The sequence below is a fragment of the Alteraquisediminimonas sediminicola genome (genome assembly GCF_019740335.1).
Lineage (GTDB): Bacteria > Pseudomonadota > Alphaproteobacteria > Sphingomonadales > Sphingomonadaceae > Alteraquisediminimonas > Alteraquisediminimonas sediminicola.
In genome coordinates this window covers 1-230,686 of sequence record NZ_JAHXZS010000003.1, presented here as the reverse complement: position 1 = coordinate 230,686, position 230,686 = coordinate 1, and the positions used below count along the sequence as shown (strand labels likewise).

Annotated in this window: 200 protein-coding genes, 4 pseudogenes and 4 riboswitches (1 of these 208 cut by a window edge); of the genes and pseudogenes, 115 read left to right on the top strand and 89 right to left on the bottom strand. The window is 58.5% G+C overall.

Going from position 1 to position 230,686, the window contains the following annotated elements; all coding sequences use genetic code 11:
* Positions 1 to 613 carry the 5' portion of a TetR/AcrR family transcriptional regulator gene (locus tag K6117_RS09040; protein ID WP_221794138.1) on the bottom strand. It extends 35 nt beyond the left edge of the window, so 613 of the gene's 648 nt are visible here — the first part of the coding sequence; the start codon lies at positions 611 to 613; the stop codon falls past the left edge of the window.
* A 301-nt stretch (positions 614 to 914) separates the two neighbouring features.
* On the opposite strand from K6117_RS09040, the gene K6117_RS09035 reads away from it, so the two are divergent.
* The 19 genes from K6117_RS09035 to K6117_RS08945 all read left to right on the top strand — a co-directional run bounded on the left by K6117_RS09035 (position 915) and on the right by K6117_RS08945 (position 23,009).
* Entirely contained in the window at positions 915 to 2,081 is a 1,167-nt protein-coding gene (locus K6117_RS09035) for an acyl-CoA dehydrogenase family protein (RefSeq protein ID WP_221794136.1), read from the top strand.
* Between the two features lie 27 nt (positions 2,082 to 2,108).
* Entirely contained in the window at positions 2,109 to 3,665 is a 1,557-nt protein-coding gene (locus K6117_RS09030) for a class I adenylate-forming enzyme family protein (RefSeq protein WP_221794134.1), read from the top strand.
* Positions 3,655 to 4,668, top strand: coding sequence for a thiamine pyrophosphate-dependent dehydrogenase E1 component subunit alpha (locus K6117_RS09025; protein ID WP_221794132.1), 1,014 nt, complete (start codon positions 3,655 to 3,657; stop codon positions 4,666 to 4,668). Before K6117_RS09030 ends, K6117_RS09025 begins: the two co-directional genes overlap by 11 nt.
* Before the next feature lie 19 nt (positions 4,669 to 4,687).
* Complete coding sequence (locus tag K6117_RS09020) at positions 4,688 to 5,662, top strand: alpha-ketoacid dehydrogenase subunit beta (protein WP_221794130.1); 975 nt, start codon at positions 4,688 to 4,690, stop codon at positions 5,660 to 5,662.
* Positions 5,659 to 6,897, top strand: a complete 1,239-nt coding sequence (locus tag K6117_RS09015) for a dihydrolipoamide acetyltransferase family protein (protein ID WP_221794128.1) — start codon at positions 5,659 to 5,661, stop codon at positions 6,895 to 6,897. The genes K6117_RS09020 and K6117_RS09015 overlap by 4 nt, the downstream gene beginning before the upstream one ends.
* A 4-nt stretch (positions 6,898 to 6,901) precedes the next feature.
* The gene (locus tag K6117_RS09010; RefSeq protein ID WP_221794126.1) at positions 6,902 to 7,297 is read left to right on the top strand and encodes a MaoC family dehydratase; all 396 of its coding nucleotides are present in this window, start codon (positions 6,902 to 6,904) and stop codon (positions 7,295 to 7,297) included.
* Positions 7,294 to 7,728: a MaoC family dehydratase gene (locus K6117_RS09005; protein WP_221794124.1), complete on the top strand. Its 435-nt coding sequence runs from the start codon at positions 7,294 to 7,296 to the stop codon at positions 7,726 to 7,728. The genes K6117_RS09010 and K6117_RS09005 overlap by 4 nt, the downstream gene beginning before the upstream one ends.
* Before the next feature lie 42 nt (positions 7,729 to 7,770).
* Entirely contained in the window at positions 7,771 to 8,562 is a 792-nt protein-coding gene (locus tag K6117_RS09000) for an enoyl-CoA hydratase/isomerase family protein (protein WP_221794121.1), read from the top strand.
* 5 nt (positions 8,563 to 8,567) lie between these two features.
* Complete coding sequence (locus K6117_RS08995) at positions 8,568 to 9,641, top strand: zinc-binding dehydrogenase (protein ID WP_221794119.1); 1,074 nt, start codon at positions 8,568 to 8,570, stop codon at positions 9,639 to 9,641.
* Positions 9,631 to 10,620, top strand: a complete 990-nt coding sequence (locus tag K6117_RS08990; RefSeq protein ID WP_221794117.1) for an ABC transporter permease — start codon at positions 9,631 to 9,633, stop codon at positions 10,618 to 10,620. Before K6117_RS08995 ends, K6117_RS08990 begins: the two co-directional genes overlap by 11 nt.
* Positions 10,621 to 10,664: 44 nt before the next feature.
* On the top strand, positions 10,665 to 11,690 hold the full coding sequence (locus tag K6117_RS08985) for a sugar ABC transporter substrate-binding protein (protein ID WP_221794115.1): 1,026 nt from the start codon (positions 10,665 to 10,667) through the stop codon (positions 11,688 to 11,690).
* A gap of 3 nt (positions 11,691 to 11,693) precedes the next feature.
* Positions 11,694 to 13,862 carry an ABC transporter permease gene (locus K6117_RS08980; RefSeq protein WP_221794114.1) on the top strand — a complete coding sequence of 723 codons (2,169 nt, stop codon included), beginning with the start codon at positions 11,694 to 11,696 and terminating at the stop codon, positions 13,860 to 13,862.
* 53 nt (positions 13,863 to 13,915) lie between these two features.
* The gene (locus tag K6117_RS08975) at positions 13,916 to 14,959 is read left to right on the top strand and encodes an SMP-30/gluconolactonase/LRE family protein (RefSeq protein WP_221794112.1); all 1,044 of its coding nucleotides are present in this window, start codon (positions 13,916 to 13,918) and stop codon (positions 14,957 to 14,959) included.
* A complete protein-coding gene (locus K6117_RS08970) occupies positions 14,956 to 16,455 on the top strand; it encodes a sugar ABC transporter ATP-binding protein (RefSeq protein WP_221794110.1) in 1,500 nt (499 codons plus the stop codon). The genes K6117_RS08975 and K6117_RS08970 overlap by 4 nt, the downstream gene beginning before the upstream one ends.
* A 16-nt stretch (positions 16,456 to 16,471) precedes the next feature.
* Positions 16,472 to 17,209, top strand: coding sequence for an SDR family NAD(P)-dependent oxidoreductase (locus K6117_RS08965; protein ID WP_221794108.1), 738 nt, complete (start codon positions 16,472 to 16,474; stop codon positions 17,207 to 17,209).
* A 178-nt stretch (positions 17,210 to 17,387) separates the two neighbouring features.
* Positions 17,388 to 19,526: a TonB-dependent receptor gene (locus tag K6117_RS08960; RefSeq protein ID WP_221794106.1), complete on the top strand. Its 2,139-nt coding sequence runs from the start codon at positions 17,388 to 17,390 to the stop codon at positions 19,524 to 19,526.
* A gap of 82 nt (positions 19,527 to 19,608) precedes the next feature.
* The gene (lpdA, locus tag K6117_RS08955) at positions 19,609 to 21,018 is read left to right on the top strand and encodes a dihydrolipoyl dehydrogenase (RefSeq protein WP_221794104.1); all 1,410 of its coding nucleotides are present in this window, start codon (positions 19,609 to 19,611) and stop codon (positions 21,016 to 21,018) included.
* Positions 21,019 to 21,097: 79 nt separating this feature from the next.
* Positions 21,098 to 21,742: a cysteine hydrolase family protein gene (locus tag K6117_RS08950; RefSeq protein ID WP_221794102.1), complete on the top strand. Its 645-nt coding sequence runs from the start codon at positions 21,098 to 21,100 to the stop codon at positions 21,740 to 21,742.
* 31 nt (positions 21,743 to 21,773) lie between these two features.
* Positions 21,774 to 23,009 carry a cytochrome P450 gene (locus tag K6117_RS08945; protein WP_221794101.1) on the top strand — a complete coding sequence of 412 codons (1,236 nt, stop codon included), beginning with the start codon at positions 21,774 to 21,776 and terminating at the stop codon, positions 23,007 to 23,009.
* 596 nt (positions 23,010 to 23,605) lie between these two features.
* On the opposite strand, the pseudogene K6117_RS08940 reads toward K6117_RS08945, so the two are convergent.
* The 16 genes and pseudogenes from K6117_RS08940 to K6117_RS08870 all read right to left on the bottom strand — a co-directional run.
* Positions 23,606 to 23,899, bottom strand: a pseudogene (locus K6117_RS08940) (integrase core domain-containing protein); the annotation flags it as partial.
* A 113-nt stretch (positions 23,900 to 24,012) separates the two neighbouring features.
* Positions 24,013 to 24,312: pseudogene (locus K6117_RS14640) on the bottom strand (ankyrin repeat domain-containing protein); the annotation flags it as partial.
* Between the two features lie 506 nt (positions 24,313 to 24,818).
* Complete coding sequence (gene terL / locus K6117_RS08935) at positions 24,819 to 26,306, bottom strand: phage terminase large subunit (RefSeq protein WP_221794099.1); 1,488 nt, start codon at positions 26,304 to 26,306, stop codon at positions 24,819 to 24,821.
* A complete protein-coding gene (locus tag K6117_RS08930; protein ID WP_221794097.1) occupies positions 26,296 to 26,811 on the bottom strand; it encodes a DUF5681 domain-containing protein in 516 nt (171 codons plus the stop codon). The genes terL and K6117_RS08930 overlap by 11 nt, the downstream gene beginning before the upstream one ends.
* Positions 26,801 to 28,309 carry a site-specific DNA-methyltransferase gene (locus tag K6117_RS08925; RefSeq protein WP_221794095.1) on the bottom strand — a complete coding sequence of 503 codons (1,509 nt, stop codon included), beginning with the start codon at positions 28,307 to 28,309 and terminating at the stop codon, positions 26,801 to 26,803. Before K6117_RS08925 ends, K6117_RS08930 begins: the two co-directional genes overlap by 11 nt.
* 686 nt (positions 28,310 to 28,995) lie before the next feature.
* Positions 28,996 to 30,672 (bottom strand): recombinase family protein, encoded by a 1,677-nt coding sequence (locus K6117_RS08920; RefSeq protein WP_221794093.1) that lies wholly within the window; start codon positions 30,670 to 30,672, stop codon positions 28,996 to 28,998.
* Entirely contained in the window at positions 30,665 to 31,114 is a 450-nt protein-coding gene (locus K6117_RS08915; protein ID WP_221794092.1) for a DUF2924 domain-containing protein, read from the bottom strand. The genes K6117_RS08920 and K6117_RS08915 overlap by 8 nt, the downstream gene beginning before the upstream one ends.
* Positions 31,111 to 31,326 (bottom strand): DUF3489 domain-containing protein, encoded by a 216-nt coding sequence (locus tag K6117_RS08910; protein ID WP_221794090.1) that lies wholly within the window; start codon positions 31,324 to 31,326, stop codon positions 31,111 to 31,113. The genes K6117_RS08915 and K6117_RS08910 overlap by 4 nt, the downstream gene beginning before the upstream one ends.
* 188 nt (positions 31,327 to 31,514) lie before the next feature.
* Positions 31,515 to 32,804 (bottom strand): MFS transporter, encoded by a 1,290-nt coding sequence (locus K6117_RS08905; protein WP_221794088.1) that lies wholly within the window; start codon positions 32,802 to 32,804, stop codon positions 31,515 to 31,517.
* 77 nt (positions 32,805 to 32,881) lie between these two features.
* Entirely contained in the window at positions 32,882 to 33,892 is a 1,011-nt protein-coding gene (gene pip / locus K6117_RS08900; RefSeq protein WP_221794086.1) for a prolyl aminopeptidase, read from the bottom strand.
* Positions 33,893 to 33,896: 4 nt separating this feature from the next.
* Positions 33,897 to 34,964 (bottom strand): pyrroloquinoline quinone biosynthesis protein PqqE, encoded by a 1,068-nt coding sequence (gene pqqE / locus K6117_RS08895; RefSeq protein ID WP_221794084.1) that lies wholly within the window; start codon positions 34,962 to 34,964, stop codon positions 33,897 to 33,899.
* Positions 34,965 to 34,981: 17 nt separating this feature from the next.
* Positions 34,982 to 35,254 carry a pyrroloquinoline quinone biosynthesis peptide chaperone PqqD gene (gene pqqD / locus K6117_RS08890; RefSeq protein ID WP_221794082.1) on the bottom strand — a complete coding sequence of 91 codons (273 nt, stop codon included), beginning with the start codon at positions 35,252 to 35,254 and terminating at the stop codon, positions 34,982 to 34,984.
* Positions 35,254 to 35,994 carry a pyrroloquinoline-quinone synthase PqqC gene (gene pqqC / locus K6117_RS08885; RefSeq protein WP_221794081.1) on the bottom strand — a complete coding sequence of 247 codons (741 nt, stop codon included), beginning with the start codon at positions 35,992 to 35,994 and terminating at the stop codon, positions 35,254 to 35,256. The genes pqqD and pqqC overlap by 1 nt, the downstream gene beginning before the upstream one ends.
* Positions 35,991 to 36,893 carry a pyrroloquinoline quinone biosynthesis protein PqqB gene (gene pqqB / locus K6117_RS08880; RefSeq protein WP_221794294.1) on the bottom strand — a complete coding sequence of 301 codons (903 nt, stop codon included), beginning with the start codon at positions 36,891 to 36,893 and terminating at the stop codon, positions 35,991 to 35,993. The genes pqqC and pqqB overlap by 4 nt, the downstream gene beginning before the upstream one ends.
* A 7-nt stretch (positions 36,894 to 36,900) precedes the next feature.
* Positions 36,901 to 36,984 (bottom strand): pyrroloquinoline quinone precursor peptide PqqA, encoded by an 84-nt coding sequence (pqqA, locus tag K6117_RS14635; RefSeq protein ID WP_221794292.1) that lies wholly within the window; start codon positions 36,982 to 36,984, stop codon positions 36,901 to 36,903.
* Positions 36,985 to 37,109: 125 nt separating this feature from the next.
* Positions 37,110 to 38,233, bottom strand: a protein-coding gene (locus K6117_RS08870; RefSeq protein ID WP_221794079.1) for an IS3 family transposase whose coding sequence is annotated in 2 segments (ribosomal slippage) — positions 37,110 to 37,984 and positions 37,984 to 38,233 — 1,125 coding nt in all. Because the reading frame shifts where the segments join, the coding sequence is not laid out codon by codon here.
* 353 nt (positions 38,234 to 38,586) lie between these two features.
* Here K6117_RS08870 and putA point away from each other — a divergent pair.
* Together putA and K6117_RS08860 are read left to right on the top strand one after the other, a co-directional pair.
* A complete protein-coding gene (putA, locus tag K6117_RS08865) occupies positions 38,587 to 42,228 on the top strand; it encodes a bifunctional proline dehydrogenase/L-glutamate gamma-semialdehyde dehydrogenase PutA (RefSeq protein ID WP_343211763.1) in 3,642 nt (1,213 codons plus the stop codon).
* A 639-nt stretch (positions 42,229 to 42,867) separates the two neighbouring features.
* The gene (locus K6117_RS08860) at positions 42,868 to 44,946 is read left to right on the top strand and encodes a TonB-dependent receptor (RefSeq protein WP_246604974.1); all 2,079 of its coding nucleotides are present in this window, start codon (positions 42,868 to 42,870) and stop codon (positions 44,944 to 44,946) included.
* A 69-nt stretch (positions 44,947 to 45,015) separates the two neighbouring features.
* Here the strand turns inward: K6117_RS08860 and K6117_RS08855 are convergent, their stop codons facing one another.
* A complete protein-coding gene (locus K6117_RS08855) occupies positions 45,016 to 45,867 on the bottom strand; it encodes a hypothetical protein (RefSeq protein ID WP_221794077.1) in 852 nt (283 codons plus the stop codon).
* 104 nt (positions 45,868 to 45,971) lie between these two features.
* Entirely contained in the window at positions 45,972 to 47,204 is a 1,233-nt protein-coding gene (locus tag K6117_RS08850) for a S8 family serine peptidase (RefSeq protein WP_221794075.1), read from the bottom strand.
* A gap of 83 nt (positions 47,205 to 47,287) precedes the next feature.
* On the opposite strand from K6117_RS08850, the gene K6117_RS08845 reads away from it, so the two are divergent.
* Together K6117_RS08845 and K6117_RS08840 are read left to right on the top strand one after the other, a co-directional pair.
* Complete coding sequence (locus K6117_RS08845) at positions 47,288 to 47,776, top strand: RNA polymerase sigma factor (RefSeq protein WP_221794286.1); 489 nt, start codon at positions 47,288 to 47,290, stop codon at positions 47,774 to 47,776.
* Complete coding sequence (locus K6117_RS08840) at positions 47,773 to 48,489, top strand: anti-sigma factor family protein (RefSeq protein ID WP_221794073.1); 717 nt, start codon at positions 47,773 to 47,775, stop codon at positions 48,487 to 48,489. The genes K6117_RS08845 and K6117_RS08840 overlap by 4 nt, the downstream gene beginning before the upstream one ends.
* 33 nt (positions 48,490 to 48,522) lie before the next feature.
* Here K6117_RS08840 and K6117_RS08835 read toward each other — a convergent pair whose 3' ends face one another.
* Positions 48,523 to 48,678, bottom strand: coding sequence for a response regulator transcription factor KdpE (locus K6117_RS08835; protein WP_246604973.1), 156 nt, complete (start codon positions 48,676 to 48,678; stop codon positions 48,523 to 48,525).
* 48 nt (positions 48,679 to 48,726) lie between these two features.
* Here K6117_RS08835 and K6117_RS08830 point away from each other — a divergent pair.
* From K6117_RS08830 to istA, 3 genes and pseudogenes are all read left to right on the top strand, one after another.
* Positions 48,727 to 49,126 (top strand): annotated as a pseudogene (locus tag K6117_RS08830) (integrase core domain-containing protein); the annotation flags it as partial.
* A gap of 486 nt (positions 49,127 to 49,612) precedes the next feature.
* Positions 49,613 to 50,263 carry a TetR/AcrR family transcriptional regulator gene (locus K6117_RS08825; RefSeq protein WP_221794071.1) on the top strand — a complete coding sequence of 217 codons (651 nt, stop codon included), beginning with the start codon at positions 49,613 to 49,615 and terminating at the stop codon, positions 50,261 to 50,263.
* Positions 50,264 to 50,665: 402 nt separating this feature from the next.
* Positions 50,666 to 51,995 (top strand): annotated as a pseudogene (gene istA / locus K6117_RS14450) (IS21 family transposase).
* 299 nt (positions 51,996 to 52,294) lie between these two features.
* Here istA and K6117_RS08815 read toward each other — a convergent pair.
* From K6117_RS08815 to K6117_RS08800, 4 genes are all read right to left on the bottom strand, one after another.
* Positions 52,295 to 52,435, bottom strand: a complete 141-nt coding sequence (locus tag K6117_RS08815; protein ID WP_221794067.1) for a hypothetical protein — start codon at positions 52,433 to 52,435, stop codon at positions 52,295 to 52,297.
* Between the two features lie 567 nt (positions 52,436 to 53,002).
* Positions 53,003 to 54,577, bottom strand: coding sequence for a putative bifunctional diguanylate cyclase/phosphodiesterase (locus K6117_RS08810; RefSeq protein WP_221794065.1), 1,575 nt, complete (start codon positions 54,575 to 54,577; stop codon positions 53,003 to 53,005).
* 1,072 nt (positions 54,578 to 55,649) lie between these two features.
* Positions 55,650 to 56,303: a PilZ domain-containing protein gene (locus K6117_RS08805; RefSeq protein ID WP_221794063.1), complete on the bottom strand. Its 654-nt coding sequence runs from the start codon at positions 56,301 to 56,303 to the stop codon at positions 55,650 to 55,652.
* Between the two features lie 805 nt (positions 56,304 to 57,108).
* Positions 57,109 to 57,564: a ferritin-like domain-containing protein gene (locus K6117_RS08800; protein ID WP_221794061.1), complete on the bottom strand. Its 456-nt coding sequence runs from the start codon at positions 57,562 to 57,564 to the stop codon at positions 57,109 to 57,111.
* A gap of 560 nt (positions 57,565 to 58,124) precedes the next feature.
* On the opposite strand from K6117_RS08800, the gene K6117_RS08795 reads away from it, so the two are divergent.
* Positions 58,125 to 58,343 carry a hypothetical protein gene (locus K6117_RS08795; RefSeq protein ID WP_221794060.1) on the top strand — a complete coding sequence of 73 codons (219 nt, stop codon included), beginning with the start codon at positions 58,125 to 58,127 and terminating at the stop codon, positions 58,341 to 58,343.
* Positions 58,344 to 58,465: 122 nt separating this feature from the next.
* On the opposite strand, the gene K6117_RS08790 is transcribed toward K6117_RS08795, so the two are convergent.
* The 9 genes from K6117_RS08790 to K6117_RS08750 form a co-directional block, all read right to left on the bottom strand.
* Positions 58,466 to 59,155 (bottom strand): response regulator, encoded by a 690-nt coding sequence (locus tag K6117_RS08790; RefSeq protein ID WP_425514698.1) that lies wholly within the window; start codon positions 59,153 to 59,155, stop codon positions 58,466 to 58,468.
* Positions 59,152 to 60,645 carry a DUF4118 domain-containing protein gene (locus K6117_RS08785; RefSeq protein WP_221794056.1) on the bottom strand — a complete coding sequence of 498 codons (1,494 nt, stop codon included), beginning with the start codon at positions 60,643 to 60,645 and terminating at the stop codon, positions 59,152 to 59,154. Before K6117_RS08785 ends, K6117_RS08790 begins: the two co-directional genes overlap by 4 nt.
* Before the next feature lie 48 nt (positions 60,646 to 60,693).
* Positions 60,694 to 62,598 (bottom strand): potassium transporter Kup, encoded by a 1,905-nt coding sequence (locus K6117_RS08780; protein ID WP_221794054.1) that lies wholly within the window; start codon positions 62,596 to 62,598, stop codon positions 60,694 to 60,696.
* A gap of 272 nt (positions 62,599 to 62,870) precedes the next feature.
* Positions 62,871 to 63,245 (bottom strand): copper-binding protein, encoded by a 375-nt coding sequence (locus K6117_RS08775; protein ID WP_343211762.1) that lies wholly within the window; start codon positions 63,243 to 63,245, stop codon positions 62,871 to 62,873.
* On the bottom strand, positions 63,242 to 66,376 hold the full coding sequence (locus K6117_RS08770; RefSeq protein ID WP_221794052.1) for an efflux RND transporter permease subunit: 3,135 nt from the start codon (positions 66,374 to 66,376) through the stop codon (positions 63,242 to 63,244). The genes K6117_RS08775 and K6117_RS08770 overlap by 4 nt, the downstream gene beginning before the upstream one ends.
* On the bottom strand, positions 66,373 to 67,584 hold the full coding sequence (locus tag K6117_RS08765) for an efflux RND transporter periplasmic adaptor subunit (RefSeq protein ID WP_246604972.1): 1,212 nt from the start codon (positions 67,582 to 67,584) through the stop codon (positions 66,373 to 66,375). Before K6117_RS08765 ends, K6117_RS08770 begins: the two co-directional genes overlap by 4 nt.
* Positions 67,585 to 67,604: 20 nt before the next feature.
* Positions 67,605 to 68,834: a TolC family protein gene (locus K6117_RS08760; protein ID WP_221794048.1), complete on the bottom strand. Its 1,230-nt coding sequence runs from the start codon at positions 68,832 to 68,834 to the stop codon at positions 67,605 to 67,607.
* A 139-nt stretch (positions 68,835 to 68,973) separates the two neighbouring features.
* Positions 68,974 to 69,240, bottom strand: a complete 267-nt coding sequence (locus tag K6117_RS08755) for a DUF2147 domain-containing protein (protein WP_221794046.1) — start codon at positions 69,238 to 69,240, stop codon at positions 68,974 to 68,976.
* A 71-nt stretch (positions 69,241 to 69,311) separates the two neighbouring features.
* Positions 69,312 to 69,683 carry a hypothetical protein gene (locus K6117_RS08750; protein WP_221794044.1) on the bottom strand — a complete coding sequence of 124 codons (372 nt, stop codon included), beginning with the start codon at positions 69,681 to 69,683 and terminating at the stop codon, positions 69,312 to 69,314.
* A gap of 835 nt (positions 69,684 to 70,518) precedes the next feature.
* A riboswitch (cobalamin riboswitch) is annotated at positions 70,519 to 70,755 on the top strand.
* A gap of 164 nt (positions 70,756 to 70,919) precedes the next feature.
* Between K6117_RS08750 and K6117_RS08745 the strand changes: the two genes are divergently transcribed.
* Together K6117_RS08745 and K6117_RS08740 are read left to right on the top strand one after the other, a co-directional pair.
* The gene (locus tag K6117_RS08745; protein ID WP_221794041.1) at positions 70,920 to 73,070 is read left to right on the top strand and encodes a TonB-dependent receptor; all 2,151 of its coding nucleotides are present in this window, start codon (positions 70,920 to 70,922) and stop codon (positions 73,068 to 73,070) included.
* Entirely contained in the window at positions 73,057 to 74,502 is a 1,446-nt protein-coding gene (locus K6117_RS08740) for a hypothetical protein (RefSeq protein WP_221794039.1), read from the top strand. The genes K6117_RS08745 and K6117_RS08740 overlap by 14 nt, the downstream gene beginning before the upstream one ends.
* A gap of 315 nt (positions 74,503 to 74,817) precedes the next feature.
* Here K6117_RS08740 and K6117_RS08735 read toward each other — a convergent pair whose 3' ends face one another.
* From K6117_RS08735 to cobU (K6117_RS08725), 3 genes are all read right to left on the bottom strand, one after another.
* Complete coding sequence (locus tag K6117_RS08735) at positions 74,818 to 75,558, bottom strand: adenosylcobinamide-GDP ribazoletransferase (protein ID WP_221794037.1); 741 nt, start codon at positions 75,556 to 75,558, stop codon at positions 74,818 to 74,820.
* A gap of 71 nt (positions 75,559 to 75,629) precedes the next feature.
* Entirely contained in the window at positions 75,630 to 76,649 is a 1,020-nt protein-coding gene (cobT, locus tag K6117_RS08730; RefSeq protein WP_221794035.1) for a nicotinate-nucleotide--dimethylbenzimidazole phosphoribosyltransferase, read from the bottom strand.
* Entirely contained in the window at positions 76,650 to 77,159 is a 510-nt protein-coding gene (cobU, locus tag K6117_RS08725; RefSeq protein ID WP_221794033.1) for a bifunctional adenosylcobinamide kinase/adenosylcobinamide-phosphate guanylyltransferase, read from the bottom strand. It abuts the gene before it with no gap.
* Between the two features lie 95 nt (positions 77,160 to 77,254).
* On the opposite strand from cobU (K6117_RS08725), the gene K6117_RS08720 reads away from it, so the two are divergent.
* Genes K6117_RS08720 through bluB (K6117_RS08705) form a run of 4 tightly spaced genes read left to right on the top strand, consistent with a single transcriptional unit; the run spans position 77,255 to position 80,383 of the window.
* Entirely contained in the window at positions 77,255 to 77,839 is a 585-nt protein-coding gene (locus K6117_RS08720; RefSeq protein WP_221794031.1) for a histidine phosphatase family protein, read from the top strand.
* A complete protein-coding gene (gene cbiB / locus K6117_RS08715; RefSeq protein ID WP_221794029.1) occupies positions 77,839 to 78,795 on the top strand; it encodes an adenosylcobinamide-phosphate synthase CbiB in 957 nt (318 codons plus the stop codon). Before K6117_RS08720 ends, cbiB (K6117_RS08715) begins: the two co-directional genes overlap by 1 nt.
* Complete coding sequence (gene cobD, locus K6117_RS08710; RefSeq protein WP_246604989.1) at positions 78,795 to 79,754, top strand: threonine-phosphate decarboxylase CobD; 960 nt, start codon at positions 78,795 to 78,797, stop codon at positions 79,752 to 79,754. The genes cbiB (K6117_RS08715) and cobD (K6117_RS08710) overlap by 1 nt, the downstream gene beginning before the upstream one ends.
* Positions 79,755 to 79,759: 5 nt before the next feature.
* A complete protein-coding gene (gene bluB / locus K6117_RS08705; RefSeq protein ID WP_221794025.1) occupies positions 79,760 to 80,383 on the top strand; it encodes a 5,6-dimethylbenzimidazole synthase in 624 nt (207 codons plus the stop codon).
* Positions 80,384 to 80,417: 34 nt separating this feature from the next.
* Here bluB (K6117_RS08705) and K6117_RS08700 read toward each other — a convergent pair whose 3' ends face one another.
* A complete protein-coding gene (locus K6117_RS08700) occupies positions 80,418 to 81,863 on the bottom strand; it encodes a cobyric acid synthase (protein ID WP_221794023.1) in 1,446 nt (481 codons plus the stop codon).
* Between the two features lie 18 nt (positions 81,864 to 81,881).
* Entirely contained in the window at positions 81,882 to 82,505 is a 624-nt protein-coding gene (gene cobO / locus K6117_RS08695; protein ID WP_221794021.1) for a cob(I)yrinic acid a,c-diamide adenosyltransferase, read from the bottom strand.
* A 37-nt stretch (positions 82,506 to 82,542) separates the two neighbouring features.
* Positions 82,543 to 82,757: riboswitch (cobalamin riboswitch) on the top strand.
* Between the two features lie 98 nt (positions 82,758 to 82,855).
* Between cobO (K6117_RS08695) and K6117_RS08690 the strand changes: the two genes are divergently transcribed.
* Genes K6117_RS08690 through cobJ form a run of 7 tightly spaced genes read left to right on the top strand, consistent with a single transcriptional unit; the run spans position 82,856 to position 90,813 of the window.
* Positions 82,856 to 83,212, top strand: coding sequence for a DUF1636 family protein (locus tag K6117_RS08690; RefSeq protein WP_343211761.1), 357 nt, complete (start codon positions 82,856 to 82,858; stop codon positions 83,210 to 83,212).
* A gap of 1 nt (position 83,213) precedes the next feature.
* The gene (gene cobW / locus K6117_RS08685) at positions 83,214 to 84,260 is read left to right on the top strand and encodes a cobalamin biosynthesis protein CobW (RefSeq protein WP_221794017.1); all 1,047 of its coding nucleotides are present in this window, start codon (positions 83,214 to 83,216) and stop codon (positions 84,258 to 84,260) included.
* A 7-nt stretch (positions 84,261 to 84,267) separates the two neighbouring features.
* Entirely contained in the window at positions 84,268 to 87,507 is a 3,240-nt protein-coding gene (cobN, locus tag K6117_RS08680) for a cobaltochelatase subunit CobN (RefSeq protein WP_221794015.1), read from the top strand.
* Positions 87,456 to 88,670 (top strand): precorrin-3B synthase, encoded by a 1,215-nt coding sequence (gene cobG, locus K6117_RS08675; RefSeq protein ID WP_281422125.1) that lies wholly within the window; start codon positions 87,456 to 87,458, stop codon positions 88,668 to 88,670. The genes cobN and cobG overlap by 52 nt, the downstream gene beginning before the upstream one ends.
* Entirely contained in the window at positions 88,670 to 89,299 is a 630-nt protein-coding gene (locus tag K6117_RS08670) for a precorrin-8X methylmutase (protein WP_221794011.1), read from the top strand. Before cobG ends, K6117_RS08670 begins: the two co-directional genes overlap by 1 nt.
* The gene (locus tag K6117_RS08665) at positions 89,300 to 90,067 is read left to right on the top strand and encodes a precorrin-2 C(20)-methyltransferase (protein ID WP_221794280.1); all 768 of its coding nucleotides are present in this window, start codon (positions 89,300 to 89,302) and stop codon (positions 90,065 to 90,067) included.
* Entirely contained in the window at positions 90,064 to 90,813 is a 750-nt protein-coding gene (cobJ, locus tag K6117_RS08660) for a precorrin-3B C(17)-methyltransferase (protein WP_221794009.1), read from the top strand. Before K6117_RS08665 ends, cobJ begins: the two co-directional genes overlap by 4 nt.
* On the opposite strand, the gene K6117_RS08655 is transcribed toward cobJ, so the two are convergent.
* A complete protein-coding gene (locus K6117_RS08655) occupies positions 90,789 to 91,538 on the bottom strand; it encodes a cobalt-precorrin-6A reductase (RefSeq protein ID WP_221794007.1) in 750 nt (249 codons plus the stop codon). The two genes, cobJ and K6117_RS08655, sit on opposite strands and share 25 nt — an antisense overlap.
* On the opposite strand from K6117_RS08655, the gene cbiE reads away from it, so the two are divergent.
* The 8 genes from cbiE (at position 91,537) to K6117_RS08615 (ending at position 99,372) form a co-directional block, all read left to right on the top strand.
* Positions 91,537 to 92,718, top strand: coding sequence for a precorrin-6y C5,15-methyltransferase (decarboxylating) subunit CbiE (gene cbiE, locus K6117_RS08650; protein ID WP_221794005.1), 1,182 nt, complete (start codon positions 91,537 to 91,539; stop codon positions 92,716 to 92,718). The two genes, K6117_RS08655 and cbiE, sit on opposite strands and share 2 nt — an antisense overlap.
* Positions 92,715 to 93,092, top strand: coding sequence for a cobalamin biosynthesis protein (locus K6117_RS08645; RefSeq protein ID WP_221794003.1), 378 nt, complete (start codon positions 92,715 to 92,717; stop codon positions 93,090 to 93,092). The genes cbiE and K6117_RS08645 overlap by 4 nt, the downstream gene beginning before the upstream one ends.
* Positions 93,089 to 93,871 carry a precorrin-4 C(11)-methyltransferase gene (gene cobM / locus K6117_RS08640; RefSeq protein ID WP_221794001.1) on the top strand — a complete coding sequence of 261 codons (783 nt, stop codon included), beginning with the start codon at positions 93,089 to 93,091 and terminating at the stop codon, positions 93,869 to 93,871. The genes K6117_RS08645 and cobM overlap by 4 nt, the downstream gene beginning before the upstream one ends.
* Complete coding sequence (locus tag K6117_RS08635; RefSeq protein ID WP_221793998.1) at positions 93,868 to 95,178, top strand: cobyrinic acid a,c-diamide synthase CobB; 1,311 nt, start codon at positions 93,868 to 93,870, stop codon at positions 95,176 to 95,178. Before cobM ends, K6117_RS08635 begins: the two co-directional genes overlap by 4 nt.
* Positions 95,179 to 95,192: 14 nt before the next feature.
* Entirely contained in the window at positions 95,193 to 95,918 is a 726-nt protein-coding gene (cobA, locus tag K6117_RS08630; protein WP_221793996.1) for a uroporphyrinogen-III C-methyltransferase, read from the top strand.
* Between the two features lie 17 nt (positions 95,919 to 95,935).
* A riboswitch (cobalamin riboswitch) is annotated at positions 95,936 to 96,155 on the top strand.
* Positions 96,156 to 96,310: 155 nt separating this feature from the next.
* On the top strand, positions 96,311 to 97,093 hold the full coding sequence (cobF, locus tag K6117_RS08625) for a precorrin-6A synthase (deacetylating) (RefSeq protein WP_221794278.1): 783 nt from the start codon (positions 96,311 to 96,313) through the stop codon (positions 97,091 to 97,093).
* A 41-nt stretch (positions 97,094 to 97,134) separates the two neighbouring features.
* The gene (locus tag K6117_RS08620; RefSeq protein WP_343211765.1) at positions 97,135 to 97,917 is read left to right on the top strand and encodes a HoxN/HupN/NixA family nickel/cobalt transporter; all 783 of its coding nucleotides are present in this window, start codon (positions 97,135 to 97,137) and stop codon (positions 97,915 to 97,917) included.
* 183 nt (positions 97,918 to 98,100) lie between these two features.
* Positions 98,101 to 99,372 (top strand): sensor histidine kinase, encoded by a 1,272-nt coding sequence (locus K6117_RS08615; protein WP_221793994.1) that lies wholly within the window; start codon positions 98,101 to 98,103, stop codon positions 99,370 to 99,372.
* Between the two features lie 387 nt (positions 99,373 to 99,759).
* Here the strand turns inward: K6117_RS08615 and K6117_RS08610 are convergent, their stop codons facing one another.
* Both K6117_RS08610 and K6117_RS08605 read right to left on the bottom strand, forming a co-directional pair.
* Positions 99,760 to 101,100 (bottom strand): HAMP domain-containing sensor histidine kinase, encoded by a 1,341-nt coding sequence (locus K6117_RS08610; RefSeq protein ID WP_246604969.1) that lies wholly within the window; start codon positions 101,098 to 101,100, stop codon positions 99,760 to 99,762.
* Between the two features lie 37 nt (positions 101,101 to 101,137).
* Entirely contained in the window at positions 101,138 to 101,815 is a 678-nt protein-coding gene (locus K6117_RS08605; RefSeq protein WP_221793993.1) for a response regulator transcription factor, read from the bottom strand.
* A 180-nt stretch (positions 101,816 to 101,995) separates the two neighbouring features.
* Here K6117_RS08605 and K6117_RS08600 point away from each other — a divergent pair, with 180 nt between their 5' ends.
* From K6117_RS08600 to K6117_RS08575, 6 genes are all read left to right on the top strand, one after another.
* Positions 101,996 to 102,859, top strand: coding sequence for a DUF6662 family protein (locus K6117_RS08600; protein WP_221793990.1), 864 nt, complete (start codon positions 101,996 to 101,998; stop codon positions 102,857 to 102,859).
* 27 nt (positions 102,860 to 102,886) lie between these two features.
* A complete protein-coding gene (locus K6117_RS08595; RefSeq protein ID WP_221793988.1) occupies positions 102,887 to 103,435 on the top strand; it encodes an FMN-binding protein in 549 nt (182 codons plus the stop codon).
* Positions 103,428 to 104,264, top strand: a complete 837-nt coding sequence (locus K6117_RS08590) for an FAD:protein FMN transferase (RefSeq protein ID WP_221793986.1) — start codon at positions 103,428 to 103,430, stop codon at positions 104,262 to 104,264. The genes K6117_RS08595 and K6117_RS08590 overlap by 8 nt, the downstream gene beginning before the upstream one ends.
* Positions 104,261 to 104,800 (top strand): hypothetical protein, encoded by a 540-nt coding sequence (locus K6117_RS08585; protein WP_221793985.1) that lies wholly within the window; start codon positions 104,261 to 104,263, stop codon positions 104,798 to 104,800. The genes K6117_RS08590 and K6117_RS08585 overlap by 4 nt, the downstream gene beginning before the upstream one ends.
* A gap of 250 nt (positions 104,801 to 105,050) precedes the next feature.
* Positions 105,051 to 105,410 (top strand): carboxymuconolactone decarboxylase family protein, encoded by a 360-nt coding sequence (locus K6117_RS14630; protein ID WP_221793983.1) that lies wholly within the window; start codon positions 105,051 to 105,053, stop codon positions 105,408 to 105,410.
* A 170-nt stretch (positions 105,411 to 105,580) separates the two neighbouring features.
* A complete protein-coding gene (locus K6117_RS08575; RefSeq protein ID WP_221793981.1) occupies positions 105,581 to 105,985 on the top strand; it encodes a hypothetical protein in 405 nt (134 codons plus the stop codon).
* Between the two features lie 934 nt (positions 105,986 to 106,919).
* On the opposite strand, the gene K6117_RS08570 is transcribed toward K6117_RS08575, so the two are convergent.
* From K6117_RS08570 to K6117_RS08555, 4 genes are read right to left on the bottom strand one after another with little or no spacing between them, the layout of a single operon-like run.
* Positions 106,920 to 107,354 (bottom strand): hypothetical protein, encoded by a 435-nt coding sequence (locus K6117_RS08570; RefSeq protein WP_221793979.1) that lies wholly within the window; start codon positions 107,352 to 107,354, stop codon positions 106,920 to 106,922.
* 8 nt (positions 107,355 to 107,362) lie between these two features.
* Entirely contained in the window at positions 107,363 to 108,754 is a 1,392-nt protein-coding gene (locus K6117_RS08565; protein ID WP_221793977.1) for a recombinase family protein, read from the bottom strand.
* The gene (locus K6117_RS08560; RefSeq protein ID WP_221793975.1) at positions 108,747 to 109,196 is read right to left on the bottom strand and encodes a DUF2924 domain-containing protein; all 450 of its coding nucleotides are present in this window, start codon (positions 109,194 to 109,196) and stop codon (positions 108,747 to 108,749) included. Before K6117_RS08560 ends, K6117_RS08565 begins: the two co-directional genes overlap by 8 nt.
* Positions 109,193 to 109,408: a DUF3489 domain-containing protein gene (locus tag K6117_RS08555; RefSeq protein ID WP_221793973.1), complete on the bottom strand. Its 216-nt coding sequence runs from the start codon at positions 109,406 to 109,408 to the stop codon at positions 109,193 to 109,195. Before K6117_RS08555 ends, K6117_RS08560 begins: the two co-directional genes overlap by 4 nt.
* A 435-nt stretch (positions 109,409 to 109,843) precedes the next feature.
* Between K6117_RS08555 and K6117_RS08550 the strand changes: the two genes are divergently transcribed.
* The 18 genes from K6117_RS08550 (at position 109,844) to K6117_RS08465 (ending at position 133,617) form a co-directional block, all read left to right on the top strand.
* A complete protein-coding gene (locus K6117_RS08550; RefSeq protein WP_221793971.1) occupies positions 109,844 to 111,007 on the top strand; it encodes an acyl-CoA dehydrogenase family protein in 1,164 nt (387 codons plus the stop codon).
* Between the two features lie 7 nt (positions 111,008 to 111,014).
* Positions 111,015 to 111,800, top strand: a complete 786-nt coding sequence (locus tag K6117_RS08545) for an SDR family NAD(P)-dependent oxidoreductase (protein ID WP_221793969.1) — start codon at positions 111,015 to 111,017, stop codon at positions 111,798 to 111,800.
* A gap of 94 nt (positions 111,801 to 111,894) precedes the next feature.
* Entirely contained in the window at positions 111,895 to 113,955 is a 2,061-nt protein-coding gene (locus tag K6117_RS08540; protein ID WP_221793967.1) for a 3-hydroxyacyl-CoA dehydrogenase NAD-binding domain-containing protein, read from the top strand.
* A gap of 27 nt (positions 113,956 to 113,982) precedes the next feature.
* Positions 113,983 to 114,768, top strand: coding sequence for an enoyl-CoA hydratase-related protein (locus K6117_RS08535; protein ID WP_221793965.1), 786 nt, complete (start codon positions 113,983 to 113,985; stop codon positions 114,766 to 114,768).
* A 73-nt stretch (positions 114,769 to 114,841) separates the two neighbouring features.
* The gene (locus K6117_RS08530) at positions 114,842 to 116,431 is read left to right on the top strand and encodes a fatty acid--CoA ligase (protein ID WP_221793963.1); all 1,590 of its coding nucleotides are present in this window, start codon (positions 114,842 to 114,844) and stop codon (positions 116,429 to 116,431) included.
* A 114-nt stretch (positions 116,432 to 116,545) separates the two neighbouring features.
* Entirely contained in the window at positions 116,546 to 117,718 is a 1,173-nt protein-coding gene (locus tag K6117_RS08525) for an acetyl-CoA C-acetyltransferase (RefSeq protein ID WP_221793960.1), read from the top strand.
* A 232-nt stretch (positions 117,719 to 117,950) separates the two neighbouring features.
* On the top strand, positions 117,951 to 118,448 hold the full coding sequence (locus tag K6117_RS08520) for a nuclear transport factor 2 family protein (protein ID WP_221793958.1): 498 nt from the start codon (positions 117,951 to 117,953) through the stop codon (positions 118,446 to 118,448).
* Between the two features lie 59 nt (positions 118,449 to 118,507).
* Positions 118,508 to 120,169 (top strand): flavin-containing monooxygenase, encoded by a 1,662-nt coding sequence (locus tag K6117_RS08515; RefSeq protein WP_221793956.1) that lies wholly within the window; start codon positions 118,508 to 118,510, stop codon positions 120,167 to 120,169.
* A 16-nt stretch (positions 120,170 to 120,185) separates the two neighbouring features.
* Positions 120,186 to 120,500 carry an EthD family reductase gene (locus tag K6117_RS08510; protein ID WP_281422124.1) on the top strand — a complete coding sequence of 105 codons (315 nt, stop codon included), beginning with the start codon at positions 120,186 to 120,188 and terminating at the stop codon, positions 120,498 to 120,500.
* A 73-nt stretch (positions 120,501 to 120,573) separates the two neighbouring features.
* Entirely contained in the window at positions 120,574 to 122,001 is a 1,428-nt protein-coding gene (locus tag K6117_RS08505; RefSeq protein ID WP_221793952.1) for an aldehyde dehydrogenase family protein, read from the top strand.
* A gap of 48 nt (positions 122,002 to 122,049) precedes the next feature.
* Positions 122,050 to 124,173, top strand: a complete 2,124-nt coding sequence (locus K6117_RS08500) for an acetate--CoA ligase family protein (protein ID WP_221793950.1) — start codon at positions 122,050 to 122,052, stop codon at positions 124,171 to 124,173.
* A complete protein-coding gene (locus tag K6117_RS08495; protein WP_221793948.1) occupies positions 124,170 to 124,955 on the top strand; it encodes a crotonase/enoyl-CoA hydratase family protein in 786 nt (261 codons plus the stop codon). The genes K6117_RS08500 and K6117_RS08495 overlap by 4 nt, the downstream gene beginning before the upstream one ends.
* 53 nt (positions 124,956 to 125,008) lie before the next feature.
* A complete protein-coding gene (locus K6117_RS08490; RefSeq protein ID WP_221793947.1) occupies positions 125,009 to 126,502 on the top strand; it encodes an acetyl-CoA acetyltransferase in 1,494 nt (497 codons plus the stop codon).
* A gap of 141 nt (positions 126,503 to 126,643) precedes the next feature.
* Positions 126,644 to 126,967 (top strand): hypothetical protein, encoded by a 324-nt coding sequence (locus tag K6117_RS08485; protein WP_221793945.1) that lies wholly within the window; start codon positions 126,644 to 126,646, stop codon positions 126,965 to 126,967.
* Positions 126,968 to 127,095: 128 nt separating this feature from the next.
* Positions 127,096 to 128,952: a linalool dehydratase/isomerase domain-containing protein gene (locus K6117_RS08480; RefSeq protein ID WP_221793943.1), complete on the top strand. Its 1,857-nt coding sequence runs from the start codon at positions 127,096 to 127,098 to the stop codon at positions 128,950 to 128,952.
* A gap of 35 nt (positions 128,953 to 128,987) precedes the next feature.
* Entirely contained in the window at positions 128,988 to 130,094 is a 1,107-nt protein-coding gene (locus tag K6117_RS08475; protein WP_221793941.1) for an NAD(P)-dependent alcohol dehydrogenase, read from the top strand.
* Positions 130,095 to 130,271: 177 nt separating this feature from the next.
* On the top strand, positions 130,272 to 132,545 hold the full coding sequence (locus K6117_RS08470) for a TonB-dependent receptor (RefSeq protein WP_221793939.1): 2,274 nt from the start codon (positions 130,272 to 130,274) through the stop codon (positions 132,543 to 132,545).
* 139 nt (positions 132,546 to 132,684) lie between these two features.
* Complete coding sequence (locus K6117_RS08465; protein ID WP_221793937.1) at positions 132,685 to 133,617, top strand: alpha/beta hydrolase; 933 nt, start codon at positions 132,685 to 132,687, stop codon at positions 133,615 to 133,617.
* Here the strand turns inward: K6117_RS08465 and K6117_RS08460 are convergent.
* From K6117_RS08460 to K6117_RS08440, 5 genes are all read right to left on the bottom strand, one after another.
* A complete protein-coding gene (locus K6117_RS08460; RefSeq protein ID WP_221793935.1) occupies positions 133,603 to 134,610 on the bottom strand; it encodes a LysR family transcriptional regulator in 1,008 nt (335 codons plus the stop codon). The genes K6117_RS08465 and K6117_RS08460 overlap by 15 nt on opposite strands.
* 169 nt (positions 134,611 to 134,779) lie before the next feature.
* A complete protein-coding gene (locus K6117_RS08455) occupies positions 134,780 to 136,915 on the bottom strand; it encodes a PQQ-dependent dehydrogenase, methanol/ethanol family (protein ID WP_221793932.1) in 2,136 nt (711 codons plus the stop codon).
* A 200-nt stretch (positions 136,916 to 137,115) separates the two neighbouring features.
* Entirely contained in the window at positions 137,116 to 137,880 is a 765-nt protein-coding gene (locus K6117_RS08450; RefSeq protein ID WP_221793930.1) for a TetR/AcrR family transcriptional regulator, read from the bottom strand.
* 78 nt (positions 137,881 to 137,958) lie between these two features.
* The gene (locus K6117_RS08445; RefSeq protein ID WP_221793928.1) at positions 137,959 to 138,792 is read right to left on the bottom strand and encodes an enoyl-CoA hydratase/isomerase family protein; all 834 of its coding nucleotides are present in this window, start codon (positions 138,790 to 138,792) and stop codon (positions 137,959 to 137,961) included.
* Between the two features lie 88 nt (positions 138,793 to 138,880).
* On the bottom strand, positions 138,881 to 139,663 hold the full coding sequence (locus K6117_RS08440; protein WP_221793926.1) for an enoyl-CoA hydratase: 783 nt from the start codon (positions 139,661 to 139,663) through the stop codon (positions 138,881 to 138,883).
* 329 nt (positions 139,664 to 139,992) lie between these two features.
* Here K6117_RS08440 and K6117_RS08435 point away from each other — a divergent pair, with 329 nt between their 5' ends.
* Positions 139,993 to 141,165: an acyl-CoA dehydrogenase family protein gene (locus K6117_RS08435; protein ID WP_221794272.1), complete on the top strand. Its 1,173-nt coding sequence runs from the start codon at positions 139,993 to 139,995 to the stop codon at positions 141,163 to 141,165.
* A 436-nt stretch (positions 141,166 to 141,601) separates the two neighbouring features.
* Here the strand turns inward: K6117_RS08435 and K6117_RS08430 are convergent, their stop codons facing one another.
* The 12 genes from K6117_RS08430 to K6117_RS08375 are packed head-to-tail and all read right to left on the bottom strand — an operon-like array spanning position 141,602 to position 153,078.
* Entirely contained in the window at positions 141,602 to 142,150 is a 549-nt protein-coding gene (locus tag K6117_RS08430; protein WP_221793924.1) for a histidine phosphatase family protein, read from the bottom strand.
* Positions 142,147 to 142,932: an adenosylcobinamide-GDP ribazoletransferase gene (locus tag K6117_RS08425; protein ID WP_221793922.1), complete on the bottom strand. Its 786-nt coding sequence runs from the start codon at positions 142,930 to 142,932 to the stop codon at positions 142,147 to 142,149. Before K6117_RS08425 ends, K6117_RS08430 begins: the two co-directional genes overlap by 4 nt.
* Complete coding sequence (cobT, locus tag K6117_RS08420) at positions 142,929 to 143,942, bottom strand: nicotinate-nucleotide--dimethylbenzimidazole phosphoribosyltransferase (protein WP_221793920.1); 1,014 nt, start codon at positions 143,940 to 143,942, stop codon at positions 142,929 to 142,931. The genes K6117_RS08425 and cobT (K6117_RS08420) overlap by 4 nt, the downstream gene beginning before the upstream one ends.
* Positions 143,939 to 144,577 (bottom strand): 5,6-dimethylbenzimidazole synthase, encoded by a 639-nt coding sequence (bluB, locus tag K6117_RS08415; RefSeq protein ID WP_221793918.1) that lies wholly within the window; start codon positions 144,575 to 144,577, stop codon positions 143,939 to 143,941. The genes cobT (K6117_RS08420) and bluB (K6117_RS08415) overlap by 4 nt, the downstream gene beginning before the upstream one ends.
* Positions 144,574 to 146,022, bottom strand: coding sequence for a cobyric acid synthase (locus tag K6117_RS08410; RefSeq protein ID WP_221793916.1), 1,449 nt, complete (start codon positions 146,020 to 146,022; stop codon positions 144,574 to 144,576). Before K6117_RS08410 ends, bluB (K6117_RS08415) begins: the two co-directional genes overlap by 4 nt.
* Positions 146,010 to 146,951, bottom strand: a complete 942-nt coding sequence (gene cbiB / locus K6117_RS08405) for an adenosylcobinamide-phosphate synthase CbiB (protein WP_221793914.1) — start codon at positions 146,949 to 146,951, stop codon at positions 146,010 to 146,012. Before cbiB (K6117_RS08405) ends, K6117_RS08410 begins: the two co-directional genes overlap by 13 nt.
* Positions 146,948 to 147,721 (bottom strand): ABC transporter ATP-binding protein, encoded by a 774-nt coding sequence (locus tag K6117_RS08400; protein WP_221793912.1) that lies wholly within the window; start codon positions 147,719 to 147,721, stop codon positions 146,948 to 146,950. Before K6117_RS08400 ends, cbiB (K6117_RS08405) begins: the two co-directional genes overlap by 4 nt.
* On the bottom strand, positions 147,721 to 148,689 hold the full coding sequence (locus tag K6117_RS08395) for a FecCD family ABC transporter permease (RefSeq protein ID WP_221793910.1): 969 nt from the start codon (positions 148,687 to 148,689) through the stop codon (positions 147,721 to 147,723). The genes K6117_RS08400 and K6117_RS08395 overlap by 1 nt, the downstream gene beginning before the upstream one ends.
* Entirely contained in the window at positions 148,686 to 149,555 is an 870-nt protein-coding gene (locus K6117_RS08390; protein ID WP_246604968.1) for an ABC transporter substrate-binding protein, read from the bottom strand. The genes K6117_RS08395 and K6117_RS08390 overlap by 4 nt, the downstream gene beginning before the upstream one ends.
* Complete coding sequence (gene cobO, locus K6117_RS08385; protein WP_221793908.1) at positions 149,552 to 150,163, bottom strand: cob(I)yrinic acid a,c-diamide adenosyltransferase; 612 nt, start codon at positions 150,161 to 150,163, stop codon at positions 149,552 to 149,554. The genes K6117_RS08390 and cobO (K6117_RS08385) overlap by 4 nt, the downstream gene beginning before the upstream one ends.
* The gene (cobD, locus tag K6117_RS08380; protein WP_221793905.1) at positions 150,160 to 151,137 is read right to left on the bottom strand and encodes a threonine-phosphate decarboxylase CobD; all 978 of its coding nucleotides are present in this window, start codon (positions 151,135 to 151,137) and stop codon (positions 150,160 to 150,162) included. Before cobD (K6117_RS08380) ends, cobO (K6117_RS08385) begins: the two co-directional genes overlap by 4 nt.
* A gap of 42 nt (positions 151,138 to 151,179) precedes the next feature.
* Complete coding sequence (locus K6117_RS08375) at positions 151,180 to 153,078, bottom strand: TonB-dependent receptor plug domain-containing protein (protein WP_221793903.1); 1,899 nt, start codon at positions 153,076 to 153,078, stop codon at positions 151,180 to 151,182.
* A gap of 137 nt (positions 153,079 to 153,215) precedes the next feature.
* A riboswitch (cobalamin riboswitch) is annotated at positions 153,216 to 153,413 on the bottom strand.
* A gap of 39 nt (positions 153,414 to 153,452) precedes the next feature.
* Here K6117_RS08375 and cobU (K6117_RS08370) point away from each other — a divergent pair.
* The 12 genes from cobU (K6117_RS08370) (at position 153,453) to K6117_RS08315 (ending at position 169,535) form a co-directional block, all read left to right on the top strand.
* Positions 153,453 to 153,962, top strand: coding sequence for a bifunctional adenosylcobinamide kinase/adenosylcobinamide-phosphate guanylyltransferase (cobU, locus tag K6117_RS08370; protein ID WP_221793901.1), 510 nt, complete (start codon positions 153,453 to 153,455; stop codon positions 153,960 to 153,962).
* A 138-nt stretch (positions 153,963 to 154,100) separates the two neighbouring features.
* Positions 154,101 to 154,646, top strand: a complete 546-nt coding sequence (locus tag K6117_RS08365) for a carboxymuconolactone decarboxylase family protein (protein ID WP_246604966.1) — start codon at positions 154,101 to 154,103, stop codon at positions 154,644 to 154,646.
* A gap of 240 nt (positions 154,647 to 154,886) precedes the next feature.
* Positions 154,887 to 156,116, top strand: a complete 1,230-nt coding sequence (locus K6117_RS08360; RefSeq protein ID WP_221793899.1) for a thiamine pyrophosphate-dependent enzyme — start codon at positions 154,887 to 154,889, stop codon at positions 156,114 to 156,116.
* Between the two features lie 10 nt (positions 156,117 to 156,126).
* Complete coding sequence (locus K6117_RS08355; protein ID WP_221794265.1) at positions 156,127 to 157,131, top strand: alpha-ketoacid dehydrogenase subunit beta; 1,005 nt, start codon at positions 156,127 to 156,129, stop codon at positions 157,129 to 157,131.
* Positions 157,132 to 157,133: 2 nt separating this feature from the next.
* Positions 157,134 to 158,327 (top strand): dihydrolipoamide acetyltransferase family protein, encoded by a 1,194-nt coding sequence (locus K6117_RS08350; protein WP_221793897.1) that lies wholly within the window; start codon positions 157,134 to 157,136, stop codon positions 158,325 to 158,327.
* The gene (locus K6117_RS08345; RefSeq protein WP_221793895.1) at positions 158,324 to 159,496 is read left to right on the top strand and encodes an acyl-CoA dehydrogenase family protein; all 1,173 of its coding nucleotides are present in this window, start codon (positions 158,324 to 158,326) and stop codon (positions 159,494 to 159,496) included. The genes K6117_RS08350 and K6117_RS08345 overlap by 4 nt, the downstream gene beginning before the upstream one ends.
* Complete coding sequence (locus tag K6117_RS08340; protein WP_221793893.1) at positions 159,493 to 161,094, top strand: carboxyl transferase domain-containing protein; 1,602 nt, start codon at positions 159,493 to 159,495, stop codon at positions 161,092 to 161,094. Before K6117_RS08345 ends, K6117_RS08340 begins: the two co-directional genes overlap by 4 nt.
* Positions 161,095 to 161,099: 5 nt before the next feature.
* On the top strand, positions 161,100 to 162,983 hold the full coding sequence (locus K6117_RS08335) for an acetyl/propionyl/methylcrotonyl-CoA carboxylase subunit alpha (RefSeq protein WP_221793891.1): 1,884 nt from the start codon (positions 161,100 to 161,102) through the stop codon (positions 162,981 to 162,983).
* 135 nt (positions 162,984 to 163,118) lie between these two features.
* Positions 163,119 to 163,832, top strand: a complete 714-nt coding sequence (locus K6117_RS08330; protein WP_221793889.1) for a transglutaminase-like domain-containing protein — start codon at positions 163,119 to 163,121, stop codon at positions 163,830 to 163,832.
* 534 nt (positions 163,833 to 164,366) lie between these two features.
* Positions 164,367 to 166,748, top strand: coding sequence for a TonB-dependent receptor (locus K6117_RS08325; protein WP_221793887.1), 2,382 nt, complete (start codon positions 164,367 to 164,369; stop codon positions 166,746 to 166,748).
* 32 nt (positions 166,749 to 166,780) lie between these two features.
* Positions 166,781 to 168,814 (top strand): alkaline phosphatase D family protein, encoded by a 2,034-nt coding sequence (locus K6117_RS08320; RefSeq protein WP_221793885.1) that lies wholly within the window; start codon positions 166,781 to 166,783, stop codon positions 168,812 to 168,814.
* A gap of 70 nt (positions 168,815 to 168,884) precedes the next feature.
* Complete coding sequence (locus tag K6117_RS08315) at positions 168,885 to 169,535, top strand: hypothetical protein (RefSeq protein ID WP_221793883.1); 651 nt, start codon at positions 168,885 to 168,887, stop codon at positions 169,533 to 169,535.
* Between the two features lie 19 nt (positions 169,536 to 169,554).
* Here K6117_RS08315 and K6117_RS08310 read toward each other — a convergent pair whose 3' ends face one another.
* Positions 169,555 to 170,331 (bottom strand): ferredoxin--NADP reductase, encoded by a 777-nt coding sequence (locus K6117_RS08310; protein WP_221793881.1) that lies wholly within the window; start codon positions 170,329 to 170,331, stop codon positions 169,555 to 169,557.
* Between the two features lie 102 nt (positions 170,332 to 170,433).
* Here K6117_RS08310 and K6117_RS08305 point away from each other — a divergent pair, with 102 nt between their 5' ends.
* Positions 170,434 to 171,324 (top strand): LysR substrate-binding domain-containing protein, encoded by an 891-nt coding sequence (locus K6117_RS08305; protein WP_221793879.1) that lies wholly within the window; start codon positions 170,434 to 170,436, stop codon positions 171,322 to 171,324.
* A 23-nt stretch (positions 171,325 to 171,347) separates the two neighbouring features.
* Here K6117_RS08305 and K6117_RS08300 read toward each other — a convergent pair whose 3' ends face one another.
* Genes K6117_RS08300 through K6117_RS08275 form a run of 6 tightly spaced genes read right to left on the bottom strand, consistent with a single transcriptional unit; the run spans position 171,348 to position 177,259 of the window.
* Complete coding sequence (locus K6117_RS08300; protein WP_221793876.1) at positions 171,348 to 172,346, bottom strand: NADP-dependent oxidoreductase; 999 nt, start codon at positions 172,344 to 172,346, stop codon at positions 171,348 to 171,350.
* 41 nt (positions 172,347 to 172,387) lie between these two features.
* Entirely contained in the window at positions 172,388 to 173,566 is a 1,179-nt protein-coding gene (locus tag K6117_RS08295) for an acyl-CoA dehydrogenase family protein (protein ID WP_221793874.1), read from the bottom strand.
* A gap of 12 nt (positions 173,567 to 173,578) precedes the next feature.
* The gene (locus K6117_RS08290; protein WP_221793872.1) at positions 173,579 to 174,445 is read right to left on the bottom strand and encodes an HpcH/HpaI aldolase/citrate lyase family protein; all 867 of its coding nucleotides are present in this window, start codon (positions 174,443 to 174,445) and stop codon (positions 173,579 to 173,581) included.
* On the bottom strand, positions 174,442 to 174,897 hold the full coding sequence (locus tag K6117_RS08285; protein WP_221793869.1) for a MaoC family dehydratase: 456 nt from the start codon (positions 174,895 to 174,897) through the stop codon (positions 174,442 to 174,444). Before K6117_RS08285 ends, K6117_RS08290 begins: the two co-directional genes overlap by 4 nt.
* Positions 174,898 to 174,909: 12 nt before the next feature.
* A complete protein-coding gene (locus K6117_RS08280; RefSeq protein ID WP_221793867.1) occupies positions 174,910 to 176,103 on the bottom strand; it encodes an acetyl-CoA acetyltransferase in 1,194 nt (397 codons plus the stop codon).
* Between the two features lie 4 nt (positions 176,104 to 176,107).
* Entirely contained in the window at positions 176,108 to 177,259 is a 1,152-nt protein-coding gene (locus K6117_RS08275; RefSeq protein WP_425514696.1) for a 3-oxoacyl-[acyl-carrier-protein] synthase III C-terminal domain-containing protein, read from the bottom strand.
* A gap of 27 nt (positions 177,260 to 177,286) precedes the next feature.
* Here K6117_RS08275 and K6117_RS14625 point away from each other — a divergent pair, with 27 nt between their 5' ends.
* The 3 genes from K6117_RS14625 (at position 177,287) to K6117_RS08265 (ending at position 179,886) form a co-directional block, all read left to right on the top strand.
* Complete coding sequence (locus K6117_RS14625) at positions 177,287 to 177,583, top strand: hypothetical protein (protein WP_425514695.1); 297 nt, start codon at positions 177,287 to 177,289, stop codon at positions 177,581 to 177,583.
* Positions 177,584 to 177,748: 165 nt separating this feature from the next.
* Positions 177,749 to 178,678, top strand: coding sequence for a 3,5-dioxohexanoate:acetyl-CoA acetone transferase (gene kce, locus K6117_RS08270; protein WP_221793863.1), 930 nt, complete (start codon positions 177,749 to 177,751; stop codon positions 178,676 to 178,678).
* A gap of 47 nt (positions 178,679 to 178,725) precedes the next feature.
* Complete coding sequence (locus K6117_RS08265; protein ID WP_221793861.1) at positions 178,726 to 179,886, top strand: enoyl-CoA hydratase-related protein; 1,161 nt, start codon at positions 178,726 to 178,728, stop codon at positions 179,884 to 179,886.
* A gap of 22 nt (positions 179,887 to 179,908) precedes the next feature.
* Here K6117_RS08265 and K6117_RS08260 read toward each other — a convergent pair whose 3' ends face one another.
* The 3 genes from K6117_RS08260 to K6117_RS08250 form a co-directional block, all read right to left on the bottom strand.
* On the bottom strand, positions 179,909 to 181,495 hold the full coding sequence (locus K6117_RS08260) for a GMC family oxidoreductase (RefSeq protein ID WP_221793858.1): 1,587 nt from the start codon (positions 181,493 to 181,495) through the stop codon (positions 179,909 to 179,911).
* A 68-nt stretch (positions 181,496 to 181,563) separates the two neighbouring features.
* Complete coding sequence (locus K6117_RS08255; RefSeq protein WP_221793856.1) at positions 181,564 to 181,743, bottom strand: rubredoxin; 180 nt, start codon at positions 181,741 to 181,743, stop codon at positions 181,564 to 181,566.
* A 5-nt stretch (positions 181,744 to 181,748) separates the two neighbouring features.
* Positions 181,749 to 182,984: a cytochrome P450 gene (locus tag K6117_RS08250; RefSeq protein WP_221793854.1), complete on the bottom strand. Its 1,236-nt coding sequence runs from the start codon at positions 182,982 to 182,984 to the stop codon at positions 181,749 to 181,751.
* Positions 182,985 to 183,186: 202 nt separating this feature from the next.
* On the opposite strand from K6117_RS08250, the gene K6117_RS08245 reads away from it, so the two are divergent.
* The 3 genes from K6117_RS08245 to K6117_RS08235 all read left to right on the top strand — a co-directional run bounded on the left by K6117_RS08245 (position 183,187) and on the right by K6117_RS08235 (position 186,812).
* Complete coding sequence (locus tag K6117_RS08245; protein ID WP_221793852.1) at positions 183,187 to 184,329, top strand: acyl-CoA dehydrogenase family protein; 1,143 nt, start codon at positions 183,187 to 183,189, stop codon at positions 184,327 to 184,329.
* Between the two features lie 131 nt (positions 184,330 to 184,460).
* The gene (locus K6117_RS08240) at positions 184,461 to 185,249 is read left to right on the top strand and encodes an enoyl-CoA hydratase/isomerase family protein (RefSeq protein ID WP_221793850.1); all 789 of its coding nucleotides are present in this window, start codon (positions 184,461 to 184,463) and stop codon (positions 185,247 to 185,249) included.
* A 3-nt stretch (positions 185,250 to 185,252) separates the two neighbouring features.
* A complete protein-coding gene (locus K6117_RS08235) occupies positions 185,253 to 186,812 on the top strand; it encodes a long-chain-fatty-acid--CoA ligase (protein ID WP_221793848.1) in 1,560 nt (519 codons plus the stop codon).
* A gap of 56 nt (positions 186,813 to 186,868) precedes the next feature.
* On the opposite strand, the gene K6117_RS08230 is transcribed toward K6117_RS08235, so the two are convergent.
* The 3 genes from K6117_RS08230 to K6117_RS08220 are packed head-to-tail and all read right to left on the bottom strand — an operon-like array spanning position 186,869 to position 189,587.
* Positions 186,869 to 187,819, bottom strand: coding sequence for an NAD(P)H-dependent flavin oxidoreductase (locus K6117_RS08230; RefSeq protein WP_221793846.1), 951 nt, complete (start codon positions 187,817 to 187,819; stop codon positions 186,869 to 186,871).
* A 1-nt stretch (position 187,820) separates the two neighbouring features.
* Positions 187,821 to 188,672 carry a MaoC/PaaZ C-terminal domain-containing protein gene (locus K6117_RS08225; protein WP_221793844.1) on the bottom strand — a complete coding sequence of 284 codons (852 nt, stop codon included), beginning with the start codon at positions 188,670 to 188,672 and terminating at the stop codon, positions 187,821 to 187,823.
* Positions 188,673 to 188,675: 3 nt separating this feature from the next.
* Positions 188,676 to 189,587, bottom strand: a complete 912-nt coding sequence (locus tag K6117_RS08220; RefSeq protein ID WP_221793842.1) for an SDR family NAD(P)-dependent oxidoreductase — start codon at positions 189,585 to 189,587, stop codon at positions 188,676 to 188,678.
* A 202-nt stretch (positions 189,588 to 189,789) separates the two neighbouring features.
* On the opposite strand from K6117_RS08220, the gene K6117_RS08215 reads away from it, so the two are divergent.
* Genes K6117_RS08215 through K6117_RS08185 form a run of 7 tightly spaced genes read left to right on the top strand, consistent with a single transcriptional unit; the run spans position 189,790 to position 195,647 of the window.
* Positions 189,790 to 190,665 carry an SDR family oxidoreductase gene (locus tag K6117_RS08215; protein WP_246604965.1) on the top strand — a complete coding sequence of 292 codons (876 nt, stop codon included), beginning with the start codon at positions 189,790 to 189,792 and terminating at the stop codon, positions 190,663 to 190,665.
* Positions 190,666 to 190,677: 12 nt separating this feature from the next.
* Positions 190,678 to 191,850: an acyl-CoA dehydrogenase family protein gene (locus tag K6117_RS08210; RefSeq protein ID WP_221793838.1), complete on the top strand. Its 1,173-nt coding sequence runs from the start codon at positions 190,678 to 190,680 to the stop codon at positions 191,848 to 191,850.
* Complete coding sequence (locus K6117_RS08205; protein ID WP_221793836.1) at positions 191,847 to 192,380, top strand: MarR family winged helix-turn-helix transcriptional regulator; 534 nt, start codon at positions 191,847 to 191,849, stop codon at positions 192,378 to 192,380. Before K6117_RS08210 ends, K6117_RS08205 begins: the two co-directional genes overlap by 4 nt.
* 17 nt (positions 192,381 to 192,397) lie before the next feature.
* Positions 192,398 to 193,156 (top strand): SDR family oxidoreductase, encoded by a 759-nt coding sequence (locus K6117_RS08200; RefSeq protein WP_246604964.1) that lies wholly within the window; start codon positions 192,398 to 192,400, stop codon positions 193,154 to 193,156.
* Positions 193,157 to 193,172: 16 nt separating this feature from the next.
* A complete protein-coding gene (locus tag K6117_RS08195) occupies positions 193,173 to 193,589 on the top strand; it encodes a PaaI family thioesterase (protein ID WP_221793834.1) in 417 nt (138 codons plus the stop codon).
* Positions 193,586 to 194,380 carry an enoyl-CoA hydratase-related protein gene (locus K6117_RS08190; RefSeq protein ID WP_221793832.1) on the top strand — a complete coding sequence of 265 codons (795 nt, stop codon included), beginning with the start codon at positions 193,586 to 193,588 and terminating at the stop codon, positions 194,378 to 194,380. Before K6117_RS08195 ends, K6117_RS08190 begins: the two co-directional genes overlap by 4 nt.
* A gap of 19 nt (positions 194,381 to 194,399) precedes the next feature.
* Positions 194,400 to 195,647 carry an acetyl-CoA hydrolase/transferase family protein gene (locus K6117_RS08185; protein ID WP_221793830.1) on the top strand — a complete coding sequence of 416 codons (1,248 nt, stop codon included), beginning with the start codon at positions 194,400 to 194,402 and terminating at the stop codon, positions 195,645 to 195,647.
* A 21-nt stretch (positions 195,648 to 195,668) separates the two neighbouring features.
* Here the strand turns inward: K6117_RS08185 and K6117_RS08180 are convergent, their stop codons facing one another.
* A complete protein-coding gene (locus K6117_RS08180; RefSeq protein WP_221793828.1) occupies positions 195,669 to 196,406 on the bottom strand; it encodes a MerR family transcriptional regulator in 738 nt (245 codons plus the stop codon).
* 119 nt (positions 196,407 to 196,525) lie between these two features.
* Here K6117_RS08180 and K6117_RS08175 point away from each other — a divergent pair, with 119 nt between their 5' ends.
* Both K6117_RS08175 and K6117_RS08170 read left to right on the top strand, forming a co-directional pair.
* Complete coding sequence (locus tag K6117_RS08175) at positions 196,526 to 197,638, top strand: alkane 1-monooxygenase (RefSeq protein WP_221793826.1); 1,113 nt, start codon at positions 196,526 to 196,528, stop codon at positions 197,636 to 197,638.
* 94 nt (positions 197,639 to 197,732) lie between these two features.
* On the top strand, positions 197,733 to 198,086 hold the full coding sequence (locus K6117_RS08170) for a DUF2834 domain-containing protein (protein WP_221793824.1): 354 nt from the start codon (positions 197,733 to 197,735) through the stop codon (positions 198,084 to 198,086).
* Positions 198,087 to 198,168: 82 nt separating this feature from the next.
* Here K6117_RS08170 and K6117_RS08165 read toward each other — a convergent pair whose 3' ends face one another.
* Both K6117_RS08165 and K6117_RS08160 read right to left on the bottom strand, forming a co-directional pair.
* A complete protein-coding gene (locus tag K6117_RS08165; protein ID WP_221793822.1) occupies positions 198,169 to 199,611 on the bottom strand; it encodes an aldehyde dehydrogenase in 1,443 nt (480 codons plus the stop codon).
* A gap of 14 nt (positions 199,612 to 199,625) precedes the next feature.
* On the bottom strand, positions 199,626 to 200,684 hold the full coding sequence (locus K6117_RS08160) for a 2Fe-2S iron-sulfur cluster-binding protein (protein ID WP_221793820.1): 1,059 nt from the start codon (positions 200,682 to 200,684) through the stop codon (positions 199,626 to 199,628).
* A 275-nt stretch (positions 200,685 to 200,959) separates the two neighbouring features.
* Between K6117_RS08160 and K6117_RS08155 the strand changes: the two genes are divergently transcribed.
* From K6117_RS08155 to K6117_RS08115, 9 genes are all read left to right on the top strand, one after another.
* A complete protein-coding gene (locus K6117_RS08155) occupies positions 200,960 to 203,545 on the top strand; it encodes a TonB-dependent receptor (RefSeq protein ID WP_221793818.1) in 2,586 nt (861 codons plus the stop codon).
* A gap of 80 nt (positions 203,546 to 203,625) precedes the next feature.
* A complete protein-coding gene (locus tag K6117_RS08150) occupies positions 203,626 to 204,342 on the top strand; it encodes a hypothetical protein (RefSeq protein WP_221793817.1) in 717 nt (238 codons plus the stop codon).
* Positions 204,335 to 204,961, top strand: a complete 627-nt coding sequence (locus tag K6117_RS08145) for a cytochrome c oxidase subunit 3 (protein WP_221793814.1) — start codon at positions 204,335 to 204,337, stop codon at positions 204,959 to 204,961. Before K6117_RS08150 ends, K6117_RS08145 begins: the two co-directional genes overlap by 8 nt.
* Positions 204,958 to 205,221: a cytochrome C oxidase subunit IV family protein gene (locus K6117_RS08140; RefSeq protein WP_221793812.1), complete on the top strand. Its 264-nt coding sequence runs from the start codon at positions 204,958 to 204,960 to the stop codon at positions 205,219 to 205,221. The genes K6117_RS08145 and K6117_RS08140 overlap by 4 nt, the downstream gene beginning before the upstream one ends.
* Before the next feature lie 11 nt (positions 205,222 to 205,232).
* Positions 205,233 to 206,177 (top strand): DUF7064 domain-containing protein, encoded by a 945-nt coding sequence (locus K6117_RS08135; RefSeq protein WP_221793810.1) that lies wholly within the window; start codon positions 205,233 to 205,235, stop codon positions 206,175 to 206,177.
* A gap of 22 nt (positions 206,178 to 206,199) precedes the next feature.
* Positions 206,200 to 207,318: a phosphotransferase family protein gene (locus K6117_RS08130; RefSeq protein WP_221793808.1), complete on the top strand. Its 1,119-nt coding sequence runs from the start codon at positions 206,200 to 206,202 to the stop codon at positions 207,316 to 207,318.
* The gene (locus K6117_RS08125) at positions 207,315 to 207,785 is read left to right on the top strand and encodes a hypothetical protein (RefSeq protein WP_221793806.1); all 471 of its coding nucleotides are present in this window, start codon (positions 207,315 to 207,317) and stop codon (positions 207,783 to 207,785) included. The genes K6117_RS08130 and K6117_RS08125 overlap by 4 nt, the downstream gene beginning before the upstream one ends.
* A gap of 166 nt (positions 207,786 to 207,951) precedes the next feature.
* Complete coding sequence (locus tag K6117_RS08120) at positions 207,952 to 209,061, top strand: NAD(P)-dependent alcohol dehydrogenase (RefSeq protein ID WP_221793805.1); 1,110 nt, start codon at positions 207,952 to 207,954, stop codon at positions 209,059 to 209,061.
* A 272-nt stretch (positions 209,062 to 209,333) separates the two neighbouring features.
* Positions 209,334 to 211,667, top strand: coding sequence for a response regulator (locus K6117_RS08115; RefSeq protein ID WP_221793803.1), 2,334 nt, complete (start codon positions 209,334 to 209,336; stop codon positions 211,665 to 211,667).
* Between the two features lie 9 nt (positions 211,668 to 211,676).
* On the opposite strand, the gene K6117_RS08110 is transcribed toward K6117_RS08115, so the two are convergent.
* Positions 211,677 to 212,450 (bottom strand): glucose 1-dehydrogenase, encoded by a 774-nt coding sequence (locus K6117_RS08110; RefSeq protein ID WP_246604962.1) that lies wholly within the window; start codon positions 212,448 to 212,450, stop codon positions 211,677 to 211,679.
* Positions 212,451 to 212,618: 168 nt separating this feature from the next.
* On the opposite strand from K6117_RS08110, the gene K6117_RS08105 reads away from it, so the two are divergent.
* The gene (locus K6117_RS08105) at positions 212,619 to 213,365 is read left to right on the top strand and encodes an SDR family oxidoreductase (protein WP_246604961.1); all 747 of its coding nucleotides are present in this window, start codon (positions 212,619 to 212,621) and stop codon (positions 213,363 to 213,365) included.
* A 107-nt stretch (positions 213,366 to 213,472) separates the two neighbouring features.
* Here K6117_RS08105 and K6117_RS08100 read toward each other — a convergent pair whose 3' ends face one another.
* The 4 genes from K6117_RS08100 to K6117_RS08085 all read right to left on the bottom strand — a co-directional run bounded on the left by K6117_RS08100 (position 213,473) and on the right by K6117_RS08085 (position 216,007).
* Positions 213,473 to 213,964: a helix-turn-helix domain-containing protein gene (locus tag K6117_RS08100; protein WP_221793798.1), complete on the bottom strand. Its 492-nt coding sequence runs from the start codon at positions 213,962 to 213,964 to the stop codon at positions 213,473 to 213,475.
* Positions 213,965 to 214,102: 138 nt separating this feature from the next.
* Positions 214,103 to 214,420 carry a hypothetical protein gene (locus tag K6117_RS08095; protein ID WP_221793796.1) on the bottom strand — a complete coding sequence of 106 codons (318 nt, stop codon included), beginning with the start codon at positions 214,418 to 214,420 and terminating at the stop codon, positions 214,103 to 214,105.
* A gap of 370 nt (positions 214,421 to 214,790) precedes the next feature.
* Positions 214,791 to 215,450 (bottom strand): TetR/AcrR family transcriptional regulator, encoded by a 660-nt coding sequence (locus K6117_RS08090; RefSeq protein WP_221793794.1) that lies wholly within the window; start codon positions 215,448 to 215,450, stop codon positions 214,791 to 214,793.
* Positions 215,451 to 215,707: 257 nt separating this feature from the next.
* A complete protein-coding gene (locus K6117_RS08085; protein WP_221793792.1) occupies positions 215,708 to 216,007 on the bottom strand; it encodes an antibiotic biosynthesis monooxygenase family protein in 300 nt (99 codons plus the stop codon).
* A 163-nt stretch (positions 216,008 to 216,170) separates the two neighbouring features.
* On the opposite strand from K6117_RS08085, the gene K6117_RS08080 reads away from it, so the two are divergent.
* The 4 genes from K6117_RS08080 to K6117_RS08065 all read left to right on the top strand — a co-directional run bounded on the left by K6117_RS08080 (position 216,171) and on the right by K6117_RS08065 (position 220,796).
* Positions 216,171 to 216,815, top strand: coding sequence for a response regulator (locus K6117_RS08080; RefSeq protein ID WP_221793791.1), 645 nt, complete (start codon positions 216,171 to 216,173; stop codon positions 216,813 to 216,815).
* A 76-nt stretch (positions 216,816 to 216,891) separates the two neighbouring features.
* Positions 216,892 to 218,304 (top strand): class II fumarate hydratase, encoded by a 1,413-nt coding sequence (locus tag K6117_RS08075; protein WP_246604960.1) that lies wholly within the window; start codon positions 216,892 to 216,894, stop codon positions 218,302 to 218,304.
* A gap of 108 nt (positions 218,305 to 218,412) precedes the next feature.
* Positions 218,413 to 219,900, top strand: coding sequence for a thymidine phosphorylase family protein (locus tag K6117_RS08070; protein WP_221793790.1), 1,488 nt, complete (start codon positions 218,413 to 218,415; stop codon positions 219,898 to 219,900).
* Entirely contained in the window at positions 219,897 to 220,796 is a 900-nt protein-coding gene (locus tag K6117_RS08065; protein ID WP_221793788.1) for a ribose-phosphate diphosphokinase, read from the top strand. Before K6117_RS08070 ends, K6117_RS08065 begins: the two co-directional genes overlap by 4 nt.
* Positions 220,797 to 220,829: 33 nt before the next feature.
* Here the strand turns inward: K6117_RS08065 and K6117_RS08060 are convergent, their stop codons facing one another.
* From K6117_RS08060 to K6117_RS08035, 6 genes are all read right to left on the bottom strand, one after another.
* Complete coding sequence (locus K6117_RS08060; protein WP_221793787.1) at positions 220,830 to 222,176, bottom strand: HlyD family type I secretion periplasmic adaptor subunit; 1,347 nt, start codon at positions 222,174 to 222,176, stop codon at positions 220,830 to 220,832.
* Positions 222,173 to 223,273: a cell wall hydrolase gene (locus K6117_RS08055; RefSeq protein WP_246604959.1), complete on the bottom strand. Its 1,101-nt coding sequence runs from the start codon at positions 223,271 to 223,273 to the stop codon at positions 222,173 to 222,175. Before K6117_RS08055 ends, K6117_RS08060 begins: the two co-directional genes overlap by 4 nt.
* A 2-nt stretch (positions 223,274 to 223,275) precedes the next feature.
* The gene (locus tag K6117_RS08050; RefSeq protein WP_343211758.1) at positions 223,276 to 225,417 is read right to left on the bottom strand and encodes a type I secretion system permease/ATPase; all 2,142 of its coding nucleotides are present in this window, start codon (positions 225,415 to 225,417) and stop codon (positions 223,276 to 223,278) included.
* Positions 225,418 to 225,478: 61 nt separating this feature from the next.
* Complete coding sequence (locus K6117_RS08045; protein ID WP_221793783.1) at positions 225,479 to 226,879, bottom strand: TolC family protein; 1,401 nt, start codon at positions 226,877 to 226,879, stop codon at positions 225,479 to 225,481.
* A gap of 14 nt (positions 226,880 to 226,893) precedes the next feature.
* A complete protein-coding gene (locus K6117_RS08040; RefSeq protein ID WP_246604958.1) occupies positions 226,894 to 227,607 on the bottom strand; it encodes an OmpA family protein in 714 nt (237 codons plus the stop codon).
* Between the two features lie 38 nt (positions 227,608 to 227,645).
* Positions 227,646 to 230,686, bottom strand: a 3,041-nt coding sequence (locus tag K6117_RS08035) for a DUF5801 repeats-in-toxin domain-containing protein (RefSeq protein ID WP_221793781.1), incomplete at its 5' end; no start/stop codon positions are given.

The following is a 230,686-nucleotide window of genomic DNA, read 5'->3' as shown; positions in this document are numbered from 1 at the left end:
CTGCAATAATTGTGTCTTTTCCAAACCGTCCATCGCCACGATACCAAGCGAATGCGTAACTGGCCATGCCGGTGATGATGAGTGCGCTCAGCTTGGGATCGTTGATTTTGAAAGCGCCCGCCTTCAATCCTTCTGACAAGATATCGAGCAATATCTTATTGATCCTCTTGCGCATCTGGGTGATTTTTTCAGCGGAATCGGGCGGGATGTTCAACTCTTCCCGGAAATATATCAGCACGAATTTGTAATCATCGAGAACGGCATTCGCAAAAGCGCGCACAAAGGCTTCAAATTTGTCTGATGGACTGGTTTTACCTTCAATAGCTGTTTCAGCTGCTTCCAGCGCATCCCTTGTGCCGCGTTCACAAATTTCGATCAGAATTCGAGACTTGGAATCGAAGTGATTATAGACAAATGGTTTCGTGGCACCCAGGCTGTCGGCAATGTCCGACATCTTTGTCTGTGTGTAGCCATTTCGAAAGAACAGGTCCGCCGATTCGCGGATGATGCGCTCGACTTTTATCGCCGTGACCTCGTCCTTGATGGACTGGAGCGGTGCATCATTATCACGATTGGCTGGCGGGTTCTGTTGCAGGGGCTTTCCTCTAGGCATCAATGATCTCCTAACCTCATTCGTCAGAATGGAGACGGCTCTCGCCCGTCGGGCCGGTGGCAAGAATTTGTTTTCGTGAGGTCCCTTACCAGCATGCGCGGGAACGGGAAAGTGATGAGGGTTCTGGCATTGGCATTGGCATCGCCTGTTCGACTGCAGTTCTGCAAAATTTCTTCTCCGGCACGTGGCAGGCATATTTTCCTGATTGACACATTCTAATCAGTCTATATGTTATACCCATTGGTACGAAAAACAACTAAATAGTAATTATAAGTTATCCGTTGGTATAGGTGGGATCTAGATGCATTTCGAGATGACAGAGGATCAGCGCGCGCTTCGTGATCTTGTGAGGCGTTTCGTCGAACGGGAAATGCCCAAGAGCGCAGTTGCTGCATGGGATGAGGAGGGTGAATTCCCTGCTGATTTATTAGCGCACATGGCTGAAATAGGCCTGATGGGTGTGTCGCTTCCGACAGCATATGGCGGCACCGGCGGCGGCGTAATGGAGGAGGTGATTGTGCTGGAGGAGATCTCCCGGCACAGCTCCTCAGTCGCCATGGCGTACGGCATGACCATATGTTTTGGTGCAGTGACGATCGAGCGCTTCGGCAGTGAGGCACAGAAAGATTATTTCTTACCGAGGCTGGCGGCCGGCGAAACGCATTTCGCGCTCTCCATGACGGAGCCGGATGGTGGCACAGACATTCTGGGGGCAATGAAGACGGTCGCAAGGGAGCAGGATGATGGCAGTTATGTCATCAACGGCGCCAAGGTTTATACCACCGGGATCAATATCGCTTCCCATGTGTTCATCGTCGCACGCACGGCGAAGGATGAACATAAGCCATCATTCGGACTGACGGTGTTTCTGGTGCCAAAGGATCTTCCTGGGATCAGTTTCAACAAGATCCAGAAGGTTGGGTCTCGCTTTCTTCACTCTTATGAAGTGGTGTATGAGGATGTGCGGGTGCCTGCAGACAGCGTGGTTGGCGCCCCTAATCGCGGATGGCATACGATCCTCGACACGCTGAATAACGAGCGCATCTTTATCGCGGCTGTGTGCAACGGGTTGGGACGTGGCGCGCTGGAAGATGCCATCCAATATGCAAAGGACCGTCGCGCCTTCGGGCGCAGCATCGGAGCGTTCCAAGCTGTGCAGCATCAGCTCGCAGACACTTTGGTGGAATTGGATCTGGCGCAACTCGGCACCTATAAGGCGGCGTGGATGCAAGATCAGGGGCTTGATTGCTCTGTGCAGGCCGCCTCGGCAAAGTATTTCGCATCAGAGGCAGCCTTTCGGGCGACTGATCGGGGGATGCGCGTACTTGCGGGTGCGGGCTTCACCATGGAATATCACATGCAGCGATATTACCGGGACATCCGGCAGCTTATTTTTGCGCCAGTGACCAATGAGATGAGCAAGAACTTCATTGCCCAAGTAGGGTGTGGCCTTCCGCGTTCCTATTAAGCGGTTAGCGAAGAGAGAGGGTGGCCTATGTATGTTTCCGGCTCACTGACAGTGCCAACGCTGCTGGACCAGAAAGCTGGCCTGCATCCTGAAAAGCCGTGCGTCATCTTCGAAGATGCGAATGGCGGAGAGTTGAGCTTAAGCTATGCGGAATTGGCCGATCGGGTGAGCAGGCTGGCGGATGCGCTTGGTGTGGCAGGGGTGCGGCTAGGCGACAATGTTGCGTTGATGATGGGAAATTGCGTTGAATTCCTCATCGCCTGGATCGCGATCAACCGGGCCGGTGCGGTCATGGTGTCGGTGAACGTCTTCTACTCCGCAGATGAACTGCGCTATCTACTCAATCATTCGGAAAGCGTGGCCTTCATCAGCGAGCCTCGTTTCGTATCGCTTTTCGAGGAAGTTTCAGCAGATTGCCCCTCGGTTAAGATCCGGTTGATCGGGCGCAACGCAGAGCCGGTGTCGGGCTTCCACTCGATGGCCGATTTCATCGCATTTGGTTCGGTTGATCAGCCGGCTGTGCCCGTGTCAGCGGAAGCGATCTCGCAAATTGTCTATACTTCAGGCACGACGTCGCGACCTAAAGGTGTGCTCATAAGCCACCAAAGTTCGATCATTCAGGGTGTCTCGATCAGCCAGACTCTGGGTATGCGGAATGATGACCGGACCTGTGTTGTGTTGCCGCTCTTCCATGTGAATGGGCAATATGTCGGCGTTCTTTCCACGCTGGCCGTCGGCGGCACAGTCGTGCTTCTCGAAAGCTACAGCGCCACCCGTTTCTGGCAGCAGGTGCGCCGCCATCAATGTACGCTCATCAGTATCGTGCCGATGCAGCTTCGCACGATGCTGGCCCAACCCGTCGATCCGGGCGATGCGGATCATCATGTGCGCGTGGCCTTTTATGCCCTCCAAACTACGGACGAGGAGTGGGATGCGTTTGAGGCGCGCTTTGGGGTGCGTTTGGTCGAAGGCTATGGGCTGTCGGAAACGCTCGGCATCTGTACCTGCAATCCGTTGATGCTCGGCGGGCTCAAACGCCATTCAATCGGTCTTCCTGTACTTGGTCGAGAAATCAGGGTGCTGGATGAGGATGGGCGTGAACAGGTGCCAGGTCAGGCTGGCCGTATCATGGTACGCGGCGAACCGCTTTTTTCTGGCTATTTCAGGAATCCAGCGGCGACGGCAGAGGCGCTGCGCGATGGTTGGCTAGATACCGGCGACAATGGTTGTTTCGATGCGGATGGGTATTTGCATTTTCTCGATCGAACCAAGGATATCATCAAGCGTGCTGGCGAAAATATTGCCGCATCCGAGGTTGAACGCGTTTTGAACGAACATCCGATGGTAGCGGAATCGGCAGTCATTGCTGTGCCAGATCCCCTGCGGGACGAAGCGGTCAAGGCATTTGTTGTACCTGTCGATGGCACTTCATTGGATGAGGCGGCGCTGCATGACTGGTGCGCCCGGCATCTCTCAAAGTTTAAAGTGCCGTCCTTTTATGAGTTTGTCCCATCCCTGCCGAAAACAAGCATCGGCAAGATCCAGAAATATATATTGAAGCAAGGAGGGTCCCATGTCTCCTAGGAAGCAGACGGCGGGTGCGAAGACGCCTGTTGGGCCAGTGCGGACTGTCGAACCGGGTCATATTTTCCAGATGTATCGCAAGATGCTGGAAATTCGGGAGTGTGAAGACCAGTTGAACACAGCCTTTTCGAAGAATCTGTTTCCGGGCTATATTCACTCTTATCTTGGCCAAGAGGCTTGTGCGGTCGGTGTATGCTCTGCCCTGCGGGATGACGATTATATTGTGACGACCCATCGCGGTCGGGGCCATTATCTGGCCAAGGGCATGGCGCTTACGCCGATGATCTGTGAGATGTTCGGCAAGGCCAATGGCATTTGTGGTGGGCGCGGTGGTGAAATGCACGCGGCGGACCCGGCTTTGGGCATATTGGGCGGCAACGGCATTGTGGGCGGCGGCATTCCTTATGCGACAGGCGCGGCATATTCCGCCGTGCTGAATGGCAGCGATCAGGTTGCCGTTGCTTTTTTCGGTGAAGGGGCGAGCAATCAGGGCTCTTTTCACGAAGCGATGAATCTTGCAGCCGCCTGGAACCTGCCGCTCCTGTTTGTTTGCGAGAACAATCTCTACGCCGAGATGACGCCTTTCAGCGCATCGTCCAGACAGGTAGATGTCGCGCGTCGGGCCGAAGGCTATGGCATCCCCGGCGAGGTGGTGGACGGTAATGATGTGCTGGCTGTTTACGCTGCTGCCGAGGCGGCGGTGGCGCGCGCCCGGTCAGGTGCCGGTCCGACGCTGCTTGAACTGAAGACCTATCGCTATGGCGGGCATTTCCAAGGAGACCCCTGTCATTATCGCACAAGGGAAGAGGAGGCGGAGTGGCGCGCGCGCGATCCGCTGATCCGACTGCATGCACATATTCTTAGCCAAAATCTATCGAGCGAGAGCGAGCTCGATAGCTGGAGAGAAGATCAAAAGGCGCAGGTGGCTGCGGCGATTGAAGTAGCGCTGTCCAGCCCGGACCCCGATCCGAACGAAGCATTGTCCTTCGTTTACGCCAGTTAACATAGGGGCGGCATTTCTCATGACCATGAAGAATTACTGTTGGGCCTTGATCGACGCGATTAACGAAGAGATGGCGCGCGACCCGGATGTATTCCTTGCCGGCGAGGATGTTGCTGCGGCTGGCGGCGCGTTCGGCGGATCCCGTGGGCTATTGGCGGCGCACGGCCCGCTGCGTGTCCGGGACACGCCGATCAGCGAAGAAGTGATTGTGGGCCTGGGTGTGGGCGCGGCAATGACCGGCAAGCGGCCAATCGTCGAAATCATGTTTATGGATTTCTTCGGCCTGTGCATGGACCAGATTGTTAATCAGGCGGCGAAGATGCACTATCTCTATCAGGGTGCATTCAAGATGCCGATGGTGATCCGCACCATGACGGCAGTGGAGATGGGCATTGGCCCCCATCATTCACAGAGTTTGGAGGCATGGGTAGGCCATGTGCCGGGGTTGAAAGTTGTGATGCCCAGCACGCCGCGCGATGCGAAGGGCTTGATGAAATCTGCCATTCGCGATGATAATCCCGTTGTCTTCATCGAAAATCTCGCCTTGCATAAAATCAAGGAAGATATTGAAGACGAAGAGTTTCTGATCCCGCTCGGCAAGGCGGATATCAAGCGGGCAGGGCGAGACGTGACGGTCGTTGCGACCGGATTGATGGTCCATAAGGCGCTGGCAGCGGCTGAAATATTGTCGCAAGAGGGTATTGAGATCGAGGTCATTGACCCTCGTACGATTAGCCCCCTCGATGTGGACACCATTGTGGCATCGGTGCGCAAGACCAATCGCGCATTGGTCGTCACCTCTGCGCACAAGCCCTTCGGCCTGGCCTCTGAAGTCGCGGCGCAGATCATGGATCACGCATTCTACGATCTGGATGTGCCGGTTGCGCGATTGACGCCGCCCTTCACGCCGCAGCCGTTCGGCAAGGGCTTTGAGGCGTTTCTGCACCCTGACAAGGCCAGCATCGTTGCCGCAGTGCGGGAGCTGATGGCATGAGCCACGCCATCATCATACCCAAGCTGGGCCTGACGATGGAGGAGGCCACGCTGGTGCGCTGGCACATTCCAGCGGGTCAGCAGGTCGCCAAGGGGGCAACGCTTTATTCTATCGAGACGGACAAGATCAGTTTTGACGTAGAGGCCGAGGCGGATGGCTATGTCGACCAGATCGTCCCCGAAGGGGATGTTGTACCGGTTGGCGCGCTGGTTGGCTATCTGCTGGAGCGCCCGGACGAGGCGAGCCCCTGCGTGTCATCGGTTGCCGAAGCGGCAAAGGTCGTCGTCGACAATGTACCCGTCCCTGCTGCGTCAGCGGCTCCCCCCCCAATGCAGGCTACCCTTGGCGGCAACATGGGAGAGGGGGCGCGCCGCTATATTTCTCCTTTGGCGCGTCGCATAGCGGCATCAAATGGGATTGATACGGGCGCGTTAACCGGCTCCGGCCCGAACGGTGTGATTTTAAAGCGCGATGTTGAACGGGCTATGGCAGCGCGTAATGCAGCGGGTGGCCCTATCGGCGGCGACGCGCCATCTTCTTCCGTTTCTCGCCGACCGATGACCGCAATGCGCCGTGCGATCAGCCAGCGCATGCAGCAAAGCCTGAACACTACGGCGCAGATGACCGGTTTTGGCAAAGTCGACATGACGGAGATGGTGCAATGGCGCAGCGAACTGCTGGAGGTGATGCCCACCGATGCGCCGCGTATCACCTATACGGACATCGTGACCAAGGCCTGCGCTGGTGTTCTGCGCGAAATGCCGGAACTCAACAGCTATATTGACGGCGATCAGATTGTCACCTGGAACGATATTAATGTCGGGATCGCGGTGGCCATTGATGGGGGGCTTTTGGTGCCTGTCATCCGCAATGCGGATCGGCTGTCGCTCCTTGAAATCGCCGCGCAGCGGGTCGCCCTGATCGACCGCGCCCGCACAGGCCAGATTACCCCGGCAGATCTGGAAGGCGGCACCTTCACGATCAGCAATTTCGGCAGCTATGGCGGTGACTTCGAAACACCCATTCTCAATACGCCCCAGTCGGCATTGTTGGGCATTGGCGGTATTACCGACGAACCTGCGGTACGGGATAAAGCAATCGTTATCCGGGCGATGATGATGCTGAGTCTTACCTATGATCATCGCCTGATCGACGGGGCGGTGGCGGGTCGTTTCCGCGCCCGCCTGCGTGCGTTGCTTGAGCATCCATCCGTTATGCTTGCACTGTTGGGGTGACGTTATGAATCCTGATTTCTGCTATGATACTGCGCGGCTGGGCGAAGTGCTTTGTGAAGGCATCGCTGAGGTGACGCGTGAGGAGATCTCGGATTTCCGGACGCTGATGGGCTATACCGATCCGCCAAAGGACCCGACAGTCGCCCCTACCAGCATCGGACTTATTTTCGGTCTGCGTCTGGGCTGGGAACATGCGATCTTCCCGCCCGGTGTCATCCGCACCGGAGATGAAGATGAATTCGGGGTGCCTGTCCGTGCGGGCGATACGCTGCGTACTCAATTCAGCATTGCGAACAAGTTCAAGGCCAAGGGCCGCCGTTTCATGAATTACGAGATGAGGACGCTGAACCAGCGACAGGAGCTGGTCTGTTCCATCCGATTTGTGGGGATGATCCCATGAGCGAAGCCTTGATGTCGAATGCCGGTGCCGCCGCCTCTTGTGAGGATGATCTGCCTGTCCGGCAGATCGCGATTACGCAGGCGCTGATCGATCGATATGCGGACATATCGCAGGATTTTAACCCAATACATGTCGATGTGGCGATGGCCGTCGGGACGCCGTTCGGCGGCACTATCGCCCATGGCTGCATCCCATTGGAGCCGGTGTTTCAGGCGATTCAGGCATGGCTCGGCACGGACTGCCTGCCAAGCGGATCGAAGATGCGCCTGCGGTATCGCGCGCCATCGCGGCCAGGTGACGTGATCACGTCTTCGGTCAAGTTGACTGCCGCCGCGCAGGGACAGCCCGATACGGTCAAGATACTCAGCTTTGCTTGTCACAATCAGGATGCGCGGCTGGTGATGGATGGAGAATGTGAGGTCCCGGTCTGAAGCCACCGCCGGATACGCGCACACGAAGGAGAGATACGGCCAATGACATATAAAAAAATTAGGCTGGATGTAGAGGGTAAGATTGCCAGGCTGGTACTGAACCGGCCTGAAAAGCTGAATGCGCTCGATCCACTGATGCTGGAAGAGCTGCTGGATGCGCTGCACAAGGTCGCCATCAATGACGATCTGAATGCGCTTTTTCTGCAAAGCACGGGACGGCTCTTTTCCGCAGGGGTCGATCTGGATACGCCATTCTTTATGGAGAATGTCGACGACCCGTCCGTATTCTCCGGCACTCGCCTTCTGAACTGGCAACATCGCGTCATATTGGCGCTTTACGAATTGCCGATCGTCACGATTTCGGCGCTCAATGGCACTGCCGTGGGCGGCGGTGGGCTGGGGCTCGCCATGGCCTGCGATTTGCGCATTTCGATCAGAAACGCGCAGTTCTGGATGGTGCCGATGATGCTCGACGTCATTCAGGATTTTGGCCTGAGCTGGCTCGTCCAGCGGCAGACCAGCCCGTCGCGCGCGCTGCAGATGGCCCTGTTGGGCAGCAAGGTCACTGCCGAACAGGCGCTGGACTGGGGGCTGGTCAACGAGGTGGTCGATGATGTCCCGGCGTTGGACGCGCGCATGGATGCCTTGGCTGCGCAACTCGATCCAATGGGGACCGATGCGTTGCGTATGCTCAAGCTGATATTGCGCAATGGCGAGCAGAGCCAGTTGCGCGACCAGCTCGGTGTCGAGGCGGTGGCCAACGGCCTCACCTTCCAGTCCCGCGAATTTAAGGACCGGAAAAGCGCTTATCTCTCTAAATTGCGGGGAAAGTAAACATCATGACGGGTACAATGCGCGCGCTTCGCCTGCGTGAAGTTGATGGGAAGATTGGGCTTCATCTGGATGATGATGTGCCAATGCCAACGCCTCGGCCAGATGAGGTGCTGCTGAAGGTGCGGGCTTGCGGTCTCAATCAGGTTGATCTGTTGACCCGCGATGGCCAGACGCCTGCCGCCATCCCGCTCCCCCATATTTCGGGGACGGAAGTCGCTGGCGACATTGTTGCGGTAGGCGCAGCGGTGACCGATTGGCAGATCGGGGATGCGGTGGTCGTCGATCCTATTCTGCATTGCGGCACCTGCAGTTTTTGCGAGCAGGGCGACACCAATATGTGTCTGAAGGGCCGGGTCTTCGGCGTCCAGACCTTTGGCGGTTATGCGGAATATGCCGCTGCACCAGCCAAGCAGCTCATCCGGAAGCCTGCTAATCTGAGCTATGCAGAGGCAGCGTCAATGGCGGTTACCGGTCCGACCGCTTACCATATGCTGCACCGCCGCGCGGGCATTCGGGCGGGGGAAGATGTCCTCATTATCGCCGCTGGTTCAGGCATTGGGGTGATTGGCTGCCAGCTTGCGGCACTGACTGGGGCGAGGGTCATCGCGACTGCGGGCAGTCAAGAGAAACTGGAGCAGGCGAAAGCGCTCGGTGCCGATTTCGTCGTCAATCACAGCAATGCAGACTGGGCCGACGAGGTGCGCCGCCTTACCGGTGGTCGCGGGGTCCATCTGGTATTTGAGCATGTGGGCGAGGCGACCTGGAATGGTAGCCTTCACGCTCTGGCACGCAAGGGCCGGCTGGTCACCTGCGGTGGCCATTCTGGCTTCATGGTCGGGATGAATCTGTGGCATCTGTTCGTCAAGGAACACAGCATTCTTGGCTCTTTCGCGGCGACGCGACAGGATTTCCTCGCTGTCATGAAGCTGGCGACAGAAGGCGCGATAAAGCCGTTGATCCAGCAGGTCTTTCCGCTCGACGGGATTATGGAAGCGCAGGCTCTACTCGAACGGCGGGCGGTTTTTGGCAAGCTGATGATCGATCCCACTTTGGTGTCGGGGGGTGGCGATGTTCGGTGATCTGTTACGTCGAGGCCCGGCATTGAGTCAGGAAGCCATCGTGTTGCTGATGGCGGTCCTGACCTTCAGTGTTTTCTCCGTATTGATCCCCGGTTTCCTTGCGCCTGCAAATATCGGCGCGTTGATGCAGAATGTGTCCGTGTTGGGCATCATCGCGACGGGTATGGCCATCACGATTATTGGGCGCGGCATCGATCTGTCTCTGGTCGCGACCGGCGCAATTGGCGTTGGTTGGCTCATCGTCCAGTTGAACGCCGGCGTGCCGCCACCTCTGGCATTCCTGACCGCGCTTGGCTTTTGCCTGTGCGTTGGCGTGTTCAACGGCCTTGTGATCGCCTATCTGGAAGTACCGCCGATTTTCACAACGCTTGCCATGGGCTCGATCGTCTATGGATTTGGGAAATATTTCCTGATCCCGGCGGATGTGAATTATTTCAGCGAGCAATGGAAGTGGTTGACCGACCTGGCAGTCGAGCGCCCGCTGGGCATCCCGGCGCCAGTCATTACCTTTGCAATCGTCGCACTGATGGCCCATCTGTTCCTGAAATATGTGACTGCCGGGCGCTTCATTTATGCCGCAGGGGACAATCCGACGACGGCAAGGATAACCGGTATTTCGATCCGCTGGCTGACGCTGTTCACCTATATGTTGTCGGCCATTTTTGCCCTGATTGGCGGTTTGCTGATGGCATTGGTTGTTGCGGGTATGAACACCCGGATCGCCTCCTCCAACATGGTCTATGACGTGATTTTGGTGGCAGTCCTCGGCGGTGTGGCGCTCAGCGGTGGCCGTGGCGGCGTCAAGAGCGTTGTGGTGGGGACGATCCTGATTGGGATCCTGCTCAACGGCATGACCATGCTCGATCTCGATTTCACGACCCAAAACATCATCAAGGCGGTGACGCTGCTGATGGCCCTCATCATCGATAGCTTTGTGAACCCGAAGGACGAACAGACGGGACGTCAAGGCGATATCTGAGAATTTGCCGGGGAGAGGCAGGAATTATGCGCACGAAAAAAGCAATGATTGGGATTGTGACGAGCGGGTTGCTGGCGATGCTGACTGCAGGGTGCGACAACAAGCCGGTCGCAACTGGACGCGCGCGGACGGGTAATCCCTATCCTGAATATTATCAGGCGCTGCACGGCAAGCGCGTCGGCTTCGTCCCCATCGCCATGGGCTTTGACCTGACCGAGGCATGGCTGGCCGGTATGCAGCGTCAGGCGCAGGATCTTGGATATGAGATCGTGGTGCGCGATCCGAACTGGAGCATCGAGACCGGGATTCAGGCGATTAACTCACTGATCGCCGAAAAGCCGGACATTATCGTCGTTCAGAATAATGATGGCCGATCATATCGTCGTGCCATTCAGCGTGCGATGACGATGGGGATCCCCGTTATTCAGGTGCAACAACGCGTTGATGCGCCGAGCAATTATTTCATCGGGCCGGATTTTTATGAGATTGGTTCGCTGTCCGCTACTGCGATGGTCAGCCAATGCAGCCGGCCCGGCGCCCCGTCTAAGAAAGTGGCGTTGCTACAGGGATCGCTGACCGGGCCAGCAAGCGTGAACGAGTTGCAGGGTATCAAGTCGGCTTTAAAGTCCCATCCCGAAATTCAGGTCGTCTCCAGTCAGTCGACGGAATGGGACGCGACCAAATCCTATCAGATCACCTCGACTGTGCTTAAGCAGCATCCGGACCTGTGTGGTATCATCGGATTTTGGGACGTGTCGGACGTTGGGACGTCGGGCGCCATTCGCGAAGCCGGGCTGCAAGGTAAGGTCGCGCTCATCACCTCTGGTGGCGGTAATCGCGAAGCTGCTTGCGACCGTATCCGTGCAGGCGAGTTTACGCGTTATTACAGCTATAATGTGCCGGGTGCGGCGCGCGATCTCAATACTGCGATCAAGACGCTCCTGCAGGCCGGTCCGTCACAGCCGATGAAATCGGTTACGCTGCTGAACCCCCTTATCGTCATTACCAAGGAGAGCATGGGTCCATCGTCTTGCTGGTCCCTTGGTGAGATCCGGCAGGTAGGGGGCTGAACCATGACCACATCTGCCGGTACAACCAGATCAAATCAGGATATTCGAAGCGGATGGGCTGATAGCTATGCCCACTGGCGTTATCGGTTGGTACCCGACCATATTGTGGGGGAAATCCTGTCGAAGAACTGGATCGACAACGCCATTCCAGTCCTGACGCTTGTCATTTCGCTCATTGCGTTCAGCAGCCTCATTCCCAATATGCTGTCCCTGTCGAGCGTCAGTGATATTTCACACACCAGCGGCGAATATTTACTGGTTGGGCTTGGCATGACGATCGTCGTGCTGGCTGGGGGGATCGACCTCAGCATCGGCTCGATCTTTGCGCTGAGCAACCTTTTGGTTCTGGCGTGCGGCGGTTTCCTCGGTCTGCCGTTGTGGCTGTCAATCCTGATCGCCATTGCCAGCGGCGGCATCATCGGTGCGGTCAATGGTCTCCTGATCGGTTTTCTGCGCCTGCGGGCCTTTTTGACAACCTTGGTCACGATGATCGTCGTGCGGGGCATCGTCGATACGCTTCAGCTTCGCTATTCTACGGAGTTGAGCAGTTTCGAGATTGGCTCGGCCACTTGGGATTTCGTCGCTTTTTACACGTTCAAGGGTATGTCGATCAGCTTCATCGTGGCGCTGTTTTTGACGGTCCTTGCCCATTTGTTCCTCACTCGGTTGCGGCTTGGCTGGCATATTCTGGCTGTTGGCGGGTCACGCCGGGCCGCGTTCAACGCTGGCATCGACGTGCGCCGCACGGTGTTCATCACCTATGTGTTGTCGGGCATGTTGGCGGCACTTGCAGGTGTCTTTTACGCGGCGCGGCTTTCGAGCCTTGGCAGCGACACGGGCGTCGGGCTGGAAATCGCGATCATCACCGCTGTGGTACTGGGTGGCACAGCGCTGGGCGGAGGCCGGGGGTCGGTGTTCAAGACGCTTTTGGGTGTCATCATCGTTGTCGTGATCACGAACAGCCTTGTGCGTTTGGGTCTGCGTAGCGGTGCTTCGCCGTTGGTGCTGGGTCTCATGCTGCTCACGGCAGTGGCGATCGATGTGCGCTGGTTGAAGAACCGGCACAAGGCGGCGCAGAAATCCTATGTCGCGCCGGTCTTCTTTGCCTTGCCCGCCATGCAGAGCTGTGCGCCGGGTACCGCGTCTCCTTATGCCATCAACACTGCATTGGGGGCGGCAGAGCCTATCGGCCTGGGCGATGTCGACGCACCGGAGGATGTTGTCCTTGACCGTGATGACAATCTTTATTGCGGTAGCCGCGATGGTGACGTGCTTCGCTTTTTCCCGCCGGATTATAAGCGGTATGAGGTCTTCGCACATATTGGTGGGTCGGTGCTGGGGCTGGCAATCGATCGCGCTGGCAATCTCCTCGCCTGTGTGGGCGGCATGGGCCTGTATCAGATCAGCCCCGACCGCGAGATCACCAAATTATCGGATGAGACGAACCGCAGCCTCTTGTCGGTGATCGACGACAGCCGCCTGCGGCTGGCAGATGACCTCGATATTGCGCCGGATGGTAAGGTCTATTTCAGCGAAGCAACAATACGATATGACATGCACGACTGGATCGTTGATGCCCTAGAAGGGCGTGGCAACGGTCGCATCATTCGCTACGATCCCAGCGACGGTAGTTCCCGTACCATCATCCGCAACCTGCAATTTCCCAACGGTATCTGCATGGCGATGGATGGCGAGTCCTTCTTGTTTGCCGAGACTTGGGGGTGCCGGATTAGTCGCCACTGGTTCGCCGGACCACGCAAGGGCAAGACCGAGTGCGTAATCCCCGACCTGCCTGGCTATCCCGACAACATCAACCTCGCCTCAGACGGGAATTTCTGGTGCGGCATGATCGGCATGCGGACGCCGGCGTTCGACCTTGCCCAAAGGATGCCCGGATTCCGTCGGCGGATGGTGATGCGCATCGCGCGCGACGAATGGCTCTATCCCAATATGAACACCGGAGGTGTCATCAAGTTCAACCTGCAAGGCGAGGTGCTGGGATCGCTGTGGGATCAGGAAGGGGAACGCCATCCTCAGGTGACTTCGATGCGGGAGCACAAAGGGTATCTCTACCTTGGCGGCATTTTCAATAATCGTATCGGCAGAATTCACCTGCCCGACGCCGATCCAGAATGGACTGGGCCTACTACTTATTGGGGAGAAAAGTCATGATCTCCTTCCTTCGGCAAGCACGTGACCGCTTTCTTGGGCGTGGAGAAGCTGCGGTGACAGTACCGCCCATGGACGGCACTCTGCGCCCTGATTCCAGCCTTGAGCGTGCGGCCATCGTCACACGCGCGGACCAGCCGGACAATCTGGTGAACTATGGCGGAGAATTGTTGTTTTCTGATGGAGGCGGACTGTTCCGTATGGAAGCGGCGGGGTTGAATTGCCGCCAGTTGCACCAATTCGAAGAACCAATCACTGCGATGGCGGTGAATGCTGCAGGCCTGCTTGCCATTGGCCTTGCGGGCGGTGCCATCTTGATGGGGTGCCCGGAACAGTGCGAGACGATGCAGCGTATCGTTCATACTGATCTTGATTGCCCGGTAGCGATGGCATTTGAACCGCAAGGTGACCTGATTGTGTGTCAGGGATCGTCGTTGAATGGGCCGGATGACTGGCAGCGAGACCTGATGGAGCGGCGGACCAGTGGCGCGCTTTGGCGGGTCCGTGGGGCTGATCATAAGGTTGAACGGATTGCGTCGGATTTGGCCTATCCTTTCGGCGTTTTGCCTATGGCGAAAGGGTTGGTGGTCAGCGAAGCCTGGCGACATCGCCTGTTGCTGATCGACCCTGCTGGCAAGCGTACGATATTACTGGATGATCTGCCCGGCTATCCGGCACGGCTGGTACCTGCGGGAACGGGATATTTGCTCTGCATTTTTGCGCCACGCAGCCAGTTGATTGAATTCGTTCTTCGGGAAAAGCGGTTTCGCGACCGCATGCTACATGAGGTGGAGCCGCAGCATTGGATTGCGCCGACGTTGACATCAGCCCGCAGCTATCTCGATCCCATGCAGGGTGGCGGGATGATCACGCATGGTCAGCTCAAGCCTTGGGCGCCAACGCGTTCTTATGGTCTAGTGATCCGCCTCGATGCGGCAATGCAGCCGGTCGCCAGCTATCATAGTCGTGCGGATGGTCGCTTTCACGGTGTGACCGCTTGTGTGGAAATCCAGGACGATCTGTTCATCGCCAGCAAGGGCGGTGGCGCTGTGCTGAAGCTCGCTGTCGAACGGTTACATAAAGGAGGGGATGTCGCATGATGACCCGCCAGACATCACCGCTGATTACATTGAAGGGCGTCAGTAAATCCTATCGCGGGAATCCGGCGCTCAAGGATGTGGATTTTGATATTGTAGAGGGTGAGGTGCATGCCCTGCTTGGCGAAAATGGCGCAGGCAAGTCCACCTTGATGAAGATTGTCGCGGGTGTGACCGAGGCCAGTAGCGGCGATATGGAATTGGATGGCGTACGCTGTTCCTTCGCAAGCCCTGCAGAGGCGCTCGCGAATGGCATTGTCATGGTGTTTCAGGAAACCAGCCTGGTGCCTTCTATGACGGTGTCGCAGAATTTATATTTAGGTAATGAAAAATTTTTCAATAGGTTGCGTGGAATTAACATCTCGGCGCAGCAGTTTCTGCAGTCGCTCAATTTCAATGTCGATCCTGCATTACCTGTGTCTGCGCTGGGTGCCGCACAAAAGCAAATGGTCGAGATTGCCCGCGCTGTTTTGCAAAATGCGCGGCTTATCATTTTCGACGAACCAACGGCTACATTGACGCCGGAGGAGAAGAAATTCTTCTTCGCACTGGTTGAACGGCTTAAAAAGCGCGGCGTTGCCATCGTCTTCATCTCGCATGCGCTGGAAGAGGCGCTTGCGATAGCCGACCGCATCACCGTACTGCGCGACGGGGAATTGGTCGTGACGGATCATGCATCGACATTCGACCGTGCGCGGATCGTGCGCTCAATGGTGGGGCGCACCCTGTCGGAGCAGCTTTACCAACATAATGGCGGGGTTCGCACGCCGGGGCCGCGCGTACTCAGCGTGCAGAACATGTCGATGGGGTCGATAGTTCGCAATACATCTTTCAACGTATATGCGGGGCAGATTACCGGCATTTTCGGCCTGATTGGATCGGGCCGTACCGAAGCGGCCAAGGTCGTGGCGGGGGTGATGAAACGCAACCTGTTCTTCGGGGGGGAGGTCCGGCTGGACGGAGAGCCCGTCAGTTATCGCCTGCCACGTCAGGCGATGCTCGACGGCATTGTGTATGTGACAGAAGACCGCAAGGTCGAGGGTTTTTTCGAAACCATGTCGATATCCGAAAATATCTACATGGGGGATTTGGCGCGTACCAGCGCCAAGTTCGTGAACCGTGCGGCGATGCGCGAACTTGCGAAAAATTGGCGCGAGCAACTCAATATTCGGTCAATCAATGATGACGCTAAGGTCATCGAGTTGTCGGGTGGCAATCAGCAGAAGGTCGTGATCGCCAAGTCGCTGGTGCAGAAGCCGAAGCTGATCATCTTCGACGAACCGACACGCGGTGTGGATGTCGGGGCGATCGCGGAGATCCATGAATTGATCCGTTCGCTTGCCGATACGGGCATGGCTGTCGTTCTCATCTCTTCATACCTGCCTGAAATTCTGTCCCTCTCCGACCGCATCCTTGTGACGCGCCAAGGGCGGGTGGTCGAGGAGTTCTCGCCGCACGAAGCAACGGAAGAAGTGCTCATGTATGCGGCGGTTCATTAATAAAAGGAGTAAGGAAATGGGTATTTTAAAAGATAAAGTAGCGATCATTACCGGTGGATCGTCAGGTATTGGCCGGGCGATGGCAGAGCGTTTCCATGCCGAAGGTGCGCGCGTGCTTTTGGTCGATATCAATGGCAAGCAGGATGCTGTTGCGGCTGAAATCGGCCCGAATGCATCGGGGTTTCAGGCGGACGTTACCAAGGCTGCGGATGTGAAGGCGATGGTGGATGCCGCTGTCGAACGCTTTGGTCGGCTGGATATTCTTCTTAATAACGCGGGGACAGACGGTGTTTCCGTTTCGATTACTGAATATCCCGAGGAAGAGTATGAGCGTGTTCTTGCAGTCAATGTAAGGTCTGTATTTCTTGGAATGAAATACGCGATCCCGGTGATGCGTAAAAATGGTGGTGGCGCGATCGTCAATACTGCGTCGACCGCCGGGGTGGTAGGTTTCGCTAATATGCCGGCCTATTGCGCATCGAAAGGCGCAGTTGTGCAGTTGACCCGGTCTGCGGCGATGGAATGCGCCCATGAAGGGATTAGGATTAATGCGGTATGCCCTGGGCCAATCCGCACCGATATGACCGCCAATATTCCGGCGGACATCATGAAAGCCGTCGTCGGTCGGACGCCCATGGCGCGATACGGCGAGCCAGATGAAATCGCCAAGGTTGCGTTGTTTCTCGCAAGTGATCTTGGATCGTTCGTGACTGGTGCAGTCATGTTGGCAGATGGTGGACTAACTGCACAGTAAAACAGAATAATTATTCGTGGCTTGTGCGTTTAATCTATAGTGGGAGGACAAGATGAATAGTATTAATATTAATTCATTCCGAAATTTTCTGATGGTCAGTGTCGCGGGAGCGGTTTTTGTAACCAGCCCTGCTATTGCGCAGACGGCGAAAAGTGAAGGCGGACTAGAAGAGATAGTTGTGACGGCGCGCAAGCGCGTTGAGAATTTGCAGGATCTTGGTGGTTCGATCAGTGCGTTGTCGGGCGGAGATCTTCTGAAGCGATTTGATTCTGACGTTCGTGATTTTGCGAGCGCTTCACCGAACGTTATTATTGACGATGTGCAGCAAGGTCCTGGTGGGGTTGCGGCCATTTATATTCGCGGGATCGGCGTGGCGGATGTCGAGAAGTCGGTTGATCCGGCTGTGGGCGTCGTGTTCGATGACATTTATCTTGGCCAGAGTGCAGGCAGCCTGATGAAGGCGATCGACCTTGACCGGGTGGAAGTGCTGCGTGGGCCTCAGGGTACGCTGTTCGGTCGTAACGCGACCGGCGGTGTGATCAGCCTGTCTCGCTCGCGGCCGACACAGGAGCTGACGGGCAAGGCGCGCCTGACCTATGAGCGCTTCCATACGATCAAAGCGGAAGGTGTTGTTTCCTTCGGCGTCACCGAGAATGTCGCGGTGAAGTTCACGGGCGCTTATGAATCAACCGATGGCTATATGTACAACCGTACACAGCACCGTCGCGGTCAGAAGTCGGACTTTGGCGCGTTGGGTACGCAGGTGTTGTTCACGCCGACGGATGCGCTGGAGTTGAGTGTCAGCTACGATTATCAGAAAACGCGTCAGGACGCGCCGGTATCGCTGGCCGTCTTGCGGCCTACGGATTATTTCTGCACGGGTTTCGGCCAGTGTTCGCCAGCGCCGGGGGTGCCGACATCCGGCGACCGTTACACCAGCCTTGGGAATGGTCCGATTAACAAGGATGCGTTCTTCGAGATGAACATGGCGATTGGTAAAGCCAAATATGATCTCGGCAACGACTATGAAGTTCAGTATATTCTTGGCTATCTCAAGACCAAGGAGGGTGCGACCCAGGATTGGGACGGCACACCTTTGACGCTCTACCAAACCGATCGTCCGGCGCGTTGGCGTCAGACGACCAATGAAGTGCGGTTGAGCAAGGGTGGCACGGGACCGCTTACCTTTGTGCTCGGCGGCTATCTTTGGGACTCGCGTTATACGATTAACCTCAAAAACTATATCGGCCTGGCAGCTACACCGCTGCTGACGAGTTCGCAGGAAGTCACGCAGTCGACGAAATCCTATGCGGGATATTTTGAAGGCGATTATCGTATCACCGATAAGCTCAAGCTGACGGTCGGCGCGCGTTACACGCATGACCGCAAGACAAGCATCGTCAATGACGGCGCGATCAATATCTATGGCACGACCGAGGAGGTCGATCCCATCTTGACGATCCAGCCAAGCCTGGCTGGGGGTAGCATTCTGATGGCGGCACCCGTCAAGGCAAGCTGGTCGAAATTTACGCCCAAGGTCAGCTTGAGCTATAATTGGACGTCCGATGTGATGACCTATGCGTTGTGGTCGCGTGGTTATCGTGGGGGCGGCTTCAACGGTCGTCCGGCCACGCTGAGCGCGGCGACCATTCCCTATAATCCCGAGACGCTCGACAATTATGAACTCGGTTTCAAGAGCGAGTTTCTTGATCGCCGTCTGCGTCTCAATGGCGCCGTGTACATGATGAAGTACAAGGATATGCAGCAGGATCTCGACGTGCCAGCGCCGGGTTCTTCGACGGGGCGTGAAAACCGGACGATCAATGCTGCCAAGGCGGATCTGAAGGGCTTCGAACTCGACCTGACTGCCAAGCCTTTCGATGCACTGACACTGAACGGCAATGTCGGTTATCTGGATGCGAAGTATAAGAGCTTCTTCGGTGACATCTACAGCACCGGCACGGCGATCGATGCGAGCTTCCTGAAAATCCGTCGCGCGCCCAAGTGGACGTGGAATATCGGTGCGACATATGAACAGGATGTCGGGCCGGGTACGTTCTGGATCAGTGGCTCCGTCCATTATATGGGGGCACATGAAGTGACCTTCCTGAACAACCCCAATATCAAAAATGGCGGTCAATATCTGGCCGATGCCTCGATCAGCTATCGTGTGAACAAGACCACCGTCAGCGTCTTTGGCAAGAACCTCGCCAATGAAGATGGGTGGTCGGTCGGGTATGACGTCCAGGGCGTCTGGAGCTACGCCGCACCGCGTCCGCCACGGACTTGGGGCGTCGCTGTCACGCAGACCTTCTGAGAGAGGTCGTGACTAAATAATGTGTCGTGCGGCTTTGGTCGCACGACACATTTCCCCCGATAATCATTTGATCGAGAATTACATGGCGAACAATTATGATCTCGTAATTCTTGGCTCTGGCCCGGGCGGTTATGTGGCGGCGATCCGTGCGGCGCAATTGGGGCTGAAAACCGCGATTGTGGAGCGCGAGAGCCTCGGCGGCATCTGCCTCAACTGGGGCTGCATCCCGACCAAGGCGCTGCTGCGCTCGTCGGAGATTTACCACTACATGCAGCAGGCCGAGAAATATGGCCTCTCGGTGGAAAAGCCGGGGTTCGATCTGGCCAAGGTCGTCGCCCGCTCGCGCGGTGTCGCCAAGCAGCTCAATCAGGGCGTGACCGGCCTGATGAAGAAGAACAAGATCACTGTCTATTTCGGCGATGGCAAATTGACCGGCAAGGACACGCTGGCCGTCACCAAGGACGGGCAGGTGACCAATGTCACGGCCAAGCACATCATCATCGCCACGGGTGCGCGCGCGCGCGATCTGCCGTTCGCCAAGGCGGATGGGGAACGCATCTGGACCTATCGCCATGCGATGACCCCGCCGGAAATGCCGACCAAGCTGTTGGTGATCGGCTCGGGTGCCATCGGGATCGAGTTTGCGAGCTTCTATAACGACATGGGCGCGGCTGTGACCGTGGTCGAAATGCTCGACCGGATTATGCCGGTGGAAGATGCGGATGTGAGCGAGTTCATGCTCAAGGCATTGACCAAGCAGGGTATGGATATTCGGCCTTCAACGGGCGTGCAGGCGATCAAGACCGATGCCAAGGGCGTCACCGCCGAGATCAAGGGCGCGGACGGCAAGATTACCTCGGAAGAGTTCAGTCATGTCATCGTCGCGGTGGGGATTGTCCCGAATACCGAGGCGATCGGGCTGGAGGCGCTCAATATCACGACGGATCGTGGCCATCTCGTCACCGACGCATTCTGCCGCACCAATGTGCCGGGCGTCTATGCGATTGGCGATGTGACCGGCGCGCCGTGGCTGGCGCATAAGGCGAGCCATGAAGGCGTGATCGCGGCGGAGCATATCGCGCAAGCGCTGGGCAAGGACGCGCATCCGCATGCGATGGACAAGGCGAACATCCCGGGCTGCACCTATTGCCACCCACAGGTCGCCTCTGTTGGCATGACCGAGGCCAAGGCCAAGGAAGCGGGCCACAAGGTCAAGGTCGGCAAATTCCCGTTCATCGGCAATGGCAAGGCGATTGCGCTGGGCGAAGCCGAAGGGTTTGTAAAAACCGTGTTTGATGAGGCTACCGGCGAATTGCTCGGCGCGCATATGGTGGGCGCGGAAGTGACGGAGCTGATTCAGGGCTATGTCGTCGGGCGCACGCTAGAGACGACCGAGGTTGAGCTGATGCAGACGGTGTTCGCGCATCCGACGATCAGCGAAGCGATGCACGAAAGCGTGCTCGCGGCTTATGGCCGGGCGATACATATTTAAGGTGTGTCTTGGTGTTGGCAGTGATCCAACTGCCCTTTGGCGTAAATTGACAGTGGGTGACATTTGAGGGAGTCAAATCATGACTGAGTTCCCGCCGATACCTGTAAATGATACAGTATTAGTTATTACGCATATGCAGAATGACTTCGCCCATAGGGATGGTCGAGGTGCCGAAATTGCATTTCGATATCTGGATGAATCGGGGACCCTCAAACGGATAAAATCTGTTTTGCAGGCCTGTCGGCATGCCGGAATACCAGTGATATTTCATAATGAGACATTCAGGCCAGGACACCCGGAACTCAGGGAGCGTCGACAAGGCTATTGTCGTGGCACTGCGCGCGTTTTGGGCGTGGTTGAGGGCAACATGGCTGTTCGGGGTGAATGGGGAAGCGAGGTCATCGATGAACTGAAGCCCGATCTGACCCGCGAAGAATATGTCGTACACAATGCAAAAGTGGACCCTTTTACTTGCAGTGAGTTTGAAGTAATTCTCCGTAATATAGGAAGGAATATATTAATTATAGTCGGTCTTGCTTGTGATTTTGGCATACAAATGACGGCAAGAAGCGGGAATGAAAGAGAATATGGAATATGCGTGTTGTCGGACTGCGTAGATAGATTTTTAGGTGATTATAGCGAGCGGACATTGACAGATTTACTGCCAATATATGGCCGGGTTTCAACATCTGATATTATAATTGAAGAGATTTCTGCGGGATAACGAAAAATATACATAAATTGAGGAGAATGCCATGATTGATAATGATATTGCTGTCGGCGCAGGGCGTATTGATAGGCCCGCTAATGTGCCTGATGATCGGGTAATCGATTTCAATCTCTATCAGCTTTCCGGAAATGGGCAGAATTTTGATGAGCCTTGGGCGAGACTATATGAGGCTGGTCGAGATCATCTGGGTCTATTGTGGACGCCCCACAATGAAGGCCATTGGATCGCAGCCAATGGGAAGCTCGTGGCCGATGTCCTGTCGAACGCTGAATATTTCTCCAATCGTGTTACATTCGTCCCCAAATCGACGGGAGAGGCGCATCATATGCTGCCTACCAACGTCGACGTACCAGAGCATCGGAATTATCGACGTCTGTTGAACAATGGCCTTTCGCCGCGTGCCGTTCGTAATTTGCATGGAACGATTAGAGAGATATGCGGCGAGTTGATTGAGACGTTTATCGCTGACGGTCGATGCGATTTCATGACGCAATATGCCGCACATTTACCGATCCGGGCGTTTATGGGTTTGGTGCAACTCCCGATTGCCGATGCCCCTATGCTTAAAGCGTGCTCTGATGCGATCGTCCGCGCCAGCGACGGCACCAGCTATGCCGCCACTCGAAAGCAGCTCGAAGATTATCTGAGGCCGTTCATCGAGGCGCGTCTCGGCAAGGATGGCGATGATATGCTATCCGATATTATCAACGGAAAGATTGATGGCAGAGCGCTTACTTGGGATGAAATGTTCAAGTTCTGTATTCAAATTCTTATTGGAGGGCTTGACACGGTCATCAACCAACTGGGTTTCATGTTCCTGTTTCTCGCGCGCAATCCAGAGCATCGCCGCCAGCTTGTCGAGAATCCCTCGTTGATCCCTGGTGCTGTGGAGGAAATAGTCCGACGCTACTCGATTGCGAATACATCGCGCGAAGTCAGAACGGATTGCGAATATGCCGGTGTGCAGCTCAAACGGGGGGATATGGTGCTTGCTGCGACACCTGTTGTTGGATTTGACGAAGCATTTACAGATCATGCTAGGTCGGTCGATTTCTCACGTCGGTCCGATTTCCAAGTTGGTTTTGGTAAGGGCAACCACATCTGCCCCGGCGCAAATCTGGCGCGTGCCGAACTCTCCATTACGCTGGAGGAGTGGCTCAAGAGAATACCGGATTTCTCACTCGCTAATGATGATGACCTCGTTTTCGGTGGAGGGGTCGTGATCACTGTCGCCAGTCTCCCGCTTGTCTGGAATACATAGAGTGGTTTCAAAACGGATAATGGGGACGTAATAGACGGGAACCGACGTCATGATACAGTGAACACCTGCGGAGGGACAGGCAGCCTTATCGAACTATCACCTGCCCTCCGAATAGATATCAAACCTTTGGGCCGTCTGGATGCAGTCGGCTGAGAGCGGCGTTCATGCAGCAGTTCCCAGATCGCGCCGCTGCGTTATCAGGACCTTTCCGGAGCACCGAGGGCGTGCAGCGGCGCTTCGTGCGGACTGAAATCGTTACTCCGGCAGCCGTACAAATCCTGCATTGCTGGCAGTTCGGGCATTTTCTTCGGTAAGCCAGATGATGCGGTCGGACCCAATAGTAAGACTGTTTCCATTCATGCAAATGAACTGGTTGATACCAGCTGGCGCACGCATCCTGACCGTGCAGTGATGATGAAAGGCTTCCTGCTTCTCCGCCTCCTGGCGTATGTAATGCCACAGCCCTCCGGGATTTCCCTCATCCCGAAACCATGCGAGCGCTTGCGAGGTCTGACCGGCCCCCACTGAGTGGTCCGAGTTGATTGTTAGTGCATTTGCGCCTTGAAGTGCTTGGGTTTGGTGGTCCAGATCCAGCGTTAGCTTCCGGCTTGGCCTGCCCCGATCGGGGCAGGCCAAGTTGCTTGCCCGGCAAGATATTCGTCCGGGGTCAGATTGCCAAGAGCCATGTGAGGACGGCTCTCATTATAGTCCCGCCTCCAGACCTCAATCAGGCGCTTGGCCTCCGGGATCGATTCAAACCAATGCAGGTTCAGGCATTCATCCCGGAATGAGCCATTGAACGTCTCGATATAGGCATTATCCGTGGGTTTTCCCGGACGGCTGAAGTCGATCCTGACACCATGATGGTATGCCCAAAGATCAACCAGCCGTCGTCGGAGCAGCCGGACGCATGATTTCGGTCGTCAGAAGACACCCCACTTGTATTGCTAAATGCGCATAATTCAGGTGCTGTTGCGGTGGCAGTTCTCGGGGCAAGCTCCAGTGCCAGATGCGAATGGCCCGCAGCGCTTGCAAGATCAGAAGCGGTCCTGTCGTCCGATGCGGTCAGAGAATTATCAGCACCCTCGTTCATAAGCAGGGAGCAAATATCGCCACGACCGGCAGTGGCAGCTAGCATGAGTGGCGTGAGGCCTCGGCTGTCGCGACCATTGACCGGCGCTCCGCGTCTAATGTGGAGCAGCACAGAGGATGTTGCGCCCTTGATGAGCGCCAAGCGGAACAGGGGCTGCACAAATTCAGCGGTCCGCGTGCGCGGCGCATTTCCTACTGTCTGCGCTGCCATTGACCTACTCAAATTATCTTCGACCTCTGGAATCAGCCCCACACTCACGCCTCAGCATTGCAGGTAAATTCTTTACACCAAATGATGGTTTGTAAGTAATTTATATTTTTCATCGTCAGTAAACTTGGAATCAGCATTGGCTCTGTCTGAAACTTTGAACGAGAAGCGTTGCCGGCACAAGATGATTGATCTGGGAAACAAGCTAAACACGAAATGAGTTCATTTTTAAGGATGACGATCTAGCGGGACATTTGGTTTGATCACTGTAGTCGGTCCCGGGTCAATTCTTAGCAGCAGTCAACAGCCGAGGGTGAGTGTCCCGCAGCGATTGCGCCAGCGTCATAACTGGCCTCAGATCTTGTATCTGCCCCTGCGGTGCGGTCGCGTGACTTTAGCTCTGGACGGTCCCGGCCGACCAGTCCGTGGCCAGACCTTCGACTGGGCCAAGCTCACCCGTCAGTACCAATGGCCTTATGAAACAAGGATGGTCTGGCATCGAGATATTCTCACAGGAGAAAATCCGGCAGCGGTGGCAGCGGCGGGCGCTTGCCACGCACAGACGCTTTGGGTCTGCCCGAGCTCGTGTATTCCTTGGCAAGCTGTCTCCACCGCCAGAACAGATATTCCAGCACCTGGGTCAGTGTATCGACCTGATCGTCGTAGCGGCTGTTAGGGAAGGCCCGCAATTCCATGAGGAAGGTATCGAGGCCGTCTAGTGCTGCCGGTATCCATACCCGACCTTCCTCGATCTGCCCTGTTTGTGCGATGAGCCGTTCGGCCTTGTCCAGTTGCCTGATGCCATTGGGTGGCCAGGCGACAGGCTGGAAGGGCCCCTCGCGGGTTAATTGTTGCCAGAGGGGCAGGCCATTGCTCGATCTCTCGATGATCACGTGATCTGCATTCCAGACGTGATGCTGCGAGATTACCGCGCGCTTGAGGCCGGGATAATCAACCCGGGCCCGCCAGATATGGAGCAGGAAGAGCCTATCCGCCAACATGCCCCAGGTGGTGCATACCGACCAGTCTGCGGTTGGCAGTTCACTGGCTGCGGGATCCCAGCTTTGGATGACCCGGTCGAACCGCTCACGGGGAATCGGTTGCTCGAACCGGCGGAACTGATCCATCTTGAGCAGATTGCCTGCCGGGGCAACCGGGTTCTGCATGTACTGGGCTTCATATGCCTGCGGCCCGAGATTGAGCCGTTCCTCGTCGAGCACGTCCTTCGGAAACCGGACCGGATCCAGCAGATCGCCGCGTTTGCGGTGATGGTGGATGCCTTCGCCAATTGCGATGTCCTCTTCCTTTCCGGCAAAAGCAGGCAGGCTGAGACAGTCATAGCCCTTGGTCAGCAGATAGGCCGGGAGATCGTCTTCGCTGATCCGTTGCTGGATGGAAAGGATCGAACTGGTTCGCTTGTCATTGCGGCGCGTCGACAGGGTGGAGGAGAACCAGCGCTTGACGGTTGCCTGCATGACATCGCTGGTCTCATCTTCTGCCTTCATGCAGTCGTCGAGCAGGATGAAATCGGCGCCACGGCCTGTGACCGGTCCGCCGACCGTCGCGCATATGCAATAGCCGCCATCCGTGGTGTTGAGGTCGCCGTCCCGGTTGCCGCGATCAGCAAGCTGTGTGCGCGGAAATAATTGACGGTACCAGTCGCTGTCCATGATCTGGCGACGCTTGATGGCATGATCCCGCGCAAGGGTGCCGCCATAGGTCGCCACCATGATCCTGGCGGACGGGTTCCGCCCAAGCAACCAGCAGGGAAATACGACCGCCACCGTGAAGGACTTGAGCGTTCGCGGCTGGATCCAGATCATGGATCGCCTGAGTTCGCCTTTCGCCACCCGCTCGAGCCAGTGGCACATCGCCTGGATATACCAGCTTGGTTCAAGGGGCGGCGCGCCCGGGTGATGCATCGCAAACGCAAACATCAACATTGGCAGCAGCCGCTGGCGAGCGAGCGCGGCGGCGACCTCAGACCTAGCGACCATCGCCACTCTCCTTCTGTGCGGATTGCGACCGTTTGAGCAGTTCTTCCTCGAACCACTGGAGGATCAGGTGATCTGTCTCGTCGTTGGTGCTGCTGGCGTTGGGTGCCGTGTCGGGGCCTTCCTCGGGAATAGCCCAACGCGCGAGCTGGAGCATGTTCACTCGGGCGCGCCATTCGCCCTTGAAGGCCAGCTCCATCTCCTTCAGCAGCAAGGCATGGTACAGCGAGATCTTCTGCGGGCCCTTGGCCGTGCGGATGGTGGTCATTTCGCTGAGTATCTTGCGGACTAGCGGTTTCATGCCTTTGGCGCCCTTGGGACGCCCGTTGGGGTTCCGGGTCTCGCCCGGTTTCATGCTGCCACGGTTTGGCTGCCGTTTCTTTTTCCCGCCGTTGTCGGTATCGACGACAAGGCGGGGGGAGGGAGCGGATACCCCATCGTCAGCGGGCATGTTGCGGATACGGGTCCTCACGCGGACTGGCGGCATGGAAAGGAAGTCAGTCATCATTGTTGCCCTTCGTTAAGGTCGAAGCTTGTGCAGGAAGTCCCGCCGGGGTCGCGGACAGGGAAGCCCGCACGCGCTGGCGCACGGGTGGTTTGATGATATTTGTCGTCTCTGCTTGATCGAGGCACTCGGCTTCGATCGTGGTGAAGGTGCGTCCGCTTTGCTCATGGATGGCCTGCTGGCCGGTGAACTTCTCCCAGCGACGGATCACGGTATCCACATAGAGCGGGTCGAGTTCCATCCCGCGCGCGATGCGGCCTGTCCGCTCGGCTGCCAGCACGGTGGTGCCGGATCCGAGGAAGCTGTCCAGAACGATGTCACCGATATCGGTCACGTCCCGGATCGCCTCGGCGATCAGCTGTACGGGCTTGCTGGTCGGATGGCTGGTCAGGGCCTCCATCCGTTCCGGGCCAAAACTGTTCTGCCCTGCCATATGCCAGACATTGGTGCGGTAGCGGCCATGGCGTCCGAGATTGACGCGATCCCGGATCGGGGCGCCGGGCTTCCGGAATACGACCACCAATTCGTGGGCGCTGCGCCAGGGGGAGCCCATGCCGCCATTGGTCTTTGACCAGACGCAGATATTGATCAATTCCAGCCCTTCGGCAATGCCAGCGGCAATGACCTTCTCCACGCCGCGCCAGTCGATGAAGATCTCGATCACCGCGCCCGGGACGGCATGGGCGACATTGCAGTGGATCTGGGTGGCGAGAAATTCCCGGAACTGGGGATCCGACATCTCGCCGCTGGCCATCACGAACTCGCGATGCTTGATGGTGCCGGACCCGGAAATATAGCTTATTTTACAATTCCATGGCGGATCCTGGACGATCAGGCGTACTTTTTCTCCTTTGAGCAGGACGGTATACGCGACCGGATTCAGTGCAGAACTGCACAGCACCCTGTGGCGACCAAGCAGCCACAAATCGCCGATACGCGAGACCGCGCGCGTGCCTTCTGCGGGGATGTCATCGGCAGCATCAGGTGCGTCATCCAGATTTCCGGGTGCACTGGCATGGGCATCGAACATGATGTCGATCACCGGCATGTTCCAGCCCAGCACCTCGATGTTGAAATCGAGATCGATGCTGGTCAGATGCTGGAGCTCGATGGTCACGATCTGCTCGTCCCAGCCGGCAAGCTCTGCCAGGCGATTGTCAGCCAGCCGATAGGCGCGCAATTCATCCGGGCTCAGGCCTTCGATACGCAGGCAGGGGGCATGGGTCAGGCCGAGTCGTTTGGCAGCTTTCAATCGCCCTTCGCCCGCAACGATCACATTGTGCCTGTCGATGAGTACGGGATTGATCCAGCCGAATGCCTGCATCGAGCGAGCAATGGTATCGATCTGCTTGTCGTTATGGGTGCGAGCCTGGCGGTCATACGACTTGAGTTGGTCGATCGGCAGTTGCATCAACTGGCTGATTGTCTTGCCGGGGCCAAGGGCAGCTTTCACTGCCGCGAGTTCGCGGCGCTTCTGGTCTTCTGGTGATAGTTTCATCATCAACTCCAATGTCGGGCGATGACAAAAACAGCGGGGGAGAGGTGGAGGCGAGGCAGCACAACTCACCCGCCGCTTCGTCAGCGGCGTGGTGTTGGCTCGATGGTATCGGTGCTGCCTAAAGAATGCCCCGCTTGAGCCAGTTAGTCTTATGGCACAGCTTTGGATTTAACTCAAGATGCTGATTCAGATGTATAATCCTTCGTCAAACGGTATGGGTCGGACCTTACCCGGCAGCCTGACCATGGTCAGGTGGAAGCTGTTCTGGCCTGAAATTGTCAGTTTCAATTTCATGGAAATATGAAGATTTCAGCCATTTCTCAGAGGGATAAATGCAATCTGTGTCGCAGTCGACGTACCAGATATCGCGTAGAGCCTGTTATTTGGCCCTAAAACAGCTACCGGTCCGAGGAGACCGGTTCGGTCTGGACTGCGCCGCGCACCAAACATTCCGCGTTTTGAGAGACGCCGGGATATTCCACATATACCCTGAAAATAGTCCGCATTATGGGTCGCTTGCGCGGGCCTGCATCTGCCCACCGCTTTGTGGAGACCATTTGGGCCGAGGTTCGTGCGCAGATATGGCGCGATATCTCCAAAGGCCAAGATGGTACGCCCGAGATTTCTGGGTAGCTCTGGAACAAGAAACGGGGCCGAAGCCCCGTACTGTTTCCGTTGGGTTAGTTGGTTCAGCCGAACCCGAACATCTTGTGCTGACTCTCCCAATCAAGCGGGATCCTGCTCGTCTCGACCAGTTGCTTGCGGGTGAGGGTTGGGGGATGCTCTCCATCCATGATGGCCTTGATGATGGACGGTGCCAGATAGCTGGTGCGGATTAGATCAGCGAGATGCTCGCGACTGCAACCGATGTGTGTGGCGACTTCATCGAATGAACCACCGGCTTCCAACTCCTGCCTTGCCGTGAATGCCTGCGCGATCAGTTTGAGCAATATCGGGTTACGCGGTCGATTGGCTTCATCAATGACCGGCGGGATGTGAATGCGGACTTGTTTGTCAGATCGGACAAAGCCGATCTTGCTGGCGATCGTGATGGGCGCGGTTTCCCCCAGCGCCGAATCAATGGTCGAGACATTGAGTTGGATGTCGAGACTGGCTTGGCTGATCTGAATGCGCTGAATCACAGATAGGAGCGCCTCGCGCACATTTGCCGGAACTTGATCCTCCAGCAATTGCCGGATTTGACCGGCGTTCCTGTTCATGCGGGTAATAACATCGCCCGATAGATCGCCACTGGCCATGCGCTGATGCATGGCATCGTGGATGGCTTGCTTGACCTTGGCACACACCAATGTCTCGATGTCATTGGCGCTGATCCGCCAACATGGTTCACCTGAGGCTTCTGCCCCGTCATTCTGCGAGACATAATAACGATACTGCCGGCCCTTTTTGACGGCATGGCTTGGTGACAGCCGACGCCCATGTCCATCGACCATCAGTCCCGCAAGAAGACTTGGTTCAACGGCATTGCTCCCCAGTCGTCGATCCACCCTCGCTGTCTTCAGTTGCAACTGCACCTGATCGAAGAGGTCTGCGTCGATAATGCCCGCATGCTGGCCGGGATAGCATTGGCCTTTGTGGACCACCTCCCCGAGATATAGCCGGTTCTGCAACATGGCATATAAGGCGCCACGGCTGATGGAGTTCTGGCCATAGGCGCGACCGTGGCGATTGATCCTTGCTTTGCTCCTGATGCCGGCTGCATCAAGCTCCACCATTAGCGCCTTGCCAGAACCCAAGGCCGCATAGCGCTCAAAGATATGGCGGACAGTGTCAGCTTCAGTCGGATTGATGGTCAGCTTGCGATCATCCAGATCATAGCCAAGTGGCACCTGACCACCCATCCACATGCCCTTGGCCTTGGACGCGGCAATCTTGTCGCGGATACGTTCGCCGGTCACCTCGCGTTCGATCTGCGCGAAGGACAGCAGCACATTCAGGGTCAGGCGCCCCATGCTGGTGGTCGTATTGAAGGACTGGGTGACAGACACGAAGCTGGCGTCCGCGTCATCAAGCACATCCACAATCCGGGCAAAGTCCGACAGGCTGCGCGTGAGCCGGTCGACCTTGTAGACCACGATCACATCAATCCGCTTGGCAGCCACTTCGGCAAGGACGGCCTTCAGGGCAGGGCGATCCATGTTGCCGCCGGAATACCCACCGTCATCATAAAGGTCAGGGACCAGTGTCCAACCCTCATGACGCTGGCTCAGTATATAGGCAGCACAGGCTTCACGCTGGGCATCAAGGCTGTTGAAGTCCTGCTCCAATCCTTCTTCCGTGGATTTGCGGGTATAGATGGCACAGCGGATGGACTTGGGTGTTGAACACCCCTTGGCATTACGCATGAGCGACCTCCACCATCTTGCGTTTGATCAGCCCGAAGAAGCGAGGGCCGGACCATTTGGCGCCTGTGATCCCGGCAGCGATCTGGCTCAGGGAAGTGTAGTTCTGATCACGGTAGAGATAGCCAGTCTCCAGCACCACCACATGGTGGCTTTCACCGCCCCAGCCACGCACCAGCCGGGTGCCGGGCTTGATCCGGCTGGGCTGCGCTGCCTCCACCGCACCCGTTCGGGCATAATGTCGGCACAGTCGACCAAGCTCCCGTACAGTACCAGAAGGCATGCCGCCCTTGGCGCGCTCCTGCAGCCGGTGCGCGATGCCGCGTCGGAGCAGGTCGTTAGTCATGGCTGGTGCCGGCACCTTATGGAGACGCAGCCATTCGGCGCGGAGCAGCATCGTCGACAATGTCGTGAGTGCTGCCAGTTGTTCGTCCAGCGTGCTCATAACCGGGCCGCCGTGATCTGATAGGCAGTCACCCCATCGCGCATATATTTGCTGATGGGATGACCCTTTTTGCGCAGGCCGCTCAGGGCCGCACGCGTCGTGTGTTGCAGCCAGCCGGTGACCTCCGCCAGCTCGGTCAAGGTCGCGCCGCAGTCGCGGTGCAGCAGATCAATTACTCCATCGATCTTGGTGGGGGCTTTGAGTGTCGTCATGGGTGGCCTCCTTGGCAAGGAAGCGGCACCTCACCGCTTCCAACACCCAATGCCCTGTAAGGATAGACCTTCAGGGCGCGCGGCCCCACTCCATGGCCCGCGATTCACGTTCACACCAATGCTCGAACTGACAGCGAAGTCGAGTGGAAACTTGAGGGGTTTGGTATTGGATCGGCACATTTGTCAGGTCATCTGGCAAGCCGCTGAACAGTTGCAGGGGTCAGCAAGGCTCCCAGAAGTGCAAGCGCCGCCGCCACGTAAAAGAAAGCATTGCTCGCAGTTCCATTATGGCGGATCAGGAAAGCCGCCATCATCGCACCAGCAGTTTGTCCCGCGAGCCGCGATACGGCGAGCATACCTGCAGCCGCTCCACTGCGCTCACGTGGCGCTGCCCCGATCATTTTCCGATTGTTGGGCGCCTGAAACAAACCAAAGCCGGCGCCGCACAAAAAGCCGCACATGATCAGTGTGGCACGCAAGGGCAGAAAAGCAGGCAGCACGGCAAAGGCAATGAACCCGGCCGCAGAAAGGCACAGGCCAGCACCGCCAATCAAGGCGTGGCTGGCATGATCGGATAATCGACCTGCCAATGGTGCAAGCAAGGCAAGGCCAAGCGGGATGGGTGTCATGATCAAACCCGTTTCCCATGGAGACAATCTGAAGTTCAGATGAAGGTAGAATGGCAAGGAAACCATTACGATCATCTGTGCGGCGAAAGTACACAAGGACGCGGCATATGCATTTCGCAGGACCGGCATGCGGGTCAGGTCGATGGGGATGAGCGGCTGATCCTGCTGGTTGGCACGTCCTATGGCGATGGCGCCTGCAGTCAGGAAGAGCACAACGCCAGCGAGGCTCCATGGCCCAACGCCATGTTGCGCTGTGACGGACATGCCCAGGAACAGTCCACTGAGAGACAATGCGCTCAACGCGGCGGAGCGTAGGTCAAATAGTCGCCACCGACCGCGCGCATCCGGGAGGCAGCGATAGCCGGCTGCTAACGCCAACAGCCCGAACAGCAAGTTGATGCCAAATAGCCAGCGCCACGATACCAACGATAGTACTGTTCCTGCTACCATCGGTGCCACAGTCGCCGAAATGGCAATCACCACCGCATTGTAACCCATGGCGCGCCCCAGATGCCCGGCAGGAAAGGTGAAGCGAACCAAGGCGCCGTTTACGCTCATGATCGCGGCTGCACCGAGGCCCTGGACAAACCGCGCCACCACAAGTGCCGGCAGATGATCGGAAAGGGCGCATTTGGCGGACGCCATGATGAAGATGAACAACCCCAGCAAATATACTGGTCGATAGCCGGCAATCTCACCGATGGCGGCAAATATGAACAATGTCATTACGATCGCCAACTGATAGCTGTTCACGATCCATATCGAGGCAATCGGACTTGTGCCGAGATCGCGAGCGATGACAGGCAACGCCACGTTCGCAATGGAGCTGTCCAGGACCGTCATGGCCATTGCCAGCCAGATCGCAATTGCGGCCCAGTGGCGTCGAGGTGCCGGAAGCCCATTGACCGAATTGGTGGGGGGGGTAGTCACCGTGTTGCAGCGGAGGGGATGTCGCTACTGCACGGGTCGAGGCGTGGCAAGGTGGGGGCCAACGCATAATGCTCCGTCGCACGGATCAAGCGGTCCAGGGTAGCGGGCTCGAGATACGAGTGGCCCGCGCCTTCTACCAATGCGAAATCGGCATCGGGCCAGGCCTGATGCAGATCATAGGCGGTGCGGGCTGGACAGACCATGTCGTAGCGGCCCTGTACAATCGTACCTCGAATGCCCTTCAAGCGTCCTGCGTTGTCGATCAACTGCCCTTCTTCCAGCCAGCCCTGGTGGATGAAATAGTGATTTTCAATCCGTGCAAAGGCGAGCGCGAAGTGCTGATCAACAAACCCGGTTCCGGTTAGTGATTCAGGCATCAGGTTCAATGTACGACCTTCCCATAGTGTCCATGCGGCGGCTGCTTGCAATCGGGCAGCTTCATCGTTGCCGGTGAGCAACTTGCGATAGGCCATGAGTGGATCATGGCGCTCTGTGGACGGGATTGGGGCAAGAAAATCAGCCCAATGGTCCGGGAAAATTTCTGATGCCCCGTACTGGTAATACCAATCCAGTTCGGCCTGGCGCAAGGTGAAGACACCGCGCAGCACCAGTTCGCTCACATGTTCCGGATAGGTTTCTGCATAGGCCAGCGCCAATGACGATCCCCAGGAACCGCCGAATACCAACCATTGTTCCGTACCCATGAGTTGATGCAGTTTTCCGATGTCGGCGACCAGGTGCCAGGTCGTGTTGTGCTCGAGTTCGGCATATGGTGTCGATCTGCCACAACCACGCTGGTCGAAGAGCAGCACATCGTACAGCTTCGGGTCGAATAGCTGGCGATGCTTGGCGGATATCCCGCCTCCCGGTCCGCCGTGCAGGAATATGGCAGGCTTGGCACCGCGTGTCCCACTGCGTTCATAATAGAGGACATGGCCATCTCCGACATCAAGGGTGCCGGTCTCATAAGGCTCGATGGGCGGATATAATGTCCGTAACGCCGTCATGGTCTCAGGCCCCTTTCAGGCGGCGCGGCACAAAATCAAGGCCGGCATCGGCCGTTTGCCGGATGGCCGCTGCCATGACGAAGTGGGAGGGTGCCTTGGCACAGGCGGGGTCAGTGGCAGTTGCATCTCCGGTCAATGCCAGTGCCTGACAGCGGCAGCCGCCCCAGTCGATTTCGCGCCGCTCGCAACTGTGGCAAGGGTCCGGCATCCAGTCAGTGCCGCGGAACCGGGCAAAGGCAGGCGAGCCCGTCCAAATGGACGACAGGCTGTGCTCCCGGACCGACGGGAAAGTCAGGTCGGGAATGGTTTCGGCCGCATGGCATGGCAATGCCTTGCCGCTTGGCGAAATGTTGATGAAGCGGTTACCCCAGCCGCCCATACACGCCTTGGGGCGGGCCGCATAATAGTCTGGCACCACATAGTCGATCGTTATCCGGCCCAACAGGCGGTCCCGTGCATCAGTGACTATTTGATTGGCAAATTCCAACTGTTCCGCAGTCGGGAGTAGGGCAGTGCGGTTGAGCAATGCCCAGCCATAATATTGAGTATGTGCGATCTCGATGCGATCGGCACGAAGCTGCTCACCCAGGGTCAACATGTCCTCAAGGCGCTCAATATTCTGGCGATGAATGACGAAGTTGGCGGTGAGCGGCATACCCGCATCGTGTATGCGGCGAGCGGCCTCAAGTTTCTTGGCATGACCACCACGGTAGCCGCCGAAACGATCTGCACTTTCTGGTACTGCATCCTGGAAGCTTAGTTGGATATGTTCAATCCCGGCCGCCAGCAGGCGTTCCATCGCATCATCATCGAGTAACACGCCGGATGTGATAAGGTTGGTGTAAAGCCCGATATTGGTCGCGTGGGAAACCAGCTCGACCAGGTCGCGCCGGGCCATCGGTTCACCGCCGGTCAAGTGTAATTGCAGGACGCCAATTTCAGCCGCCTCGTCCAGTACACGTCGCCATTCGTCGGTCGTCAACTCGTCTGGGGGCGGATCCAGCGAGAGTGGATTGGAGCAATAGGCACATTGGAGCGGGCACCGGTGTGTCAACTCCGCGATCAGCCCCATGGGAGGTGTCAGTTGGGTCACAATTCCATTGCTCCCTTCATTACCAGACCTTCCAGCACTGCGATTACGTCCGGCTCTACTACATCGAGGGGCGCATTGAACTGGCCAGCCAGTTCAAGCGAAATGACACGGATTGACCGCTGACCATCCACGAGTTTCAGGATTTCAGTCCCAATCTCATCCGGCATGAACAATCTTTCCGGTGCCAACACCACCCATGTGCTGCGGGTCTTGTCGAACCGGAGTTTCGTTCCCCGGCGAAAGCGGGGAATGCGATCCGATTTAGACATCAGGTGTCTTGCCCGGGGACGAAGGCACCTGGCGGGATCATGCCAGGGGCGACATAGGCAAGATACAGCCCGTTGAGTTGGGACCAGAGCACGTTGCATTTGAAACAAAGTGCGCCCAGCACTGCCTGCTGTTTTTCGACTGTGTCGGCATGTCGCTTGACGTAGGTTAATGCGAACTCGCTATCCTGAGGCGCCTGCGTCAATCTTGGCGTAAAGTAGGCGAGCGTATCCGATGTGACCCAGTCATAATTGGCCAGCATGCCGGATACGCGCTCTGAAATGATGGACGGTGAAAACAGTTCGGTCAGAGATGAGGCGACGGCCTCCAGTATTGTGCGATCGCGCACGAAATGGACATAGGCATCTACGGCGAAGCGGGTCTCGGGCAAGATCGCTTCGGCGCGTTTGACCATGGCCCGATCCAGGCCGACCCCTTCCGCCAGTTTCAGCCAGCGCTCGATGCCGCCCGGGGCACCATCTCTCCCGTCGTGATCCTCGATCCGGCGGCGCCATTCCCGTCGTAATTCCGAGGTTTCGAAGCGCGCCATGATCAGGGAATCCTTCACGGGGATCGCAGCCTGATAATAGTAGCGGTTGAGCGCCCATGCTTGAACCTGGCCGCGATTTAGCTGGCCATCATGCAACAGGCGATGGAACGCATGGCGGTTGTGATAGCGCTTGGTACCGATATCGCGCAGCGCGACCTCCAGCTCGTCGGGTGAAAGCAGTCGTTTGTTCATATTTCGACTCTCAGGCCGTCATGAGTGACGGTCCAGCCCGCGTCTTCCGCTTCGGCTCGTTCCGCTGAGTTGGCAAGGAGGACTGGATTGGAATTATTCATATGGATCAGGAATTTGCGGCCGATCGAAATGTCGCGAAACGTCTCGATCGTGCCGCCGGGATCGCTCAGGCTCATATGACCCATGCGACGACCGGTTTTTGTGCCAATGCCGGCGGTGACCATTTCGTCGTCGCGCCATAGCGTGCCATCAAAGAACAGCACGTCTGCATGTGCCAGACGCGACGCGAGCGCATCAGGCACAGCCGCGCATCCCGGGATGTAAAAGAGGCGGTGTGAACCATCCGAAATCACTGCTGCTACAGTTGTTTCGTCAGCGGTTAGCGCTGGCATTTCGTCATCTGCTTCAAGGTAAAGCGGGATCTTGCCCGGGACCGCAAACAGTTCAAGCGTGAGGCCTCCTGCCAGCGCAATGGTCTGATCAAGGGCAATCGCCTTTCGCACCACGACATCACGGGCGAGCACTTCGAAGATCGGATTGGCGTCGAGGATGTCGAGAATTCGTTGCGTGGCAAACACGGTGAACGGCTGTCGCTCGCGAAGCGTCAATAGGCCAGCAATGACATCGACATCACCCCCGGTGAGGATCACGCTCGAAATAGGGGTCGACCGCAAGCCGGACTTGGGGTGCAATTCCTCGGTCTGATTGATCTGCTGACGCAGATCGGGGGATGCATTCAGCAGGTGCCAATGTTGTCCGTCGCCGCTGACAGCGAGGCTTGCTTGGGTTCTGGGGGGAGCTGCGAGATCGCTGGCCCTCGCCCGTTGGCAGCCAATTGCGTTGGAGTTCCACTGAGGAAAACCGCCACCGGCCGCCGCCCCCAGAACCACGATTTTCATGCGTGTTTCAGGCCTTGAGTTCGGCGCAAGCGTAGCAGTTGATTTCAGCGCCAAGGGCGATTTCGACAATTTTAGGGGTCTTCCAGGTCATGCTCTACTCCTATAGTTTATTGTCCCGCAAAGCGGGTTTATTGCATAGGGCATGCGGCCATCAACACGCAACAACGAATGCCTGACTGGCCTGAAGTGCTTGGGCTTGGTGGTCCAGAACCAGCGTTAGTTTCCGGCTTGGCCTGCCCCGATCGGGGCAGGCCAAGTTGCTTGCCCGGCAAGATATTCGTCCGGGGTCAGATTGCCAAGAGCCATGTGAGGACGGCTCTCATTATAGTCCCGCCTCCAGACCTCAATCAGGCGCTTGGCCTCCGGGATCGATTCAAACCAATGCAGGTTCAGGCATTCATCCCGGAATGAGCCATTGAACGTCTCGATATAGGCATTATCCGTGGGTTTTCCCGGACGGCTGAAGTCGATCCTGACACCATGATGGTATGCCCAAAGATCAACCAGACGGCCCGTAAATTCGCTGCCATTATCGGCAAACAGATATTTCGGTGCTCCACGCTGCCGGACCAGTCGATTGAGTACCTCGACGACATGCTCGCCGCGCAGGCGCTGCCCAACCTCGATCGCCAGCGCCTCTCGGCTGAACACGTCAACCACGGTCAGTGATCGAAACTTCTGGCCATTGCTGAGCTGATCATGGACGAAGTCCAGGCTCCATGCCTCGTTAGGACGTTGGGGCTGACAACGTCCTTCCCGGTGTACGACCATCTTGCGACGGCGGGGCTGCTTGGTCCGCAAGACCAAGCCTTCCTCGCGATAAAGCCGATAAACAACATTGCGACCGACCTGCCAGCCTTCGCGCTTCAGCATGATGTGGACCCGTCGATAGCCATAACGGATCCGCGTCGCGATGATCTCGTGCATCCGCTGGCGGATCTCGGCACGCGGATCCCGCGTGCTGGGTTTGCGCTGGGTCGATCGATGTTGGCCTGTCACCTGGCAGGCACGGCGCCCGCTGTAGCCGTGTGACGACACGACATAGGCTACAACCTCTTTCATGAGCGCCGGCCCGGGAACTTTTTTGACAGAACATCCTGCAGCACTGCCTTGTCGAGGCTAAGCTCCGCGACCAGCTTCTTCAGGCGCGCATTTTCCTCGACGACCTGCTTGAGCTCGCGGACCTGCTCTGACTCCAGTCCAGCATATTGCCGCTTCCACCGGTAAAAGGTCTGTTCGGAAATCCCGATCTGGCGGATCAGATCCGACACCGGAAGGCCCAGATCAGCCTGCTTTAAAACCGCCACTATCTGCTCAGTTGAAAACCGCTTCTGTTTCATCGACGTCTCTCCTCAACAAGAAAATCCGCCGGAATAGCTAACTTTGCAACTGGACCACTTTCATTATGTCACCTCACCCGCGGAAATACGCGGGTCACGCAGCCCTACACAAAAAGGCACAAGAATCTGCAATCAAACGATAATAGGTGGTGGCGGACACTGGCTGGAGCGAACAGGCCTCCGTCGGAAACTCCTGGCCCTCCCGAAAGTTTAGCGAGTTTCAAAAGCTTCCAAGGCATTTCCAGCCGTTATCAGCCTCGCAAGCCATAGATTTCTGCGGCTCAACAGAGAATAAGATTAAATGCCGTGCAGGGAAATTGATACTGTAGGAACATCCGAATAGGAGTCTTCCTGTGCATTCAGAGATCTGTTCTCCCTTTTCCTCGTTTGCGCCCTATGGGGGCGAAGCAAGTGCATTACGACGTCAGGTCACGGCTGCCTACAGAAAGCCAGAGCATCTCTGTATCAGCGAGTTGATCGGGCAAGCGGAAATTTCCGGAGAGACTGCGGATGCAATCAGGCGGACAGCCATGTCACTTGTATCATCGCTGCGCGCGAAGGGCCAGCGAGGCGGTGTCGAGGCATTGATCAAGGAATATTCCCTTTCCAGTCAGGAGGGTGTTGCCTTGATGTGCCTCGCGGAATCCTTGTTGCGGGTCCCCGACAATGCGACACGGGATGCCCTTATTCGCGACAAGATTGCGCCTGGCGACTGGCAGGCCCATTTGGGCCAAGGCCGCTCGTTGTTCGTAAATGCAGCGACATGGGGATTGGTTGTCACGGGAAAACTGGTTGGAGCCAATAGCGAGGAAGGACTTGGCAATGCGCTGTCTCGACTTATCGCGCGAGCAGGCGAACCCGTGATCCGGTGCGGTGTGGATATGGCGCTGGAACTGATGGGCGAACAATTCGTCACCGGCGAAACCATCGATGAAGCTTTGAGAAGGGCGAAGAAACTCGAAGTCCAGGGATATGGCTACAGTTATGACATGCTCGGCGAAGCCGCAGTCACAGCAGCAGACGCGGATCGCTATCTGAATTCTTACGAGCAAGCCATCCATGCCATCGGAAAAGCTTCGACCGGGCGGGGGATCTACGGCGGACCTGGCATTTCAATCAAGCTCTCGGCTCTGCATCCACGTTTCAGTCGTGCGCAGCTCGGGCGCGTTATGGCTGAACTGTTGCCGAAAGTGCGCGGCTTGGCCGTTTTGGCGAAGGGTTATGGGATCGGCTTCAATATCGATGCAGAAGAAGCAGACCGCCTCGAACTGTCGCTCGATCTTCTTGAATGTCTCGCTTATGATTCCGGGCTGGCAGGATGGAACGGTCTCGGTTTCGTTGTTCAGGCATATGGGAAGCGCTGCCCATATGTGATCGATTGGCTGATCGACCTTGCAAAGAACTCCGGCCGGCGGATGATGGTCCGCCTTGTCAAAGGCGCTTACTGGGATAGCGAAATCAAGCGGGCGCAGGTGGATGGGCTGATCGACTTTCCTGTCTATACCCGCAAAATTCATACCGATGTGTCTTACATTGCATGCGCCAGAAAGTTGCTGGCCTCTCGTGAAGCGATTTTCCCGCAATTTGCCACGCATAACGCACAAACAGTGGCGACGATCTATCATCTTGCCGGGCCGGATTTTATGTTGGGCGATTATGAGTTCCAGTGCCTGCACGGTATGGGCGAGCCGCTTTACGAGGAAGTCGTCGGCCCGGGCAAACTGGATCGCCCCTGTCGTATCTACGCGCCGGTTGGTGCGCATGAGACATTGCTTGCCTATTTGGCCCGGCGTCTTCTGGAAAACGGTGCCAACTCTTCGTTTGTGCATCGCATCTGGGATGAGAACATATCAGTCGCCGAGCTTGCATGCGATCCGGTTGACCTCGCTCGGGATATTCAGCCACTCGGCGCGCCGCACGCGGCAATTGCCCTGCCTGCCGACATTTATGGCGCAAGGACCAATTCGGCTGGGCTCGATCTTGGTGATGAAAGATTGCTGGCTGAATTGACCCAAAAGCTGCGAAAAAGTGCTCAAAAAACATATTTTGCAGCGCCTATGGTGCCAAGGCTGCAATGTCTGCGTACTTCCATGCCTGTGATCAATCCTTCCTGTAGATTCGATCAGGTTGGTCGGGTTGAGCCGGCTCTGGATCGTGAGGTTGGTGATGCTGTGCAGATTGCTATTGGTGCATTTGCTTCATGGGCCGCGACACCAGTGGAAGAGCGTGCGGTAGCTTTGGACCGTGCCGCCGACGAGATGCAGGTAGCGCTGCCCGAATTGGTTGGCCTGATTATCCGGGAAGCAGGTAAAAGCACTGCAAATGCCATCGCGGAAGTGCGCGAAGCAATCGACTTTCTAAGGTATTATGCGCGACAGGCCCGGCAAGCACGTGTCGATGAGCTTACACCTCTAGGTCTGGTGGTCTGTATCAGCCCGTGGAATTTTCCTCTGGCGATCTTCATTGGCCAGATTGCCGCTGCGCTGGTTGTGGGGAATATTGTGCTCGCCAAGCCAGCCGAGGAAACTCCGCTCATTGCCGCTGAAGGCGCGCGCATTCTGCATGCTGCGGGCATCCCCGTCGATGCCCTGCTGTATCTGCCGGGCGACGGTGCCCTCGGTGCGGCATTGGTGGCGCGACCAGAAACGGCTGCCGTTATATTTACCGGGTCTACGGAAGTCGCCAAACTCATTCAGAACGAGCTTGCCAAACGCTGTTCTACGAAAGGAGCACCTATCCCGTTGATCGCTGAAACAGGCGGTCAGAATGCAATGATTGTGGATAGCTCTGCCCTTGCCGAACAAGTGACTGCGGATGTCATCGCGTCGGCGTTCGACAGCGCAGGGCAGCGCTGCTCCGCGCTGCGTGTCTTGTGCCTTCAGGAAGATATCGCAGATCGTCAGTTGGCGATGCTCAAAGGTGCGCTTGCCGAACTGACGATTGGTCGGACGGATCGCCTTGCCACCGATATTGGACCGGTCATTTCTCTACAGGCCAAGGCGGAGATCGTCGCTCACATCAAACGAATGAGAAGCGAAGGATATAATGTGGAGCAGTTGCCGCTGCCTGCTGAATGCGAGGATGGCACATTCATCGCGCCAACAATCATCGAGATAGACCGTATCGACTGCATTGGACGCGAGGTCTTCGGTCCCGTACTGCACGTACTGCGCTATTCGCGCAGCGACATGCACGCATTGATCAATCAGATTAACCAGACAGGTTATGGCCTTACCTTTGGATTGCATACTCGTCTCGATGAGACGATCGCTGATGTCACCTCACGCATTGCCGCAGGGAACCTGTACGTCAATCGCAACATGATCAGCGCTGTCGTTGGCGTTCAGCCTTTTGGGGGGCGCGGCTTGTCGGGTACTGGCCCAAAGGCTGGGGGGCCGCTCTATCTAGGTCGCCTTGTTCATCGAGCGCCAAAGCAGGAATTCGTCATGCCAACGCATCCCCATTCGAGTCTGGATGTGTTACAGGCATGGCTCAAGAGGCAGGGAGTGGATGTTAACCCGCTAAACGGCACTCCAATGGCGGGGTGCATGGCAGAATTGCCGGGCCCTGTAGGAGAACGCAACCTCTACGCTTTGCATCCATGCGGCTCTGTCCTGCTCATACCGCACAGCCGTGCAGGGCTGATCAGTCAAATCGCGGCGGCACTGGCCACAGGCAATGCGCCAACAATTCTCGCATCGCCTGAATTGGCGCAGATGTCCTCGGATCTTCCAAGCGAAGTCCAGGGGGAACTGATCTGGATTGACGATCTCCCCGCCTGCAATGCGTTTGCGGCCGTCCTGATCGAGCGTCGTCAAGAATGCGAAACCGTACCAATCCTGCGGCGCATTGCAGCGATGCAGGGACCGATACCTCTGGTACAACTGGCAGATGAGGAAGGGCTGTACCGTGCTGATTGGCTGGTTAAGGAAGTCTCCATTTCAATCAACACCACTGCATCAGGCGGCAATCCCAGCCTGATGGCATTGGTATGAGCCATTGACCAAGGTTCATTAAAGCCGACCGATCATTCACAGGGAGGCCTGCGCGTTGCAATTCTCGATGGCGCCGAAAGCGAAATGGTCATGGATAAAGTCCAGACTCCAGCGGGCATTGGGCCGAGCCTCCACGAGGATCGGAGTCAAAACGCTAGCTAGGGGGCAGATGTCCAGCCACTGCCATCGGCCCCGCCTTAGCCCAATGAAAGATGATCAGGGGATTGACGCCATTTCATCGTATGATGCATTCTACTTAATGCGCATGCGATTGAAAATTTGCAGTTTTGCAGCTTCAATTGCGGCCAGATCTCGGAACATGAGGCCCCGATCATCAGCTTGGTGCGTGGCATGCAAGACCTCAGGCCCGAGATGGTCCAAGGTGCGATTGCGCTCGTTATTGATGATGATCAAATCCCGGCTCTCATCGAAAACTGATCAGCTCTGGCCAACGCCATGACGCAGGCTGGGATATTACCCACGCGTTACCGGTGTGGACCGGGAAGCGGCGTCGGTCACGGCTAAGCGCAACAGCTTCGGCAGGGATATTCTTCATGAATGCTGAAACGCATTATTGCAAACCATTCGCAATTTCATTAGCAGCAGCGCCATTGAACGAATCGCTCACAGGGGGCTTGCTTGAAAAATCTGTTGCTCATTTCCACCGCATTGATGGCGGCGTCCGGACACGCCTGGGCCACCGAAGTTGAAAACGAAGGCGTTGGCGTTATCATCGTGACGGGCAGGTCCGATGGCTATCTGGCGACTAATTCGGTGACGGCCACCAAGATCGACACGCCCCTCATCGATATACCGCAGTCCATTACCGTCATTACCCGCGAACGGCTCGACGATCAGGCCCAGCGCAGCATGGCCGATGTCCTGCGCTACGTCCCCGGAGCGACCGTTGGCCAAGGTGAAGGCAATCGCGACCAGATCACGCTGCGTGGACAGAACACGACTGCCGACTTCTTCCTCGACGGCGTGCGTGATGACGTGCAATATTACCGCAGCCTCTACAATATCGAACGGGTTGAAGTGCTCAAAGGCCCCTTTGCCCTGATCTTCGGACGCGGCGGTAGTGGCGGCATCATCAACCGCGTGCAGAAGTCGCCCACCACTGACAATCTGGCAATCGGCGGCGTCGCAAGCGTCAACAGCTTCGGCGCGTGGGATATTTCATCGGATATCAACGCACCGCTCACCGGCAATACGGCGCTCCGCCTCAATGCCAATTATGAAAAACTCAACAACCACCGGGATTATTTTGACGGTGAACGCTATGCGATCAACCCCTATGTCGCTGTGGATCTTGGTGGCGGCTGGAAGGCTGGCCTGTCCTATGAATATGTCAATGACGATCGCGTGACAGATCGCGGTATCCCGTCGATTGCCACGGCCCCCGGCCAGCCCAACCGCCCGATCACAGGGTATCGCGACACATTCTTCGGCACGCCCGATGTGAACCGCGCAGGGCTGGAGGCCCATATCGTGAAGGCGCGGCTTGACGGAAAGCTGGCTGAAAATCTCGATTGGTCGACCACCATGCTCTATGGCGACTATGACAAATATTATACCAACGTCTACGCCAATGGCGCAGCCACCAGCCAGACCGGCACCGTCGCACTTTCCAGCTATACCGACCCCACCGAGCGCCAGAACTTCATTGCGCAGAGCAACCTCGTCTGGGATGCAAACGTCGGTTCAATCGGCAACAAGATACTGCTGGGCCTGGAATATGGCGATCAGGATTCAACGAACCAGCGCCGCAACGGCACGCTATCAAGCAGCACGCTGAACCTCGCCAATATCGTCTATCCGACGGTGACCTTTGGCGCGCTCGCCCGCGATACGGTCTCGAACGTACGGTTCTTTTCCGCTTATGCGCAGGATCAGATCAGCTTTGGCGATTATATCGATGTTGTCGTCGGCCTGCGCTATGACCGGTTCGAAATCAAGGGGACCGACCGTATCGGCACGCCTCGTCCTTTTGCCCGCACGGATGAAAAACTGTCGCCGCGTCTCGGTCTGATCCTCAAGCCGCAGGAGAACATCTCGATTTACGGCAGCTACAGCCAGTCATTCCTGCCGCGATCAGGGGATCAGTTCCTGACGATGACGGCCACACAGCAGAATCTCGCCCCGGAAAAATTTACCAATTATGAAGTGGGCGCCAAATGGGACATCCATAAAGATCTCAACGTGACGCTCGCCCTGTTCCAGCTTGACCGAAGCAATGCCACTACGCCCAATCCCGACAATGTCACCGCCACGATCAATGTCGGCGGCACCCGCACCAAAGGCGCTGAACTGGCGTTGACGGGGCGGATTACCCCAAGCTGGCAGATGACCGGCAGTTACACTTATCAGGTTGCCAAGCTGCGTGGGAATGACCTTGTGCGGCTGGCTCAGGTGCCCAAACACCAGTTCGCGTTATGGAATCGCTACGAGCTCAACCGAAGCGTCGGCGCAGGGCTGGGCGTGGTTCATCAATCAGGCCAGTTCGCGGCAATCCGCACATTGGCAACAACCACGCGCCTACCGAGCTTCACGCGGGTCGACGCCGCCCTGTTTATCAAGGCCAGCGACAAGGTAGAATTTCAAGTCAATGTCGAGAACATCCTCGATAAGGAATATTTCGCCGACGCGCATAACAACAATAACATCACGCCGGGCGCGCCGGTTAACGCACGCTTTACCGCTCGGGTGAAGTTCTGAAGCCGGGCAGGCGGGGGAGACAAGCTCCTCCGCCTGCGTCGATCGGATCATCTGTTATTGATAACTGAGTTACCGCTTTGTGGCGTCTGCGGCGCCGCCGTCAGTTGGCGACACTTCCTGCGCTTCGCCAAGTTGCTTGATCTGAGCTTCGCCCATGGCCGACATCAGCAATTCACCGTTAGCGCTGAAGTTGTCGGCGGGAAGCAATGCTTTCTGACCATCGACCTTGACCAGCAACTGCTCCACACGGCCACTTTTATCGGCGATGACCTGGCTGACCTTGCCGATACGATCTCCGTCGGGGGAGAAGATCGCGGTACCACGGGCGATGTCTAAGCTACCCGCGGCCGAGGCCATGGCACTGCCGGCCAGAGCCAACCCGGCGGTGCTGCCACTGGTCGCGGCGAGCGCTGCGTGGCTGGCACCCTCTGCCTGACCTAAGGCGCCGCGCGCCTGCTCGCGAGTATCCCCAACGGCGTTATGAGCGCCGTCACGGAGTCCGCCCACGGTCGAGCCGATCTGGTCGGTCCCGATCAACTGGGCATCAATACTGCCTGACTTGCTGGCACCCGCACTGCCAGAACTGGTGGCATCAATATTGCGAGTCGGGGTGGCTATGGTCTGGGTCAGCGAACCTTCGCCATTGGCATTCGCCACACCATTGGCTGAAGCACGCCCACTACGGCGATCGATGGACTTGTTGCCTTCGGCATCTACGCCGCCGCGCGCAGCACTGCGGGTGGTCGTGGTGACCGACTCCATATCGCTGTCGATGCCGCCAAGGCCACCAAGGCCGCCTTGCATGGCGCCGCCGAACGAACCGCCCAGCGTCCCGCCGAGGCCGCCGCCTCCCAGAATCTGGGCCTGTGCCGAAGTGGCGGCAAGTAGAAGTGCCGCGGTCATGATGAAGGTCTTGCGCATGGTCGTGCTCCTTTCATTATCAGGGGGAGAGCGCCTCAATGCGCGTCTCTCGATCAGGACAACGACCCGTCACCTCGATTCCATCCATGCATGGTGAAAAAATCTCAGCGTGTGCGGCAGGAAGCGCACAGCAACCCGCGACCAAAGTGCGCATCGGCTCCCCGCGGCCCAAGATCCTGCGCTTCGGCATCGAGACTTCGCCGCACGTCGCCGCCGAGATCCAGTGCAGCAGCGGCACGCGCGGCGGCAAGCGGCGCAGCATAAGACGTGCCGCGCACTTCGACCCTGCGCCCGGCGGCATTCGTCGCCACCATGTCAGCCCCCGGTGCGGCGTAATCGAGATGCGTGGCCCGTCCGGCCTCGATCAACACGCGATTACGCCCGTCGACAGCGGTTATCGCGAGCACGCCGGGATAGGATGCAGGATAGGCGGGCGGGGCTGCAGGCCCATCGTTGCCGACCGCCGCAACATAAACAATGCCGCGCCGTTGCCCGGCGACAATCGCGCGGGCGAGAAGCGGATTGTCCGGACCGACAAGGCTGATCGTCACCACCCGAGCATCGGCATTGGCGAGCCAGTCGATCGCCCGCGCGATGGCTAGGGCATTCCCGCCCGCCGGATCGTCGCCATAGACATCGGCGGCCAGCAGACGCCTTACGCCGCTTGCCGCAAGCAACGAGGCAACCGCACTCCCATGGTCCCCCGCGCGCGCGCCGCCGCGCGCAAAGCCTCGGACCATAATCCCGCCAATGTGATTGGCTGGCGCCCCATCGATCATCCCCACCCGCGTGGCGATGGCGCGCATCATACTTTGCGCAGGTGCAGTCTGATCCTTGCCCCGGACGTTACCTGCCGGGAAGTGCAGCGTATCGGCAACAACCTCCGCCCCGGGCGCGACCGTGTCGATCAGTGCCTGCGCTTGCGCCAGCGACAACCCCGCGGGCACGCCGAGGCGAGTAACGGAGATGTCGAGCGAGTCGAGCCGTTCCTGCGAGAGGATGACAAAGCCTGCGTGACGCAGCGCATCGCGCATGGCCGCCTCGCCGCCCAGCAGCAGCAGCTCGCCCTTTCGTGCCGGTGCGCCACTGCGATCGAACTCGATCACGTCGCTGTGACGGCGCACGAACCGGGCCAGCCGATCGGTCCGTTGCTGTGCCAGCGTCTCGGCTTGGGCCGCAAGCCGCTGCGCGCGCGCGACCACCGGGTCGGCGACTTTCTCGACAGCACCAATTGGATCACGCAGCACATTGCCGACCGGCGGCAAGGCGAGTTGTGCGGGGGCAGGATCAGCGACAAGCCCGACCAGCATGATGGAGGCGATCAGAAATGGGCGCATTATATTGTGGCTCGCTTCATAATCGAAATTTATAGGGATGAAACGGGTCTGCTCGGTCGTTTGATCCACGAAAGGCAAAGAAACTGTCAGAAGGCTTCGATTCCGCGCTGCTTGCGCTCCTGCCCCGGTTACGGCGTTTTGCCGCCGGACTGGCGCGCAACCGGGCCGAGGCCGACGACCTTTGCCAGATAACCGTCGAGCGCGCCCTGCGCAACCGCGACCAGTGGCAGGCGGGAACGCGGCTCGATAGCTGGACGTATCGGATCATGCGCAACATCTGGATCGACGAGACCCGTACCGTCGCCCGCCACGGCAAGACCTTTGTCGACGAAGCGGAGGGACTGAATGTGGGTGAAAGCGGCGGACAAGAGACTGCCTTGTTGCGTCAGGACATCGACCGCGCGCTGGCGCGTCTGCCGCAGGAGCAGCGCGAAGCAGTGATCCTCGTGCTGGTCGAGGGCTATGCCTATAAGGAGGCCGCCGAGATCATCGGCTGCCCGGTCGGCACGCTGACCTCACGGCTGGTACGCGGGCGCGACGCCCTGATGGCGATGATGGGAGAGATGACATGAGCGTAACCCGAGAGGAGCTGGCGGCCTACGCCGATGGCGAGCTCGCCCCCGCCGATACGAGGCGGATCGAAGCCGCAATCGCCGCCGATCCCGCGCTTGGCGAGAAAGTTGCCGCGCACCGTGCATTCAAGGCAAGGCTTTCCGCACATTTTGCGCCAATCCTCGACGAGCCTGTTCCCGACAGCATTACGGCGCTCTTCCCGAAGCCCGAGAGCAGCGGTGCGAAAGTGATCGATTTCGTAGCAGCGGCCATAAGGCAACGGCAGTCGCGCAAGCCCGTATTGCGGTCGCCATGGCTGCGCTTTGGCGGACCGGCGCTGGCTGCCTCGCTGGCACTCGGGCTGGTGCTGATACAACAGTCGGGTAGCCCGGATGGCTATGCCAAGGGCGAGCTGGTAGCCGCGCTGGACAGCCAGCTTGCCGCAGACCAATCTGTGGATGCGAAGGTGCGGGTGCTCATAAGCTTTGCCAATACCGAGGGCGAACTGTGCCGAGGCTTCGCTACGGCTGCGCAATCCGGCATCGCTTGTCGCAATGCCAAAGGCTGGAAACTGGAACGCAAGCTTCCCGGAATGACAGGGCAAGGAACGGACTATCGCCAGGCCGGCAGCGCCGATGCCGAGCTCATGGCCGCGATTCAGGACATCGCCACTGGCGCACCGCTCGACGCAGCGGGTGAGCGTGCCGCAATGGCGAAGGGCTGGCAGCGCTAGGCAGTTCTCTGCAACCGGACACCCAGTCGCCGCTTATTCTCTGTTCAGTCGACAGCCGATTCCAGGCTCGTAACGGTTCAGGATCGGGTGGCTCGGGCCATCCTCCAGCTTCAAGCGCAGGGCGCGGGCAGCGACCCTAAGATATTCCTTGTCCGCCTCATGGGCCGGGCTCCAGATGGACCGCAGCAAATGGTCATGTGCCAGCAGGGCGAACAGTGCATATTCATTCGGCGTCAGATGGCCACCTCAGGCTGTAACAGCGCCACCGTGCTGCACAAACCACGGCTGCGTCAGACAATGTCACAGGCGAGCTGGTCGCCTATACCGAGGCCCAGAACATGAGCCATTTACGCGGCGCGCCATTCCATCCCCAGACCTAGGGCAAGATTGAACACTGGCACCAAACTCTCAAAAACCGCTCCTGCTGGAGAACTATTACCTGCCAGGCGATCTTGAGGCCCAAATGGAGGCATTCATCAAGCACTACAACCATTAGCGTTATCATGAGAGCTTGAGCAATGTGACGCCGGCCGACGCCTACTTCGGGCGCGACAAGCAGATCTTTGCTGAACGCGCTGCCATCAAAGAACAGACCATCGAATATCGGCGCTTGCAACACCGCAAACTCGCCGCCTAAAATCAAACTCCAGACGAGGCCCGCGCTCCGCTAAAACGCCAACCATTCTGCACCAAATGTTTCGACGACGGACAGATGAGCGATGTGGCCGCGGAGGCTAACATCTGATGCATGGGCACTTAGTCGTTAATTCGCGCGACGGTCGTGGTGGGAATGGCGCAAAATAAGGCCGTGGGGACAGGCAGTCCAGCACTTGGTTTCGGTCAAGGGATTCGAAATAGGAGCAATTTATATGAATAAATATATCGTTCTGTTGCCACAGCGCAACACCAAGGCTCTCTCAGTGATGGCCCGAAATGAACTAAGTCATTCTGACTCCATTTCTTTACAGCCAAGTGTAACAATTTGAGATCAAACAAATAACGGAGGTGCACTAATTTCGCCTGGGTCTGAATGGTACTCGTTGCAAAAGTTCATAAATTGTTAAAATATGATTTCGTCAAACATAATGTATATTAAACTCCATTTCTCTAGGAGGGATAAGGCTTGAAACGTGTCCTATCTGCTTCTCATCTCACTGATAGTGACGTCGACATCGGTCGACGTGAAATGAACAAGAATCGGGTGTGGCAGCAGATACTTTTGGCAGGTGAGAAACTATTCCTTGAACAAGGCTTCAATGATGCAACGGTAAAAGGAATCGTCGAAGAAGCAGACGTTTCGACAGGGACGTTTTTCAATTATGTTCGCACCAAGGATGATTTGCTTAGCTGTCTAACAGAAGTTCGAATGTGTGAGATATTGGGACCTAATGGTTTGGCATCAATTTTCGATCCGGAAGTGATTCAGCTGCTACCAGATGCTGGCAAACGCTTAGGAAAATTAGAGCGTATCAAAGGGCTGCTGCTGATTGATTTGCGCTACGGCAAACACTTTTCATACGATGTATCATGCAATGGGGAGTGGACTGGTTGGGCTGAATGCGATGCGTATGTCGAGCTGATACGGAACTGGAGGTTGCGAGGGCTAATCCGGAACGACGCTGATGTATTGCTTCAGGTTATGCTACTCCAGGGCATGGCTAATGCTGCCATAGCCAAATGGTTGCTACACGATAGCAACACTCGTGGCTCCCAGCTTAAGGGTATGCAGGAAGGCATCATTTCCGTTTTCCGAGAGGGTGCAGGAATAGCTTAATGGCCCCTGCAGCGCGGTTATGCGCATGCCGCCGCACCACAATTTATTTAATCTTGCCATTAAGGTTAAAAAATGCCTAATTGCAGCTCCAGCCTCGAGCAACGAGGCGGTATATGAGAGGATCGCAGGCATGCTATATATGTTGGGGATGAAATTCCTTAATCGGCGCAAGCATCATCGGGTCGTATTAGAGCGTCTCTCTGCCGAGACCCAATATTCTGGTCGAATGTTTAACTGGAATATCACGCGCCCCTGATGGGGTGCGTAAATCCACGTTACACGCAAGCTTTGCAGCACCGTCGTATGGTGGTGTGTCGGGCAGTGTGTTGGTTGCCGCTGAGAATTGACTCATGTTGAACTGACCCTTGGCTTTGGCGAGCGAGGGGGCATGGAGTGTTAGACATGGCGTTTTTGAGCGTAATTCGTCGTTGGCATTGCCGCGATCATCTATTGATCCGTGAGATTGTCTGAAGGACAGAGCTTTCACGTAATACGATCCGCAAATATCTGCGGTCAGATACGATAGAGCCGCAGTTCAAGGTGCCGGAACGGCCGAGCAAGCAGGATCCGTACGCCGATCGTCTGTCGGCCTAGCTTCACCGCGAGATGGGGGTGTTCGCGCAAATAGAAGCGTACGCTCAAGCAGATGCACTCGGATCTGGTGTGCTTGGGTTGTGACGGTATCTATGGCCGCGGGACATTTGTGCCATTGTCCTTTGCCCCAAGAGAGGCGTTTCAGTTCGATTGGAGCGAGGATTGGGCGATTTTGATGGTGTACGCATCAAGTTGCAGGTGGCGCACTTCAAGCTCAGCTACAGTCACGCCTTCATCGTCCGGGCCTATCTTCTTCAGACCCACGAGAAGTTGTTCGATGCCCATAATCATTCGTTCTGTGTGCTGGGCGGCGTTCCTGGGCGAGGCATATACGATAACATACGCACTGCAGTGGACAAGGTCAGCTACGGCAAGGAGCGGACCATTAATACCCGCTTCCTGGCAATGGTCAGCCATTTCCTCTTTGAGGCCGAGTTCTGTAATCCGGCTGCGGCATGGGAAAAGGGACAGGTCGAGAAGAACGTCCAGGGTGCGCGCCACTTCCGTGGCAGCCCACACCGCAAGCCGAGAGCCTCAACGCTCTCAACCTAGGCTGGAACAGCGCTGCAAGGCTCTATGGCAGGATAGAAGTTCGCCAGGCTCTTGCCGATGCCTAGGCCGATAAAGTGGATAGCCTGATGCCGGTGGGCAGACAGTTCGATGGCTGCGTCGAATGTAGCAAGCTGGTCTCACCAACCTGCCTAGTTCATCTCGAACGCAACCGTTATAGTGTTCCAGCGTCCTTTGCCAATTGCCCCGTCAGCCTGCGCGTCTATCCCGATCGCTTCTTGGTCGTGGCTGCAGACTAGTCCGTATGCGAGCATCAGCGGATCATCAATCGATCCCATGATGGCCCCGGATATATTGTTTATGACTGGCGACATTATCTGGCAGTGGTGCAACGTAAGCTAGGTGCGTTGCGAAATGGCGCGCCATTACTGGAACAGCCCGAGGCGTTCGGGCGGTTGCCATGGCGCTTGATGCGGGTGTTCCGACCACAACCCATATCCTCAACCTGCTGCGCAGGCGGCTTAACGGAAAGCCGATCACAAACCCGCCGGTGATGGCACCACATCTTCCAGTACATCAACGCGTTCTACAACACTCGTCGATGCCATTCATATCTGGGCGGCATTAGCCCGCTCGCATTCGAAGCCAAGGTGACATAATGAGATAGGTGACCGGCACAAAACCGTTACAAGTCTAACAAGTATTATTTCCAATGCCGAATACATCACGAAGTTCGATCGGAGGTGAGGCGGCAAGGGCCAGAGCGAGTAAGATCATTTTGGCCTTTTTCGATTAACTGCACGCCGAGTTATGCCCCTGATTTGTGCTTCAATGTCAGCCTCGCTCATACCACTGTCCCGCAATGCCCGCTTACTTAATTCGAGCATCCGGCTCAATTTACTTCTAATATCGTCGTCAGGTGAATTCTTATCCATCGCGATTCTCCGGTGCGGGTTTGTGCTTGGCGACCTTCTTCAAGAGCTTATTCCAGGGGGCTTCATCCTCGTCCGCGCCTATCTCGCGAGCAGCTTCCTCAAACTTGTCCGATTGATTTTTATCTTCTGGCATCAGAGCACTTTTCTGAGTCGGTTCGAAGTTGTGAACCGGTAGATAAATGGACGCTTTTCACTCTGACAAATTTTAATAAGTTTATCATAGCTGTGAGCGAGATTCTTGAGCTTGAAGAAGTCAATCTTGTGTTGCTGTATCGCCTTAAGGGCGGGGCTTTCAGACTGCCACTTTGCATCGTGACTGCAAACCACCCACTCGTTGCGCCAACGACTTCAGGGCCACCTTACCATATGCGTTGAACCATGTGAATCGCCCATGAAGATAGAAACTCAGATTGCATATTTGGCCCGAAATCAGGCGGGGGAAACTAGTTGACTGATAGGTAAGGCGCTCGCCGGTGATACCTGGCATCGCCGCAACGGACCGATCTCGGTCCTGCTCCTGCTGCATCAAGGCCGCATTACCGGAAAATTCGCATTCAAACGGGAGGAAGAGGTCGGGGGGGGGGGGGGGCAGTATGCTTGCGGTGAGATTGACATGTATTAGTATAAATAATTTCACGGCGATCGAGATAAATAAACACTTGAGTGGGAGTTGGTGGAGAAATATCTGTGGTTTCAGGTCTCAGATTGCCCCAAGTCCAGTGGACACATTGGTTCCGCCGTTGACAGTCCCACACATATAAGTTGACGGATTTTGCACGACCATTCGTGCAAGATCACTTAGTGAAACAGCTCTCGAATATAGGTGACCCTGAAGAATGTCACACCCACTTTCTAGCGCGATCTTCTCATGGAACAGTGTCGCAATTCCTTCAGCCACAACCTGAAGGTTAAGCGCATGGCCAAGCGAAACAACAGCATGAATAATGTCAGCACCTCGTCCTTGGGTAGCCGCCTCAATAAATGAACGGTCTATCTTCAACTTATCTACACTCAATTCACGCAAATAGGACAGTGACGAATATCCTGTACCAAAATCGTCCAGCGCCATTGTAAATCCTGCCGCCCTAAGTTCTTCCATTATTTCATTATATTGCATCGCATTGAGCATCGTATGGTGTTCCGTTATTTCCAGTTCGATTCTCTTACAGGGTAGCCCATATTCAGCGACCAATTCCGCGAGCTGGGTTGCGAGTCGCGGGTTTGCAAATTGCAGCGGTGACAAATTCGCCGCGATTGTGATGTCGGGTATTAACTGCGCGGCCAGACAAGCTTGTCGTATGACCAATTCACCTACTGCATCAATCAGCCCAGCCTCCTCCGCGATTGGAATGATTTCGTCCGGGTTCACTGACCCCAGCTTGTCATCAGTCCACCGGAGAAGGCCTTCGGCTCCGATAATCTTCCTATCAACCGACAATTGAGGTTGAAAATCCAACCTCAGACCGTCACCGGTTTCAAGCGCTTTACGGAGACGCATTTCCACCAATGCCTTGCGCCTGACTGCATTATCGATTCTGGAGCAAAAAATATGGTAGCAGTTTCTGCCTATGGATTTGGCATGGTACATCGTAATATCTGCCCGGCGTATCAGGGCAGCACGGCTCGAGCTGGCTGATATGAACACAACCCCAACGCTCGCACTCACGCGAGCCTCTTTTCCTTTAATAACAATCGGTTGTGAAATCGTGTTTACAAGGTTGCTACACAATTCCTCGACCGCCTGACGTCCGTCTAGATTTGTTGCCAGGATTGCAAATTCATCACCACCAAGTCGTGCCACAGTATCGCCGATGCTGGAACGATCCAAAAGATGTTTGGCCACTTCTTTGATCAACAGGTCACCGAATGCGTGCCCCAGCGTATCATTAACAGCCTTAAAGCGATCAAGATCAATGAACAAAAGCGCCGACTGTTCGTCATTCGTTTTGCAGCGCCGGATGGCATCATCTATTCTTTCCATCAACAAAGACCGGTTTGCGAGACCCGTCAGTTGATCGCGGCGCGCTTCGTCACGTGCGGCGGCTTCACTAACCTCAAGCTCATGTAATAGATGGAAAATCGCGCGGTACAATAACGACATCACTAAAATAGTTGCAACTGTAGAAGACAGTACGATTGGCCAGATAGCTGAGAATGCCTTGACGCCGGTCAGATCTGCCCTCTGCGCTAATCCGACTATGGTGGAGGCGGTCAAGACAATCGTCAGCACGGTTGCTGACACGATTGGGGGTGTCAACTTTCTGGAATATTCCATCGCGCATTGCCTTCTCGAGAGTGGACCCAAAGGCAGGCAATAGACTGACATTATTAACAAAACGTATGCTACGATTTATTCCATTCGGGTAGATTCATATACCCTTGCGATTGCCACAATGGGTAATATGCAGAATGCGACCCGTTGTGGAAACCGTCTGACTTGGTTTCCGATAAATAAACATATTATATCAATTCGTTAATGTTTTTATTTCGGATTTTGGACAGAATTAGTAACGCATGCCAACCTGACTTGAAGCTGACATGCGTTACCATCCGCGACCCGGAAACAAACAAATACTACATTATGACTTTATATTAAATCCATAATGGTGACATTTGAAGTCGATGCTGATGTGGATAAACTTCTCGCCAAAATGATTTGATATGGTGCAAATGACGGCCCGGGTATGCGAGTGGCCTTATCGAATGGTATATATTCGGAGTAGAAAGCGCGGATTTTCTTAGGTCTGCCGAAGCACACCCGCGTCGCTGCAAGGTCCTTAATCGGCATTGCAGCTGTGCGGCAGGCCGCCGCTTCGATCATTGCAGATTCGAGAATGCGTTCATGTTACAGTTGGCGATGTCGTATTGAAAACGGCCCACTTCGTTTTGGTGCCCCAGCCTACAGCTGCGGCACTCGTTCAAAAAGGTTGCTTGGTGACGCGTACAACACTCAACCGTTTCCTGATCGAACTACGGTGTGCTGCTCGCTGACTGCGCTGACCCGAGCCGTCTGGCCCTGATCCGTAATGGGCCCGGGATCGGCTATCGACTTAAAAGAGGGTAAGCCGCGATTGCGATGTTCGGTTGGCAGATATGCCTCGGACACAGATTTATGTCTAACGATGAGATCATCTTTGATGGGGCCTGCAGCTATCGCTGGATATAGGTGCCTCTGCCACTGGTTCGGGGCACAGGCAGAACCGGCGCTGGTTATTCCTCGCGCCTACATACGAATTTGAGAATGCCGGCGATTTTCTCTGGATGCAAGGAGCAAAAAGGGGGGGGGGCGCACGGCGCGCTCCAACTTTTGGTCCGGGGCGAAACGATCCTATCAATTCAGTCGGTAATCATTTATCCTCACTCGCTTTAAGATGCGTGGTGATCGCCCATTCTGCAAGCTCCTCAAACCTGAACGTACGAAAGAAGGTGAGGCCTGAACGTCCTTCCCGCGACCACTGAACATTGGCCCTACGGGAATCCAGACCGTCAATGATGATATGCACAATCTCGCCCGGAATGAGCGGCTGCCCCGAAATCTTGGCACCGTTCTGGGAAATATCCAGTAATTCGACGCGACAGGTCTCATCCACCCTCTGTAGGTTCGCCTGACAGCTAACCTCAAGCCGGGGAGCGCGCTGAATAAAACCGTCAAGATTTCTCTGGGACATGAGCCAGAGAGTATGATCGACATCTATGGGTTCATCAAATTCCACACCAACCTGGACGCTGTTTGACCATGCAACTCTGCCTGCCAGGCAATAGTCAAAATGAGTTTTGATCGTGACCGGTGTCTCGGTTGGCAGCTGGATGTGTACATGGCCCATCATCCCCGTCGTGGAGATATTGCGAACCAGGCAAATACCCTGAAAGTCTCCGGCAGTGATCAGCGCCGGACGGAAGATGGCGACGTGGCGTTTTGCAACTCGCCGCTCAATCTGCGGCCATGAAGGCAGTTGTCGTCGAAGCCGCCTTACGGGGTTGGAACTGACAAACGCACACATCTTTGCATCCTTTCCATCTGTGGGATCAGGGGGCAGCGTTGCGACAGGGGTCCGTTGCTGATGAGCGCACCAGACGACAGACCTTATTATCTATGATTGGTGTTATTATTATCATTTTTCAAATAAGATGACGATTTTGTTCCGTAATTATGGTTTAATATTGTAAATATTAACAGATATTAGGCATATATATATTTATAATGCTCACGAATTTTATCTATATATTAAAATAGTTAATAAGATATTTATCTGAATGCTAATGTAATATTTCAATAATATATTGATATTTATTAATATTTATATTGGCGTTGCCGGTTCAGCCCAGTCGATCGACGATAAAGGACGAGTCGGAGTGGACGGATCAGGCGATCGAATCGCGATCTGTTTGGCAAGCAATGACCTGTCACGAGATTTTCATCCAGCCCTGATGAGAGCTACAGTGGCTGTGGTTAAGGCGGCTCTTGAATGTGAGGAGGGCGCCTGAATGCAGTCGGACGCCCTCAACCATGCCGATCCTGAAGGATCAGAAATTCATGCCGAGGCCGTACAGCACCTGATGGTGATTGAAATCGGCTTCATAGTTCGAATAGCGATACTCGACCTTCGGGTACCCCCGGTCCACACATGAAATTGACAGACAACCGACCGTGCGCTGGTCGTTTTCCAAATTTGAGTCTTGGCAACAGCCCATTTCCTTGCGGGATGATTCCCGAATAATGGGCGCTAATATGATAATGCAGCAGATTCGTAATATGGCATTCGCATTTGTGCCGGCACAAATGCGAATGCCTTCAATGTGCATGGGTCAGCCGTTGAACGCCTCGACATCGCCGGGCTTTCGCAGCATCTTGTTGACCTCATCGAGATGTTGCTCCTCAAGCATGATCATTTCCCGCGCATATTCCTCGAGCAACACCGACTTGTCTGAAGCCTCTTTAAGAAGCTCGTAATAAAGACCAAGTGTCAACTTTTCATGTTCAAGGCTTTCCCGCAAAATATCGCCGATGTCGTGCTTGGCTGTTTCCAGAAGCTGGCCGATCTGAAGCGAAGGGTGACCGCCTAGCAATGTGACCAATTCACCGGCTTTACGAGCATGTGTAAGCCCTTCCAGTGCATTGCCTTCCAACCAGGACACAATAGGGATACGATTGTAGCCGTAAACCATGAGGGAATAGTGTGTGTAGCGAACGACGCCAGCCAGTTCTGCTTCCATGATACGGTTGAGAATAGCGATCGCAGCTTTCTTGTCATGTTCAGTCATCGTAACCTCCTGAATGCGCCAAGTGTAACTTCAATGAAATGGGGGGCTTGGCGTGAAGCACATTACCGCATCCTCACCTTCAACACTATAAATTGAGGACACCAAGTTTTGCAGAAGGACGCCTCGGAGTGCCAGCTGTCGGGTCGATGGTGGGAGGCGTGGGCAGTCGCTACTTTGTTCCGGTGATTCCTCTGCATCATGCAGGCGCGGCATGACGCTTACGCTATGCGAGGCGCTGAATATTACAGATCAGATCGGTTACCGATTTTGATGCGAGACAGAGCCGAGCCGAATGCAATCGGATCACATAAAACTGCAGTCTGAAACAAGCCTCTTGACCCTGACATAATACACGATTCTGGATTGTAACAGTTCTGCGTCGGTTCCCTAGGCTTCTCAAGCCCGTGCAAGGAGGCCGACGGGATGATCAGGCATGCCCATGCCAGCTATACAGGCAGCCTCAGCAATCGTTCACCGAGCTCAGGAAGTCCAGTCGAGAATGTCGGTCCATTGGAAAGCTGCATATGGACTTCTGCACCTGATCGCGCATGTGTCGTCCCATGCACGAAACACCATTCGAGAACGAGCTGCTGGATCTGGCTGACCGGTTATGTACCGTCGTGGGCATGATCATGGAAGACCACCATTGTTTGGCGGTCTTTTCATCGGCAACACAGACTGCCGCGAAGCTCCAGGATATTGAAGAACTCGCCACGGCAGTCCAAAACATGGCTACCCTGATTGCGGCCGCTAAGGTGCTCACGCGATTGGGCGGATAAATCAGAACTACGTGATCGGCGACATCTTTGGCACTCCGGAGCGTCTACTTCAAGCGCCGGATGAGGAAAGCAGATATCGGCAGCAAGCGTCATTCCAGCCCTGCAGCTAGCCCAATTAATGCTTACTCTCTGTTCAGCCGATAGCCAATTCCAGGCTCATTACGGATCAGGGTCGGGCGGCTCGGGTCAGATTCAAGTTTCAAACGCAGGGCCCGGGCCGTGACGCGGAGATATTCATTGTCCGTCTCATGGGCCGGCCCCCAAATGGACCGCAGCAAATGGGCATGGGTCAGCACCTTGCCCGCATCATGTGCCAGCAGGGCAAACAACGCATATTCTTTCGGTGTCAGATGCACCTCAATACCCTTGCGACGGACAATCCGGGCATCTGCATCGAACTCCACTTCACCGAAGGTCATGACTGGTGGCTGTGCAGGCGCAGGCTGACGGCGACGCAACGCCGCGCGCAGGCGGGCAAGCAGTTCATCAGTGTCGAAAGGCTTGGTCACATAATCATCCGCACCCAGATCAAGTGCCGCAATCTTTTCGTCCGTCGCATCACGCGCCGACACAACGAGAATCGCCATGTCACCCTTGCTCGCAAAATTGGCGACCAGTTCCAGACCATCTCTGTCAGGCAACCCCAGATCAATCAGCACAGCATCTGGCTTGCGCGATGCAACCAGAGCCACCGCTTCGCGCGCGTTCGCAGCGTCGATCACGTCATAGCCCGCCCGCGTCAGCGCGGCACCGATCAGGCGACGGATTTGCGCTTCGTCATCTATTACGAGGATGGTCTGGTTGGACATCATGGCATCGCCTTGTCGCGGAGAGCCAGTGACGCAGGAAAGCGAATTGTAAAAATTGCCCCCGTTTTCTCCGGTTCCGAAATATTGGACGCGGTGACGGAAAGTCCCAGCGCCCGCGCAAAACCATCGACAACGGCAAGGCCAAGTCCGCTACCCGGCATCCGGTCTGCGTTCGTCCCCCGCTGAAAAAGCGAGAACAGGTCTCGCCCCATCTGAGCCGGAAAGCCAGCCCCCCGATCGGCAACCGTCAGAAGCACATCCCCATCTTCATAGCGAGCCGTGAGCGCAATCGCGGCGCCATCCGGGCTGTATTTACAGGCATTTTCAATCAGGTTGATCAGCATATGGTGCAACAGCACCGCATCCGACCGGACCAGCGGCAAATCGGGTGCAATAAAGACATGGGCCGGATGGTCTGCGATCGCGTTGGGCAAGGCCTCCAGCGCGGCATCAATGACATCAGTAAGATCGATGACTTCACTGGCATGGGGCAGCGCATTCGCCTTCAGCCGGGCGAGGTCGAGCAGGTTCGTCACCATCCGTTCCAGTCGTGTCGCTTCGGCACGTGTGGCGGCAAGCACGCCTGCAGTATCCGGTTCGAGTGCATCCAGTCCGGCGCGAATGCCGGTCAAGGGCGTGCGAAGATCATGGCTGATCGAGGCAAGCAGCGCCTCGCGCATGGCGTCCTGCTGCGCACGAGCCTCAATTTCCGCCTGCGCTTGCGCGACTCTGGCCCGGTTCAACGCGTCGCCGCCACGCGCCACCGCCTGAATTATCAAGGATAGGTCGTCATTAGCGACCGGCGCCTGCATGCCACCGCGCCAGAACTGGGCAAGCCAGCGTTTGTCACGCCCGACGTCCATCGGCAGGAACAAGGCATCGGCCCCGGCCATCACCGCTGCCCCCCGACCCGCCGCCTCGCCATGGCTCAAGGCCCATTGCGCCGCGGAATGATCCATCGGGCTAAGGCGGAGTGAACAGTTTTCCAGTGTGTCGCCCGCAATCAGTTGCACATGTGCACCCGACCAGTCTGCCAGACAACGCATGAGCAACGCAGCTAGCTCCTCTTCATCCCGCAATTTTGACATATCGACCGATAGTTGCGCGAGTTTCGAACTGTCGGCGGCAAGTCGCTCAGCCCGCTCGGCCTGCGCTTTCAAACGAGCGGAGAACTGGCTGACGGCCAGCGCCGTCAGCGCGAACATCACCAGCGTCAGCACATTGTCGAGACTGGCGACGTGCAACGTCCAGGTGGGCGGCACAAAGAAGAAATTGAAAGCCAAAGTTGCTGCCGCTGCCGTCGCCAGCCCGACCCGGACCCCGTCCCGCCCGGCCATCACCACGACGGGCAACAAAAAGATGAAGGCGAGATTGGCAAGACCGATCCATGGCGCGATCAGTAACCCCAGAGCAACACACGCGCCGATCAGGACCATCGCCGATGCGGCAATGGCCCATAATGGGCGGTGTGCGGAACTGTGATCGGCAATCATGTCCCTTCATCGCACGCTGTTGCCCGCGCGTCGATTCCGTCCATCGCGTCAAATTTCCATGCGGGTGCCCAGTTCAACCACGCGATTGGGCGGAATCTGGAAGAAGTCGGTGGGATCGGACGCATTGCGCTGGAGAAAGATAAAGATGATGTCCTGCCAGAACGGAAGGCCGACTTCATGGCTGGGCGTGAGCATATGCCGCCCGATGAAGAAGGACGTGCCCGCGGTGCCGGGTGACAGCTCTCCTGTGCCGAACAGATCGCTCGGCACGTCAGGCGTTTCCATATAGCCATAACGTAGCGTCGCCCAGACGAAATTCTCGTCAATCGGCTCGACCGAGAGCCGCGCACCATCGTCGATATGCGGGGCGGTGACATTGCGGACGGTGACAATGATATTCTGCTGGTGCAGCACTTTATTGTGCTTGAGATTGTGTAGCAGCGCCACGGGGGCAACCTTGGGATCGGAGGTCAGAAACACGGCTGTCCCCTCCACCCGGCGCGGGGGGCGGGCCTCCAGCACCTTCGCCATATCCGCCATCGATACCGTGTCGCGCTGCGTCTGATCGGCCATATAGGCGCGACCTTTCAGCCAGATTCGGATCACCAAGCCAATCGCCGCCGCAATCACCAACGGCACCCAGCCGCCTTCGATCACGCGGAGGCAATTCGCGCCGAGGAAGAACAGGTCGAGCAGCAAAAAGGGGGCGATGAAGAGAATCGCCGTCACCAGCCTCCACTGCCAGAGCTTCCACAACACGATGAAAGCTAGGCAAGTGGTAATGACCATGGTCCCCGTCACCGCGATGCCGTAGGCCGCCGCCATTGATGAGGATGTCCTGAACTGGACAATCAGCAGAAACACCCCCGCCAGCAACAACCAGTTGATGACCGGCACATAGATTTGCCCTGAATGATGTTCGCTGGTCTGCTTGATCTGCATGCGCGGGAAAAGTCCCAGCGAAATGCCCTGCTGCGTCAGCGAATAGGCCCCGGTGATCACTGCCTGACTGGCGATGATCGTGGCCAGCGTTGCGAGCATCACAAGCCCCAGACGCACGGATTCCGGGGTCATCAGAAAGAACCAGTCTGCACTGCCCAGCGTGCGTCCAGCCGCTTCCGCCGCCGTAAGCTGCCCCATCGCAAACGCCCCTTGACCGAGATAATTGAGGGTGAGCGCGGGGAATACGAGCAGAAACCAGCCGATCCGGATGGGCAGCCGGCCGAAATGTCCCATATCCGCCGTCAGCGCCTCCGCCCCCGTGACCGTCAGAAACACAGCGCCCAGCACGAACAGGCCGGTCACGCCATGATCGAGCAAAAAACCGACAGCATAAGCCGGGTTGATCACGGCAAGCACCTCAGGCGCATTTGCCAGATTCATGGCGCCCACGCCCCCGATTGCCAGAAACCAGATGACGCAAATGGGACCGAACAGTCTAGACACGCTGGCCGTGCCAAAAGACTGGATCGCAAACAGGCCGGCCAGAATACCGATGGAAATGGCCATGATCAGATGCTCGGTCATCGCGGTTTCAAGGCCGGGAATGGTCTTGATCCCCTCGACCGCAGAAAGCACCGACAAGGCAGGGGTAATGATCGCATCGCCATAAAACAGCGCGGCCCCGGCAGCGCCCAGCACGGTGATGATCGACCATCCGCCTGTCGCCCGCTTGGCCAACGCCATCAGCGACAGCACGCCGCCCTCGCCATTATTATCCGCGCGCATCAGGAACAGGACATATTTGATCGTGACTACAAGAATGAGCGCCCAGAGCGCGAGGCTCAGTACGCCAAGAATTTCGGCCCGGCTGATCCCCTCGCCGACGGACTGCGCCAATGCCTCGCGAAAGGCATAAAGCGGGCTGGTGCCAATATCACCAAAGACAACGCCAATCGCACCGATCGTGAGCGCACTCAATTGGCTTTTGCCAAGGGCGGGGGTGGTGGACATGGGCATACTCCGACGAGTGCGAAAACATGCCTGCTCTCACCACGGATCGGCGTAAAATTGCCATGTGAATTTCACACCGTACCCATAAGGATTTCATAAATTTGTCCGGCAATGGGATGATAACGATGTTGCCTAGGTGACCGGCGTAAAATCACGCAGGCACTTGAACGGCCCCGGGGTTACCGGAGGCGCGGTCGCGTTCCTACGCGACCCCGCCCTCAACCTTCCGCTTTTTATCGGACAAGGGTAGACCCAAATCCAAACCCAATTGGCTAGAAGCCCGACTTCTCGATTTTCGTGACCGTCCCGACCTTTCCATCCCAGTCGATTTCGAAGTTCACTTTGTCACCGACCTTGATACCAGTGAGCAGTTCCGGCTTGATGGAAAAACTCATCTTCATGGCAGGCCACCGCAGTTCGGATATGTCGCCATGATCAAGCGTTACCATATTCTTGGTCGCATCGATATCGGTCACGGTACCGACGCCCTTGCCGTGCTGCATTTCTGACGGCATCGGCATGTCGGACATGCTCCCGGAATTAGCAGCGGAGCTGTCCACAGGTTCCGGCGTGTTGGCTGCCTTCTCACAGGCCGCCAGTGAGGCCATCAGCGCGACGCTAGACACAATAATCAGAGACTTTTTCACTGCACTTCTCCTTCAGGTTGAACGTGGGGTCGGGATTTCCGGCGCATCAGCAGATAAGCGGCGGGAATGATGAGCATCGACAGGAGCGGTGCAGTCAGCATGCCACCGACCATCGGCGCGGCGATCCGGCTCATGACTTCTGAACCCGTGCCGCCACCTATCAGGATCGGGAACAGGCCGGTAAGGATCACCATTACTGTCATCGCCTTGGGTCGCACGCGCAGCAGCGCGCCGTCGCGTATCGCTGCGGCAACATCGCCATCGTCACGTGCGTCCAGCGCCTGCTTCAGATAGATCAGCATCACGACGCCGAACTCGGCAGCGACGCCGGCAAGCGCGATGAACCCGACCGCACTCGCCACTGACTGATTGTAGCCCAGCAAGTAGAGCAGCCACAGTCCGCCGGTCAGCGCGAAAGGCAGCGTGCCCATGATCAGCAGCGCCTCGTCCCAGCGCCGAAATGTCAGGTAAAGCAACACGAAGATGATCGCGAGGGTCACCGGGATGACGAGCTTCATTCGCTCTTTGGCACGGACGAAAAATTCGTATTGACCGGTATAGGAGACGCTGACGCCCGGTGGGAGTTTAACCTTGCCGCCGATAGTCTGCTGGATGTCGCTGACCAGCGTCTGCATGTCACGGTTGCGTCCATCGACATAAATCCAGGTGACAGGCCTGCCGTTCTCGCTCCGGAGCATAGGCGGGCCATCACTTACCCGGATCGAGGCTACGGTGCCGAGTGTGATCTGCTGACCGGAGGGCGTCAGCACTGGAAGGGCTGCAAGCTTGTCCGGGCTATCGCGGATTTCGCGGGGATAGCGCAGACTGATCGGGTAGCGAGCGAGGCCCTCGACGGTCTGGCCGATAATCTCGCCGCCTATGGCGCCGGAGACCACCGCCTGCACGTCGGCGACGTTCAGACCGTAACGTCCGGCTGTTGTGCGGTTGATATCGACATCGATATAGCGTCCGCCGGTGAGCCGTTCGGCGAGCGCGGAGGCAACGCCAGGAACGGTCTTCACCACCTGCTCTATCTGCTTGGCGGTGCGGTCGATCTCGGCAAGGTTTGAGCCCGCCACCTTGATCCCGACCGGGCTCTTGATCCCGGTCGCGAGCATATCGATGCGGTTGCGGATCGGCGGAATCCAGAAATTGGCGAGGCCCGGCACCTTCACCCGGGCGTCGAGTTCCTCGATCAGCTTTGCCCCGGTCATGCCAGGTCGCCACTGATCCTGCGGTTTGAACCGGATGGTCGTCTCGAACATCTCGAGCGGGGCCGGATCGGTCGCGCTGTCGGCGCGGCCAGCCTTGCCGAACACGCTTTCGACCTCGGGCACGGTCTTGATCAGCCGATCAGTCTGCTGGAGCAAACGCCCAGCCTCGGCAGCCGAGAGGCCTGGCAGCGCCGAGGGCATGTAGAGAAGATCGCCCTCGTCCATCAGCGGCAGGAACTCGCCGCCAATCCGGGACATCGGCCAGACGGTCGTGGCGAAGATCAGGGCGGCGATCAGCAGCGTCTGCTTGGGCCGCTTCAAGGCCCAGTCGATCGCAGGACGGTAGATGCGCGCCAGCCAGCGGTTGATCGGATTGGCTTCCTCGTTCTGAATGCAGCCCCGGATCAGAAGCCCCATCAGCACCGGGATCAGCGTGATCGAAAGGAGTGCGGCCGCAGCCATCGCATAGGTTTTGGTATAGGCAAGCGGCGCGAACAATCGTCCTTCCTGACCCTGGAGCGTAAAGATCGGCAGGAAGGAGAAGGTGATGATCAGGAGACTCAGGAAGAGGGCTGGGCCGACTTCCGCAGCGGCCTCGGTGATGAGCCGCCAGTGTGTCGCCGTATCGGGTTCTGCGTCAGGATTGTCATCATGCCAGCGTTCGAGATGCTTGTGGGCATTCTCGATCATCACCACCGCCGCATCGACCATCGCGCCGATGGCGATGGCTATACCGCCCAATGAGAGGATATTAGCGTTGAGCCCTTGCAGGCGCATGATGATGAAGGCGATTAATATGCCCAGCGGGAGCGTCAGGATCGCCACCAGCGCCGAACGTGCGTGCCAGAGGAACAGCGCACAGACGAGCGCGACGATGATGAATTCCTCGATGAGCTTGCCGGTAAGGTTATCGACCGCGCGGTCGATCAGTCCCGAACGGTCGTAGACCGGAACGATCTCGACGCCGGGCGGCAGGCTCCTCCTGAGTTCTGCGAGCTTGGCCTTGACGTCGTCGATCACCGCGCGCGCGTTCTGGCTCTGACGCATGACGATGACACCACCGGCGACCTCGCCCTCGCCGTTCAATTCAGCGATCCCGCGTCGCATTTCGGGACCGACCTGGACCGTGGCGACATCGCCCAGCGTCACCGGGATGCCGCCCGCCGCAGTGCGGAGCGGTACGGCGCGGAAGTCGTCGAGCGTCCTGAGGTAACCACTGGCGCGCACGGTGTATTCCGCACCGGCCATCTCGACACTCGCTCCGCCCGTTTCCTGATTGGCGCGCTTCAAGGCTTCCGCAACCTGATCGGCAGTGATGCCGTAAGCGGCGAGCTTCTGCGGATCGACCACGACCTGATACTCCTTGACCATGCCGCCGATGCTGGCGACCTCGGCGACACCCGGGACGGTCTTCAGTTCGAAGCGCAGAAACCAATCCTGGATCGAGCGCAATTGGGCAAGATCGTGCCCGCCAGTCTTGTCGACCAGTGCATATTCGTAAATCCAGCCTACCCCGGTCGCATCTGGTCCAAGCGAGGCCTGTGCGCCGTCAGGCAGGCGATTCTGCACTTGGCTCAGATATTCGAGAACGCGGCTCCTCGCCCAATAGAGGTTGGTGCCGTCATCGAACAGCACATAGACGAAACTGTCGCCGACAAATGAATAGCCGCGGACCACCCGTGCGCCGGGGACCGAGAGCATGGTCGAGGCGATGGGATAGGTGACCTGGTTCTCGACGATCTGCAGCGCCTGACCCGGCCAGGTCGTGCGGATGATGACCTGCACGTCGGACAAGTCCGGAAGCGCATCGACCGGCGTGGTCCGCACTGCCACCAAGCCAATCACCGTCAGCAGTAACGCGACCGCAAGCACCAGATTGCGCGCCCTGATTGAGGTGCGGATGATGCTCGCGATCATTGTCCACTTTCCAGCGGGCGTGCCGCGATGCCGGTCAGGCTCGCTTCGGAATCGAGCAGGAACTGGCCTGAAGTGACGATTTTTTCTCCGGGTGCCAGTCCCGCAAGGATCTCCGTTTTGCCGCTGCCTTCGCGACCCGTTCGGACCTCCGCCGGGCGATAACGGCCATCAGCCAACGCGAGCATGACCAGAGTCCGCGCACCTGTGCGGATCACTGCCTCGCTCGGCACCAGCAGCGCCTGACCGCCGCCATCGTCCAGCATGATACTGCCGAACATGCCCGGCCGCAGCCGACCGTCGCGATTGGCAAGCTCGATGCGGACGGTCAGCGTGTGGCTGTCGGCCTGTGCGGTGGGCAGGATCGCGATCACGCGTCCACCAAAGCTCTCGCCCGGAAAGGCAGGCAGCGAAGCGCTCGCGTTCTGACCGACCTTTACTATGCCCGCCTGCGCCTCGGGCACGGCGGCATTGAGCCAGACCGTGCCAATGCCGGTCACTTGCGCCAGCGTTTGGCCCTGCGCCAATGTGACGCCTGCCCGGGCATCGAGCGTCTGGATTACACCGCCAATCGGTGCGGTGATTGTCACCGTCCCGTTGGTGCGCCCGCTGCGCTCGACCTGCGCGATCAGACCGTCCGACATGCCCAGCAGTCGCAATCGTTGCCGTGCGGCGGCGGTTAGGTCGGGCCTGCCGAGCCGTTTTACCGCGAGGAGCTCTCCCTGCGCGCCACCCCATTCGGGTATCTGGATGTCGGCAATAGGTGCACCGGCGCCGATCACATCACCCGGCGCGCGGCCATAGACGCGGGTGACGAACCCACCAGCGCGCGCCTGGATGATCGCCACATTGCGCTGGTTGAAGTCGATAGTTCCAGAGACGGCAAGCGATGAAGGTAGGCTGCCGATCTCCACCGTTGCAACTCGCAAACCGAGATTCTGCCGGGCAGCGGGATCTATGCTGAAGCCTGGTACAGCCCCTCCCGCAGGTGCTTCAGCCGCGTACCTGGGAACTGTCTCCATCCCCATCGACGAGCGCGAATTCGGGTTGTCGTAGTGTTCCTGCGGCACCATCGGATCGTACCAGTACAGGATTTTACGACCCGATTGCGTCGAGCCAGCTTCGCTTGCAGGCCTGCCTCGCATGCCCATCCAATAGCCCCCGCTGCCCGCAACCAATGCGATCGCCAGTACGGCGGCACCCCACCGCATCGCTCCTTTCGCGTCCAGGCTCATGGCCGCATCTCCCCATAGGTGAAATTGATCCGGATCGCGTCGCGCGCGACTTCTGCCTCGCGCGCCAGCGCATCAACCTCGGCTTCGGCCAGCGCCAAGCTTGAGAGCAGCGCACTGCCGAGGTCGAGTTTGCCCGCAGCGTAGCTCGCCATATCGAGCTCAACCCGGCGTTTGGCGAGAGGGACCAGGGTATTCCGCGCATTCATCAGCCGCTGGTGATGCATGGCATGGTCAGCAAGATCGCCATCGAGCGCGGCCACGAGTTCGCGTTCCCCGGCCACACGCAGCAGCCGTGCCCGCTCCGCTTCGCTTGCTCGCGCCGCGATTCTGGGAGTCTGGCGGCGTTTGGTGAACAGCGGCAGATCGATGCTGATACCGACAGACGCCATGTCGCCATAGGCGGGATCGCGGCGGCCATAAGAAGTGCTGACACGCCAATCGGGGCGCTTGTCGGCGCGGGCGAGTTCGGTCTCTGCATTCGCCGCACCTATGCCGGCATCCAGCGCTTGCAGGCTCGGAAGTGAAGCAAGCCCTGCCATGAGCCGGGCGCGGTCGATCTCCAGAATGGGCGGGTCGTCCAAGACGTCGGCTAGGGGATCGCCGGTGAACCGCGCCAGCTTCGCCTGCGCCTTGGCGACATCGGCTGTGAGTTCGCTGCGCCTGTCGTTGGCCGCAGCACGCAGCTGGTCGGGTTCGAGCGCTGCGCTGGGCCGCGCCGAACCTGAAGCCAGCCTGGCCGAGACCGTCGCCTCGAGATCACCGAGACTTTGATCAAGGACTTGCAATTGTGCGAGCTGCCGCTTGGCATAATAGAGATCAACCCAGGCAAGTGCGGTCTCAAGGCGGACATTTTGCGCCTCGACTTCAAGGCCAGCTTCGGCGATGCCGATGTCCGCCTGGGCACGTTCCCGCTGGGCGCGTCGCTTGGCGGGATTGGGAAATGCCTGCTCCACACCGATGCGGGTCATCGTCATGCTTTCGCGGGTGAAGCTGAAGGCTGGCGGACCTGAAACAGGGAAATTGTCGATGCCGATTGACAATGTCGGGTCGGGTAGCCGGCCCGCTGCGACCGCAACAGAACGTGCGGCATCGATACCAGATGCGCTCGCCTGGAGCGACGGCGCTCCGCGTGCGGCGCGCTGGAGCGCGACACCGAACGATAGCGGTTCGGCCAGTACTACGCCCGGGATCGTCGCGAGCAGCGGTGCCAGAATGATCATTCGCATGGGGATCTCCTGATCGGCAGGACCTGGACGGTAACGCAAATAAGTCTCTGGCAAACGTGTCGCCGGCAAAGCATTGGAACACCTCGCCGGCGACACGCGCCTGGCCAGCTTGCTTATCGTTATCGGCCAGGAAACCGCCTTAGCTGGCCGAAGGTGCTGCGCTCTTGGCGTGCATGTCCATCTTGCACCTGGCAGCGTCAGACTTCATCATGGAGCAGTCGCAATTGGCCATGCGGGTATCACCATCCTTGACCCGGACGCGGGTGCGCGCGGGAACGGTCGACTTGGGTCCGAAGGAAGGCTGGGTCCGCCATTCCCAACGGCCACCGGCATTGTCGTGAGCAGAGGCCATGGATACGCCTGAGAGTGCCGCTGCAATGGCAGCGAGCGTGAAAATCGTCTTCATGTCGAAAGTCCTTGGTTGAACTGTGTGGTGGCACACGGCGAATCCGAGGATTCACCATGTGCCGTTAGGATTCAGCCAAGGCGTGCGGGAGGTTCAGGTTCCGGACTTGTGTCACGCCCGACAAGCGGGACAACGGATGTCTGCGGAGGAGTAGCCGCGCGGAATTGTGGCCCGGCTTCAAAGGGGAGCGGCGGAATCAGCGCGAGGGGCACTGCGCAGCCCATCTTGGCGATACAATCCGGCGTCATTCCCTGGCACGGCGCTTCGGGCTGCCTTGTTTGTTTCGCGAGCCCCATCATCTCCGCACAATCCGCGCTCATCTGCGCGACCGTCGCAGTCTGCTCGGTCCTCTCGACCGGCATGACGTGCGCAAAGGCCGCTTCCTGGCCCAAGAGGCCAAGCATTGCTCCAAGGAGCATCAGCAGAGAGAGCAAGCGCTTCATGTGACTTCTTTCGGCTCGCGATTGACTAATGTCAATTCCCGCGCCGGCCATGGCCGGGTTTCAGCAACGGCCAGCAAAAATTGGGCAATCAGGTCTTGCATCCCTGCTACACCCTTCGACTAGTTCAGCAGGGTGCGCCGCATGGAGGTGTCATGTCTGGATGGCGCCCTGCGTCAAGAATGATATTTGGATTAGCGACAGTATCGAATGTGGTCATTTCTCCGGCCTTTTGGTGTGGGGAATATCGACTGGCCCTGATAGTTATCCGTTAATCTACTGACCCCTATCAATCTATCGCGCTTTGCAGCGCAGACAGGACCTCGGCCATATCAAGCATTGTCCGAAGCATTGCGCGTAAATCTTGCGGCAATGAGGCTCCACCTTCGCCTTCCAGAAGATCACCGAGCATGACCAAATGCGACGGTCCCTAAGGAGCAATACAACCATATTCGGCTAGGTAAAACTACGGATGGAATTAATCTGCTGCGTACGCTGGCGCACGAACAGGTCACGGATTCGGAACACCAGGGCCAAAGCCTGCTATTCCTCGCTCTACACTGCCACAAAGCGCATGTTAAGACGCTGCACCCGCTTCCGCGGCAGCAGTATCGTTCTTCTGTGGCTTCATGAACGCCTTCACTTTTGGGCAAAGGCGCGTTCGATCACATAGTGCATGCGTTGCGTTGCCCGCTACTCAGCGCCTGCAATATCGACTTTGCTCCGCTGTCCCGCACGCCTCTTTCCTTCAATCGGAAATGGCGCCTGTAGGAGTTGACTTGCTCTAATCATTAGAACGCCCTGGATTTGATGTTGCATTGCACTAGTTTGCTGCATATTTAGCACCCATCGCGTTGGTGTCCTTTACGGACTTAATCGGGAACGCAGTGCGGATGGACATTTTCTATCCAATGCTGCGGCTGTCCCTGCAACTGTAAGCAGTGAGCGCGGTACACGTTGTGGTTCTTGTCAAAGGACCGCAGCCACTGGGAGGTCTTGCTGACCTTCCGGGAAGGCTAGTGTGCCATCGTGTTGACCTGTGAGCCAGGAAACCGGCCTCTGCGTGTCGCTTGTGCATTGGTCCAGGGGGTGATCGGTGCGCGGATTTCCGTTTCAGGCGACAAACGGTGGCAGGGGCACTTTGTGCGTTTGTCTGGCCGGTTTGTCGTGTGCGACATCCTGCCAGACAGGTTTTGCGAATCCTCCAGACTGCCGTTCAACCTTTGAACGGAGCGCACAATGAAATACGCATTCTCAAAATATCTCATTTCGACCGCTGTCAGCGTTTATGTTTTTGCACCTTTGACTGCTTGGGCAAATGAATCTGATGGCGGTGAGAATCGTGATATCGTCGTCTTGGCCAACGCGGCCGACACCCTTACAGCACAGACATCGGCAGGCAGCCGTCTGGGGCTGACACCACTCGAAACGCCTGCAAGTGTAGAGATATTGTCCGGTGATGTAATCCGCGAGCGTGGCGACCTTTCGATCGTCGATGCGGTGACGCGCGCAACCGGAATCAGTTCGGTCGCCAATCCGGGCAATGGTGGTACCGGGCTGTCCGCGCGCGGGTTTAGTGGCCCTGGTTCGATCATGCAGCTCTATGATGGTGTCCGCCTTTATCCGGGTGCTGGTACGGTCACTTTCCCGACCGATCCCTGGACGGTCGATCGGATCGAGGTGCTGCGCGGCCCGGCCTCGGTGCTTTATGGTCAAGGTGCGATCGGCGGTGCCGTCAACGTCATATCGAAAAAGCCCAACACCGGACGCACAGAGTTGCAGGCTGAAGCTGGATATGGTTCGCAAAATAGCTGGCGCATCGGCGCCGGTGTAGGTGGCCCGGTCAATGACTTCATCGCCTATCGCTTTGACATCAGCCGTACGCAGTCGGACGGTTGGGTCGATCGCGGGGATTCGAAAGGCCTGGCGATTTCCGGATCGCTCCAATTTCGGCCGAGTGATACCCTTACCCTCACTCTGTCCGATGATTATAGCGACCAGTACCCGATGCTCTATTTCGGAACCCCGCTGATCAATGGTCAGCTCGATGATAACAACCGGCATCGCAACTACAATGTCACAGACGCGCTGATGCATTTCAACGATAACCGCACGACTGCTAGGATCGAGTGGACGCCGAGCGCCAATATCAGCGTCCGCAACACGACCTACCGCCTGACCACCGACCGTAAATGGCGCAATCTGGAAAGCTATTTCTGGAACGGCACCACGGGCTTGATCGACCGCTTCGATTTCTTCGGAATTGATCATGATCAGACCCAGATCGGCAATCAGGGCGATGTCACGTTTCGTAGCCAATGGGGTGGCGTGAAGAACACGCTTTTGGTCGGTTTCGATGTCAATGCTATCAAGTTCCGGCATTCCAACGACTTCGATTCAGACGCGGCACCGCCGGGCTTCTCCGAGCCAGTCAACCCGTTCAGCTTCGACCCAGGCCTCTATTACAACACATTCGGCGTGCGACCGCAGCATCGCAGCCGTACGCGCCAATATTCCTTCTTCGCCGAGGATCGCCTGACCCTCACTGAACAATTCTCTGTGACAGCAGGAATCAATTTTGATCACGCGAACGTCAAGCGCTACGTCAACAGCTACAATGCGGTAGGCGTGGCGACCGAAACACTGCGGCTCGACAAGACCTTGCACAACACCACCTGGCGGGTAGGTGCAGTCTATCAACCAATCCCGACCTTCTCGATCTACGGCCAATATGCAACCGCCGTTGATCCCCTAGGGTCGCTGATCACCTTCTCTATCGGCCAAGCGGCGTTCAAGAGCACCACGGGCGATCAGCTTGAAGTCGGGGCGAAATACAGCTTCCTTGACGGACGGGGTTCGGCGACGGTCGCGGCGTACAGAATCGTCAAGAAGAACTTGCTCGCGACCGTTCCCGGGAGCCTTCCACCGGTGCAGGATCAGGTCGGCCAGCGGTCAGCCAAGGGGCTGGAGGCCTCGTTAACGCTCGATCTGGCAGGAGGCTTCGGGATCGACGCCAACGGCACCATCCTTGCCGCCCGGTTCGACGAGTTTCAGAACGGCGCTATCTCGTTCAAGGGCAAGACCCCACCCAATGTGCCCGAGACGACGGCTAATCTCTGGTTACGCTACGCAGTGACCGATCGGCTCCAGACGCGTGCAGGTCTGCGCTATGTTGGCATGACCTATTCGGACAATGCCAACAACTTCAGGGTGCCAGCATACGCCGTCGTGGACGCAGGCGTGTCCTATGCAGTGACCGACAATATCGCGTTGAACGCCCGCATCTACAATCTCTTCGATAAGGACTACGCCACTACCACTTACAACGATGAGCAATGGCTGCTCGGACGCCCTCGTTCGGCGGACGTGTCGGCCAGTGTCCGCTTCTAAGGCTGCGCATACCGCCCGGCGGTGGCTCTATCTGGTCCACCGCTGGATCGGCATCATAACCTGCCTGCTGTTTGCGATGTGGTTCGCTTCAGGTCTGGTGATGGCTTATGTGCCATTTCCAGACCTGACGGAAACCGAGCGGTTGGTCGGACAGGAACCGATCGACTGGGCGCGCGTGGGCGTGGTTCCGGCAGGAACGGTCGATGCCCTGCCGCTCACCATCCCCAGGCTGACAATGATGGCGGGGAGGCCCGTGTGGCGGATGGGTGGGCACGGCCCGGACCTGTGCGCTGGAACTGCCAAGACGGTAGCACCTGTATCCGGCGATGAGGCAGCGTCTCTGGCGAAGCGGTTTGCACGCAGCACGGCAGCGGGGCAGTGGCGGCAGATCGAACGTGATCAATGGACGGTGGCGGGGCGGTATGATCAATATCGTCCGCTATGGCAGGTCGATCTTGATGATGCCGACGGCACACGACTCTATGTAGCAACTGCAACGGGTGAGGTGGTGCTGGATACAACCCGCCGTGAACGAGGATGGAACTGGGTCGGTGCCATCCCGCACTGGTTATATCTCACTATTCTACGCAAGGATCGGCCGCTCTGGCGACAAGTGATCCTGTGGACGAGTGGGATTGCTATCGTCGGCGCCGTCACAGGTATGTGGATTGGTATCTTGCGTGTCCGTCTGCTTCGTCGTTATGCGCGGGGCCGACTCACACCCTATTGCGGCTGGGCTAAATGGCATCACTTAGCAGGGCTGCTGGGCGGTATCACGCTTATCACCTGGATTGTCAGCGGATGGCTTTCGGTTGATCCTAACCGCTGGTTTGCCAGCCCTGGATTACCCGATGCAGCCTATAGTGCCTTTGCTGGCGGTGTGGCGCCCAGAAGAGCCTTTGATCTGGCTCGGCTAGCCGAGGTTCCATCGGCGCGCGGGATAACAGAATTGCGGTTGCGCCGCGCCGATGGCCGCACGATACTGGATCTACGTGGCCCACACGGGCGTCGGGTGCTGCTCGACGCCGCGCAACTCGCCCCCGTTCATTTGGATGAGTCGCGTTTGATCCGTGCCGCGGGACGGATGTTGCCTGCCTATAGCATCGTTGGGGCCGATCGCATCAGTGCCGAGGATGAATATTATTATTCGCATGACAATAGCCTGAGGCTGCCCGTACTGCGCCTCGCCTTCGATGATCCTTCTCGCACACAGGTCTATATCGATCCCGCGACAGGTGAAATTGCCTTGGAAACGGACCGTATCCGGCGCGCTTATCGCTGGTGGTTCGATGCATTGCACTGTCTCGATTTCAAAGGGCTGGGATCAGTGCGCCCGGCTTGGGACATTGTGCTCTGGCTGCTGGCCGGACTGGGACTGATCCTGTCGGCAAGTGGCGTGATGATCGGCTGGAGACGATTGTTTCGCAACTGATGATGGGCAGGAAAATCATTTACCCGCGCATTTGCACATCAACAATCACCAAGCACTAAAGCCAGATGGATGGAAGTGTCTTGTCTGGACGGCGCTGTACGATCAAGGATGATATTTGGCATGATGACGGTATCGGGTAGGGCCATGCCCCAGGCCTTTTTGGTGTGGGGATTATCTCTGGCCCTGATGGCTATCCGCTGATCTGCTGATATCCCTATCAGACCATCTGCTATGTTGCGCAGACAACTCCAAAGGCTTGTCAGATTATGTCCGGTTGTATTGCCAGTTTGGTTTGACAGTGCGGTCGAGATCGTTCTAGCCGAGGGTGAAACGTCCTGCGATGACCACCCAGATCCCCATGAAAGCCCATGCGGCAAGGTCGCCCAATTGCTGCATGGCACCCAGCACATCGCCCGTCTGCCCACCGATTTTCCGCATGGAAAGCCGCCCGAACAGCAGGTTTACTGCGGCCAGCAGCAGGCCTAGCACGAGCGCGCATACTGGTCCGATCATCCAGCCAACGGCAATGAGGGCGATGATAATGGCAAGCGCGGGGCGCAGCGCACCGTTGGTGGCAGCGGCTCGGCCAAGCCCGTCCGGGCGCGCCGTCGGCATCAGCAGGAGCGCGGGCGCAAGGCCGGCGCGGCTTGCAACGGCAATTGCGATCATCGCCCATATCGCGGTGCGCGTATTGGCTTGAGCGATTTCCACCTGCGCCGTCCAGCGCAAACCCATGCTCAGAATCAGGGCCAGCGTACCATAGCTGCCAATACGACTGTCCCGCATGATATCGAGCTTGTGCGCCTTGTCGCGTCCGCCGCCGAAGCCATCGGCAACATCGGCCAGTCCATCTTCATGCAGCCCGCCCGTCGCCAGCACGCCCATCGCCAACGCGAGTCCGACCGCAATGGGTATGGCCAGACCGATCGCATTGGCAATCGCGAATGTGATCGCGCCGATCAGGCCCACGACCAGACCAACAAGCGGAAATGCCCATGTCCCATCTGCAAGCGCAGGGGCCTGCCCAGTCAATCGTCCCGCGGGTAATCGGGTCAACAACATTAATGCAATCTGTGCCTCGCTCCACCGCGCACGCAGCCAGATAATAAGGACGTGGCGCGGATCGTTCACGCAGTCGCGACCCCGGCTTCGTTAAAGGTCGCCATGCCGTTATGGCATTCCAGCGCCGCCCTGACGATGCCGAGAGCAAGCGCCGCCCCGGAGCCTTCGCCCAGCCGCATATTGAATTCCAAGACCGCGCGCTTGCCCAATGCCTCAATCAACCGGCGATGGCCGGGTTCGGCGCTGGCATGGCCGATCAGGCAATGGTCGAGAAATTGCGGATCGATGCCATGCAGCGTCGCCGCCGCCGCCGTGCAGATAAAGCCATCGAGAATGACCGGTATTCGGGCCATCCGCGCAGCCAGCACCGCCCCGCAGATCGCGGCCAGTTCCCGCCCGCCGAGCGCGGCCATGACCGCAGCCCCGCGACAATCATGATGCAGCGCCACGGCTTTTGCGACGACCTGCGCCTTATGGGCAATGCCCGCCGCATCGGAGCCGGTGCCTGGGCCAACCCATAGATTGGCGGGCCCGCCGAACAAGGCCAAGGCAAGCGCCGCTGCGACGGTCGAATTGCCGATGCCCATTTCACCCAGAATAAGGATGTCGGCGGTGACATCCACCGCCGCCGCACCGCGATTGATGGCCGCAAGGCATTCGGCATCGGACATGGCGGGGCCTTGGGTGAAATCAGCGGTAGGCCGGTCGAGATCCAGCGCCACGACCGCAAGTTCTGCACCGCTGGCGCGGCATAATTGGTTGATCGCCGCACCGCCCGTTTCGAAATTCGCGACCATCTGGGCCGTCACTTCCATGGGATAGGGGCTGACGCCTTGGGCGCACACACCATGATTACCCGCGAATATCAACGCCTGCGCGCGTTGGATAACCGGGCGGGGCGTCGCCCGCCACCCGGCCATGAAGATCGCCACCTCTTCCAGCCGACCCAGCGAACCGGGTGGTTTGGTCAGGCTGGCCTGACGCGCCTTTGCGGCGTCGGTCGCGGTGATATCGGCGCAGGGCAAACGGTCAATCAGCGCACTGATGGCATCGAGATCGCGAAGGGGAAAGGTGGTTTCAGTCATTCATTTCACTTTCAGGGGCAAGCCCGCAACGGCTAGGATAACTTCATCTGCTGCCGCCGCGACCCATTGGTTCAACAGGCCCGCCGCATCGCGGAATGATCGGGCCAGCGCATTTTCGGGGACGATGCCTGCGCCCACCTCGCTGGTCACGATCACGACCGGATCGACCTGTCGGCCTAACGCATCGGCCAGATCGCACCCGGCGGCGTGCCAGTCATGTGCGTTCAGCATCAGGTTAGTCAGCCACAAGGTCAGGCAATCGACCAGCCGGGGCAGGCCCTGTCCATCCGTTGCGGCAAGTGCGGCGACCAGATCGATCGGCGCATGGCGATCCATCCATGCCGCACCCCGCCGCGCTCGATGATCGGCGATGCGCTGCGCCATTTCCGCGTCATGCGCCTCGGCCGTCGCGATATATGTCGCCCGTCCGCAAAAGCCGAGCGCGCGCCCTTCGGCGATGGCGCTTTTGCCCGAACGGGCACCGCCCGTCACCAGAATAATGCGGCTCATTGACGGCTTGATTCGATGTGGCTCTTGCTCATTCGGGGTAAAGAAACCAAAAGCGCCCTCGCTGCAAGAGAAGAAAGACGCCATTGGTGCAGGTGATGACGACCGAATTACTGATGATCCGGCACGCGCATGCGCTCCATGACGGGCGGCTGGCGGGGCGTCGCGATGTGTCGGCGGACTGTGCCGACAAGGCGGGCTTTGCCGCCATCTGTGCCCGGTTGGGCCGGGTCGATCATTGTATCGCCAGCCCTGCAATCCGCTGCAGACAGACGGCGGCGGCGCTGTGGCCGGAAATGGCGCCACCGGAAATGGATGAACGATTGTGGGAACAGGATTTCGGCCAATGGGAAGGGCTGTACCATGATGAAATTCCCGACCTTGGCCCGCTTTCCGCTGCGCAATTGGTCGAAATGCGTCCGCCGCAAGGGGAGAGCTTTGCCGATCTGTGCGCCCGTGCGCGGCCTGCGCTGGAAAGCCTGATCGCGCGCAAGGGGCGCATCGCGGTCATTGCCCATGCGGGCACGGTGCGGGCTGCCCTTGCATTGGCGTTGGGCGCGGCGGACAAGGTGATGGGGTTCGAAATCGCGCCCTTGTCGTTGACAAAGCTGACGCATGTCGCGGACAGCGGTTGGTCCATCGGCGGGGTGAACTGGACCGCCTCATCCGCGGGGGGCGCGTGATGACGGCGCATCTGGCGGCGATGCTTCTTGCAATGGCGCTGGATGCGCTGCTGGGCTGGCCGCGCCGCCTTCACGCCTTGATCGGTCATCCGGTCGGCTGGCTTGGCGCGCTCATCGCGCTGGGCGACCGCAGCCTGAACCGGGAAGGCGCCTCATTTGCGGTCAGGCGCATTGCGGGCCTGCTGCTGGCGCTTGCTATTATTGCGTTGGCGGCGGGCGTTGGCCTTGCGCTGTCACAGGCTTTGACAGGGGGCTGGTTCAAGGTAGTAATGACCGGGATATTGGTTTGGCCGTTGCTGGCGGTACGGTCGATGCATGCACATGTGGCCAATGTGGCCAAACCGCTTGGCCGGGGCGATATGGCAGAGGCGCGTTATGCCGTTGCGATGATCGTCGGACGCGATCCCAGTCAACTCGATGCGGCGGGCATTGCCCGCGCTGCCGCCGAAAGCCTCGCCGAAAACACGTCGGACGGCATCATCGCGCCATTGTTCTGGGGGATCATATTCGGCCTACCCGGCATTGCCGCGTACAAGGCGATCAACACGATGGATTCGATGATCGGCTATCGCACCGCCCGCTATGGCGCTTTTGGCTGGGCGGCAGCGCGGATTGACGATCTGGCGAATATCGTCCCGGCGCGGTTGACGGGGCTGTTGTTCGCGCTGGTATCCACCCGTCCTGCCCGCGCCCTGTCGGTGATGTGGCGCGATGCGGGGCAGCATCGTTCGCCCAATGCGGGCTGGCCGGAATCGGCCTTTGCCGGGGCGCTGGACATTCGCCTGTCGGGGCCGCGAATCTATGCGGACAAGGTATCGGATGAACCATGGCTCAATGGCGAGGCAAGGGATCCCGGCGCGGTGGACATTGATCTTGGCCTGATCCTCTATCGTCGTGCGATGATGCTGGCGGCGAGCGTCATGGCGCTGCTGGCGATTTCGGGAGCGGTATCGTGATGCGCGATCATGGCGGCAATATTGATTTCGCCCGCGCCACTTATGGTGGCGATGACTGGATCGACCTGTCGACCGGTATCAATCGGTACCCCTATCCCATCCCCTTGTTGCCGCCAGAGGCATGGACCGCATTGCCGACCCGCGCCGCGATGGCCGGGCTGATTCAGGCGGCGGGCGCGGCCTATGACTGCACAGCGCCGATGCTGGCGCTGGCCGGCGCGCAGGCGGCGATCCAGTCGATCCCGCGCCTGACCAAGCCGGGACGCGCCCGGATTCTGGCGCCGACCTATAATGAACATGCGGCGGCGCTGCGTGCGGCGGGCTGGCAAGTCGAAGAGGTGCGCGAACCGGCGGCGCTGGCGGGTGCGGATCTGGCCGTTGTCGTCAATCCGAACAACCCGGATGGCCGGGTGATCGCGCCGTCCGATCTGCTGGCGCTCATCGGGCAGGTCGGCATGTTGCTGGTGGACGAAAGTTTCGCCGACCCCCGGCCCGACCTCTCCCTTGCTCCTTTTGCAGCAAGGGACGGGCTGTTGGTGCTGCGGTCATTCGGCAAATTTTATGGTCTGGCGGGGGTGCGCCTCGGCTTTGTCCTCGGCGCGCAAGACGCCATTGCAGCCTTGTCCGACATGGCGGGTCCATGGCCGGTATCGGGCGCTGCCATCGAAATCGGAACAAGGGCGCTGGCCGATCACGACTGGGCGGCGGCGACCATATTGCGGCTGCGCGAGGAAGCAACGCGGATCGATACGCTGGCGGCAAATGCGGGCTGGCGGCTTGTGGGCGGGACGGAATTATTCCGCCTCTATCATGCGCCCGATGCGCATCAGGCGCAGGCACAATTGGCCCGGCATCGCATCTGGTCGCGCATCTTCCCTTATTCCGACCATTGGGTCCGCCTTGGCCTGCCGGGGACGCCATCGGAATGGGAGCGGCTCATTATGGCCTTGGGAGGCTGACCACCATGAAGTTCAACCAACAAGAGGCCGAAATTTTAGAGTGCATCCTGCGTTGGCGGCGCGATGTGCGCTATTTCCGCACGGATGCGATTGATGAAAGCGTGATCGACGAACTGCAAGCCGCGATGGACCTCGCCCCTTCGGTCGGCAATGCGCATCCGTGGCGCGTCTTCCGCGTCGATTCGCCCGAAATGCGCGCGGCGGTGCGGGCGAATTTCAATCGCTGCAATGCCGCGGCGGCGGCAGATTATAGCGGGCAGCGACAGGCCGATTATCTGCGTTTGAAACTGGCGGGGCTGGATGCTGCGCCGTTGCAACTGACGGTGTTCACGGTCACCGATACGCAAAAAGGCCATGGCCTTGGCCGCCGTTCGATGGCCGAAACGCTGCACGATTCGACAGCAATGGCGATTCATGGGTTGTGGCTGGCGGCACGGGTGCGCAATCTGGGCCTTGGCATGGTGTCGATCCTCGATCCCGATGCGATGGAGCGGCTGTTCGATGTGCCGGAGGGGTGGCAGTTTTCCGCCTATCTGTGCCTCGGCTATCCTGAATTTGAGGATGATACACCCTTGCTGCATCGTGTGGGATGGCAGGAAAACCATGCCTATCCATGGGAGCGACTTTAGGCCCCATCGACATGCAGGATGTTCTAGCCCTTATTTACCGGGCCAACGCCAGCAACCCGTCCACATCGCAATGGGCCTCCAGATGATCGGCCAGCGCATCCAGCACCGATTCAATGCCATCGGCATAGTTCAGACCGGACGGGGCCGCGCCTAATTGGCGCAGAAAGGCGTGGCGAAAGCTGTCGCCCGCAAACATGCCGTGCAGATAGCTGCCCATCACCCGGCCATTGGTGGACATCGCCCCTTCGGTGACGCCATCGACCATCGCAAAGGGGCGGGCGCAGGCAGGGCCGGTCGTTTCGCCCAGATGGATTTCATATCCCTGCATCAACGCGCCGCTCGACGCATGGATTGCCTCGACCTGGCGCAGATGCTTGTCGGGCTGCATCTCAGTTGCGATGTCCAACAGGCCAAGGCCGGGGGTGTCGCCTGCCGGTCCCTCGATCCCTTGCGGGTCGCGCACGACATGGCCGAGCATCTGATAGCCGCCGCAAATCCCCAGCACATGGCCACCGCGCCGCACATGGGCGAGAATGTCGATGTCCCAACCCTGCGCGCGCAGATAGCCAAGGTCGCCGCGCGTAGATTTGGTGCCGGGCAGGATCACCAGATCGGCATCGCCTGGAATCGCCTGCCCCGCCGCAATCATCGTCAGGCTGACATTCGGTTCCTGGCCCAAGGGATCAAGGTCGTCGAAATTGGCGATGCGCGACAATATGGGCACCGCCACGCGGAAACATCCGCCGCCTGCTGTCCGGCGCAGGTCCAGTGCATCCTCGGCCGGCAATTTCGCGGCAGCGGGGAAAAACGGCACCACCCCAAAGCCGCGCCAGCCGGTGCGCGCCGCGATCAGGGCATAGCCATCGTCGAGTAGGCGCGGGTCGCCGCGAAAACGGTTGATGAGGAAGCCGGCGATCAGATGGGCGTCATCGGGGTCGAGCACAGCCTGCGTGCCGATCACCTGCGCAATCACGCCGCCGCGATCGATATCGGCGGCCAGCACCACCGGCACATTCGCCGCGCGCGCAAAGCCCATGTTCGCAATATCGCCCGCCCGCAGATTGACCTCGGCAGGGCTGCCCGCGCCTTCCACGATCACCAGATCGCAATCCTGCTTCAGTCGGGCAAAGCTCTCCAGTACCGGCGCGAGCAGTTGAGGCTTCAACGCTGCATACTCGCGCGCTTTCACCGTGGCGATGCGCCTGCCCTGCACAATAACCTGCGACCCCAGTTCGGATTCCGGTTTCAACAGGACCGGGTTCATGTCGCTATGCAATGGCCGTCCGCAGGCCAGCGCCTGCAACGCCTGCGCCCGTCCGATTTCGCCGCCATCATCGGTCACGGCGGCATTGTTGGACATGTTTTGCGGCTTGAACGGCGCGACCTTCAGGCCCCGCCGCCGCGCTGCGCGACATAGCCCCGCGACCAGCAATGATTTGCCGACATTGGAGCCCGTACCCTGAATCATCAATGCGCGCATGGAACTGACAAATGCCTCTTAAAATTCAACCCCGGCCTGGGCCTTGACGCCCGAACGGAACGGATGCTTCACCAAGGTCATCTCGGTCACCAGATCGGCAAATTCGATCAGTTCCGGCTTGGCATTGCGGCCGGTCAACACGACATGGGTCATGGGCGGTTTTTCCGCCGCCAGAAATTGCAGCACTACTTCTATATCGAGATAATCATAACGCAGCGCGATATTGATTTCATCGAGCAGCACCATGCGTATCGCCGGGTCGCGGATCAGTTCCTTGGCCTTTTCCCAACCGGCGCGGGCGGCGGCAATGTCGCGGGCCTTGTCCTGTGTTTCCCAGGTAAAGCCTTCACCCATGGCGTAAAATTGGCAAAGATCGGAGAAATGGCCCTCTATCAGGCGGCGCTCCCCGGTATCCCATGCGCCTTTGATGAACTGCACCACCGCACAGGGCATGCCATGGGCGATGCACCGCAAGATCATGCCGAAACCGGATGACGACTTGCCCTTGCCTGCCCCGGTGTGGACGATGACCAGCCCTTTGTCGCCTTGCTTGGTCGCCATGATCTTATCGCGCGCGACCTTCTTCTTCGCCATTTTGGCGGCGTGACGCGTGTTGTCGTCCGGGCTGGTATCGGCACTCATGATGGGCTTGCGTTCCTTGACATGACGGGCGCTTTGCTTCAATCGAAACGGCGCTGGTTCCTCTCTATAGACAGTTCTGTCGAGAGGCGAAGAGGGAATGCGACACGGGATAAACCCCAAGCGCAGCCGCCCCCGCGACCGTGACCGGAAAGATCGTTCAACGTCACTGACATACCGTCGGGAAGGCCGAATGATCGTTGGGGAAACCCTGAATCCACAAGCCGGGAGACCTGCCAGCACTACGTCAAACGGGCAGCCGGGGTGTGCTGTGACCGGTCGGAGCCTGCCGCGCGTGGATGTGCGAAGGGTGTCTTGCCGCGCACCCCCAGCCCCCAAAGAAGGTGCAGGCAGTGACCGTGAAATTGTTCGTATGTACGACCTGCCGCGCAGGTGAAACGCTGCAAGACGGCGAATTGCCCCCCGGCGCGCGTCTCCATGCCGCCCTTGTCGCGGGCGATGTGCCCGAGGGTGTTTCGGTCACCCCGGTTGAATGCCTGTCCGCCTGTGGCAATGGCAGCGCCATCGCGTTATCTGCATCTGGCCGCTGGACCTATGTATATGGGCGGCTCGACACCGATCATGTGCCCGATATTCTGGCCGGTGCCGCCGCTTATGCCGCAAGCGCCGACGGCATTGTGCCATGGCGGGAGCGTCCGCAAATTTTCCGCAAGCAAAGCATTGCCCGTATCCCGCCGCTGGAGCGTTAAGATGACCGACCTGTCCAAAATTCCCGTCACCATCGTCACCGGCTTTCTCGGTGCAGGCAAAACGACGCTGATCCGTCATTTGATGGCGAATCCACAAGGGCGACGGCTGGCGGTGCTGGTCAATGAATTCGGCACATTGGGGGTGGATGGCGATATTCTGAAATCCTGCGCCGATGAAAATTGCCCGGTGGAAAATATCGTCGAACTTGCCAATGGGTGCATCTGCTGCACCGTGGCGGATGATTTCATTCCGACGATTGAAAAGCTGATGGCCCTGCCGCAGCGGCCCGATCATATCCTGATCGAAACATCGGGGCTGGCCCTGCCCAAGCCGTTGTTGAAGGCATTCGATTGGCCGAGCATCCGGTCGCGCATCACGGTCGATGGCGTCATCGCCCTTGCCGATGCCGAGGCGGTGGCGGACGGGCGTTTCGCCGTCGATCCCGCCGCCGTGGAGGCGCAACGGCTGGCAGACGACAGCCTTGACCATGATACGCCGCTCGCTGAAGTGTTCGAGGACCAATTGGCTTGTGCTGATCTGGTGTTGTTGTCCAAGGCCGATCTGGTAGATGCGGCACTGCTGGATGCCGCGCGCGCTATCGTGACGGCGGTGTCATCCCGCGCCCTGCCGATCCTGTCGATGAGCGAAGGCGTAATCGACCCGCGCATCGTGCTCGGCCTGAATGCGGCGGCGGAGGACGATATCGATGCCCGTCCGTCGCATCATGACGGCGATGGCGATCATGAGCATGAGGATTTCGATACCGTCATTATCGATCTGCCGGAGGTCCGCAATCCCGAAGCCTTGGCCGAGGCGGTCCGCATTTTGGCCCGCGAACAGCATATTTTACGCGTAAAGGGCTATGTCGCGGTGACGGGCAAGCCGATGCGGATGTTGTTGCAGGCTGTGGGCGAGCGCGTCCGCACCCAATATGACCGCCCTTGGGGCGCTGCACCGCGCCAGACCCGGCTGGTGGTGATTGCGGAACATGACCATGTGGATGAGGCCGCGATCCGCGCTGTGCTTCAGCTGGCGGTGCAAGGGTAAGACGACCATGCATGTGGTCTTCCGCGAAAGCCACGGTCTGGAAGAGACGGAGACCCCTACCGATCTCGGCCAAAGCCCGGCTGAATTGGTGGCGCTGTCCTTTTCCGACAGCGACCTTGGCGCATTCGCGGCCGCTTGGCATGTGAAGAAAGAGGGCCTGCCGAGCTTGCGGCTCGCCAATCTGGCGGCGCTGCGCCACCCCTTGTCGGTCGACACCTATATTGATGCGACCCTGTGCCATGCCAAGGGCATATTGATACGGCTGATCGGCGGCGTCAGCTATTGGCAATATGGGCTGATGCAGGTGCAAATGATGGCCCGCGAACGGGGAATCGCACTCGCTATACTGCCTGCCGATGGCCGAGAAGACCCCCGGCTGGACGAGTTGTCTACGGTGCCGATCTCGACGCTGCGGCGATTGGCGACCTTGTGCGACACGGGCGGCGCGGTGGCGGCGCAGGCGGCGTTGGCGCAATTGGCGATTGCGGCGGGCCTTCCTGCAGCCCCGATCGCGGGTCTGAAAACCATCGCCGAATGCGGCTGGTACACTCCCGGCGCAGGCGTTGTCGTCACCCCGCCTTTGGGCGATGCGCCCATGGTGATCGTGACCTTTTACCGAGCCTATCTGACGGCGGCGGATACCGGGCCGGTCGATGGGTTGATCCATGCCTTGGAAGAGCGGGGCTTTCGCGCCATCGGCCTGTTCGTCCCATCGTTGAAAGCGCCCTCCGCTGCCGCATGGGTGCGGGCGGTGATGGCCGCGCACACCCCCTGTGCCGTGGTCAATGTCACCGCATTTTCCGCGCGCGGCGATGATGGCGTGTCGCCTTTGGATGCAACCGGATGCCCGGTGTTTCAGGTCGCGCTGTCGACGGCGCAGCAAACCGACTGGGCGACGTCAGAGCGCGGCCTGTCGCCGGCCGACCTTGCCATGCATGTCGTCCTGCCCGAAATGGACGGGCGGTTGTTTGCCGGGGTCGTCAGCTTCAAATCGGCGGGAGAGCGCGATCCGGACCTGCAATTCTCTCGCTTTATGCATCAGGCTGATGTTGAACGCATTGCGGCGGTGGCCGATCGGGTGGCGGCATGGCACCGGTTGGGGGTGACGCGCCCGCGTCAGCGGCGACTGGCGCTAATCCTGTCCACCTATCCGGGGCGCGCAGACCAGATGGCCCATGCCGTCGGGCTGGATGCCTTGGCGTCGGCAGAGGCGATCATCGCGCGTTTGGCGGCGGTTGGCTACAGTGCGGCAGCGAGTGATCGACCCTTGGCCGATGCATTGCTGGCGGATCGGTTGAATTGGCCGCTCGATCAATATCGCGCCGCCCTTGCCCGCCTGCCGATCGCATTACAATCCGCATTGACCACGGCATGGGGGCCACCGGAATCGGACCCGCAGGTGCGGGACGGCGCGTTCTATTTCCCCGCCGTACGCCGGGGTGAGATGCTGGTCGCATTGCAGCCTGAACGCGGCGACATGACCGGGCGCGAGGCCGATTATCACGACCTTTCCCGCACGCCGCGCCATGCTTATGTCGCCTTTTATCTCTGGCTGAAGGCGCAGGGCTTGCATGCGCTGGTGCATATCGGCGCGCATGGCACGCTCGAATGGTTGCCGGGCAAGGCGGTCGCATTGTCGGGCCAATGCTGGCCTGAGGCGCTGTTGCAGGGCCTGCCGGTCATCTACCCCTTTATCGTCAACGATCCCGGCGAAGCGGCGCAGGCCAAGCGCCGGATTGGCGCGGTGACCTTGGGTCATTTGCCGCCGCCGCAACTGGCCGCCCAAGTGCCGGACCGCTTGCACCGGCTTGAACGGCTGTTGGACGAATATTCCACCGCGGAAGGGATCGATCCGGCGCGGCGCGATCGGCTGATCGACGCCATTCGCGCCGAGGCGCAAGCCGCCGGGGTCGAGGAGGATCTGGGCATAAAGCCAAACGCCAGTATTGCCGAGGCCATCGTGCGGATCGACCGCTTCGTTTGCGACATCAAGGAAAGTCAGTTCGGCGATGGGCTGCATGTCTATGGCGAGGGCGAGGGCGAATTTGACGGGTTGTTGACCGCACTGGCCGGACACCGGGTGGATGCGGGGCCGTCCGGTTCCCCCTATCGCGGGCGCACGGATGTATTGCCGACGGGGCGCAATCTTTATGCCGTCGATCCGCGCATTGTGCCGAGCCGGGTGGCCCATGGGCAGGGGGTGCGGCTGGCGGAGGAATTGCTGCGCCGTCATTTGCAGGATCATGGCGATTGGCCGCGCGGCCTTGTCATCGATTTATGGGGATCGGCGACGATGCGCACGGCGGGCGAGGAATTCGCCATGGCCCTGCATCTGGCGGGCGTCGCGCCAAAATGGGATGTCGGGTCGGAACGCGTATCCGGGTTCGAGATTATCACGCCCGCCCTGTTGGGGCGGCCGCGCATCGATGTGACATTGCGGGTGTCCGGCCTGTTTCGCGATGTCTTTCCCGGCCTTGCCCAATTGTTCGAGGCGGCGGCGGAAGCCTTGGCCTTGCGCGACGAACCGGCAGAAGAAAACCCCTATGTCGCCCGCACCCCACGCGTTTTCGGGCCAAAGCCGGGATTATATGGCCTTGCCATGGGGCAGGCGCTGGAGGATTACAGCGATGCGGGCCGCGAAACTGCGGGCGAGGCGTGGCTGAACAATTCAGCATGGGCCATTGGCGCGAATGCCGAAATCAAACAGGATCGCGCGGCGTTGGAAGACCGGCTGCGGCAGATCGACTGCTTTGCCCATGTGCAGGACCTTGCGGAAACCGATGTACTGCTTGCGCCCGATTATGCCGCGCATGAAGCAGGCATTGTCGCCGCGCTGGCCCGGCTTGGCGTGGATGCCCCCGCGCTTTACCATATCGACGCGACGCGTGCGGATGCACCACAGGCGCGTTCCTTGCGTGAAGAACTGGCGCGGGTCGTGCGCGCGCGCGCAGCCAATCCGGATTGGGCCAGCGGCATGATGCGGCACGGTTTTCGCGGCGGAGCGGAAATTGCGGCCACTTTGGATAATCTGGCGGCTTTTGCCCATCTTGGCCGCGATGTGCCCGCGCATCTGTTCGATCTGTATTTCGATGCGACGCTGGGTCGGGCGGACCTTGTCGAATTTATGGAACGGGAAAATCCGGCGGCGCTGGCGGCGCTGCGCGATCGGTTCCGAGCCTTGCGTGATGCGGGCCTATGGGCCACGCTCCGCAATTCCATCGCCGCCCTGTTGGGAGAAGCGCCATAGCCGCGCCCATCATTCAGGGCTGGTGCCCCGGCGCATTGCGCCCGATGCAGTCCGGCGATGGTCTGGTGGTGCGCGTGCGCCCGCATGGCGGACGGTTGACACAGGCACAGGCGGCGGGGATCGCCACGCTGGCGGCGCAATATGGCAATGGCCTGATCGACCTGTCCGCACGCGCCAATGTCCAGTTACGCGGGGTGCGGGCCGACACCCACGCACCGTTGATTGCGGGCTTGGCCGATCTGGGCCTGATCGACCCCTCGCTCGAAGCCGAAACGCGGCGCAATGTCATCGTCACGCCCTATTGGCAGCATGACGACGGCACCGCAGCGGTGACGGCCCAATTGATCGAAGCCCTGCGGGAAGATGATGACCTTGCCTTACCGGGCAAATTCGGTTTCGCCATTGATACTGGACTGCACCCGGTGCTTCGCAACATTTCGGCGGACATCAGATGCGAGCGCGATGGCGCGGGGCGCCTGCTTTGCCGCGCCGATGGCGCGACGCATGGCGCGTTGATCGCGCCGGAGGATGTCGCATCGACCGCCCTCGCGCTGACCCGCTGGTTCCTTGACAGCGGCGGGGTGAAGAATGGGCGCGGTCGCATGGCGGCGCATCTTGCCGCTGGGGCGCAATTGCCCGCCATATTTGCCGCATATCCGGCGCAGATACTCCCATCCGCGCCGATCCCGCGCCCCGGCAGGGTGGCTGGCGGCTTCATGGTCGGCCTTGCCTTTGGCCAGATGGAGGCCCCGACAATGGCGGCGCTGGCCGATCTGGCCACGCTGCGCATCACGCCATGGCGGATGGTCCTGTTGGAAGGGGTAGAGCATGCTCCCGATCTTCCCGGCCTAATCGTTGAAGCGGATGATCCCTTGCTGCGCGTCATTGCCTGCCCCGGCGCGCCCGCCTGTTTGCAAGCCTTGCAACCGACGCGCCCCATCGCCACGGCACTGGCCCCGTATCTGCCCGCTGATGCCTTGTTGCATGTCTCCGGCTGTGCCAAGGGCTGCGCCCATCCACAGGCTGCACCTTTGACGCTGGTCGCCGGGGCGGACGGGTTCGACCTGATTCGCGCTGGCCCTGCCGATGGCGGTCCGGCCCTTTGTCACTTGACCTATGATCAATTACGGTCCCACCCAGACCTGCTGACGGAATATTGTTGATGCCTCATATTTACGAAACCGACGGTGCGGCTATTTACCGCCAGTCCTTTGCGACGATCCGGGCCGAGGCAGATCTTGGCCGCTTCACCCCGGAAGAGGAAATCGTCGTTGTGCGGATGATCCATGCGGCGGGGATGGTCGGGCTGGAGGATCATGTCGCCTTCACCCCCAGCATGGCGATTGCGGCCCGTGCTGCGCTGGAGGCGGGTGCGCCGATCCTGTGCGATGTCCGCATGGTGAGCGAGGGCATCACGCGCGCGCGCCTGCCTGCGGGCAATGATATCATTTGCACATTGAACGAACCGGGCGTGCCGGATCTGGCGCGCCAGATGGGCAATACGCGATCTGCGGCGTCGCTTGAATATTGGCGGCCCCATCTGGCCGGGGCGGTGGTCGCCATCGGCAATGCGCCGACGGCCCTGTTCCATCTGCTGAATATGCTGGAAGACCCGGCCTGTCCGCGCCCGGCCGCGATCATCGGCTGCCCGGTCGGCTTTGTCGGGGCAATGGAATCGAAAGCGGCATTGATGGCAGCGGCGCCCGTGCCTGCGATGGTCGTCAGCGGGCGGTTGGGCGGGTCGGCGATCACGGTTGCGGCCGTCAATGCCCTTGCCAGCAGGAAGGAATAGATTGTGGGCAAGATCATTTGCACCGGCCTTGGCCCCGGCGATCCCGACCTGATGAGCGTGCGCGCCGACAGGCTGATCCGCAATGCGGCGCATATCGCCTATTTCCGCAAGGCCGGGCGGGCGGGACAGGCGCGACGCATCGTCGCGGACATGATTGCACCGGATGCGACCGAATATGCGATGGAATATCCGGTCACGACCGAATTGCCGTTCGATAGTCCCGCCTATCGCGATGCGCTGGCGCATTTCTATGATGACTGGGCCGATCGCCTTGCCCTGTTGGCCCGCGATGTCGATATCGTCGTATTGTGCGAGGGCGACCCCTTTTTCTATGGCTCCTTCATGCATCTGCACAGCCGTTTGCAGGGCCGCGCCGAGGTGGAGGTGATCCCCGGCATCACCGGCATGACCGGCTGTTGGAACGCGACCGACATACCCATCACCTGGGGCGATGATGTGTTGTCCGTGCTGATGGGCACCTTGCCCGAGGCGGATCTTGTCCGGCACATGCAGTCGGCGGATGCGCTGGTGGTGATGAAGACCGGGCGCAACTTGCCAAAGGTCCGCCGCGCCCTTGCCGCCGTCAACCGACTTGCGGATGCGTGGCTGGTTGAACGCGGCACCATGCCGGGGCAGCGGGTGATGCGGCTCGAGGATACGGGGGACGAAGACTGCCCCTATTTCGCGATCGTGTTGGTCCATGGGCAAGGGCGGCGGCCAGAGATTCAGGCGGAAAGACGCGCGGCAATCAATATGGTGGGGACATGAGTGGCGGTGTGAATGGCGGCTGGCTGGCGGTCGCGGGGCTTGGCCCTGGCGATGCGGCGCTGGTGACACCCGCAGTGTCGTCGGCGCTGGCGGCGGCGACCGATGTGGTCGGCTATATCCCTTATGTCGCCCGCATCGCCCCGCGCGAGGGATTGACGCTCCACCCCTCCGACAATCGGGTTGAACTGGATCGCGCGCGCCATGCGCTGGAAATGGCGGCGGCGGGCAAGCATGTGGTGGTGGTATCATCTGGCGATCCCGGCGTATTCGCGATGGCCGCCGCGATTTTCGAGGCGTTGGAACAGACCCCGCAATTCCAGCAGCTTGATATCCGCATTCTGCCCGGAATTACCGCGATGCTCGCCGCCGCCGCCCGCGCGGGCGCGCCTTTGGGGCATGATTTTTGCGCCATCAACCTATCGGATAATCTGAAGCCTTGGGATCTGGTGGAACGCCGATTGCGCCTTGCTGCACAGGCTGATTTCGCCATGGCCTTTTACAATCCGCGTTCCAGCAGCCGCCCGCACCAGTTCGCCCGCGTGCTGGAGATATTACGCGAGGAATGCGGGCCGGATCGGTTGATCCTGTTCGCCCGCGCTATTTCGACGCCGCAAGAAGAGATCAACAGCACGACCTTGGGCGAGGCTACACCCGATATGGCCGATATGCGGACCGTGGTGCTGGTTGGCAATGCCGCCACGCGCCGGGTCGGGCGTTATATCTATACGCCGCGCAGCGCCAAATGATCGAGCCACTTCATCGCATCTGCCACTGTACGGGCAATGTGTCGTTCCGGCAGGGCGGGGCGGTCGATCAGTATGACCGGCAGATTAAGCGCCCTCGCCGCATCCAGCTTGGCCCGCGCGCCCATGCCGCCTGCATTTTTCGCCACGATATGCGTGATGCGATGGGCCTTAATCAGGGCGAGATCATCCTCAAAGGTAAACGGTCCGCGCGCGATGACCGCTACGGCATCGGGCATTGGCAGGCCGTGCGTCGGCGGATCAATCAGGCGCAACAGATAATGATGCTGTGGCCGTTCGGCAAAGGCGGGCAGCAATTGCTTGCCGATCGCCAGAAACACGCGGGCGGGCGCATCTGGCAGGGCGGCGGCGGCGGACGCCACATCCGCAACCGATTGCCAGTTATCACCGGGTTCGGCCCGCCATGGCGCGCGTTCCAAGGCGATGAGCGGGACATGGGCAAGGGCGCAGGCATCAACCGCATTGCGGCTCATCTGCGCGGCAAAGGGATGGGTGGCATCGATCACATGGCTGATCTTTTCTCTGACCAGATAATCGGTCAGGCCCGCAACGCCGCCAAAGCCGCCCACCCGCAATTGCAGGGGCTGGGTAATGGGCGTGGCGGTGCGGCCGGCATAGGAAAACACAGCATCAATGCCCGCTTCGGCAAGGGCGCGGGCCATTTGGCTGGCTTCGGTCGTGCCGCCCAGCAAAAGGACGCGGATCATGGCTGAACCCTGGTTGACAGTGATCGGGATTGGCGAAGATGGCATGGCGGGCCTGTCAGATGCAAGCCGCGCCGCGCTGGACCGCGCGGAAATCGTCTTTGGCGGGCCGCGCCATCTAACGCTGGCCGATGCGGGCAAACGCGGGCGGGCGTGGCCGGTGCCGTTTTCAGTTGAGCCGGTATTGGCCGAACGCGGACGACGGGTGGCGGTGCTGGCATCGGGCGACCCTTTCTGGTTCGGCGCGGGCGCGAGTCTTGCCCTCCATCTGGAACCGGGGGAATGGGTCGCCTATCCGTCGCCGTCGACCTTTTCGCTGGCGGCGGCGCAATTGGGATGGCGGCTGGAAGAGGTGGTGTGTCTCGGGTTGCATGCCGCGCCGTTTGAACGGCTGGTGCCAGTGTTGGGCGCAGGACGACGGGCAATCTGCCTGTTGCGCGATGGCGCGGCTGCGGGCGCATTGGCCGCATGGCTGACGACACAGGGCTATGGCGCGTCCGTATTGCAGGTCATGGAGGCGCTGGGCGGGCCAAATGAACGGGTTCGCACCGTGACGGCGGCGGGATTTGATCTAGGCGATGTCGCGGCCCCGGTGGCGGTGGCGGCGGTCATGGCGGGGCCATCCGGCCTGTCGCGGGCTTCCGGCCTAGCGGATTCGCATTTTGCGCATGATGGACAAATCACGAAACGCCCGGTGCGCGCGCTGACCCTTTCCGCCCTTGCGCCGCGTGCGGGCGAATTGCTGTGGGATATTGGCGCAGGTTCCGGCTCGGTTTCGGTCGAATGGTGTCTGGCAGGCGGGCGGGCCATGGCAATTGAGGCCCGCGCCGATCGTGCTGTGAACATCCGCGCCAATGTACGGAAATTCGGCCTCGACCATGTCCTGCAGGTGGTGGAGGGTAAGGCACCCGATGCCCTGTCCGGCCTGTCATTGCCGGATGCCGTCTTTATTGGCGGCGGCGGCAATCAGGCGTTGCTGGAAAAATTATGGGCATTGTTGCCTGCTGGCACGCGACTGGTCGTCAATGGGGTGACGCTGGAAACCGAAATGCTGCTGGCCCAATGGCACGCCCTTCATGGCGGCGAATTGCTGCGGATCGAATTGGCGACTGCCGCCCCGCTGGGCGGCATGCGGGGCTGGTCGCCTGCTCGGCCGGTCGTGCAATTGAGCGCCGTGCGATGAGGGTTGCAGGCGTCGGTTTCCGCAGTACCGCAAGTCTGGCGTCGCTGCATGAGGCGTTGATGGCGGCGGGCGGGCCGGATGGGGTGAGGTTGATTGCCACCGTTATGGAAAAGGCGGATGCGCCTGTATTGCTGGCGCTTGCCGATATGCTCCGCATCCCCATACAGGGAGTGGCCGGTGATGTGCTGGCCGATATCGCCACGCCGACCCATTCCCCTCATGTCGCGGCGCGGTTCAAAACAGGCAGTGTCGCAGAGGCGGCGGCGCTGTCGGCGGCGGGCAAAGGTGCGCGGCTGTTGTCGCCACGGGCGGTATCGCGCGACGGCATGGCGATGGCCGCAATTGCTGAGATTGCAGAAAGGAATGAGGCATGACGATACATTTCATCGGTGCAGGTCCGGGGGCGCCGGATCTCATCACGCTGCGCGGGCGTGATCTGATCGCGACCAGCACGGTCTGTCTTTATGCCGGTTCGCTGGTGCCTCTGGCATTGCTGGATTATTGCCCGCCCGGCGCGCGTATCGTGAACACCGCGTCCTTGTCTCTCGATGAAATCACCGCCGAGTTCGAGGCTGCCCATCGCGCAGGTCATGATGTCGCGCGGCTTCATTCCGGCGACCTGTCGGTCTGGTCGGCCATGGGGGAACAATTGCGCCGCTTGCGCGAACTGGGGATTCCTTATGATGTGACGCCCGGCGTGCCTTCCTTCGCAGCAGCAGCAGCGGCGCTGGGGGCCGAGCTGACCTTGCCGGGGGTGGCCCAGTCCGTCATCCTGACGCGCACCTCCGGCCGCGCCACCGCTATGCCGCAGGGGGAGGCGCTGGCTGCTTTTGCTGCCACGGGGGCGACGTTGGCGGTGCATCTGTCAGTGCATGTGCTGCATCGCGTGGTAGCTGAACTGACGCCTTATTATGGTGGGGATTGCCCGGTCGCGATCGTGTGGCGGGCGAGTTGGCCAGATGAACGGATCGTGCGCGCGACACTGGATACGCTGGAAACGGCGGTGGGCGCGGAAATGGAGCGTACGGCGCTGATCCTGGTAGGGCGAGCAATCGGGGCGACGCATTTTGACGAAAGTCGCCTTTATGCCGGCGATTATGATCGTCGATTCCGCCCGGTGGGGACGGAACCTCGTTTCCCGGACGCGGCATGACCTGTCCTGGCCTGATTATTTCGGCGCCTGCATCGGGCACGGGCAAGACGATGGTGACGTTGGGCCTGTTGTCGGCCTTTCGCGCGCAGGGCCTTGTGGTGCAGCCGTTCAAGAACGGCCCGGACTATATCGACCCGGCCTTTCACACCGCGGCATCCGGGCGGAAATCGGTCAATCTCGACACTTGGGCGATGAGCGCGGACAGGATTGAAGGCCTGTCTGGTGCGGCCCATGACGCCGATCTGATCGTGGCTGAAGGGTCGATGGGCCTGTTCGACGGGGTGGCAAATACGGGCGAGGCGGGCAATGGCGCAAGCGCCGAATTGTCCGCATTGACGGGCTGGCCGGTGGTGCTCGTGCTGGATATTTCCGGTCAGGCCCAGTCGGCAGCGGCGGTTGCCCTTGGCTTTGCCACTATGTCACCGGATGTGCGTTTGGCCGGGGTAATTCTGAACAAAGTCGCTAGCCCGCGGCATGAGGCATTGGCGCGCGCGGGAATGGATAGGGTGGGCATCCGCGTGTTGGGCGCATTACCGCGTCGCGATGCGATTGCTTTGCCGGAACGGCATCTGGGGCTGGTGCAGGCAGAAGAACAGCCGAGATTGCAACAGATTCTGGACGATGTGGGCGCGTTCATTGCGGCGCATGTCGATCTGGATTGTTTGCGCGCCTTGGCGGGTAGTCGCATCGCCACGGACCAGCCCGCCCTGCCGGTGACGCCGCCGGGCAATCGGGTGGCGTTGGCCCGCGATGCTGCTTTTTCCTTCATATATCCGCATTTGATCACTGGCTGGCGTATGGCGGGGGCAGAAATACTGCCTTTTTCGCCGTTGGCCGATGAAGTGCCGGATGACAGCGCCGATGTCTGCTGGCTGCCCGGTGGTTATCCCGAGCTCCATGCCGGCACCTTGGCTACCGCCGGGCGGTTTCGCAAAGGGTTGCGCCGCTTTGCCGAAACAAGACCGGTGCATGGCGAATGCGGGGGCTATATGGCGATGGGCGCAGGGCTGGTCGATGCACAGGGCGTACAACATGCAATGGCGGGGTTGCTGCGTCTGGAAACCAGCTTTGCCAAGCGTCGGATGCACCTTGGCTATCGCCTCGCCCGTTTGAAATCCTCCATTCCGGGCCATGCAACCGGGGCGCGGCTGCGCGGGCATGAATTTCATTACGCGACGATCCTCGATCAGCCGGATCCGCCGCTGGCCGATGTGGTGGACGCCAATGGGCAGGCTGTAGATGAAACCGGGTCGCGGCAGGGGCTTGCAACAGGCACGTTTTTCCACCTGATCGTGCCTGCATCATGACCGGCCCCCATATAATGACCGGTTTCGTCTCCTTCGTCTCCTCCGGTCCCGGCGATCCGGAATTGTTGACGGTGAAGGCAGTGAACCGCATGCTGGCGGCTGACGCCATCCTGTTCGACGATTTGTCCGCCGGGCCGATCCTTGCCCATGCTCGCGCTGATGCCGATCTGGTCAGCGTGGGCAAACGGGCGGGCCGCCCTTCGCCAAGTCAAGAACATATCAGCCGTTTGCTGGTCGATTATGCGCTGACCGGCAAGCGCGTCGTGCGGCTAAAATCCGGTGATGCGGGGATTTTCGGACGGCTGGAGGAAGAAGTTCTCGCTCTGGAAGCCGCCGGCATCCGCTATGAAATTATCCCCGGCGTGCCTTCCGCCTGCGCAGCGGCGGCGGCGGCGGGCATCCCGCTGACCCGCCGCATCACGGCACGGCGGGTGCAGTTCGTGACCGGCCATGATGCGACGGGCGACCTGCCCACAGGGATGAACATGGCGGCGCTGGCCGATCCGGATGCCACCACCGTGGTGTTCATGGCAAAGCGCACTTTTCCGAAACTTGTCCGCCTGTTGCATGAACACGGCCTGCCCGGCGCCACGCCTGCCCTACTGGTCGAATCCGTCAGCCGTCCGGAACAGAAAATCATCCGCGCGACGATTGCAGCACTGGCCAAGATGCTGGAGGACAATATCGGCGATGCCCCGGCGTTGATCCTCTATGGCGCGTTGGCCGATCCGCCTGCTTGACTTGCCTTGCCAAGGCTGGCAACCACCGGATCGGTAGTTCCGAAGGCTAGAGATGCCAACGGATTAAAAGGGAATATGGTGAGGTGTAGCCATCAGGCGCCTAATCCATAACTGCCCCCGCAACTGTGAGCGGCGAGCCGCCCCAAATGATGCCACTGGTCCTTGCAGAAGGGCTGGGAAGGCTTGGGGAAGCAAAGACCCGTGAGTCAGGAGACCTGCTGCCCGGCGCTGACGCGTTGTTCCCTGATCGCCGCGATGTGTGGCGATTATTTATAGGCTGTCGGGGATGGCGGCATGGAGATTTTTGTGATTTATCATACTGTTTACATGATCGACAACATAGCTGGATCCTGCGCTTGTCACCTGTCCCCTTTATGCAAGGGGCAAATATTGTGATCGACCTTGCCCTGATTGGGATCGGCACCGGCAACCCGGAACATCTGACATTGCAGGCGATCCGGGAGATCAATACCGCCGACCTGATTCTCATTCCGCGCAAAGGCAGTGCCAAGGCCGATCTTGCCGACCTGCGCCGTACTATCTGCGCAGAGGTGCTGACCAACAAGGCCACGCGCATCGCGGAGTTCGATGTGCCGTGCCGCGATGTCGAGAATCCGGATTATCTGGTCGGTGTCAATGACTGGCACGATGCCATTGTTGCAGCCTGGCAGGACGCGATTGCCGCGCATCTGCCGGATGACGGGCCGCAGGATCGCGCGAAAAGCCTCAAGGTGGCATTGCTCGTCTGGGGTGATCCGGCCTTGTATGACAGCACACTAAGGATTGCCGCGCGGCTGGACCCGGCCCCGAACATCCGCAGCATCCCTGGCATCATGTCGATGAATATGTTGGCGGCGGCCCATGCGATCGCACTCAACGACATCGGCGCACCCTTTATCGTCACCACGGGTCGTCAATTGCGGGATCATGGCTGGCCTTCAGGCGTGGATACACTGGTCGTCATGCTGGATGGCGAATGTTCATTCCAGTATCTCGATTTCGAAGGCGTCACCATTTACTGGGGCGCTTATGTCGGCATGGCCGAACAGATCTTGCGTAAAGGGCCGCTGGCGGAACTGGGCCCGCAGATTGTCGCCGAGCGCGCCAAGTCCCGCGACGACCATGGCTGGATCATGGACATCTATCTGTTGCGCCGCGCAGCAGGAGGGCGATGATGGACGTTTTCACGCTTGATCCCGCATGGGGGTTGTTGTTCGTGCTGGGGCTTCGGCATGGTATTGACCCCGATCATGTCGCCGTCGTCGATAACCTGACTTTTTTGGCGGTGGATAAACGCCCCCGGCTAGCGCCGTGGTGCGGCACCCTGTTCGCCATCGGCCACAGCCTGTCGGTGACCGTTGTCGCAGTGATTATGGCCTTGCTCGCCGATATCTTTGCCCTGCCGTCATGGGCGCCGGATGTCATCGACTGGCTGGTGATCGGGCTACTGACATTCGTGGGGCTCGCCAATCTTCATGCCTTGTTCCAACCATCGGAATATCGCCCTATTGGCTGGCGTCACCATCTGATGCCGCAGGCGTTACGCACGACCTGTCATCCTTTGGCGATCCTTGGCATCGGCTTTGTCTTCGGCCTTGTATTCGATACAGCAACGCAGGCCGCCGCATGGGGGGCGGCCGCTGCATCGGGTGGTGGCATTGCCAGCGCGCTAGCCATCACGACGATATTCGCCGCGGGCATGGCTCTGACGGATACGATCGACAGCCAGATCGTCGCGAGATTGCTGGGCACTCAGGACAGGCCCGAAATTGTTCAGCGCTACCGCCGCGGCATTGGCTGGCTGATAGCCACCTTGTCCCTTGGTATGGCGGGTTATGCTCTGGCAGAGGTGATGGGCTTCCGCATCGCTCTGGCCGACAGGATGTTTGCTCTGCTTGGCGCGGTCATGATGTTTGCGGTGATCGGCTTGCTGGCGGTGCTGCGCCTCTCGATGCGGGGGCGAAAATCGTCACCTGCAGGGTGCGTGCTCCGACAGTAACCAGCGCATGAGAGAATAGGCGAATGGTCGTGCCTCGGCGCTTGCAACCCGGCAAGCTCGCCGCCTAATCTTAATCTGGAGGCGAGGCTACCTCCCTAACCTATTTCGCAATCCGGACCAAATTTTCTTGCTGAGAAAAATAATAATATATGTAAACATATATCTGAAAAACCGGAGGTGTTTATGATAAAGAAAGAACAGGATAGGTTTGACGGACTTCTTGAAATACAAAATAGAATTTTATCAAATAAGGGAGATGTACAAGATATATTTAAAATAATTGTTTCTGAGTATTCAGTCATGCCTCAGGCCGATGGAATTGCAGTTGAACTGCTCGATGGCGATCAGCTTTTTTATGCGGCAGCAAGCGGAGCGTCCGCTGCAATGCTCGGATTACGCATCGATCTGCAAAACAGCCTGTCGGGGAGTTCCGTGCTATCCGGGGAACTGCTTTTGTGCCGGGACTCAGAGAGCGATCCCCGCGTCAATCGCGCCACATGCCAACAGTTCGGCTTACGATCCATGATTGTGGTCCCGATCCCCCACGCAGGGCGAACAGTAGGCGTGCTGAAATATCATTCTGCGACACCGAAAGCTTTCAGGGATAGGGATATGTTCATTGCCCAGTTGCTCGTTGGCCCTATTGCCATCGGTATGAGCAACGTGGGGGAGGTGGATGCAATTCAGGCACGGAATGAGTTGCGCGAGATTGTGCGACTGAAGGAGGAGCTCATATGCACAGTCAGCCATGAACTGCGTACGCCACTAACATCTATCTTCGGATCGTTGAGATTGTTGGAGAGTGAAGTCGCGGGAAAGCTGCCGGACAAAGCTATGGCGCTAGTTGGAATAAGCTTACGCAGCGCAAAACGCCTGACATTGCTCGTTAACGACCTTCTCGATATGGGAGCGCTAGATTCCGGAAATATGCACTTTGAACTCGAAATGGTTGATCTATGTTATGTGGTGCAGGAAGCAGTATTGCAGAACCGCGATTATGCAAGACAAACTGGCGTAACCTTGGATTATACACCACCTGATGCCTCCATCTTATTGATGACAGACCAAAATAGAATTATACAGGTTCTAAATAATCTGATATCCAATGCAGCTAAGTTCTCTCCTGAAGGATCAGTTGTATTTGTATGTCTAGACTTGATGGGGGACCATGTTCGTATGCGAGTAGCAGATCAAGGTCCAGGCATTCCTAATAATTTTCGTCACCGACTTTTCAATAGATTTTCACAGTCCCACGAAACCAATATTCAGTCGAGTATTGCTGGTACCGGGCTAGGTCTATCAATTACCAAGGCGATTGTAGAGCGGTTGGGTGGGACCATCCAACTCGACACAACCTATAATCAAGGCGCTGCCTTTGATGTGATGCTTCCACTGCTGTGGTCCTCAACGACTAGCGGCACTTCTGCGTCGGAGAGTGGGTCGACTAAGTTATGATTGTAATATGATTATTTTAAGGTCTCTGCCCAATAGTTATAAATGCGTGTGCCCCGGCGAGACCTCTTGCAGTACTGACGTAAAATATATATTTAAACATACCTTCATATCTGGAGTATTTCTTCCACCATTTATATCCTATACTATGACTGTTTAAAGTAATAATCAATATGTTATTCTGAATATTGGCCTTCTATAGGTTTGTTTGACATCGATATCAGCTGCCATATTCTCCAGTTCGAAGCCGATAGGGCTGAGGTAGGCGAAGCATCCTCCGCTGACACCAATCGTTTACCGCTTGACTGCTACACTATACTGCCGACGACATGACCCTGAGAGAATACGCGATTGGTCACGCAATACCGAGGAGTTTCACCACGACCGCAATCAAACCGCGACTGGCAGAAGAATTTCTACAGTGAGGCCGACGGGCGTCGGGACGATTTGTATCCGTCCATCGTGTGCGGAGACGATCACAGAAACCATGTTGAGGCCGAGACCGTGACCGGGCGTTGAACGGCTGCGATCCAGTCGTGTCAGGCGCTGAAAGACACGCTCCTGATCGATGGAAGGAATCCCTGGCCCGTTGTCGGCAATGGTGAGCGCAACCATATTTTGACGCTTTTCAACCGAAAGCATGATCGTCGTCCCAGCTTTGGTGTGGACAAGCACATTGTCTAACAGATTGTCGATGCAGCGCTGCAGCAATTTTCTGTCCCCAAGAACCGTCGCGGTTGCGATCGACAGGTTGAATGTCATTCCTGCCTGTTCGATCGCCGGACGATATGCCTCCACAATTTCTTCGACCGCTTCCTTCAAATCGACCGATAGAAAACGGCTGCGGGCCGATTGGCCTTCAATCTCCGAGATCGCGAGAATTGCCGAGAACAGCTCAAGCAGATCGTCGGTTTCATCAATTGCGGAAACCAGAAGTGGCTGCTGAGGCGTGCCGGCTGAGATCTGCTCTACCGCTTCCAGGCGCGTACGCAGGCGACTAAGGGGCGTTCTTAAATCATGCGCGATGTCGCTCGATATCTGTTTCAGATTGTCAAGCAATGCCTGTATACGATCCAGCATCCGGTTAAGGATCAACGACAGCCGGTCGAACTCGTCACCGGATGGATGAACAGGTATTCGACGCGTGAAATCACCGGCCATGATCGCCGTTGCCGACACTTCAATTGCCGATAGCCTGCGCCGAACCAGACGGCCAAGTCCTATGACCGCTGTCGTGCCGACTGCAAGGATAAGTCCAAAGCCCACGACGAAGAGCTCGAGCAATGACAAGTCCATCTCGTCTACAATCGAACGATCTGCCGCGACGACCAACTGACCGCCATCGGGAAGCGTCATGTTTATAGCCTGAGCGATGCCAATCTTGCCGTCAGGTTTGTGGAAATGAACGAACTCGCTCCAGCCGGGCGGTGGCATGGCGGCAATGAGCGATCCGGCCCGCCGCGTTCCCAAGGCATCGGTCACGATGTAGCCCATTCCGCGGCCGCTTTCATCCGTTCCTTCCTGATCGCTGAGGTCATCCGGTGCGGAACGCCGATCGCGCGTATTGACAAGCTTTACCAGTGCTGCAAAGCCATGATCGCGGCGATGATCCAACAACGCGTCCGCCTCGATCTTGATCCGCTGGTTGATCTGGCGTTCGATTTCTTCATGTACGAGAGTATAGGTGGCGAGCCCCAGAAGGCCCGTAATAACACCTGACGAAACCGCCATCGCAAGCGTAAGTCCGCGAATTGTCCGTGGCATGACGCTAGTCGGCATGGCGGATCATATAGCCTGCGCCGCGTACGGTGCGGATCACATCAGCGTCGTACCCTTCATTGAGCTTGGTTCTGAGCCTGCTCATATGCGTCTCGACGATATTGGTCTTAGGATCGAATCCAAAATTCCAAACACGATCAAGCAGCATCGTGCGTGTGACGACGCGGTCGGCGTTGCGTAGCAGCTGCTCCAGCAGACTGAACTCGCGCGGCTGCAGGTTGATAATTCTTTCACCCCGCCGCACTTCCCGGCGTAGTAGATCCATTGCGATGTCACCTGCGCATAATGTCGTGGCGACCTCACTGGGCGATGACCGGCGCCCAAGGGCGTTCACGCGCGCGGCCAGTTCGACAAAGGCGAAAGGCTTGATCAGATAATCGTCAGCGCCGCTTTCAAGGCCGATGACCCTATCCTCGATCGCTGACATCGCGGTAAGAAGCAGTGCGGGGGTCCTGCAGCCAATGGCGCGAGCCGTGCGCAATACCGACAGGCCCTCGAGCCCAGGAACCATGCGATCCAGAACGAGTATGTCGAACTCCCTCTGAGTGATATCATTCAGCGCCGCCTGTCCGTCGGCAAATGCGTGGACCTGATGCCCAAGCTCTTCCAGGCCACGCGCAACATAAGTGCGCGTGTCCCCGTCATCCTCGAGAAAAAGGACCTTCATTGTCCGCGAGCGACCTTATTCAAAGCTCGGGTGTGAGTGGCAGATAACAGTGATGTTGGCATCTCTATACAAATTCCCAATGTTCACAATCTCAGGTGGACTGATCCCTACAACAAGTTAATGGACTTGCAAATGAGAATCGTTCTCATTCGCAAAGGGGAAACTATGAATAAGGTCTGCATGATCATTGCGCTGGCGACGACGATCGCACTTCATGCCGCTCCGGCTGCGGCGGATGAAAATCTGTTCGGTTATACCTATGGCGCGGAAACGCTGCCCAAGGGCGAATCGGAAGCCTATCTCTGGATCACGGACCGGCGGGATAAGGGGCAGGGGCATTATGACGCCCAGGATTACCAGATCGAATTCGAGCATGGACTAACGGACCATCTGCAGGGCTCGATCTATCTGCCATTCCGCAGTCACAATATTCGCGGTGCTGCACCTGTCGAGAATGGCGCCCCAGAATATCCTGACGTGGATCGTAATTTCGGCTTTGATGGGCTGAAGGCGTCGCTCAAATGGAATATCCTCAGCCCGTTCAAGGACCCGATTGGGCTTGCCGTCTATGTCGAGCCGGTATGGTCGCGTATTCACAAGGTGACCGGCGAACGCCAGACCGAACTGGCACTCGAGACCAAGCTGATCCTTCAGAAAAATTTCCTCGAGGACCGACTGGTCTGGGCCTTCAACTGGACGCTCGAGCAGGAGTTCCGCAAGGTGAAAGGTCCTCAGGATTGGGGCTCCGAGCTTGAATGGGAGTTCACTAGCGGGCTCAGCTATCGCTTCGCCCCCAACTGGTTCGCGGGCGTCGAGGGGCGATACCACAGCGAATACCCCGATTTCCCTGCTGACTTCACGCGCGAGCACCATGCCTGGTTCGCGGGGCCGACGCTCCATTATGGCGGCAAGAAATGGTGGGCGACGTTGACCTATTTGCCGCAGCTTTCCGGCGCACCGCTCGATCTGGCGCGCTCGGACACGCTCCACCTCGGTGAGCATGAGAAGCGTGAGGTCCGGCTGAAGGTCGGCTACAATTTCTAAACCACAAATAAGGAAGGATCGAAATCAATGCGATGGAATTATCTGATTGCAGGCGCGACAGCGGCGATCGTCGGATCGACGTCGGGTCATGCCACCACGTACATGACACCGGCACAGGCCAGGGTGGCGATGTTCCCTTCTGCAGCCAGCTTCATTGACCGCAATGTCGTGCTGACGCCGCAACAGCGCTCCGTAGTCCAGAAGATCGCGGGCATTCCTGTGCGTGCTCCCAAGATTATGGCATGGGAGGCTGTAGATGCCGCTGGAAAGCGGCTTGGCTGGGTGATCGTCGATCGGGTGCTGGGGAAGCATGAGTTCGTTACCTTTGCGTTGGCGCTTGACGCAGGCGGCGCAATCAAAGGCATCGAGGTGCTCGATTATCGAGAGACTTATGGCGACCAGATCCGCAATCTAAAATGGCGCGCCCAGTTCACCGGAAAGCGTCATGGAGCCACGCTTCAGCTCGACAAGGACATCAAGAACATCTCCGGAGCAACACTTTCGTGCCGTCATGTCACCGATGGTGTTAAGCGATTGCTTGCCACCTATGATGCCGTCCTTTCAGATCATGGGTGAACTCGAACGTCGGTGTCGGCCGCTGCTTGGCACCTTCGTTGAGATCACTGCCCCGCATGAAAAGGCGATCGCAGCGGGCTTTGCCACGATCGTCAAAGTACAGAGTTTGCTGAGTGCGCATGATCCGGTAAGCGAGCTATCGGCTGTCAATCGACTTGGGCATAGGCGGTCTGTTACCGTCGATCCCTGGACGGCCGAGGTGCTTCAGCGTGCGCTGTTCTGGGCGGAAGCAAGCTGCGGCGCATTCGACCCTACTCTGGGTGGGCTGATGGCGGCGCGCGGATTACTTGCAAGGAATGACAGCCTGCTTCCGCTGGATCCCCAGGCAAACTGGCGCGATGTGCATGTGACGAACCGCGAAGTCTGGCTGGATCGGCCGCTACGGCTCGACCTGGGTGGCATCGCCAAGGGCTTTGCCGTCGATTGCGCGATCGACGCGATGCGCGCGGTGGGTGTCCAATGTGGACTAGTCAATGCCGGAGGCGACATCAAGGGCTTTGGACCGGAGGCTTGGCCAGTAACCATCGCCATGCCGGGGTCGCGCGAACCGCTGGCCATGGTCGAGCTTCAGAATGCTGCGCTCGCCACAAGTGCGGGACACGATGCTTCCGGCGGGCTCGATATGCGCCATCTGGCGGGCGCATCGCCTGCGATCGCATCGGTCACAGTAGAGGCTGCGTCTGCGATGGATACCGATGCGCTGACCAAGATTCTGGTCTCCGCCACCCTGAAGTCGGTCGTTTGCCTCGGTCTCGCGGGCGCATCAGCACTGACAATATTTGTTGATGGGCGCGTCATCCCATTCGAATTGAAGGAACCTACCGCATGAATCGACGTCCACCGCAGTTCTCCACCCGCCTGCCTGCCTGGCAGATGCGGCTCCTCTATACGAGTTTCTCCTTGCTGGCGTTGGCAGGCATCAGCTGGCTGATTCTCGAACACTTCATCCGGGTCGAGGGTGACTTTGGTAGCGAACGAAGTCCATGGCAACCATGGGCGCTGACGGTCCATGGCCTGGCGTGCTTCGCATTCCTCATCTCAATCGGTGCGATGCTGCCCGTCCATGTTCGCCTTGGGCTGCTCGGCAAGCGCCGCCGCAAGAGTGGCATCGCTACTGGCGTTATCGTCCTGTTCATGGCTCTGACCGGCTACGGCCTCTATTACATTGCCGATGATGAGCTGCGCGGGTGGACCAGTACCGCACATTGGGTCAACGGCCTTATCACCATCGCACTGATCGGAAACCATGTTTGGCTGGTATCACGTCGGGGCAAGCCAAGCCATGTCGTGCGTCTTGCCCGCAGGAGCCGCGCCACTCCAGCCAACGATCCGACGCTAGAGCCGGAACTCGAGGCCGCGGAATAACGGTCATCCTTGATCTAGGCCGTGGACTCATAATGTCGCAGACGTAGGCCGCGCCCACCCTCAGAGCACCCACTGAATTGAAATCGCTCACTCAAGCCATACCGTCTTGGCTGCGGTTGTGCATCTTTGGAGGCGAGCGATTCAAAAAAATTTGAGCGCGACCCGACGGGTCGAGATCCGCGAGGTGAACTTAACCCGAAGGATATGTTATCCATGCGAGCGGCTGTGCCGACAAGCGAGGAGATGGAGTATGAGCAAGCAATGTGCGAGCGATCTCACAGAAACGCCTGAAGTTACGTTACCGGCGACTGCGGGATGTGTAGCTGACCAGCAACCGGAGCTTTGGCGAGCCTATCAAGAGCTGGGTGCAGCCGTGGCTGCCGCAGGCCCCCTTGAGAGTCGGACCCGCCGTCTCATCCATCTGGCACTAGCGATGGGTGCTGATTCTGAAGGGGCAACGCACTCCCATGCCCGTCGGGCGCTCGCTGAGGGCCTGACTGCTGCAGAACTCGACCACGTTGCCTTTCTCGCAGTAACAACACTAGGTTGGCCACAAGCCATGCGCGGGCTCAGTTGGATCCGCGATGTCTCGTGCAAGAAGCAAGGTTAGCTTCTATCGCCTATTCGCGGACTGTCTCCCAAATTCCGGCCCGTCAATGGACGACTGGAATAAAACGCACGTTTTGCCCTAGAGAGCGGCCGCTTTGCTGGTGGTCGCCCTGTATCCGACGAGAGCGATGGCCGCTCCCGACCCACTTTCGGTCATTCGAAGGTCGGAGGATGAGTTTTTCCGATGACGGCCATTATCGCGAGGCGCTCGATGTGGCCGACGAGAGCTGCGACTTGCACGCGCTGGTGATCGGCAAGGGATCAATCCTTCAACATATCGACGCATGGGGCGATGGCGACGTAGGCGAGGTACCACACAGATCTGTCGATGAAATCGGCTTGCGCAAGCCGGTGTTACAATATCACTGCGTCGGAGTGGGCGCGGGTGTACAGTCGGAAGCCAACCGTCTCAAGCGCGATGAATTACTACCCAAGATGCTGGCCTTTGGGCCGTGGAGTGCCAACGCCTTGCTAAACCTCGCCACGCTGCGGAAGGAGTTGAGCCAAGCGACCCGCGCCAAGATCGAGGCGCTCAAGATTGTGGTCAACAAGACGCTAATGGCTAAACATGGCTGACACGGTGGTCATGGCCTTCTAGCTGGTCTAGACGGCGAGTTCATGGGCTAGCCTGTTTTGACTGGCAAAAGCCGTTGACGGCTTGCCCACACTGGCGCAATCTCTTATTTACGGACTTCACGGAAAAGTGTAGCCGCCCTACCGCTTAGTCTAGGTCAGAATGAGAAACAATACTGGTTCGGCCAGCGCCGGGTGGAGCACACACATGCTCCACCCGGTTGAGCCGGAACCGATGATATGCACGGACATGAACCGTAAGCATATGTCGTCTCCTTTTCCATGCGGGGGTAAGCCCGCGCTCCTGAGGCCCATTGCCTCGCCGCTAAAAGGCTCGGGGCAGGAGTGAAAAAGTCGGTAGGACGACTACGATCCCTTTATCCTCTGACTCGCTATTTCAGGTCAAGGCCCTAACACCGTTTTGTCCATTAATTGATCTCTATTTGTTCCAGCCATGTTCATAGTGCCTCGCGTCTGTCAGGCAATGATGGGAGCATGCGCAATATCGTCACATTCAGGGACCGCCTCGCATCATCCTCTGATGGATTGGCTAATGTCTTAACCGGTCGCGGCATATCGCGCCCAGTGGCTGGTGAGTTGGCGATCCGGAACGGCTCCTTTGTAGGAGCGGACTGGCTCAAGCTGCCCTTCGTTCATCAGCAGCGAAATTGACCATCGAATGTCGGTCGTCGCGGACGGTGCTGACAAGCAGCTTCCAGCCGCGAAAACGGGATAGCGGACATTCGAATGCGTCGTTGTTGGTTTCCAGGGCCGACCGTTTGTCGCCATTCACCAGCCAATTTTTCGATCACAACTGCGGATCCGCTGCTTTCTGACCACCCCTGCCGAAGATGGCAGATTCTGCTGACATCCTTGCAGACTTGGAGTTGCGGCGTGGGTCGCCAGCATCAGATGACGGGACAGGTATCCTCCCGCGTTAGAACAGGCCTGCCTCGTTTTCCCACCGAACGAACGCAAATTGCTCAATCTCATATTCACTGCGCAAATGATCGCCCCACGAGAACCAACGCCCTATGGGATCTTCGCCCTCAGTGCGGAACGTCGGCGCCGCGGTTCCTTGATCGCCGTAGACGCCAGCGATCAGTTCGCCTAGCATCTGGTCTGGTCCATCTGGAGAGAGTTTCTCTCCGCCGTCGAGGAATTCGGCCGAGGCTTTGCCGAGAAATGTTGTCAGGTCCATCGAACCGTCGGGCAGCACTTCAGGCAAGTGAAAGCAGAGGTCAGTCTCGCTCTCGGTGAAGCTGTATTTATGTGATGCGGTGGTAACCGCAACGTGCGGCGGTACGGTGATATGTTCTGCAAAGACCGGAATTCGATCGAACCGAATTCGCCGCCCTCCATCCTCGAGCATAACCTCCTCTAGTTCCTAGGGATAGCGGTGCCAGAACCGCCCCCACCGCGCGAGACCGGACCAATGCAGATTGAGTCGGTAGGCCGAGCGATCCAAAAACAGCGGGCAAACATATCGCGATACGAAGTCTCGAAGATGGATTTGGTCGTATCGACGACCTGAATGCGCTGGATCAGGGATAATAAGACCTCGCGCATTTTGGCCGGAGCTTGGTTCTCCAGCAATTGCCGGATCTGATTGGCGTTCCTGTTCAGGCGGGTAATGACATCGCTGGATAGATCACCAACGGCCATGCGCTGATGCACGGTATCGTGGATGGCTTGCTTGACCTTCGCACACACCAATGTCTCGATGTCATTGGCGCTGATCCGCCAGCATGGTTCGCTGGCGGCTTCCGCCCCATCATTCTGCGAGACATAATAGCGATACCGCCGACCCTGCTTGACAGCATGACTTGGCGATAATCGACGCCCATGTCCATCGACCATCAGTCCCGCAAGCAGACTTGGTTCAACAGCATTGCTTCCCAGTCGACGGTCGACTCTTGCTGTCTTGAGTTGCTGCTGCACCTGATCGAAGAGATCGGGATCGATAATACCCGCATGCTGGCCGGGATAGCATTGCCCTTTGTGGACGACCTCCCCGACATAGAGCCGGTTCTGCAACATGGCATATAAGGCACCCCGGCTGATGGAGTTCTGACCATAGGCCCGACCATGACGATTGATCCGTGCTTTGCTTTTGATGCCGGCTGCATCAAGCTCCACCATTAGCGCCTTGCCAGAACCCAAGGCCGCATAGCGCTCAAAGATATGGCGGACAGTGTCAGCTTCAGTCGGATTGATGATCAGCTTGCGGTCATCCAGATCATAGCCAAGTGGCACCTGACCACCCATCCACATGCCCTTGGCCTTGGACGCGGCAATCTTGTCGCGGATACGTTCGCCGGTCACCTCGCGTTCGAACTGCGCGAAGGACAGCAGCACATTCAGGGTCAGGCGCCCCATGCTGGTGGTCGTATTGAAGGACTGGGTGACAGACACGAAGCTGGCGTCCGCGTCATCAAGCACATCCACAATCCGGGCAAAGTCCGACAGGCTGCGCGTGAGCCGGTCGACCTTGTAGACCACGATCACATCAATCCGCTTGGCAGCCACTTCGGCAAGGACGGCCTTCAGGGCAGGGCGATCCATGTTGCCGCCGGAATACCCACCGTCATCATAAAGGTCAGGGACCAGTGTCCAACCCTCATGACGCTGGCTCAGTATATAGGCAGCACAGGCTTCACGCTGGGCATCAAGGCTGTTGAAGTCCTGCTCTAGTCCTTCTTCCGTGGATTTGCGCGTATAGATGGCGCAACGGATGGACTTGGGTGTTGAACACCCCTTGGCGTTACGCATGAGCGACCTCCGCCTTCTTCCGTTTGATCAGCCCAAAGAAGCGAGGGCCGGACCATTTGGCGCCTGTGATCTCAACGGCGATCTGGCTCAGTGAAGAATAATTCTGCTCCCTGTAAAGATATCCAGTTTCCAGCACCACCACATGGTGGCTTTCACCGCCCCAGTCTCGGACCAGCCGGGTACCGGGCTTGATCCGACTTGGTTGCGCTGCTTCCACCGCACCCGTTCGGGTATAATGGCGGCACAATCGGCCAAGCTCCCGCACAGTGCCAGAAGGCAGACCGCCCTTGGCGCGCTCCTGTAGTCGATGCGCGATGCCGCGTCGCAACAGGTCGGTGGTCATGGCGGGTGCCGGCACTTTATGGAGCCGTAGCCATTCGGCGCGGAGCAGTACTGCGGACATGGTCGTGAGTGCCGCTAACTGTTCGTCCAGCGCGCTCATATCCCGACCGCCGTGATCTGATAGGCGGTCACCCCATCGCGCAGATATTTGCTGATGGGATGCCCCTTCTTGCGCAGACCACTCAGGGCTGCGCGTGTCGTGTGTGGCAGCCAGCCGGTGGCGTCTACCAGTTCGATCAAGGTCGCACCGCAGTCGCGGTGCAGCAGATCAATCACACCATCGATCTTGGTGGGGGCTTTGAGTGTAGTCATGGGTGGTCTCCTTGGCAAGAAACGGCACCTCACCGCTTCCAACACCCAATGCCCTGTAAGGATAGACCTTCAGGGCGTGCGACCCAACTTCATGGCCCGCGATTCACGGCCACACCAATGCTCGAACTGATGGGGAAGTCGAGGGGAATGTATATGAAGCTCGCCCCTATCTTTTGTCTGGCGACCTTGGCCCTGTTTGCCCCTGACAACAGCCCTGTAGACATTCAAAATACTGCAATTTGTAGGTAATTATATGTCAGGCTGCATATATAGGGAGGGCCGATAAAATGACGCAAAATATAGATTTATGGGTTTAATGGATATCTGATACTCGCCGATGAAAGTGCATCACGTATTAAAAATAATGGTCAGATGTGTGGGTGTTGTCGGCATCAAGTCGGCCTGAACCAACATTATGTAGGGGAAGAGGGTAATATGGCGGTTTTGAACGTGCCGACGCCAGATTATATGTCCGATGACGAATTCACGATATTTGGTGACAGCGTCGGGCGCTTTCTGGATGAGCATGCGTCGCCAGATCGCCTGACTGAGTGGCGCAAGCAAGGCATTATCCCGCGCAGTTTTTGGGAAAAGGCGGCAACAGCAGGTATCCTCGGACTTTCGACGTCAGCGGAATATGGCGGCATCGGCGGCGATTTTCGGCACGAAGTTGTGCTGATGCGCGAGATCGGTCTGCGCGGTTTCGAGGGCTGGGATGTAACGCTGCATAACGCCATTATCGCCCCTTATATCGAGACCTATGGCTCGGAGGCGCAGAAACAAAAGTGGTTGCCGCGCATCGCCAGCGCCGAGGCGATCTCCGCCATTGCCATGACCGAACCGGGGGCGGGGTCTGACCTTCAAGGGGTCAAGACGACGGCGCGTCGTGACGGAGATCATTATGTCATCAACGGCTCCAAGACATTTATCTCCAATGGTCAGAATGCGGATCTTATCCTGATGGTCGTCAAGACCGATCCGTCTGCGGGTGCGCGCGGCGTATCCCTCATTCTGGTGGATGCAAATGATGCGGAGGGCTTTGAGCGCGGTCGCAATCTCGACAAAATCGGCCGCAGCATGGCGGATACGTCAGAATTGTTTTTCAATGACGTTCGGGTGCCGATTGAAAATCTGCTGGGTGCTGAAGAGGGGCTTGGCTTTATCCAACTCATGCAAAAACTGCCGCAAGAACGCCTCATACTTGCGGTGCAAGGCGTGGCGGCGATCGAATATGCACTAGGCATCACAATTGATTATGTGAAAGAACGTCAGGCGTTCGGCAAAGCTATTTTCGATTTCCAAAATACCCAGTTCAAGCTGGCGGAATTGAAGACGGAGGCAACGATCGCCCGCGTCTTTGTGGATCATTGCGTTGGTCAGCATTTGAAAGGCGAACTGGATAGCGCGACTGCCTCGATGGCGAAATATTGGGTGTCGGATTTGCACTGCAAGCTCGTGGATGAATGTCTGCAGCTACATGGCGGATATGGCTATATGAATGAATATCCCATTGCGCTGGCGTATAAGGATGCCCGTATCAATCGTATCTATGGCGGTACGAATGAGATCATGAAATTGCTGATCTCCCGAACGATCTAAACGCCCAATGGATATCAATTCACTTTTCGATGTGCGTGGGCGTACGGCACTGGTGACCGGTGGCTCTGTCGGCATTGGCGCCATGATTGCCGAGGGGTTGGTTCGTGCTGGCGCACGGGTCTGGATATGTGCGCGCAAACAGGCTGCGCTCGATGTCATGTGTGATCGGCTTTCTGTCTTGGGTGAATGCCATGCGATGGTGGCGGATTTGGCGACCGAGGCGGGCGTGGCTGCGGTCGCCGCAGGGATCGTGGAGCATGTCTCAGCGCTTGATATATTGGTGAATAATGCGGGGGCCAGCTGGGCTGCACCCATCGATTCATTTCCGCGATCCGGTTTTGAAAAGGTGCTGAATCTCAATCTGACCGCACCTTTTGCACTGGTGCAGGCCTTGCTGCCGCTGTTGCGTGCTGCGGCTGATCGTGATGATCCGGCGCGGATTATTAATATCGCATCGATTGATGGGATGCGACCGCCGGCGCTCGATAGCTTTCCATATTCGGCCAGCAAGGCGGGCATGCTGATGCTGACGCGGCATTTGGCCAAGTCGCTGGCACCGGAATCCATCACCGTGAATGCGATTGCGCCGGGCGTGTTTGAATCAAGGATGACCGCATTCTGGTTTGACGAGTGCCATCCCGAACATCAGCCGCGACCATCGATACCGCTTGGCGATAGGCCGGGGCGACCAGAGGATATTGTCGGTGCGATTCTCTATCTGGCATCGCGCGCGGGCAGTCATGTGACTGGGGTCACCTTACCAGTTTCTGGGGGAAGCGCGCTTATCGACTGATCTTGGTATTGATGATGTCGCAATGCAATTTTTGCAGTAAATATCTGAATTTATAACATAAAATATAAATGAATTATTTAGAGGATGCGGTGTGATGGCGAAGGTGTCGAACGAAGAAATCTGCAACGGTATCGGCGTTCTGGAGATCGACTCTCCACCGGTGAATGCCCTAGGCGCGCAGGTGCGCTGTGCGCTGGATGAGGGCCTGCGGCGAATGATGGCATCTGCGGATGTAAAGGCGATTCTCATCATCTGCGCGGGTAGGACCTTCTTTGCCGGGGCGGATATTTCCGAGTTTGGCAAAGCCATTGTGGGGCCGGATCTCGGCGAAATATTTACGCTGATCGAGATGTCGGACAAGCCTGTAGTGGCGGCCATCCATGGATCGGCGCTGGGCGGCGGTCTCGAATTGGCGCTGGCCTGCCATTATAGGATCGCCGTCCCCTCTGCAAAACTTGGCCTGCCCGAGGTGAAGCTGGGACTGTTGCCCGGTGCGGGCGGGACGCAGCGTCTGCCGCGCATTGTGGGGGTGGAGACGGCGCTGGATCTTATCGTGTCCGGCAGAGCCATTAGTGCGCATGAGGCGCGCACACTTGGCGTTGTAGATATGCTTGCAACCGAAGGTGGGCTGCGTGACGATGCTATCGCTTATGCCCGATCCGTTTTGGACCAACCACTGGTGCGGGTGCGCGATCGACAGGACAGGCTGGAATCTGCGCACGGCAAGCCGGAGATATTCGCTGATTTTCGTAAGAAGAATGCGCGCAGCTTTCGTGGATTCAAGGCGCCTGAAAATATCGTGAAGGCGATTGAAGCGGTGGTAAATCTGCCCTTTGATGAGGGGCTGAAGCGCGAATGGGCGTTATTCAAAGAGCTTGAGGCATCAATCGAAAGTCTGGCGCAACGTTATTATTTCTTCGCAGAACGCGAGACGACCAAAATTCCGGATGTTCCCAAAGATATCCCGACAATACCGATCGCGACGGTCGGCGTCATCGGTGCCGGTACGATGGGCGGCGGCATTGCGATGAACTTCCTCAATATCGGCCTGCCTGTCGTGTTGGTCGAGATGAGCGAAGCGGCATTGGATCGCGGCCTTGGGGTGATCCGTCGCAATTATGAAAATGCGACCCGTAAGGGCCGGATGACGGCGGCCGATGTTGAACAACGCATGGGCCTGATCCGGCCTGCACTTGATTTTGCGGCGCTCGCGGATGTGGATCTCGTGATCGAGGCGGTGTTCGAGGAGATGGAGGTCAAGAAGGATATCTTCCGCAAGCTGGATCGCGCGACCAAGCCGGGCGCGATACTCGCATCCAATACGTCCTTTCTCGATCTTGATGAGATTGCGGCGGCGACATCGCGTCCCGAATGGGTGGTCGGGTTGCATTTCTTCTCGCCTGCGAATGTCATGCAGTTGCTGGAAGTCGTGCGCGGTCGACATACGTCGAAGTCTGTCATCGCGACGGCCATGAAACTCGCCAAGACGATTGGCAAGGTGCCGGTGCTGAGCAAGGTCTGCAATGGGTTCATCGCCAATCGCATCATGGCGCAACGGCAAATACAGGCGGATGCGTTGGTGCTCGAAGGCCCAAGTCCGCAGGAGATCGATCAGGCCGTCTTCGATTATGGTTTTGCCATGGGGCCGTTCCAGATGATCGATCTTGTCGGGCTTGATGTCATCGGCAGGGGCGCGACAACACGCAGTGTTGCCGGCGATCTGGTGGCCATGGGACGACTGGGGCAGAAACAGGCGGGCGGATATTATGATTATGACGAGCACCGCCACGCAACGCCCTCGCCGGTCGCGGCAGAGGTGATCGCCAGCTTCGCCGTCGATAAGGGGGTGGTGCCATCCGGCAAGCAAGCTGCTGCCGACATATTGGCGCGCCTGTTGTTTCCGGTGGTGAACGAAGGCGCAAAGCTGCTGGAGGAAGGCATCGCGCTGCGGGCGTCCGATATCGATGTGGCCGCGATCCTTGGCTATAATTGGCCGGTCTATACCGGTGGGCCGATGTTTTGGGCGGATACTATAGGCCTTCAAACAATCGTGGACTCATTGCGAGCTTTGGAAACACGCTATGGCGCCGCTTTTACCCCCTCTAAATTACTCGTCGAGCTGGCGAAAAGCGGCGGCAGCTTCACGCGCGGGTGACGTTCGGACGTTGAGAGGATCAAGTACATGACATATGAAAAGATCATACTGAACAATGAAGACGGCCTTGTTCGTCTGACATTGAATCGTCCGACCGTTTTGAATGCGCTGGATGAACAACTCGTCAGCGAACTCTATGATGCACTCGACAAGCTTGGGCATGATGATCGCGCGCGGGTGTTGTTGATCACGGGGGCTGGCCGTGCGTTTTCGAGTGGTGGGGATCTGGCAGGCGGGGATCTCAGGCCCGGCGAAGTAGATGCGGGGCGTTTTCTCGAGACGCATTTTAACCCGGTGCTTGAACGATTATTCAGCCTGCCGATCCCGATTGTGGCGGCGGTGAATGGAGCCGCGGCGGGTGCCGGCTGTTCGCTTGCGCTTGCTGCCGATATTACGATCGCCGCCTATTCCGCGTATTTTCTGCAGGCGTTTATCAACATCGGCCTTGTTCCTGATGTGGGGTCTACCTGGCTGCTGCCCAAGCAGATTGGACGCGCACGGGCGAATGGGATGATGATGTTGGGCGAACGCATTCCGGCTGAAACCGCGATGGAATGGGGCATGATCTGGAAGGCGGTGCCTGATGATCGACTAGTCGAGGAAGCGGACGAGATCGCCCGTCGTTTCGCGGCAGGCCCGACCCGCGCCTATGCGATGACGCGCAAGGCCATTCGCAACGCGATGGAGGGGACGTTGACATCCACCTTGCACGAAGAGCGCGTCAATCAGGAGCGTGCTGGACGAACCGCCGATTTTGCCGAGGGGGTTGCGGCATTCATCGAAAAACGCCGGGCAAAATTCACCGGGCAGTGAAGCCCATATCCCCGGCGATGCGGAGCATGTTTGGAAGCGGCGTTAATTTCTGTTGAGGTGGGTTGAAATGAATATGCGCAGTTCAGATTCTGTCGATCGGCCCGATAATTTGGGGGACGTCATTCGCGCACATGCGCGGCTGCGCCCGGATTCAATCGCGTTCCAGTTTGAGGGCGTGGAAATCTCTTATGCAGCATTCGACCGGCAGGCGAACCAGATCGCGCATGCATTGATCAATGAGGGCATCACTGCCGGTGATCGCATCGCCTATCTTGGCAAGAATTGTACCGCCTATTTTGCATTGCTGATCGGGGCGGCGCGGATCGGTGCGGTGCTGGTCCCGGTGAACTGGCGGCTTGCTCCGCCCGAGATTGAACAAATCTTGCAGGATTCAGGCGCGCCCCTATTGTTTGTCGGCGCGGAATTCGAGGCAGCTGCCAAGGCGTCGACCCACACGAACAGCGGCATCAGGAAAATCATCGCCATCGAAGGGGAGTTGGCCGATTTCGAACCGATGGAGCGCTTTGCAGGGGGGCAATCAGATGCCCCGCCCGCTTATGTCGCCAAGGGCGATGATCCGGTAGTCCAGCTCTATACGTCCGGGACAACGGGCTTGCCCAAGGGGGTGGTGCTGACGCATCGCGCGCTTTTGCAACAGCGCTACGACCTTCAAGAAGCCGGAGTGTCATGGGCGCTTTGGGATGAACATGACATCAGCCTGCTCGCGATGCCCGTTTTTCATATCAGCGGCACGGGCTGGGGCAATTACGGCATGTTTGCAGGCGCCAAGTCCGTCATTGTGCGCGAATTCGAACCCAGCAAGCTGCTCGACCTGATTGAAAAAGAGAAGGTGAGCCGCCTCTTTCTTGTCCCGGCCGCGTTGAAGATTCTGCTGGATGATCCCCGGTCAGGGCAGATCGATTATAGCTGTGTCCGGGGGATCAATTACGGGTCCAGTCCGATACCGGAAGCATTGCTCAAACGGGCAATCGATTTGATCGGACCGATTTTTGTCCAGCATTATGGATTGACGGAAACGACCGGCACCGTTGTCGCGCTCGACATCGAGGACCATGACCCGCCGGGGAACCCGAGGCTGCGTTCCTGTGGCCGGGCCGTGGCGCAGACCGAGGTGCGGATTGTCGATCCCCATGGCAATTGCGTGGCGCCGCGCATCGCCGGGGAAATCCAGATCCGGTCATCGAGCAATATGCTCCATTACTGGAAACAGCCCGAGGCAACGGCCAAGACGCTGACGCCGGATAATTGGCTGCGCACCGGGGATGCGGCATGGATGGATGAGGATGGCTATATTTTCATCCTTGATCGCATCAAGGACATGATCATTTCCGGCGGTGAAAATATTTATCCGGTTGAAGTGGAAAATGCGATCTTCGGGCATCCCGTGGTGGAGGAGGTGGCGGTCATCGGCGTCCCGGACGATCGCTGGGGCGAGGCCGTCAGGGCGGTGATTGTGCTGAAACCCGGCGAACAAGCCGATACCCAGTCGATCGAGCAATGGGCGCGTGCGCGTATCGCCGGATATAAAGTGCCGAAATCCTATGTTTTCGTCGATAGCCTGCCGCGCAATGCTTCAGGCAAAATCCTCCGTCGCGAAGTGAGGGCGGCGGCATGGGCGGATCAGGTGCGACAGGTCAATTGACAGGCGCGTCGGATTGTCCGCGCGCCGGCGACATGCCGGATCAAGCCAGAGATCGACATATTGATAATGGCCAGCCCCAATGCGGGCGGCCTGATTGCCAAAAGGAGTGAGGGAATGAGCGAAGCATATATCGTAGAGGCCGTTCGGACGGCAGGCGGGCGGCGCAATGGCTATCTTGCGGGCTGGCATCCAGCGGATATGGCGGCGGAAATGCTGAACGCCCTGATCTTGCGCACCGGTCTTGATCCAAAGGCGGTGGAAGATGTCATCATGGGATGCGTGACACAAGGCGGGGAACAGTCGACAGCCTTGGGGCGCACAGCGGTGCTGGCCTCGATGTTGCCGCAGACCGTGCCAGCCGTGACGATCGATCGCCAGTGCGGTTCTTCGCAGCAGGCGGTGCAATTCGCCGCGCAGGCGGTGATGTCCGGCACGCAGGACATTGTGATTGCCGCAGGCGTGGAAAGCATGACGCGCGTGCCAATGGGTTCGAATGTCATGCTGTATGCGGATCAGGGTATCGGGGTTGGACCATGGAGCCAGCGGGTCAAGGATCGCTTTGGCGTCGCATCGTTTAGCCAGTTCGAAGGTGCGCAGCAAATTGCCGATAAACACGGGTTCGATCGCGAGGCGCTGGATAGCTTTGCGCTGACAAGCCATCAACGGGCCGCGCATGCCACGCAATCTGGCGCTTTTCACGCTGAAATCGTGCCGCTTGCCGTGGAAACGCCGGACGGCACGATCATGCATGATTGTGATCAGGGCATTCGCTATGACGCGAGCATGGCATCGATTGGCGCGCTGAAGCCTCTGGCAGAGGGTGGTACGATTACGGCGGGCAATGCGAGCCAGATGTGTGACGGTGCGTCTGCAGTGCTGGTTGTCAACGAACGCGCGCTGAAGGCGCATGGCCTGACCCCGATCGCGCGCATTCATGGGCTGACGGTGACCGCAGGCGATCCCGTCATCATGCTGGAAGAGCCAATTGAGGCAACGCGTCGCGCCCTTGCCCGTGCGGGGATGTCGATCGATGACATTGACCTGTATGAAGTCAATGAAGCCTTTGCGTCGGTGCCGTTGGCCTGGCTCAAGGAACTCAGGGCCGACCCTGAAAAGCTGAACGTCAATGGTGGCGCCATTGCCTTGGGGCATCCGCTTGGATCAAGCGGGACCAAGCTGATGACGACATTGGTCCATGCGCTGCGCGCGCGGGGCAAGAGATATGGGTTGCAAACGATGTGCGAGGGTGGCGGCATCGCGAACGTGACAATTATCGAACGACTGTAATGGACAGTGCGCGCACATCACCAAGGTGAACGGCGGCGATGTGCGCGCCTTCTTTTTGATGCCAATCCGATGGCCAGTCCATTGGGCAAGGCGGTGCTGTGCATGGCGCCGAGAGCACCCGTTTCTGATTGCGCCGCCATTCATATCGGCGGTCGATAAATTTGGTCCGAATATTGATTGGACCCACGCTCCAGCCAGCGGCAGCATGGCAGAATAAACGATCTGTTCAAATATGATCGATAATTATATGGAGATGGGTGTCATGCCAACGCATGAAGAATTGCTGGTGCCATTGGGAAAAATAGGCGAAGCCTTTTCTCCGGGAAGCGACAAATCAAAAAACATATCTATTTGGGAGGAAGCTCTCACAGAAGATGTTGTATGGGAAGCGCCGTTTGCCGAGCCGCCTATTTATATCAAGGGTCGCCGTGCGGTTGGTATGTTCTTTGACTGGTTGTTGGAAAATGTACCAAATTTTGAAATGGCACTTGAGAATGTCTATTTTACGGAAGGAGAAGCTTCCTATGTCATTCAGGTGTCCGGTGGCGGGCCAGTTCTAGGCGGCGGCGTCTATAATCAGCAATATTTCTCGCTCATTCGCATACATGACGGAAAAATATCCTATTTTCGCGAACACTTCAAAGTGGCGGAAACCTACCGGGCGTTTGGCCGGGATCGGTTCCATGATTCAATTGCGGAAATGCAGCGCGTTGCGGACGGCGACGCCTGATCGGCGCGTACAGCAACGCGCTCTTTCTGCCCCAATTCATTCCATTCTTGAGGTCTTCCATGAGCAATATTTTAGGCGTGTCCGCCGCAAACAATAAAGAGATTTACGCTGATGCCATCGTCATCGGCGCAGGTTTTGCAGGTCTTTACGCAGTCTACCGCTTGCGTGAAGCCGGCCTGTCTGTGCTGGGTCTGGAAAAAGCCATTGGCGTGGGCGGCGTGTGGTATTGGAACCGTTATCCCGGCGCACGTTGCGACATCCCGAGCCTTGAATATTCCTATTCATTCTCCGATGAATTGCAGCAGGAATGGAACTGGAAAGAGCGATTTGCCGCCCAGCCTGAAATTCTGGAATATTTGAATCATGTGGCGGATCGTTTCGATCTCCGTCCGCATTATCGCTTTTCGACGACAGTGACTTCAGCGGCCTATGATTCTGCCACTGGTTTGTGGACCTTGCAGATTGAGGGCGGTGGGCAGTGCCGCTGCAAATATTTGATCCCTGCTGTCGGCAGCCTCTCTTTGCCTAAGGCCATGAATTTCCCGAGCATCGAAGAATTTGCAGGGCCGGTCTATCATACAAGCCATTGGCCCCATCAGAAGGTCGATTTTGCGGGCAAGCGCGTGGCCGTCGTCGGCACGGGCTCGTCCGGGGTGCAAACCATCACCACCATCGCGAAGGATGTTGAAAAACTCTATGTTCTTCAGCGCACGCCATGTTTCAGCGTGCCGGCGCGGAATTGTCCCGCCGATCCAGTTATCGATGCCCGGATCAAAAGCAATTATGCGGCGCTCCGCAACAAGGCGCGCAGCACTGCATCCGGCTTTGCCATTGATGAGGCGACCAAGCCGGCGCATGCGTTCAGTGAGGTGGAGCGTCGCGCCCAGATGGAACGGTGCTGGGCAGAGGGCGGCCTCGAATTCGGCGGCAAGATATTCTCGGATCTGGTCGTATCGGAAGAGGCGAATGAGATTGTCGCGGCCTTCATGCGCGACAAGATTGCCGAGGTCGTGAAAGACCCCAAGACGGTGGAGTTATTGACCCCGCGTTCCTATCCGGTCGGATCGAAGCGCATGTGCGTCGATACGGGTTATTATGAAGTGTTCAATCAGGACAATGTCGAACTGGTGGATATTTCCGAGAGCTCGGTTGAATTCACGCATAACAGCGTCATCGCGGATGGCCGCACGTTGGAAGTTGATGCCGTTGTCATGGCGACAGGCTTTGATGCGATGACCGGCCCTCTTTTGAAAATGAATATCTCGGCGGATGGCAAAAGCCTTGCGGACGCATGGGAATATGGCGCGAAGACGATGCTGGGCGTGATGGTGGCCGGATTCCCGAATATGTTCCTGATCACCGGACCGGGGAGTCCATCGGTGCTCAGTAATGTGGTGTTGTCGATTGAACAGCACGTCAACTGGATCATGGACCTCGTCTCCTTCATGGAACAGCAAGGCATTGCCTCTGTCGCGACCACGGTCGAGGAGCAGGAAAAATGGATGGGCCATGTCGCGGATCTGGCGGAGGGCACATTGTTCACGCGTGCCGATTCTTGGTACATCGGGGCGAATGTGCCGGGTAAGCCGCGTGTCTTCATGCCGTATCTGGGGGGGGTGAAGACCTTTGCCGAGACATGCGCGGCGATCCGTGATGCGGGCTATCCCAATTTCAATTTCCAATACGCCAACGCGCTGTCGGACAGATCTGTCGACGCATAATAGAGGATAGCCGATCATGATATTGACGATCTTTTATCCTGTTGAACAGATGACCAGATTCGACGAGGATTATTATGTGCGGACGCATATCCCCATGGCCAAGTCGATCTGGGATGGTCTGCTCGACTATGTCGAGATGATCAGCTTTTCCCCGGCAGAAGGGCAGATGTCGCCCTATCGGATGATCACCGTGATGCGCTTCACCTCTGCGGATGCCTTTGCGCAGGCGATGGCGGATCCGCGTATGGCGGAATTGCAGCAGGATGTGGCGGTGTTCACGGACTCTCAACTGGTTGCGCATGTGGGGGCGCGTGCGGCTGCATCTGACTAAGCACAGATTGGCGCGTTTCGACACTTTTGTGGTCGGATAGCCGACCGTTTCAATATGATATCGGGGTCTTTTCATGGAATATGATCGTAACTACGTCATGACGATTGGCGGTAAGCGGGTCGAAGCTCGACCGGCGATTGATGTGATAAATCCTGCCAATGAGACGGTGATTGCATCGGTGCCTGATTGCAGCCGTGAACAGCTTGATCTGGCGGTGGCGGCAGCGCGTGCCGCATTTCCGGCATGGCGCGCGCAACCGATCGATGCGCGCAAGGCGCTGGTGCGTCAAATTGGCGCGGTGCTTGCCGCACATGCCGGTGATCTGGCGCGCTTGCTCACATCCGAGCAGGGCAAGCCTATTCAGGATGCCGAAATGGAAATCGCGGCGGCGGTCTATTGGTGCGACGGCACGGCCAGCCTCGATTTGCCGGTGCATGTCAATGAAGACACGCCGGAACGGCGTTCGGTGACGCAGCATGTGTCATTGGGTGTGGTGGGCGGCATCGTGCCGTGGAATTTTCCTATCCTGCTCGCGATTTTCAAGATCGCCCCGGCATTGATTGCGGGCAATACGATGGTCATCAAGCCATCGCCCTTCACGCCGCTGAGCCTGATGAAGCTGGGCGAATTGCTGCTGGATGTGTTGCCGGCTGGCGTGCTGAACATCGTGGTGGGTGGCGATGAGGTCGGGCCTTGGATGACCGAGCATCCCGAAATCGACAAGATCACCTTTACCGGGTCGACCGCGACAGGACGTCGCGTGATGGCCAGCGCCTCGGCCAATTTAAAGCGCATGACGCTGGAACTCGGCGGCAATGACGCGGCCATCGTGTTGCCGGATATCAACATTGAGGAGATGGCGGAGCGCCTGTTCTGGGCGGCATTCGCCAATAATGGACAAATCTGCATCGCGACGAAGCGGATGTTTGTCCACAAGGACATTTATGATGCCGTGCGCGATGCGCTCGTCGCTTATGCCCGGACCGTCAAGGTCGGTGATGGGGCAGAGCAAGGCACGCAAATCGGGCCGATTCAGAACCATATCCAGTTCACGCGGGTAAAGGCGCTGATTGCGGACGCGCATGCCAAGGGGCTGGTTTTTGCCGTTGGTGGTGAGGTGCCCGAAGGCAAGGGCTATTTTGTGCCAATCAGCATCGTCGACAATCCGCCGCAGGACAGTCGCGTCGTATGCGAAGAAGCCTTTGGTCCCGTGTTGCCACTGATCAAATTCGACGATCTCGATCAGGTCATTCGCGATGCCAATGCGAGCGAATATGGTCTTGCCGGCTCGGTGTGGACGAGTGACCTGGCCAAAGGGGAAGAGGTCGCGGCCCGGATGGATACGGGCACGGTGTGGGTGAATGAGGTGCAATATCTGTCCCCATTCGCGTCTTTCGCGGGACATAAGCAATCCGGTTTCGGGACTGAAAACGGCCTTGAGGGCCTGCTCGAATATACCAGCCCACGCACGATTGTCGTGAAGAAAAACCCTGCGCTTTAAGGCTGTAACAGCACAAATGCGCGCACAGCGCAGCCGGAGGAATACAGAATGACAGTGGGTAGGGATGCAGGGCTGGCACGCTTGTTCAATGCGCGTTCGATTGCGCTTGTCGGTGCGACCGAACGTTCGGTCTGGTCGAATACGGCCTGGTCGAACTGCACGACAGTTGGGTTCGACGGGGTAATCCATCTTGTGAATGCCAGAGGCGGGACGGTGTATGGGCAGACTGCCGCCACATCCTGCGCCGCGATTGGCGCACCTGTGGATGCGGCGCTATTGATGGTGCCGGGCGATGCATTGGAAGGCGCATTTGACGATTTGCACGCCGCAGGCATTGCCAATGCAATCGTGCTGTCGTCTGGTTTTGCCGAACTTGGCGCGGCGGGTGGTGAACGCCAGAAGAATTTGCTGGCGAGCGCGCGGGCGCGGGGCATTCGTTTGATGGGGCCGAACACGCTCGGATTTGTCAATATCGGCGGCAGCGTATCGATCTGGACAAGCCAATTGCCGCCAGTGTCGAAAGGCTCGATTGCCGTTGTGTCGCAAAGTGGCGCCACCGGTTCCTATATCAGCGCCTATGCCGCGCAACAGGGATTGGGGCTGAGCTTTCTGGCCGCGACGGGTAATGAGGCGGATATCCGCATTGATGATGTCATCAGCTATCTTGCCGATGATGAGGCCACCAGTTGTATGCTGGTTTTTCTGGAATCCGTGCGCAATGCGGATGCGCTGGCCAAGGCCGCCGACCGCGCGCTTGCGGCGGGAAAGCCCTTGATCGCGATCAAGATCGGGACGAGCGAGCATACGGCTAAGGCGGCTTTGGCGCATACCGGCGCATTGGTGGGCGATGATCGGGTGTTTGACGCTGCCTGTCGCAAGCATGGCATTATTCGCGCCCATTCGATTGAGGAAGCGGTCGCAACCGCTGGCCTGATGTCGCAGACCTTGCCGCGTCCGGGCAAGCTGACCCTGATTTCGATTTCCGGCGGTATTTGCGAAATCAGCGCCGACCGTTGCGATGCGGTGGGGGCACCACTGCTCGATTTCGATCAGGACCTGCAAGCATCGCTGGCGGATATTCTACCAGATTTCGGCACGCCGCATAATCCGCTCGACGTGACGGGCGCAGCGATGTTGAAGCCGGAATTGTTCAGCCAATGCGTGGAAGCGCTGGCCAATTCAGAAGATGTCGGGATTTCCGTCTGCTTGTTTGATGCACCGGACGATCATCAATCCGGGCTTTTGAACAGCATCATTGAACAGGTTGCGGATGGCGCGGCCAAGGGCGATGCGCCCACTGTCTTGATGAGTGTCGCGCCGCGTCCGGTGTCAGCAGTCACCAGAGGCATTACCGATGCCCATAAATTGCCATATATTGGTGCGGGTCTCGATCAGGGTTTATTGGCGGTATCGAACGCGATGCATTGGGTTGAACGGCGTGGCCAATGGCGTGAAGCGCCGCCTGCCGTACGTCCTGATGAGAAACGGGCAAGACCCGTGACCGAACGTGAAGCCTTGGCCTATCTCGATCAGCAGCATGTACAGGTCGTCCCGATCCGGTTGGCGCACAGTGCAGACGAGGCCGTCGCTTTTGCGCGCGCCAATAATGGCCCGATCGCGATGAAAGTGTCGTCGCCGGACATTGCCCATAAGACCGAGGTCGGCGGGGTGGCCTTGGGGCTGGAGGGCGATGAGGCGGTTGCGGCTGCCTATCGACAGATGATGGAAAGCGTGACCCGGCTGCGTCCCGATGCCGAGGTCGAAGGCGTCTTGATTGCGCCGATGCGGACCGATGGGGTGGAGTTGTTCGTTGGCGTCATGCGGGACGATCAATGGGGACCCACCATTGCCGTGGGCTTGGGCGGTATCTGGGTGGAGTTGTTGAAGGATACCAGCATCCGCTTGTTGCCGATTGACAAGGAAGAAGCGCGTTGCATGCTTTCAGAGCTGCGGGGCAGCGGTATCCTTGATGGTTTCAGGGGCGGGCAGGCGGTAGATCGCGATGCGCTGGCCGAAGCGATTGTGGGGATTGGCAATGCAGCATTGGCGCTTGGGCCGGATCTGCTCTCGCTGGAGGTGAATCCGTTACTGGCGCGTCCGGAGGCGGTGGAGGCGCTGGATGCGTTGGTCGGCTGGGCCGGGTGCGATCAGGCCGAGGGAGTGGCGGCATGAGCATTGTCCATGATGCCATTCTCTTCGAGCTTGTGCAGCCGCATACCGCATTGGTGACGATCAATCGTCCCGATGCGCGCAATGCCGTCAATGGCGATGTGGCAACCGGTATCGATGCCGCCCTGAAACGGATCGAGGCGGACCCGGATATCTGGGTGGCGATCATCACCGGCGCTGGCGGCAATGCCTTTTGCGCTGGCGCCGATTTGAAGGCGCTTGCCTCGGGCGAGGGGGCGCGGTTGGCAACGCGTGATGGCGGCTTTGCCGGATTCACCAGTGCGCCGCGCACGAAGCTGTGGATTGCGGCGGTGGAGGGCTTTGCCTTGGCAGGCGGGTGCGAAATTGCGCTGGCCTGCGATCTGATCGTCGCATCGCGCGAGGCCAGCTTCGGCTTGCCTGAGGTCCGGCGCGGGTTGATCGCGGCGGCGGGCGGTGTCTATCGCCTCCCGCGCTGCCTGCCGTCTAAGCTCGCGCTGGAATTGATCGCGACCGGTGGGACAATCTCTGCGGCGCAGGCCCATCATCATGGGATGATTAATCGACTGGCGGATAAGGGCGGCGCATTGGCAGAGGCGCTATCGCTTGCCGCCGCCATCAATGACAACGCCCCCTTGGCTGTGCGCGAAAGCCTTGCCATCGCCCGACAGGCGGTCGCGCAAGATGAAGCGGCAATGCAGCAATTGAGCGATGTCGCGATTGCGAGGGTGACGCAGAGTGATGACTTTCAAGAAGGCGTGCAGGCGTTCGTTGAGAAAAGGGCGCCGCGCTGGACCGGACGATAATACCAGTTCGGTTATGAGCTATATGAATTGAGCAAGAACGGTGGGCCGCCTTTATGCAATATCCTCCTGAACAAATACCCGTCATCTTCGCGATAGGAGAACAGACTTTCCGGCCTAAATCGCTCGCGGAGAGTATGGACCCGGTATCGTTGATGTCGCTTGCGATCGATGCAGCGGAAGATGACTGCGGCGTTGCTTTTGCGGCCCAGACGGATTCAGTCGATGTCGTGAGCCAATATAGCTGGCATTATCGCGATGCCGGTCAGGCGCTGGTGGATAAGCGCGGCATTGCGCCCAAGCGCGTCTATTATGCGCCCGCAGGGGGGGAATCGCCGATCCGTTTGATCCATGAGGCCGCCATCAGGATCATGCGCGGTGAGAGCAAGGTGGCGATTGTTGTCGGTGGCGAAAGCCAGCACAGCGTGACAGCGGCGGAACGTAGCGGTTTTGCTTTGCCATGGCCGCCACGGGAAGAAGAACGCCGGCCCCGCTTATCTGCCGAGGACATCTTCCTGCCGATTTCGCTCAAATACGGCCTTGTGCAGCCGGTGATCCTCTATCCGTTCTATGAGAATGCAGCCTGTGTGGCTTGGCATCAATCGCCGCGAGAGGCGCTGGCCGAGTCAGGTGAGTTGTGGAGCGGCTATTCCGAGGTGGCGGTGCGTAATCCCTATTCATGGGGGCATGAGGCGCTCTCGCCCGACACGATCACGACACCGACGGCGGACAATCGGATTATCGCATGGCCCTATACCAAGCGCATGGTTGCCAATCCTTCCGTCAATCAGTCTGCGGCGGTGGGGATCACCAGCCTTGCATGGGCGAGGGAGCACGGCATTCCTGAAGATCGGCTGGTGTATGTCGTGGATGGGGTCGCGGCGATCGAACCGCGCGATATTCTGCAACGCGATCAATTTTGTTCAAGCCATGCCCAGGATGTCGTGCTGGAAGAAATCGCGCGGGTCGCCGGGCCTGAAGGTTTTGCCTATCAGGAATTATACAGCTGTTTCCCGATCGTCCCGAAATTGGCGCGGCGGCGGCTTGGCCTTGCCCCTGATGCGGCAATGACGGTGACCGGCGGCCTGCCCTATTTCGGTGCGCCGTTGAACAATTATATGACCCATGCGGCCTGCGCTATGGTGCGGATGTTGCGTGCCAGCGGAGAACGCGGCCTGCTTTATGGGCAGGGCGAGTTCCTGACCAAGCATCATGCGCTGTTGCTGTCGGCGCGACCGGTCCATGTTCTGCCGCGCGCAGACTATAATTTGACGCATGTGGCCGATGCACGTCGCGGCCCATGCCCGCCTTTGGTTGAAAATGTCACGGGCGAGGCGCGGATCGAAACCTTTACGGTTGTCCATGGCCGCGATGGCGCGCCTGCCTTTGGCATTGTCATTCTGGCCATATCGGACGGTCGGCGCACATTGGCCCATGTGCCGTCAGCGGATGTGGAGACGATTGCGCGGCTTGAATCCCTTGATGCGTCTCCCATTGGCCTTACGGGCCAGATCAAGCTGGTCGATGGTTTGCAGATCTTCCGCCTCTGATTTGGCGGGATCTGCACGGCGCTACATATATCGGGACTGAATAAATCCACCCCTGAAATCGATTGGACCAACTCTGTCAGATCAGTGAAGCTGAACCTCATAAGCGGCGAACAACGTCCGCAGGGTTAGGAGTGGAGAGAGATGGCCTGTTGTGCCTTCGCGGTATTTTTGGTCGCCCAGATATTTTTTCTGGCCCACAAGGTCCGCGTCTTCTTTTTCGGTGCGACACCGGAAGAAGCGGCTGTAGCCTCGTCTGCGGTCGCTTGGTATCCCGGGCAAGTGTCGAAGAACGCGGTGCCGACCCCGCGCTGGTATCGTCGTAAATGGGCGATGGCCGCAGGCGGCGGGTTCGTCCTTGCCGGTCCATTGGCGGCCTATGCGGCGATGAGCGGTGCCCCCGCTGCCAAGGCCTCTGGACTGCCATTTCCTATCACCATTTGCGGCGCTCAACTGAGCGGGGGTTGAGGCTGTCCTCTCATTTGCCCCCCCCCTTTTTCTTTTAAAAATCCGATCTCGGAGAAATGCTGATGTCAACCGTTAACACCGAGCCGACGACGGTCCCCGGGTTTGAGTGTCCGCCCTGCCTTGGGCCTGTGACTAGCGCGCGTAAACGCCGCACGTTGATTGGCTATTTGTGTTTCTGTGTGCTGGGATGCGTGCCTTATCTCATCGGCGCATCGGCGGCTTGGCAAGCGGCCGGGTTCGGTTTGCTGTTCCCGGGCGCTGGGTTCATTTCTGCCGGGGGGTGGGCGTTGCTGCTCTTTCCCCTTACCTTGCTGTTGTTCGGGGTGTGCCTGATTGCATGGTTCGGTTCCGGCATGATTATCGCGCCGACCTTCCTCTGGCTGGGCACGGCGATACTTGCCGGGGCGCTGACAGGCGATGCGATCACGGCCTATGGCCCTGCCAGTGCCGTCGCATTGGTATTGATCAGCGCCTATTTGATCCGGCGGCGTAATGCGAAGCGGTCGTCGGCGGATCTCGCCTTATTTGCGGTGCGTCAGCAATATTTGCCTTCGATGATCGAAAAAGTGCGGGCCGATGCCGCTCCGCGTCTGCCGCAAAGCGAGCGTGAGCTGAGCTTAGCCGATCTGGGCGGTGTCCGTTACATGCTGGATCGTGCCTTGCAGCCGGTGGAAGAGTTCAATGGGTTCGACAAGATCGACCAGTTCCAGACATCAGCCTTGCGCTATCAGATTAATCTGCTCGGCTATGGCCTTGCTTTGTCCCAGTGTAATCTGACGCCGAATTTCCACGGCTATGTATCGCAGGCGCAGCGTAATCTTGTGGATAAATATCTGCAGAAGAAGGTCTGGGATTACTGGATCTACGAAACGGCATGGGGACATTTCAACTTCACGAATTTTGACCCGGCAGGCCGTGATAATGTCATGCTGACCGGTTGGCTGGGCTTGCAGGCGAACCTCTATATGTCGAACACTGGCGACAGGCGTTATGCGTCGGAGGGCGGTCTGCCGTTCAGGCTGAATCGATCGACGACCTATCAGCACAGCGTCCATACGCTGGCCAAGTCGGTGCACGATAATTTCCAATCCTCCCCCTTTGGTCTTTATGCGTGCGAACCGAATTGGATTTATCCGATCTGCAACTTCTATGGCATGACCTCGCTCGTCATTCATGATCGTCTGCATGGCACAGATTATGTCCAGCCGACCTTGCCGTCATGGCTGCGTAAGCTCGATGCGGAGTTTACCGATCAAAAGGGTTCGGTGATCGGCTTGCGGTCAGATTTGACCGGTATGGAAGTGCCTTTCCCCACCGGGGAAATCGCCTTTGCCACGATGACCAACAGCTTTGCCGCTGATCGTGCCGAACGCATGTGGGCCATCGCCCGGGCAGAGGTCGGATCGCTGCTGACAGACGGTTTGAAAAAAGAGTCCCGCCTGCCGTTACCGGGGGCTGGCATCGATACCGGCAATTATCGTCGCGGCCATGTGGGCAGCTATGCCGGCATCATTCAGACCGCACATGAATTTGGCGATGAAGAGTTTGCCCGGGTCGTGCAGGATACGCTCGACGAATATGGGGCGCTTGAAGAGCAGGGCGGCGTGTACCGTTTTGCCAAAGGGTCGAATCAGGCCAATGCATCGGCCGCCTATGCCCGTTTCTGGCGGCGTGGCGATTATCATAATGCGATCACCAACGGACCACCGGCCACGGCCTTTACCGGCCCGTTGTTGACAGGTGCATCCTATCCGGAGGTACTTGTCGCTGCGGCCACGAGCAGGGGCGATGATCTGCGGCTGGTCCTGTATCCTGGCACATCCCAATTGCGGCAGGAACTGAAGGTCGAGCGGTTGAAGCCGGGGCGTCGCTATCAGGTCAAGGGTGGTGGTGAACAGCAGATCACTGCCGAGGCCGATGGCACTGCCACTTTCACCGTCAATCTTTCAGGTCGCACCGAAGTGCTGATCCAGCCCGAAGCCTGAGCCCTGAAAACAAGCCATATTGGACAGGAGATCACATGGAAATCACCGCAGCAGTGGTTGAAGGCGCAGGCGCCGATTTCTCCCTTGAGCGTCTCGAACTGGATGAGCCGCGTCCCGAAGAGGTCCTTGTACGGATCGAGGCGGCAGGCGTTTGCCACACGGACGTGCTGTGCCGGGACCATGGCGTCGGCAGTGTTTTTCCGGCGGTGCTAGGGCATGAGGGTGCTGGCATTGTTGTGCGGGTGGGCAGCGCGGTAAAGGCCGTCCAGCCGGGTGATCGCGTTGTCCTGACCTTTCGCTCCTGTGGCGTGTGTGGGCAATGCACGTCCGGTAATCCGGCCTATTGCGATACGATGCCCTATCTGAACTACGCTGGCAGGCGGCTGGATGGCACCAGTGCGATCAGCCGCGATCATGCGCCGGTCGGCAGCAATTTTTTTGGGCAATCGTCTTTCGCAACCTATGCGCTCACCTATGAAACCAATCTGGTGAAGGTGCCGGACGATATCCCATTGTCGGTGGCGGCGCCGCTTGGGTGCGGCATCCAGACCGGCGCGGGCGCGGTGATGCGTTCGCTGGATTGCAATGCAGGTTCTTCGATTGTCATCATCGGCGGCGGCACGGTCGGGTTAAGCGCGACATTGGCGGCAAAGGTGCGTGACTGCGCCTGCATTATCGTGGTCGAGCCAATGGAATCGCGTCGGGCCTTGGCGCTGGAAATGGGGGCAACCCATGTCATTGATCCGATTGGCGCAGACGTTGCTGCAGCGGTGCGCGCCATATTGCCCATCGGGGTGGATTTTGTCGTCGATACGACCGGTCGCGCGGACATACTTGCCACCGCGATCACTTATCTGCGGAGCCGTGGCGCCTTGGGGCTGGTCGGCGTGCCTGCACAACCAGATGCGCAACTCTCGCTGACGATTGGCAGCTTTCTCACGTCCGGTCATCGCGTCATCGGCATCATTGAAGGGGATAGCAAGCCCGATGTGTTTATTCCCGAACTCCTACAGCTCTATCGCGAAGGGCGTTTTCCCTTTGATAAGCTGATTACGACCTATCCATTCGAGAAGATCAACGACGCCATCAAAGCGCAGCATCAAGGGCACTGCATCAAGCCGGTGCTGGTGATGGAACCGTAAAACCTTTTGGGGACAGCATTTATAGGTGGGGATTATATATATGGGCCAAAGAAATATTTATAAATTCAAAATTTGGAATTATACATATAGATGAAATAAAATTCACAATAAAAATAAAATAAAGCACTTACATAAAAGTGCATTTCTACTAATTAATATAGTGGGAGGATATATAAGATGAATAATAAAATGAAAAAATATATGTACTCTGGGATATTCTCCATTGTTGCCGCTGCTGTTGCAGTGCCTGCCATGGCTGAAGTGTCGGAAAATGCATCTAATGATAATGCCGGCGATATTATCGTCACGGCGCAGCGTCGTTCTGAATCGATTATGAAGGTCCCGGTGGCGATTACTGCGCTGACCAATGAGGCGCTGACCCAGCAGGGAATTACCCAGACCAGTAATCTGAGCGGCGCAGCGCCCTCATTGCAGGTGAATAGCCCATTTGGCGATACGCAGCCGAACTTCACGATCCGCGGCATCGGCGTTGGCAATGAATATACAGCCAACCAAGCCTCGCCAGTGGGGATCTATACCGACGATGCTTATATCGCAGCCCGCGCCGGGCATGGCATGCAAATCTTCGATCTTGAACGCGTGGAAATTCTGCGTGGTCCGCAGGGGACGCTTTATGGTCGCAACACGACCGGCGGTGCGATCAACTTTATTTCGGTCAAGCCCTCGCTCTCAGGTACAAAGGGCTATGGCCAGCTTGGCTATGGCAATTTCAATTCCTTCAGTGCGCAGGCGGCGTTCGAAACCACGTTGAGCGAAGGCATTTCGGGTCTTCGTGTCGCCGTGAATTACGCGAAGGCCGATGGCTATGTGAAGAATCTGTATCCGAGCGAAGAAGATGCGAACTCGATCGATACGCTTGCCGGTCGCGCCATTCTTCGTCTGGCCCCCAATGACAAGCTGGACATCACGTTGAAGGTGACGGCCAGCCACGCCAATCCGACGCAGGCTGCGGTGATTGGCCTCGGTATGGGACCCAATGACAAGAATCTCGTGCAAGGCTATTCTCGTGCAGAGCGGGGCTTGGGGTTCTGGCAAGTCGAACATCCCCGCATCGGTTATAACCCGACCGATGCTTATGGGTCGCAATTGACCGTCGCCTATGAGCTGGACGATGCGCTGACGCTGACCTCCATGACCTCTTATGACCATGTGAAACAAGGTCTGTATCAGGAAGGCTCGGGCACGCGCCCGGGGAATTTCAATCAGCTGATCGATACTGGTTATGTGAACACGTTCAACATGTTCAACCAGGAATTGCGCCTGTCATATTCGCGCGGGGACACCAATATTCAAGGTGGTCTCTATTATGGCTATGACAAGGATCATAACCATAGCAATGCATGGCTTTTCGACGGCTATTTGATGCTTGATTATCAGTATAATCAGGTGCGTAAATCCACGGCGGCATTTGCGCAGATCGATCAGAAGCTGGGCGACCATCTGGGGGTAACCGCAGGTCTGCGCTATACGATGGATCGGTCGCGCTACAAGGACTTCTATGCACAATGGGCGTCAGGGGCCGGTTATACGGGTGAACGTGATCTCACCATGTTTGACGATCCATCGACCTCTTATTTCCTGCATGGTTCATATGCGAATGGGGCCATTGTCACCGAGGCGCCGCTCAAGCAGAAAACGAACCGCCTTACCGGTCGTGCGGCGATTAACTACACGTTCGACAGCGGTGCAATGGTCTATGCCAGCTATAGCCGCGGCTATCGTGCGGGCGCTTTCTGCGGTGGATGCGTGACCACGCCTACTGTTGAAACGGCCAAGCCTGAAAAGGTCGATGCATATGAATTGGGGGCCAAGGGTCGTTTTCTGGACGGTGCACTGGATCTCTCGGCAGCTGCGTTCTGGATGGACTATCAAAACCAGCAGCTGTCCGAAATTGTTGGGGTAGATACGCATCTTCGCAATGCGCCCAAATCGCGTATTCGCGGTGTAGAAGTTGAATCTTTGGCACGGCTGACAGACAAGTTTCGGGCCAAGCTACAGGTCAGTGTGCTGGAGGCCGAATATCGCAAATTGGATTTGACGGCAGGCTTTTACGGGCTGCAGAATCTCAAGGGCAATGCCCAGCCGTTCGCACCAAAGCTGACGGTCAATGCTGGGTTTGATTGGGATGTTGCCAATCTCGGCGTCGGCGTCATCAATTTCGCGCCAACAGTCATTTATACCAGCAAGATCTACTTTACGCCGTATAATGATGTGGGTGGTAACGAGCGTCTGCACGAAGGTAAGAATGCCAAGGTCAATGCCCAGCTTTCATGGACGGGCGGCCCATACACGGCGCGTCTGTGGGTGAACAATCTGCTGAAGCGTAAATCCTATGTCTATGGCCTCGATCTTCGTCAGTCGTTCGGCTTCGATTATCTGGTGCCGGGCGCGCCGCGGACATTCGGTGCTTCGGTACGATACGCCTTTTAAATTTCACATCCTTTGAACGTCACGACGGACGCATGACATATTTCACTGTCATGCGTCCGTTTGTCGTTCCTGATCATGTCCATGAACGAGAAACGGAGTCCATATGGTCGATAGAAGACTAGACCCTGAACTGGCGGCAATGTTTAGCATGCTGCAGCTCGATTCATGCCCTTTGTTCGACCTCAATAATCTGGCGGCTGCGCGCGCGGTGATGCAAAATATTGCCGACGCTGGAAAGTTAAATGCGCCAGCACCCATTGGCGTCGTGATCGACGAGGTTATCGTGCCGGCAACTGAGGATGGCCCTGATGTGTTGCTGCGCATCACAAGGCCGGAGTCCTGCCCGTCGGCAACGCCAGCGCTGCTCTGGTTTCATGGTGGCGGCATGGTGATGGGCCATGCCGCGCAGGACGATCCGCTGGCTGCCCGGCTGGCGAGGACGCTCAATTGCCGCTTTATCAGTGTAGAATATCGGCTCGCGCCGGAGCATCCGTTCCCGGCTGCCCTGCATGATGGCTTTGCTGCTTATGCGTGGCTGGTCGCGCATGGCGATGAGATTGGCGTCCGACAGGATCAGATCGCTTTGGGCGGTTTCAGTGCTGGGGGCGGCTTGGCCGCAGCTGTTGGGCTGATGGCGCGGGATCGAGGTCTACCAATGCCGCTTTTCCAGGCGCTAATGGCACCGATGCTGGATGATCGCCAGCAGACGCTTTCAAGCCAGGAAGATCAATATATGGGCGTCTGGAATCGCCATGCGAATGCCTTGGCGTGGAAGGCGTATCTGTCAACATTGGAGGGCAATATCCCCGTTTATGCTGCCCCTGCGCGCAGCCAGAAGCTCGCCGGACTGCCCCCTGCCTTCATCGCGGTCGGTGAGTTGGATTTGTTTCGAGATGAGGCGTTGGCATATGTGCAGCGACTTGTCGCAGCGGGTGTGCCGACAGAATTTCATTTATATCCCGGCGCCTGCCATGGTTTTGAAGGGCTGAACCCGGAAGCATCCATCAGTAAGTCGCTTGATGCCAGTTGGATCGCCTATATGACGCGGCAGTTCGGATTAGCTCGCGTATGAATGGCCGTGTTCCACCTGAATGGCCGCCGCGAAATTGGCGCGTGCAAATTCCGGATTGCGTGCGGCAAAACGTTCGGCGGCCTTCCATAAGCGCTGAGTAGCGCTATTGGGGGTGCCGCGTGCGCGAAACAGCGCCAGTTCGGTCCATAAAGAGATGCCCTCGATCTTCTTGTACAAGATGTTGCCGACATCCAATTGCTGTCCGAACCAGCCCAAGGAGATAACCGGCACACGGCGTTCGCGGACGTAAAGTTCGAGTGCGAGTGCATGTGCTTCCAATGGGACATGCACATGGGCCCCTCCGCTTTCCAACACGGATTGAATTTGCTTGGTGAAGAATTCGCCATGCTTAGCGTCAAGCATCCCGATTTCATGTCCTTGCAATGCATGCAGAGGGATGCCGTCATATTGCGCCAGCGGGTGCTCCTTTGGCACCGCCATCAGTACCGGCCTTGTGGCGAGTGTAATCCTCGGCAGATCGTCGGGCACGATGATTTCAGAGCGATCGACCTGTGACTGCTCCCGATTGAACTCGGCGCGCTCGACGGGAAAGCTGATGAGCAAGGCCAGGTCGATGGTGTGACTGTCGATCATGGAGAGTATTTGCTGCTTGAAGGCATATTTCAGATCGAGTTCCGTACCGGGGCATTCGACCTCGAATTGGCGCAGGAGATTTTCCTTTTCAGGAATGCCCGTCGTGTAAAATGGCGTGCCGATATGGGCGGTGCTTCTGCTGCTTCTCAGCGCGGTTTGAAAATCGCGTTGGGCGTCAACCAAGCGGATGGCGGCGGGGAGGATTTCCTGTCCCATTTCCGACATTTCCACCTTGCGCGTTGTACGCACAAATAAGGGGGAGCCGATCACATCTTCCAACCGCTTGATCTGTGCGGACAAGGTGGGCTGGGTCATGTTCAGCGATGAAGCGGCAATGCTGAAGTTGAGCTTTTCTGCCAAGGCAACAAAGCATTGCACCGTCCTGATTTCGATATGCATGTCGCATCCCCTCTTGTTGCCGATCTTCGTTGGCTGACAGTCGCGTCGTGTATCTTATTTCTTCATATCACATGCTGTTTGTGTGAATCTCCTCCGCAACTTTTAGGCGAGAGGGTATTAAAATACAACAGGTGTTAATTTATTAGGCGTTGCCGCAAGTGTCGCCATGTCATTTGCTCCCGCTATCTCGGGTCACGATGGCCTGTTGTATAATATAGGCGCGCACTTTTTCGAGTTGAGCAGGCGTGTAGTTCTCCTTGAACGAGACCATGCCGTTGGCGCTGAGTATGCCATCGATCACGACCGCATTCCAGGCATCAGCCTGACCGAGCGTTGCAGAATAGCGCAGGTCGGGGACAACGCCGCCGCTCATCCCTTCATAGCCATGGCATCCATAGCAACTCCGGTGATAAATCTGACGCCCTTCTTCGATGGTGTTGGCATTGGCGAATTGCGACGGTGGATTAAGTTGCCTGATGGGTGCATCGGCCATGGCGGGCAATTTGGCGGTGCCGCCCAATGCAAAGGTCAGCACGCGACTTTTATTCAGTCTTGGTCCCTTATTGGACCAGTTGATCGGCCCGTTCGCCAAGCCTTCAATCGTACCCCAACCAACGACCAATGTAATATATTGTTTGCCATTCTTGGCCCATGTGATTGGTGCTGCGACCGTGCCCGTCTGGGTGTCGAAGGTCCAGAGCTTGCGCCCATTGCGTGCATCATAGGCGGCAAATATGCCGGTCGCATCGCCCTCAAACAGCAGATTGCCTGCGGTTGAAAGCATGCCCCCGGTGGCCGGGGTGTTCTGGGGGACGCGCCAAATTTCCTTTTGGGCGATCGGGTCCCAAGCGGTGATATAGCCTTTCAGTGACGATCGGATGCTCGCCAGCGATGCTGGCGATACATTCATTTTGCCCGCAGACGGATTGACCCCGAGATTATAGCCCTTTGGCAGCGCCTTGAATTGTTGTTGAAGCGAATAGAGAAAGGGCAGCTCATGTGTCGGTATGTACACCAGACCCGTTTTCGGGCTGTAAGACATTGGCGGCCAGCTATGTGCGCCCAAAGGGCCGGGGATGCCGACCCATGGCTTGCCGGTCTGGGAATAATGGGCTTCGGGTACGATGTTGGGACGTCCCGTCTTCATGTCGATGCCGGTCGCCCAATTGACCTTGCTATAGGGCTTGGCCGAAATCAGCTGGCCATTGGTTCGGTCCAGCACGTAGAAAAACCCATTTTTTGGCGCCTGCATCAATGTCTTGCGGGTTTTTCCCTCGATTTTCAGGTCGGCCAAGATCATGTGCTGGGTTGATGTGTAATCCCATTCGTCGCCCGGGGTCATTTGATAATGCCAGACATATTCGCCCGTTTCAGGCCGCAAGGCGACAATCGAGGCTAGGAACAGATTGTCATTATTGCCGCCCGGCGGGGCTTCTGGACTGCGGTATTTTTGCGGCCAGTAACTGCCATTGCCAACGCCGATATAGAGCAGATCGAGTTCGGGATCATATGCCATGGAATCCCAGACCGTGCCGCCGCCGCCGCCATTGGTGAGATCCCAACTGCGGGTTGACCAGGTTTTACTGGCCAGTTTCTGGATAATGGCATCGGAGGCGGCTCCATCGGGTTGTCCCGGCTTGCCCGGCACGGTGTAAAAGCGCCATGCCATTTTGCCGCTTTCGGCATCATAAGCGGAAACATAGCCGCGCACGCCCATCTCAGCCCCGCCATTGCCGATCAGGACCTTGCCTTTGACGACGCGTGGCGCGCCCGTGATCGTATAGCTTTTCGTCTGATCGACCGTGACCGTGGACCAGATTTGCTTGCCTGTGGCTGCATCGATGGCGATCAAGCGCCCATCAATGGTGCCAACGAACAGCTTGCCATTCCAATAGGCAGCCCCGCGATTGACGACATCACAACAGGCTTTGACCGCAGCGTCACCCGGCACTTCTGGATCGAATTGCCAGCGCAGTTTCCCTGTGATGCCGTCAAATGCCTGCACCTTGGACCAAGCGCTGGTGGTGTATATGTTGCCATCAATGACGAGCGGCGTACTTTCCTGGCCACGATTTGTGTCCAGATCAAAGGACCATGCCAGCCCGAGTTGACCAACGTTGGCGTCATTGATCTGATCTAATGGGCTGAATCGTGTTTCTTGATAATTGCGACCTGTGGAGAGCCAATTCTGCGGTTCACTGTCGGCCGCGATAATCCGGGCGCCGGTGTCTTCTCTTGTCCCAGAACAGCCCGCAAGGAATATCCCTAGCGCCACGCTGCAGGTCCAAATGTGACCTAAACCCATATCCCTCTCCATTTATCCCGATATCGTTATTTTAGGGGTGTGCGCTCCGTTCCGGAGTCATGCTCTAATTTAATACGCGTTGTAGATTATGGTCGACATGTGCCGGATGCAAGCAAAACAGATGCACGTTCATAAGCAGGGGGTGATATTGCCAGGGCGCTGCAAGGCCGCACTGACATTTTTTGTCCTGGTGAAGGGCTTTATATCAATGCGCCCGTCTTGATGTTGTGGGATTCCATTTTGATGGCATCTATGCGCGCTCTTGCAGCGGAAAACAGAGATTTACGCCATTTTTCATCTTGCTGGATGGCGATATAGGTCTTTCTGATTTCCGCGCGCGCCTCCCCTTTGGTCGCCCCCGAGAGCATCAATAAAATGCCACAAAGTGTTTTGATCAGAAACGCTTCGGCATCGATGGCACCTGTGCACCATTCGTGAATCTTGGCATATTGCAGGTTTGACAGGTCGATCAGCAGATCATTGATGTTGACGGATTTTTCCAACTGTCTGCGTGCTTGTATTTTGGCGAGCCAGGGCGTCCATGAACGTGTTGCCAGATCATGTAATACCGTGCCGATGTCTTCATGCAGGGTGGGCGAGAAATACAGGCCTGCCACCGCCGTCATGAATTGTGGAAAATCGACATCGCGCAAAGTGCTGGTGATTTGGCGCTCCAATGCCCCGTCAAAACTGGTGGCGTCGGTATCGAAGCGGAGATGTGTGACGAATTTTTCGAAAAAGGTGTAAATGGCCAGCGCGATCACAGTCTCCTTGCTGCCAAAGGCATTGTAGATGGTGCGCGTGGATACATCCGCTTTCTTGCCGAGGTCGCGCATGTTGAAATGTTCAAGGCCGTCGCTGCCGATCATCTTGCGGGCCACGCGCAATATGCGCCGCCGTCGGTCGAACATGGCCTCGCTACTGTTGACCATGTTGCTTAGGGCTAGAAATTCCAAGGTGCTCATATTTTTGACCTGAATAAAATAGATATATCCGTCGGGCTTATGGGTTCATTCTCATGGGGGGCTGTCGACACACCATTTTCAGTCCTTTTTACATGTGCTCGATAGGGTGTCGACGTCTGCGTAACGCGGGGTCCGTTTTTCCATAAAGGCAGCAATTCCCTCGGCAAAGTCCTCGCTTTGCGCGCACAGAATCTGGTTGCGGTCTTCCATGGCGACAACGGCTTCAAGACCATTGGCGTCGATAGCGTAATTCAGGGCCTCTTTTGTCAGCCGCAGGCCAAGCGGCGTGGCGTGGAGCATGTCTGCCACCATTTTTTCCGCGCAGGCCAGCATTGTGTCTGCGGTCTCGATACTGGAGATAAGGCCAAGGCCAAGGGCTTTGTCGGCGGTGAAAAAACGTCCCGTCAGCATATATTCCGAGGCGACGGATGCGCCCACCATGCGCGGCAGGAAATAGCTGACGCCGATATCGCAGGCGCTCAATCCAACCCGGATGAAGGCGGCATTCATGCGCAGGTCCGGGGTGGCGATGCGCACATCGCTCGCGAGCGCGATCGCAAATCCGCCGCCGCTCGCCGCGCCATTGATCATGGCGACGATGGGTTGGGGGCAGCGGCGCATGGAGATGACGATTTCACTGATTTTGCGTTGTGCTTTCAGCGCTTCACCTGTGCCGGGGATGCCGCCGGATCGTTCGGACATATCTAGACCGGCGCAGAAATGCTTGCCATTGCCGCCAAGAAGAACAACCCGAATGTCGTGCTGCCAGTATAGCTTGCCAAACAGATCGAGCAATTCATCGACCAAATCATCATTGAGGGCGTTATAAATCTCTGGCCGATTCAAGGTGACGCGAAGCAAGGCCCCTTCCCGGATCACGATCAGGTGACGATATGCAAATGCGTCAGTCATCCAAAATATCCCTGTGCGATTATAGGTGTATGATTGTGGAGCGTGGCAGATCGAGGAGGTTGCAATGCATGGCTCATCGGCATCGGCGTCAGGCGCTGTTACTCCCATGATGCTGGATAGAGGTGCGTCGCGCGGCAATTTCCGTTGGCTGCACCGCTTGATTGTGCGTGTTGGCGCGTTGCCGCTCAATTTCCAGCCCTTCGGCGAGCGTCACAGCATAGCCATCGTCAATCAGCCGCTTATAGCTTTTGAGAGAGGCTGCAGGCATGGCGAGCATCGTGTCGGCAATGGCCAATGCGCTGGATAGCAGGTCCTCTGCGGCCACGACTTCACTGACAATGCCCCATGCCTCTGCTTGCATGGCGCTGATATATTTGCCGGTCATCGCCAGATGCTTGGCGCGATAGATGCCGATGGTGCGGCTGAGGCGCTGGGACAATTCCCAGCCCGGCATGGCCCCGACCCGGATATGCGTGTCCGCGAATTTTGCAGCTTCTGATGCAATAAGAATGTCGCAGGCGAGGGCGAGTTCAAAGCCGCCGGTGATCGCGGCCCCATTAATAGCCCCGATGACGATGCCCGAGAATTGGTGGATGGCGCTGATCGGATTATCGGTTGCGTCACTGGCGAGTGCGGAAGTGTCGCTGCTCATTTCCTTGAGGTCGAGACCGGCGCAAAACGCCTTGCCTGCACCCGTCAGGATAATGACCGAGGTGCTGCCGTCCAGATCCAGCGCGCGGATAGCCCCGGTAAGTTGGCGGCGCAGGTTCAGTGAAAGCGCATTCATCGCATTGGGGCGGTTCAGCGTTAATATAGCGAGACCCTCGCGCGGCCGCTGAATGTCCAATAGGTCATATTGCGCCAACGTCATCCTCCTCCTCCTCGACATTTTTTCTTACTGCAAAGGAGCTATTGAAGCGTCCGTAAAAATGCAATCTGTGCTTAATTATTTGTCGGCATCTATATATAGGGATGGCCGATAGAATGACGTAAAATATAGATTTATGGGTTCAATCACGCCCTGATAATGGATGATAAAAGTACATCATGTCATCAAATATATGTCAGATGTATGGGGCCGGCGTTAAAGTGGCTGGCGCCCCATTATCGTCAGGAACGAGGGTGTCTGAACATGCCAATGCCGATATATTTACCGATTGCGTACCGTCTTGATGGTCTGTTCTGGATGGTCGCAAAGTGATCGGCATCGGTCCAGAACGTACGGCAGAGATTGCCGACCGTGTCGAAGCGTTCGTCCGCCATATTGTGGTCCCTTATGAAAAGGACCCGCGTCGCGATCATCATGATTGTCCGACGGAGGCATTGGTCGAGGAGATGCGGGAGAAAGCGCGCGCAGCCGGGGTGCTGACCCCGCATATTCTGTCCGACGGGAGCCATTTGTCGCAACGCGAGACGGCATTGGTGTTGATCCGTTCCGGTCTATCCCCGCTGGGGCCGCTCGCCTGCAATACGGCGGCGCCGGATGAGGGGAATATGTATCTCCTCGGTAAAGTCGGGAATGACGCCCTCAAGACGCGGTTCCTGAACCAGTTGATCGAGGGTCGGGCGCGGTCTGCATTTCTCATGACCGAACCTGCCGAGGATGGCGGGGCGGGCTCCGATCCGATGATGATGCAGACGACGTGCCGGCTGGATGGCAACCACTGGGTGGTAAATGGCCGCAAGGCGTTCATCACCGGGGCGGAAGGCGCCAAGGTCGGTATCGTCATGGCCAAATCGGATGAGGGGGCGTGCATGTTCCTCGTCGATTTGCCCGACCCGGCGATCACGATAGAGCGCGTGCCCATTACGATCGATAGCTCGATGCCGGGCGGTCACGCGGTGCTGCGTATCGACAATCTGCGTATTCCTGCTGATCAGATGCTTGGCCATTCGGGCGAGGGCTTCAAATATGCACAGGTCCGCCTGTCACCGGCGCGCCTGTCGCACTGCATGCGCTGGCTGGGCGCGTGTATCCGGTCGCATGAAATCGCGACCGATTATGCCAATCGCCGCATGGCGTTCGGCAAGGCGCTGATCGATCATGAGGGCGTTGGCTTCATGCTGGCCGAAAACATGATCGACCTGAAGCAGGCCGAATTGATGATCGACTGGTGTGCGGGCGTGCTTGATGGCGGGTCGCTTGGCACGGTTGAAAGCTCGATGACCAAGGTGGCCGTGTCCGAGGCGCTGATGCGGGTCGCCGATCGGTGTGTCCAGATCATGGGCGGTACAGGTGTCACGCAGGATACAATCGTGGAGCAGGTATTCCGCGAGGTGCGCGCCTTCCGCATTTATGATGGCCCGACCGAAGTCCATAAATGGTCGCTGGCAAAGAAGATCAAGCGGGATTGGAAGGCAAGTTACGCATGAGCATTGCGAATGCTGCAGTGTATGCAGGTGCCACATCAATGCGGCCAAGCTATGAACTGGATAGTGGCCTGTTACGGAGAGGATATTTCCCTGTTAGCATGAGATAAATTCCCTGATAACCTGAGCAGGGAGTTTATCTCACAACCTATTGTTTATAATGTTAATAACTCGGTAAAAATGGCTCTTTTATCCACTTTTTAGTGAATATTCCCTGTTAACTCCCTAAGAGCAGGGAAAACAGCTCGTGAGACTGGTTCGCTACAGACTGCGCCGCGCACCAAACATTCCGCGTTTTCAGAGACGCCGGGATATTCCACAGATACCCTGAAAATAGCCCGCGTTATCGGTCGCTTGCGTGGGCATGGTTCTGTGCTCTGCATTGCGGAGACCAATCGGGCCGTTATTCAAGCATCATCTGCACGACAGAATAAGCGCCCTATCGCGACATATCGAGAGAGCATATCGAGCCTAACGGGATGATGTATTGGGGCAGCGCCGCGTAATCCATGCCGGATGCGATCATTCTTCGGGCGGCGATAGGCCCGCCATGGGTGACGACGACGACTTGGCGGACGGCGGGCAGGGCAGATGTAGCCTTGACGATTCTGGACACCAGCTCTGCACTCGTCTCGCCGCCGCCCGGACGAAAATGGCAGGGGTCGTCAATCATCCCATCCATGGCATTGCCGGTCATGCGGTAGATCGCATGCCAGCTCTTGCCCTCCCATGCGCCAAAGTCGCGTTCACGCCATAAGGGCGCGGATATGGAAGCGATGCCCAGTCGTTGGGCAAGGGGCTCGGCAATGGCCCGGGTGCGGGCCATGTCGGAGTGAATGACCATATCGGGGCTGAGGGCCGCCAGACGGTCCACCAACGGGCCGACCATGTTTCGCCCCACCATCGACAGTCCCGGATCGCTTTGTCCATAGCATCGCTTTTGCCATGATTTTATCACGGGCGGATGGCGGACGAGATGGATGATCATGTCCACGCCCCCGCCACGGCCAGCAGGATCGCCAATTGCCCGGCATAGACCGCAAAGCCGAGACAGTCGCCCGTGACCCCACCCAGATGGAGCAACAAGGCGCGCCTGAACCACCACATGAACAGCGCCATGGCCGCGCATGCGCCGAACATGGCGGCTGGCTGGGTCAGTGCAAGCGGTGCGAGGAACGGCAGTGCCCATAAGGTCGCGACTAGACACGGGCCGATGCGCATCCGTGCACCGATATCCTTGGCGATGCCGCCGCGCCGATCGAGAGGTGGAATGACGGCCATGCCGATGACCGCCATCAGTCGCCCGAAGCATGCCGAGGCCAACAGAGCCGGTAGCAGCAATGCCGCCGGAATCGCGATCAGCAACGTCGCGCGCAAGCCGACCGCAAGCAGGAGCGCCAGCGCCCCATAGCTGCCGATCCGGCTGTCCTTCATGATGTCGTGGATGCGTTCAGGCGTCATGCCGCCGCCAAAGCCATCGCAGAAATCTGCCACGGCATCTTCATGAAATGCCCCCGTCAGGCGTGCTTCGACCATCAAGGCCAGTATGACCGCAACGGCACGTGGCCACAGGCTGTCGGCCAGCATTAATGTAGTGGCCGTCACGCCACCCACCAGACCGCCCACCAATGGGAAAAAGACCACCGCCCGGGTGAGGCCGAGCTGGACATCGTCATGATCCAGTCGCCCGAGCCCCGGTGCCGGGATGCGGGTCAGAAACTGGAGGGCGAGCAGTGGCGGCATCCACCAGCGCAGTCGTGCCATGCTCATTTTCCCATGACTTCGGCAAGGGTCGCCACCTCGCCCAGCAGGGCGGCTGCCGCATCGAGCAGGGGCAGGGCAACAAGCGCGCCGCTACCTTCGCCCAGCCGCATCTGCCATTCCAATATCGGCACAAGACCCAAGGCATCAAGCGCCGCCCGATGCCCCGGTTCGGCAGAAAGATGCGCGGCAATCATCCGCTGCGCCGATCCGGGCATCAGCCGTTCGGCTATCAATGCCGCCGCCGTGGTGACATAGCCATCCAGCAAAATAGTCGCGCCTGCCTGTGCCGCGGCGGCGTAAAAGCCAGCCATTGCGGCAATTTCAAACCCGCAGAGCGCGGCTATCGCCGCCTTGGGATCATTTTCCAGACCCGGCTTTTCCCGGGCGACAACCGCTGCCACAATGGCCTGCTTGTGCGCCCGCATCGCATCATCCGCGCCAGCGCCACTGCCGGTCGACACCGCCGCATCGGTATTGCAGAGCAGCATATTCAGACAGGCGGCGGGCGTGGTGTTGCCGATGCCCATTTCCCCTGCGAGCAACAGGCGGTAATTCTGGGCGACAAGCTGGCGTGCCTCTTCCGCCCCGATGGCCCATGCGGCATCGAACTGCGCCACTGTCATAGCCGGACCAAGCGCCAGATTTTGCGTCCCCGCCGCCAGCCGCCGATCCGTGACGAATTCCGGGAGGGGGCGGGCCAGCGGGGTGATGCTGCCGATATCGACCAACCGGAGGTCGCATCCGGCAGCACGGGCCAAGGCGTTGCTGCTGGCTCGACCTTGGGCGATGGTCTGCATCATCGCCGTCGTCACCGCTGAGGGCCATGCGGAGACGCCGCTCTCCACGACCCCATGATCGCCGGCAAACAAGATGATGCCGCGAGGGCGTGTCACAGGTGCAAGGCTTTGCTGCGCTTCGGCAAGGCGCACCGCCAATTGTTCCAACTGGCCCAGGCTGCCCTGCGGCTTGGCAAGGCTATCGAGATGCGTGTGAATGTCGGTTGAGGTGAGGGTCATCGTTGCAACCTTGTGTGTTGATGATCGAGACGTTTTTCCCATCCCTCGCGTTCGAGTTCGGGCACATCGGCGGCCTCGGCTGGATAGCCAAGACATAGATAGCCGACCAATTGCCACGTGGCAGGAATGTCGAGCAGTTCGATCAATTTGGCCGGGTCCAATATGGACACCCAGCCCAGCCCAATCTGTTGTGCCCTTGCCGCCAGCCACAGATGATGGATCACTATGACGGTGGAGTAGATCAGCGTTTCCGGCATGGTCCGGCGACCGAGATGATGTCCGGTGGCTGTGCCAATATCGCAAAAGACCGCGAGATGTTCGGGCGCCTTTTTCAGACCGTGAAGTTTGAGCGCGTCATAAGCCGTGCGTTGCCCTCCTTCGTAAAGGGAGGCGGCGCGCGCATTTTCCTGTTCGACATGCGCGATGATCGCATTTCGTCGCGCCGGGGTGCATACCCGGACAAAGCGCCATGGCTGGCTGTACCCGACCGATGGCGCGTGCATGGCCTGATCGAGCAGTTGGTCAAGCAGGCCAGCGGCGAGCGGTCGGGTGTCGAAGTGGCGGACATCCCGCCGCCAGCGGAAGAGCAGGTCGAGCTGCGCCATAAAATCGGGGGAGAATTGCGGGCCGATCATGCGGCCTCCTGCGCGATGGCGAGCAGTCGATCGATCGCGACGGTTTTTTCCAGTTCGGTGGCCAGTTCATCGAGCGCGCGATCCACCGTCAGATGTTGATCCAGACCGTTGGAGGCCGTGTCGATCCAGCCGCGTCTTTGTTCGGCAAGGTTGAACAGCCCATGGATGTAACAACCCGCGATCCGGCCATCGGCGCTGGCGGCACCTTCGTCGCGCCCATCCGCCATGCGCAGCAGGGGGCGTTCGGCGCCGGTGGTAATGCCGGCATGGATTTCATAGCCCGCAAAGGCGGCGCCATCGCACAGGCGCGTGCCCCGTGCTTCCCGCAAGATCTTGTCGGCATGCATGACACTATGCACCGGCAACAGGCCAAGCCCGTCGACTGTGTGGGCCTGGCCTTCGATCCCATGGGGGTCGGCAATCGTGCGGCCCATCATCTGGTAGCCGCCGCAAATGCCCAACACCCGTCCGCCGCGCCGGACATGCGCGGCGATGTCGATATCCCAGCCTTGGGCGCGGAGGAACGCGAGATCGGCGATGGTGGCCTTGGTGCCGGGAAGGATGACAAGGTCCGCATCCGCCGGCAAGATCTGGCCGGGGGGAATCATGTTCAGGCGGACGCCGGGTTCTTGAGCCAGCGGGTCGAAATCGTCGAAATTGGCAATGCGCGACAACATCGGCACCGCGATGTGCATCCGGCCATTGCCGCCGGCATTGGGGGTTTGCAGCGTCACCGCGTCTTCGGCGGGCAGGCGGGCGACAGCCGATATCCAAGGAATGATACCCAGCCCCTCCCATCCGGTGCGTGCGGCGATGGCTTCATAGCCATCGGTGAACAAGGAGACGTCGCCCCGGAACTTGTTGATGAGAAATCCCCGGATCATAAGGGCATCGGCGGGGTCGATGACGGATTTTGTGCCGACAATCGATGCGATGACGCCGCCCCGGTCGATATCGCCGACCAGCACGACCGGCACATTGGCTGCACGGGCAAAACCCATATTGGCGATGTCGCCCGCGCGCAGGTTGATCTCGGCGGGGCTGCCTGCGCCCTCGACGATCACAATATCGGCGGCGGCGCGCAGCCTGTGATAGGAATCTGCCACCGCCGCCAGCAGTTCGCCCTTGCGCTCGCGATAATATTCCGCGCCCAACGTGCCTTGCACCCGGCCATGGACGACGACCTGCGCCGACTTGTCCGATTGCGGCTTGAGCAACACCGGATTCATGTCCACCGATAGCGGTGCGCGGCACGCGAGCGCCTGAAGCGCCTGCGCCCGCCCGATCTCGCCGCCATCCGGGGTAACGGCGGCGTTGTTGGACATGTTCTGCGGTTTGAACGGCAAGACGCGCAACCCGCGATTGGCGAGCAGGCGACAGATGCCCGCGACAAGCACCGACTTGCCAACGTCCGATCCGGTGCCCTGCAACATTATAGCGGCCATGCGATTACCCCCGTTATGAGCCACAGCAGCCCGCAGGCCCGCCGAAAAATGATCATGGCCCGCTGTAGATCTGCGGGTGTTGGCCGCAGACCATCGCCGAGCGTCTGCCGCGCGATCCAATCGCTAGCATAGCTTGCACCGCCGCCCAGTTGTAAGGCCAACGCCCCGGCCATCGCACTTTCGGGCCAACCCGCATTGGGTGAAAGATGGCGATGCGCATCCCGCCACATGATCCGCCAACTGTCACGCCCGCCAGCGATGCAGATCAATAGGCCCGACAGGCGCGCCGGAACCCAGTTCAGCAGATCGTCGAGGCGCGCTGCCGCCCAGCCGAATTCGCCGTGACGGGCATCCTTGTGGCCGATCATGCTGTCGGCGGTGCTGATGCACTTGAAGATGAACAAGCCCGGCAACCCCAGCAGCAAAAACCAGAAGGCAGGCGCGACGATCCCGTCGCACAGGCTTTCCGCCAGTGTTTCGGTGGCACCTGCGGCGATGCTTTGTGCGTCGAGATCGTCCGTATCGCGCCCGACGATATGGGATAAGGCCGCCCGCGCCATCGGCAGGTCGCCTGTCGTTAATGGCCGGATCACCGCTGCCACATGGTCGTAAAGGCTGCGCTGCGCCAGCCCGATGGTGGCAAACAGGATGATCGTCACTGCGCCGATTGGACCTTGGGCCATGGCGTCGATCGCCCAGCCCATCCCGCCGCCCAGCGCGATCAGGATCAGCACGACGCCGACCCCTTTGGCGCGCCGCCAGCCCGCAATGTTCCATTGCCGGTCAAGGCGCGCGAGCAACGCCCCTACCCAGATCACCGGATGCCCGATCCATTGTAATGCCAGCCGGGGGTAACCGAATGCGGCTTCCAGCATCAGCACCGCCAGCAATTGTGCCGCCCGGTCGCCGATGATGATGTCCCCGTTCATGCCGCGCGGGCCATCGGGGTGATGATCGGCATGCCGCACGCGGCGGTGCCGACATGAACCCGGATCGAAAAGATGCGGGCCAGCAGTTCGGGGGTCAGCACTTCGGAGACGCTGCCCGATGCGGCGACCTCGCCCTTGTCGAGGATGATGATCTGGTCGGCGATCCGTGCCGCCTGCGTCAGGTCATGCAGCACGAGGACGATCCCCATGCCGCCATCTGCCACGGCACGCAGGCAGGACATGACATCAAGCTGGTGGACCGGGTCGAAATTCGCCAGCGGCTCATCCGCCAACAACCAATCCGGTTGCCCTGCCAAGGCGCGGGCGAGCAGGACCCGCGCCTGCTCGCCGCCGGATAATTGTTGTGCGCGGCGACCTGCAAGGGCGGTGCAATCGGTGTGCGCCATCGCCGCGTCAATGGCCGCTTCATCGGCGGCGCTGCGCCCCCAACGGCCATGATGCGGCAAACGGCCAAGCGCAATGAGGGCGCGGACATCGATATCCCAATGGATATCCGCCTTTTGTGCGAGAAGGCCGATGTGTCGGGCGCGAAGTGCAGCAGGCAGGTCGAATATCGATGCGCCTGCAAGGGTGATCCTGCCATGCTGCTGTCGCTGCAATCCGGTAAGGCATGAGAGCAGGCTGGATTTGCCGGCCCCGTTCGGCCCAAGGATCACTGTAATCTTGCCGGGCGTGAAGCGGGCGGATATGTCGCGCAACACATCGCGTCCGCGCAATTTCAGGCTGAGATTGTCGATGCGGAGTTCCATCAGGCGATCTCCCGACGCATGTTGAAGAGCAGGGCGAGGAAAAAGGGCGTCCCCAATACCGCCATGGCAATGCCGAGCCGCACTTCCGATACGCTTGGCAGGATACGGACCAGACTATCTGCCAGCACGACCAACACCGCGCCCGCCAGTGCCGAGGGGATCAACAAGGCGGACGGCTGGCTGCCGACCAATGGCCGGACCAGATGCGGCACCACCAGCCCGACAAAGCCGATGATCCCCGCAATCGCGACGGATGAACCGACGGTCAGGCCGACACCTGCCAGCATCAGATATTGCAGATGTCGCATGTTGATGCCGAGCGAACGGGCCGTGGCTTCGCCGAGGGTAAGGGCATCGAGACTGCGTCCCGCCCAGAGCAAGGCCGCCATGCCGATGCCCGTCAACGGCAAAGCGAGGCGCGCATCCTCCCAACTGCGATCGACCAGCGCGCCCATCAGCCATGTCACAATTTCCGAAGAAGCAAAGGGGGTGGGGGCAAGGCTGATGAGCAGGCTCGTCAATGCGCCGGTCAGGCTGGACAGGATCACGCCCGATAAAGTGAACAAGGTCAGGCTGCCGGATCGTCCGGCCAGAATCGACAGCATCGCCATGCCGCACCCCGCTCCCAGCAGTGCGAACATGGGCAGCAGCAAGGCCGAGACGGCATAGCCGAAATAAAGCGATATCACCGCGCCGAGTGCCGCACTGGATGAAATGCCGAACAGACCGGGGTCGGCGAGCGGGTTGCGCAGATAGCCCTGCATCGCTGCACCTGCCATGCCAAGGCTTGCGCCGACCAGCACACCGACCACCGCGCGCGGCAGGCGCAATTGCATGATGACAAGCGAGGGCAGATCCCCGCCCAGCCATTGGTGAAACGGTATCCAGTGCCGCCCGGCCATCAGCGATAATAATATCGCCGATGCCAGCACCAGCAACAGCATGATGCGCAATTGCGATGCCGTCATGAATCTCCTCCCTTTAAGCCGGATCTTACCGCAGCAAGGCGCGCCATGGCGCGGATGATGACCGGCCCGCCGCAATGCAACAGGCTGGACGGATAATCGGCGATGCGTATGCGCGTGCCCGCCATTTTCAGGGCGGGGTGCGACAGCATCCGATTGGCATCGCCATCGCCCGCACCCATATTGGCCATGCCCGCCAACAACAGCTGCGGCGGCTGCATCAACAGGCCTTCAAGCGGCAGGCGATCCCATTGCTTCAATCCTAGATCGCCGCTGAGATTGCGAAACCCGGCGCGCGTCATCAGTTCATCGGCCAATGTATTCTTGCCCGGCACCAGCCCGCTGCTCTGCCAGATCAGGGCGGGGACAAGGGGACCGTCATGGCGGGCTGCATGCGCGACGGCAGCGTCGATCCGGCGGTTTAATTGTCTGCCCTGCGCTGTGCGTCCGATGCGGACGGCAATGGCGTCGATCTGGCTTTTGCTTTCGGCGATGCTTTCCGGCACCGTGAGCTGCATCAGCGGGATGCCGAGGCGCTTGAGCGCGGCCAAGGTCTGGATTGAGACATGCGGGCCGGAGATCACGAGATCGGGCCGCGCATGGATCACATCTTCGGCATTGCCGGACACCGCAACATAATGACGGGCCTCCGCCATCGAGATCGAGGACGCGCGCGGATCATGCGAATAATGGCTGATCCCCGCGATCTGGCGAGGGTCTGCAATTTCCATCAATATGGCATCGACGCACGGGTTGATCGACACGATCCGTTGGGGCGCGGCATCGGTGGTCGGCAAGCGGTGCGCGGGCATGCCGTCGCTACAGCCGGCAAGCGCGACCATGCCAGACAGGATGCCCGCGCGGATCAATATTCGACGCCCTTTTGCGCTTTGAACCCGGCCTTGAACGGGTGCTTCACTTCCTGAAACTCGGTGACGAGGTCGGCGATGTCGATCAATTCAGGTTTGGCATTGCGGCCGGTGATGCAGATATGCTTGTCCATTGGCCGGTCTTTGAGAAAATCGGCGATCTCTGCGGCGGGCAATGTGTCGTCGCGCAGCACGATGTTGAGTTCATCCAGAATGATGAAGTCATATGCCGGATCGAGGATCAGGGCTTTGGATCTTTCCCATGCGGCACGTGCCGCCGCAATGTCGCGGGCGCGATCCTGCGTGTCCCATGTGAAGCCATTGCCCATCACATCAAAGGTCAGCAGATCGGGATTGGCCGCGAAAAAGGCCTTTTCCCCGGTGTCCCAGCTGCCCTTCACATATTGCACGATCCCGACCTTCATGCCCCAGCCGACGGACCGGACCGCCATGCCGAACGCGCTTGACGACTTGCCCTTGCCATTGCCGGTGTGGATAATCAGCAGGCCGCGCTCGATGGTCTTGCGGGATTGTATTTTCTCCCGTGCCACCTTCAATTTTTTCATCCGTTCATTGTGACGGATGAAATCGTCTTGTTGATCGGTCATGCGTGGTGTCTCCATGAATTGAGGGCGGTTTCCAGCCTGTGCCAATCCGGCGTGCTGCCGGGCAGGCCGAAGCGCAGCCATGACGGTTCGGCAGAAAAGGGGCGGACGAGAATGCCGTGGCGGCACAGATGTGCGAACAATGACGCTGCCGCCTCATGACGACATAAATGGAAATTGGCGGTCTTCCCGACTGTCTCCAGCCCATATGTTGTGAGCATCCGTCCAAGCCGGTTGCTCGCCCGCAACAGGCGGCGCTTTTGCCGCTCCTGCCACAATGTGTCGCGATAGGCGCTGGTCCCGATGGCGATGGCGGCTCCCGATATCGGCCAATCGCCCAGCATGGTCTTTAACGATCGGATAAGGGGCCGGTCGGCGATCACAAAACCAAGCCGGACGCCCGCCAACCCGAAGAATTTGCCAAATGACCGTAGCACCACCGCGCCGTTACGATGGGGGATCAGGCTTTCTGTCGGCATGGCGTCGGCAAAGGCTTCGTCGACGATCCGCATGTTGTGGATGCGTTGCAGCGCTTGCGCCGGGATGATTGCGCCATCCGGATTGTTGGGGTTGGCGCAGACCAGAAGATCCGCGTTGCGGGCGGCGGCAAATGACACATGTCGCGCCTGCGGCCATGTGGCTGCATAAGCGCCATAGCTGGGGCTGACGATCGAGACCCGATCCGTTTCCAATAGCCGCGCCAACAGCCGGATCGCGATGTCGCTGCCCGGAACGGCGGCGATCTGTTCGGGATTGTGCAGCCCGAAAAAGGCGCTGGCCGCCTCTTCCAGCGCCTTCAGCCCCTCAATCGAGGGCAGCCGATGCCATGCCTCCCGGTCGATCCGCCCGACCCGATATGGCCATGGGCTGATGCCGGTCGACAAGTCCAGCCAAGGCAGCGGCGCGTCCGGATAGGTCCGCGCCGCCGCCTCGATCTGGCCACCATGCCAGTGCAGGGCCTCAGTCGCCTGAGACACCTGAGATGCCTGAACAGGTTGCATCGGCGTCATCGGCCGTCGTCAGTATGTCAGTCGCAGGCCCGCAAAGGCGGCACGGCCCGGCGAACCATAACGATAGCTGGTTTCATATTGGTCATCGAACAGGTTTTCGACCCGGCCATAGATCTCGATCCGTTCGGTCAGCGGGAAGGATGCCCGCAGATCGACCAATATATAATCACCCAATCTTCTGGTGTTGCTCGTGTTGTCGAAGCTTTTCCCGACATGGGTCAGCGACGCGCCGGCCTTCAGCCCGAACGCCCAGATATAGTCGATGGATGTGTGGAGGCTGTGCCGGGGACGGCGTGGCAAATCGCGGCCAGTATCCCGATTTTCCGCCTTGATATAACTATAGCCGGTGCGCACGCTCAAGGCATCGACTGGATGCAGGTCCAAGGTGAATTCGGCGCCTTCGGCATGGCCGCGCGTGACATTGTCATAGGTGCCGCTTGCATGACCGGCACAGATGCCGGTCAACACCGGGCAACTGATGAAGATGATCTGATTGTCGGTTTCACGCGCGAACCATGTGACGCCTGCGGCAATGCGGCCATCCAGCAATTGCTGCGTGATGCCCATGTCCCAGCCATGGGATTGTTCGGGCTTGAGCCCTGTATTGCCGTAGTTGCTGAACAGCTGGTACAATGAAGGCGTCTTGAACCCTTCGCCATAGCTGGCGCGAAGTGCCGTCTTGCCGCCATTGGGCGAATAGACCCCATTTGCGGCGAATGTCGTCTTGCCGCCAAATGTGTCGTGATCGTCATGGCGCGCCCCGCCGTTCAGGGTCAGCCCGGCCAACGGGGTAAGGCTCAACTGGCCGTAAACACTGTCGATACGGGCATGGGCGCGGGCATAGGGACCACCATAGCTGGAGGTTTTGAAGCTGGCCTTTTCGGTTTCAGCGCCAAAAATGCTTTTCCAGCCGTCTGCAAGATCGAACACGCCTTGATATTCGAAGCGGCTGTTCAGACCCTTGGCATCGAAGGTCCGGGCAGGTGTCGGGGTGGAAAAGTCGAGATTTTCGCGACGCGTGTCCGTCAACGCATAGGCAAATCGGTTGTGCAACCGACCATCGAACAGCGCGATGTTCAACCCCGAATATCCCACCAACTCCTTGGTCCGGGCTGTTTCATCGGTGTCGGCAAAGCTGTAGGTCGGCGGCGGAAAGCCGTCGATGCCGGTCTTGCCGTCTGAATACCAACCCCGCAGATCGAGGGAGATGGCATCCGATAGCGTCACCTTGATCTTGCCATTGCCATTATAGTGGCGAAAGCCCTCCCGCTCCTTGCCGCCACGGGCTTCGTTGAAGGCCGAGATGCCATCAGTGCGATAATAGCCGCCGCCAAAGCTGGCCGCCACCGGACCCGATCGGCCCGAAATATTGCCAGTCAGTCTGGCGCTATCTCGCCAGCCATATTCCGCACTGACATCGCCAGCGATCCTGTCGCCCGGCTCGGTGGTGATCAGGTTGACGACGCCGCCAATGGCCTGGCTGCCCCAAAGCACGGATTGCGCGCCGCGCACGATCTCGATGCGATGGAGGTTATCCGTCAGCAAATTGCCGAAATTGAATCCGCCACCCGGTGTCGACGGGTCATTGATCTTCACACCGTCGATCAACACGACGGTCTGGTCGCTCTCTGCGCCTCGAATATTGACGGAGGTCGATGTGCCGATACCGCCGTTGCGCGTGAAGGTCACGCCGGGGACGGTGCGCAACAGATCGACGACGGCGACACTTTGGAGTTGCTTGATCATGTCGGCATCGATGATCGAGATCGATGCGCCGACCTGCGACAGTGGCTGCATACTGCGTGAAGCGGTGACGACGATCTGGTCGCCCCCGGTTTCTTCGGCCCTGACAGGCAGGGCAAGTCCAGCGGTGGAAACAGATAGAAAGATAAGTACAGACTTGTGCATGGGATAACCCCCTTTTGAGACATCAAAAGGGTCGCCACGCCGACCAATGCTTGAAAACATTGCTCCGCGCGCAACGACCCGACCAAGTCGTCACGCGAGGAAAGTCCCTCGTTCACCCGGTGCACCCCGCCCGCGCGAAAGAACGACAGCGACAGGCAGGTCTCCTGGCTCTCGGGTCATTGTCGGGCGCTTCACCTTCCCAGATCGAAATCCAGTGGTGTAACGAAGCGCAGACTCGCCGATCACAGTTGCGGGGGCAGCCCCGGATTACGGAAATTCCGCTTCCGAGTTCCCTTTTCATCCCATCTCTGGGAACCTATTGCTGCGGCGCATATGACGCGATGCGACCATATTGGCAATATCGGGGGTGAAAAATGGGGCGAAACATCTTGATTCTGGGTGGTGCTCGTTCGGGCAAGAGCAGTTTTGCCGAGCGGTTGGCTGGCACGATGTCGGGTAAATTCAGCTACATTGCGACGGCGCAAGCGTTCGACGAGGAAATGATCGACCGGATCGCGCGCCATCAGGCGGGGCGTGCCGATTATTGGTCGACACTGGAATGTCCGATTGATCTCCCGAGCATTTTGGACAGTCTCGCCGCGTCCGACAACATCATCCTTGTTGATTGTCTCACCTTGTGGCTGAGCAATCTGATGCTGGGCGATCATGATATTGCTGCGGCCCGAAGTGCGCTTGTCGCGACCATGCAGCGGTCGTCGGCGACGATCCTGCTGGTTTCGAATGAAGTCGGTCAAGGCATCGTGCCTGACAATCCGCTCGCTCGCCGGTTCAGGGATGAAGCCGGGTGGCTGAATCAAGCTGTGGCGCAAGCTGCCGATGACGTCTGGTTCGTGACCGCAGGACTGTCGCAACGTCTTAAATAATTAAGGGCGAAGTCCGCGTTCGAAGAATTTCTCCTGTCGCCCGGTACGACTTTTTTGAACATGCCTTTTATTTTGAACGCTGGCCGAGGTTCGGATACAGTTTATCAAAGGAGAGAGGGCATGGCACGAATTCCATTGATGGAACTGGTGGATATGACGCCTGAAATGGCTGAGATCGTGACGCAGGTCGGTGAGATGACAGGCGAACCGACAGGGATGCGCGCGGTGGTGCATCGGCCGGACATCATCTCGAAATTTGCGCCATTTTATTGGTCGCTGCAAACCGAAGGGCTACTTGATCGCAAGCTCATCGAGCTCGTTCGCCTCGCCATTGCCCAGATCAACCAGTGCGCCAACTGCCTTGGGTCCCGCTATCAGGATTCGATCGACCAAGGCTTGACCGAGGAAATGGTCGCCGCATTGCCGTCGGCAGAAACTTCACCTTTGTTTACCGAACGGGAAAAGGCGGCGATCTCTTTCGGTCAGAAGATGGCGTTCGATCATTTCAGCGTGGGGGATGCGGAGTTCGAGCGCCTTTACCGGAGTTTCTCGGTGAAAGAAGTCGTTGAACTAGGTCTCGACGTTGCAATGTTCGTCGGACTAGGTCGGCTCTTCGCCGTTATAGACGCCAAAAATGTCCACTGCAGCATTCCGATACGCGAAGCCGCAGACGTGGCCAGCTAAGGCAGGGTTGATCCGAACGACCACAGACCAGCCAGGGTAAAGGCATGGGTCGCATTGGCAAGGTTGCATCCGAAGAAGAGGACATAAGCATTCGAACCGCTAAGCGTGAAGTTCGCCGTGATGCTGGCATCAAGGGTGTGTATCGTCGTGCATCGATCTCTACCTGATGTCATAAATCAACAGCTATTTTTGCCAGAATCACGTATGGATAATAATAATATGATCGGGTGAGGTGCTGCTATGTCTGGCCGTCTTCCGCTTCAGTTGCACATTCCGATGCCATTGTCCCGACCCGGACAATCTCCCCGGTTTGATCATATCAATTTATCCGCGGCAGGTGAGGTGCGTCGCCCCGATCCTTGTACGCCGGAGCGCGAAGTGCGGGACCTGCCCCAATTGCTGGTGCGGGTATTGGATGACGCAGGGCGTGCAGTCGGCCCGTGGAATCCGGTCCTGCCCGATGGAATCTTGATGCAGGCGCTGCGCGCGATGATGCAGACCCGGATATTCGAAGACCGGATGTTCCGCGCGCATCGACAGGGCAAGACCAGCTTCTTCATGAAATCGACCGGCGAGGAAGCGATCGGCGTGGCGCAGGCGCTCGCCCTTGCGCCGGACGACATGTGCTTTCCGACCTATCGCGTGCAGGGGTGGCTGATCGCCCGTGGCTATCCGCTGGTAGACATGATGAACCAAGTCTATTCGAATGCGCATGATCCGCTCAAGGGACGGCAATTGCCGGTCATGTATTCGGCGCGGGATTATGGTTTTTATTCGCTCTCCGGCAATCTCGGCAACCGCTTTGGGCATGCCGTTGGCTGGGCAATGGCCTCTGCCTATAAGGGCGATCATCGCATCGCGCTTGGCATTGTCGGCGAAGGCACGACGGCAGAGGGCGGTTTTCACGAAGCGATGACCTTCGCCAGCGTCTATCGCGCGCCGGTGATCCTCGCTGTTACCAACAACCAATGGGCGATCTCCAGCTATGCCGGGATTGCAGGGGCGGAGGAAACGACCTTCGCTGCAAAGGCGACGGGCTATGGCATGCCCGGCTTGCGCGTCGATGGAAATGATGTCCTCGCGGTCTGGGCCGCGACCTGCTGGGCGGCGGAACGCGCCCGGCAGAATTGCGGACCGTCGCTGATCGAATTTCTCACCTATCGCGCGGCTGGCCATTCGACGAGCGATGACCCGACCCGCTATCGCCCCGCCGATGAGGCCGCCCATTGGCCGCTGGGCGATCCGATCGCGCGGCTGAAGCAACATCTGATCATACAGGGCCTATGGTCGGAGGCGCGCCATGTGCAATTGGAGGCGGAACTGCAAGATGAGGTGCGCGCCGTACAGAAAGAGGCCGAGGCCATTGGTACGCTCGGCCAATCCAAGCCGCCGCTCGATGAAATGTTCGAAGATGTGTTCAAAGAGGCGGATTGGCGGCTGATCGAACAGCGCCGGGAACTGGGGCTTTGAGATGGTGACGATGACCATGGTACAGGCCCTGAACAGCGCACTGGATGTGATGCTGGCGCGTGATCCGGACATATTGATATTCGGCGAGGATGTCGGCTATTTTGGCGGCGTGTTTCGCGTGACCGATGGGTTGCAGCAAAAATATGGCGCGCCGCGCTGCTTCGATGCGCCGATTGCGGAAGGCGGGATCATCGCGACGGCAATCGGCATGGGTGCTTATGGCCTGCGTCCGGTCGTCGAGATTCAGTTTGCCGATTACATCCTCCCCGCCTTCGATCAACTTGCGTCCGAGGCAGCACGTTTGCGCTATCGCTCCAATGGCGAATTCTGGGCGCCGATCACGGTGCGCGCCCCTTATGGCGGCGGTATTTTCGGCGGGCAGACCCATAGCCAAAGCCCGGAAGCCCTGTTTGCGCATGTCTGTGGCCTCAAGACGGTCATTCCGTCCAATCCATTCGACGCGAAGGGCTTATTGATCGCCGCGATCGAGTGCGACGATCCGGTGATCTTCCTTGAACCCAAGCGGTTGTATCATGGCCCGTTCGATGGCCATCCCGAACAGGCAACGCGCAGCTGGGCCGGGCATCCGGCGGCCGAGGTGCCGGAGGGCTATTATAATGTGCCGCTTGGTGCGGCGGCGATTGTCAGGTCAGGCCATGATGCCACTGTCCTAGCCTATGGCACGATGGTGCATGTCGCGCTTGCCGGCATCGCGGAAAGTGGGATCGATGCCGAATTGATCGATCTGCGGTCGCTCGTCCCGCTTGATATCGACACGATCATGGCTTCGGTGCAGAAAACCGGGCGTTGTGTCATCCTGCACGAGGCATCGCGTTTTGGCGGCTTTGGCGCGGAATTGTCGGCGCTGGTGCAGGAGCGCTGCTTTTACCATCTTGAAAGCCCGATCCTCCGCGTGACGGGTTGGGATACGCCCTATCCTCATGCCTTTGAGTGGGACTATTTCCCCGGCCCGGCGCGATTGGCGGCAGCGCTGCGACGCGTGATGGAGGACTGAGCATGGCGCGTCACCTGTTTCACTTGCCGGATATTGGCGAGGGCATTGCCGAAGCGGAGATCGTGGCATGGCATGTCCATCCGGGTGAGCATGTGCAGGAGGATCAACCCCTTGCTGATATCATGACCGACAAGGCCACGATCGAGATACCCTCACCTGTCGACGGCATTGTCATCGCCTTGCATGGCGAGGTCGGCACAAAACTTGCCGTGGGCGCGATATTGGTCGAACTGGAAACACAAGCGCCAGACGTTCCCATCGCCACGTCCACTACGCCAGCACCACCGACGCCAGCCCCGTTGCCAGCGCAGGCACCATCGCCAGCCCTTAGCGGCAGCCAGCCGCTCGCCGCGCCCGCGACCCGTCGCCGCGCCAAAGAACAAGACGTTGCGCTGAATGTTGTTCCCGCCACCGGCGCGCATGGGCAGGTCACACAGAATGATCTGGACCGCCATCTCGCCGGACTGCACCAGCCCGCATCGCCGCAACGCACGTTGGTGCATGAGCAACATATCATCGGGTTGCGCCGCATCATCGCCGAGCGCGTGCAGGACAGCAAAAGGCGCATCCCCCATTTCGGCTATGTCGAGGAATTCGACATGACGGCGCTGGTGGCGTTACGCGAACGGCTCAATGCCGGGCGTCATGCCGATGACCCGAAATTGACATTGCTCCCGTTTTTCATGCGGGCGCTTGCGCTGCTTCAGCCTGAATTTCCCCAGTTCAATGCCCGTTATGACGATGAGGCGGGTATCTTGCGTCTGCATGAAGGCGTGCACATCGGTATCGGTACGCACACGCCGGGCGGGCTGATCGTGCCGGTCGTCCGCCATGTCGAGGCGCTCGACATCTGGGCCTGTGCGCGCGAACTGTCGCGTGTTGCCGCGGCTGCGCGTGATGGCAGCGCGCGGCGTGAAGAGTTGAGCGGCTCCACCATCACGCTGACCAGTCTCGGCGCCCTTGGCGGGGTTTCGACAACGCCTGTGATCAACGCGCCAGAGGTCGCGATCATCGGCCCGAACCGCATGGAATCGCGTCCGGTCGTGCGTGACGGTCAGATCGTGATACGCGAGATCATGAATGTGTCCTCTGCTTTCGACCATCGGATCGTCGATGGTCATGATGCCGCGATCTTCATCCAGCGGATGAAGCAATTGATCGAATCGCCCGAACCACTGGCGATGGCGCAGCCATGACCATCGACGTCGACTTCGATTTCGCGCTGGGCGGACAGGCGGACATGGTGCGCAGCACTGCACGGCGTTTCGCGCAGGAACGGATTGCGCCGCTTGCCGTCCGGATCGATGCGGAAGACTGGTTTCCGCGCGACGAACTCTGGCCCGGCATGGGCGCGTTGGGGTTGCATGGCATCACGGTCGAGGAAGAATATGGCGGGCTGGGTCTTGGCTATCTCGAACATGTCGTTGCCACCGAAGAGATCGCACGCGCCAGCGCGTCGATCGGTCTGTCCTATGGCGCACATTCCAATCTCTGCATCAACCAGATCCGCAATTGGGGTAATGCCGCGCAAAAGGCGAAATATTTGCCCCCGCTGATTGCCGGTGCGCATGTCGGTGCGCTGGCGATGTCGGAGGCGGGGGCTGGTTCCGATGTGCTGGCGATGAGATTGCAGGCCGTTGCGGTGGATGGCGGCTTTCGCCTCAACGGCACCAAATTCTGGATCACCAATGCGCCTGTTGCCGATACGCTGCTTGTCTATGCGCGGACGGGCGCACATCCGCGCGGCATCACCGCTTTTCTGGTGGAAAGTAACATGCCCGGCTTTCATATCGGGCAGCGCATAGACAAGCTGGGGATGCGCGGATCGCCGACTGCCGAATTGGTGTTCGACGATTGCTTCCTGCCCGACAGTCAGGTGATGGGGGCGGTTGACGACGGGGTAAGGGTGCTCATGTCGGGGCTGGATTACGAACGGACCGTGCTGGCGGGCGTCCAGACCGGGATCATGGCGGCCTGTCTTGATGTCGTCCTGCCTTATGTGCGCGCGCGCAAGCAATTCGGTCAGCCCATTGGCAGTTTCCAGTTGATGCAGGCAAAGGTGGCGGACATGTATGTCGCGCTCAATTCGGCCCGCGCCTATGTCTATGCGGTCGCGCGCGGGTGCGATGCGGGGCGCACCACCCGCTTTGATGCGGCGGGCGCGATCCTGCTCGCCAGCGAGAATGCGGTGCGGGTGGCGCTGGAATCGATACAGGCGCTTGGCGGGGCGGGTTATACGCGGGACTGGCCGGTCGAACGCTATCTGCGCGATGCTAAATTGCTCGATATTGGCGCCGGTACCAATGAAATCCGCCGCATGCTGATCGGGCGGGAGTTGATCGGCCAAGAGGTGACCGGGACATGAGCGCACCTGTCATTCCTTCACTGGTGGATCGCGATGACCCGGATTTTCAGGCGCGGGCGGCGAAGAATCAGGCGTTGTCGAACATGCTGCGCGCGCGCGTTGCGCTGGTCGCTCAAGGCGGTGGCCGCGATGCGCGCGAACGCCATATCGCGCGGGCAAAGCTGCTGCCGCGCGACCGGGTGGAGCGCCTGCTCGATCCCGGTTCGCCGTTCCTCGAAATCGGCCAGCTTGCCGCCTATGACCTATATGACAATGCGGTGCCCGGTGCGGGGTTGATCGTCGGCATTGGCCGGGTGTCCGGGCGGCAATGCATGATTGTTGCCAATGATGCGACAGTGAAGGGCGGCACGTATTTTCCATTGACCGTCACAAAGCATCTGCGCGCACAGGAAATTGCCGAAACCAACCATCTGCCGTGCATCTATCTTGTCGATAGCGGCGGCGCGAACCTGCCGCATCAGGCCGAGGTCTTCCCCGGTCGCGATCATTTCGGGCGGATATTCTTCAATCAGGCGCGCATGTCGGCCAAGGGAATACCGCAAATCGCCTGTGTGATGGGAAGTTGCACGGCGGGCGGCGCCTATGTGCCCGCTATGTCGGACGAGACGGTGATCGTGCATCGACAAGGCACGATTTTCCTGGGCGGCCCGCCTTTGGTGAAGGCGGCGACCGGCGAAGAGATCAGCGCCGAGGATTTGGGCGGCGGGGATCTGCATGCGCGCAGGTCAGGCGTCGTCGATCATCTCGCCAGCAATGACGACCATGCGTTGACGATCGTGCGCGATATCGTCTCCCACCTCCCGCCTCAGCATACCCCGGATGTGACGATTATCGCGCCCCGCCCGCCCGTCTATCCGGCCACGGACCTCTATGGCATTCTGCCAGAGGATGTGCGCACGCCTTATGATGTCCATGAGGTGATCGCGCGGATCGTGGATGGTTCGGAACTGCATCAGTTCAAGGCTCTTTACGGCACCACTTTGGTCTGCGGCTTTGCCCATATCTGGGGCATGCCGGTTGCTGTTCTGGCGAATAATGGCGTGCTGTTTTCGGAAAGCGCGTTGAAAGGTGTGCATTTCATCCAGCTTGCCTGTCAGCGCCGCATCCCGCTCGTCTTCTTGCAGAACATCGCGGGCTTCATGGTTGGCGGCAAATATGAAGCGGAAGGGATCGCCAAACATGGCGCAAAGCTGGTGATGGCCGTCGCCAATGCCAGCGTGCCGAAGCTGACCGTGCTGATCGGCGGCAGTTTCGGTGCAGGCAATTACGGCATGTGCGGGCGCGCGTTCGATCCGCGCTTCCTGTTCACTTGGCCCAACAGCCGCATCGGCGTGATGGGTGGGGAGCAGGCGGCCAGCGTGCTGGCAACTGTGCATCATGATGCTGACCGCTGGACCCCGGCACAGGCCGAGGCGTTCAAGGCCCCGATCCGGCAGAAATATGAGGAAGAAGGCAATCCCTATTTCGCGACCGCCCGGCTTTGGGATGATGGCATCATCGATCCGGTACAGACCCGTGACGTACTGGGCCTCGCGCTTGCCGCCGCCTTGAATGCGCCCATCCCTGCACAAACGCCGTTCGGCGTGTTCAGGATGTGATGGCCATGATGCGCTCGCTCCTCATCGCCAATCGTGGCGAAATCGCCTGCCGCATCATCCGCACTGCGCGTGCGATGGGCATGCGCACCATTGCGATCTATTCCGATGCGGATGCCGGTGCGCTGCATGTGCGTGTGGCGAATGAGGCCGTGCATATCGGACCATCACCGGCATCCGAGAGCTATCTTGCCGCAGACCGGATCATCGCGGCGGCCCAACAGGCCGGTGCCGAAGCGATCCATCCCGGCTATGGCTTTCTCGCGGAAAATGCCGCGTTCGCAGAACGGGTGGCGGGCGCGGGGTTGATCTGGGTCGGGCCTCACCCGGACAGCATCCTGCACATGGGGGCGAAGGATAAAGCCAAGCAGCTGATGCAGCAGGCGGGCGTGCCTGTCGTGCCGGGCTATCTGGGGGAAGACCAATCCCCGGCCCGGTTGCAGGCCGAAGCATCGGCAATTGGTTACCCGGTGCTGATCAAGGCGGTGGCGGGCGGCGGGGGCAAAGGGATGCGGCAGGTCGAGACCTCGGCCGCATTTGCCGATGCGCTGATCGCATGCCGCCATGAGGCAATGTCGTCTTTTGGCGATGATCGGGTGATCATCGAAAAGCATATCGCCTGCGCCCGGCATATCGAGGTGCAGGTCTTTGGCGATCATCATGGCAATGTCGTCCACCTGTTCGAACGCGACTGCTCGCTCCAGCGCCGTCACCAGAAGGTGATCGAGGAAGCGCCCGCCCCCGGCATGGACGAGGCCACCCGCGCATGGCTGTGCGCGACTGCCGTGCAGGCGGCAAAGGCGATCGGCTATGTTGGTGCCGGCACGATCGAGTTCATCGCCGATACCAGCGCGGGGCTGCGGGCTGACCGCATCTGGTTCATGGAAATGAATACCCGGCTTCAGGTCGAACATCCGGTGACGGAGGCGATCACCGGTGTCGATCTTGTGGCATGGCAATTGCGTGTCGCGGCGGGAGAGGAGCTGCCGCTGCGGCAAGATCAGCTGTCGATCAATGGCTGGGCCATTGAAGGGCGCATCTATGCCGAAGATCCGCGCAACGATTTCCTGCCATCGACTGGAAAGATGGAAATATTCCATCCCGGCTATGGCTTTATGCGGTTCGATGCCGGCTATGAGGCGGGCGACACCATCCCGCCTTATTATGACCCGCTGATCGGCAAGGTCATTGCCCATCAGCGGGACCGTGAAGCCGCCATCGAAAATTTTGCCAGCCAGTTGGAAGATGCGTTGATCGTGCCAGTCAAAACCAATATTGGCCTGCTTGTCCGCATCCTGCGCCATGAGGCATTCATCCATGGCATGATCGACACCGGCTTCATCGCCCGGCATCTCGACGACCTTGTGCCCGGTGCCTTTCCGCACCCCGATGCGCTTTCCCGTGGTGTCGAGCGACTGCTTCCCCCCGATATGGACGAGGACAATGGCACCAGGGGGTTGATGGGTTTTCGCCTGAATGCGCCGCCACAGGAAGAGGTGGTGCTATGGGTCGATGGCGTTGCCAAGTCTGTCCGGCTCGACCGGGCAGGGCTGGTTGATTATCACGCCCTGACGACAGACATTTCAACGACGGACCTCTGGCTGATCGATCAGGGCCAGCCCTATCGCGTCAGTACCCGCGCCAATAGTGAAACGGCGATGATCGTCGAAAATGGCAACATCGTCGCGCCGATGCCCGGCAGGATTATAACCATCCATGTTGCCGTTAACGAACCGGTTATTCAGGGACAAAAACTGATCACGCTGGAAGCCATGAAAATGGCGCATAGTCTTGTCGCGCCGTTCGATGGGATTGTCACCGCGTGCAATGTCGTCACGGGCATGCAGGTGGATGCAGGCGCAAGCCTGATCTCAATTTCGGTGCTGCCATAGGATGAGCCGGGATCATTTCACGACCGATCCATATCGGTGCTATTGCTTGTTCAGATTGGCATAGGTTAGGATGCCATAAAATAAGGAGGGGGCGGAGTGCATTTCAATCCTGTCCGCATATACAGGCGTGCGCGCTTGAATATTGGTCTGAAGCTGGGTTTGGGCATCGGCGCGATGTGGCTCGCCATGATGGGGGTCGGCACGTCGGCACATGCCGCCGAGGTCGTCACCCATTGGGAGATGCCTGACATTGCCTCGCCCGAAGCCGATCGACCGTATCAGCCCAATATATTCGGGACGATTGCCCTGCCGCTCAGTTCGCTGCCGACGGGGACGCGCTGGTCAAAGCTCATGATTGCCTCGATTGCCCAACCGGCATTGGCGAGCCTTACCGAGAGCGCCAGAGAACTGCCGCCGCAAGAGCAGCTTGCCTTTGTGCAAGGGGCTGTGAATCGCGCGGTCCGCACCCAGGCTGTCACCAATGACTGTTCGGACGACGGCTATTGGGCACCGGCGAGTGAGACGCTTTCTCGGGGTATGGGCGATTGTTTCGATATTGCCATCGCCAAGATGGAGGCGTTGCGCTTTCTCGGCATTCCAAACAAGGATATGTTTTTGACGACCGGTCGTTTTCACACCGCTGCCGAAACCGGCAAGGGGCGTCAGTCTGCGGCCTTGCTCGTGCGGATCGGTGATCATTTCTCGCTACTGACCGAACAGTCCGAGCCGGTGATCGAAGATAATAATGCGCCGGAGGGCATCGCCACATTCACGCCGATCCTGACCTATGGCGTCGGGATGACTTGGCTGCATGGGCGGTTGGTGAGGCTTGCCGCGCTCGGTCTTTGAATGACCCGCCTGCATAAGTCGCGCAAATGGCCGCCGGTCACCCAAGTCTCGCTTTAGGGGGGCAGAGGAAAACTTGGATTGCGCGTCAATACTCTACTTGTTAAGTAGTGATTGTCTTGAAGAGAGATATGGTCTGTCTCTCGCCATTATGGCTTTTGCCATTGGGGTGGCTTGACCCGCGGCTTTTGATCGGGATGCAGCTTGCTCCGCGTTACTAACGGCTAAAGCGCACGGTTCCAGGGCGACGACGTCAGGGATCGTGTTCCCCCCATTTTGAAGGGGACGAACGATGCACAGGACTCTGTAGAAGTTCAGCAACATTACAGGCGGAACGGTCCACCGACCGCCTTTTCAATATCCAGCTGGATGGCGCGCGCGACGTTTGTACGCCGCCGTCATGGCGTTCGGGCAGTCCTTGTCCGGCGATGGCCCTGTTTTGCCTCCAGCACACAATACATCATTCAAGGGATCGGGCGCTTTTGCTGTGTCCGGACGGATGCGTGCGTCCCGATGATCCCGCTAAAGGGGAATTTCATGTCAGTTCGTATTTCAGGCGTTTCACGCCAGTTTTTCGCCGCGAGCATCAGCCTTTTGGCGCTTGCGGCTACTACGCCCGTTCATGCGGAATTCGCCGCAGCTGCGGTTGAGGCCGATGCCGCAGGCAGCTTCGATGACATTGTGGTCACCGCAAGGCGGCGTGAAGAGCGCGCGCAGGAGGTGCCGATCGCGCTCACAGCCGTATCGGGTGACACGATCGAACGCACGGGTGCCGTCAATCTCATCCAGATCGCCGATCTGACGCCGACCTTGGTGATCCGCAACAACAACGCGCGTAACACCTTCGCGAATATCCGAGGCCTTGGCTCGAATTCAGACCAGAATGACGGTCTCGAAATCGGTGTCGGCTTTTATGTGGACGATGTCTATTATGGCCGCATCGGCGCGTCGCAATTCGACCTGATCGATCTGGAGCGCGTCGAGGTGTTGCGCGGTCCCCAAGGGACATTGTTCGGCAAGAACACGACGGCGGGCGCGATCAGCATCACGACGCGCGCACCGCAGTTCGATACAGAGTTTCGAGGCGAGGCCAGCCTTGGCGAGGATGGCTATCATCAGGTCCGGGGTTCGCTGACCGGGCCGCTCGCGGGGGACAAGGTCGCCTACCGCGTGACCGTGTCGGATACCCATAAGGACGGTCTGCTGACCAATCTCGCCAATGGCCGCAAGATCAACGATTACGACAATGTGTCTATTCGCGGCCAGTTGCTGATCAAGCCCACGGACACGGTATCGATCCGGTTGATCGGCGATTATTCGAAGCAGACCTCTTATTCGCGGGCCAGCAGCATCGTCGGCGTGTTCACCAAATATGACGATGGCAGCACGCTGACCAACAACTTTCTCGATCGTGCTACCCGCGCGGGCTATACGCCGCCTTATGATCTGAACGATCCTTTTGCGCGTCAGGTCGATGTGAATGCGGATGTGCAGGCGAACATGGAAGGCTATGGCGTCTCCGGCAAGGTTGATTGGGACCTTGGCACTGCGGCGCTGACCTCTGTCACTGCCTATCGGTGGTGGGACTGGTATCCGCTCAACGATCAGGACAATACGTCGCTGACGGTCAATGTTCGCGGCGGCACGACGAACCTGCAACGCCAGTTCAGTCAGGAGTTGCGACTTGCCTCGCAGGGCGAGCGCAAGCTGGATTATGTCGTCGGCGCCTATTATTTCTGGCAAGTCATTCATGCGCTTGGACAATATGGTCTTGGCAAGGACTATGCCGTCTGGAACAAGCCGACCGCCAACCGCATCTTGGCGAATTACGCCTATACGGGTTTCCAATCGGACTCGATCATCAAGCCGGGGACCAAAAGCTATGCCGCCTTTGGCCAGCTGACCTGGCATGCGACCGATGCGTTGAGCGTGACCGGCGGCCTGCGCTACACGCATGAAAAGAAGACGGGCCTGTTCGATCAGCGCACGGTGGCGGGCAATGATCTGTCGTTGCTCAGCCTGGCGGACAGGGCCGCAGCCCAGAAGTTGCGTGACGAGCTATATCCGGAAGTCCGTTATACCACCGGCCTTTCGAACGATGCGCTGACCGGCCAGATCAACCTGTCCTACAAGGTTGCGCCGGATGTGCTCACCTATGCCAGCTATTCGCGCGGCAGCAAGTCGGGTGGTCTGAGCCTCGGCACCTTGCCGACGGGCGTTTCGCCGGTGGTGAAGTCGGAAACGATCGATGCATGGGAAGTCGGTTTCAAGAGCCAGTTTCTCAACCGTGCGATCACCCTCAATGCCGCGGCGTATTGGACCGAGGTGAAAAACTATCAGGCGGCGATTTCGGAACAGATCGGCAGCACGACCTCGTTCATCCGCTATATCTCCAACATACCGGGGGTGCGTTCGCGGGGCATCGAGGCTGATCTTGCTATTGCGCCGAGCCGCTATGTGCGGCTGACGGCCTCCGCCGCTTATACCGATGCGGTCTACAAGGATTACAAGAACGCGCAGGCTGCGCCCGAAAAGCGCAATGTCAGCCAAATTCAGGACCTGACGGGGGTGCAACTCGCCAATGCGCCGAAGTTCATCTGGAATACCGGCATTGATGTCGCCCAACCGGTCAATCTGATTGGCGATGACGAAGTCTATGGTCGCGTCGATTACACCCATCGTTCTGCAAATGACACGAGCGGCAGCAACTCGAAATATACGCGGATTGCGAGCTATGGCCTCGCCAATGCCCGGCTTGGGGTGCGGCTGAACGATCAGGGTCTGGATTTCTCGATCTGGGCGACCAACCTGTTCGACAAAAAATATTACACGGCGCTGAGCGCCGCCAATACCGGCCTCATCACCGGCAATCTCGGCGATCCTCAGACATTCGGCGCAACCCTGCGCGCGAAGTTCTGAACCCCTTTCTCCCGCTCAATTACAGGTGAATCATGAACGATAATTTCAAATATTCGACGCGCCATTCCGCTTGGGCCGTAGCGCTCGCCCTTTCAACGGCATTGGTGGCACCGCAACTGGCGATTGGCGCCGCTGCAGAACAAGCACCGGCATCGTCAGCACCCGCACCGCTGCTCGAAAAACTGGATGGCTTCACGCACGGTCCGCAATTGGGCAATGTCAGTGCCACCAGCATTCGCATTTGGGCGCGCACCCGCCAGCCGGGCTCATTCAGCGTCCTCTATTCCACCCTGCCGGATTTGTCTGGCGGCACCGTTTCCGCCCCTATCAAGACCAATTGGGATCATGACGGGACCGGGTGGATCGAATTGAAAGGGCTGAAACCGAATACCAAATATTATTATGCGTTGGTGCTGGGCAACAAAATTGCCGACACGCGCGTGAATGGCAAGGTCAACAGCTTCCTGACCCTGCCGGACAGCGCGGCGTTCGTTGATCCCGAGTTGAATCCAAAGGGCGTGTTCAACTTCGCCTTTGAAGTGGGGACCGGCAATAATCAGGCCCGTCAGGGTGCGATCCCGCCGACCTATGCGACCATGCTCGATCAGTTGAAGGATCGGATTCATTTCCAGATCCAGAATGGCGACTGGATCTATGAAGTTGGTCGTGAGACGAACGAACAGGATTGGGCCAAGGTCAATAAGGTAGCCAAGCCCCCCAAAGTGACCAGCCTTGCCAAGGGCATCACCGGGGTTTGGGAAAACTATAAAATCTATCTGGACAATTCGCCTGCACTGGCCAATTTTTATCGCGAAGTGCCGCAGTTCGTGACGGCGGACGACCATGAAATCCTGAATGACGTGACGGGTTCGGGCGAGATCGGCTTTCGCGTCGATGCACGCGGCAAGCCATGGCAGCAGAAACTGCAAAGCGACGATCATGAGGCGAATGTCGAACGTGCGGTCTTCCGTGATCCGGCGCTGGCCGGTTGGCACGACTATATCGGCTGGAGCAACCCCGACATCGGCAAGTCGCAAGCGCAAGTCTTTGGCGAGGCGGTGACCAAGGCGGGCAGCAACGTCCTGACGGACCCTGTGGCAGATTTCTCCCGCCTCGATCTCAACAAGACATCGAATCTGCATGTGCTGTGGGGCTATGGGAATAGCGGCGTCTACAAGATCGTGAAGGTGCTGGGCAAAAACCAGATTCAGGTCGAACCGGCGCTGAACGTGTCGGAGAAGGTGCGCTACAGTGTCGGCACGAATTATTACACCAAGTTCAGCGTCGCCAATACCGACATTTTCCTGCTCGATACGCGCACCAACCGGACGCTGCATGACAAGAACAATCTGACAGACCCCAAGACCAGCATGCTGGGGGCGGCCCAGAAACAATGGCTGTTCGATGAGTTGAAGAAGAGCAAGGCGGACTTCATTTTCGTCACCTCGACCGTCAATCTCGCCGTGCCGCACGACAATGGCGCATGGTATGGTCAAGGTTCTGGTGGCGCGGGCAAGGATGATGGCTGGACGGCCCATCTCCATGAACGTGCGGAACTGCTCCGGGTCGCGGAATCGCTCGGCAAACCGGTATTCTTTCTGACCGGCGATCTGCACAAGTCGTTCGTCGCGCGTGTGGCGCCGGGCGTCTATGACATCGCGACCGGCCCGCATACCAGCAGCAACCACCGTCTTGGCGATGCAGGTGGTTCGCCGCCAAGCGGCTATTATCAGTCGGGCGACCGGCTGGTGAACATTCTGTGGTCCAGCAACCAATATCGCAATGACAGCGGCGGGGACGGCGGACGCCCCAAGGGCAAAGGCTGGCCGATCTACACGGTCGTTCGGGTCAACAATGCCTATAATATTCCGGACAAGGACGGGAAGGAGAGGTGGATCGCCTATCCGGAGCCGCAGGTCGTTATCGAGTTCCGCGATGGCTATACGGGCGAACTTAGCTTCGCCCACTCGGTCTCCACCTCGGAAGCCAAAAAAGCCCCGACGCCTGTGTCGCCGGACCATGTGAAGCTCATTGGCGGCATTACGGCCAGCAGCCACGCACAGTGAGGACAACAGGCCTTCCCGTGCAAGCGTACATGGGAAGGCCTGCATTGCATGCCAGCATAAAGAGTATCAGATGAACTACCAATCTCGCATCGACCTCACCTTGGCATCGCATCGCCAGCCGTCACTGCACCGCGCAACCATCGGCGTCCATGCGCAAGCAAGCGCCGTGTTTGCCCTGTCTTTGGCCTATGCGACGGTGCGTTATCATCTGTTCAAAGGCGTCGCTTGGGCGGACTGGCCGACATATACGGTCAACAAGGCCTTCGCCGTTTCGGCACTTGCGCTGATCGTCGCTGGGTTGGCGCCAGTGTTGCGGCATCATCGCCGCATGTCCGGCCCGCATTTGCGGCTGGCCGGGGGGGCGATCATCATGCACGCCATGCTGTCATTGCTGCTGCTCGACCCGGCTTATTATCCCAAGTTTTTCGACGGTGATAAGCTGACCTTGTCGGCGGGCCTCGCCCTTCTGTTCGGTGCCATTGCCGCGCTTCTATTCGTCGTCAGCGGTCAACAATCGGCGCAATGGTCTTTTCCTAAAAAGCTGGGCTGGACTGGCGCGCTTGCCTTTATCGGCGGTTGCCATGCGGCATTGCCCGGCTGGGCGACCTGGCTGCAGCCGCAGCAATGGCCAGCCCTGATGCCGCCCATTACCTTGATTGCCTTTCTCCTTGGTACGGCTGCGGGCGCACTCGCTATGACTGGCGTTCAGCGCAAGGGCTGAACCATCACCAGCTCAGCCCTTATTTCTCGGCAAATGCCCTTTCGATTACATAATCGCCGGTTTCCCCGACGCCCGCCGAAATGACAAAGCCCCGTTCATTGAGCAGCGCCGACGTTTCGGCCAGCATCGACGGGCTACCGCAGATCATGATCCGATCAGTCGCCGGGTCCAGATCCGGCAAGCCGATATCCTGCGCCAGCTTGCCGGTGCGGATCAGGTCGGTCAGGCGTCCTTGATTGCGGAATGCCTCACGCGTGACTGTGGGGTAATAGATCAGCTTGCTTGTTACTTCCTCACCCAGAAACGGATGCGCGGGCAGGTCGTTCTCAATGAAATCGGCATAAGCCAGTTCCTTTGTCGTGCGCACGCCATGCACCAATACGACCTTTTCGAAGCGTTCATAGGTCTCCGGGTCTTGTATGATGCTCATAAAGGGCGCGAGCCCCGTCCCGGTCGACAGGAGATACAGATTGCGGCCCTGCCGCAGGTCGCGGATCACCAGCGTGCCTACCGGCTTGCTGTTGACCAGGATTTCAGCGCCCGGCTCGATATGCTGCAAGCGGGAGGTCAGCGGGCCATCCGGAATTTTGACGCTCAGAAATTCGAGCCGGTCCTCATAATGCGGGCTGGCAATGCTGAACGCACGCATGAGCGGCTTGCCGCCAAGGCTGATGCCGAGCATCACGAAATGCCCCGCTTCGAAGCGGAAGCTGGCGTCGCGCGTCGTCGTGAAACTGAATATTTCGTCGCTCCAGTGGTTCACGCTCAAAACGCGCTCTGTACGAATGCTTGCCATGATCTCTTCGCCTGTAACTGTTGATGCAGTTCCATTAGCGCAGCACCTGATATAAGAAAAATGGGTATTGTTGATACTATCTATCTACTTTATAGATATGTGATGAAATTCAGCCTGCGCCAGCTTGAGGTATTCGCCAATATTGCCCGGACCCTGAGCGTCTCGGCGGCGGCCGAGACGCTCGGCATGTCGCAGTCGGCAGCGAGCACAGCGCTTGGAGAACTGGAACGACGCGCGGGCCAGCGGCTGTTTGACCGGACCGGCAAAAGCCTCAAACTGAATGAAACCGGCATGACGATCTTGCCGATGGCGCTGGAATTATTGTCGCGCGCATGGGAGTTGGACGGACGGCTGGCGGGGAACGATCGGCCCGGTCCCCTGCGGCTTGGGGCCACGGTGACGATCGGCAATTATGTCGCGCCACGGCTTATCGAGCGCTATCGGGCGAGCTATCCCGACGCGACCATCACATTATCTGTCGGTAATAGCGAGGAAATATCCCATCGCATCGCCGAATTCGACCTCGATTATGGCATGGTCGAGGGCCAATATGGCGATAGTCGGCTGCACTTTGATGAGTGGATGCAAGATGAACTCGTCGTCTTTTGCGGGCCACGGCATCATTTGGCGGGCGATGTCGAAACGGGCATCGAGGCGCTGCTGGCGGAACAATGGGCTGTCCGGGAAAAGGGGTCAGGCACAAGACAGGCGCTGGATCGGGCCATGGCCCCTTATTGGGGCCATTGGCGGATCGGTATCGAACTCCAGCAAATGGAGGCGATCAAAGGCGTGGTGGAGGCGGGCATGCTGATCGGATGCCTGCCCCGTCTGGCATTGATCGATGCGTTCAACCAAGGGCGGCTGGTGGAATTAAGCGTGCCGGAACTCGCGTTGATGCGGAAATTCTACCTTGTCACCCATCGGGAGAAATATCGGACGGTGGGCATGAATGCCTTTGCCCAAATATGCTTGGGGCTTGAGGCGCGATCCTGATCTTGGTCGCAGCCTGTCGCCGTTCAGCTAAGCTGGATGACCCGCTTGCCTTTGTTCTCGCCACGATATAGCCCGGCCAACGCGTCTGGGCAGGCGTCCAGCCCGGTCAGCACATCTTCGACATAACGCAATTCGCCCGCTCTTACCCAGTCGGCAAGCTGGCCGACCGACGCTTCGTAGCGGTCCATATGGTCGAAAATGACAAATCCCTGCATCCGCGCGCGTTTGAGCAATAGGTGGCGTTCGACGCGCGGGCCGGACGGCCAAGGGTCCCAAGACGGGATTGACGCCGTGCCGCACACAACAACCCGGGCATTGAGCGCCAGTTGAGGATAGACGGCATCGCTGATCCGTCCGGCGGTATTGTCGAAATAGACGTTGATGCCATGGGGGCAGGCATCGGCAATGGCCTGACCAAGCTGGTCATTATGATAATCGAGGGCGGCGGCATAGCCGAACATCTCGGTACATTGGGCGACCTTGTCCGGCCCGCCGGTAATGCCAATGGTGGTGCAGCCAAGGATATTGGCGATCTGGCCAACCGCCGACCCGACCGCGCCAGCGGCGGTCGATACCAGCACCGTATCGCCCGGCTTGGGTTCTCCGACGCCGGTGAGTGCGAGATGAGCGGTCACGCCATTAATGCCAAGCACGCCGAGCGCGAGCGAATGGGGCAGGTCGGTTTCCTTGACACGGCGAACGATTGCCGTCGCATCGACAACGGCCTCTTCCTGCCAGTTGAACCAGCCGGTGACGATGTCGCCGGGCTGATAATCGGAATGACGGCTTTCGATGATCTCGCCGACCGCCAATGCCCGCATCGGCGTGCCGATCTCGACCGGGCTGGAATAATTGCCCTTGTCGGCGATCCAGCCGCGCATCGCAGGTTCGACCGAAAGGAAGCTGTTGCGGACGCGCAGTTGGCCATCCATCAAGATCGCGTGCGGCGTCTCGATAATATCGAAATGCTCGGCCTGTGCCACGCCATTGGGGCGCGCCACGAGAATGACCTGCCGATTCATGTGAATTCTCCCGTGCTGCGCGCCCGTGCGGATGTTTGTCGTCAATAGCTCTTCGGAAGCTCCAGCACCTTTTCGGCGATGAAGCTCATGATCAGCTGTTCGGTAATCGGGGCAAGGCGGGTCAGCGCCGCTTCCCGATAGAGCCGTTCGACATGATATTCCTTGGCATAGCCGAACCCGCCATGGGTCGCCACGGCCTGCCACGCGGCATCATGGCAGGCGCGCGCAGCAAGGAACTTGGCCGTATTGGCTTCGGCACCGCAAGCCAGACCGCTGTCATAGAGACGGGCGGCTTTTTCGACCATCAGCCATGCAGATTCGAGATACATCCACTTTTCCGCAAGCGGATGCTGAATGCCTTGATTCATGCCGATGGGCCGATCGAACACGATGCGTTCCTTGGCATATTGGGTCGCACGGCGAAGGGCGTCGCGGCCAATGCCGATCGCCTCTGCGCCGATCAGGATGCGTTCCGGGTTGAGGCTGTGCAGGATATAGCCAAAGCCCTTGCCTTCTTCGCCGATGCGGTCCTCATCCGGAATGAACAGGCCATCGATGAAAATGGCGTTGGAGTCCACGGCCTTGCGGCCCATTTTCGGGATCAGATGGACATCGATCTTTGAACGGTCGAGATCGGTATAGAAGATGGTGATGCCGTCGGTCGGCTTGGCGCAATCTTCATATTTGGTCGTGCGGGTCAGCAGCATGATCTTGTTCGCGACCTGTGCGGTCGAGGTCCAGACCTTCTGACCATGGACGACATAGCCGCCCGGCACCTTCTCGGCGAAGGTCTTGATGCGGGTCGTGTTGAGGCCGGCATCGGGTTCGGTGAAGCCGAAGCAGCATTGGTCTTCGCCCGCCACCAGCCTTGGCACCCAGCGCGCCTTTTGTTCAGCCGTGCCCTTGACCACGATCGGGTGCGGACCGAACAGGTTGATATGAATGGTCGAGGCAGCGGCAAAGCCGCCACCATTGGCGGCGACCTCGCTCATCATCGTCATCGCCTCGGTCACGCCGAGGCCGGAACCGCCATATTCTTCCGGCATGGTGATGCCGAGCCAGCCGCCTTCGGCCATGGCGCGGTGAAATTCGCGGGGGAAGCGGCCATCATCATCGCGTTCCAGCCAGTAATCGTCGCCGAAACGGGAACACACGGCGCGGACGCCTTCGCGGATGGTGGCCAGATCTTCTTCGGTTGGCAGGGGACGTGAGGCAGACATATCAGCTCCTGTTCATGCGGCATTGGCCAGCGTCTTTTGCGCGGCCTTGAGGTGTGGAATATCGTACATCTTGCCGTTGATGCCGAGCGTGCCGGCATCTGGCTGGGCGGCAAAGGCATCCACGATCATCTGTGCTTCGGCGATTTCCTCGGGCGAGGGCGCAAAGCAGCGGTTGATCGTCGCCACCTGATCCGGGTGGATGGCGATGCGGCCGGTAAAGCCATCGCGCCGCGCCCGACGGCAATCTAGTTCCAGCCCTTCCGGGTCGCGGAAATTGGCATATAGCGTGTCGATCGGCGCGACATCGGCGGCGGCGGCGGCATAGAGGCACAACGACCGGGCAAGGCGATAAGGCTCGGTCCAGCTGCCATCCTCTTCCTTGTTCGCGGTCGCGCCAATGGCGGCGGCGAGGTCTTCCGCGCCCCAGGTCAATCCCACCAGCCGGGGATGGGCCGGGGTGTAGCTGCCAAGGTTGAACATCGCGATGGGTGTTTCGGTCGCGACCACGGCAATCTTGACCGTGCCAAGCGCCATGCCCGCCTGTTGTTCCAGCCGGTCGAGCTCCTCGGCAATGCGATTGATGTCCTGTGCGCCATTGGCCTTGGGGATCAACAGTCCGTCCAGACCGGGCTTCACCACCGCAGCCATGTCCGTAAAGGTCATGCCGGTATCAAGCGGGTTCACCCGGACGAAGAACGACCACGACCGCGGCGTGCGGTCTTCGAGCAGCCTCGATACGATGGCCCGGGCTTCAATCTTGCGAGAAGGCGCGACGGCATCTTCCAGATCAAGGATCAGTACATCCGCACCCGCCGCGCTGCCCTTGGCGAACTTCTTCTCGCTGTCGCCGGGGATGAAAAGCAGGGATCGCAGTCTCATGCTGCGGGTTCCTTCATCATCAAGGCGCTGCGCAATGTGCGGCAGACAATCTCGTCACGCTGATTGAGGCCGAGATGTTCGAACAGGATAATGCCCTGGTTGGGGCGCGACTTGCTTTCGCGCTTTTCCAATACAGTGGTGCGCGAGCGGATGGTGTCTCCCGCAAAAACCGGCTTGGGGAAAGTGGTGTCGGTCATGCCGAGATTGGCAATGGTCGTGCCGAGCGTCGTGTCTTGCACAGATAGCCCGATCACCAGCCCGAGCGTGAAGATCGAGTTCATCAGCGGACGCCCAAATTCGGTGCGCGAGCAATAATCATGATCGATATGGATCGCCGCCGGATTATAGGTGAGGGAGGAGAACATCATATTGTCCATATCCGTCACCGTGCGGCGGATTTCATGATCGAAGCTTTGTCCCACTTCGAATTGATCAAAATACAAGCCGGCCATGTTCTTCCTTTCCTAGTTCAGTCGGCCAAGAATCGAGACCGCCGCCACACTGTTGAACGGGGCGCCACCCAGATTGTGCGTGAGGCCGAAATCGACTTGCGACAGCTGGCGTTCGCCGGCACGTCCGAGCAACTGGTTATATACCTCATACGCCATGCGTAGTCCCGATGCGCCGACCGGATGGCCGAAGCATTTGAGCCCGCCATCGGTCTGGCACGGCATGGTGCCGTCCCGATCATAGCGACCGTCGAGAATGTCGAAAACGGCGCGTCCATCGGCTGACAGGCCGAGATCCTCCATCGTGACCAGTTCGGTGACCGAGAAACAGTCATGGACTTCGGTCATCGACAGCGCCTCCGGCGTAATTCCGGCTTCGGCATAAGCGCGCTTGGCCGCTTCACGCGTATTGCGGACGAATGAACCATCCCATTCATGATAGCTCGATTCCCAGCCATGGCTGGCGGACAGCTGAATCGCCTTGATCGTCACCGGGTCGGCGATGCCGAGACTTTTTGCGATTTCCGGCGTGGTCACGATGGCGCAGGCCGCACCATCGGACACGCCGCAGCAATCGAACAGGCCAAGCGGATCGGCAATCATCGGCGCTTTCAATATGGCCTCCATGTCGATGGCCTTGCGGAGATGTGCCTTGGGACTGAGCACCCCATTCTGGTGACTCTTCCAGCTGACATGCGCCATTGCCTGTTTGAGATCCGATGCTGCGATGCCGTGGCGGGCGCTATAGGCGCCGGCAAGTTGGGCAAAGGTGCCGGGGGCGGAGCCATAAGGCATCCACAGATCATTCGCGACCCCCTTGGTCCGCAGCGGTAGGCCACCATAGCCGGTGTCCTTGAGCTTCTCGACACCGAGTGCCACGGCGAAATCGACTGCACCCGCCGCCACCGCATAGGTGGCGGCACGCAGCGCTTCTGTGCCGGTCGCGCACATATTCTCGACGCGCGAAACCGGAATTGTCTTCAGGCGCAATGCATGGGCGAGCGGCAGCGCGCTGTTGCCGACGTTGATGTCGTCGAGCGCATTGCCCATCCATGCCGCGCCGATCTCGCCACGTGCGATGCCCGCATCGCGGAGTGCTTCTTCAAAAGCGTCGACGATCAGGTCTTCGGGACCACGGTCCCAATGTTCGCCGAACGACGTGCAGCCCATGCCGATGATCGCGACGCGATCCTTGATACCGTTTGCCATGGCTTTAACCCTCCATCGCCGGGCGGCTTGCGGGGGCCGCCTTCCAGAAATAGGTGCAAAAGCCGCGCCGCCGGTCAAATGATTTGATGCGCAACCGCATCGTCAGCGCATCGCCGACCGTAAAGGGACTTTCATCCGCATCCGTCAGTTCCATCATGACCCGCGCCCCATTGTCGAACTGCACCAGCCCGAACCAGAATGGCGGATCGGGCGTGAAATTGAGGCGGTCGGCTGTGACCGACATCAGCCGTGCGGGGACATCGGCCAAGCGCACATCGGTCATCGGCTCTGGCCCATTGGCATCCGGGCGCACCGGCACGCGCGATTTCGGGAACTGCACATTGCCGGTGCCATCCCGACCGCCGATGAAGCCAATCATGTCGCGGCCATAGCGATTGAGCACCGTGGCCTGCGCCTTTTGTTCGAATTCGGCACGTACGCCCCAATCGAGGTCGATCGTGCCAGTGAGCGAGAGAAACCGGATATAGTCGGCAAAGAGCTGACCTTCGCGCAGTGCCGTGCGTGCCGCCGCAGCACCGGCCACCGGGCCTGATACTTCAAGGACCAGCGCATCGCAGCCGCTGCCGAATGCAGCGAGCAGTATCTTGTCGCCGGGCTTGGCGGCATCAAGCGCCAGCGCCAGCGCGAACAGGGCATGGGCAGCGCCCAAATCACCGGCTGCAGCCAGCAAATCCCCGGCATGATTGTGCGCCGTGATTCCGGTCGCCTTGGCGATATCGCGCCACATATTGGCGAGCGGCTCAACCACGGCGACATGGGCGATATCGCCCGGTTCAACGCCCGCATTGGCAAGCGCGGCCTTGATCGTGGGGGCGATGATGTCGCGGGTGCCGATCTCGCGCACGAAGCGTTCTTCATAGGCATAAGGCGTGGGGTGCGCGCGCGAGCTGTAGATGTCGATGAAATCCCGGCTCAGGCTGGCATGGCCGATCAGGCGCGCGCCGCCATCCGGGGCGACCAGCGCCGCCGCGCCGCCATCGCCGAATGAAAGGTGGAAGGGGCTGCCGGCCTTGGCGGGGCGCTTCTCGCCTGAAGTGATCAGGCTGGTCTCCCGACCAAGCAGCGCATCCAGCAAAGCAGAACTGGCGCAACGGCGGGAACCGGCCACATCGACAGTGCGGCATGCGCTGTCCATGGCCAGCGCCTCTACGATCAGCGGTGCATGTCCCCGTTCGGTGAAGGGGGCCGATGTCGAGGCAAAGACGAGTCGCTGCGGCAAATGGCCGATACAGGTCAAGCGCGCGGCCTCTGCCGCCATCGTCAGGGCATCTTCGTCCCATCCGGCGACGGCGCGATGACCAGCAGCGCGCCCGCCAAGGCCAGAGAATCGCAGCGCCTTGGCGGCGACCGCGCGGTCGAGACGAAGCAGCGGCAGATAACCGCTGATGGCTGCGATCCCCAGACTTCCTTCGTTCATTGCCATAATTGCCCTGTGCATCCTGCCTATTGTTCATGCTGATATTGACAGCAAAATAGAAGGTTGTAAACTGGTTCACGAAAATCATGTGATTGCCAGTATGAACAGGGCAGCCTTAACATTGCGGCAGCTATTCCCAACCACAAGGGAAATGCCGAAATGATGGGGATACGCATGTCGACGCATTGATATAGGTGAGGATGGGCCATGGTAGGCAATAAGGTTATTATCAGCTGCGCAATCACCGGGTCGATTCATACCCCATCGATGTCGCCCTATCTGCCGGTCACGCCTGCCGAGATCGCGGCATCGGCGATTGGGGCCGCCGAGGCGGGCGCGGCCATCGTACATCTGCATGCGCGCAATCCGGTGGATGGTCGTCCCGATCAGTCGCCCGAGGCGTTTGAGCCGTTTTTGAAGGTAATCAAGCAGTCCTCCAATGTCGTGGTGAACCTCACCACCGGCGGATCGCCTTATATGTCGGTCGAAGAGCGCGTGCGCCCTGCGGCGCAATGGCAGCCGGAAGTCGCCAGTCTCAACATGGGGTCGATGAACTTTGGCCTGTTCCCGATGCTCAAGCGCTACACGGACTTCAAATATGACTGGGAACAGCCGATGCTTGAAGGCTCCCACGATCTGGTATTTCGCAATAGCTTCAAGGATATTCGTTACGCGCTGGAAACGCTCAATGCGACGGGCGCGCGATATGAGTTTGAATGCTATGATACCAGCCATTTGCACAACCTCCATTATTTCTGGAAAGAAGGATTGGTGCAGGGGCCTTTATTCATTCAGACCTGTTTCGGGCTACTTGGCGGCATCGGATCGCACCCGGATGAGGTGATGCACATGAAGCGGACGGCGGATCGGCTGTTCGGCGACCAATATCGCTGGTCGGTGCTGGCGGCGGGTCAGGCGCAAATGCGGGTGGCGGCGATGGCGGCGGCGATGGGCGGCCATGTCCGTGTCGGGCTGGAGGATTCCTTGTGGCTGGGGCGCGGCGAATTGGCGTTGACCAACGCGGCGCAGGTCGAACGGGTTCGCCAGATCATCGAGGGATTGGGGCTTGAAATCGCCTCGCCGGATGAAGCGCGCGAGATACTTGAACTCAAGGGCGGTGATCAGGTCGCCTTCTGACGCGCATTTGATGCGCCTGCTCGGGTATAATCATGAAAGGAATATCGATGGCCACGCCGCTGCCGACACTGGAACAGTTTCGCCTTGAAATGCAGCCCAACGGGTTGGCCCATCTGGTGTTCGATTGTCCGGGCCGGACGATGAACGTGTTTTCCAATGCAGCAATCCATGAACTGGGCGAGGTTGCGGCATGGCTGGCAGCCGCAGATGTGAAGGGGCTGCTCCTGCGATCGGGCAAGGACAATGCGTTTTGCGCCGGGGCCGATCTGACCGAATTGGGCGTCGCCTATGACATGATCATGCAGGCCGCCCCACAGGCGCGTTTCAATGTCGCGTTCGATCATTTCTTCCCACTCAGCAAAGCCATCCGGGCGCTGGAAACAGCGGGCAAGCCAGTGGCGGCGGCCATCGCCGGTCTCGCATTGGGCGGGGGCTGCGAATTGGCGCTGGGCGCGCATTATCGGGTGTTGGTTGACGATCCCAAGATTGCCATGGGCCTGCCGGAATCGCTCGTCGGCCTTTTGCCCGGCGCGGGTGGCACGCAGCGTCTGCCACGGTTGATCGGGCTGGAGGCGGCGTTGCCGATCCTGCTGGAGGGGGGGCGCCTATCGGGACAGGCCGCGCTTGAGGTCGGTCTTGTCCATGCGCTGGCACAGCCGGGTGAAGACATTGCAATGGCGGAGGCGTGGCTGCTGGCGACCGATCAGGCGTGCCAGCCTTGGGATGCCCCCGACTGGCGCGCGATGACGCCGGGTGAAATCGACCCGCTGATTGCGCCGCGCAGGGCAAGTGCGGATGTCCATTATCCTGCGCCCATCGCCATCCTCGACTGTCTGCAATTTGGCCTGCCGCAATGCTTCGAAGGGGCAATACGTAGCGAAATGGCCATATTCGCCGGTTTGATCCAGCGCCCAGAACCGCGCAACATGATCCAGACGCTGTTCCTTGGGAAAAATGACTATGACCGGCTGAAGCGCAAGGACGCGCTGCCAGCATTTGTGGCAGAAATCGTGGCGGCCGTCGCCGCAATATCCGGCGACCGTAATGATGCGCAGGTGTTAACGGCGATCAGCAAGGCCGTCGAACCTTGGCGCAGCCAGCTTGGTTTCGAACAGCGTCGTCTCGTCGATTATGCCACGGTGCGCGATACGGGCTATCCCGCCTATCTCGGCGGTCCATTCACCTTTGGTGAGCGCGGTTTCGCCTGAGCGGTGACAGCCGGGGCTGGCCTCATCCGTTGAGGATGAAGTCCGCCCCGCGTTCGCCGATCATCATGGCCGGGAAATTGGTGTTGCCGCTCGGAATATCGGGCATGATCGACGCATCGACCACGCGCAATCCGTCAATCCCCCGCACCCGGAGGCGCGCATCGACCACCGCCATCTCATCCTGCCCCATTTTGCAGGTGCCGACCGGATGGTATAAAGTGGCTGCGTTGTTGCGGATATATTGGTCCAGCTCATCATCCGATTGCTTGGCCTCGCCCGGCGCATATTCACTACCCCGGAAACTATCGAACGGTTGTTGGGCGATGATCTCGCGCACCAGCCGGATGCCTTGGCGCATGACGCGCACATCTTCGGGATCAGAGAGATAGTCGGGATCGATGATGGGTGCGGCGAGCGGATCTGCGGAGGCGATGCGGATCGTGCCAACGCTGTGTGGACGGCTGGCGTTGAGCGAGACCTGAAAGCCTTCTTCCCTGATCACGTCACGGCCATGGTCATTATACATCAGATGGACGCAATAGATTTGCAGGTCGGGATAATCGATATCTGCGCGTGACTTGAGATGCGCCCAAGCCTCCAATCCGCTCGACACGGTGGGGCCAGATCGAAACAGCAGATATTGGCCCAGCGCCTTCGCCATCGCCAGTGGTTTGAGCGTGGATAATACCGATAAGGGGCGATTGATGCGCTGTTTGACGGAGATGGCGAGATGGTCGCGCAGGTTGCGGCCAACACCGGGTAGTTCATGGACCATGTTGATGCCATGCGGACGAATATCATCCGGATCACCGATGCCGGAAAGTTGAAGCAGTTGCGGCGAATTGACGACGCCCCCGGCCAAGATCACCTCGCGCGCGGCGGAAATCGTTTCGACCCGGCCTTTGCGGATGAATTCAACGCCGGTGGCGCGGCCCGATTGGACGATGATCCTGCTGGCCATCGCGCCGGTAATGACCCGCAGATTCGGTCGTCCCAGCGCCGGGCGGAGATAGCAACGCGACGCGCTTTGGCGGATACCATCGGCGAAATTGCCCTGCATCTGAGCGATGCCGATCGGGTCGGGACCGTTGACATCCTCGTTGAAGCCATGACCCGCCGCCAAACCGGCCTTGATCCATGATTGCGAAATCGGGTTCATGTCTTCGATGGGGACGCGCGTCACGCGCACGGGACCACCCTGACCGCGATAGGCGGGGTCGCCGCCGGGATAATCCTCGATCTTGCGGAACCAGGGCAGGCAATCTTCATAGGACCAGCCCGGATTGCCGAGCTGTGCCCAATGGTCATAATCCCCCCGGTTGCCGCGCGAAACGACCAGTCCGTTGATCGAACTGGAGCCGCCCAACACTTTGCCGCGCGGAAAATAGGAGGTGCGACCGTTCAGGCCCGGCTGTGGCACGGTCTCGTAATTCCAATTGCCCTTGCCGGCCTGCATCAGCGGGAAGAATCCGGCGGGGATGCGGTAGAGGAGGCTGCGGTCCGGCGCGCCTGCCTCCAGCAGCACCACCTCGCACCCCGGATCGGCGCTCAGTCGATTGGCGAGGACGCAGCCGGACGAACCGGCGCCGATGATGATATAATCAGCCAATGCCTATTTCCCCTTATAACCGGCCCTGCGCCTCACGAGACGCCGGGGCAGGGCCGGGCAGCACCGGGTTATTCCCAGTCAATCAGCATGAAGTCGCGTTTTTCAGATCCGCATTCCGGGCAGACCCAATCGTCCGGCACGTCTTCCCAACGGGTGCCGGGCAGGACGCCATTTTCAGGATCGCCCAACGCCTCATCATAAATGGTATTGCAGTTCATGCACTTATAGCGTTTGAAATCTGCGCTCATGACGATCAATCCCGTGTCATCGTGACCATCATGTGATGATAGCCACGGGTAAAGCAGGAGGGGATGCGATCCGGTTCGCCGACCAGTTTCACGTCCATGTTGCGCTTGACCATCTCTTCGATGAGCGTCTGGAGCTGGAGTTCGGCCAAACGGGCGCCGAGACAGCGATGAATGCCATAGCCAAAGGAGAGATGTCGGCGGGAATTCGCGCGGTTGACGTCCCATTTGTCGCCATCGGGGAAGACGTCTTCGTCGCGATTGGCGGAATTGTACCAGATGACGATTTTCTCGCCCTTGCGGATCGTCTGTCCGTGCAGTTCGACATCCTCCAGCGCCGTACGGCGCATGTGGCAGATCGGGGTCTGGAGACGAATCGTTTCGGTCGCCGCCGTGGATGCCAGCGCGGGATCGGCTTTCAACTTGGCCCATTCTTCCGGATATGTGTTGATCTGTTCGATCAGTCCCGACATCGAATTGCGGGTGGTGTCATTGCCGCCGACAACGAGAAGCGCGATATTGCCCATGAAGCGCTGTTCATCGAGATTGGCCATGTGTTGCGAATGGGCCATCATCGACAGCAGGTCGCCCTTGGGCGGGAGTGCCTTGCGCTCGTCGAATAATTTTTTGAAATAGGACGCCATTTCGAAACAATATTTTTCGCGTTCGGCATTCAATACCGGGTCGGGGCCGATGTCGATCTTGGCCGCCCAGTCCGACCAGAAGGGCAATTTGTGGCGCTCCTCCCAAGGGAAGTCGAATAATGTGGCCAGCATCTGCGTGGTGAGTTCGACGGCAATCTTTTCGACCCAGTCAAACGGTTCGTTCACCGGCAGGCTATCCAGCAATTGTGCCGTGCGTTCGCGCAATGGCCCTGCAAGTTTGCCAATCTCGGTCGGGGTCACGGCCGGAGCGATGGTCTTGCGCTGTTCGGCATGTTCGGGATCATCCATCGCGATAAACATCGCAAGTTGCACGCCCGTGTTCTGCATATCGAAAATGGTGATGCCGCCATGTTCGAATGAGGATGAGAAGATTTCCGGGCGCGATTCGATATCGACAATATCGGCATAGCGCGACGCCGACCAATAAGGGCCAAAGAAGCTGTCGCGACAGTAGTGGATCGGCGCTTCCTTGCGCAGCCGGGCGAATAACGGTCGCCAACTGTCCGCCGCGTACAGTTCGCCGCGTGATACATCAAGGGTTGTGATATCCGCGTTGTGATCGACCAACTGCGTCGCCATGGCACTCTCCTGTGATTGGCCACCGATTCCGGCAGCTCGTATCGGATGCATATAGCGCTTGCGACATAATACGTAAATAGTATACGTAAAAAATTGCCGGTGTCGGTAAAGTGAATTGATTAACCAGATTGCGCGTGCGACTGAATTTCATCACTACGGCAGTCAGAGCGACGATAATTGTATATTCAAAGGAGATAGGGACGTGCTGAACAGGGCCAATCGTGGCGTATATGGCGCCGAGCATGAACAGTTCCGCGATTCCGTGCGCCGGTTCCTTGAACAGGAGTTTACCCCCAATCTCGAACAATTTGAAGAAGATGGGAAGGTCAGTCGCGCATTCTGGCGCAAGGCCGGCGAGGCGGGCCTGTTGTGCCTGACCCAGCCCGAGGCCTATGGCGGCATGGGCCTCGATTTTTCCTTTAATGCGGTGGTGAACGAAGAGTTCACCTATGCCATGATGTCGGACTGTCTGACGTTGCAGACCGATATTACCATGCCCTATATTTACAATTACGGCAGCGAGGAGATGAAGCAGAACTATCTCCCGAGGCTGGTGACGGGAGAAATGGTCGCGGCAATCGCGATGACCGAACCGGGGGCAGGTTCTGACCTGCAAGGCGTCCGCACGACGGCTGTGCGGGATGGCGACCATTATATTATCAACGGGTCAAAGACCTATATCACCAATGGTCAAAATGCCGATTTGATCATTGTCGTCTGCAAAACCGATCCGAGCGCTGGCGCGAAGGGCACGTCGTTGATCGTGGTTGAAGCGGATATGCCGGGCTTCGAACGAGGTCGCAATCTCGACAAGATTGGCCAATGGTCGGCAGATACATCGGAACTGTTTTTCAACGATGTGCGCGTGCCGGTTGAAAATCGGATCGGCGACGAAAATCGCGGCTTTATTTATCTGGTGAGCGAATTGGCGCAGGAGCGGCTGTCGATCTCGATCACGGCGCAGACGGCGGCGCAACGGGCGTTTGATGAGGCTGTGAAGTTCGTCAAGGATCGCAAGGCATTTGGTAAAATGGTGTTCGATTTTCAGAATACGCGTTTTACGCTGGCGGATATGGCGGCGCGCCTACAGGTTGGCTGGGCGCATCTTGATTGGGCGATTGAACGTCATGTCCGTCATGAATTGACGGCGGAAGAGGCGGCCGCATCCAAGCTGTGGCATACGGAAACGCAATGGATGATCTGCGATGCCGCGCTGCAACTACATGGCGGCGCGGGATATATGAACGAATATCCGATCGCGCGGATCTGGCGGGATGCGCGCGTGCGCCGCATTTATGGCGGCACCTCGGAAATCATGAAGGAACTGGTGGGCCGCAGTCTTTGACGAGGGATCATGCGTGAGGGCGATGGGTAATAATCCGCCCTCAGCGCACCAGAAAGAATGCGTTTGTAATGCGCGCGATTGACAGACGTCGCCACAGGTCATAAACTTGTTTACAAACCTAGGAGGGTAGGATGTCGTTCACCAAATTGTCGCTCGTGTTTGATGATGGTCTGGCGCGGCTTGAATTTGCCAATCCCGAATGTGGCAATCCCATTGATGGCGTGCTGTGCGCGGAAATCGCCGAAGCTGCCATTCAGATTTCCGAGAACCCGACGGTCCGGTGCGTGTTGGTGACTGCGCAGGGCAAGGCATTCAGCTTTGGTGGCGATGTGTCGAGCTTTATCGCAGATCTGGATAGCCTGCCGCTCAACATTAAACGCTGGACCACCACATTGCACAGCGGCATCGCGCGGTTACAGCGGATGAATGCGCCAATAGTCGCTGCGGTGCAGGGCGTATGCGTCGGGGGCATGTCGGGCTTTGTGGCGGGCTGCGATATCGTCGTCGCGGCTGATAATGCCCGGTTCGTCGCCGCCTATGCCGGCATTGGCTTTAGCTGCGATGCCGGATCATCCATCATGTACACCCGCCGCATGGGCGCGGGCCGCGCGCGCAAGTTTCTCATGCTCAATGAGACGCTACTGGCGCCAGATGCCTTGGCGGCGGGCCTTGTCGATGAAATCGTCGCTAACGACGACCTTGCCGCGCGGGCGGAAACAATTGCCCGGCAAATTGCGGCTGGGCCGACAGCCGCCTTTGGTGAAATCCGTCGTTTATTGAATTCGGTGCATGATCAGCCGCTGGAAACCCAGTTGGAACTGGAGGCGCAGGCGCTTGCCCGCATTGCACGCTCCGCCGATGCGCGCGAAGGCATTACGGCCTTTGCGGGCAAGCGGGCGGCCGTTTTCAAGGGGTGCTGAACAATGTGGGCCTATCCCGAAGTTCGCACACTTGGTGACTTTGTCGACTACTGGGCGCGTCATGATCCGACCCGCGCGATGTTGAAAACGCCCGATCGCATCGTCAGCTTTGGAGAAGCGGACGCCATTATCAATCGCGTCGCAAATTACCTTTATCCGCGTGGTGCCGACGAGGGGCGACTGATCGGCTATATCGGCAAGAACAGTACCGATTTCTATTTCGCCTTTTTCGGTTGCGCCCGCACCCGATCCGGGCTGGTTGTTTTCAACTGGCGGTTGGCGGCGGCGGAATTGGCGGAGCAGATTCGCGACAGTGATTCCCGATTGGTGATTGTCGATCGCGAGATGGAGTCACTCTGGCGGGCGGCGAGCCAATTGCTGTCGCAGCCGCCGGAAGTGATCTGGATCGACGTCGAGGACACGCTGGAGCAAAAGGTCGCGGGCGAGGCCGGGCAGCATGTCGGCATCGTCGTTGAAGAGGATGATATAGCGTTTCAGCTATACACCTCTGGCACCACCGGCAAACCCAAGGGCGTGATGTTGACCCATCGCGGCATCAATATGATGCGTCTGTGCGAGCATCTGGAGCCGGCCTATCAATGGCACAATGGCGATAGCTTCATCAATTCATTGCCGAATTTTCATCTGCTGCATATCGGGATCACCTTGCAGTGCCTGTATAATGGAGTGTCGATTACCATCGTGCGCCAGTTCGAACCCGGTTTGGTGCTGGCGCAAATTACCCAGATGCGTCCGACGCTGCTGACGCTGACGCCGACCATGTTGCAGATGTTGCTGGATCATCCGACGGCGCCTGAGGCGGATTTTTCGTCGCTGCGCCTGACTCTTTATGCCGGCTCGCCGATCTCTCTTGGGCTGATCAAACGCGCCATTTCGGTGATGCCCTGTCAGTTCATGCAGTTCTATGGCTCCACCGAAGCGGGTGGGGCATCGTCGATCTTGCGTCCCAATGAACATAATCTCGAAGATGAGACCAAGTTGCAAAGCTGTGGGCGACCATTGCCGTTGGTCGAATTCAGAATTGTGGATGCCAATGGCAATGACCTGCCGGACGGCCAGCCAGGCGAATTGTTGATCCGTCAGCCTGCGATAACCAAAGGCTATTGGCGGCAACCGGATGCGACCGCTGGCGTGATGGTGCATGGCTGGTATCGCAGCGGTGATATTGCCCGACGCGATGAGGAAGGGCTTTATTATATTGTCGATCGCGTCAAGGACATGATCGTTTCAGGCGGCGAGAATATCTATTCCGCCGAAATTGAAAATGTCCTGTCGACCCATCCGGCAGTGGCTGGCGTCGCGGTGATCGGCGTGCCGGATGCGCGTTGGGGGGAGGCCGTCAAGGCCGTGGTGATCATCCGCGAAGGCCAAGACGTTACCGAGGAGGCCTTGCTGGCATTTTGTCGTGAGCGGTTGGCAGCCTATAAAGTACCGAAAAGCATCGACTATATCGATGCCTTCCCGCTGGTGCCATCTGGCAAGGTGTCCAAAAAGGACCTGCGCGCCCGTTATTGGGATGGGCATCAACGCAGCATCGCGTGATGCCCTCAGGTCTGAATGTGACCGCCTCTATTTTGCTGCTGACCCGATATGACCGCTTATGATGGCGGCATGCCCATCGCCTGTCGGGCGGCGGCATAATCGGCGGCCAGCCAGTCAATATAATCCTTGGCGGGGCCGGGTTGCTTGATCGCGCCGATCCCATGGCCTGCGCTCCAGATATCGCGCCACGCCTTGCTGTTCGATCCACCCCCAGCGATGTTGACTGCTGCGCCTTCAGGGCGTTGCAATTTGGCCGGGTCGAGACCGTTTTCAATGATCGACGGTCGCAGAAAATTGGCATTCACCCCGGTAAAGCAGTTGGTGACCATGACATCGGCCGCAGCGCAATCGGCGATCATTTGCTTGAAACCCGGTTGGGTATTGGCTTCATCGCTGGCGAGGAAGGGTGAGCCGATATATGCGAGGTCGGCCCCCAGCACCTCTGCCGCCAAGATCGAACGGCCCGTGGCGATAGCGCCTGAAAGCAACAACAGCCCGTCCCACCATTCGCGGATTTCCTGCGTCAGCGCGAATGGCGACAGGTCGCCGGTATGCCCGCCTGCGCCCGCGCCGACGGCGATGATGCCATCCACGCCCATTTCCGCGCATTTTTCGGCATGGCGGTTTTTGATCACGTCCTGAAATACCAATGTGCCATTGGCTTGGAGTGTTTTCACCAAATCCGGATTGGCGGCGAGCGCCAGCACCACGATCGGCACCTTGTGGCGCAGAATAACGTCAAGATCGGCCTCCAGACGGTCGTTGGTGCGGTGGGCGACAAGGTTGATGCTATACGGCATGTCGCCCACATTTTCACGAATGCGCGCAATGTCTTCATCCAGCGCGGCAGTGCTGCGTGGGTTGAGCGCGGGCATCGATCCGATGATGCCGGACTGGCATTGGGCAATTACGAGATCGGCGGTCGATGCAATGAACATCGGACCGGCCATGACCGGCAACCGCAGTTGTGACCGCAAGCGGGTAGCAAGTTCGTGCCTGTTCGTCATGTCAGCTTCTCCAGCGAATAACGCCTTGGTCGATCACCTTGCGGTCGCCGACATAGGCTTGAAAATTGGCGGCGTCCGGGTCTTGCGACCAGATATGGAAATCGAGCGTGTCGCCCGGCAAGACGATGCCCGAAAAGCGGCAGCCCAGTTCGCTGATCGCGGTGACATCGCGTTTGGCGGCGTGGCTGACTACCCATCCGGCGATGCCATAGCTGGCCAGACCATGCAGGATGGGCTTGGCAAAGCCTGCTTTGGTGGCGATTGCCGGGTCGAGATGCAGCGGGTTCCAATCACCCGACAGGCGATAGATCAGTGCTGCTCGTGGCGATGTGGCGAAGGAGGACAGCATTTCGGGCGGCCTGTCCGGGATGACTGACGGCTGCATCGGTGCGGCAGGGCCACCAAAACCACCATTGCCGCGCAGCAGTAACGTCTGGTGCAGACGGCACCAAGTCGCGCCGCTGTTGCTGTCGCGAATTTGGCGTTCGAGCACGAGCACCGCGCCCTTGCCCTCGCCGCGATCGGAAAGGGAGACGACTCGCGCCTCGGCCATGATGTCGCCAACGGGGGGAAGCGGCTGTTCGAACCATGCACGCTGTTCCGCATGGACGAGACGCACCACATCTATGCCGAATTCGGGTCGGGTCATCCACATCCCCGGCGATCCCAAAGTGACCGCGAAGCTTGGCAGGACTGAAAGCGCGCGCTCGTCGAGAAAAGCGAGTTGTTGCGGGTCGCACGGATCGACGCCAAGACCGATGCCTAATGCATAGAGAATGGCATCGCGCGCATCATAATGTTGCCGCTGTTCCCCGAAGTCATGGGACAGGATTGCGTCCGGGTTTATCATCATGATTTAAACCGGATCCCAGGTGAAGACATCTGCCGAGCGATGCAATGGCATGAAATCATTCGCGAACTGCGGGAATACGCGTTCGGTGATGGCTTCCGGGCTCCAGCCTTCGGCAGTGTGCGCCGTGCGGATCGGGCGCGGCTGCGAAAACAGGAAAATTTCATTGTTGCGGACGGCGAAGACCTGACCACTGACATCCTTGGCGGCATCGCTGAACAGCGCGACCACGAAAGGCGCGATCTTATCGGCATCGAGCTTTTTCAGCCCATCCACCCGTTTTTGCTGTTCGGGGGTGTCGGTGGGGATCGAATCGATCATCCGTGTCCATGCAAATGGCGCAATCGCGTTGGAGCGGACATTGAACCGCTGCATGTCGAGCGCAATCGACTTGGACAAGGCGGTGACGCCCAATTTGGCTGCGGCGTAATTGGCCTGTCCAAAATTACCGATCAGGCCCGAGGTCGAGGTCATATGGACATAGGCGCCCGAACCTTGCTCCTTGAACAATGGCGCTGCGGCGCGGCTGACATAGAAGCTGCCATAAAGGTTGACCTTGACCACCGCATCGAAATCATCAGGCGACATTTTGTGGAAATAGACGTCGCGCAGCGCGCCCGCATTATTGACGACCCCGTCGAGTCGGCCAAAGGCATCAACGGCGGACTGGACCATGGCGCATGCGCCATCCCAATCGGCCACGCTGTCATGATTGGCAATCGCGCGGCCACCCAAGGCGCGAATCTCGTCCGCTACTTGTTCTGCCACCGAGCCATCAGTGCCGGACCCAGACAATGCCGCGCCAAGGTCGTTCACGACCACCGCCGCCCCGGCGCGGGCGCAATCGAGCGCGATACCGCGACCTACGCCACGACCAGCGCCCGTCACCAAAATGACCTTGCCTTCCAACAGACCCATCACCGGACTCCCTTCTTTTCATGGCGGGCATCTTGGCCCTGCCACTGCATGATTGGGCATATTTCTACCCTGCGGTCTTGATGCCGACACATCAACCACGATCAGTTCTTGACACCAAATCGGAAGTTTGTAAACATGTTCACTACAGGCGGAGAGGAATTCAGACATAACGCCGCTTTTTGGGAACCAAAGAGATATGAGCATGGATATTTTTCGTTCCGACGTCTTGTCTGGAAAATCGATTCTCGTCACGGGCGGCGGGTCCGGCTTGGGCAAGGAAATCAGCAAGGCGCTTGCTGCCAGAGGCGCAGTTGTCCACATTTGCGGACGTCGCGCGGCAGTATTGGAAGAGGCAGCGGCCGACATTGGCGGGCAGGTGCATTGGCATATCTGCGACATTCGCGATGCCGATCAGGTTGATGAAATGATGGATGCGATCTGGAAGGTCGGGCCATTGACGAGTCTTGTCAACAATGCCGCGGCCAATTTCATCGCGCCGACCAAGGATCTCAGCCCGCGTGGCTTTCGTGCGGTGACCTCCACGGTCATGGACGGCAGTTTTCACGTCACGCTGGCCGCAGGCAAGCGCTGGATCGCGGAAGGCATTCGCGGATCGGTCGTCAGCAATCTTGTGACCTGGGTGTGGACCGGTTCCGCCTTCGTGGTGCCGTCGGCGATGGCCAAGACCGCGCTGCATGCCATGACGATGTCGCTCGCGGTGGAATGGGGGCCTTATGGCATCCGTCTGAATGCGACGGCGCCGGGACCATTTCCGACCGAAAGCGCATGGGAAAAGCTTAATCCGCTGCCGGATACGAAATCGAGCGCGACGAGCGACGACACAGTGCCGATGCGTCGTTTTGGTCAAATGCCGGAATTGCAGAATCTGATCGTGTTTTTGTTGTCGGACGGGTGCGATTATCTGACCGGCCAGACGATCGCGATTGACGGCGCGCAGCATCTGGCTGGCCCCGGCACATTTGCCGACCTGTCGAATATGAGCGACGGCCAGTGGCAGGCCGCGCGCGATGCCATCACGCAATCTTCGCAGCGCGATAAATCGCAGCGCGCCAAATAAGGGGGTAATGCCATGATTGAACGGTCGCTTTTCCGTGAGGAACATAACATGTGGCGCGAAACCGTGCGCCGTTTTGTGGAAAAGGAAATCGTCCCCTATCATGCCCAATGGGAACATGATGGGATCGTCCCGCGCGAACTTTGGTTGAAGGCGGGTGAGGCCGGGTTGCTGTGCTGCACCGTGCCGGAAGAATTTGGCGGCTTGGGCCTCGACTATCTGTTTGACGTGGTGGTGTTCGAGGAACTGTGGCGGGTGGGCGCGAGCGCGCCCGGCTTCCTGATCCACACAGATCTTGTCGCGACCTATATTCTTACCTTTGGCACGGATGAGCAAAAAGCCACATGGTTGCCCAAGATGGTGCGCGGCGAAGCGATTGGCTCGCTTGGCATGACGGAACCGCATGCCGGCAGCGATCTTAAGGCGATCAAGACCAAGGCTGTCCGCGATGGCGATGATTATGTCATCGATGGGCAGAAAGTGTTCATTTCCAACGGACAAAGCTGCGATATTCTCGTGCTTGCGACCAAGACGGACAGTGCGGCGGGCGCCAAAGGCGTGACCCTGTTCCTCGTCGAGGGCGACCGGCCCGGTTTCCGGCGTGGCCGCAATCTCGAAAAATTGGGCATGAAGGGGCAGGATACCTCGGAATTGTTCTTCGACAATGTCCGCGTCCCGGCATCGAATATGCTGGGCAGCGAAGGCGGCGGCTTTGCGATCATGATGACCAAGCTGGCGCAGGAGCGTCTGGCGCAGGCTATTCGCTCGGCGACCGTGGTTGAAGCCATGATTGAATGGACGGTCGATTATACTGCCGATCGCAAGGCATTTGGCCAGACCATCGCAGATTTTCAGAATACCCAGTTCGTGCTGGCCGACCTGAAGGCGCGTTCCGTCATGGCGCGCGTGTTCACCGACAAGTGCATCGACCTGTTCATGCAGGGCAAGCTCGACCCGGTCGATGCCGCGATGGCGAAAATGGTGACTTCCGAACTGCATTGCGAAGCGGCGGACAAGTGTCTCCAGCTGTTCGGCGGCTGGGGATATATGTGGGAATATCCGATTTGCCGGGCTTATGCCGATGCGCGCATCGTGAAAATCGCGGGTGGTTCTATCGAGGTGATGAAGACAATCATTGCACGGGAATTGTTCAAGGGTAAGTTGCAGCCCCGCAAATCTCAACAATGACGGCACTGGTCAACGTCGGTGCTGAAGACAAGGAATCCGTATTGCCCAAGGATCTAAATAGCAGCCTGCGTTTTGGCTTTCTCATCCACGATGTGTCGCGGTTGCGGCGTGTGGTTGTGGATCGTGCGCTCAAGCCCTTGGGTATTACGCGTTCGCAATGGTGGGTGTTGGCTTTTTTGTCGCGTCGCGATGGCATGACCCAGACAGCGCTGGCCGATGATCTCGACCTGACCAAAGTGGCGATCGGCGGTTTGCTCGATCGCATGGAAACGGCAGGTTTTGTCGAACGGCGTGCGGACTCGAATGATGCGCGGGCACGTCGCGTCTATCTGACCCGCCCCGGCGTGCGCATGGTCTCGACCATACGCGACAGCGTGCAACGCGTGGAAATGGATATCCTTGATCGGATTTCCGAAGATGACCTCAATCAGGCGGCGGTAACGCTGACTAAGGTCAAGGAAACATTGCTGGAGATGGCCGGTCTCGAACCCGAGGATAGCCATAGTCTGGAAAGTAATTTGCTCGAATAGCATCAGGAGGATTTAACATGCGAGGTTTGCAGGGAAAAGTGGCCGTTGTGACTGGCGGCGGGCAGGGTATTGGTCGGGCGCTTGTGCTGCGGCTTGCTGCTGAAGGGTGTCGCGTCGCCATTTTTGACATGAACCCTGCTGCGGGCGCGGAAACCGAAGCGCTTGCCGGGGACGCCATCGTCAAGACCTATCAGGTGGACGTCACCGATTATGATGGCGTTAAAGCCGCCGTCGACGCGGTCGAAGCGGATCTTGGCCCGATCTGGGCGTTGGTCAACAATGCGGGCTGGGATCTGCCCAAGCCATTCTTGATGACCGACAAGCCGTTGTGGGACAAGATCATTGCCATCAACCTTTATGGCCCGCTCAACACCCATCATTGCGTGGCGCCGTTGATGGTCGCGCGTGGCGGTGGCCGCATCATCAACATCGCATCCGATGCGGCGCGTGTCGGGACCAGCACCGAAGCCGTATATTCGGCATGCAAGGGCGGGATCATCAGCTTCACCAAATCGGTGGCGCGTGAGTTGGCGTCGAAAAATGTGTTGCTCAACATCGTCTGCCCGGGGCCGACCAACACGCCGATGATGGCCAGCGTGCTGGGCGAAGGCGAAGGCGCGGTGAAGTGGAAAGACGCGATGGTGCGCGGCATCCCCTTGAAGCGCATGGGCGAGCCGGAAGATTATGCGGGCATCGTGGCATTCCTCGCCTCTGATGATGCTGCCTTCATGACCGGCCAGACGATTTCCGTCGCTGGCGGCATGAACATGATCTGATGCCATGGGCGCGACCATGAACATCGATATACCACCCGGTTTTCAACCGGTGGACCTTGGCAAGGGGTTTACCAATGAACTGGGTCAGATGTTCGTGGACAGCCGCCAGCAGCGGTTGGGCATGATCGTGCAGGCACGGCATGGCAATCCGGTGGATGTGATGCACGGGGGTGCCATGTCGACCTTTCTCGATTGTCAGTTGGTTGCCGTTTGCCCAGAGGCGCTGGGCGGGCTGAATCATCGGCCGACGATCAGCCTGACCGTCGATTTTCTGGCGCCGGTGCCGATTGGTGTCTGGCTGGAGGCGGCGGTTTTGTGCGTGCGCGAGACGCGATCATTGTTGTTCACCCAAGCCATCGCCACCGTCGATGGCGAGGCTGTGGCCCGCGCCTCAGCGATTTACAAGAATATCAAAAAGGAGCTGCAATCATGATTGATCCGACCAAATTCGAGGATGTGCTGTACGAAGTCCGTGGCCGCGCTGCCTGGGTCATTATCAACCGTCCCAAGCTTTATAACGCATTTCGCGCCCAGACGATGGAAGAGCTGATCGCTTCATTCAAGCTGGCTGCGGATGACAAGGGCGTGTCGTCCATCGTCCTCACCGGGGCGGGCGACAAGGCATTTTGTACCGGTGGCGATCAGTCGGCGCATGAAGGCCAATATGATGGTCGCGGCATTGTCGGCCTGCCGATTGACGAGTTTCAATCTATCATCCGCGATGTGCCGAAGCCCGTCATCGCCCGCGTCAACGGCTTTGCCATTGGCGGCGGCAACGTCTTTGCCACATTGTGCGATCTCACGATTGCCGCCGATACCGCCAAATTCGGGCAGGTTGGCCCGAAGGTCGGTTCGGTTGACGCGGGCTGGGGCACGGCGCTGCTCGCCCGTCATATCGGCGATAAGAAGGCCCGCGAAATGTGGTTCCTGAACGATATGTACACCGCCCAGCAGGCGATGGAGATGGGGCTGGTCAACAAGGTTGTTCCGGCGGCGGAGCTTGATGACGCGGTCAATGCGTGGACAGAAACCCTCGGCCAGCGTTCGCCCACCGCACTCGCGCTTGCCAAGCGGTCCTTCAATGCGGACAGCGAGAATATTCGCGGTATCAGCCTGATGGCGCTGAATGCCGTGAAGCTGTTCTACGACACCGAAGAATCGAAGGAAGGCGTGCGTGCCTTCACCGAAAAGCGCGCGCCCGACTTCCACAAATATGTGAAGTAATCAGGTCAAGGTCGCCAGCATGGCCCCCGTTCGCATCGCAGCATCAGAACTGGCCCGGCATCTGCCCCGCAAGGGGCGGGTGCTGGTGCTGGGCTGTGCCGGGGAATCCCGGCTGCTTGCCGATGCGGTGATGGTGGCGGGGGACACACTTGGCGACCTGATTTTTACCGGCATTTTTATCCCGGGCATCAATCGTCATGATTATCTTGCCCATCCGGGCTGTCGGGTAGAGACGTTCTTTTACACCCCGGAAATCAAGGCGGCGCCGAGGGAGCAGGTCACGTTCCTGCCGCTTTGCTATAATGATATCCGCGCGCGGTTGCAGCAGGTAGAGATTGATGCCGCGCTGATGATGGTGTCGCCGCCGGATGCGGATGGATTTTGTAGTTTTGGCAATAGCGTCGATTTTCTCGCCGAACTTTGGCCGACAATCCCGCTACTGATCGCGCATGTGAACCCGGCCATGCCATGCACCACTGGCCATGATCGGGTGCCGTTCGACCGGATCAGCGCTTATGTCGAAGCGGATGTGCCGCTTGTGACCATGGATGATGCGGCGGTCGATCCGGTGGCGGAGGCGATCGCCAGCCATATTGCGCCCTATATTGGCGATGGTGCGACGTTGCAGACGGGGGTGGGCAAGGTGCCGGGCGCGGTGATGCGCGCGTTGACCGGGCGGCGTGAATTGAAAATTCATTCGGGGCTGGTTGTTGATTCCGTGCTCGATCTGCTTGATGCCGGTGCGCTGGCGGCGGGAGCATCCATTGTGGCAGGCTGTGCCATCGGGTCAGACCGTCTGTACCGCCGACTGGGCGATCCGGCGTTTCGTTTTTGCCCGGTGGCGATGACCCATGATGCGAAGACGATTGCTGCTTATTCGGATTTTGTTGCCATCAATTCGGCGATTGAGGTTGATATATTGGGTCAATCCTATGCCGAATTGGGGCCTAAGGGCTTGATGTCGGGACCGGGCGGGGCAAGCGATTATGCCCGGGGCGCGCGGATGTCGCCCGGCGGCATCCGCATTGTCGCATTGGCGGCATCGGCTGCGCGCGGGACGATTAGTCGGATTGTTGCACCCAATGCTGGCGCTGGGCCGGTGTCGTTGAGCCGCTGGGACACGGATATTGTGGTGACGGAGCATGGCGCAGCCGATTTGCGCGGCCTGACCTATCAAGCGCGTGCCGAGGCATTGATCGCGATCGCGCCCAATGAGCATCGAGAGTCGCTTGCCGCCGCATGGCAGGCATTCGCCAACCGCCTGTAACCTGATAAAAGCGGTAAGCTGTCAGGCCGGTTTGCGACCGGCCACGCGCTTTTTCCTTGGCGTTGGTTGCGCGATCGCTTCTTTGTGTTCCTGAAAACGTTGCAGCAGGACCTTCATGCGGATCAAACCCCAGAAATCGAGCATCAGCCGCAATGCTTCCTGCAACATGTCGGCGGCCTGTTCCTCGGAAATACGGCCTTCGGTTGCCGCCAGGAATCGTCGCGCTTCTTCTTCGGCAATGGCTTGGGCAGGCTGAACATAGAAGGACAGGATATCTGGTGAAAATCCCAGCTTTTCGGTAAATCCGACCTCGCGCATCTCGCTCCAGATCGTGACCAACCGACTGTCGGTGACGCTGAGCGCGGGGCCTGCGCGGGTCTGGACGATGGCGACCACGCCATTCGCGGCCATCGCCAGTGCGTCGGCCTCGGCAGAAGGCCATTGATTTGCCAGCGTTGCAAGCAGGATCGGATTGCCCGATTGCCCCATGCGGGCGGCGACCAGCTCTTCGAGATTATGGAAGGCCGAGGCGTCGACCCGGCGCTCGTTCGACTGGCCGCTCAACACGTCCTTGATCTGCCGTAGCGTCAGTCCACTGTTGCGCTGCAGGTCGCGCACGGCCTGTACTGCGCGTACATGACTTTCGTCATAATCGGCCACATTCGGTTTGGGGCGCACCGGCTGGGGAATCAATCCGTGCCGCATATAGACGCGGATGGTTTCCCGGTTCACTTCCGTGCGCGCTTCGAGATCTCTCATTTTCATGGTGGTTTGTAGCTACGCCGACATGCACTCGCTCTGCAATAGATAAAGATGTGACCCTTTACATTTTGCGTATATGTGTTACGCAAAGATGATAAAGGATTTAGGAGAGAATCATGGATTATCTGCGCTATTATTTCCCGGCGCTGGTCCAGGCCGCCGCTTATGCAGGTTTTATCGTCGGCGGAGACTGGGTGTTCGTCGGGATCGCAAGCCTGCCTTTGCTTGGCATTATTGATCAACTTTTGCCGAATGACATGAAGCCCCGCCACCTGCGTAGCGGCTTGATTGCCGATCTGCCGGTGTGGATTTCCACATTGATGGCGGTGGGTCTTTATCTCGTGGCGGCACGCTGGGTCGCGGTGACCGATCATATCACGCCGATGCAATATGCGGGCGCGATCTTGTCGCTGGCGTGGATGAGCGTGGTGCCATTGGTGCCATCTGCCCATGAACTCTATCACCAGCGCGGCAAATTGCGTCGCTTCGTCGGGCAATATTCGCAGGTCTGTTATCTCGATTGCACCCGTGAAATTGCGCATGTGACCGGCCATCATCTGGATGTCGCGACGGTCAATGACAGTGATACCGCACCACGTGGCACGTCGCTCTATGCGTTTACCCCGCGCGCTGTGGTCCAGAGTACGCGGGATGCCTGGCGGATGGAGAGTGATTCTCTTGAAAAGCAGGGCTATGGTCGTTGGTCGATCCGTCATCGCCTGTGGAAGGCCATTCTTGCGCAAATCGTCATGCAGTCGGTCGTCTATGCGATTGGCGGTTGGCAGGCTGTGGCGGTGGTGCTGGCCGGGATGGTGGGCGCGCGCTTCTGGGTGGAATCGTTCAATTATTTCCAGCATTATGGCCTGATCCGGATCGAGGGCGGGGCGATCAGCCGGCGTCATGTCTGGAACCATTTGAAGCCGCTGTCGCGGGTGATGGGTTTCGAGATCACCAATCACGCAGATCATCACACAGACAGCTTTGCCAAGTTCCACGAACTGGTGCCGGATCGTCAGTGGATTCCGATGCCGAGCGTGTTCATCTGTTTCTTTTCGGCATTGGTGCCGCCGCTGTGGCACAATCTGATCATCAAGCCTGCGCTCAAGCGTTGGGACAATGAATTGGCAACACCGGAGGAGCGGGCGCTCGCCCGCGAGCAGAACCGCAAGGCGGGCTGGCCAGACTGGTTTGATGAAAAGACCGGCAAGGCCCAAATGGCGACGGCCTGATGGGGCGCATCGCTCGATAATATGACACCGACCTTGCTGCGTAGCCCGCTGCAAGGTCGGTTTTTTTCATAATAACAGGTGGAGGGGAAGAGGTATGGGTATCAGTATCCGGCATGGATTTTTCATCATCATTGGGATCGCGGCATTGTTCCTGACATGGCCCTATGCGTTCGAATGGATGCGGGCGGGCGGCAATATTCTGAACGCCGTCGATTTCTTTGGCGATGCCATCAATGCAGGCGGCACAGCCGCTTTTCTGAGCCTTGATATGGCCGTGGCGTGGTTGGTGTTCATGGTCTGGGTCGTGGGCGATGCCCGGCGTATCGGCCTTGGCGCGAAGGCGGGCTGGGGCTTTGTCGTATTGTCATGGATCGGGGTGTCGATGGCTTTCCCGTTCTATCTGGTCGTGCGCGAACGCCATCTCGACCGCCAACGGCAGGCGGGGTAAATTCAAAAGCCGGATCGGGTAAAAAAAGGGCAGGGCGGCAATATGCCGACCTGCCCTTTCGGGTTTGCGATCAGCCCCAAGCTCAGCCCATAACGTAGATCGACTTGGTCCGTTGGTAGCTGGCCAGCGCCTCTGGCCCGAACTCGGTGCCCATGCCGCTGGCCTTGATGCCGCCGAACGGCGACCCGAGCGATGGCATATAGCCGTTGATGCCGATGGTGCCGGTCTGCACTTGTTGCGCGACCTGTTGGGCGCGGGCGCTGTCGGCGCTCCAGACAGAGCCGCCAAGGCCGAATGCGGAATCATTGGCGATGCGGATCGCATCGGCATCGTCCTTGTACGAGATCACGGACAGGACCGGACCAAAGATTTCTTCCCGCGCGATGGTGTCATGATTATCGACATCGGCAAAGACTGTCGGTTCAACGAACCAGCCATGGTTGAAACCGCGCGGACGGCCACCACCGGCGACGAGCCGGGCCTCTTGCTTGCCAATGGCGATATAGCTTTCGACCCGCGCACGATGGGCTTCGGATGCCATCGGCCCCACATGGGTGGCCGGATCAAGCGCATCACCAATGGTCAGCCCTGATACCATCGCCGCCAGCGCATCGACCACTTCGCCATAGCGCGAGGCCGGGGCGAGGATACGGGTGCCGTTGAAACAGGCCTGACCATTGTTGAGCATGCACGCGGTCGGCACGCCTTGCAGAAAGGTGTTGAGATCGGCGTCTTCCAGCACGATAGCCGCCGACTTGCCGCCAAGTTCAAGCGTAACCGGGCGCAGCAATTGGCCGCATGTCGCGGCAATGCTGCGCCCTGCGTTGGTGGAGCCGGTAAAGGCGACTTTGTCCACGCCGGGATGCGAGACGAGATAGGCCCCGGCATCGCGATCCGCCGGAACCCAGTTGAGCACGCCCGCGGGCACACCTGCTTCAAGTGCAGCCTCGGCGAGGATGTAGCTATCGAGCACCGTGCCGGGCGAGGGTTTGATAACAAGGGTGCAGCCCGCCAGCATGGCCGGTGCGATCTTGCTGATCGCGAGCGTGACCGGGAAGTTCCATGGCACAATCGCCGCGACGACGCCGATAGGATTATGGTGGACCAGCGTCTCCTTGCCCATTTGCGAAGGACGATGATCGGCCTGTCCCATCGTTGCGGCCAGTTCTGCAAAATAGCCGAGCACCCCCATCGGAAACTGCGCTTCCAACAAGCTGCTCAGGCTGATCGGCATGCCATTCTGCATCGACACGGCCTGTGCCAGCGCCTCGGCGCGCTGGGCAATGGCGGCGATGAAGCGCTGCATCACGGCGGCGCGTTCTGCAGGCGCGGCGTTCGACCAGCCGCCATCGTCAAAGGCACGGCGCGCAGCTGCGACGGCAGCGTCGACATCGGCTTCGACAGCTTCTGGCACGGTCGCGATGACCTCGCCCGTCGATGCGCCGATGATCTCGAAACGGCGCGACGACGATGGTGCCACCCACTGGTTGCCAATGAAAAATGCGTTACGATCCAGATCCATCATGTCTCTCCTTTAAATTATGCGGCCACTTGTTTGCTGGCCGTGCTTGAGTCGGTGAACTTGTCATAGAAAATCTGTTCCATCGGCATGCCATGCGCCACCAGCATGGCGATGGCGGCGTCGATCATTGGTGGCGGGCCGCATAGATAGGCGCTGGCGCCGGGGCCGAGGCGCTCGATCGCCGCGGGAATATGATCCGTGACCAGCCCTTGTCGCCTTGTCTCCGTCTGCTCTTCGGACAGGACCGGCCAATAATCGAAACCAGCCGTCCAGGCGGAACGAATCTCGCTGATCTCGGCATCGCCATATAGATCGCGCTCACCCCGCGCGCCAAACAGCAGGACGCAGTCGCGGCGCACCCGCTTGCGCGCGGCATCCTGCAACAGGCTGACGATCGGGGCCAGCCCGCTGCCACCCGCAATGCAAAGGATCGGCCCCTTGCCCGGACGCAGCCAAAACTGGCCGTGCGGGCCGTCGAGTTCATAGCTGAACTCTTGAGCGCGGCCATCGAACAACGCATCGGTAAAGGCCCCGCCCGGCACATGGCGGATAAAGCAGGTCACATTGTGCTGCCCGCCGACATCCGGCGCGGAGGCGAATGAATAAGAGCGATGCGTATCGCCGCCATTCCAGCGCACATTGATATATTGGCCGGCCTGATAAGTGAGGGCTTCGACCGTCTTCCATGTCACTGCCATGATGTCATGGGTGAGTGGCTTGGTATCGATCAGCTGTGCTGGCGTGACGATCTGACGGGTGGTGCTGGCGGCGATGTCGACTTCGAGTTCGAGATCCGATTTGGGCAGGGCCTGACAGGCAAGGATATAGCCGGCGGCCAATTCTTCCTTGCTGAGCGTGTAGCCGAATGGCGTGATCGCCTCGACCTTGCCGGTGATCAGTCGGGTGCGACATGCACCGCACGTGCCGACGGTGCAATCATGCGGATAGGCGAGGCCAAGTTTCAGGGCGCTTTCCAGCACCGTTTCCCCATTTGGGACCGTGAATGCTTCGCCGCCCGGGCGGACATGAACCTTATTGGGTTCTGCCTTGCCGAAAAGGGATTTCAACCAACTCATCGTGCCTCTCTCTCTATCCTTATCCGGCTCCATCATTGTCCGGCGCCATCCTTGTCAGGCGATTGCCCGCCGGATGATTCGCCTCATGGAGCGGTTTATCTGCCAGTGATGCTTTCTGGCGCCGACGCCCTTTCAGGACGCTTCTTAGCGCTTTCCGATCTAGATCGTAAATATGTTGACATAATTTCTCTCTAACGTATTTTGCGTATCGTCGTCACGCGAAAAGAGCGCCAATCCATAAGGCGTCTTTCACGAGGCAGAATAGGGAGGATGTCATGAGGAATATTTCAGTCGTGAGTCTTGCTGCGCTTGCGGTAAGTGTATGTTTTCCAGCCCATGCCCAAGAGCGGGCCGAAAATTCCGGTATCGAAGATATCATCGTGACCGCCACCAAGCGGTCCGAAAATCTGCAGAATGTGCCTGTGGCGGTGTCGGCGATTTCGGCTGCGACACTCGCGAATCAGGGGGTGTTCGAAACATCGGACCTCAATCACTCCATGCCCAATTTGCAGGTGTCGTCGCCTTATGGTGAGCAGCAGCCGAACTTCTCGGTGCGCGGCGTCGGCGTCGGCACGGAATTCAACGCCAATGCGGCCTCGCCGGTCGGTGTTTATGTGGATGAAGTCTATCAGGCATTCCGTGCCTCGCATGGCCAGCAGCTTTATGATCTCGAACAGATCGAAGTGGTGCGCGGTCCGCAGGGAACGCTTTATGGCCGCAACACCACGGGTGGTGCGATCAACTTCATCACGCGCAAGCCGGAGTTGAAGGGCAGCAACGGTTCCGTGACCGTTGGCTATGGTAATTTCAACCGTTTCAACTTGACGGCTGCGCTCGAACTCACGCCGGTTGAAGACAAGATCGGCATTCGCATCGCCGGTACTTTTGTGGATTCCGATTCCTATGTGCATAACCGGCTGGGGGCTGGGCTTAACACCTCGGCTGCGGGCGGCGCTTCCGGGTTGAACCTGAATTCCGGTCGCGATCCGGGCGGCACCAAATCCTATGGCGTGCGTGGCACATTGCGGCTTAAGCCGTCCGAGACCGTTGATATCTCGATCAAGGGATATGCGGCCAAAGGGCGCGGCGGCACGGAAACGCCCATTCCCACGGGCCAGTCCAAGACGAATGATGTCATTGACTATACCAGCTCGAACTTTTTGCTGGGGGGTCTGTTCGCGCAGCTCGCACCGGCTGGATTGGTCCCGGCGAGTTACAGCCAGTCGGGGCGCGGCCTTGGCATCAACGAGATTGAAGCTGATACCGTTGGCGTTGCGATATCGCGCGCCGAAGGTGCTGTGCTGACGGCCAAGATCGAGTTGAATGACACGCTGAAGCTGATTTCGATTACGGGCTATGATTCCGGCCTGTATTCGCAGTCGTCAACGGATTGCGACGCGACGCCGATGCGTTTGTGTTCGATTGGCTATCGTTCGAAATTCCACGCGTTCAATCAGGATGTTCGCCTCGATCTGGATGCGGACAGGTTCAAGATGATCGTCGGTGCTTATTATGGCAAGGACACGGTCGTTGCCAATAACAGCCCTGATTTCTTCAACTTCACAAGCGATGTCCGTGCGGCGCTTGGCTTGCCTGCTACTTATTTCAATCCGGGCGGCGGCTTTAACGGCAATGGTCTGTCGGCGACGTCCTTGCCAACCGGCATTCGTGCTACGCAGCATTTCAAGCAAGATCGCAAATCCTACGCCATTTATGGCGAGGGGAGCTATGAGCTGACGGAAACGCTGAAGGTCACGGCTGGCATGCGTTATACCAGTGACAAAAACCACTTCAGCGACGGTATCACCACTTATTATGATGATACGGGCGCGGCGCGGATGCTGACGGTTTCCGACTTTACGCAAGGCGGTGCGTATGCGCCATATTTCCTCCAGCCGGTCTATGATGAGACAGGGGCTGAGGTCATTCCGTCATTCGCGGCGCTCGGCATACCCAAGCCGGGTGGTCTGGACCGCAAGGGTTCGTCCAATCGTCTTTCTGGTCGCTTCATCGTGGACTGGAAGCCGGTCGAACATGTGATGGTCTATGCCAGCTATAGCCGCGGTTATCGCGCAGGCACGTTTAACGGCCTGGCTTATGGCAGCGCCAATCAGGTGTATTTCGTGCCGCCAGAAAAGGTGAACGCCTTTGAAGTCGGCTTCAAATCGCGTCTTGCCGACAATCGCGTCCAGATCAACGGCTCCTTCTTTTATTATGACTATAAGGGCCAGCAAGGTCAGGTCGTCGATGCCACCGCCACCGCGAACCTGATTTCACTGAGCGGCAAGATGAAGGGTCTTGAACTGGAAGGTCAGTTCGCAGCGACCAATCGTTTGCGTCTGAACGCTTCATTCGCCCTGCTCGACACCAAATATAATAAAGGTGCTTGCCCATCCAACCCGGCGGATATCCCGAATTTCCCGGCCCAGCTTGGTAGCTGTGTCGTGTCATCGGGCGGTCCGGTGAGCGTGGCCGGTAATCCGTTCCCATTCGCTGCCAAGACGTCGGCGAACCTCGGCTTTGACTGGGATGCCCTCGATGTGGGCGATGGCCTTGTGACGTTGCATGGCGACGCTGCGTATACGGGCCGTTTCTATTATGACTCGTTCAAGGATTATAGCCGCGGTCCGCTTACAGCGGTGGCATCGGGTGTCTTTGGCAAAGGCGAAGGGAATTATTGGGTTCTCAACAGCCGCCTCACTTATGGCACCGATCGTTATTCGATCTCGGCCTGGGCAAAAAATCTGACGAACAAGACCTATTATCCATTCGGTATCTCGATCGAAAACCTTTTCGGCAACGGCTATCGCGTGCGCTCGCAACCGCGGATGTACGGTGTCGAAGCAACGTTCAAGTTCTGATCGGCGTGCTGCATAGCTAAATAAATATAGCCGCAGCAATCTTTTGGTTGTTGCGGCTATTTTCATGGAGGAGAGGGTAAATGGAGCAGAAGGTCGATACGCGATTTTGGCGCCTGTGTGCGTGGAATGGTCCGCTGTTCATGGGCGTGTTCATCATCTTTTGGGGCATTATGGGGCATAATCTGCCGCCATATTCCGCTGATTTGCCAGCGAGCGACATTGCCGCTTATTTCCGTGAAAATGCCAATCAGGTTCGCACCGGCATGGTTCTGGCGATGACCTTTACCATCAGCTATTGCGTTTGGGGTCTCGCGATTGCGAAGGTGATGGAACAGGTTGTGGGCAAGGACAACATCCTTGTCGATCTCGAAAAATGGGGTGCGGGCCTGACGGTCGTGCCGGTGTTGGTGAGCTGCTCCTTTTGGCTGACCGGGGCGTTCCGACCGGAAGCATTGCCGGATTCCGTGCTGCAGATGTTGTATGACATGGCGTGGTTGTTGATCGATCTCGCTTATTCCATCACATCGGTGCAGATGTTTGCGCTCGGCGCGGCATTTTTGATGGATCGTCGGCAGCAGCCTTTGGTGCCGAAATGGTTGGCTTGGTATGGCATTTGGGTGGGCTTTATGTTCATCGCGGAATGCCTGATGCCTTTTTTCAAATCCGGCCCCTTTTCCAGAAGCGGCACGCTTAACTACTGGATTGAATTTTCGATCTGGTTCGTCTGGTGCCCGACGCTGACCTATTACCTCTTGCGGTCCATCACCCGGATCGAACAGGAGCAGGCCCATGCATGAGCCGGTGCACCCGCCCTTTTCGGCGGGTGGCGAGGCCAGCGCATGCCAGCCGGAATCGCCACATCTACCGGGCGATTCCGGGGTCTGGACTTTCATTGTCGCGGATATGGGCGCATTTGCGCTGTTCTTTCTGCTGTTTTCGCTTGGCCGCATGGCTGCGCCGGAACTGTATGAAAGCTCGCGCATCCATCTCAATGCCGGACTTGGGCTTGCCAATACGCTGATTTTATTGACCAGCAGCCTATTCATGGCGCGTGCGGTCGATGCCGCGCGGGCAGGGCGGCGATCGTCGGTGGTCAATAATCTGTTGCTGACGATCTGCATCGGTTCCGGTTTTGCGGCCACCAAGATTTTTGAATATATCGACAAGGCGCAAGCGGGATTTTCACCGCTCACCAATGAATTTTTCACTTATTATTTCGCCTTTACCGGTATTCATTTTCTGCATTTTGCAATCGGGATCGGCGCGTTGAGCTGGATGGTCGGCAAGGCGCAGCGCGATGCGCTCGACCAACGCTTCGTGATCTGGATCGAGTCTGTGGGCTGTTATTGGCACATGGTCGACTTGCTCTGGATCATGTTGTTTCCACTCCTATATTTATTGAGGTGGGCCGGATGAACCGCATCCTGCATTTAAGCCCGGTTAAAGTCTGGGCGCTGCTTGTCGCGGTAACGTTGATAAGCTGGGTGTTGACCGAGGATAGCGATGCCGTGCGGTTCGGCGCGACCGCCGTCATTTTGATTGCCGCTTTCAAGATCAACATGGTGATCGGACATTTCATGGAATTGCAGTGGACGCCGCGACCGTTTCGGATCGTGCTGTCGCTGTGGCTGATATTGGTCACCACGATCATTATTGGCTGTTATTGGTATGTTTAGGAGGATGGATAATGTTTGATAATGCGGTGCTGAGCGAGAAGGCGATGATATTGGACCCGATCCATGACGGTCGGCACATATTGCCAGCGGTGGCACTGGGACGTGAGTCTATCCCCTATATCGTCGTGCTGCCAGAACATCAGATCGCGTTTTTCACCTATACTTGGGTGACGGCGGACAGCATGGCCGGGGCTGCTTTGGCCGTTTTCGGTCCGGGCGTGGGTGCTGCGCCCATCCAGCAGAAACTGGCCGACAGGGCGGTGCCTGCAGACATGGGTTTCGATAATTGGCAAATCGAAGGCTTCAGCATGAAGCAGGACCTGAAATTCGATTGCGCCCATGTGCGCTGGGAAACGCCGGAGGCGATGGTCGAATTCGACTTTGAGGCCTTTCACCCGCCTTATTCTTATGGCGCCGATCCGCGCGGCTGTCCGTCTTATTGCGCGACGGATCGGATCGAACAGGCCGGACGCGTCAAGGGCGTGCTCAGGCTGGGGGATCGGGTCATCGCCTTTGATGCAACCGGGCATCGCGATCATAGCTGGGGCACGCGCGACTGGATTCCGTTCCAGCAATATGAATGGTTCGTCGGACAAGTCGGCACCGATACATCGGTGCATTTCTGGCGCTTCAATGCGCTGGGCAAGGAACATGTGCGGGGCTATGTGTTCAAGCATGGCCTGATGTCGCGTGTCGAAAGCGTGTCCGTGGATGTCACCTATGACGACCAATTTTGGCAGACCGGCTATGTCGCCGATATCGTTGACGCCGATGGGCGCAATACCCGTGTCGAGACAGAGGTATTCGGCTGCTATACATTAGTGCCGCACCCCGATCTCAGCCTCAATGAGAGCGGCGGGCGTGCGACAATTGATGGCAGGCGCGGTGTCGGGTGGATGGAATGTGCCTGGCCGACAAGCTATCTCGCACATATTCGCGCCAACGGTCCTTATTGAGGTTTTGGTCATGCTGAATGACATGGAACATATCCATCGTGAAATACTCGATCGTCGCCGTAACAATCGAGGTTTGCCGCCCTATCGGGCGAAGCTGATCCCGGAAGTGACCGAGATTCTCGCCCAATATTTCGCGCATATCCGGCCCGGTGCGGTCGTGTCCGGCGTGCGCAGAGTGGGCGGCGGTGCATCAAAGGAGCAGTTCTTTTTCACCTTGAGTCAAGATGGCAAGGATGAACCGTTCCTGCTGCGCATGGACCCGCGCTCGGCGATTACCGAAACGGATCGGGAGCGGGAATTTGTCCTGTTGAAGGCGATGCAAGGCATTGTGCCGGTGCCGGAGCCTGTCTGGGTGGATGCCAAGGGAGCGTTTTTTCCACAGGCGGCCGCGATCATGCGCGTTGTTGGCGGGGTTACCAAGCCCAGCCTGTCCGGGGTCAAGGTTTCAGGTTTGGGGACATGGCTTGGCCCCGATTTGCGCCTGAAATTACGTGACCAGTTTCTGGATTATCTGGTCGCGATCCATGCTTATGATTGGAAGTCGGCAAATTTGCCGGGCTATGACGTGCCGGATGCCGACCCTAAACAGGCTGCCCGCTGGTCGTTCAACTATTGGGCTGAGATGTGGCGTGTCGATGAAGGTGCGACGCGCCCGGTCATTGCGCTGGCCGAACAATGGCTGGCGGATAATTTGCCGGACACGGCGGAACTGGTGATGACCCATGGTGATTATCGGACCGGCAATTATCTGTTCGACGAGGAGAGCGGTCAGATTACGGCCTTGCTGGATTGGGAGCTTGCTCGGATCGGTGATTTCCATGAGGATCTGGGCTGGGTGCTGATGAAGGTGTTCGGCACGATTGATGCCGATGGCACCTTCCGCGCGAGCGATTTGTTCGAGCGCGAAGAGTTTATTCGTGAATATGAGCGCCGCTCTGGCCGGACGGTCAATCGCAAGACCCTTCATTATTATGATGTGATGAGCAGTTGGAAAACCACCGTCATCGTGGCCGCCAATGGGCTTGCCGCCGCGCGATCGCAGCATAATCACCAAGATGTGTTGCTGACTTTTCTTGCGGCTACGGCCCCGATGTTCGCAGACGACCTTGTCCGTCTGCTTAGCCAGGGAGATAATCAGTGATCCCCACCGTTGATGAGCGCATTGCCAGTATTGTTCGGGCCTTGTCCGAAGTTATTCTGCCCCATTTGCCGCCGGAAGCATCCTTGGCACAAGAGCAGGTCCAGCTTGCCATCGGCCATCTCCAGATTTTGCGCGGACAGATCGATCACATCCCGGCGTATGAGCGTGAAGAGTTGACGGATGCGGTGGCGATAGCGACGGCGTTGCTGCCATCGATTACTGGCGGGAGCGCAGTGGTACTGGCGCTGGATGCGCTGCGGGCGTCGGTCGGCGGCGCCGATGGCCACGATGTTCGCGGCGAGACCCGGGCCATCCATCAAGGGATTGAGAGGCTGGTAAAGGCCGTCGCCATTGATGGGGTATCGGGGGCCAATGCCGTGCTGACAGCGACCATCTTGGCATATGAGCGTGAACGGGTGATCAAGGATCGCAAATGGTTTCTGCCCTTTGGCTTCGACACGATGTGAACAGAGGAGCAGGCGGACGATCACGTCAAGCCGGTTTCGCATTGCCGCTTGCTGGACGCGCGCTGGCGGCGGGCATATATCAAGGCCATGTCCTTTTCACCATTAACTATGACATGTTTTCGCAACGCTATTCGCACCCGTTATTGAGTATCGAAGGAGAGAAAGAATGAAGGCCAAAGCAGCCATTGTCCGTCATGTCGGTGGCCCTTTTTCATTAGAAGACATCGACGTTGCTGCGCCAATGGGGTCCGAAGTGATGGTCCGCATGTCGGGTGTCGGCATGTGCCATACCGATCTTGTGGCCCGGGATGGTTTTCCGGTGCCGCTGCCGATCGTGCTGGGGCATGAAGGGTCGGGCGTGGTGGAAGCGATCGGCCCTGATGTGAAGTCGCTTGCAGTTGGCGATCATGTCGTGCTCAGCTTTGACAGTTGCGATCATTGTCCGACCTGTGCCGAACATTTGCCGGCCTATTGTCATAATTTCATGGCCCATAATTTTGCGGGCGTGCGCCTGACCGGTGGCGCGCCATCGTCATTGTCGCAAGGCGATGAGATCGTGCATGGCAATTTCTTTGGCCAATCCTCCTTTGCCAGCCATGCGATTGCGCATGAGCGCAATGCCGTGAAGGTCGCCAAGGACCTGCCGCTGGCGCTTCTTGGCCCGCTTGGATGCGGCGTGCAGACCGGCGCAGGGGCGGCGGTGCTGTCGCTTGGTTTGAAAGCGGGGCAATCCCTTGCCATTTTCGGGGGCGGGGCCGTGGGCCTGTCGGCGCTATTGGGCGCGCGTGCGGTCGATGCGGGTACAGTCATCGTGGTCGAACCCAATGCCGAGCGCGGCAAGCTGGCACTTGAACTGGGGGCCACCTATGTCATCAATCCGCGTGAATGCGATGACGTGCTTGCCCGGATCAAGGAGTTGTCGGGCGGGGCGGTCAATCATGCGCTGGATACGACGGGTATTCCTGCGGTGATTGCCATTGCGGTTGAAACCATGGGGCCAAATGGCATGTTGGGACTGGTCGCCGTGCCGCCACCCGAGGCTATGCTGCCCGCCAATATGATGAGCATGCTCTTGCGTGGCGCGGGCGTGAAATACATCACCGAAGGCGATGCCGACCCCCAGACCTTCATCCCGCGCATGATCGAATGGTATAAGGCCGGTAAATTCCCGTTCGACCGCTTAATCAAGACGTTCCGGTTCGACCAGATCAACGAGGCTGCCCATGCGTCCGAGACAGGTGACGCGATTAAGCCGGTTTTGCTGTTCGAGGATTGAGGTCAGTCCCCGTTTCGGTTCGTGTGATTTCGCGTGCAATGTTCTAGTGCACGCGAAATCATGCGTACCAGCATCTGATAAGGTCGATGCACAATAGGACGCCAGCCTAGACGAATACCCCATGGCGGTGTAACCTTCCGGTTATTACAGGGTGGATCGCTGGCTGAGGGCGATTCAGTGGCTTTGTTCACTCCCCTTTGGCTGCGCGCACCAAGACGCCAGCGACCCGTGGCCGGGCTGGCTTAGAGACTGGACTCGGTTGGGGGATGCGCGTGCCTTTCAGGTATAAAGATGCCGGTTCTCAACGTCCGATTCTGAAGATTGTCTTGCTGTACGCCTTGTTGGGCGGTGCGTGGATTCTCATCTCCGACAAAGTGGTCGAATTCCTCGTGTCCGACCCGGTGACGCGCGTTCAAATCGGCATTTTCAAGGGCTGGGCCTATGTCGCGCTGACATCTGTTTTCCTCTATATCCTGATTGTCAGGTTCTGGCGACAGACGCTGGAAGTCTCGCAGCGCCAGCTGAAAACGCTGGGACTGTTGGAAGCGATCGCCGAAAAGACGAGCGAGGCGATCTACGCCAAGGACCGCGAAGGGCGCTATATCTTCTTCAACAAAGCCGGGAGCGTCTTTGTCGGGCAGGATGTCGCAAAAGTACTGGGCAAGGATGACAGTGCCTTTTTCCCACCAGAACAGGCCAGGGAATTGCAAGCCCATGATGCCAGATTGATGGCGGAAGGGCGCACTGAAACACGTCAGGAATTAGTCGATACGGCATTTGGTCCGCGACTTTTCCTGGCCACCAAGGGGCCGCTCTTCGATCATGAGGGGCAAATTTTCGGCACATTCGGCATGTCGCGGGACATCACCGAGCAGCGCATGGCGGAAGAGGACATGAATCGCCTCAACCGGGCGCTTCGCCTGTTGGGCGAAGGCAATATGGCGTTGTTGCGGGTCAGTAACGAACAGCAATTGCTGCAGGAGATGTGCGCGCTTGTCACTGCTGCTGGCGGTTATCGCATGGCGTGGATCGGCTATCCCGAGCAAGGCGGGGATAAACGGGTCGTCCCGATGGCGGAGGCGGGTACGGCAGCGGTATATCTGGCGAATGTGCGAATTTCATGGGACGAAACGCTGGATATCGGTCGCGGGCCGACCGGTGTCGCGATCCGCACCGGGCGACCGCAGATCAATCATGATGTGATGAACAATCCGGACATGGTGCCATGGCGTCAGATGGCAATGGATCATGGCTATCGATCCAGCGTGGCCCTGCCGTTGATCTGTGAACATGTCACATTTGGCGTCTTGACGATCTATGCCGCCGAACCCGACGCATTTACCGACAGCGAAATGGGCGTGTTGGAAGAACTGGCGGCCAATCTGGCCTTTGGCATCCATGCCCTGCGCGAGCGGCAGGAACGTCGCGCAGCAGAAGTCGCCAGCAAGGCCAAGAGTTCTTTTCTGGCCAATATGTCCCATGAAATCAGGACCCCGCTAACCGCGATCACCGGCATGGCGCATTTGCTTGAACGGTCCCGATTAGCGCCGCGCCAGCGCGAGATGGTGAGCAGCATCAATGTCGCGGTGGGGCATTTGTTGGATGTCATCAACGACATTCTCGATCTGTCGAAAATCGAAGCGGGCAAGCTGTCGCTTCAGGATGTTGCCGTCGATATCGATCGGATCATCGCGGATGCCGTCAAGATCATCAAGGGCAGGCCAAGACCAAAGGGGGTGGAACTGTGTGTCGTGAACGGCACTATTTTCCCGCCATTGCGCGGCGATCCGTTGCGGTTGCAACAGGCATTGCTCAATTATCTCAGCAATGCGGTGAAATTCACCGACAAGGGCAGCATTACCGTTCGCATATCATGTGTGGAAGATAATGAGGATGATGTGCTGTTGCGTATCGAGGTAGAGGATACCGGCATCGGCATCGCCGCCGATACGCTGCCGCGATTGTTCATGGCCTTCGAACAGGCGGATAATTCAAGCGCACGCAGCTTTGCCGGGACTGGCCTAGGCTTGGCGATCACCCGCGCGCTTGCCCGGTTGATGGGCGGAGATGCCGGGGCGGAGTCGAGGCTCGGGCGCGGCAGCCTGTTCTGGTTCACCGCCCGATTGCACAAAGAGGCGGACGCGCAACGGATGTCGCATGCGGCAAATATCACGCCTGCCGAGATCGCGCTCGCCACCCGTTATGCCGGACGTCGCATATTGGTGGTCGATGATGACGACATCATCCGGGAAGTGGCCTTTATCTTCCTCAATGACATTGCTGCCCAGCAGGTCGATCTTGCCGCCAATGGTCGGGAAGCCATCGAGAAGGCGGCGGCCAATGATTATGACCTGATTCTGATGGACCTCCAGATGCCGGTCATGGATGGGATTGAGGCCTGTCGGCAGATCAGGGCGCTGTCAAAAACTGACGCCGTGCCGATCATCGCGGTGACGGCGGATGCCTTTCCCGAAGATCGGGAGCGCTGTCTGGATGCCGGGATGGATGATGTTATCTCCAAACCCTATACGCCCGATGTGTTCTTCGCGACGATCCTCAAATGGTTGTCGGGCGAGGCGGTACGCGGCCCGCGCGATAAAGGGTGATGACCCAAATTACATCGCCGACAGGCCGCCATCGATCGCCAGTTCCGCGCCGGTAACGAACGCGGCCTCATCTGAACACAGATACACGGCGGCCCATGCGACATCATCCGGTTGCCCGACGCGGCCGATGGGAATTTGCCGCCCCAATTTGGCGACAGTGTCTTCGCGCGTTCTTGTGCCGGTGAAACCGTCGAGCAAGGGCGTATCGATGAAGGTCGGATGCAATGAATTGCAGGTGATGCGATATTGCTGTTTCGCGCAATGGAGCGCGATCGACTTGGTCAGATGGCGCACCCCGGCCTTGGCGGAATTATAGGCCGCCATATTGCCTGCGGCGACGATGCCGGAAATCGACGAGATGTTGAGAATGGAACCCGCTTGATCGGCAGTGGATGCCGCCATCAACGGCAGGGCGATCTTGCTGCCCAGAAACACGCTGTCGAGATCGACCCGGTGGGTGCGATGCCAGTCTTCGATGCTGAGGTCCTCGACAGAACCCGGCAGGCAGATGCCCGCATTATTCACGAGAATGTGCAGGCCACCGAGCTGGTCGGATGCGTGCTGGATCACCGACTGCCAGCTTGCGGCATCGGTGACGTCATGTGCGATGGCGCTGGCAGCATCGCCGATGCGGGCGGCTTGGGCGCGGGCGTTGTCGATATTGATGTCGGAGATCAGGACGCGCGCGCCTTGCGATACGAAGCGCGCGGCGATAGCGGCGCCAAGACCTGATGCCGCGCCCGTTACCAGCGCGATTTTCCCCTGAAGTCTGTTTCCCTGCAACTTTATTCTCCCAAGCCCAAATATGCTTCTAATCTATTGTCGGACGCATCGCCACTGCTGACCTAATGGCCAAGTGGACCCGGCCATGTTCGGTCTTTATCGTCTTGTACTGAATGCGGCGGCATCAGCGGCAGCACATGATAAGAGGATTGAGGTATGGCGGGTGGTTTGAAAAATAAGACGGCATTGGTGACCGGCGCTTCGCGCGGGATCGGCCGGGCAATCGCGCTACAATTAGCGAGCGAGGGCGCGCTGATTGCGGTGCATTACGGCCATAGCAAGGCGGCAGCCGAGGATGTGCTGGCCGCGATCAAGGCCGCTGGCGGCGATGGCTTTCTTGTGCAGGGCGATGTGGGCGAGATGGCGGGCATTGAAAAGCTCTTCCATGAACTTGATGCGGCGTTGGCCGAGCGCGGGATCAAGGGCTTCGACATTCTCGTCAACAATGCGGGCGTGGGCGTATTCGGTGATGTCACCACCACCGTTGAGGCCGATTTCGACAAGGCATTTGCGATCAACGTCAAGGGCGTGTTGTTCGTGACCCAATATGCGGTGCCACGTTTACGCGACGGCGGGCGGATCATCAATATTTCATCGATGGTCAGCCATAATGCCTATCCTGACTTCATCGCTTATGCGGCGTCAAAGGCGGCGGTGGATTCGATCACCTTGTCGCTGGCGGCGGGCTTGGGCAGCCGCAAGATCACCGTCAACGCAGTAGCGCCCGGCGCAACGGCCACCGACTTCATCGGTGATCTGGAAGAACCGTTCATGAACGCGATCAAGGATGGGACCGCATTGGGCGAGATCGGCAGGCCCGAGGACATCGCCAATGTCGTCTCGTTTCTGGCGTCTGATGCCGGTGGCTGGGTCACGGGCGAACGTATCCGCGCCAGCGGGGGTATGCATCTCTGATGTTATACCACCAACAGGCAAGCAGGCCCTGTCCCGATTTTATGGAATCGGGACAGGCGCTATTCAATAGATTCTGACCCTAGGTCTCGACCTTGGTCATCACGCTTTCAGGCCGCCTTGGCGATCAGTTCGCCATCATCGACCACCATGTTGCGAATTTTGGCAACATTATGGGCGGTGATATAATAGCCGGAGCGATAGCTGACATGGACGACATCATTGAGGCCCAGCAGATTGAGGGCATGGCGCAAATGCGACATATACACCGGAATGCTGCGGGTTGAGCAGTTGATGGTATCGGCCAGATCCTGCTGACTCTGCAGCATGTCGGGATGCTTGAGCAAACGCTGCAGGATGCGCGCGGCAGACATGTGCTTGATGTTGAATTTCTCGCGCAGGGCAAGCGCGTCGAATTCATCACTCTGGCCATTCAGCAGCGTGAGATGTTGTCCGATTTGTTCAACCGCATCGACGACTTTCAGGCATTCCTGAAAGTTGATCATGCCATCGGCGATATTAAGCGCCTTTCGCATGCGGCCTGCCAGTTCATTGGCGTACATGTTCAGATGGTGAACATTGACGATATGGTCATTATTCAAGGGTGCGACTCCTGATCTGCGCCCGCTGTTTCGGCAGCGCGCGTGAGGAGTTTATATATTTTTAAAGTAAACCGCCGTCCATATCACTGGCGACCTATGCCAAATGGACTAGGTCACGACCCTTGGCGCGTAGAGGGTTCAGGCCGCAATATCTTCGCGCTGGTCCAGGATTGCCCCAAGGCCGAGCTGCTTGCCAATCAGGCCAAGAATGTCGATCGGCTCGCCGGAAATAATCAGGAAATGATCACCTTTGATCCATTCGACCTGACCCGAGATAGTGATAGGCCCATGGGTGATGGTCACAAGATCGCCGGGATGCGGCGGCGTATCGCTACGGGCCGTCAGTCCATGCGCAGCGACGCTGGTGATCTTGATGGCGCGGGTGTGTTGTCCAGCCGACAGCATGGCATCGAATTCAACATTCACACATGACAGGGCGACCGTGACATTGGACATGGAGCTATATCTCACTTGAGGCTGCGACCGGCCCGCATTGTTGCGGTGCTGAAGGCGGTAAAGCTTCGGTTTCATGTCAGGGCCATCAGGCTCATGTGAAGCCAAGGACTTCGTCTTGCCTAATATCCCCGATGTGGAATGATTACAGCCAGACATACAGGTTTCTGCGCTCTGCGACGACAGGAAGCCCGATCAAATCGGCATGATGGGCGCAACATCTATATTCATTATGAATTAATGAAAAAGGATCGTCTGGCCACGCCCCGCCCTTTGCCATTCAGTTGGTTTTTTAGGCATTTGTGCGGGTGATGAACATTGCGCGATACCGCACGTTATTAAGATATTTTCGGGCTGCACATTGGCTTCAAGCTCAGGCGGCCTTCAATCCCCCAATTTCGATACCGTGCAAAAAGAGGGATATGGCCTGTTCCAGCCCGGATTTCAGCGGCGCAAGGTTGCTATCGTCGCTCAATAGCCATGCCGCCACGGCGGCGCCCGTGATGAGGTCGAAATGCTGGCTCAATTTATGAGCGGGGATGTCGGCACGTATTTTGCCGTCCTGCTGGAGATTGGCGATTTGCCGGGTGCGGCGTTCGCGGCGCATCGCAGCCTGACTGGTGGGATGGTGCAAGTCGAGCGGTGAAAACGCGCCCGCATGCAGCAGGCCAAGCTGCAATAATGGCCGTACCGCGACAAATGCCTTCAGTTGTGCGTCGAGATTGCAAGCCACAAGGTCTTGCGCGCATTGCAGCGTGATGGGCTGATGATCTTCCGGAATGGCTTGTGCGAGCTGCTCCGCGATGATTTCGCGCAGCAGCTGTTCCTTTGTTTCCATATAATTGAAGAATGTTCCCAACGACACATCCGCGCGATCGGCGATTTGCTGGATCGTGGCCGCCTTGAATCCGACCTCTTCGATAATGCTGCGCCCGGCATCCAGCAGCGACTGACGTACGGCCTGTCTCTTCTTTTCGCGTCGCCCCATTTGCAAGGGCGCGTCATCAACATCATGATTGGATAAGCTCGACATAAGATTGGTTGCAGTCCATATTTTGGCATTATTTCATTGTGATATGGGACCTAAGTATACAGTGGGTATATAAGGTTAAACCCGCATAACAAGCGGTCAGAGGTGCCGCCTGCACGCCGTTGAGGCGATGAATGGGATGCTCCAAAGGGTTAGATTATGTCAATTTTGGAACGGATATAATTTCAGCCCGAGCCGAGCAAGTGATTCCTTTGAAATATCATCACATTTATGACGATTTCGATGGATGAGGATGGGCATCAAAAGCCGTGCAAGACTTCCCGGCTGTGTTCGACCACTGGCGCAGCGACAAAGAACGGGCTGGCGAGCGCGCGCCACGCCTGAAAACCTTCGGAATTGCGAAAGGTCACCATATGGTGTTCCAGACTATCCCATTGTATACGCAGCATGTATTTTGCCGGGTCTTCAATCATGCGTTCAAGCCGCATGCCACGGCAACCCTCCGCCGTTTGAAAGATGTCGCGTGCCTGTGCAACTGCATGTTCGAAGGCGTGCGCTTGGGTGGGGTCGATGGTGATGAGCGCTATTTCTATAATCATGGGATATTCTGTCCGATTGCTTCACGCGGCGCAAGCAAGGGGGCGTGAACTGCGTGGCGCGATTATGGGCTTGCGTCAGTGGAAATTCTTGGGGCATGGCTAAGGCACCAATTCAAGGCGGTCTCGCGCCGTATTTTTGCATTGGTTGCCGGAGAGGAGTTGCATGGAGCGTCCGCAAGCGCGCGCCCTTTTGATCGACGATCATGAGCTTGTGCGCAATGCGATTCACAGGTTGCTGACTGATGTCTTTGGCATCGGCACTGTGATCGAGGCGGATAGCCTTGCCGCCGGGTTGGCGCGGATTGTCGAGGCGCCGTCGATTGATCTGTTGATCGTCGATTTGAACCTGCCGGATACGGACGGTCCGGAATCGCTGGCGGCGTTGGTGGATGCGTTGCCCGATGCGCGCATTGCCGTGATTTCGTCCTCGGTGCAGCGTGAGGATGTGCTGGGCTGCCTTGCGGTGGGCGTCGATGGCTATCTGCCCAAGGAATTATCGACGGCTGAACTGGTGCAGGCGCTGGGTATCATTCTTGATGGCGGTTCTTATGTGCCGCGCAATCTGACCCGTCAGGGTGCTACGCCCGCTGCGAAAATCACGCATAAGCATGTGGGTCTCGATGGTTTGACGCCGCGTCAGGCCGATGTGCTGGACCAATTGCTATTGGGCAAAACCACCAAGGAAATCGCCTGCGCTCTTGATCTGGCCGAAGGCACGGTGAAGATCCATCTTGCCGCCATTTACCGGGTGATGGGCGTCCATAGCCGTGCCGAGGTCATCGCGACATTGATGGCGGCCACGAATTAGAGTGCAGGCGGATTCCAGATGACGTGCATCCGCTTGTGGTGCATGTTGGAGATCTCACGATCTAGGAGGGACGCGCATGTCGGCTCCGACACGTATCGAAAGCACCCGGGTCGAAAGCGATAGCCTGGGTAATATAGAGATTGCCGCTGATCGACTATGGGGCGCACAGACGCAGCGATCACTGCATTATTTTTCCATCGGCACGGAATTGATGCCGCGTGAAATGGTGCAGGCTTATGCGTGGCTGAAAAAAGCCTGTGCCGAGGCCAATCACCGCGCCGCTCGGATGGATGGGCGGCAGGCCGCGCTGATTGCCCATGTCTGTGATGAGATACTCGCCGGGCAGCATCAGGACATGTTCCCGCTACATGTGTGGATGACCGGCAGCGGCACCCAGTTCAACATGAATGTGAACGAGGTGATCGCCAATCGCTGCTGTCAATTGGCGGGGACGCCGCTTGGGAGCAAGACCCCGGTCGATCCCAATGACGATGTGAACATGTCGCAATCGACCAATGACAATTTCCCCACCGCGATGCATGTTGCGTCGGGCGTCGGGGTGACAAGGCGGCTGATCCCGGCGGTCAAGGCGCTGCACGATGCGATGGCGGCCAAGGCAGTGCTTTGGGCGGACATAATCCGCATTGGTCGCACCCATTTGCAGGATGCGACGCCCTTGACCCTGGGCCAGCAATGGTCGGGCTATGCCGCGATGCTGGACGGCAATCTGGCCGAGATCGATCAGGCACTGATTGATGTCTGGCCGTTGACATTGGGCGGTACGGCGGTGGGCACCGGGCTGAATGCGCCCGCCGATTTTGCACAAGCAGCGATTGCGGAGATTGCCCGATTGACGGACCTGCCCTTTCACATGGTCGCCAATCGTTTTGCGGCGCAGGGCGGGCATAATGGGCTGGTGCGATTGTCGGGTGCGCTGCGGACGCTGGCGGTGACGCTGACCAAGATCGCCAATGATATTCGGCTGGTCGCGAGCGGGCCGCGTGCGGGTCTGGGTGAATTGATCCTGCCGGAGAATGAGCCGGGGTCGTCGATGATGCCGGGCAAGGTCAACCCGACTCAATGCGAGGCGCTGACGATGGTGGCGGCGCAGGTGATGGCGAATGATGTGGCGGTCGGATTGGGCGGCGCGGGCGGCCATTTGGAAATGAATGCGTATAAGCCGCTCATCATTTACAATCTGTGCCAGTCGATCACACTGTTGACGGATGGCTGCACCAATTTCCGGCGTTTCCTGATCGAGGGGACCGAACCGCATCGCCGCAATATCGCGCAGCATTTGGACCGATCCTTGATGCTGGTGACGGCGCTGGCCCCGGTGATCGGCTATGCCAAGGCGGCGGAAATTGCCCATCATGCGGCGGTTCATGATCTGACCTTGCGTGAGGCGGCCTTGGCGTTGGGTTATGTCACGGCAGCGGATTTCGACCGGATCGTTGATCCCCGACGGATGATTGGCCCGGATGGGTGAGAGATGCCGTTTTTGATGCGTTTCGCTATTCCGGCCCGCGCCCGCATGCTTTAATGCAACAGCGATCTGGCGCGGGGCCAAATGACCGCGCCAAGAGGAAGGATGCTGATGCTCAAGATTCGCAAGGTAGCGGTCGACACTTTTCCAGAAAATACGGCGTTCATGCTGCGCGCGGCCAATGGCTATGATGCCGAACAATTTCAGGCGCTGCGCAAGATCGAAGTGATCCACGCCCAACGCCAGATCCTCGCAACCCTTGCGATTTCGGATGATACGTCGATTGTCGGCCATGGCGAGCTGGGCCTTGGCGAACAGGCGTTTCGCCGCCTTGGCCTGCCGGAAGGGACCGAAGTCTCGATTGCACAGGCGACTCCGCCACGCAGTCTTGAATTCGTGCGTCGCAAGATCGGTGGCGATGAGCTGACCGAGGAAGAAATTGGCGCGATCATCAATGATATTGCGGCCTATCATTATTCGCCGATGGAAATCGCGGCCTTTCTCGTCGCCTGTGCGGGGTTCATGACGACGCATGAAACTTTGGGCCTGACCCGCGCGATGGCACAGGCGGGGAGCAAGATGAATTGGCAATCGCAACTGGTGGTCGACAAGCATTGCATTGGCGGCATCCCCGGCAATCGCACGTCGATGATCGTGGTGCCGATTGTCGCGGCCTATGGCCTGACGATCCCCAAGACATCGTCGCGGGCGATCACCTCGCCCTCCGGCACGGCGGATACGATGGAAGTGCTGGCGAATGTCGGCCTGACGTCCGAACGGCTGCAACAGGTGGTGGCGGCGGAAAAGGCGGTGCTGGCATGGGGCGGCAGTGTCAATTTGTCGCCAGCGGACGATGTGCTGATCTCGGTCGAGCGACCGTTGCGGATCGACACATTTGAACAGATGGTCGCCTCGATCCTGTCCAAGAAAATGGCGGCCGGTTCTACCCATTTGGTGATCGACATCCCCGTCGGCCCGACGGCCAAGGTGCGGACCCAAAGCGAAGCCCTGCGCCTGCGTAAGCTGTTTGAATATGTGGCGGGCAAGGTCGGGCTGACGGTCGATATTGTGATGACCAACGGCACCCAGCCGATTGGTCGGGGCATCGGCCCGGTGCTGGAGGCGCGGGACGTGATGGCGGTGTTGCGGAACGATCCGGATGCGCCCGCCGATTTGCGCGAACGCGCGTTGTTTCTGGCAGGGCGCGTGCTTGATTTCGATCCGGCCCTGCGCGGGGGATCGGCCTATCAAAAGGCACGGGATATTCTCACCTCCGGCGCGGCGCTGGCGAAGATGGAAAGCCTGATCGACGCACAGGGGCGGCAAGAAGCGCCGGTGCCATTGGGCGCGCACAGTCATGATATTTTGTCGCCCTGCGACGGCACGATCAGTGCGATTGATTGTCACCAGATCGCCCGGATTGCGCGACTGGCGGGCGCGCCGATGGACAAGGGTGCGGGCATCGACCTGTTTCACAAGATCGGCGCCACGGTCAAATCGGGCGAGCCTTTGTATCGCATCTATGCCAAGTCCGAGGCGGGGCTGAACTTCGCGCGCGAACTGGCGCTCGAATCCTCTGGCTATGATGTGCAACGATGACAGCCGCGCTATATTATTTCGACGATGAGGCAGATGCGGCCAATCGGCTTGGAGCAGCCTTGGGCATGGCCTGTCACGCGATCGACCGTCGTCAATTCCCAGATGGGGAAAGCCTGATCCGCATTACCGAACCTGCCACCACCGCGTTCGTCTATCGCTCGTTATTCCAGCCGAATGACAAATTGGTGGAGTTGCTGCTGGTTGCATCGGCGCTGCGCGATAGGGGGGTAGCGCGGGTGATTTTGGTCGCGCCCTATCTTGCCTATATGCGGCAGGATGTGGCTTTTCTCCCTGGACAGGCGGTGAGCCAGCGGGTGATCACCCAGTTGATCGCCGATCATTTCGACGGATTGGTGACGGTCGATCCGCATCTCCACCGCACACCGAGTCTGGAGGCCATCGCGCCGCAATTGCAGGTGGCATATGTCTCTGCGGCGGGAACATTGGCCGAGATGCTGCGGCCCGACATCGCGCCCGGCACGATTATGGTCGGCCCGGATGGAGAATCGCGGCCTTGGGTCGAAAGCGTGGCCAAGCCGTTGGGCTGTAATGTGCTGGTGGGGGAGAAAGTCCGCTTTGGCGACCGCGAGGTGGAGTTGACCGTGCCGGGGATCGAACAAGTGGCGGGACGGCCCGTGATCCTTGTCGATGACATGATTTCAACCGGTGGCACCTTGTTGAAATGCACGGCCTTGTTGCAGGCGGCGGGCGCGACATGGGTTGAGGCGGTGACGGCGCATTGTCTGGCATCGGATGATGACCTTGCCCAGCTGGCTTTGGGCGGGATTCAACGGGTGCGCGCGACGGATACGGTTGCGGGGGTGACGGTGGCGGCGGCGATAGCCCCGGCCTTGGCAACGGCGATCCGGGAGAAATGGGGCAGCTTATTGGCGTAAAGCCGTTGCTGCCCCGCATCTTTCCTTATTGAATCAGCGTTCCCGCAAGGCCTCGGACCGCGCCTTCAGCATCGGTTTGAGAAGATAGGTCAGCACGCTTTTGCTGCCGGTGATGATTTCGACATCGCAGATCATGCCCGGCGTGATCGGCAGGCGCTTGCCGCCCGCCAGCAGATAGGACCGATCTGTCTCGACGATGACCGAGAAATACGCCTCTTTGGCCGCTTCGTCATAGATACTGTCGGCGGACACCTGCACCACCTTGCCTGCAAGACCGCCATAAATGGAGAAGTCATAGGCGGTGACCTTCACATTCGCCCGGTCGTTGACCTTGATGAACGCGATGTCCTTGGGCGTGACGCGGGCTTCGATCAGCAGCTTTTCGCCAATCGGCACGACCTGCATGATCTTTTGCCCTGCCTGCACATAGCCGCCGATGGTGGTGACCTGCACGTCATTGACGATGCCTTCGACCGGAGACCGGATTTCCGTGCGTTCGACCCGGCCTGCGGCACCGCGCAGTGATTCCTGATTGACCGCCATCTTGGCCGCCAATTGGCTGCGTTCGTTCAATGCCTCTTGCCGGAACTGGAGCGAGGCTTCCGAGGATTGCGCTTGTGCTTCGGCGATACCGGCGGCGGCGCGCGACACGGCCTGTTGCGCGGCGGCGAGGCGACCTTGCAGATCGGCGGCTTCGCGCTGGGCAGACAATAATTCAGTCTGCGGCACGATCGATTTCGCGGCCAATGGCGCGAGCATGTTCACCTGACTTTGCGCGAGTTGAAGGCTGGAACGCAGGCCTTGGACCGTGGCCTGTGCCTCGGAATAATCGCGGCGGCGCTGTTCGACCGCCGAGGACATGGCGCTCATCTTGCTCCGCAATGCGGATTCGCGCACCGACTGGAGCGCGGCTTCTTGCTGGCATTCGACCGGCACGCTGCCATCCGGATTGGGCGGGCAATTGTCGCCGCCGATGCCGCCTTCACGCGACAGGCGGGCGGCGCGGGCACCGAGCGAACGGTTTTCGGCTTCGATCTGGCCAAGCTGCGAGGTGGATTCCGTATCATCCAGCCGCACCAGCAACTGGCCCTTCAGCACGCGCTGACCGGAGCGGACAAGAATATCGCGGATCGAGGCGGGTTCGCTCGATTGCACGACCTGCACCTTGCTCGACGGGATAACGCGGCCCTGACCGCGCGTGATTTCATCGACCTGCGCAAGGCTTGCCCAGAGGAGGAACAGCAACAACCCGGTCCCCGATGCGACGACGACCTGACGGGTGCCGTCCAGCGCCTGATACCAGTGCCAATGCGCCTTCAGATCGGTCCAGCGGCGCAGATCGTCGCGATTGATGGTCTTCACATCTGCCCAGCGGATCATAGACCATTGCCCTCATTGGTGGTGGCGGCATTCGCCGTTGCGGCCACGACCCGAACGGCCTGTTGGCGAGAGGCGAGGGCAGTGGTTGTCCTGCTCGCGTCAGTAGGTGAGGGGATGTTCAATTTCCAGCCCTTGCTGATATCAAGCCGTCCGCCGACATCATTGGCGGCGTGGCGGATGGGAACGAGATTGGCGGGCAGGGTCGCCTTGGCCAAGGCCTCGGTTTGATCGTCGGCGGTTGCCAGCACCGGCAGCGCATCACGCGGCAGCAATGCCGGGATCGCTTCCATTCCCGCATAGCGACCATTGAACGCGGCGGGCGTGCCCCAGCCACCGGGCCAGCGATAGAAAATATGCGTCGCGATCTGGGCGAGCTTGGTCAAATGCGGCGCCCAATAAGGCGAGACATAATTGGCGTGATAATGGGTGGCGAGGCCGACCGAGACTTCTACCCGGCCTTGCAGGGCGTCGCGGGCGATACGTTCGGCGGCGCGCCATGCCGCGGGTTGCGGCGCATGGGCAAGCGAGCCATCGCAGGTGAAGCTGAACTGGCACACGGGCTGGTTCGCGCCTTCATAGACCACGCCGCACACCGATTTCGGAAAGGCGGGGTGGCGCATGCGGTTGAGCACGACCTGCGCGACGGCGCGTCTGCCCGCTTCGGGTTCGAATCCGGCTTCGTAATAAATCGCCTGCGTCATGCATTTGAGCGCGGTCTTGGCGCTGGGCGTGGCGATGCTGGCCAATTGAAACGCGCGGGCGGCGCGGATCGGCTGGGCGGCGAAGGGGAGGGCCTCGTTCACCTTGATCGCGTCTTCACCCTTGATGATCGGCTGTGGCAGGCCGCTTTGGGTCAGCGAGATCAATTCTTCTTTTTCGACCTCGGAAATCGCGACCGGGGCTTCATCTGAGGGGGTGCTGGCTGGCGCATGGAACAATGCCGACAGGCGCGACCAGCCCGCTTCCGGCATCAACAATGCGCTGCCGCCGATGGCGCAGACCATCAACGCGGCGGCATAATGCAGGCGATGACGGCGCGGGGCGGACATTTCGGGCCGGTCGGCGGTGGGTAAGGTAGCGAGAGGTGCGCTTGTCATTGTCATGCTCCCGACGCAGTGGCGGCGAGGTTGCCAAGGATCTTGTCACGCGGGCCATCTGCGATGATCCGGCCCTGATCGACGACGATCAGGCGATCGACAATCGACAACAGGGCGTTGCGATGGGTGCAGACGATCAATGTCTGATCGGGCTTGATCGCCTTGGTCAGGCGTTCGATGAACATCTTCTCGGTCAGCGTATCCATTGCCCCGGTCGGTTCATCGAGGAAAAGCAATTGGCACGGATCGATCAATGCGCGCGCCATGACCATGAAGCTGCGCTGCCCGCCCGACAGGCGCGAACCGCGTTCGCCGATATGCATGTCAAATCCCGCCGCATCGCGACCGATAAACGCATCGGCCCCGGATTCCGCGATCACTTCGATCAGCCGTTCATCCGTCGGGGTGACGGTGCCGAGCATCAGATTTTCACGGATCGTGCCGCTGAACAGCTCGGCATCCTGCCCGACGAACCGGAGCGCGCGGCGCATATTGTGCGGGTTGTGCTGGCGGCTATCGAGGCCATCGAGCAGATATGTCCCCTCGGTCGGCTGATACAGGCCGCACAAGACGCGGCCCAAGGTCGATTTGCCCGAGGCGACGCGGCCGATGATGCCGATGCGTTCGCCCGGCGTGATCTTGAGATTGATGCCGGTGAGTGAATCCCGTGCGGCTTCCGGATAGCGGAAGGCGAGTTCTTCCAACTGGATGTCGCCGCGCTTGACCTCCGGCACGACCGAACGGCTGCCGAAGCTGCGTTCGTCTTGCTGGTCCATCAGCACTTGCAGGCTATCGAGCGTCACGAACGCCTGACGCCCCCGGGTGATAAGGAACGCGAGTTGCCCGACCGGGGCCAGAGAGCGACCGGCAATCATGACGATGGCGATGATCCCGCCCATCGAAATTTCCCCGGCGGAGAACATGTAAAAGCCGCCGATGACCAAGGCGACGCTCGTCGCCTGCTGGCAATAAGACGCAAGGTTGACGGCGGTGGCGGTCAATTTACGCAGTCGTTCCTGCGTCAGCGCGCTGGTATCTGCATAGCGCCGCCAGCGGCCCATCATCCGGCCTTCGGCATGGCAGGCCTTCAGCGTTTCCAGCCCGCCAATCGCTTCGATCAGCACTGTCTGCTGCAAGCTTGAATCCGATTGTGCATCAAGTGCTGCCTGACCCATGGCGCGTTGCAGCGTGAAGCCCGCCGCCCCCATGATGATGATCGCCATGATTGGCACCAATGCCAGCCAGCCGGCCAACACGATCACCAGACCGACGAACAGGAACAGGAACAGAATATCGACCGCCAACACAATCGTGGTGGAGGCGAAAAAGTCGCGGACCTGTTCAAATTCCGACACGCGGCGCGCGAGTGCGCCGGTGCTGCCTTGGCGTGCGGCCAGCGGCAGGTTGATCACCTTTTCGAACAGTCGCTGCGACAATCGGCTATCGAGCTTGCGCCCCAGTTCATCGACCAGCCTTGTGCGCGCGAGGCGCAGATTGAGGTCGATTGAAATCGCCAGCAACACCCCGAACGCCAATACCCACAGGCTGGTGGCGGCGCGGTTTGGAATCACCCGGTCATAGACGTTCATCGTGAACAGCGGCAATGCGAAGGCCAGCAGGTTGATGATCAACGCGGCCAGCATCACGAACAGGAAGGAGCGGCGAATCTTCCAGACTTCGCTCCAGAACCAATGGGTGCGCGCGGTCTTGTTCCACGGGCGTTCGCCCTCGCGTTCGCGCGTTGGATCGACATCGACGACGATCGCTTCGCCAATATGATGGGCTTCGATGCTCGCCATCGGCACCCAGACGCGATCTGGTGCGCCCGGCATGGTGATTTCGCAATCACCCTCGTTGATGGCGTGGAGAATAAGGGCGCGCTTGCCGCTCAGCGCAAGAATGCATGGCAGTTCGCGCGATGGCCAACGGCGGAGCCGGTGATGCACCGGCTCCGCGCGTAGACCAATATTTTCAAGTGCCGTTTCCGCTTGGTGGAACGGCATCTGCCCTGCTTCGTCAAGCGCCATGCCGGCCTTGACTGCTGCGGGGGACGAGGGCCGGTCATGGGCCGCCGCGAGGATGCGGACGCATTCGAGAACGTCGTCCGCAACCTGAGGCTGCCTTAGCCAATCGTCAAAAGTCACTATCTGTAATCCTTGCAGTTCTCACCCGGCTTGCGGGATCGGCCACAAGCTCGAAAGTGTCTTAATCGGCGTAGCGACGACGCATGGTTTCAGCAGGTGGCGTCGGGCCGACATGAAAGCGGGTACGCGCTTCGGCCTTGGCCGAAGCAGGGGCGTTAAGCTCTACTGCCTGCAACAGAGCATTCTCTGCTGCGAGGATCTTATATTCCGCAAACTGATTTGCGAAACGTGCTGTCTCGGCGCGAACCTGCACATTGTAGCGCGTGTTCTGGGCGTCGAGAACGTCCAGCAACGACCGGCGGCCGACGTTGAACTGCTCGCGATAAGACAGGAGCAGGTCATCGGAGACCTTGCTCTGCTGGTCAAGCTCGTTAACCAGCTTTTCTTGGTTAATCCATGCGTTCCACGAACGACGGACATCTTCTTCGGCTTCGCGCGACACCTGATGGAGGCGGAAACGGGCTTCGCTGGCGCGACGAACCATTTCCTGCACCTTGGCGCGATTGATGCCGCCATCGAATACCAGCCAGCGGGCCACGACGCGGGCCTGCAGATCGGTGGTCTTGCCACGGACGCCATCGACTTCATCGCCATGACGCGCCTGACCTTCGAGCGAGAGCGTCGGGCCAAGGTCGGCCTTTGCCTTGCCGATCATCGCATAGGCCGCATCCAGATCGGCCTGTGCTTCACGGACCTTCGGATTTTTGGTGCGGGTCTGTTCGATCGCATCGGTCAGGTCGGCGGGCAGCTTGGCCCGCAGCGATTCCGGCAGGATCGCGGCTTCGTCAATGTCGAGGCCAGTCAGCGTGCGGATCGAAATCGCCGTGTTGGTCATCTCTTCACGTGCTTCCGTCAGACGGGCGCGTGCGGACTGGAGACGTTCTTCCGCCTGCTGCTGATCGGCAATGCTGATGGAACCCTGCTTCACGCCTTCCGACAGGTCGCCGGCAAGCTTTTCATGGAAGGTCACATTATCGGCGGAAGCGGCGACGATGCGCTGCTGCAACAGATAATCGAGATATTGCCGGGCCACCTGCAAGGCGATGAATTCCGAGCGTTCCTCGATGCGATTGGCGGCACCATCGGTACGGGCGGCCTGACGCTTCAATTCATTGGCACGATTGCCGGAGTCGAAGATGATCTGTTCGCCACGGATGCTGGCTTCCAGCGGGTTCAGCGTGTCATCGTCAATGCCAAGGGCGCGGCGGCTCGGGTTTTCAAGGCGACGGACGCCCGCCGAACCTTCGACCGAAATGCGTGGCAGGAACAGACCCTGCGCCTGTTCGCGTTCGAATTCGATCGCTTCCTTGTTCTGGATCGCCTGATTGATTTCCGGATGGGAATCGATGGCGATGGCCATGGCGTCACGCAGGGTCACCGTTTCCGCCGATGCAAAGCCCGCGACGCCGGTGATGCCGACGAGCGCTGCGCTCGTGAGCAAAAGTTTCTTGAAATTCGTCATTGTCGCTCTCCCCATCAATTACCAGGCTGGACGGCGATGATTTCCACGCGCCGGTTGGCCGGTTCGCGAACGCCGTCCGCCGTTTCGATCTTCAGTCCGGCCTCACCGGTGCCCGAAATCGTCATTTCGCCAGCGGACAAGCCAAGCGATTGCAGAATGGCAGCGACATTGTTGGCGCGACGCATCGACAGACCGTCATTATAGGCGTTCGGCCCCGACGTATCGGTATGACCGGTGACCGTGAACGACGTCCAGCCGCAGTTCGGACGGGCCTGTACGAATGGCGCAAGCAATGCGCTGGCATCCGCCGGGGGCACATCTTCGTCCCAGTTGAAGAACAATTCCATGATCGGCGATGCTTCGCATTGTGCCACGACCGGTGCGGCTACGACGGGCGCTACCGGTGCCGGGGCGGCCAGACGCGCGGCGAAGTCGTCGCACTTGCTGATGCTTGGCTCGTCTTTTTCACCTGCTTTGGTGAAGCCGATGGCAATGCCGCATTGCGCCTTTGCTTCGTTCGCCCAGATGTAACGGGGCGAGTTCGCGCGCAATGTTTCCGACGCCTGCGCGGCTTGCACCGCATCATTATAGCGACGGTCCAGCTCGGCACGCAGTTCACGCATGCCCAGCTGCATCAGCGGGGAAGGAGCAGCCGCATGTGCGGGGGCGATGCCACCCATCAACATGGTTAATGCAAGGCCCTTCAGGGCAAGTTTATAGGCTGTCATTATTTCCCTCCGTTAAATATATTCTGAACTCGCCTCGATCAGCCCATGACCGAGGTGTGTGCGTCCGGATGGGTCATCGCGAGATGGTCCATCGTATCTGCAAAGTTCAGGTGCGCACCGGCGAACATGTCGGCAATGGCTCCAGCTTCGCTGCCAAGGCTGCTCAGCAGCGCACCAGCATCCGCCTGTCCGGTCGAACCGGTCAGCAGATCCAGTACATGATCGATGTTCGGGCCTTCGCCCGAGCCACCGCTCAACGCATCGGCAAGGACATCGCCGATCTGGGCCGGGGCAGCTGCCTGCTGGATCAGCACCGCTTCGACCGCCACAGTGCTCGGCGCATCGATCGACACGCTTTGGGCAAAGTGGAAGATCGACGGGCTGATGTCGGTGTCGCTGAGCAATTCAGCGATGACCGGCGCAGCATCGGTGTCGGCAGCAACGTCCAGACCCGACAGGGCCGGATGGTCTTCGCCAGATGAGACCGGTGCATGGGCTTCGGCATGTTCTGCCGAAACGTCGAGACCGGTCAACAACTTGCCGTCGATATCCGCGCTTGCCTGTTCCGTGGTCACATCATCCGTCGAGGCGGTGGTTGTTTCCACGGTCACCGGATGCTGTTCGACCGTCTGTTCTTCGGTCGCGACCGGCTGGGCATTGCTATCGTCGCTTTCGACCATGGCAATCAGGCTCGCGGCGAGCAGCGCATTCGAGATGCTGCCGTTGATCGAGGTCTTTTCCAGCTCAACATTGTCGTTGGTCGCGGTCGTCGTCACCGTGGTGAAGCCAACGTCATCAACGGCATAAGTGTTGCCATTTTCCGTGGTGTAGCTGCTGGTGCCGAAGATGATGACATCGCCATCTGCCGCCGTCGCGACCTGGCCATCCGAGACCAAAGCGAGCGAGGCAATGCCCTCCTCGGTCAGGCTCTGGAATTCGCCTGCATCGACAACGCCATCCTGATTGGCATCCTGCCACACGCCGAACCCGGCAAATGCCGCGTCATTGGCATCAAGCACGCCATCCTGATTGCTGTCATAGACCTGCGCCAGACCTTCAAGATCGGTTTGACCTTCATGGGTGGCGAAGCTGATCTTGAAAGATCCATCTTCGTTGCGCAGGGCAAGCAGGCCATCATTGCCAGCAACCCAAGCCGTGCTTTCCGCCACGCCGTCACCGGCATAGTCATAATGCACGCCGGCTTCGAGGCCGACATAGCTGACCTGACCATCATGATCCATGTCGAGCGCGACCGGGGTGACAATAGCCAGATTGGTCGTGGTCGTGCTGTCGCCATCGGCATCGGTCACGGTTACTGCCAAGGACAGTTCAAGATCCGATGTTTCGGTGTCGATCTGAACGAAACCGATATCGACAACCTTGATCACGTCATTGTCGACAGTGCCATTGGCAACCGAGAAGGCCTCTGCATTGTCGGTCGAGGTGCTGGCAACGCCGGTGTCACGGTCAAGATTAATGGCGAGGTTGTCGACATTGGTCACCGTTTCCGTGGATACGAGCAACTGGGCGCCATAGATACGATAGTCTTCACCACCGAAATTATAATCATTGGATTCGATGATGATGACGCCATCGCTGCCATCCGCAAAGGTGATGCCATAGGGGTTGGTTTCGGACGACAGCCAGATGTCCTCATAATCCACCACGATGGAGCGGGTGGTTTCAGCACCATCGCCATCAACCAGTTTCAGCACGACGACCATGTCTTCGCCAACGCCGAGCTGATCGACCTTGATGTAGATGCCATCGGCATATGCACGGTTAGCCTCGGTGACTGGGTTAGCAATATCTACGGCCTGAATAGTGTCGTAAGCGAAGTCCATGTTGAGCACTTCACCGGCCTGCAATGTATCGCCGGCAACGCCGTTCGATGCACCGGTAACGCTGACCCAAGACTGGGTGCCGGTGAAGGTATCACCATCGACATAGCTTGTATCGTTGCCGGTTGTCTTGAACGTCACCGAAGCCCCTGGGGCTTCGACGCCAGCCGAGAAGCGAACATAGAAATGGTCGTCCAACTTCGACAGCACGACTTCAGGCTGTGCATCAGACGAACCGTCAAAATTGAAAGATTCCTTGGAGATCGTGCCACTGGTCGTGACGATATTGTAGCTCTGGATAGGTTCATCCAGCGCCACCGTGTAGGTGCCCGCAACCTTATCAAAGGTGATCGTGCCGGTTGCTTGCTGCGTCAGGGTGTCATCCGCCGGGTTCGGCTGATAGGTGAACAAGAAATCGAACACCGCTTCATCCGCATCTTCGGACGACCAACTCACATCTGTGTCGGTGACGGAAAGCCCGCCGACGCTGCCCGAGATCAGCACGGCCAGATCGGTGTGCGTAGCATCGTAAGTGGTACGTTGATCGGCACCGACATCATAAACGAAATCGCCGGTCCACTGTGTGGTTTCAAACCCGGGGACTGCCGCGGCATCGCCATATAGACCTAAAGTCGGACCATCATCATAGAAGTCGAGCTGATCGGCGATGCTGACGGTCAGATCTGCGGTGTCGTCATCGCCATCGGTGACCGTTGCGGTGACCGTGATGAGATCGGCATCAAGCATCGAGGCGATGTCATTGTCATCGGTCTCGTCAGCATGGATGATGGCGCGCTGCTGATCGAGTTCCAGATCGCCATTGGCGGCCACCGAGAGGACGAACACGATGTCGTTCGAGGTTTCGGTATAGCCTTCGACATCGCCATCGCCATTGACGCGCAGGAGCACGGCTTCACCGGTGGCGGTGTCGACCAGCCCGCTGTCTGCGCCATCGGCAGAGACATCGAGCGTGTAGACCACGCTCTTTTCGCCATCGGCACCGGCAGAGATATCGAACAAGCCCGCGATATTGTGGCTGGTGTCGTCGGCGGTCAGATCACTTTCATCGACCGACAGGGTCGGCACGGCATCGCTGCTGCGTTCGATGCTGGGACCATCATCATAGAAGTCGAGCTGATCGGCGATGCTGACGGTCAGATCTGCGGTGTCGTCATCGCCATCGGTGACCGTTGCGGTGACCGTGATGAGATCGGCATCAAGCATCGAGGCGATGTCAT

Coding starts and splice junctions, on each gene's coding strand:
- K6117_RS09035 (WP_221794136.1), top strand. CDS start 915: ATGCATTTCGAGATGACAGAGGATCAGCGCGCGCTTCGTGATCTTGTG.
- K6117_RS09030 (WP_221794134.1), top strand. CDS start 2,109: ATGTATGTTTCCGGCTCACTGACAGTGCCAACGCTGCTGGACCAGAAA.
- K6117_RS09025 (WP_221794132.1), top strand. CDS start 3,655: ATGTCTCCTAGGAAGCAGACGGCGGGTGCGAAGACGCCTGTTGGGCCA.
- K6117_RS09020 (WP_221794130.1), top strand. CDS start 4,688: ATGACCATGAAGAATTACTGTTGGGCCTTGATCGACGCGATTAACGAA.
- K6117_RS09015 (WP_221794128.1), top strand. CDS start 5,659: ATGAGCCACGCCATCATCATACCCAAGCTGGGCCTGACGATGGAGGAG.
- K6117_RS09010 (WP_221794126.1), top strand. CDS start 6,902: ATGAATCCTGATTTCTGCTATGATACTGCGCGGCTGGGCGAAGTGCTT.
- K6117_RS09005 (WP_221794124.1), top strand. CDS start 7,294: ATGAGCGAAGCCTTGATGTCGAATGCCGGTGCCGCCGCCTCTTGTGAG.
- K6117_RS09000 (WP_221794121.1), top strand. CDS start 7,771: ATGACATATAAAAAAATTAGGCTGGATGTAGAGGGTAAGATTGCCAGG.
- K6117_RS08995 (WP_221794119.1), top strand. CDS start 8,568: ATGACGGGTACAATGCGCGCGCTTCGCCTGCGTGAAGTTGATGGGAAG.
- K6117_RS08990 (WP_221794117.1), top strand. CDS start 9,631: ATGTTCGGTGATCTGTTACGTCGAGGCCCGGCATTGAGTCAGGAAGCC.
- K6117_RS08985 (WP_221794115.1), top strand. CDS start 10,665: ATGATTGGGATTGTGACGAGCGGGTTGCTGGCGATGCTGACTGCAGGG.
- K6117_RS08980 (WP_221794114.1), top strand. CDS start 11,694: ATGACCACATCTGCCGGTACAACCAGATCAAATCAGGATATTCGAAGC.
- K6117_RS08970 (WP_221794110.1), top strand. CDS start 14,956: ATGATGACCCGCCAGACATCACCGCTGATTACATTGAAGGGCGTCAGT.
- K6117_RS08965 (WP_221794108.1), top strand. CDS start 16,472: ATGGGTATTTTAAAAGATAAAGTAGCGATCATTACCGGTGGATCGTCA.
- lpdA (WP_221794104.1), top strand. CDS start 19,609: ATGGCGAACAATTATGATCTCGTAATTCTTGGCTCTGGCCCGGGCGGT.
- K6117_RS08950 (WP_221794102.1), top strand. CDS start 21,098: ATGACTGAGTTCCCGCCGATACCTGTAAATGATACAGTATTAGTTATT.
- K6117_RS08945 (WP_221794101.1), top strand. CDS start 21,774: ATGATTGATAATGATATTGCTGTCGGCGCAGGGCGTATTGATAGGCCC.
- terL (WP_221794099.1), bottom strand. CDS start 26,306: ATGGTCGCTAGGTCTGAGGTCGCCGCCGCGCTCGCTCGCCAGCGGCTG.
- K6117_RS08930 (WP_221794097.1), bottom strand. CDS start 26,811: ATGATGACTGACTTCCTTTCCATGCCGCCAGTCCGCGTGAGGACCCGT.
- K6117_RS08925 (WP_221794095.1), bottom strand. CDS start 28,309: ATGATGAAACTATCACCAGAAGACCAGAAGCGCCGCGAACTCGCGGCA.
- K6117_RS08920 (WP_221794093.1), bottom strand. CDS start 30,672: ATGCGTAATGCCAAGGGGTGTTCAACACCCAAGTCCATCCGCTGTGCC.
- K6117_RS08915 (WP_221794092.1), bottom strand. CDS start 31,114: ATGAGCACGCTGGACGAACAACTGGCAGCACTCACGACATTGTCGACG.
- K6117_RS08910 (WP_221794090.1), bottom strand. CDS start 31,326: ATGACGACACTCAAAGCCCCCACCAAGATCGATGGAGTAATTGATCTG.
- K6117_RS08905 (WP_221794088.1), bottom strand. CDS start 32,804: ATGGCCATGACGGTCCTGGACAGCTCCATTGCGAACGTGGCGTTGCCT.
- pip (WP_221794086.1), bottom strand. CDS start 33,892: ATGACGGCGTTACGGACATTATATCCGCCCATCGAGCCTTATGAGACC.
- pqqE (WP_221794084.1), bottom strand. CDS start 34,964: ATGGGGCTGATCGCGGAGTTGACACACCGGTGCCCGCTCCAATGTGCC.
- pqqD (WP_221794082.1), bottom strand. CDS start 35,254: ATGTCTAAATCGGATCGCATTCCCCGCTTTCGCCGGGGAACGAAACTC.
- pqqC (WP_221794081.1), bottom strand. CDS start 35,994: ATGAACAAACGACTGCTTTCACCCGACGAGCTGGAGGTCGCGCTGCGC.
- pqqB (WP_221794294.1), bottom strand. CDS start 36,893: ATGAAAATCGTGGTTCTGGGGGCGGCGGCCGGTGGCGGTTTTCCTCAG.
- pqqA (WP_221794292.1), bottom strand. CDS start 36,984: ATGACCTGGAAGACCCCTAAAATTGTCGAAATCGCCCTTGGCGCTGAA.
- K6117_RS08855 (WP_221794077.1), bottom strand. CDS start 45,867: ATGCGCAAGACCTTCATCATGACCGCGGCACTTCTACTTGCCGCCACT.
- K6117_RS08850 (WP_221794075.1), bottom strand. CDS start 47,204: ATGCGCCCATTTCTGATCGCCTCCATCATGCTGGTCGGGCTTGTCGCT.
- K6117_RS08840 (WP_221794073.1), top strand. CDS start 47,773: ATGAGCGTAACCCGAGAGGAGCTGGCGGCCTACGCCGATGGCGAGCTC.
- K6117_RS08815 (WP_221794067.1), bottom strand. CDS start 52,435: ATGCCAGAAGATAAAAATCAATCGGACAAGTTTGAGGAAGCTGCTCGC.
- K6117_RS08810 (WP_221794065.1), bottom strand. CDS start 54,577: ATGGAATATTCCAGAAAGTTGACACCCCCAATCGTGTCAGCAACCGTG.
- K6117_RS08805 (WP_221794063.1), bottom strand. CDS start 56,303: ATGTGTGCGTTTGTCAGTTCCAACCCCGTAAGGCGGCTTCGACGACAA.
- K6117_RS08800 (WP_221794061.1), bottom strand. CDS start 57,564: ATGACTGAACATGACAAGAAAGCTGCGATCGCTATTCTCAACCGTATC.
- K6117_RS08795 (WP_221794060.1), top strand. CDS start 58,125: ATGCACGAAACACCATTCGAGAACGAGCTGCTGGATCTGGCTGACCGG.
- K6117_RS08790 (WP_425514698.1), bottom strand. CDS start 59,155: ATGATGTCCAACCAGACCATCCTCGTAATAGATGACGAAGCGCAAATC.
- K6117_RS08785 (WP_221794056.1), bottom strand. CDS start 60,645: ATGATTGCCGATCACAGTTCCGCACACCGCCCATTATGGGCCATTGCC.
- K6117_RS08780 (WP_221794054.1), bottom strand. CDS start 62,598: ATGTCCACCACCCCCGCCCTTGGCAAAAGCCAATTGAGTGCGCTCACG.
- K6117_RS08770 (WP_221794052.1), bottom strand. CDS start 66,376: ATGATCGCGAGCATCATCCGCACCTCAATCAGGGCGCGCAATCTGGTG.
- K6117_RS08765 (WP_246604972.1), bottom strand. CDS start 67,584: ATGCGGTGGGGTGCCGCCGTACTGGCGATCGCATTGGTTGCGGGCAGC.
- K6117_RS08760 (WP_221794048.1), bottom strand. CDS start 68,834: ATGCGAATGATCATTCTGGCACCGCTGCTCGCGACGATCCCGGGCGTA.
- K6117_RS08755 (WP_221794046.1), bottom strand. CDS start 69,240: ATGAAGACGATTTTCACGCTCGCTGCCATTGCAGCGGCACTCTCAGGC.
- K6117_RS08750 (WP_221794044.1), bottom strand. CDS start 69,683: ATGAAGCGCTTGCTCTCTCTGCTGATGCTCCTTGGAGCAATGCTTGGC.
- K6117_RS08745 (WP_221794041.1), top strand. CDS start 70,920: ATGAAATACGCATTCTCAAAATATCTCATTTCGACCGCTGTCAGCGTT.
- cobT (WP_221794035.1), bottom strand. CDS start 76,649: ATGACTGAAACCACCTTTCCCCTTCGCGATCTCGATGCCATCAGTGCG.
- cobU (WP_221794033.1), bottom strand. CDS start 77,159: ATGAGCCGCATTATTCTGGTGACGGGCGGTGCCCGTTCGGGCAAAAGC.
- K6117_RS08720 (WP_221794031.1), top strand. CDS start 77,255: ATGACGACCGAATTACTGATGATCCGGCACGCGCATGCGCTCCATGAC.
- cbiB (WP_221794029.1), top strand. CDS start 77,839: ATGACGGCGCATCTGGCGGCGATGCTTCTTGCAATGGCGCTGGATGCG.
- cobD (WP_246604989.1), top strand. CDS start 78,795: ATGCGCGATCATGGCGGCAATATTGATTTCGCCCGCGCCACTTATGGT.
- bluB (WP_221794025.1), top strand. CDS start 79,760: ATGAAGTTCAACCAACAAGAGGCCGAAATTTTAGAGTGCATCCTGCGT.
- K6117_RS08700 (WP_221794023.1), bottom strand. CDS start 81,863: ATGCGCGCATTGATGATTCAGGGTACGGGCTCCAATGTCGGCAAATCA.
- cobO (WP_221794021.1), bottom strand. CDS start 82,505: ATGAGTGCCGATACCAGCCCGGACGACAACACGCGTCACGCCGCCAAA.
- cobW (WP_221794017.1), top strand. CDS start 83,214: ATGACCGACCTGTCCAAAATTCCCGTCACCATCGTCACCGGCTTTCTC.
- cobN (WP_221794015.1), top strand. CDS start 84,268: ATGCATGTGGTCTTCCGCGAAAGCCACGGTCTGGAAGAGACGGAGACC.
- cobG (WP_281422125.1), top strand. CDS start 87,456: ATGGGCCACGCTCCGCAATTCCATCGCCGCCCTGTTGGGAGAAGCGCC.
- K6117_RS08670 (WP_221794011.1), top strand. CDS start 88,670: ATGCCTCATATTTACGAAACCGACGGTGCGGCTATTTACCGCCAGTCC.
- cobJ (WP_221794009.1), top strand. CDS start 90,064: ATGAGTGGCGGTGTGAATGGCGGCTGGCTGGCGGTCGCGGGGCTTGGC.
- cbiE (WP_221794005.1), top strand. CDS start 91,537: ATGGCTGAACCCTGGTTGACAGTGATCGGGATTGGCGAAGATGGCATG.
- K6117_RS08655 (WP_221794007.1), bottom strand. CDS start 91,538: ATGATCCGCGTCCTTTTGCTGGGCGGCACGACCGAAGCCAGCCAAATG.
- K6117_RS08645 (WP_221794003.1), top strand. CDS start 92,715: ATGAGGGTTGCAGGCGTCGGTTTCCGCAGTACCGCAAGTCTGGCGTCG.
- cobM (WP_221794001.1), top strand. CDS start 93,089: ATGACGATACATTTCATCGGTGCAGGTCCGGGGGCGCCGGATCTCATC.
- K6117_RS08635 (WP_221793998.1), top strand. CDS start 93,868: ATGACCTGTCCTGGCCTGATTATTTCGGCGCCTGCATCGGGCACGGGC.
- cobA (WP_221793996.1), top strand. CDS start 95,193: ATGACCGGTTTCGTCTCCTTCGTCTCCTCCGGTCCCGGCGATCCGGAA.
- K6117_RS08615 (WP_221793994.1), top strand. CDS start 98,101: ATGATAAAGAAAGAACAGGATAGGTTTGACGGACTTCTTGAAATACAA.
- K6117_RS08610 (WP_246604969.1), bottom strand. CDS start 101,100: ATGGCGGTTTCGTCAGGTGTTATTACGGGCCTTCTGGGGCTCGCCACC.
- K6117_RS08605 (WP_221793993.1), bottom strand. CDS start 101,815: ATGAAGGTCCTTTTTCTCGAGGATGACGGGGACACGCGCACTTATGTT.
- K6117_RS08600 (WP_221793990.1), top strand. CDS start 101,996: ATGATCATTGCGCTGGCGACGACGATCGCACTTCATGCCGCTCCGGCT.
- K6117_RS08595 (WP_221793988.1), top strand. CDS start 102,887: ATGCGATGGAATTATCTGATTGCAGGCGCGACAGCGGCGATCGTCGGA.
- K6117_RS08590 (WP_221793986.1), top strand. CDS start 103,428: ATGGGTGAACTCGAACGTCGGTGTCGGCCGCTGCTTGGCACCTTCGTT.
- K6117_RS08585 (WP_221793985.1), top strand. CDS start 104,261: ATGAATCGACGTCCACCGCAGTTCTCCACCCGCCTGCCTGCCTGGCAG.
- K6117_RS14630 (WP_221793983.1), top strand. CDS start 105,051: ATGAGCAAGCAATGTGCGAGCGATCTCACAGAAACGCCTGAAGTTACG.
- K6117_RS08575 (WP_221793981.1), top strand. CDS start 105,581: ATGAGTTTTTCCGATGACGGCCATTATCGCGAGGCGCTCGATGTGGCC.
- K6117_RS08570 (WP_221793979.1), bottom strand. CDS start 107,354: ATGCTCGAGGATGGAGGGCGGCGAATTCGGTTCGATCGAATTCCGGTC.
- K6117_RS08565 (WP_221793977.1), bottom strand. CDS start 108,754: ATGCGTAACGCCAAGGGGTGTTCAACACCCAAGTCCATCCGTTGCGCC.
- K6117_RS08560 (WP_221793975.1), bottom strand. CDS start 109,196: ATGAGCGCGCTGGACGAACAGTTAGCGGCACTCACGACCATGTCCGCA.
- K6117_RS08555 (WP_221793973.1), bottom strand. CDS start 109,408: ATGACTACACTCAAAGCCCCCACCAAGATCGATGGTGTGATTGATCTG.
- K6117_RS08550 (WP_221793971.1), top strand. CDS start 109,844: ATGGCGGTTTTGAACGTGCCGACGCCAGATTATATGTCCGATGACGAA.
- K6117_RS08545 (WP_221793969.1), top strand. CDS start 111,015: ATGGATATCAATTCACTTTTCGATGTGCGTGGGCGTACGGCACTGGTG.
- K6117_RS08540 (WP_221793967.1), top strand. CDS start 111,895: ATGGCGAAGGTGTCGAACGAAGAAATCTGCAACGGTATCGGCGTTCTG.
- K6117_RS08535 (WP_221793965.1), top strand. CDS start 113,983: ATGACATATGAAAAGATCATACTGAACAATGAAGACGGCCTTGTTCGT.
- K6117_RS08530 (WP_221793963.1), top strand. CDS start 114,842: ATGCGCAGTTCAGATTCTGTCGATCGGCCCGATAATTTGGGGGACGTC.
- K6117_RS08525 (WP_221793960.1), top strand. CDS start 116,546: ATGAGCGAAGCATATATCGTAGAGGCCGTTCGGACGGCAGGCGGGCGG.
- K6117_RS08520 (WP_221793958.1), top strand. CDS start 117,951: ATGATCGATAATTATATGGAGATGGGTGTCATGCCAACGCATGAAGAA.
- K6117_RS08515 (WP_221793956.1), top strand. CDS start 118,508: ATGAGCAATATTTTAGGCGTGTCCGCCGCAAACAATAAAGAGATTTAC.
- K6117_RS08510 (WP_281422124.1), top strand. CDS start 120,186: ATGATATTGACGATCTTTTATCCTGTTGAACAGATGACCAGATTCGAC.
- K6117_RS08505 (WP_221793952.1), top strand. CDS start 120,574: ATGGAATATGATCGTAACTACGTCATGACGATTGGCGGTAAGCGGGTC.
- K6117_RS08500 (WP_221793950.1), top strand. CDS start 122,050: ATGACAGTGGGTAGGGATGCAGGGCTGGCACGCTTGTTCAATGCGCGT.
- K6117_RS08495 (WP_221793948.1), top strand. CDS start 124,170: ATGAGCATTGTCCATGATGCCATTCTCTTCGAGCTTGTGCAGCCGCAT.
- K6117_RS08490 (WP_221793947.1), top strand. CDS start 125,009: ATGCAATATCCTCCTGAACAAATACCCGTCATCTTCGCGATAGGAGAA.
- K6117_RS08485 (WP_221793945.1), top strand. CDS start 126,644: ATGGCCTGTTGTGCCTTCGCGGTATTTTTGGTCGCCCAGATATTTTTT.
- K6117_RS08475 (WP_221793941.1), top strand. CDS start 128,988: ATGGAAATCACCGCAGCAGTGGTTGAAGGCGCAGGCGCCGATTTCTCC.
- K6117_RS08470 (WP_221793939.1), top strand. CDS start 130,272: ATGAATAATAAAATGAAAAAATATATGTACTCTGGGATATTCTCCATT.
- K6117_RS08465 (WP_221793937.1), top strand. CDS start 132,685: ATGTTTAGCATGCTGCAGCTCGATTCATGCCCTTTGTTCGACCTCAAT.
- K6117_RS08460 (WP_221793935.1), bottom strand. CDS start 134,610: ATGCATATCGAAATCAGGACGGTGCAATGCTTTGTTGCCTTGGCAGAA.
- K6117_RS08455 (WP_221793932.1), bottom strand. CDS start 136,915: ATGGGTTTAGGTCACATTTGGACCTGCAGCGTGGCGCTAGGGATATTC.
- K6117_RS08450 (WP_221793930.1), bottom strand. CDS start 137,880: ATGAGCACCTTGGAATTTCTAGCCCTAAGCAACATGGTCAACAGTAGC.
- K6117_RS08445 (WP_221793928.1), bottom strand. CDS start 138,792: ATGACTGACGCATTTGCATATCGTCACCTGATCGTGATCCGGGAAGGG.
- K6117_RS08440 (WP_221793926.1), bottom strand. CDS start 139,663: ATGACGTTGGCGCAATATGACCTATTGGACATTCAGCGGCCGCGCGAG.
- K6117_RS08430 (WP_221793924.1), bottom strand. CDS start 142,150: ATGATCATCCATCTCGTCCGCCATCCGCCCGTGATAAAATCATGGCAA.
- K6117_RS08425 (WP_221793922.1), bottom strand. CDS start 142,932: ATGAGCATGGCACGACTGCGCTGGTGGATGCCGCCACTGCTCGCCCTC.
- cobT (WP_221793920.1), bottom strand. CDS start 143,942: ATGACCCTCACCTCAACCGACATTCACACGCATCTCGATAGCCTTGCC.
- bluB (WP_221793918.1), bottom strand. CDS start 144,577: ATGATCGGCCCGCAATTCTCCCCCGATTTTATGGCGCAGCTCGACCTG.
- K6117_RS08410 (WP_221793916.1), bottom strand. CDS start 146,022: ATGGCCGCTATAATGTTGCAGGGCACCGGATCGGACGTTGGCAAGTCG.
- cbiB (WP_221793914.1), bottom strand. CDS start 146,951: ATGAACGGGGACATCATCATCGGCGACCGGGCGGCACAATTGCTGGCG.
- K6117_RS08400 (WP_221793912.1), bottom strand. CDS start 147,721: ATGGAACTCCGCATCGACAATCTCAGCCTGAAATTGCGCGGACGCGAT.
- K6117_RS08395 (WP_221793910.1), bottom strand. CDS start 148,689: ATGACGGCATCGCAATTGCGCATCATGCTGTTGCTGGTGCTGGCATCG.
- cobO (WP_221793908.1), bottom strand. CDS start 150,163: ATGACCGATCAACAAGACGATTTCATCCGTCACAATGAACGGATGAAA.
- K6117_RS08375 (WP_221793903.1), bottom strand. CDS start 153,078: ATGCACAAGTCTGTACTTATCTTTCTATCTGTTTCCACCGCTGGACTT.
- cobU (WP_221793901.1), top strand. CDS start 153,453: ATGGGGCGAAACATCTTGATTCTGGGTGGTGCTCGTTCGGGCAAGAGC.
- K6117_RS08365 (WP_246604966.1), top strand. CDS start 154,101: ATGGAACTGGTGGATATGACGCCTGAAATGGCTGAGATCGTGACGCAG.
- K6117_RS08360 (WP_221793899.1), top strand. CDS start 154,887: ATGTCTGGCCGTCTTCCGCTTCAGTTGCACATTCCGATGCCATTGTCC.
- K6117_RS08355 (WP_221794265.1), top strand. CDS start 156,127: ATGACCATGGTACAGGCCCTGAACAGCGCACTGGATGTGATGCTGGCG.
- K6117_RS08350 (WP_221793897.1), top strand. CDS start 157,134: ATGGCGCGTCACCTGTTTCACTTGCCGGATATTGGCGAGGGCATTGCC.
- K6117_RS08345 (WP_221793895.1), top strand. CDS start 158,324: ATGACCATCGACGTCGACTTCGATTTCGCGCTGGGCGGACAGGCGGAC.
- K6117_RS08340 (WP_221793893.1), top strand. CDS start 159,493: ATGAGCGCACCTGTCATTCCTTCACTGGTGGATCGCGATGACCCGGAT.
- K6117_RS08335 (WP_221793891.1), top strand. CDS start 161,100: ATGATGCGCTCGCTCCTCATCGCCAATCGTGGCGAAATCGCCTGCCGC.
- K6117_RS08325 (WP_221793887.1), top strand. CDS start 164,367: ATGTCAGTTCGTATTTCAGGCGTTTCACGCCAGTTTTTCGCCGCGAGC.
- K6117_RS08320 (WP_221793885.1), top strand. CDS start 166,781: ATGAACGATAATTTCAAATATTCGACGCGCCATTCCGCTTGGGCCGTA.
- K6117_RS08315 (WP_221793883.1), top strand. CDS start 168,885: ATGAACTACCAATCTCGCATCGACCTCACCTTGGCATCGCATCGCCAG.
- K6117_RS08310 (WP_221793881.1), bottom strand. CDS start 170,331: ATGGCAAGCATTCGTACAGAGCGCGTTTTGAGCGTGAACCACTGGAGC.
- K6117_RS08305 (WP_221793879.1), top strand. CDS start 170,434: ATGAAATTCAGCCTGCGCCAGCTTGAGGTATTCGCCAATATTGCCCGG.
- K6117_RS08300 (WP_221793876.1), bottom strand. CDS start 172,346: ATGAATCGGCAGGTCATTCTCGTGGCGCGCCCCAATGGCGTGGCACAG.
- K6117_RS08295 (WP_221793874.1), bottom strand. CDS start 173,566: ATGTCTGCCTCACGTCCCCTGCCAACCGAAGAAGATCTGGCCACCATC.
- K6117_RS08290 (WP_221793872.1), bottom strand. CDS start 174,445: ATGAGACTGCGATCCCTGCTTTTCATCCCCGGCGACAGCGAGAAGAAG.
- K6117_RS08285 (WP_221793869.1), bottom strand. CDS start 174,897: ATGGCCGGCTTGTATTTTGATCAATTCGAAGTGGGACAAAGCTTCGAT.
- K6117_RS08280 (WP_221793867.1), bottom strand. CDS start 176,103: ATGGCAAACGGTATCAAGGATCGCGTCGCGATCATCGGCATGGGCTGC.
- K6117_RS08275 (WP_425514696.1), bottom strand. CDS start 177,259: ATGGACAGCGCATGCCGCACTGTCGATGTGGCCGGTTCCCGCCGTTGC.
- K6117_RS14625 (WP_425514695.1), top strand. CDS start 177,287: ATGTCCCCGTTCGGTGAAGGGGGCCGATGTCGAGGCAAAGACGAGTCG.
- kce (WP_221793863.1), top strand. CDS start 177,749: ATGGTAGGCAATAAGGTTATTATCAGCTGCGCAATCACCGGGTCGATT.
- K6117_RS08265 (WP_221793861.1), top strand. CDS start 178,726: ATGGCCACGCCGCTGCCGACACTGGAACAGTTTCGCCTTGAAATGCAG.
- K6117_RS08255 (WP_221793856.1), bottom strand. CDS start 181,743: ATGAGCGCAGATTTCAAACGCTATAAGTGCATGAACTGCAATACCATT.
- K6117_RS08250 (WP_221793854.1), bottom strand. CDS start 182,984: ATGGCGACGCAGTTGGTCGATCACAACGCGGATATCACAACCCTTGAT.
- K6117_RS08240 (WP_221793850.1), top strand. CDS start 184,461: ATGTCGTTCACCAAATTGTCGCTCGTGTTTGATGATGGTCTGGCGCGG.
- K6117_RS08235 (WP_221793848.1), top strand. CDS start 185,253: ATGTGGGCCTATCCCGAAGTTCGCACACTTGGTGACTTTGTCGACTAC.
- K6117_RS08230 (WP_221793846.1), bottom strand. CDS start 187,819: ATGACGAACAGGCACGAACTTGCTACCCGCTTGCGGTCACAACTGCGG.
- K6117_RS08225 (WP_221793844.1), bottom strand. CDS start 188,672: ATGATGATAAACCCGGACGCAATCCTGTCCCATGACTTCGGGGAACAG.
- K6117_RS08220 (WP_221793842.1), bottom strand. CDS start 189,587: ATGGGTCTGTTGGAAGGCAAGGTCATTTTGGTGACGGGCGCTGGTCGT.
- K6117_RS08215 (WP_246604965.1), top strand. CDS start 189,790: ATGGATATTTTTCGTTCCGACGTCTTGTCTGGAAAATCGATTCTCGTC.
- K6117_RS08210 (WP_221793838.1), top strand. CDS start 190,678: ATGATTGAACGGTCGCTTTTCCGTGAGGAACATAACATGTGGCGCGAA.
- K6117_RS08205 (WP_221793836.1), top strand. CDS start 191,847: ATGACGGCACTGGTCAACGTCGGTGCTGAAGACAAGGAATCCGTATTG.
- K6117_RS08200 (WP_246604964.1), top strand. CDS start 192,398: ATGCGAGGTTTGCAGGGAAAAGTGGCCGTTGTGACTGGCGGCGGGCAG.
- K6117_RS08195 (WP_221793834.1), top strand. CDS start 193,173: ATGAACATCGATATACCACCCGGTTTTCAACCGGTGGACCTTGGCAAG.
- K6117_RS08190 (WP_221793832.1), top strand. CDS start 193,586: ATGATTGATCCGACCAAATTCGAGGATGTGCTGTACGAAGTCCGTGGC.
- K6117_RS08185 (WP_221793830.1), top strand. CDS start 194,400: ATGGCCCCCGTTCGCATCGCAGCATCAGAACTGGCCCGGCATCTGCCC.
- K6117_RS08180 (WP_221793828.1), bottom strand. CDS start 196,406: ATGAGAGATCTCGAAGCGCGCACGGAAGTGAACCGGGAAACCATCCGC.
- K6117_RS08175 (WP_221793826.1), top strand. CDS start 196,526: ATGGATTATCTGCGCTATTATTTCCCGGCGCTGGTCCAGGCCGCCGCT.
- K6117_RS08170 (WP_221793824.1), top strand. CDS start 197,733: ATGGGTATCAGTATCCGGCATGGATTTTTCATCATCATTGGGATCGCG.
- K6117_RS08165 (WP_221793822.1), bottom strand. CDS start 199,611: ATGATGGATCTGGATCGTAACGCATTTTTCATTGGCAACCAGTGGGTG.
- K6117_RS08160 (WP_221793820.1), bottom strand. CDS start 200,684: ATGAGTTGGTTGAAATCCCTTTTCGGCAAGGCAGAACCCAATAAGGTT.
- K6117_RS08155 (WP_221793818.1), top strand. CDS start 200,960: ATGAGGAATATTTCAGTCGTGAGTCTTGCTGCGCTTGCGGTAAGTGTA.
- K6117_RS08150 (WP_221793817.1), top strand. CDS start 203,626: ATGGAGCAGAAGGTCGATACGCGATTTTGGCGCCTGTGTGCGTGGAAT.
- K6117_RS08145 (WP_221793814.1), top strand. CDS start 204,335: ATGCATGAGCCGGTGCACCCGCCCTTTTCGGCGGGTGGCGAGGCCAGC.
- K6117_RS08140 (WP_221793812.1), top strand. CDS start 204,958: ATGAACCGCATCCTGCATTTAAGCCCGGTTAAAGTCTGGGCGCTGCTT.
- K6117_RS08135 (WP_221793810.1), top strand. CDS start 205,233: ATGTTTGATAATGCGGTGCTGAGCGAGAAGGCGATGATATTGGACCCG.
- K6117_RS08130 (WP_221793808.1), top strand. CDS start 206,200: ATGGAACATATCCATCGTGAAATACTCGATCGTCGCCGTAACAATCGA.
- K6117_RS08120 (WP_221793805.1), top strand. CDS start 207,952: ATGAAGGCCAAAGCAGCCATTGTCCGTCATGTCGGTGGCCCTTTTTCA.
- K6117_RS08095 (WP_221793796.1), bottom strand. CDS start 214,420: ATGTCCAATGTCACGGTCGCCCTGTCATGTGTGAATGTTGAATTCGAT.
- K6117_RS08090 (WP_221793794.1), bottom strand. CDS start 215,450: ATGTCGAGCTTATCCAATCATGATGTTGATGACGCGCCCTTGCAAATG.
- K6117_RS08085 (WP_221793792.1), bottom strand. CDS start 216,007: ATGATTATAGAAATAGCGCTCATCACCATCGACCCCACCCAAGCGCAC.
- K6117_RS08080 (WP_221793791.1), top strand. CDS start 216,171: ATGGAGCGTCCGCAAGCGCGCGCCCTTTTGATCGACGATCATGAGCTT.
- K6117_RS08075 (WP_246604960.1), top strand. CDS start 216,892: ATGTCGGCTCCGACACGTATCGAAAGCACCCGGGTCGAAAGCGATAGC.
- K6117_RS08070 (WP_221793790.1), top strand. CDS start 218,413: ATGCTCAAGATTCGCAAGGTAGCGGTCGACACTTTTCCAGAAAATACG.
- K6117_RS08065 (WP_221793788.1), top strand. CDS start 219,897: ATGACAGCCGCGCTATATTATTTCGACGATGAGGCAGATGCGGCCAAT.
- K6117_RS08060 (WP_221793787.1), bottom strand. CDS start 222,176: ATGATCCGCTGGGCAGATGTGAAGACCATCAATCGCGACGATCTGCGC.
- K6117_RS08055 (WP_246604959.1), bottom strand. CDS start 223,273: ATGACAAGCGCACCTCTCGCTACCTTACCCACCGCCGACCGGCCCGAA.
- K6117_RS08045 (WP_221793783.1), bottom strand. CDS start 226,879: ATGACGAATTTCAAGAAACTTTTGCTCACGAGCGCAGCGCTCGTCGGC.
- K6117_RS08040 (WP_246604958.1), bottom strand. CDS start 227,607: ATGACAGCCTATAAACTTGCCCTGAAGGGCCTTGCATTAACCATGTTG.